This window comes from Trinickia caryophylli, assembly GCF_034424545.1.
In the GTDB taxonomy this organism is placed as follows: domain Bacteria; phylum Pseudomonadota; class Gammaproteobacteria; order Burkholderiales; family Burkholderiaceae; genus Trinickia; species Trinickia caryophylli.
Genome location: NZ_CP139971.1, coordinates 1 through 230,686 on the forward strand (window position 1 = coordinate 1; position 230,686 = coordinate 230,686).

At 64.3% G+C, this 230,686-nt stretch carries 197 protein-coding genes, 1 rRNA gene, 2 pseudogenes, 2 riboswitches and 1 other annotated feature (1 of these 203 cut by a window edge); of the genes and pseudogenes, 86 read left to right on the forward strand and 114 right to left on the reverse strand.

Features of this window, described 5'->3' with window-relative positions; genetic code table 11:
- Positions 1-280, forward strand: a sequence feature (23S ribosomal RNA rRNA prediction is too short).
- A gap of 223 nt (positions 281-503) precedes the next feature.
- A 5S ribosomal RNA gene (rrf, locus tag U0034_RS19350) occupies positions 504-617 on the forward strand.
- A gap of 192 nt (positions 618-809) precedes the next feature.
- Here the strand turns inward: rrf and U0034_RS19355 are convergent.
- Both U0034_RS19355 and U0034_RS19360 read right to left on the reverse strand, forming a co-directional pair.
- Positions 810-1,928, reverse strand: a pseudogene (locus tag U0034_RS19355) (IS3 family transposase).
- A gap of 155 nt (positions 1,929-2,083) precedes the next feature.
- Positions 2,084-3,166, reverse strand: coding sequence for a M23 family metallopeptidase (locus U0034_RS19360; RefSeq protein ID WP_085229761.1), 1,083 nt, complete (start codon positions 3,164-3,166; stop codon positions 2,084-2,086).
- A 337-nt stretch (positions 3,167-3,503) separates the two neighbouring features.
- Here U0034_RS19360 and U0034_RS19365 point away from each other — a divergent pair, with 337 nt between their 5' ends.
- Positions 3,504-4,022: a GNAT family N-acetyltransferase gene (locus U0034_RS19365; RefSeq protein ID WP_085229762.1), complete on the forward strand. Its 519-nt coding sequence runs from the start codon at positions 3,504-3,506 to the stop codon at positions 4,020-4,022.
- 30 nt (positions 4,023-4,052) lie between these two features.
- Here U0034_RS19365 and U0034_RS19370 read toward each other — a convergent pair whose 3' ends face one another.
- On the reverse strand, positions 4,053-5,222 hold the full coding sequence (locus U0034_RS19370; protein WP_085229763.1) for a metallophosphoesterase: 1,170 nt from the start codon (positions 5,220-5,222) through the stop codon (positions 4,053-4,055).
- A gap of 225 nt (positions 5,223-5,447) precedes the next feature.
- On the opposite strand from U0034_RS19370, the gene U0034_RS19375 reads away from it, so the two are divergent.
- A complete protein-coding gene (locus tag U0034_RS19375) occupies positions 5,448-5,768 on the forward strand; it encodes a hypothetical protein (RefSeq protein ID WP_085229764.1) in 321 nt (106 codons plus the stop codon).
- Between the two features lie 45 nt (positions 5,769-5,813).
- On the opposite strand, the gene U0034_RS19380 is transcribed toward U0034_RS19375, so the two are convergent.
- Complete coding sequence (locus U0034_RS19380) at positions 5,814-6,398, reverse strand: malonic semialdehyde reductase (RefSeq protein WP_085229896.1); 585 nt, start codon at positions 6,396-6,398, stop codon at positions 5,814-5,816.
- 112 nt (positions 6,399-6,510) lie between these two features.
- Positions 6,511-7,329 carry a siderophore-interacting protein gene (locus tag U0034_RS19385; protein ID WP_085229765.1) on the reverse strand — a complete coding sequence of 273 codons (819 nt, stop codon included), beginning with the start codon at positions 7,327-7,329 and terminating at the stop codon, positions 6,511-6,513.
- 487 nt (positions 7,330-7,816) lie between these two features.
- On the opposite strand from U0034_RS19385, the gene U0034_RS19390 reads away from it, so the two are divergent.
- Positions 7,817-8,590, forward strand: a complete 774-nt coding sequence (locus U0034_RS19390; RefSeq protein ID WP_085229766.1) for an SDR family NAD(P)-dependent oxidoreductase — start codon at positions 7,817-7,819, stop codon at positions 8,588-8,590.
- A 175-nt stretch (positions 8,591-8,765) separates the two neighbouring features.
- Positions 8,766-9,866: an NAD(P)H-dependent flavin oxidoreductase gene (locus tag U0034_RS19395; RefSeq protein ID WP_085229767.1), complete on the forward strand. Its 1,101-nt coding sequence runs from the start codon at positions 8,766-8,768 to the stop codon at positions 9,864-9,866.
- Between the two features lie 31 nt (positions 9,867-9,897).
- Here the strand turns inward: U0034_RS19395 and U0034_RS19400 are convergent, their stop codons facing one another.
- From U0034_RS19400 to U0034_RS19465, 14 genes are all read right to left on the reverse strand, one after another.
- On the reverse strand, positions 9,898-11,169 hold the full coding sequence (locus tag U0034_RS19400; protein WP_085229768.1) for a hypothetical protein: 1,272 nt from the start codon (positions 11,167-11,169) through the stop codon (positions 9,898-9,900).
- Positions 11,170-11,196: 27 nt separating this feature from the next.
- A complete protein-coding gene (locus U0034_RS19405; protein ID WP_085229769.1) occupies positions 11,197-12,180 on the reverse strand; it encodes a hypothetical protein in 984 nt (327 codons plus the stop codon).
- The gene (locus U0034_RS19410; RefSeq protein ID WP_158243566.1) at positions 12,180-12,443 is read right to left on the reverse strand and encodes an acyl carrier protein; all 264 of its coding nucleotides are present in this window, start codon (positions 12,441-12,443) and stop codon (positions 12,180-12,182) included. Before U0034_RS19410 ends, U0034_RS19405 begins: the two co-directional genes overlap by 1 nt.
- A 52-nt stretch (positions 12,444-12,495) precedes the next feature.
- Complete coding sequence (locus U0034_RS19415; RefSeq protein WP_158243567.1) at positions 12,496-14,010, reverse strand: AMP-binding protein; 1,515 nt, start codon at positions 14,008-14,010, stop codon at positions 12,496-12,498.
- Complete coding sequence (locus tag U0034_RS19420) at positions 14,007-14,960, reverse strand: amidohydrolase family protein (protein ID WP_102623095.1); 954 nt, start codon at positions 14,958-14,960, stop codon at positions 14,007-14,009. Before U0034_RS19420 ends, U0034_RS19415 begins: the two co-directional genes overlap by 4 nt.
- A gap of 11 nt (positions 14,961-14,971) precedes the next feature.
- Positions 14,972-15,592, reverse strand: a complete 621-nt coding sequence (locus U0034_RS19425; protein ID WP_085229773.1) for a gamma carbonic anhydrase family protein — start codon at positions 15,590-15,592, stop codon at positions 14,972-14,974.
- Positions 15,589-16,440 (reverse strand): class I SAM-dependent methyltransferase, encoded by an 852-nt coding sequence (locus tag U0034_RS19430; protein WP_085229774.1) that lies wholly within the window; start codon positions 16,438-16,440, stop codon positions 15,589-15,591. The genes U0034_RS19425 and U0034_RS19430 overlap by 4 nt, the downstream gene beginning before the upstream one ends.
- On the reverse strand, positions 16,407-16,871 hold the full coding sequence (locus tag U0034_RS19435) for a GNAT family N-acetyltransferase (protein ID WP_158243568.1): 465 nt from the start codon (positions 16,869-16,871) through the stop codon (positions 16,407-16,409). Before U0034_RS19435 ends, U0034_RS19430 begins: the two co-directional genes overlap by 34 nt.
- A 28-nt stretch (positions 16,872-16,899) precedes the next feature.
- Complete coding sequence (locus U0034_RS19440; protein WP_158243569.1) at positions 16,900-17,457, reverse strand: GNAT family N-acetyltransferase; 558 nt, start codon at positions 17,455-17,457, stop codon at positions 16,900-16,902.
- Positions 17,447-18,121, reverse strand: a complete 675-nt coding sequence (locus tag U0034_RS19445; RefSeq protein ID WP_085229776.1) for a cysteine dioxygenase — start codon at positions 18,119-18,121, stop codon at positions 17,447-17,449. The genes U0034_RS19440 and U0034_RS19445 overlap by 11 nt, the downstream gene beginning before the upstream one ends.
- 55 nt (positions 18,122-18,176) lie before the next feature.
- Positions 18,177-19,439: a cation:proton antiporter gene (locus U0034_RS19450; protein ID WP_085229777.1), complete on the reverse strand. Its 1,263-nt coding sequence runs from the start codon at positions 19,437-19,439 to the stop codon at positions 18,177-18,179.
- Positions 19,440-19,475: 36 nt separating this feature from the next.
- Positions 19,476-19,727, reverse strand: a complete 252-nt coding sequence (locus U0034_RS19455; RefSeq protein ID WP_085229778.1) for an acyl carrier protein — start codon at positions 19,725-19,727, stop codon at positions 19,476-19,478.
- A 35-nt stretch (positions 19,728-19,762) separates the two neighbouring features.
- Positions 19,763-20,536, reverse strand: a complete 774-nt coding sequence (locus U0034_RS19460; protein WP_158243570.1) for a beta-ketoacyl-[acyl-carrier-protein] synthase family protein — start codon at positions 20,534-20,536, stop codon at positions 19,763-19,765.
- Positions 20,537-20,772: 236 nt separating this feature from the next.
- The gene (locus U0034_RS19465) at positions 20,773-21,720 is read right to left on the reverse strand and encodes a chlorinating enzyme (RefSeq protein WP_085229780.1); all 948 of its coding nucleotides are present in this window, start codon (positions 21,718-21,720) and stop codon (positions 20,773-20,775) included.
- A 1,089-nt stretch (positions 21,721-22,809) separates the two neighbouring features.
- On the opposite strand from U0034_RS19465, the gene U0034_RS19470 reads away from it, so the two are divergent.
- The 3 genes from U0034_RS19470 (at position 22,810) to U0034_RS19480 (ending at position 28,659) form a co-directional block, all read left to right on the forward strand.
- Positions 22,810-24,762, forward strand: a complete 1,953-nt coding sequence (locus tag U0034_RS19470) for a PhoX family protein (RefSeq protein WP_085229782.1) — start codon at positions 22,810-22,812, stop codon at positions 24,760-24,762.
- 157 nt (positions 24,763-24,919) lie between these two features.
- A complete protein-coding gene (locus U0034_RS19475; protein ID WP_085229783.1) occupies positions 24,920-26,038 on the forward strand; it encodes a metallophosphoesterase family protein in 1,119 nt (372 codons plus the stop codon).
- The gene (locus U0034_RS19480) at positions 26,035-28,659 is read left to right on the forward strand and encodes an AAA family ATPase (protein WP_085229784.1); all 2,625 of its coding nucleotides are present in this window, start codon (positions 26,035-26,037) and stop codon (positions 28,657-28,659) included. Before U0034_RS19475 ends, U0034_RS19480 begins: the two co-directional genes overlap by 4 nt.
- Before the next feature lie 80 nt (positions 28,660-28,739).
- Here the strand turns inward: U0034_RS19480 and U0034_RS19485 are convergent, their stop codons facing one another.
- Positions 28,740-29,795, reverse strand: a complete 1,056-nt coding sequence (locus U0034_RS19485) for a helix-turn-helix transcriptional regulator (RefSeq protein WP_085229785.1) — start codon at positions 29,793-29,795, stop codon at positions 28,740-28,742.
- A 304-nt stretch (positions 29,796-30,099) separates the two neighbouring features.
- Between U0034_RS19485 and U0034_RS19490 the strand changes: the two genes are divergently transcribed.
- Entirely contained in the window at positions 30,100-30,723 is a 624-nt protein-coding gene (locus U0034_RS19490; RefSeq protein ID WP_233212055.1) for a hypothetical protein, read from the forward strand.
- Positions 30,724-30,850: 127 nt separating this feature from the next.
- Here the strand turns inward: U0034_RS19490 and U0034_RS19495 are convergent, their stop codons facing one another.
- Positions 30,851-31,990 carry a hypothetical protein gene (locus tag U0034_RS19495; RefSeq protein ID WP_139831209.1) on the reverse strand — a complete coding sequence of 380 codons (1,140 nt, stop codon included), beginning with the start codon at positions 31,988-31,990 and terminating at the stop codon, positions 30,851-30,853.
- Positions 31,991-32,347: 357 nt separating this feature from the next.
- Here U0034_RS19495 and U0034_RS19500 point away from each other — a divergent pair, with 357 nt between their 5' ends.
- Entirely contained in the window at positions 32,348-32,932 is a 585-nt protein-coding gene (locus U0034_RS19500) for an alpha-ketoglutarate-dependent dioxygenase AlkB family protein (RefSeq protein ID WP_085229898.1), read from the forward strand.
- Positions 32,933-33,273: 341 nt separating this feature from the next.
- Here the strand turns inward: U0034_RS19500 and U0034_RS19505 are convergent, their stop codons facing one another.
- The gene (locus U0034_RS19505; RefSeq protein ID WP_085229787.1) at positions 33,274-33,633 is read right to left on the reverse strand and encodes a DUF3564 domain-containing protein; all 360 of its coding nucleotides are present in this window, start codon (positions 33,631-33,633) and stop codon (positions 33,274-33,276) included.
- A gap of 307 nt (positions 33,634-33,940) precedes the next feature.
- Here U0034_RS19505 and U0034_RS19510 point away from each other — a divergent pair, with 307 nt between their 5' ends.
- Positions 33,941-35,002 carry an acyltransferase family protein gene (locus U0034_RS19510; protein ID WP_162801002.1) on the forward strand — a complete coding sequence of 354 codons (1,062 nt, stop codon included), beginning with the start codon at positions 33,941-33,943 and terminating at the stop codon, positions 35,000-35,002.
- A 27-nt stretch (positions 35,003-35,029) separates the two neighbouring features.
- Here the strand turns inward: U0034_RS19510 and U0034_RS19515 are convergent, their stop codons facing one another.
- The 4 genes from U0034_RS19515 to U0034_RS19530 all read right to left on the reverse strand — a co-directional run bounded on the left by U0034_RS19515 (position 35,030) and on the right by U0034_RS19530 (position 38,052).
- Positions 35,030-35,485, reverse strand: a complete 456-nt coding sequence (locus U0034_RS19515; protein ID WP_085229789.1) for a DUF1810 domain-containing protein — start codon at positions 35,483-35,485, stop codon at positions 35,030-35,032.
- Positions 35,486-35,645: 160 nt separating this feature from the next.
- Positions 35,646-36,950, reverse strand: a complete 1,305-nt coding sequence (locus U0034_RS19520; RefSeq protein WP_085229790.1) for a cobyrinate a,c-diamide synthase — start codon at positions 36,948-36,950, stop codon at positions 35,646-35,648.
- 2 nt (positions 36,951-36,952) lie between these two features.
- Entirely contained in the window at positions 36,953-37,555 is a 603-nt protein-coding gene (cobO, locus tag U0034_RS19525) for a cob(I)yrinic acid a,c-diamide adenosyltransferase (protein WP_085229791.1), read from the reverse strand.
- Positions 37,552-38,052, reverse strand: coding sequence for a cobalamin biosynthesis protein (locus U0034_RS19530; RefSeq protein WP_085229792.1), 501 nt, complete (start codon positions 38,050-38,052; stop codon positions 37,552-37,554). The genes cobO and U0034_RS19530 overlap by 4 nt, the downstream gene beginning before the upstream one ends.
- A 114-nt stretch (positions 38,053-38,166) precedes the next feature.
- Positions 38,167-38,448: riboswitch (cobalamin riboswitch) on the forward strand.
- 232 nt (positions 38,449-38,680) lie between these two features.
- Between U0034_RS19530 and U0034_RS19535 the strand changes: the two genes are divergently transcribed.
- The 5 genes from U0034_RS19535 to U0034_RS19555 all read left to right on the forward strand — a co-directional run bounded on the left by U0034_RS19535 (position 38,681) and on the right by U0034_RS19555 (position 46,575).
- Entirely contained in the window at positions 38,681-39,742 is a 1,062-nt protein-coding gene (locus U0034_RS19535; RefSeq protein ID WP_085229899.1) for a HoxN/HupN/NixA family nickel/cobalt transporter, read from the forward strand.
- 55 nt (positions 39,743-39,797) lie between these two features.
- On the forward strand, positions 39,798-40,880 hold the full coding sequence (gene cobW / locus U0034_RS19540) for a cobalamin biosynthesis protein CobW (protein WP_085229793.1): 1,083 nt from the start codon (positions 39,798-39,800) through the stop codon (positions 40,878-40,880).
- 48 nt (positions 40,881-40,928) lie between these two features.
- Positions 40,929-44,768, forward strand: a complete 3,840-nt coding sequence (cobN, locus tag U0034_RS19545; RefSeq protein ID WP_085229794.1) for a cobaltochelatase subunit CobN — start codon at positions 40,929-40,931, stop codon at positions 44,766-44,768.
- Positions 44,765-45,886, forward strand: coding sequence for an ATP-binding protein (locus U0034_RS19550; RefSeq protein ID WP_085229795.1), 1,122 nt, complete (start codon positions 44,765-44,767; stop codon positions 45,884-45,886). Before cobN ends, U0034_RS19550 begins: the two co-directional genes overlap by 4 nt.
- Before the next feature lie 89 nt (positions 45,887-45,975).
- Positions 45,976-46,575 carry a vWA domain-containing protein gene (locus U0034_RS19555; protein WP_085229796.1) on the forward strand — a complete coding sequence of 200 codons (600 nt, stop codon included), beginning with the start codon at positions 45,976-45,978 and terminating at the stop codon, positions 46,573-46,575.
- Positions 46,576-46,787: 212 nt separating this feature from the next.
- Here the strand turns inward: U0034_RS19555 and cobJ are convergent, their stop codons facing one another.
- The 4 genes from cobJ to cobG are packed head-to-tail and all read right to left on the reverse strand — an operon-like array spanning position 46,788 to position 51,433.
- Positions 46,788-48,617, reverse strand: a complete 1,830-nt coding sequence (gene cobJ, locus U0034_RS19560; RefSeq protein WP_085229900.1) for a precorrin-3B C(17)-methyltransferase — start codon at positions 48,615-48,617, stop codon at positions 46,788-46,790.
- Positions 48,614-49,345, reverse strand: a complete 732-nt coding sequence (locus U0034_RS19565; protein WP_085229797.1) for a precorrin-2 C(20)-methyltransferase — start codon at positions 49,343-49,345, stop codon at positions 48,614-48,616. The genes cobJ and U0034_RS19565 overlap by 4 nt, the downstream gene beginning before the upstream one ends.
- A complete protein-coding gene (locus U0034_RS19570; RefSeq protein WP_085229798.1) occupies positions 49,342-49,968 on the reverse strand; it encodes a precorrin-8X methylmutase in 627 nt (208 codons plus the stop codon). Before U0034_RS19570 ends, U0034_RS19565 begins: the two co-directional genes overlap by 4 nt.
- Positions 49,961-51,433, reverse strand: a complete 1,473-nt coding sequence (gene cobG / locus U0034_RS19575; RefSeq protein ID WP_085229901.1) for a precorrin-3B synthase — start codon at positions 51,431-51,433, stop codon at positions 49,961-49,963. Before cobG ends, U0034_RS19570 begins: the two co-directional genes overlap by 8 nt.
- A gap of 99 nt (positions 51,434-51,532) precedes the next feature.
- Positions 51,533-51,721, reverse strand: a riboswitch (cobalamin riboswitch).
- Positions 51,722-51,837: 116 nt separating this feature from the next.
- On the opposite strand from cobG, the gene cbiE reads away from it, so the two are divergent.
- The 4 genes from cbiE to cobM all read left to right on the forward strand — a co-directional run bounded on the left by cbiE (position 51,838) and on the right by cobM (position 55,764).
- Positions 51,838-53,112 carry a precorrin-6y C5,15-methyltransferase (decarboxylating) subunit CbiE gene (cbiE, locus tag U0034_RS19580; protein WP_085229902.1) on the forward strand — a complete coding sequence of 425 codons (1,275 nt, stop codon included), beginning with the start codon at positions 51,838-51,840 and terminating at the stop codon, positions 53,110-53,112.
- Entirely contained in the window at positions 53,093-54,190 is a 1,098-nt protein-coding gene (locus U0034_RS19585; protein WP_085229799.1) for a cobalt-precorrin-5B (C(1))-methyltransferase, read from the forward strand. The genes cbiE and U0034_RS19585 overlap by 20 nt, the downstream gene beginning before the upstream one ends.
- Complete coding sequence (locus tag U0034_RS19590; protein WP_085229800.1) at positions 54,187-54,924, forward strand: cobalt-precorrin-6A reductase; 738 nt, start codon at positions 54,187-54,189, stop codon at positions 54,922-54,924. Before U0034_RS19585 ends, U0034_RS19590 begins: the two co-directional genes overlap by 4 nt.
- Before the next feature lie 114 nt (positions 54,925-55,038).
- A complete protein-coding gene (cobM, locus tag U0034_RS19595; protein ID WP_085229801.1) occupies positions 55,039-55,764 on the forward strand; it encodes a precorrin-4 C(11)-methyltransferase in 726 nt (241 codons plus the stop codon).
- Positions 55,765-55,862: 98 nt separating this feature from the next.
- Here the strand turns inward: cobM and U0034_RS19600 are convergent, their stop codons facing one another.
- The 10 genes from U0034_RS19600 to U0034_RS19645 all read right to left on the reverse strand — a co-directional run bounded on the left by U0034_RS19600 (position 55,863) and on the right by U0034_RS19645 (position 67,513).
- Positions 55,863-56,948, reverse strand: coding sequence for an enolase C-terminal domain-like protein (locus U0034_RS19600; protein ID WP_085229802.1), 1,086 nt, complete (start codon positions 56,946-56,948; stop codon positions 55,863-55,865).
- A gap of 55 nt (positions 56,949-57,003) precedes the next feature.
- The gene (locus tag U0034_RS19605) at positions 57,004-57,930 is read right to left on the reverse strand and encodes a DMT family transporter (protein ID WP_085229803.1); all 927 of its coding nucleotides are present in this window, start codon (positions 57,928-57,930) and stop codon (positions 57,004-57,006) included.
- 80 nt (positions 57,931-58,010) lie between these two features.
- Positions 58,011-58,529: a lipocalin-like domain-containing protein gene (locus tag U0034_RS19610; RefSeq protein WP_085229804.1), complete on the reverse strand. Its 519-nt coding sequence runs from the start codon at positions 58,527-58,529 to the stop codon at positions 58,011-58,013.
- A gap of 283 nt (positions 58,530-58,812) precedes the next feature.
- Positions 58,813-59,991: an NAD(P)-dependent malic enzyme gene (locus U0034_RS19615; protein WP_233212057.1), complete on the reverse strand. Its 1,179-nt coding sequence runs from the start codon at positions 59,989-59,991 to the stop codon at positions 58,813-58,815.
- 64 nt (positions 59,992-60,055) lie between these two features.
- Complete coding sequence (locus U0034_RS19620; protein WP_085229806.1) at positions 60,056-61,366, reverse strand: ATP-grasp domain-containing protein; 1,311 nt, start codon at positions 61,364-61,366, stop codon at positions 60,056-60,058.
- Entirely contained in the window at positions 61,363-63,711 is a 2,349-nt protein-coding gene (locus tag U0034_RS19625) for a DUF1611 domain-containing protein (RefSeq protein WP_233212058.1), read from the reverse strand. Before U0034_RS19625 ends, U0034_RS19620 begins: the two co-directional genes overlap by 4 nt.
- Before the next feature lie 31 nt (positions 63,712-63,742).
- Positions 63,743-64,648 carry a phytanoyl-CoA dioxygenase family protein gene (locus U0034_RS19630; RefSeq protein ID WP_085229807.1) on the reverse strand — a complete coding sequence of 302 codons (906 nt, stop codon included), beginning with the start codon at positions 64,646-64,648 and terminating at the stop codon, positions 63,743-63,745.
- Positions 64,649-64,863: 215 nt separating this feature from the next.
- On the reverse strand, positions 64,864-65,268 hold the full coding sequence (locus tag U0034_RS19635) for a helix-turn-helix domain-containing protein (protein ID WP_085229808.1): 405 nt from the start codon (positions 65,266-65,268) through the stop codon (positions 64,864-64,866).
- 65 nt (positions 65,269-65,333) lie between these two features.
- Positions 65,334-66,680, reverse strand: coding sequence for a 3-phosphoshikimate 1-carboxyvinyltransferase (locus U0034_RS19640; protein WP_085229809.1), 1,347 nt, complete (start codon positions 66,678-66,680; stop codon positions 65,334-65,336).
- A gap of 80 nt (positions 66,681-66,760) precedes the next feature.
- Positions 66,761-67,513, reverse strand: a complete 753-nt coding sequence (locus U0034_RS19645; protein WP_085229810.1) for a hypothetical protein — start codon at positions 67,511-67,513, stop codon at positions 66,761-66,763.
- Positions 67,514-67,853: 340 nt separating this feature from the next.
- Here U0034_RS19645 and U0034_RS19650 point away from each other — a divergent pair, with 340 nt between their 5' ends.
- The 8 genes from U0034_RS19650 (at position 67,854) to U0034_RS19685 (ending at position 78,259) form a co-directional block, all read left to right on the forward strand.
- Positions 67,854-68,186: a transposase gene (locus U0034_RS19650; RefSeq protein ID WP_158243572.1), complete on the forward strand. Its 333-nt coding sequence runs from the start codon at positions 67,854-67,856 to the stop codon at positions 68,184-68,186.
- A 90-nt stretch (positions 68,187-68,276) separates the two neighbouring features.
- Positions 68,277-71,162: an outer membrane protein assembly factor BamB family protein gene (locus U0034_RS19655; RefSeq protein ID WP_233212059.1), complete on the forward strand. Its 2,886-nt coding sequence runs from the start codon at positions 68,277-68,279 to the stop codon at positions 71,160-71,162.
- 401 nt (positions 71,163-71,563) lie between these two features.
- Complete coding sequence (locus U0034_RS19660) at positions 71,564-72,025, forward strand: (2Fe-2S)-binding protein (protein WP_085229812.1); 462 nt, start codon at positions 71,564-71,566, stop codon at positions 72,023-72,025.
- 3 nt (positions 72,026-72,028) lie between these two features.
- Positions 72,029-74,230, forward strand: a complete 2,202-nt coding sequence (locus tag U0034_RS19665) for a xanthine dehydrogenase family protein molybdopterin-binding subunit (RefSeq protein ID WP_085229813.1) — start codon at positions 72,029-72,031, stop codon at positions 74,228-74,230.
- Positions 74,231-74,325: 95 nt separating this feature from the next.
- Positions 74,326-75,003 (forward strand): heavy metal response regulator transcription factor, encoded by a 678-nt coding sequence (locus tag U0034_RS19670; protein WP_085229814.1) that lies wholly within the window; start codon positions 74,326-74,328, stop codon positions 75,001-75,003.
- On the forward strand, positions 75,003-76,445 hold the full coding sequence (locus tag U0034_RS19675; protein WP_085229815.1) for a heavy metal sensor histidine kinase: 1,443 nt from the start codon (positions 75,003-75,005) through the stop codon (positions 76,443-76,445). Before U0034_RS19670 ends, U0034_RS19675 begins: the two co-directional genes overlap by 1 nt.
- Before the next feature lie 692 nt (positions 76,446-77,137).
- Entirely contained in the window at positions 77,138-77,329 is a 192-nt protein-coding gene (locus tag U0034_RS19680; RefSeq protein WP_158243573.1) for a hypothetical protein, read from the forward strand.
- Positions 77,330-77,389: 60 nt separating this feature from the next.
- The gene (locus U0034_RS19685) at positions 77,390-78,259 is read left to right on the forward strand and encodes a S66 peptidase family protein (RefSeq protein WP_085229817.1); all 870 of its coding nucleotides are present in this window, start codon (positions 77,390-77,392) and stop codon (positions 78,257-78,259) included.
- A 199-nt stretch (positions 78,260-78,458) separates the two neighbouring features.
- Here the strand turns inward: U0034_RS19685 and U0034_RS19690 are convergent, their stop codons facing one another.
- The 3 genes from U0034_RS19690 to U0034_RS19700 form a co-directional block, all read right to left on the reverse strand.
- On the reverse strand, positions 78,459-79,898 hold the full coding sequence (locus U0034_RS19690; RefSeq protein WP_085229818.1) for an efflux transporter outer membrane subunit: 1,440 nt from the start codon (positions 79,896-79,898) through the stop codon (positions 78,459-78,461).
- A gap of 22 nt (positions 79,899-79,920) precedes the next feature.
- Positions 79,921-81,117 carry an efflux RND transporter periplasmic adaptor subunit gene (locus U0034_RS19695; RefSeq protein ID WP_085229819.1) on the reverse strand — a complete coding sequence of 399 codons (1,197 nt, stop codon included), beginning with the start codon at positions 81,115-81,117 and terminating at the stop codon, positions 79,921-79,923.
- A gap of 84 nt (positions 81,118-81,201) precedes the next feature.
- Positions 81,202-84,387, reverse strand: coding sequence for an efflux RND transporter permease subunit (locus tag U0034_RS19700; RefSeq protein WP_085229820.1), 3,186 nt, complete (start codon positions 84,385-84,387; stop codon positions 81,202-81,204).
- Between the two features lie 327 nt (positions 84,388-84,714).
- On the opposite strand from U0034_RS19700, the gene U0034_RS19705 reads away from it, so the two are divergent.
- The gene (locus U0034_RS19705; protein ID WP_085229821.1) at positions 84,715-85,035 is read left to right on the forward strand and encodes a DUF4148 domain-containing protein; all 321 of its coding nucleotides are present in this window, start codon (positions 84,715-84,717) and stop codon (positions 85,033-85,035) included.
- 73 nt (positions 85,036-85,108) lie between these two features.
- Here U0034_RS19705 and U0034_RS19710 read toward each other — a convergent pair whose 3' ends face one another.
- The gene (locus U0034_RS19710; RefSeq protein WP_085229822.1) at positions 85,109-86,356 is read right to left on the reverse strand and encodes a DUF1479 domain-containing protein; all 1,248 of its coding nucleotides are present in this window, start codon (positions 86,354-86,356) and stop codon (positions 85,109-85,111) included.
- 106 nt (positions 86,357-86,462) lie between these two features.
- On the opposite strand from U0034_RS19710, the gene U0034_RS19715 reads away from it, so the two are divergent.
- Positions 86,463-87,434, forward strand: coding sequence for a helix-turn-helix domain-containing protein (locus U0034_RS19715; RefSeq protein WP_085229823.1), 972 nt, complete (start codon positions 86,463-86,465; stop codon positions 87,432-87,434).
- Positions 87,435-87,530: 96 nt separating this feature from the next.
- Here U0034_RS19715 and U0034_RS19720 read toward each other — a convergent pair whose 3' ends face one another.
- The gene (locus tag U0034_RS19720; RefSeq protein WP_085229824.1) at positions 87,531-88,271 is read right to left on the reverse strand and encodes an SDR family oxidoreductase; all 741 of its coding nucleotides are present in this window, start codon (positions 88,269-88,271) and stop codon (positions 87,531-87,533) included.
- 138 nt (positions 88,272-88,409) lie between these two features.
- On the opposite strand from U0034_RS19720, the gene U0034_RS19725 reads away from it, so the two are divergent.
- Positions 88,410-89,339 carry a LysR family transcriptional regulator gene (locus tag U0034_RS19725; RefSeq protein WP_085229825.1) on the forward strand — a complete coding sequence of 310 codons (930 nt, stop codon included), beginning with the start codon at positions 88,410-88,412 and terminating at the stop codon, positions 89,337-89,339.
- A 43-nt stretch (positions 89,340-89,382) separates the two neighbouring features.
- Here the strand turns inward: U0034_RS19725 and U0034_RS19730 are convergent, their stop codons facing one another.
- The 6 genes from U0034_RS19730 to U0034_RS19755 form a co-directional block, all read right to left on the reverse strand.
- Complete coding sequence (locus U0034_RS19730; protein WP_085229826.1) at positions 89,383-90,282, reverse strand: SDR family oxidoreductase; 900 nt, start codon at positions 90,280-90,282, stop codon at positions 89,383-89,385.
- Positions 90,283-90,368: 86 nt separating this feature from the next.
- Positions 90,369-91,490 (reverse strand): Nickel transporter NicT, encoded by a 1,122-nt coding sequence (nicT, locus tag U0034_RS19735; RefSeq protein WP_244142494.1) that lies wholly within the window; start codon positions 91,488-91,490, stop codon positions 90,369-90,371.
- A gap of 132 nt (positions 91,491-91,622) precedes the next feature.
- Positions 91,623-92,654, reverse strand: a complete 1,032-nt coding sequence (locus U0034_RS19740) for a DUF4331 family protein (protein WP_085229827.1) — start codon at positions 92,652-92,654, stop codon at positions 91,623-91,625.
- 205 nt (positions 92,655-92,859) lie between these two features.
- Positions 92,860-94,155 (reverse strand): MFS transporter, encoded by a 1,296-nt coding sequence (locus tag U0034_RS19745; RefSeq protein ID WP_085229828.1) that lies wholly within the window; start codon positions 94,153-94,155, stop codon positions 92,860-92,862.
- Between the two features lie 74 nt (positions 94,156-94,229).
- Entirely contained in the window at positions 94,230-95,561 is a 1,332-nt protein-coding gene (locus U0034_RS19750) for a sensor histidine kinase (RefSeq protein WP_085229829.1), read from the reverse strand.
- Between the two features lie 353 nt (positions 95,562-95,914).
- Positions 95,915-96,427 carry a Dps family protein gene (locus U0034_RS19755; protein ID WP_386092510.1) on the reverse strand — a complete coding sequence of 171 codons (513 nt, stop codon included), beginning with the start codon at positions 96,425-96,427 and terminating at the stop codon, positions 95,915-95,917.
- A 368-nt stretch (positions 96,428-96,795) separates the two neighbouring features.
- Here U0034_RS19755 and U0034_RS19760 point away from each other — a divergent pair, with 368 nt between their 5' ends.
- From U0034_RS19760 to U0034_RS19785, 6 genes are all read left to right on the forward strand, one after another.
- Positions 96,796-97,617 (forward strand): alpha/beta fold hydrolase, encoded by an 822-nt coding sequence (locus U0034_RS19760; RefSeq protein WP_085229831.1) that lies wholly within the window; start codon positions 96,796-96,798, stop codon positions 97,615-97,617.
- 334 nt (positions 97,618-97,951) lie between these two features.
- Entirely contained in the window at positions 97,952-98,338 is a 387-nt protein-coding gene (locus U0034_RS19765; RefSeq protein WP_085229832.1) for a response regulator transcription factor, read from the forward strand.
- 99 nt (positions 98,339-98,437) lie between these two features.
- A complete protein-coding gene (locus tag U0034_RS19770; RefSeq protein WP_085229833.1) occupies positions 98,438-99,973 on the forward strand; it encodes a two-component system sensor histidine kinase NtrB in 1,536 nt (511 codons plus the stop codon).
- On the forward strand, positions 99,963-100,643 hold the full coding sequence (locus U0034_RS19775) for a response regulator transcription factor (RefSeq protein ID WP_085229834.1): 681 nt from the start codon (positions 99,963-99,965) through the stop codon (positions 100,641-100,643). Before U0034_RS19770 ends, U0034_RS19775 begins: the two co-directional genes overlap by 11 nt.
- A gap of 250 nt (positions 100,644-100,893) precedes the next feature.
- Positions 100,894-101,853 (forward strand): helix-turn-helix domain-containing protein, encoded by a 960-nt coding sequence (locus U0034_RS19780; protein ID WP_085229835.1) that lies wholly within the window; start codon positions 100,894-100,896, stop codon positions 101,851-101,853.
- 69 nt (positions 101,854-101,922) lie between these two features.
- On the forward strand, positions 101,923-102,300 hold the full coding sequence (locus U0034_RS19785; protein WP_085229906.1) for a DUF3331 domain-containing protein: 378 nt from the start codon (positions 101,923-101,925) through the stop codon (positions 102,298-102,300).
- 259 nt (positions 102,301-102,559) lie between these two features.
- Here U0034_RS19785 and U0034_RS19790 read toward each other — a convergent pair whose 3' ends face one another.
- The 4 genes from U0034_RS19790 to U0034_RS19805 form a co-directional block, all read right to left on the reverse strand.
- A complete protein-coding gene (locus U0034_RS19790) occupies positions 102,560-102,916 on the reverse strand; it encodes a hypothetical protein (RefSeq protein WP_139831210.1) in 357 nt (118 codons plus the stop codon).
- A gap of 20 nt (positions 102,917-102,936) precedes the next feature.
- On the reverse strand, positions 102,937-103,887 hold the full coding sequence (locus U0034_RS19795; protein ID WP_085229837.1) for a LysR family transcriptional regulator: 951 nt from the start codon (positions 103,885-103,887) through the stop codon (positions 102,937-102,939).
- A gap of 254 nt (positions 103,888-104,141) precedes the next feature.
- Complete coding sequence (locus tag U0034_RS19800; protein ID WP_085229838.1) at positions 104,142-105,041, reverse strand: LysR family transcriptional regulator; 900 nt, start codon at positions 105,039-105,041, stop codon at positions 104,142-104,144.
- Between the two features lie 291 nt (positions 105,042-105,332).
- Positions 105,333-105,680, reverse strand: coding sequence for a DUF4148 domain-containing protein (locus tag U0034_RS19805; protein ID WP_085229839.1), 348 nt, complete (start codon positions 105,678-105,680; stop codon positions 105,333-105,335).
- A 537-nt stretch (positions 105,681-106,217) separates the two neighbouring features.
- Between U0034_RS19805 and U0034_RS19810 the strand changes: the two genes are divergently transcribed.
- Positions 106,218-107,273: an alpha/beta hydrolase gene (locus U0034_RS19810; RefSeq protein ID WP_085229840.1), complete on the forward strand. Its 1,056-nt coding sequence runs from the start codon at positions 106,218-106,220 to the stop codon at positions 107,271-107,273.
- A 104-nt stretch (positions 107,274-107,377) separates the two neighbouring features.
- Here U0034_RS19810 and U0034_RS19815 read toward each other — a convergent pair whose 3' ends face one another.
- The 8 genes from U0034_RS19815 to U0034_RS19850 form a co-directional block, all read right to left on the reverse strand.
- Positions 107,378-107,812, reverse strand: a complete 435-nt coding sequence (locus U0034_RS19815; RefSeq protein ID WP_085229841.1) for a c-type cytochrome — start codon at positions 107,810-107,812, stop codon at positions 107,378-107,380.
- A 13-nt stretch (positions 107,813-107,825) separates the two neighbouring features.
- The gene (locus U0034_RS19820; protein WP_085229842.1) at positions 107,826-109,070 is read right to left on the reverse strand and encodes a molybdopterin-dependent oxidoreductase; all 1,245 of its coding nucleotides are present in this window, start codon (positions 109,068-109,070) and stop codon (positions 107,826-107,828) included.
- Positions 109,067-111,349, reverse strand: a complete 2,283-nt coding sequence (locus tag U0034_RS19825; RefSeq protein WP_085229843.1) for a heavy metal translocating P-type ATPase — start codon at positions 111,347-111,349, stop codon at positions 109,067-109,069. Before U0034_RS19825 ends, U0034_RS19820 begins: the two co-directional genes overlap by 4 nt.
- A 13-nt stretch (positions 111,350-111,362) precedes the next feature.
- On the reverse strand, positions 111,363-111,956 hold the full coding sequence (locus U0034_RS19830) for a c-type cytochrome (protein ID WP_085229844.1): 594 nt from the start codon (positions 111,954-111,956) through the stop codon (positions 111,363-111,365).
- Complete coding sequence (locus tag U0034_RS19835) at positions 111,953-112,552, reverse strand: cbb3-type cytochrome c oxidase subunit II (protein ID WP_085229845.1); 600 nt, start codon at positions 112,550-112,552, stop codon at positions 111,953-111,955. The genes U0034_RS19830 and U0034_RS19835 overlap by 4 nt, the downstream gene beginning before the upstream one ends.
- A 1-nt stretch (position 112,553) precedes the next feature.
- On the reverse strand, positions 112,554-114,242 hold the full coding sequence (locus U0034_RS19840; RefSeq protein ID WP_085229846.1) for a cbb3-type cytochrome c oxidase subunit I: 1,689 nt from the start codon (positions 114,240-114,242) through the stop codon (positions 112,554-112,556).
- Positions 114,243-114,654: 412 nt separating this feature from the next.
- Positions 114,655-115,500 (reverse strand): helix-turn-helix transcriptional regulator, encoded by an 846-nt coding sequence (locus U0034_RS19845; protein ID WP_085229847.1) that lies wholly within the window; start codon positions 115,498-115,500, stop codon positions 114,655-114,657.
- 102 nt (positions 115,501-115,602) lie between these two features.
- Positions 115,603-116,229, reverse strand: a complete 627-nt coding sequence (locus tag U0034_RS19850) for a DUF2239 family protein (RefSeq protein WP_085229848.1) — start codon at positions 116,227-116,229, stop codon at positions 115,603-115,605.
- Positions 116,230-116,698: 469 nt separating this feature from the next.
- Between U0034_RS19850 and U0034_RS19855 the strand changes: the two genes are divergently transcribed.
- The gene (locus U0034_RS19855) at positions 116,699-118,600 is read left to right on the forward strand and encodes an AAA family ATPase (protein ID WP_085229849.1); all 1,902 of its coding nucleotides are present in this window, start codon (positions 116,699-116,701) and stop codon (positions 118,598-118,600) included.
- Between the two features lie 12 nt (positions 118,601-118,612).
- Here U0034_RS19855 and U0034_RS19860 read toward each other — a convergent pair whose 3' ends face one another.
- The gene (locus U0034_RS19860; RefSeq protein ID WP_085229850.1) at positions 118,613-119,017 is read right to left on the reverse strand and encodes an InvB/SpaK family type III secretion system chaperone; all 405 of its coding nucleotides are present in this window, start codon (positions 119,015-119,017) and stop codon (positions 118,613-118,615) included.
- Between the two features lie 71 nt (positions 119,018-119,088).
- The gene (locus U0034_RS19865; protein ID WP_139831211.1) at positions 119,089-120,018 is read right to left on the reverse strand and encodes a transglutaminase-like domain-containing protein; all 930 of its coding nucleotides are present in this window, start codon (positions 120,016-120,018) and stop codon (positions 119,089-119,091) included.
- Between the two features lie 560 nt (positions 120,019-120,578).
- Between U0034_RS19865 and U0034_RS19870 the strand changes: the two genes are divergently transcribed.
- Positions 120,579-122,696, forward strand: a complete 2,118-nt coding sequence (locus U0034_RS19870) for a D-(-)-3-hydroxybutyrate oligomer hydrolase (RefSeq protein ID WP_085229852.1) — start codon at positions 120,579-120,581, stop codon at positions 122,694-122,696.
- On the opposite strand, the gene U0034_RS19875 is transcribed toward U0034_RS19870, so the two are convergent.
- Both U0034_RS19875 and U0034_RS19880 read right to left on the reverse strand, forming a co-directional pair.
- Positions 122,693-125,596 (reverse strand): tetratricopeptide repeat protein, encoded by a 2,904-nt coding sequence (locus U0034_RS19875; protein ID WP_139831212.1) that lies wholly within the window; start codon positions 125,594-125,596, stop codon positions 122,693-122,695. The genes U0034_RS19870 and U0034_RS19875 overlap by 4 nt on opposite strands.
- Positions 125,597-125,670: 74 nt before the next feature.
- A complete protein-coding gene (locus U0034_RS19880) occupies positions 125,671-127,083 on the reverse strand; it encodes a tetratricopeptide repeat protein (protein WP_158243574.1) in 1,413 nt (470 codons plus the stop codon).
- On the opposite strand from U0034_RS19880, the gene U0034_RS19885 reads away from it, so the two are divergent.
- The gene (locus U0034_RS19885; protein WP_158243575.1) at positions 127,064-127,351 is read left to right on the forward strand and encodes a hypothetical protein; all 288 of its coding nucleotides are present in this window, start codon (positions 127,064-127,066) and stop codon (positions 127,349-127,351) included. The two genes, U0034_RS19880 and U0034_RS19885, sit on opposite strands and share 20 nt — an antisense overlap.
- Positions 127,352-127,383: 32 nt before the next feature.
- On the opposite strand, the gene U0034_RS19890 is transcribed toward U0034_RS19885, so the two are convergent.
- From U0034_RS19890 to U0034_RS19930, 9 genes are all read right to left on the reverse strand, one after another.
- Positions 127,384-128,145, reverse strand: a complete 762-nt coding sequence (locus tag U0034_RS19890; protein WP_085229855.1) for an ABC transporter ATP-binding protein — start codon at positions 128,143-128,145, stop codon at positions 127,384-127,386.
- The gene (locus U0034_RS19895) at positions 128,142-129,026 is read right to left on the reverse strand and encodes an ABC transporter ATP-binding protein (protein WP_085229856.1); all 885 of its coding nucleotides are present in this window, start codon (positions 129,024-129,026) and stop codon (positions 128,142-128,144) included. Before U0034_RS19895 ends, U0034_RS19890 begins: the two co-directional genes overlap by 4 nt.
- A 1-nt stretch (position 129,027) precedes the next feature.
- Positions 129,028-129,969 carry an ABC transporter permease gene (locus U0034_RS19900; protein ID WP_085229857.1) on the reverse strand — a complete coding sequence of 314 codons (942 nt, stop codon included), beginning with the start codon at positions 129,967-129,969 and terminating at the stop codon, positions 129,028-129,030.
- 39 nt (positions 129,970-130,008) lie between these two features.
- Positions 130,009-131,079: an ABC transporter permease gene (locus U0034_RS19905; RefSeq protein ID WP_085229858.1), complete on the reverse strand. Its 1,071-nt coding sequence runs from the start codon at positions 131,077-131,079 to the stop codon at positions 130,009-130,011.
- Positions 131,080-131,126: 47 nt separating this feature from the next.
- Positions 131,127-132,728, reverse strand: a complete 1,602-nt coding sequence (locus U0034_RS19910; protein ID WP_085229859.1) for an ABC transporter substrate-binding protein — start codon at positions 132,726-132,728, stop codon at positions 131,127-131,129.
- 68 nt (positions 132,729-132,796) lie between these two features.
- Positions 132,797-133,360, reverse strand: a complete 564-nt coding sequence (gene ddpX / locus U0034_RS19915) for a D-alanyl-D-alanine dipeptidase (protein WP_085229860.1) — start codon at positions 133,358-133,360, stop codon at positions 132,797-132,799.
- A gap of 21 nt (positions 133,361-133,381) precedes the next feature.
- On the reverse strand, positions 133,382-134,260 hold the full coding sequence (sapR, locus tag U0034_RS19920; protein ID WP_085229861.1) for a sap1 transcriptional regulator SapR: 879 nt from the start codon (positions 134,258-134,260) through the stop codon (positions 133,382-133,384).
- A gap of 165 nt (positions 134,261-134,425) precedes the next feature.
- Entirely contained in the window at positions 134,426-135,067 is a 642-nt protein-coding gene (locus U0034_RS19925) for a DsbA family oxidoreductase (RefSeq protein ID WP_085229862.1), read from the reverse strand.
- 151 nt (positions 135,068-135,218) lie between these two features.
- Positions 135,219-136,139, reverse strand: a complete 921-nt coding sequence (locus U0034_RS19930) for a LysR family transcriptional regulator (RefSeq protein ID WP_085229863.1) — start codon at positions 136,137-136,139, stop codon at positions 135,219-135,221.
- A 143-nt stretch (positions 136,140-136,282) separates the two neighbouring features.
- On the opposite strand from U0034_RS19930, the gene U0034_RS19935 reads away from it, so the two are divergent.
- The 5 genes from U0034_RS19935 (at position 136,283) to U0034_RS19955 (ending at position 141,145) form a co-directional block, all read left to right on the forward strand.
- Entirely contained in the window at positions 136,283-137,146 is an 864-nt protein-coding gene (locus U0034_RS19935) for an amidohydrolase family protein (protein WP_085229907.1), read from the forward strand.
- Between the two features lie 139 nt (positions 137,147-137,285).
- Positions 137,286-138,566 carry a dicarboxylate/amino acid:cation symporter gene (locus tag U0034_RS19940; protein WP_233212103.1) on the forward strand — a complete coding sequence of 427 codons (1,281 nt, stop codon included), beginning with the start codon at positions 137,286-137,288 and terminating at the stop codon, positions 138,564-138,566.
- A gap of 146 nt (positions 138,567-138,712) precedes the next feature.
- Positions 138,713-139,798, forward strand: a complete 1,086-nt coding sequence (locus tag U0034_RS19945; RefSeq protein ID WP_085229908.1) for a porin — start codon at positions 138,713-138,715, stop codon at positions 139,796-139,798.
- A 164-nt stretch (positions 139,799-139,962) separates the two neighbouring features.
- Positions 139,963-140,520 (forward strand): AidA/PixA family protein, encoded by a 558-nt coding sequence (locus U0034_RS19950; protein WP_085229865.1) that lies wholly within the window; start codon positions 139,963-139,965, stop codon positions 140,518-140,520.
- A gap of 73 nt (positions 140,521-140,593) precedes the next feature.
- Entirely contained in the window at positions 140,594-141,145 is a 552-nt protein-coding gene (locus U0034_RS19955; protein ID WP_085229866.1) for an AidA/PixA family protein, read from the forward strand.
- Between the two features lie 84 nt (positions 141,146-141,229).
- Here U0034_RS19955 and U0034_RS19960 read toward each other — a convergent pair whose 3' ends face one another.
- On the reverse strand, positions 141,230-141,361 hold the full coding sequence (locus U0034_RS19960; RefSeq protein ID WP_254902586.1) for a hypothetical protein: 132 nt from the start codon (positions 141,359-141,361) through the stop codon (positions 141,230-141,232).
- A gap of 42 nt (positions 141,362-141,403) precedes the next feature.
- Here U0034_RS19960 and U0034_RS19965 point away from each other — a divergent pair, with 42 nt between their 5' ends.
- Positions 141,404-142,276: a cation diffusion facilitator family transporter gene (locus U0034_RS19965; RefSeq protein WP_254902585.1), complete on the forward strand. Its 873-nt coding sequence runs from the start codon at positions 141,404-141,406 to the stop codon at positions 142,274-142,276.
- A 63-nt stretch (positions 142,277-142,339) separates the two neighbouring features.
- On the opposite strand, the gene U0034_RS19970 is transcribed toward U0034_RS19965, so the two are convergent.
- Entirely contained in the window at positions 142,340-142,738 is a 399-nt protein-coding gene (locus U0034_RS19970) for a nuclear transport factor 2 family protein (protein ID WP_085229868.1), read from the reverse strand.
- An 82-nt stretch (positions 142,739-142,820) separates the two neighbouring features.
- Here U0034_RS19970 and U0034_RS19975 point away from each other — a divergent pair.
- Positions 142,821-143,021 (forward strand): annotated as a pseudogene (locus tag U0034_RS19975) (LysR family transcriptional regulator); the annotation flags it as partial.
- Between the two features lie 212 nt (positions 143,022-143,233).
- Positions 143,234-143,812: a TMEM175 family protein gene (locus U0034_RS19980; protein WP_085229869.1), complete on the forward strand. Its 579-nt coding sequence runs from the start codon at positions 143,234-143,236 to the stop codon at positions 143,810-143,812.
- 45 nt (positions 143,813-143,857) lie between these two features.
- Here U0034_RS19980 and U0034_RS19985 read toward each other — a convergent pair whose 3' ends face one another.
- Positions 143,858-145,255: an MFS transporter gene (locus U0034_RS19985; RefSeq protein WP_085229870.1), complete on the reverse strand. Its 1,398-nt coding sequence runs from the start codon at positions 145,253-145,255 to the stop codon at positions 143,858-143,860.
- 513 nt (positions 145,256-145,768) lie between these two features.
- Here U0034_RS19985 and U0034_RS19990 point away from each other — a divergent pair.
- The gene (locus tag U0034_RS19990) at positions 145,769-146,722 is read left to right on the forward strand and encodes a 2-hydroxyacid dehydrogenase (RefSeq protein WP_085229871.1); all 954 of its coding nucleotides are present in this window, start codon (positions 145,769-145,771) and stop codon (positions 146,720-146,722) included.
- Positions 146,723-146,799: 77 nt separating this feature from the next.
- Positions 146,800-147,711 (forward strand): LysR substrate-binding domain-containing protein, encoded by a 912-nt coding sequence (locus U0034_RS19995; RefSeq protein ID WP_085229872.1) that lies wholly within the window; start codon positions 146,800-146,802, stop codon positions 147,709-147,711.
- A 69-nt stretch (positions 147,712-147,780) separates the two neighbouring features.
- Here U0034_RS19995 and U0034_RS20000 read toward each other — a convergent pair whose 3' ends face one another.
- Both U0034_RS20000 and U0034_RS20005 read right to left on the reverse strand, forming a co-directional pair.
- A complete protein-coding gene (locus U0034_RS20000; protein ID WP_085229909.1) occupies positions 147,781-148,311 on the reverse strand; it encodes a GNAT family N-acetyltransferase in 531 nt (176 codons plus the stop codon).
- Positions 148,308-148,901 (reverse strand): helix-turn-helix domain-containing protein, encoded by a 594-nt coding sequence (locus tag U0034_RS20005; protein WP_085229873.1) that lies wholly within the window; start codon positions 148,899-148,901, stop codon positions 148,308-148,310. The genes U0034_RS20000 and U0034_RS20005 overlap by 4 nt, the downstream gene beginning before the upstream one ends.
- 78 nt (positions 148,902-148,979) lie before the next feature.
- On the opposite strand from U0034_RS20005, the gene U0034_RS20010 reads away from it, so the two are divergent.
- From U0034_RS20010 to U0034_RS20030, 5 genes are all read left to right on the forward strand, one after another.
- Positions 148,980-149,399, forward strand: coding sequence for a DUF1801 domain-containing protein (locus U0034_RS20010; RefSeq protein WP_085229874.1), 420 nt, complete (start codon positions 148,980-148,982; stop codon positions 149,397-149,399).
- 173 nt (positions 149,400-149,572) lie between these two features.
- Complete coding sequence (locus tag U0034_RS20015; RefSeq protein WP_085229875.1) at positions 149,573-150,250, forward strand: HAD family hydrolase; 678 nt, start codon at positions 149,573-149,575, stop codon at positions 150,248-150,250.
- A 208-nt stretch (positions 150,251-150,458) separates the two neighbouring features.
- Positions 150,459-150,683, forward strand: coding sequence for a hypothetical protein (locus U0034_RS20020; protein ID WP_085229876.1), 225 nt, complete (start codon positions 150,459-150,461; stop codon positions 150,681-150,683).
- A 104-nt stretch (positions 150,684-150,787) separates the two neighbouring features.
- Positions 150,788-150,973 (forward strand): hypothetical protein, encoded by a 186-nt coding sequence (locus U0034_RS20025; RefSeq protein ID WP_233212101.1) that lies wholly within the window; start codon positions 150,788-150,790, stop codon positions 150,971-150,973.
- Between the two features lie 31 nt (positions 150,974-151,004).
- Positions 151,005-152,189, forward strand: a complete 1,185-nt coding sequence (locus U0034_RS20030; protein ID WP_085229877.1) for a thiolase family protein — start codon at positions 151,005-151,007, stop codon at positions 152,187-152,189.
- Between the two features lie 225 nt (positions 152,190-152,414).
- On the opposite strand, the gene U0034_RS20035 is transcribed toward U0034_RS20030, so the two are convergent.
- Positions 152,415-152,807, reverse strand: coding sequence for a winged helix-turn-helix transcriptional regulator (locus U0034_RS20035; protein ID WP_269149714.1), 393 nt, complete (start codon positions 152,805-152,807; stop codon positions 152,415-152,417).
- 137 nt (positions 152,808-152,944) lie between these two features.
- Between U0034_RS20035 and U0034_RS20040 the strand changes: the two genes are divergently transcribed.
- Complete coding sequence (locus U0034_RS20040; RefSeq protein ID WP_085229910.1) at positions 152,945-153,727, forward strand: SDR family oxidoreductase; 783 nt, start codon at positions 152,945-152,947, stop codon at positions 153,725-153,727.
- 118 nt (positions 153,728-153,845) lie between these two features.
- Here the strand turns inward: U0034_RS20040 and U0034_RS20045 are convergent, their stop codons facing one another.
- From U0034_RS20045 to U0034_RS20060, 4 genes are all read right to left on the reverse strand, one after another.
- The gene (locus U0034_RS20045; protein WP_085229880.1) at positions 153,846-155,441 is read right to left on the reverse strand and encodes an ABC transporter substrate-binding protein; all 1,596 of its coding nucleotides are present in this window, start codon (positions 155,439-155,441) and stop codon (positions 153,846-153,848) included.
- A 104-nt stretch (positions 155,442-155,545) separates the two neighbouring features.
- Positions 155,546-157,087 carry an acetyl-CoA hydrolase/transferase family protein gene (locus tag U0034_RS20050; protein WP_085229881.1) on the reverse strand — a complete coding sequence of 514 codons (1,542 nt, stop codon included), beginning with the start codon at positions 157,085-157,087 and terminating at the stop codon, positions 155,546-155,548.
- Positions 157,088-157,269: 182 nt separating this feature from the next.
- A complete protein-coding gene (locus U0034_RS20055) occupies positions 157,270-157,470 on the reverse strand; it encodes a hypothetical protein (RefSeq protein ID WP_085229882.1) in 201 nt (66 codons plus the stop codon).
- 49 nt (positions 157,471-157,519) lie between these two features.
- Positions 157,520-157,828 carry a hypothetical protein gene (locus tag U0034_RS20060; RefSeq protein WP_085229883.1) on the reverse strand — a complete coding sequence of 103 codons (309 nt, stop codon included), beginning with the start codon at positions 157,826-157,828 and terminating at the stop codon, positions 157,520-157,522.
- Positions 157,829-157,918: 90 nt separating this feature from the next.
- Between U0034_RS20060 and imuA the strand changes: the two genes are divergently transcribed.
- The 3 genes from imuA to U0034_RS20075 are packed head-to-tail and all read left to right on the forward strand — an operon-like array spanning position 157,919 to position 163,199.
- Entirely contained in the window at positions 157,919-158,644 is a 726-nt protein-coding gene (imuA, locus tag U0034_RS20065) for a translesion DNA synthesis-associated protein ImuA (RefSeq protein WP_085229884.1), read from the forward strand.
- On the forward strand, positions 158,574-160,043 hold the full coding sequence (locus tag U0034_RS20070; protein WP_114717938.1) for a Y-family DNA polymerase: 1,470 nt from the start codon (positions 158,574-158,576) through the stop codon (positions 160,041-160,043). The genes imuA and U0034_RS20070 overlap by 71 nt, the downstream gene beginning before the upstream one ends.
- 6 nt (positions 160,044-160,049) lie before the next feature.
- On the forward strand, positions 160,050-163,199 hold the full coding sequence (locus U0034_RS20075; RefSeq protein ID WP_085229885.1) for an error-prone DNA polymerase: 3,150 nt from the start codon (positions 160,050-160,052) through the stop codon (positions 163,197-163,199).
- A 109-nt stretch (positions 163,200-163,308) separates the two neighbouring features.
- On the opposite strand, the gene U0034_RS20080 is transcribed toward U0034_RS20075, so the two are convergent.
- The gene (locus U0034_RS20080; RefSeq protein ID WP_085229886.1) at positions 163,309-163,875 is read right to left on the reverse strand and encodes a glycine zipper 2TM domain-containing protein; all 567 of its coding nucleotides are present in this window, start codon (positions 163,873-163,875) and stop codon (positions 163,309-163,311) included.
- Between the two features lie 287 nt (positions 163,876-164,162).
- Here U0034_RS20080 and U0034_RS20085 point away from each other — a divergent pair, with 287 nt between their 5' ends.
- The 4 genes from U0034_RS20085 (at position 164,163) to U0034_RS20100 (ending at position 168,874) form a co-directional block, all read left to right on the forward strand.
- The gene (locus U0034_RS20085) at positions 164,163-164,522 is read left to right on the forward strand and encodes a DUF2946 domain-containing protein (protein WP_233212102.1); all 360 of its coding nucleotides are present in this window, start codon (positions 164,163-164,165) and stop codon (positions 164,520-164,522) included.
- Between the two features lie 88 nt (positions 164,523-164,610).
- On the forward strand, positions 164,611-166,983 hold the full coding sequence (locus U0034_RS20090) for a TonB-dependent receptor (RefSeq protein WP_085229912.1): 2,373 nt from the start codon (positions 164,611-164,613) through the stop codon (positions 166,981-166,983).
- Positions 166,984-166,997: 14 nt separating this feature from the next.
- Entirely contained in the window at positions 166,998-168,350 is a 1,353-nt protein-coding gene (locus U0034_RS20095; protein ID WP_085229888.1) for a sialidase family protein, read from the forward strand.
- Positions 168,347-168,874, forward strand: a complete 528-nt coding sequence (locus tag U0034_RS20100) for a TlpA family protein disulfide reductase (protein WP_085229889.1) — start codon at positions 168,347-168,349, stop codon at positions 168,872-168,874. The genes U0034_RS20095 and U0034_RS20100 overlap by 4 nt, the downstream gene beginning before the upstream one ends.
- Here U0034_RS20100 and U0034_RS20105 read toward each other — a convergent pair.
- A complete protein-coding gene (locus U0034_RS20105) occupies positions 168,859-169,443 on the reverse strand; it encodes a hypothetical protein (protein ID WP_085229913.1) in 585 nt (194 codons plus the stop codon). The genes U0034_RS20100 and U0034_RS20105 overlap by 16 nt on opposite strands.
- A gap of 544 nt (positions 169,444-169,987) precedes the next feature.
- Here U0034_RS20105 and U0034_RS20110 point away from each other — a divergent pair.
- The 4 genes from U0034_RS20110 (at position 169,988) to U0034_RS20125 (ending at position 174,399) form a co-directional block, all read left to right on the forward strand.
- Positions 169,988-171,094: a porin gene (locus tag U0034_RS20110; protein ID WP_085229890.1), complete on the forward strand. Its 1,107-nt coding sequence runs from the start codon at positions 169,988-169,990 to the stop codon at positions 171,092-171,094.
- Positions 171,095-171,263: 169 nt separating this feature from the next.
- Positions 171,264-172,340 carry an NAD(P)/FAD-dependent oxidoreductase gene (locus tag U0034_RS20115; protein ID WP_085229914.1) on the forward strand — a complete coding sequence of 359 codons (1,077 nt, stop codon included), beginning with the start codon at positions 171,264-171,266 and terminating at the stop codon, positions 172,338-172,340.
- Between the two features lie 96 nt (positions 172,341-172,436).
- Positions 172,437-172,907, forward strand: coding sequence for a universal stress protein (locus tag U0034_RS20120; RefSeq protein ID WP_085229891.1), 471 nt, complete (start codon positions 172,437-172,439; stop codon positions 172,905-172,907).
- Between the two features lie 112 nt (positions 172,908-173,019).
- Positions 173,020-174,399 (forward strand): amino acid permease, encoded by a 1,380-nt coding sequence (locus U0034_RS20125; protein WP_085229915.1) that lies wholly within the window; start codon positions 173,020-173,022, stop codon positions 174,397-174,399.
- 49 nt (positions 174,400-174,448) lie between these two features.
- Here the strand turns inward: U0034_RS20125 and U0034_RS20130 are convergent, their stop codons facing one another.
- The 5 genes from U0034_RS20130 to U0034_RS20150 all read right to left on the reverse strand — a co-directional run bounded on the left by U0034_RS20130 (position 174,449) and on the right by U0034_RS20150 (position 180,316).
- On the reverse strand, positions 174,449-174,769 hold the full coding sequence (locus U0034_RS20130; protein ID WP_085229892.1) for a hypothetical protein: 321 nt from the start codon (positions 174,767-174,769) through the stop codon (positions 174,449-174,451).
- Positions 174,770-175,259: 490 nt separating this feature from the next.
- Positions 175,260-177,047: a chloride channel protein gene (locus tag U0034_RS20135; protein ID WP_085229893.1), complete on the reverse strand. Its 1,788-nt coding sequence runs from the start codon at positions 177,045-177,047 to the stop codon at positions 175,260-175,262.
- A gap of 13 nt (positions 177,048-177,060) precedes the next feature.
- Entirely contained in the window at positions 177,061-177,477 is a 417-nt protein-coding gene (locus tag U0034_RS20140; protein ID WP_085229894.1) for a MarR family winged helix-turn-helix transcriptional regulator, read from the reverse strand.
- A 102-nt stretch (positions 177,478-177,579) separates the two neighbouring features.
- Positions 177,580-178,734, reverse strand: coding sequence for an HPP family protein (locus tag U0034_RS20145; RefSeq protein WP_386092513.1), 1,155 nt, complete (start codon positions 178,732-178,734; stop codon positions 177,580-177,582).
- Positions 178,735-179,137: 403 nt separating this feature from the next.
- Positions 179,138-180,316 carry a hypothetical protein gene (locus U0034_RS20150; RefSeq protein WP_139831213.1) on the reverse strand — a complete coding sequence of 393 codons (1,179 nt, stop codon included), beginning with the start codon at positions 180,314-180,316 and terminating at the stop codon, positions 179,138-179,140.
- Positions 180,317-181,006: 690 nt separating this feature from the next.
- On the opposite strand from U0034_RS20150, the gene U0034_RS20155 reads away from it, so the two are divergent.
- The 5 genes from U0034_RS20155 to U0034_RS20175 all read left to right on the forward strand — a co-directional run bounded on the left by U0034_RS20155 (position 181,007) and on the right by U0034_RS20175 (position 189,946).
- Positions 181,007-183,121: a type VI secretion system Vgr family protein gene (locus U0034_RS20155; RefSeq protein WP_114717940.1), complete on the forward strand. Its 2,115-nt coding sequence runs from the start codon at positions 181,007-181,009 to the stop codon at positions 183,119-183,121.
- Between the two features lie 37 nt (positions 183,122-183,158).
- Positions 183,159-183,635, forward strand: a complete 477-nt coding sequence (locus U0034_RS20160; protein WP_085230768.1) for a DUF1795 domain-containing protein — start codon at positions 183,159-183,161, stop codon at positions 183,633-183,635.
- A 23-nt stretch (positions 183,636-183,658) separates the two neighbouring features.
- Positions 183,659-187,981 (forward strand): RHS repeat-associated core domain-containing protein, encoded by a 4,323-nt coding sequence (locus tag U0034_RS20165; protein WP_085230767.1) that lies wholly within the window; start codon positions 183,659-183,661, stop codon positions 187,979-187,981.
- Positions 187,982-188,980, forward strand: a complete 999-nt coding sequence (locus U0034_RS20170) for a hypothetical protein (RefSeq protein WP_139831237.1) — start codon at positions 187,982-187,984, stop codon at positions 188,978-188,980.
- 594 nt (positions 188,981-189,574) lie between these two features.
- Positions 189,575-189,946, forward strand: coding sequence for a hypothetical protein (locus U0034_RS20175; protein ID WP_085230766.1), 372 nt, complete (start codon positions 189,575-189,577; stop codon positions 189,944-189,946).
- Positions 189,947-190,360: 414 nt separating this feature from the next.
- Here U0034_RS20175 and U0034_RS20180 read toward each other — a convergent pair whose 3' ends face one another.
- Positions 190,361-190,609, reverse strand: a complete 249-nt coding sequence (locus tag U0034_RS20180; RefSeq protein ID WP_269149716.1) for an ATP-binding protein — start codon at positions 190,607-190,609, stop codon at positions 190,361-190,363.
- A gap of 644 nt (positions 190,610-191,253) precedes the next feature.
- Here U0034_RS20180 and U0034_RS20185 point away from each other — a divergent pair.
- Both U0034_RS20185 and U0034_RS20190 read left to right on the forward strand, forming a co-directional pair.
- Positions 191,254-191,532 (forward strand): BrnT family toxin, encoded by a 279-nt coding sequence (locus U0034_RS20185; protein WP_085230765.1) that lies wholly within the window; start codon positions 191,254-191,256, stop codon positions 191,530-191,532.
- Complete coding sequence (locus U0034_RS20190) at positions 191,510-191,767, forward strand: BrnA antitoxin family protein (protein WP_085230764.1); 258 nt, start codon at positions 191,510-191,512, stop codon at positions 191,765-191,767. The genes U0034_RS20185 and U0034_RS20190 overlap by 23 nt, the downstream gene beginning before the upstream one ends.
- Before the next feature lie 14 nt (positions 191,768-191,781).
- Here the strand turns inward: U0034_RS20190 and U0034_RS20195 are convergent, their stop codons facing one another.
- On the reverse strand, positions 191,782-192,663 hold the full coding sequence (locus tag U0034_RS20195; protein ID WP_085230776.1) for a LysR family transcriptional regulator: 882 nt from the start codon (positions 192,661-192,663) through the stop codon (positions 191,782-191,784).
- A gap of 128 nt (positions 192,664-192,791) precedes the next feature.
- On the opposite strand from U0034_RS20195, the gene U0034_RS20200 reads away from it, so the two are divergent.
- Complete coding sequence (locus tag U0034_RS20200; protein ID WP_085230763.1) at positions 192,792-193,553, forward strand: TerC family protein; 762 nt, start codon at positions 192,792-192,794, stop codon at positions 193,551-193,553.
- Between the two features lie 96 nt (positions 193,554-193,649).
- Positions 193,650-193,949, forward strand: a complete 300-nt coding sequence (locus U0034_RS20205; RefSeq protein ID WP_085230762.1) for a TFIIB-type zinc ribbon-containing protein — start codon at positions 193,650-193,652, stop codon at positions 193,947-193,949.
- Positions 193,950-194,033: 84 nt separating this feature from the next.
- On the opposite strand, the gene U0034_RS20210 is transcribed toward U0034_RS20205, so the two are convergent.
- Genes U0034_RS20210 through nirB form a run of 5 tightly spaced genes read right to left on the reverse strand, consistent with a single transcriptional unit; the run spans position 194,034 to position 201,245 of the window.
- Positions 194,034-195,155 (reverse strand): CmpA/NrtA family ABC transporter substrate-binding protein, encoded by a 1,122-nt coding sequence (locus tag U0034_RS20210; protein WP_085230761.1) that lies wholly within the window; start codon positions 195,153-195,155, stop codon positions 194,034-194,036.
- 2 nt (positions 195,156-195,157) lie between these two features.
- Entirely contained in the window at positions 195,158-195,733 is a 576-nt protein-coding gene (locus U0034_RS20215) for an ANTAR domain-containing response regulator (RefSeq protein WP_085230775.1), read from the reverse strand.
- An 8-nt stretch (positions 195,734-195,741) separates the two neighbouring features.
- Complete coding sequence (locus U0034_RS20220) at positions 195,742-198,459, reverse strand: nitrate reductase (RefSeq protein WP_085230760.1); 2,718 nt, start codon at positions 198,457-198,459, stop codon at positions 195,742-195,744.
- 16 nt (positions 198,460-198,475) lie between these two features.
- Positions 198,476-198,802, reverse strand: a complete 327-nt coding sequence (gene nirD / locus U0034_RS20225; protein WP_085230759.1) for a nitrite reductase small subunit NirD — start codon at positions 198,800-198,802, stop codon at positions 198,476-198,478.
- Positions 198,803-198,812: 10 nt separating this feature from the next.
- Positions 198,813-201,245 (reverse strand): nitrite reductase large subunit NirB, encoded by a 2,433-nt coding sequence (gene nirB / locus U0034_RS20230; RefSeq protein ID WP_085230758.1) that lies wholly within the window; start codon positions 201,243-201,245, stop codon positions 198,813-198,815.
- A 597-nt stretch (positions 201,246-201,842) separates the two neighbouring features.
- On the opposite strand from nirB, the gene U0034_RS20235 reads away from it, so the two are divergent.
- On the forward strand, positions 201,843-202,496 hold the full coding sequence (locus tag U0034_RS20235; RefSeq protein ID WP_085230757.1) for a peroxiredoxin: 654 nt from the start codon (positions 201,843-201,845) through the stop codon (positions 202,494-202,496).
- 30 nt (positions 202,497-202,526) lie between these two features.
- Here the strand turns inward: U0034_RS20235 and chrA are convergent, their stop codons facing one another.
- The 5 genes from chrA to U0034_RS20260 all read right to left on the reverse strand — a co-directional run bounded on the left by chrA (position 202,527) and on the right by U0034_RS20260 (position 206,919).
- On the reverse strand, positions 202,527-203,801 hold the full coding sequence (gene chrA / locus U0034_RS20240; protein ID WP_085230756.1) for a chromate efflux transporter: 1,275 nt from the start codon (positions 203,799-203,801) through the stop codon (positions 202,527-202,529).
- The gene (locus U0034_RS20245; protein ID WP_085230755.1) at positions 203,797-204,120 is read right to left on the reverse strand and encodes a hypothetical protein; all 324 of its coding nucleotides are present in this window, start codon (positions 204,118-204,120) and stop codon (positions 203,797-203,799) included. Before U0034_RS20245 ends, chrA begins: the two co-directional genes overlap by 5 nt.
- A 120-nt stretch (positions 204,121-204,240) precedes the next feature.
- Positions 204,241-204,708 carry a hypothetical protein gene (locus U0034_RS20250; protein ID WP_085230774.1) on the reverse strand — a complete coding sequence of 156 codons (468 nt, stop codon included), beginning with the start codon at positions 204,706-204,708 and terminating at the stop codon, positions 204,241-204,243.
- A 119-nt stretch (positions 204,709-204,827) separates the two neighbouring features.
- Positions 204,828-205,790, reverse strand: coding sequence for a universal stress protein (locus U0034_RS20255; RefSeq protein ID WP_085230754.1), 963 nt, complete (start codon positions 205,788-205,790; stop codon positions 204,828-204,830).
- A 121-nt stretch (positions 205,791-205,911) separates the two neighbouring features.
- Positions 205,912-206,919, reverse strand: a complete 1,008-nt coding sequence (locus U0034_RS20260; RefSeq protein ID WP_085230753.1) for an SDR family oxidoreductase — start codon at positions 206,917-206,919, stop codon at positions 205,912-205,914.
- Positions 206,920-207,060: 141 nt separating this feature from the next.
- Here U0034_RS20260 and U0034_RS20265 point away from each other — a divergent pair, with 141 nt between their 5' ends.
- Entirely contained in the window at positions 207,061-207,846 is a 786-nt protein-coding gene (locus U0034_RS20265) for an SDR family oxidoreductase (protein ID WP_085230773.1), read from the forward strand.
- Positions 207,847-208,052: 206 nt separating this feature from the next.
- Here U0034_RS20265 and U0034_RS20270 read toward each other — a convergent pair whose 3' ends face one another.
- Positions 208,053-208,760 carry a glycine zipper 2TM domain-containing protein gene (locus U0034_RS20270; RefSeq protein WP_233212110.1) on the reverse strand — a complete coding sequence of 236 codons (708 nt, stop codon included), beginning with the start codon at positions 208,758-208,760 and terminating at the stop codon, positions 208,053-208,055.
- Positions 208,761-209,190: 430 nt separating this feature from the next.
- On the opposite strand from U0034_RS20270, the gene U0034_RS20275 reads away from it, so the two are divergent.
- Both U0034_RS20275 and U0034_RS20280 read left to right on the forward strand, forming a co-directional pair.
- Complete coding sequence (locus tag U0034_RS20275; RefSeq protein WP_085230752.1) at positions 209,191-209,844, forward strand: dienelactone hydrolase family protein; 654 nt, start codon at positions 209,191-209,193, stop codon at positions 209,842-209,844.
- Between the two features lie 1,084 nt (positions 209,845-210,928).
- Positions 210,929-213,271, forward strand: a complete 2,343-nt coding sequence (locus tag U0034_RS20280; RefSeq protein WP_199187127.1) for a hypothetical protein — start codon at positions 210,929-210,931, stop codon at positions 213,269-213,271.
- 31 nt (positions 213,272-213,302) lie between these two features.
- Here U0034_RS20280 and U0034_RS20285 read toward each other — a convergent pair whose 3' ends face one another.
- From U0034_RS20285 to U0034_RS20295, 3 genes are all read right to left on the reverse strand, one after another.
- Positions 213,303-214,253: a response regulator transcription factor gene (locus tag U0034_RS20285; RefSeq protein WP_085230770.1), complete on the reverse strand. Its 951-nt coding sequence runs from the start codon at positions 214,251-214,253 to the stop codon at positions 213,303-213,305.
- A 694-nt stretch (positions 214,254-214,947) separates the two neighbouring features.
- Entirely contained in the window at positions 214,948-215,889 is a 942-nt protein-coding gene (locus U0034_RS20290) for a helix-turn-helix transcriptional regulator (RefSeq protein WP_139831236.1), read from the reverse strand.
- A 149-nt stretch (positions 215,890-216,038) separates the two neighbouring features.
- The gene (locus tag U0034_RS20295; RefSeq protein WP_085230750.1) at positions 216,039-216,638 is read right to left on the reverse strand and encodes a YceI family protein; all 600 of its coding nucleotides are present in this window, start codon (positions 216,636-216,638) and stop codon (positions 216,039-216,041) included.
- Positions 216,639-216,918: 280 nt separating this feature from the next.
- Here U0034_RS20295 and U0034_RS20300 point away from each other — a divergent pair, with 280 nt between their 5' ends.
- The gene (locus U0034_RS20300; protein WP_085230749.1) at positions 216,919-218,088 is read left to right on the forward strand and encodes an iron-containing alcohol dehydrogenase; all 1,170 of its coding nucleotides are present in this window, start codon (positions 216,919-216,921) and stop codon (positions 218,086-218,088) included.
- Between the two features lie 75 nt (positions 218,089-218,163).
- Here U0034_RS20300 and prpF read toward each other — a convergent pair whose 3' ends face one another.
- The 5 genes from prpF to prpB all read right to left on the reverse strand — a co-directional run bounded on the left by prpF (position 218,164) and on the right by prpB (position 225,967).
- Complete coding sequence (prpF, locus tag U0034_RS20305; RefSeq protein WP_085230748.1) at positions 218,164-219,351, reverse strand: 2-methylaconitate cis-trans isomerase PrpF; 1,188 nt, start codon at positions 219,349-219,351, stop codon at positions 218,164-218,166.
- 85 nt (positions 219,352-219,436) lie between these two features.
- The gene (gene acnD / locus U0034_RS20310; RefSeq protein ID WP_085230747.1) at positions 219,437-222,031 is read right to left on the reverse strand and encodes a Fe/S-dependent 2-methylisocitrate dehydratase AcnD; all 2,595 of its coding nucleotides are present in this window, start codon (positions 222,029-222,031) and stop codon (positions 219,437-219,439) included.
- A 15-nt stretch (positions 222,032-222,046) separates the two neighbouring features.
- On the reverse strand, positions 222,047-223,690 hold the full coding sequence (locus U0034_RS20315) for an acyl-CoA synthetase (protein ID WP_085230746.1): 1,644 nt from the start codon (positions 223,688-223,690) through the stop codon (positions 222,047-222,049).
- A gap of 172 nt (positions 223,691-223,862) precedes the next feature.
- Complete coding sequence (gene prpC / locus U0034_RS20320; protein ID WP_143795611.1) at positions 223,863-225,029, reverse strand: bifunctional 2-methylcitrate synthase/citrate synthase; 1,167 nt, start codon at positions 225,027-225,029, stop codon at positions 223,863-223,865.
- Positions 225,030-225,055: 26 nt separating this feature from the next.
- Positions 225,056-225,967: a methylisocitrate lyase gene (gene prpB / locus U0034_RS20325; RefSeq protein ID WP_386092374.1), complete on the reverse strand. Its 912-nt coding sequence runs from the start codon at positions 225,965-225,967 to the stop codon at positions 225,056-225,058.
- A gap of 186 nt (positions 225,968-226,153) precedes the next feature.
- Between prpB and prpR the strand changes: the two genes are divergently transcribed.
- The 4 genes from prpR to U0034_RS20345 form a co-directional block, all read left to right on the forward strand.
- Positions 226,154-228,136: a propionate catabolism operon regulatory protein PrpR gene (gene prpR / locus U0034_RS20330; RefSeq protein WP_085225375.1), complete on the forward strand. Its 1,983-nt coding sequence runs from the start codon at positions 226,154-226,156 to the stop codon at positions 228,134-228,136.
- Between the two features lie 105 nt (positions 228,137-228,241).
- Positions 228,242-229,123, forward strand: coding sequence for an NAD-dependent epimerase/dehydratase family protein (locus U0034_RS20335; protein ID WP_085225373.1), 882 nt, complete (start codon positions 228,242-228,244; stop codon positions 229,121-229,123).
- Positions 229,120-230,148 carry an NAD-dependent epimerase/dehydratase family protein gene (locus U0034_RS20340; protein ID WP_085225371.1) on the forward strand — a complete coding sequence of 343 codons (1,029 nt, stop codon included), beginning with the start codon at positions 229,120-229,122 and terminating at the stop codon, positions 230,146-230,148. Before U0034_RS20335 ends, U0034_RS20340 begins: the two co-directional genes overlap by 4 nt.
- Positions 230,145-230,686, forward strand: the 5' portion of a protein-coding gene (locus tag U0034_RS20345; protein ID WP_085225369.1) for a glycosyltransferase. The gene runs 184 nt beyond the window's last position; the window shows 542 of its 726 coding nt (coding positions 1-542); it begins with the start codon at positions 230,145-230,147; its stop codon lies beyond the right edge, outside the window. Before U0034_RS20340 ends, U0034_RS20345 begins: the two co-directional genes overlap by 4 nt.

A 230,686-nucleotide genomic window follows, 5' to 3' on the forward strand; every position in this document is an offset into this window, starting at 1 on the left:
GCGTTGGAAGTTTGAGGGGGGCTGCTCCTAGTACGAGAGGACCGGAGTGGACGAACCTCTGGTGTACCGGTTGTCACGCCAGTGGCATCGCCGGGTAGCTATGTTCGGAAGAGATAACCGCTGAAAGCATCTAAGCGGGAAACTCGCCTCAAGATGAGACTTCCCTGGGGACTCGATCCCCTTGAAGGGTCGTTCAAGACCAGGACGTTGATAGGTCGGGTGTGTACGTGCAGTAATGCACTCAGCTAACCGATACTAATTGCCCGTAAGGCTTGATCCTATAACCGGAGCGTCTTCGCTCTGATCGCGCGTGCCCCGCACCGCGTTCAGTGTGTGACAGGCGCGCTCAGGTTGACTCGCGATTCAGTGCCGTACAAGCACTACCCCGCCCGCCAGAGTGTGCGCTTCAGCGCATCACGCCGGTCAAGGCACAGCAAACATTACGCGATACTTCTTCCCAGATTGGCTTCGCAGCCCACACCGCTGCGCAGCAACAAGTCATGCCTGATGACCATAGCGAGTTGGTACCACCCCTTCCCATCCCGAACAGGACCGTGAAACGACTCCACGCCGATGATAGTGCGGATTGCCCGTGTGAAAGTAGGTAATCGTCAGGCTCCCTTCTTCTGAAAACCCCCGCCAGCTCCAAGCTCGCGGGGGTTTTTGCTTTGCGCCGCGCGCTCCCCTTCGAGCGCGCTACGCTGCCTCAACCCCCTTTCAAAAACCGCTAGGGAGCGGCACGCTCGTTCCGGCTGGGAGCATTGACCTGCCCCCTTCGGTAGGGCCAACCGGCTTCTAGCAAAGTCCCTTTAAACCAGCTCCTGGAAAGTGGCAGGAGCATCCGCTGTTGCCCGATGTTTCGCCGCGAACTCTGCTGGCGAAAGATAATTCAATGCGCTGTGGGGCCGGTCCTCGTTGTAGTCCTGACGCCACGCCGCGATGACCGCTCGGGCATGTGCAAGGCTCTTGAACCAATGCTCGTTAAGGCATTCGTCGCGGAACTTGCCGTTGAACGATTCGATGTACGCATTCTGCGTCGGCTTGCCCGGTTGAATCAATTTCAACGTAACGCCACTGGGTAGGCCCATTGGTCAAGCGCCCGGCTCGTAAATTCCGGTCCCTGGTCCGTTCGCAGCGCTTTGGGATAGCCCCGGAAACGTGCTGCCGGTCTAACGCTCGTGCGACGTACAAGCCGGACATGCCGTGGTCCACGACGATATCAACAGACTCCTTGGTGAAGTCATCGACGATAGTCAGGCACTTCAGACGCCGCCCGTTCGACAGCGCATCCATCACGAAATCGATTGACCAAACCTCATTGGGACCGCCCGGCAAAGCCAACTGCTCACGTTCAATCATGACGCCGTGGCGCCGACGACGGCGTCGCACGGCCAGCCCAGCCTCACGGTAAAGGCGATGCACGCGCTTGTGGTTCGCGTGAATGCCCTCGCGCTCCACGAGTGCATGCAGCCGCCGGTAGCCGAACCGCCGGCGCTCATGCGCCAGTTCCACCAGGCGCGCCGTTAGCGCTTCGTTCTCGTGGTCCGGTTTCGACTCGTAATGCAACACGCTGCGAGACAGCCCAACAAGCCGGCAGACACGGCGCTCCGAGATGTCGACCTTCTCCCGAATCGCCGCCACTGCCTCGCGCTTGGCTTGTGGGCTCAGGGCTTTCCCTTGACGACCACCTTCAGCGCTTCCATGTCGAGCATCGCTTCGGCCAGTAGCTTCTTCAGCCGCGCGTTCTCGACTTCCAGGTCCTTCAACCGGCGCGCTTCCGGCACCTCCATGCCGCCGAACTTCGCGCGCCACGTGTAGAACGACGCGTCACTGAAGCCGTGCTTCCTGCACAGCTCCTTCACCGGCATGCCGGCCTCGGCTTCCTTCAGAAACCCGATGATTTGTTCTTCCGTAAAGCGCTTCTTCATGTTCGTCTTCCTCTCCGAAAACGAACTTTACTAGGTTCCGACTGGCCCGGTTTGATGGGGGCAGGTCACCATCTTCCTTTTGGGGGCCACCTGTCTTGGGGCCACCTGTCGCTGTTCGTTTGCCGGCGGAGAAACCATGCGTTCCCGCGCGAAGCTCACAGCAACGCAGCAAGGTGATTTGCCTGCTCGGCGAACTGCCTCCGCTCACGGCCGCGCAGCGGTGGATCGCCGGGCAATGCGACGGTCAGTGGGTCCATCGGTACGTGGTTGACGCGCACTTCGAAGTGCAGATGGGGGCCGGTGGCCCAGCCCGTCGCGCCGACATAACCGATTACTTGTCCGCGGCGCACGCGGCTGCCACGGTGCAGGCCTTTCGCAAAACGCGATAGATGCGCGAATGCCGTTTGATAAGGTGGTGCATTGTTCAGCACCACCAGTCTCCCATATCCGGTTTGGCGACCGATGAAGGCAACCGTGCCCCGTGCCGTCGCATGCACCGGCGTACCAGCCGGTGCCGCGAGATCGACACCGTCGTGGCTCTGCCAGCGATGCGTGATGGGGTCGAGGCGGCGATGGGCAAAGCGCGATGAAATACGCCCGTAAGCGAGCGGATAGCGTGCGAACGAAGGACTGGCCGCCGCGCCGCTTTGCTTGTAGTAGAACGGCCTGCCATCGAGGCCGCGGTGCAGAAAGAGGTCGTGTGACTTCGCTCCTTGTTGAATGCGCACGGCCAGTGGTGCGCGGGGTGGCGCATCGCCCGATTCGCCGGCGCGAGGCTGAGCGAGGACCAGGCTGATGGTGTCGCCGTGCCGAAGGTCGCGCCTGAAATCGAGGTCGGCCGCATACGAGCGGGTGAGCAGCGCGACGGTGCTCGCATCGAGCCCGAGGTGTTGCGCAGCATCCGCAAAGCTCGTGCGTACCGTGGTCGAGCGGACGACAACCTCGGGCGTGCTTGCATGGGCTGAGCTGTTCGCGCCGGCCGCAGGCGGCACTGCGCCCTCGGCCGGCGGCGTCGATGCGGCGTCCAGCGCCGAACGTCCGGCCCTTGCGGCGTCGCCATCGGGTGCCAGCGCGAGGCCGGAGGAAAGGTCGGCGTCGTCGCGCGCGGCCTGCCATGGTCGGTGCAGCGGCGAAAAAACTGGAGAAAGCAGCAGTGCGCTACAGGCTGAACTGATGGCGCAAAGCCAAAGGATTTTGCCGGTGCGCGTGCGAGGCGCAACTCGTGCGAGAAAGGCCATAAACGTCGATCGAGGAAAAACGGGCGGGAGGCACGGCAGCGTCGAGCGCACTCGCCGGTGCCGTCGGCTGTGAAGAGGCACTACCGGAGCGTATCGCCGGCAAGTGCGCTCAAACGACTATGCGGTTATTCGCGTTGTACGGATATGTCCGAACGCGCGGGTACGAACAACATGAAGAGGGCTGGCGACATGGAATACGGCGTTGCCATTGCAGTCAGAGTAGAGCAACGCTAACCGTAAGGTGGCAGTCTTAAACGAAACTTAACCGGCGCCGGCGCGAACGAAGATCCGCCGAGATTGCTAAAATTCGCAAGCCCGTTTCGTTCGATAAACCATCATGCTCGAATCCCAGAGAGTGGAACTGCGCCCAGCCACGGCCGCCGATGCGCCCATCATTGCCGGCCTGCATACATTGGGCTGGCAGACCGCTTACCGGCACATCCTTCCGGACGATTATCTATTCAACGACGTCCCCGCAGAGCATCGTCTGCGCTGGTCAGCGTATTTCGCACGAGATGCCCGCGAATGGGGTTTCGTGAAACTCGCCGAGCAGGATGGCGTGCCGGTCGGCTTCGTCAGCGCGGAGAAGCCTGTCGACGAGACGCGCGGCGTGTTGCTCGATTGTCTGCACTTGCACCCTGCGCATCGCGGGCAGGGTACCGGCAGGCGCATGATCGAGGAGGTACGCGTCTGGGCGAGCGGGCTGCCCGCAAGTCGTCTCCATCTTCTCGTGCTCGAGGACAACGCGCGTGCAATACGTTTTTACGAACGTAATGGTTGGCAACTGCTCGGCACGGAATCGTGCTACCTCGGCAAGACGCTGGTGGCGGATCGGGTCTACACGCTACCGGTTTGACAGCGCCGACTGCTGTTGCCGTCACGCAAGTCACGCAAGCGTATCGCTGCCGGCCACGAGGCGAATCCGCGTGATCTCCGATGGCGCGCCGAGCCGTTTCGGTGGCCCCCAGTAGCCGGTACCGCGGCTCGTGTAGACCCATAGATCGTCGATGCGAGCGAGCCCGGCCGTAAACGGCTGCTGCAATCGCACGAAAAAATTCCAAGGGAAGAACTGGCCGCCGTGCGTATGGCCGGAAAGCTGCAGCGTATAGCCGGCCTCGGCCGCGGCAAGCGCCGTGCGCGGCTGGTGCGCGAGCAGCACGCGGATGCGCGCCTCGTCGGGCGCCGTTGCGATCGCGCCCGCCGGGTCGCTATGGTGGCTCTCGTGAAACTGCCCCGCCGAATAGTCGGTGACGCCGGCAACGACGACCGGCACGCCGTTGTGACGGATCACCTCGTGCTCGTTGAGCAGCACGTTGAGGCCCAGGCGCCGGAATTCGGCAATCCACGCTTGGGCACCTGAATAGTATTCATGGTTGCCCGTCACCAGGTAGGCGCCATACCGCGCGCTCAGCCTGCCGAGCGGCCGCGTATGCTCGGCGAGCCGCTCCACGCTGCCGTCGACGATATCGCCCGTTATCGCGACGATATCGGGCACCAGCCGGTTCACCTCGTCGACGATCGCATCGACGTAGCGTCGCTTGATCGTCGGCCCGACATGGATGTCGCTGATTTGCACGATTGTCAGGCCATCGAGCTCGGCGGGCAGGTCCGGGATCGGCACTTCCACCGTGACCACTTTCGCGCGGCGTCGTGCATTCACGAACCCGACCGCTGTCGAGAGCAGCGCGAGGGCCGGAACTGCCGCCGCGCTGTCGACGCGCCAACGGTCGACCGACACGCTGCCATGAAACAAGGTGTCGATCGTCAGCAACGACGCGATCGATAGATCGCGTGCGAACGTCAGCACGAGCAGGGACGAAAAAAAGCCCATCGCGAGCAGGCCGATCCAGGCAAGGCGATCCCCGAGCGGCTGCCGGTCGATGCGGCGCGCCAGCATGCCAAGTGGAATCAGTCCGCACGACAACACGAGCCAAAGCGCGGCCAGCACTTTCGCTGTCATATCGATCTGCCATTCCGGAATGAGCCGAAAACCGACGTAGACATGCAGCAGCACGCCGATACCGATGATTCGCGTGAAGAAAGAGGAACGGCGCATAGGGCAGTATCAGATAGAGTCGATTGTGGCGTTGCGTCGAAGCCGGCCAACGCCGCGAGGCATTTTACCGAGCGCGCCGATCGCCTGCCGGCGACCGCTCACCTGGCGGAAAACAGCGCGCCTTGCGGAATTCTTCGCATGGCGCGACGATCTAACGAAGCGAGCGCTTCGGGCGCTCGGATCAATCCTGTCCTGGCCAGGGTAGGGATTTGGGGGAGGCGAACGATGAAAACCGGGAAATCGCCGCATCCTGCGCACGCGCAGCACCACTTGAGCCACGAAGGCAGCCACGTCATGTTGCCGCTCGTCGTGCTCTCGGTCATGGCAATCGGCGTCTACTACCTCGCCCGCCGCATCGATATGCTCGAGGTCAGCCGCGACGCCTTGTTCTACGTCGTCATGCTGTTCGTCGCGCTCGGCGTCGCCGGACTGTTCGGCGCGGTGGGCGCGTGGCTGCGCTCGGGGACAGACGCCGAAAGCGAGCGGTTTTGCTTCGTCGGCGCGTTGATCGGCGCAGTCGTTTTTTATATCGCCCTCTTGTTTTGATGCGGGTTGGCGCGCCGTGGCCAGCCCAGCCGGGGCGTGCCGGGTTCAGTCGACGCGTGCGACCTCGTCGAATGCGAAGCGCGGGAGGCGAGGCCTGAGCTTCGATGGATCGCCGTAGCCCAGATTGACCAGAAAGTTGGCGCGGATCGTCGTGCCCGCAAAGAACGCTTCGTCGACCTTCCGTGCGTCGAACCCGGACATCGGCCCCGCGTCGAGCCCCAGCGCGCGGGCAGCCATGATCAAATAGGCGCCTTGCAGCGACGAGTTGCGAAACGCCGTTGCCTGAATAGCCGTGTCGTTGCCCGCGAACCAACTGCGCGCATCGGTGTGCGGGAACAGCTTGGGCAGATGCTCGTAAAAAGCCATGTCCATGCCGACGATCACCGTGACGGGCGCACTCATTGTTTTGTCGACGTTGCCCTCCGAAAGCGCGGGGCGCAGCTTTTCTTTTCCCTCGGGTGTTTTGACGAAGACGAACCTGCCGGGGCTCGAGTTGGCCGATGTCGGCCCGAGCAGCGTGAGTTCGATCAGTTGAGCGAGCACGGCATCGTCGACCGGGTGTGGCAACCACGCGCTATGCGTGCGCGCGTCACGGAACAGCTGATGGATGGCGTCGTCGGAAAGCATCATGTCGGGACCGAGGTCGGAGGTGAAGGGCTCGTCTGGAACCGCTCCATGATAGTCGCGGACGCGGTATTGTGCCGTGGCGCCAGCCATAGAGGGCCGGCCAAGGGTGAGCGCTTCAGTCGTCGAGCGATTCATGCACGCCTGCCGCGCCGCGGCGCCAGTAGGCCGACACGCGCATCTGCGATTTTGGCAGCCCCCGCCCGGCGATCAGCAATTCCCGCACCGCGCGCATCGCGCCGGCTTCGCCGGCCGCCCAGACGTAGCCTTCGCCTGGCGGCAGATAGAGTTCGCGCAACGCATCGAGGAGGGCGACGGGCGACGCCGCGTTGCCGCGATAACACCACGTCTCGTAGAGGTCCGCGCGCGTTTCGAACGATATACGTGCCGCAGGAGACGCCACCTCGAGCACGGCCGCCACGCGCGTGCCGGCGGGCAATTCCTCCAGGCGCCGCGCGATGGCCGGCAGCGCCGTTTCGTCGCCTATCAGGACATGCCAGTCGAAGCCTGTCGGGATGATGAACGACCCGCGCGGGCCGCCCACCCCAAGGTACTGACCGACCTGCGCCTGCGAGGCCCATTGCGTGGCGGGCCCGGCTTCGTGCAGCGCGAATTCCAGATCGAGTTCGCGCGCGGCACGATCGAAACGCCGGGGCGTGAAGTCGCGTGCTATGGGACGGGGCGCATCGTCGGGATACACAGGCCCGTTCGGCCCCATCGTCGGGAATGATGGGCGCTCCTGTCCAGGTGCCGGGATGAAGATCTTTACATGGTCGTCGAAAGAGGCGGATTCGAAATCCTGCAGATCATCGCCCCGCAGGGTTATGCGCACCAAGTGCGGATTCAGTGGGGTGACGCGGGCGATTTGCAGCAGGCGGAACTTCAACGGATGGCGCACCCGTGCTACCGCTAACGTCGGATTGTCGGACTCTGACATCGAAACTCCGGTTCGAGGGAGAGCGTTGCGCCAAAGGCGGTGCAACGAAAGGGTCTTTAGATATATCTAATGTATATATCTAAAGATATGATGTCAAGCCATCGAATCATCGCCAGGGTGCCGCTGCCGCACGTCGCTTCGATGTCTCCGTGAACACGCGCAACGCATTCGCGGGGGAGAGAGGGCTGGGAACGATAAGGTTTTTCTTTCAATGAAGGACACTTTATCTCGCTTGTCGTGAACGACGAAATTGCCAAAAATGCGGCTCAGTTCGAAGAATGGTTTGGTCTCGCCGGAGCATGTCGGTGGTTGACGTGGCACGTGCCACAGATAGTTTTTCTACTCGACGATACGGAGCGACGAGCGTGGTGTCCAGCCACTGCCGATCGTCTCGCGCCGCGCGGCGGCAACAGCATGACCCAGCCCCTCCTCGACATTTCTTCGCAACCGCCAGGCTCCCGGCTCGGCGCACAAAGAGGTTCTCGAAATGAGCAACGAATTCGAAGGCAAGAAGCTGCTGGTCGTCGGCGGCACGAGTGGAATGGGCATGCAGACGGCCCGAACGGTTCTGGCGGCAGGCGGCAGGGCGGTGATCGTCGGCAATCGTCCGGAGAAAACCGAAGAAGCGCGCAAGGCGCTGTCCGCGCTCGGTCAGGTATGGGCGGTCAACGCTGATCTGTCCGGCAACGAAGGGCTGGCCACACTGCTCGAAACCATCGATGCACAGCATCGCGATATCGACCTGCTCGTCAATGCGGCAGGTGTCTTCTTTCCCAAGCCCTTCCTGGAGCTTCGCGATGCCGATTACGATCAGTACATGACGCTGAACAAGGCGTTTTTCTTCATTACGCAGAAGGTCGCCTCGAATCTGGTCATGACCGGCCGCCCCGGGGCGATCGTCAACATCGGCTCGATGTGGGCGAAGCAAGCCATCGCCGCCACGCCTTCCTCGGCTTATTCGATGGCGAAGGCCGGCTTGCATTCGCTGACCCAGCACCTGGCCATGGAGCTGGCCCCCAAGCACATTCGCGTCAATGCGGTATCTCCCGCCGTGGTGCAAACGCCGATCTACGAAGGCTTCATTCCGAAGGCGGACGTACATGATGCGCTGCAAGGCTTCAACAGCTTCCATCCGATCGGGCGTGTCGGCACGCCGCGGGACGTAGCGGAAGTCGTCGCCTTTCTGCTCTCGGACAAGGCCAGTTGGGTTACCGGTGCGATTTGGGACGTGGACGGCGGTGTAATGGCCGGCCGGAATTGATGCGCCGCGCGGGCGGCGTTCGCCCGCCCGCGCGAATTCAACTTGTGTCCCACGAAGGAGAAACGCACGGGGTGTCGTCGCCGCCAGCGGGGGTGCGCCAAGGATGCCCGGTCGCCAATTGGCGTAGCATGGCGGCGTTCAGAGCGAGGCTTATTTCATAGAGGAGAAGACCGATATGAGCACTCAGGCAGATGACCGGACATTGCTGCGCTTGCTCGGCATCCGGACGCCGATCATCCAGGCGCCGATGGCGGGCGTCAGCACGCCTGCGCTTGCGGCTGCCGTCTCGAATGCCGGCGGGCTCGGCTCGCTGGGCGTCGGTGCAACGAACGCCGAAGGTGCGCGCAAGATGATCCGCGAAACGCGCGCGCTCACCGACAAACCGTTCAACATCAACGTGTTCTGTCATCAGCCGGCCGTATCGAACGAGGCCGTCGAGCGCGCGTGGCTCGACTGGCTTGCGCCGGTGTTCGGACAGTATGGGGCGACGCCGCCCGCATCGTTGTCCGAGATCTACAAGAGCTTCGTCGTCGATCACGCGATGCAGCAGATGTTCGTCGACGAGAAGCCGGCCGTCGTGAGTTTCCATTTCGGGCTGCCCTCGGCCGATGTCATCGCCGCGCTCAAGGGCGCGGGCATCACGCTGCTCGCGAGCGCGACGAACGTCGACGAGGCGGCGCGCGTTGCGCACGCCGGTATCGACGCGGTGGTCGCGCAAGGTATCGAAGCGGGCGGGCACCGCGGCGTGTTCGACCCCGATGCGGCCGACGAGGGCCTGGGCACGCTGGCGCTCACGCGTTTGCTCGTCGCTCAGGGCCAACTCCCGGTGATTGCCGCGGGCGGGATCATGGACGGCGCGGGAATTGCCGCGGCGCTCGCGCTCGGTGCGCAGGCAGCGCAACTCGGCACCGCGTTCGTTCCGTGCACCGAGACGTCGATCGATGCGGGCTATCGCCGTGCGATTCTCGGGGAGGCCGCGCGCCGCACGACGTTTACCGCGGCGATATCGGGACGTACTGCGCGTGCCGTGGCGAACCGGTTTACGGCGCTCGGCGATGACGCACGCGCACCCCGCATCCCGGCGTATCCGATTGCCTACGATGCGGGGAAGGCCCTGCATGCGGCTGCGAAAGCAACGGGCGAATTTGGCTACGGCGCGCAATGGGCTGGGCAGGCCGCAGCGCTTGCGCGCGAGTTGCCGGCAGCCGAGCTGCTCGCGCAGTTGGAGCGCGAAATGCATCAGACCATCGAGCGGATGCAGTCTCTGAGTTTCTGACGCGACCGCGCGCCCGGTGGGCGGCGCGCGTTCACTTCAACGTGGCTTCGGCTTCGGTGGAATCTGTGCGCAGCGTCACCGAGCCTGTCCGACTTGCGCCGAAAAAAATGTCCATGACCGACATGCCGGCCAGAACCGCGGTACCACACGCAACCAGCAGCCAGCGCGATGCCGTTGGCGACAGGACTGCGTTGGAAGCCAGCAACGACAAGAGCAACGGCGAAAGCGCCTGCAGCGACAGCGCCGCATAGGCGCTGCGCGAGCCGATCCACGAGGCATCGTCGGGCGTGCGGGCCAGCGCGATCAGACGCTCGCGCAGATGAATGCGAAGCAGATTCGTCAGGAAGCCGAGGACGAACGCCGCCGCGCAGGAGAGTTCGTACCTGCCGCTGTACACGAGCATCGCATCGGCCGCGACCAGCAGGGCAGCCACGATGATCCGGTTGCCGGGCAGGCCGGAGACACTGGCCGCGAGGAAGGCACCGAGGCCCGCCACGGCCGACGCCAGGCCGAAAGCGGTGGCGTCCCAGCCGTTGACCTCGCGATATGTCAACGGGAGCATGCTGTTGAACGCACCGATGTGAAAACCGATCAGTCCGAGCCCGAGCAGCAGGGCTGTCACTGGATTTCGGCCCCATTGCAGCCCGACCGAGCCGCCGGGTGCGGTGTTCGCCGGTGTTTCCTTTGCCGCGGCTGTATGGTGGGCAGTGTCGATGGCTGGTCGCTTTGCCGTGCCGAGCGCCTCGCTGTTTGACAGGCGCAGCAGCAGCGACACTGCGGCGATCACCGCGCCGGCCACGCTCAGAAAGTCACTGCCGCCGAGCAGTTCGAAAAGCTTGCCGCCGAGGAATGCGCCGCCAAACCCGCCCAGTTGAACCGCCGTTTGCATCCCGCGCGCCGCATGATTGGCGGAGATGCGGCCTTCGACCACGCATTGCGCGTTCCTGGACTCGAAGACGCTGACGGTCAGGAAGTCCACGATGCCCACGGCCAGCGCCAGCAGCAGAAATCCTGCGAGCCGTCCCGCGATGCCGGCGGCCGCCAGAAGGGCCACGGCGAGGAAGACAGCGATGCGCACCTCCATGAGCCGCTTCATCGATAGTTGCCATCGCTGCCGGAGCATCAGGCGCTCGAATGCAAACGGAAGCGCCACCGACAGGCAAAGCACGAGGCCCAGCGGCACGGTGGAGTGCGTGACGGCCAGCGACATCCATACGATCGCGGTCACGACGGCGTAGTCGAGCAGCGTCAACAACGTGACCGATGCATAAAAGCCGGATAGCAAAAGGGATGGACGCGTCATGCGTGGCTTCCTCGATGAAAAAAACGGTCAGGACACGTTCAGTGCACTACGTACTTCGCCGAGCAGGCGCTCGTCCACGGCCTTGAGTCCCGCGCAGCGTTCCTGCACGGTCGATGGATTGATGCGCCCGCCGTATTGCGCTTTCGCCATCAGGTTCTTCAACTGGTATGCGGATTGAGCGAAGGCGCGCGCGGTTTCGACGATCGGTGCCGGCCAGCCGTCGAGCTCGAGATAGGCGGCGAAACAGTAGCGCGATCCGGAAAGCAGGGCGAATGCGTCATGCAGCGTTCGAAATTTCAGCAACGGTGCATCCAGGCGGTTCGCGACGATGTCTCCGATGTGGTCGTAAAACCAGCGGGTGTCCTCGTGCGCGCTCACGAGCGCGGGGAGCTCGGCCTGGGCACGGCGCGCCGCCTCGGCGTCGGAAACCATCCCGCTCGTGTCGTAGTCGATAAAGACGCGATAGGTGTTGTTCTCGTAGAAGTCGCTGACCGCCTCGTCGTCGTGCCGGTAGCTGCACAGTACGCTCGCGGGATTATCGTCGACGATCTCCCATTCTCCGTTCGCAGTCCGGCCGTGCAGTACGACGACATGCTGAGCGTGGGCATTACGGAACTCGACGCAATGGGAGAAATAGAAGACGTTGCCCGACAGCAGCACGAAGCCGTGTGCGTCGATGGCGCGCAGGAGGTCTTCGCGGATATCGTCGAATCGATCGGCCGCAACCGTACGTTGCACGATGCCGATGCTCGCCAGGCTCTGCTCGGAGAAAAAGCCGGACTGGATCGCATACTTGGGCTGCTTGCCGACGATGATCTGCTCGAGGACGGCATCCGACGATAGCAGCGCGCGGTGGAAGAGGTGTCGAACGGGCGCACCCGCGCGCTCGAGCCATACCGCGGCATGCCGCTGACAGCAGTTCAGGAGGCGCCGGTCGAAAAGTTCGGCGTCGTAAGGGAATGCTTCCCCGGCGGTCGGACGCGCGAGCGCCGCTTCGATCACGGCGCTCATTACGCCGGCCTCGACGTAACGTCGTATTTCTCCACGAGCAGCGTGGCGATAGCGTGCGGGGAACCGAGTGCCTCTTTCACGAGGTCCTCCGGCGCGAACTCGATGTCGAACCGTTCTTCGAGTTGCGCGACAACACTCATCATCACCATCGAATCGGCACCGAGCGCGAATATGTCGCTATCGGCGCCCAGTCTTTCGGCTCGCCTGAGGCTGCGGGAAAGGATATCGATCACGGTTTCCAGCGTGGCAATCTGATTGGACATGGCGTCTTCCACGGTATCGGGGCAGGTCGGGTGTTGGGTGGCTCGGCGCGGTTCACGAAAACACGGCCTGTTCATACTGCGCCGCGATGTTCTTTCGGTTCAACTTCAGGTTGGCAGTGAGCAGCCCGTTTTCGGGCGTAAACGCATGGGTGCGTATCTGCACCCGCTGGATCGGATGCGCGGCGCACTCCTCACGGTTCAAGCGGGCTACCACGTCGAACACCGCATCGTGGACCGATGGGTCTTCCTGCTCCGCGATGATCAGCAGTCCGAGATAGGGCCGGCCGTTGCCGAGGACAACGGCGTGCCGCACGGCTGCGATTTCGTGGAACCGTCGCTCGATCGAGCCCGGGTGAATCTTGTAGCCCTGCGAGGTCAGAATCAGTTCTTTCTTGCGGCCGCGGATGTAGACGAATCCGGCATCGTCGATGTAGCCCACGTCTCCTGTCGCAATCGAAGTCTCATCGAGATAGGTCTTGCGGGCTTCGTCGGCATCGGCGAGCGCGACATATCCGCTGGTGAGGCAGCGCGGCGCGCTGACGATGATCTCGCCATCCTCCGCAATCTTCACGCTGCCGGGCGGGATAGGTCGCCCGACCGAGCCCGATGCCGAGGCGTCGGGCGTATTCGCGCAGATCGGGCCGAATTCGGTCATGCCGTAGGCCTCGAAGAGAGCCACTCCGGCTTCGCGATACGCGCTCATCACGCTTTCTTTGATCGGCGCCATGCCGGAGTAGGCCCGACGGATCGCGCCTCCGAACAACTGCGCCAGTCTGGCGCTGCGGCCCTGCTCGTCGCCAACGCGAGCCAGGCTGCAGGCCGACTCGTAGAACACGGGCGGCGCCAGGAAGAGCGTCGGGCGATATGCCCTGAGCGCGGGCATGACCGTGGCCATATCGGACAGGCAAAAACCCGTGCCCGACAGCACGCATCCGTACACCAGGAGCTTTTGCTGATAGTTCGACAAAGGCAGGAAGATCAGGAAGCGGTCCTGCGCATTGGCCTCGAGCATGTCGAAAAATCGCCGCGCATGCGGCAACACGGCCTCGCGATCGACGATGATCGCCTTGCTTCGGCCCGTCGTGCCCGATGAGAAAACGATGGCCGGGGCCCGGCTCAGCCGTGCGTCGGCAGGCGCGCGGTCCGCTTCATTTGCGCGGTAGACGCGAAAGCCTTCGACGGTCCCGGCCAGCGACCATGCACGCGTGTCGGCGTCGGCCTCGCCTTCGAGAATCAACGCATCCAATGGAACGCCGAGAGGGCCGCCGGGATCGCTCGAGCCCGAGGTGCCAGCCCGGTCGGGCAGGTGCACGAGCGTCCAGCGGCAGGCGAGCGCCGCCATATCGATCACGAGCGTTTCCAGCTTGTTGCCGGCGATGAGCCCGACCCGCGAGCCGGCGCCGAGCCCGAGTGCGGCGGCCTGCCGTGCCGCCGCTTGCACTCGCTGCGCGATGCCGCCGAAAGTCGTGCGCGTCGATCCGGCGCGGCCATGAAGGAAGACTTCGCGGTCCGCGTGCCTGTCGAGCATGAGCGGCAAGTCTTCGAGCCGTGGCGTCGATGCGGTCATGGGCTCACCTTCGCCTTGCCGAGTATGTACTCGATGTTGTCCGAGAACATGAGCCGGGCCTTGTGCTTTGGCAGGCGTATGCCCTCCGGGTCGCTGCCGTTGTCGGCCCCCTTGCCGTTTTGCGGCTCGCCCAGACATCGCTGTATCAGCGTTCTGACCGATTTCGGCTGCACGATCGGCCAGTCCGAGCCGAAAATCACTTTGTGCGCGATGTCGGCGGCGAAAAGCGTACGCAGTGCAGGCAAGTCGCTCTCGATCCTGGCGCCGCTGATATCGAGGAATACGTTCGGCCGGTAGCGGCACATCTGGATGCAGGCTTCGGGATGGTTCACGGCGCCGTGTGCGAGGATGAACGTGATGTTCGGGTAGCGCCGGGCCGGGGCGTCCACGAAACGAGGATGGGCTTCGTTGAAGGACAGTACGGGCGAGGTCGGACCGATGTGCATCAGAACGGGCAGGCGCTTGCTGTCGCAGTATTCGTAGAACGGGTCGAGCAACCGGCTGTCGGCCTGATACCCGCAGGGCGGATAGAGCTTCATGCCCCGGAAACCGTACCGTTCGACGCCTTCGACGAACAAGGTCAGGGCATCGGCGCCCCAGCGCGGATCGGCGCCGGCGAAGACGACGAAGCGATCGGGGTGGCGTTGCAAGAGCGCGCCATGCTCCGCGAACATTTCGGCGATCGTCAACTCGCCGCCTTTGAGTGCGTAGGTGAAGTCGGGCAGCAGCAACACCGACTTCGATACGCCGAGTTCGTCCATCGCGGCAAGCTGCCCCGCCGCATCGTGATCCTGGTAGCCGGCGAGCAGGCGATCGAGTACGGCGCTGCGGCGGAAGGCAGCGCCCGAGGGCCGCAACTGTTCGAGCATGTTGTCCGCAATACCCTCGAGAAAGGGGCGCGGCATGTAGCGGGTCGACGCAACGTGCGTATGGGCATCGATGATCGTCATCGGGCGCTCCTTCACGCGGGGTCCCGGCGCATGCGCTTTCGCAGTGCGCTCGCGTACTTGCCTATCATTCGGCGCATGAGGCTTACGCCGGTGTCGCTCTGGCGCGGCTCGCCGAACACGCGATAGGGGAAATCGAGGTCTTTCTGGATGGCCCAGATGTCGTCGTGGCGCTCGGGCGGAAAAATGCTCGCCGGGGTGCCTACCGCTATCCAGCCGATCGGCACTGTCGTGTCCTCTTCGAGCAGGGTGTCGATGTGCACGACGCCGTTGATGCGGACTTCCGACCATTTTCGCAACGTCGCGCCGTTGAAGACGGACGCCCCCGTTGCGATGAAGACTTCGTCGCCGACGGTGCAGCCGGTGAGGTGCGTATGCGGACCGATCATGACGTGTGAGCCGATCGTGCAATTGTCCGCCGCGGTACTGCGAATCACGGCATGCTCCATGACGATGGTGCTGTCGCCGAGCGTAATGGTGCCGCCGTCGGCGACCAGAATGGCTCCATCGCGTACCACCACGTTCGGCCCGAGGCGTACGTCGCCGCGTAACACCGCTGTCGGGGCGATCGTGGCCGTCGGATCGATGGAGGGCGTCGGATCGGTGCCGGACGGCGGGGGAGTGATGGTCGTCATGAATTGCTCCTTTCGGGGTTGGCGCCGCTGACAAAGTACACGGCAACGCCCGCCCAGCCAGTTCGGCTTTCGAGTGCTTCCCTGATGCCGGCCAGTTCCAGATCGGCCTGCGCAAGCTGCTCGGCGGGGATGACTTCCCGTTTATAGCCGAACATCAGGTCGAAGAACGCTTCCTTCGAAATCAAATCGGTGGACAGCAACAGGATTTCGCTGCGGATATCGGTAAAGCCCACGGTACGCATGTAGCCCGGCAAGCGGCTTCCCACCGTCCGGTCGCCGCCTCGCTCGGCCTGGGCGCGCCCCACCCGGCTGAGAAACGAATCGAGGGCCGGCACGGCCGGCACGACCTTGAGCCAGTCGTCGTCGATGTCGCAGATGCACAGCCGCCCGCCCGGGGCGAGGCAATGCCGGGCGTTGACGAGCGCCAGCACGGGTTCGGACAGGTGCTGGAAAACGAGTCGCGAATAGATGAAATCGAATTGCCCGATCGGTAGCACTTGCGGGTCGTACACATTCAATTGCTGCACGTCGGCGTTCGGCAGACCTTGCAGCCGTTGGCGCGCGAGCTGAATGGATACGTCGTTGACGTCCGCGGCCACCAGCCGCCGAGGCGAAAATCGTTCGGCGATTGCGGCGGAGACGGCACCGGAGCCGCATCCGAGGTCGAGTATTCGCGATTCCGGCATCAGGCCCGCGCGGCTCAGGTACTCGAATTCGAGCTCCGTAGCGATCGAGGCCTGCCGGTTCAATCGGCGCAGGGAGTCCTCGTTGTCTCTGAACCTGCCGAGCTGATACGAGGGGTCGATCGGTGCCGTCACGCCGACGGAAGCAGACTGTATTGCATCCATATGATGTCCTCGTACTGGTTGGAGACCCGCGCGGCACGGGGCAGTGTCGCGCAGGTACGGAATCCGCAGTGCTCGCTGCCGCGAACACTCGACCGGTTGTGTTCGAGAATGATGGCGACCAGAGACTGGAAGCCGGCGAGACGCGCGTGGTCCTGCAGGCGCCGCAACAGCCGGATGCCGAGACCCTGCGCGCGCCAGCGCCGGTTGATGTAGACCGCGACCTCCGCGATGTCGCGGGAGTACGGAAATGCCGAAAATTTCTTCAGCGCGGCCCATCCGACGAGTTCGCCCTCGGGAGATTCACCGACATAGACGCCGTAGCGCCCGGCATCGGCGAAATAGCCGGCAGCGAACCGAGTGGCATCCGCTTGTAGCGTGTCGCAGTTCGCGTGAACTTCGTCGGCGATGGCTTCGTTGTAGATGGCCATCATCGATGCTGCGTCCGTCTGCGTTGCGGGCCTAATGATCATGGTGCAACTCCAGCGCATGGACGACGACGCGCCCGCTGCCGTGGGCACCGAGCCGGAGCTCGCCGGTGCGGCGAAAGCCCAGTGCCGCGTAACCGCGTGAAAGCGCGGGCGATGCATCGTCCGAGAAGCCGATCACGACGCGAATGCCCTGCATGCACAATGACGAGCGGCATGCGTGGAGAAGTCTCTCCAGCGTGCCGTCGGGCGCGCGCGTGTCCAGATCGAAAACGAGGCGTGCCGTGCCGGCGTAGCCGGCCCGCTCGTGGTGACGCACGAGCGCCATCCAGGCGAGCGGCTCGCCCGTGTCGTCATACATCGCCGCTCCGGCGAGCAGATAATCGGGCGTGGCCAGCGCGCGAAACATCGACTCGTGTCCGCCATAGAGCAGCACGGCGAGCTGAGCGGACATCTGGCGACCGGCGTTCCAGCAGGCGGCGATCTGCTCCACGGTCCGCGCATCCCTGCCATCGATGGGGTGCACGGCGCCTTGCTGGTGTTGCACGGGATGTGGCGGCGCTGCCCGCTCCACGTCGGGCTCAGCCTGCATGGCTTGCCTCGGCGGAAATTGCGGACATGGCGGACATAGCGGAGATAGCGCCGGCATGTTCGGGGCCGAATACGCGCGTTTCGACAATCTGCCCGTCGGAGTCGGGCCACCATGCGCCGCAATCGTCGGAGACGATCGCCGCGCGCGAAGCCTCCATATCGAAGACCTCCATCCGATGGATCGGCGGGAAGTAGCAGTGCAGGGTCACGAGCGGTTCTGCCGTTGCATTGCCCATGTGGTGAACCATGCCGACCGGCGCATGGAAGATCGTGCCGGCCGCATAGCGCTGCTCCTCCACGCATTGCAGTTGGTCGCCCTCGGCGCTGTACCGGGCGTGAAGTGCCGATCCGCAAAGCACTCTGACCCATCCCTCGGATTGACCATGATCGTGAGGCAGCGACTTCGCGCGTTCGCCCCAGTTCATGACGATGAGCTCGATGTGCTCGTTCTGGAAAATCATGCGGCGCCCGTATGGGTTGCGTCCGGGTGCCATCAGATAGTTCCGCAGTTGGTCGAGATTGAAAACAGGGTTGGCCAGCGCCCACGCGACCCATTGCGCACGATCCGCGGAGCGCGCGCCGAATCGATGCAGCACGTCGGCAAGCGCTTCTTCGAAGGGCGATGCCGGCGTGGGACTCGTGACTGAATGCGAGATGGTTGCCATGGAAGTTCCTCGGTATGGGTATGACTGAGCTCGTCGAAGCTGGCGGCCGGGCAGGTCATGAGCTTTCGGGTGCGGTGGGCGCCCCCGGGGCGGCGCGTACCGAAGCGCCTTCGCTGCGCCCGAAGATGAGCCGTAGCAAGGGTGCCGTCAGGAACGTACTGGTCAGCGCCAGCATCGTCAGCGCCTGAAACAGGGGGGGGCCGATGATCTGCGCCTGCAGCAGGATGTTGATGGCCACGAGCTCCATGAGGCCCTTGCATTGAAGCATCGCGCCGAGCCCGAATGCTTGCTGCCACGGCATGCCGACGGCGCGCGCGGCAATCGAGACGGCACTGAATTTTCCCAGCATCGCGCACAGGGTGACCACAGCGGTGATTAGCCAGACCAGCGGGTTGGCGATGTCGATGTGCACGGCCGCGCCGGAAAGCACGAAGAAGAACGGCAGCAGGACGACCTGCGTCCACCGCATGATCGGTTCGCGCCAACTGCGCAATGCGTCGGCCGGCAACGCCGCGCCCGCGAGGAACGCGCCCACGATCGCGTGCACGCCGATGGCGTTCGCGACGATCTGGGACGCAAGCAGGATCGCCATCGAGAACAGCAGGCCGTCGCCGTACCGCAGCCATGCGTGCGAACGGTACAAGCGCTCGAGCCTTGCCGGCGCCCAAGCGAGCATTGCGGCGGCGTAGCAGACGAAGAGCACGATCGTCGTGGCGATCCGGGAGACGCTGCCGGCCATGCTGGCCATGACGACGGCCATCATGAGCCAGAGCCACACGTCGTCCAGCACGGCGCAGCCGATGGCGAGGCGGCCCAGCGGCGTCGATTCGATGCGCAGGTTCTCCAGGATCGAAATCAGTACCGGCAACGCGGTGACGGCAAGCGTAAGGCCCATTCCGAGGCAGAACGTCAATGGGGTGGCACGGTCCCCTTGTATCGACGGGAACGATTGCAGCAACGCGTAACCCGCACCGGCGCCGATCGCACACGTCGTGCCGAAGCCGGTCACGCTGATCGCGGCGAGCCGCCTCAGGCTGGCCGAGCCGGTGGGACCGCCGCGGTGAGCCGCGGCGGTGAGCGCCACGACGATCATCAACCCCAGCCATCCGAACGGCCGGAGCGAGTCGCCCACGCCGCCCGCGCCCAGTGCAATCCCGTGTCGGGCGAGCCACTCGGTACCGCCCGATATGTTGAGCGCAATGCCGAGCAGCATCTGCATGAAGGCGAGCGGAAACACGGCGTCGATCCGCAGCAGGTGCCTCGCGAGCACGGGCACGAGGACAATGGCCAGGAACGCCATGAGGAACGCGTTGGTCATGAGGCAGCTTCGAGGGAGGCGGGGAAGGCCCGGCCGTCAGCCGAGCAGGTTGACCAGACGCCGTACCGTGATGCCCTCGGCAAGATCCTCGACGGCAATTTCCTTGTCGAACGTCTGCCGGACGAGCTCGAGCATTCCGATCAACAGCACCGAGTCGCCGCCGAGCTCGAAGAATTCCTGGTCGTCGGAAAAGTCGTCCTGGCCCAGCAACTGCTGCCAGATCGTGTGCATGCTGGCCAGGCGCGTGTCGTCGAGGGCGATGTCGTGATTTGCGGTGAGGGTATCCATGGAATCTCCAGAGGAGGCGATGAGCCGGAGGATCGCTACGCTTGGGCGCCGATCGCGGGCCGTTTCTCGACAACGAGTCCGGCTTTGATATTGGGGCCGTCCGCGGTGAGCAGGAACTTGTCGCCGGGTTCGATCCCGTTGTTTGCTTCGAAGTCGAGGAGATTGATAAATGCATCGGCCGCGAAGCAATGGCCGAAGCGGGGTACGGCATCGAGGTAGAGCTGATGCTGCGAGAAACCTAGCCGACGCCCCCGCAAGCTGCTGATGGGTTTGAACAGGTTGCTCGTCAACACGCCGCGCAAATCGTGCTTTTCCAGCCCCGTGCTGGCAAACAGATCGGCCAGGAACCTGGTTTCCAGCTCGTGATCGTCCTGGCCCAGATTGTTGGACACCGGCGAGCGGCTGATCGAGAACTGATGCCCGGCGATTCGATATCCGGTGCGCGTGGGATGACGCACGAGGCAACTTGCGGCGCAATCGCTCAGCAAGGCGAATTTGTGCATCCTCAGCCGCTCGTCATAAAGTTTATCCGCGGTAATGACGAGCACCGTCTTCGACGGATCGCGCGACACCCATTCCGATGCCATGGCAATCGCGCCGATAAATGCTGCACAGTTGCTTAGCGTGACGCCGATCGGAAACGCGCGCGTGAGCCCAAGACTTCGGATGAACTCGATGTTCATGCCGATGTGATCGACTTCCGTGCCCGGGATCCGGCTGGAACAGAACATCACGAAATCGACGCGGGCCGGATCCATGTCCGCCTTTTCCAGCGTCTGACGGGCGGATGACAACCCGAGCGCTTGCACGTCGCGTGCCGTCTTGTGGTAGACGCCCCAACCGAAGATCGCCGGCAGATCGGGTAAATTGTTGGCCGCGATGAGTGCCGCAAAATCGGGGATTTCCCGATAGGGGTACGTCGATTCGCCCACGGCGTAGGCGATCGCGTCGATCGATGCACCTTGCATTGCTGCGCCCTCTCGCAGGAGTGGAATACGAGCCCGTTCCGGCGCAGGTGCCGGAACGGCAGCGTAGCTTCGTGAACTCACGCGGGAACGAACGGATCGCCGCGCATGTTGTGCGTACGGATCTTGTTGTGGTCATAGGGATTCGAACCCGAGACCACAACGGCGCCATAGTTCTCGAGGCTTACCTCGGCGCCGAATTCCACCAGTACGTCGGAGTCCGGATGGATCCTGACCTCGGGAGGCACGTAGCGCGACGAGTAGCCGACGCGCATTTCGCTCGTGAGCCCGGCATGAGGCAGGGACGAGTGGAGTACGGTGGACCAGAAGATCACCACCTCGCCCTTCTTCATTTCGAGGTAGACGGCTTTCGATTCATCCGGCGCCCAATCCTTGTCTTTTTGCAGGTCGCGGTAGTCGTAGCCCCACAGGCCTCGGTGTACGCCGTTCTTGACGAGGTTGTTGTTCTTGTCCGGATCGTAGACGAGCCGTTTGGTCTCGTCGTAATACATCATGTTATGCGTACCCGGGACGATGGCGAGGCAGGCGGTGTCTTTCATGGCGTCGGTGAAAGCGCACCATGCCGTGATCGTTCCCCGCCGCTGCGCATTGTCGGGCCATTCGATATGCGGCCTGCCGGCCACTCCCGCGAACGATTCGGCCTGATGCCAGTCGGTACCGGCGTCGCCGGGGTATTTAGAGAAAAACTCGCTTTTCCAGCAAAGCAGATTGGGTCCCATCAAACTGCGGACCTTGTGCACGATCTTGGGATGGCATACGTGAGCCCCGAGAAATGGAATATCCAGATGCCGATCGTAATTCGCGAGATTGTTCTTTCCGCTGTTGGCTACCGTATTGTCCCGGTAAACGGCATTGCGCCGGTCGAGCAGCTGCAATCTCAGCCGCTTCCAATGCGCATCCATTTCCTCCGGTTCATAAACCTTGAACGGTTTGATGTACCCGTTTTTGAAGAAGAAATCGATCTCATCTTCGGTAAGGCCAAAGTCCTGCTTTTCAATTACCGTCATTTTTTGACTCCTTGACTCGCTATGACACATTCCGACCGCAGTGAGCGGGCGTGCATGATGAATCACATTTCTGGCGGCCAAGCCAATAGACGAGGCTCTCCCCGTTGAACGGGCAGAACTCTCTTCGAAACCGAGGTGAGACGGCGAAAAATCAGTTAAAGAAACACGAGCAGCGACGTGCCGTCCATGTGTGACGGAAGCACAGTTCGCGTTGGCCTGCAAGAGTTTCTTGTATTAATGCATGTTATAAGCATGTCTTTAATGATCCTAAGTGTCAGTCTTAGCAGCAGGCGCGAGCCGATGATGCTGTAACACGGTGGAACAAAGAAACGCCGCGGGGGAAAACTCTATGCTCTATGGGTAACACAAAACGTGGCGTATCCAAGGATTCAATAAGCCGGGCATTGATGCTGCCCGCACATGCCGATACCGGCATGGCGGTCGATTTTATGATGCCTGGATACGGAACCTACGCAGTCCGATGCACGACGCAGGCAGATTAGCATGCTGAAAAATCGAATTCAACAACAATTCGCATTGTTGGTGATTTGCTTATGAGCTCTTTAGTGGGTGAGTATGTACAGACCTTTTCTCTTTTTTTAAAGAGGCTTGCGTACAGACCTTTTTGGTTTGATTGCACCATTATGTTTATTTTTTCGATTGCATGCATCGTTATGGTGCTTCGGGCGCTGATGAAAATTAGCGCGTCGGCATCGCGAGGCGTTACCGATCGATAGCGTCATTCGCGAGGGGATATGTTCTCGCGGTAGTGGAAAGCAATCGTCGCTTCAGGCGTGGGCGAGGCCAGGGGGATTCCCGGCATGGGCCGCCGCGCCGCGCAGGTGCGCTCGACGTTGCGTCGAGGGCCGCGCGTGCCTTCGGTTGCGGCGTGAGCGCGTCGCCGTTCATCGTCGCGGCGGTCACGCCTTTCAAGGAGCGTTCTCCGGGCATTCAATGAAATTCAAAATTCTTTCACATCCATTACGTACGATCTGCCTTCTCTGCGGCATCGACTGCATGCGGCCCTGTCCGGGCGCCGCCCGCAGGTGCCGTAGCCCCCCCACAACGATACCGGCATAAAGACGACAAATGACTGCTCCCACTTCCATGTCGCGGCGCCAGGCGCTGAAATGGTTTGCTAGTGCTCCGCTGCTTCCGATCGCGACGGGTTCGCTGACGGCCTTCTCCCTCGCCGCTTGCGGCGGCTCTTCGGCGACGGCCGCCTCACGCCATTTCTCGTCCGCATCGTTTGTCGGTATGAGCGCCCCGACGCTCGACACGCCCGCCGCCATGGCGAAGAGCACGGTCGGCTCGAGTCTCTCTCTGGCGTTCAGCGATGGTTCGACGCAGGCATTTCCGCTCTCGTATCAAACGTTCTTCACGACCGGCGACGCAGTGCCCGACGGAAACGGCGGCACGCTCCTCGCGGGCGGCTATTACGATATCAATCAGCAACCGATCATCGATACGTCGGTGACTGGCCAGGAGCGTCAGTTCTTCTCCGATTGCCCGGACGGCACGTCGCTGCTCAAACTCGACAATCCCGCTGTGCCCGGCGTGAAGGGCAATACGGTCTTTGCCGTCGTGCAGTTCGAGTACACAACGCGCAACCAGGGCGGCACGAGCATGTATGGCCTGTTGCCTTCGCCCATCGCCGTGCTCACGCTCGACCAGGACCCCGCCACGGGCGCGCTGAAGCTCGTGAAGTACCACAACGTGAACACCGCCCCGGCAAATGGCCTTTGGATCACGTGCGGCGCGAGTCTTTCGCCGTGGAATACGCATCTGTCCAGCGAGGAGTACGAACCCGATGCGACGAAAGCCGCCACCGATACGCAGTTGCGCGGCTTCAGTCAAAACCTTTACGGCAACGCGAACACCGCGAACCCCTACAACTACGGCCATTTGCCCGAGGTGACGGTCAATCCGGACGGAACGGGCACGATCGTCAAGCACTATTGCGTCGGCCGCATTTCGCACGAGCTCGTGCAGGTGATGCCCGACGAGCGCACTGTCCTCATGGGCGACGATGCCACGAATGGCGGTGCGTTCATGTTCGTGGCCGACCGCGCGCGCGATCTGTCGAGCGGCACGCTCTATGTGGGCAAGTGGCACCAGACATCCGGCACGGGGCCGGGCGCGGCAACACTCAGCTGGATCAAGCTCGGCTCGGCGACGAGCGCCGAAATCAAGGCGCTCATCGACGGCGGTATCAAGTCCACCGACATCATGGACGTCAAGACGACCGACCCGAGCGACTCGAGCTATACGAAGATTCCGTATGGCGGCAAGTTCAACTGGGTCAAGCTGAATCCCGGGATGGAAAAGGCGGCCGCTTTCCTCGAGACGCACCGTTATGCCGCGCTCATGGGCGGCAGCATGGGCTTCACGAAGTGGGAAGGCACGACCGTCAACCCGACCGACAAGATTGCCTACATCGCGATGTCGCGTATCGAGAGCTCGATGCTCGACGGCTCGGGCGACGTCAAGGTGCAGGGGCCATATTCGGGTGCCGTTTATGCGCAGAACCTGCGGGGCGGGCAAACCGACAGCAAGGGCGGCGCGATCGCGAGCGAGTGGGTGCCGGTGGACATGGCTGCGATTTCCGCGCTTACGAGCGAGGACCTGGGCGGCGCGAAGATGGCGCAACAGGATGCGCTCGGCAATTTTGCCAATCCCGACAAGATTGCGACGCCCGACAACCTGAAGTTCTCGCAGCGGCTGCGCACGCTTTTCGTCGGTGAGGACAGCAACACGCACGTGAACAACTTCCTGTGGGCGTACAACGTCGATACAGGCGTCCTCTCGCGGCTGCTGTCGTGCCCGGCGGGCGCTGAATCGACGGGGCTGCACGCGGTCGACGAACTCAACGGCTGGACCTACATCATGAGCAACTTCCAGCATGCCGGCGATTGGGAGTCTCCACTGCACGACAAGGTCAAGGCAACGCTCGATCCGCTCGTGCGCGCGAACTACAAGGACCGCTTCGGCTCCTCGGTGGGCTATCTGACGCTGGATACGCGGCAGATCACCGCGTCCTGAGCGTCCTGAGCGTCCTGATACGCGCCGAGGCACCCGGCAGGCCCTGGCCGCACATGGCGCCAGGGCCTGCGCGCTTTATGTCTGTCTCGCCGATCCGGACACGATTTGTCCGCGCGGCGCGGTAAGATCCGGTCCTGCACTGAAGAGGACTGGGGCGATGATCAGATTCCTGCATACCGCTGATTGGCAGATCGGCACGCAGTTCGGCCAGTTCGAGGCCGACGAGGCGGCGCATCTGACCGAGGCTCGCTACGAGACGGTTCGCCGCATTGCGGGCGAGGCGGCCGCGCGGCACGTCGACATGGTGCTCGTGGCCGGCGACGTGTTCGATCAGCAGACGGTATCCGATACGGCGATCCGGCGCCTGTTCGGCGCGTTGTCGGATTTTGCCGGGCCGTGGGTATTGCTGCCCGGCAATCACGACGCGGCCCTCGCCGAGAGCGTCTGGACTCGCGCGCAGCGGCTCGGCTGCGTGAGCGCGAATGTACACGTCGTGACGCAGCCGTCCGTCGTTTCGTTCGACGCGCTGCGCTGTGCGCTGCTGTGCGCACCGCTTACGCAGCGCACGACTTACGACGACACCACGCTCTTTTTCGACCAGGCCGCCACGCCGCCGGAGTACTTCCGCATCGGCCTCGCGCACGGCAGCGTCACGGGCATCCTGCCCGAGGGCGTCGATTCGACGAATCCGATCGACGCGTCGCGGGCGCGAACCGCGCGGCTCGACTATCTCGCGCTGGGCGATTGGCATGGCCACCTGCAGGTCGACGCGAGAACCTGGTATGCGGGCACACATGAGCAGGATCGGTTTCGGACCAACGAACCGGGTTTCGTACTCGACGTTTCGCTGCCGGCGCCGGGAGAAACGCCGTTGGTTACGCCGCTACCGGTCGGCAAGTACCGGTGGCACAAGTGGGACGAGGCTCTTGCCGTCGATAGCGATATCGAGGCGCTCGCGGCGCGTCTGGCGGCGCTCGGGGCGGGCGACGTCCTGAAGCTTGCAGTGACGGGGGCTGCCGATCTGGCCGCGGTCGAGCGGATGCGGCTTGCCGTGGACGAAGCGAGAGCGCGCGTGCGGGCGCTGCGGTTCGATGCGTCGGATCTGGGTGTGAGGCCGAGCGAGGCCGATCTTGCGGCGCTGGGCGCACAGGGCGGCTATCTCGGCAAGGTAGTGGAGCGCCTCTCGGCGCTTCAGTCCGATGCGGCGCAAGCGAGCGTTGCGGCCGAAGCGCTCGTGCTGCTGGCTCAGTTCCAGCGTGAGGCGAAACCGGCATGAAGCTTCAACGCATTGCGATCGAGGAGTTCAAGCAGTTCGGTGCGCGTGTCGTCATCGATTCGCTTGGGCCGGGTCTGAACGTATTCACCGGGCCCAACGAGGCCGGCAAGAGCACGATTGCCGAAGCCGTGCGCACGGTATTTCTCGAGCGTTACAAGGCCTCGCATCTGAAAGACCTGCTGCCGTGGGGGCGTGCGAGCGGGCAGCCGACTGTCGAAGTCAGCTTCGTGGCGAACGGGCAGTCGTGCACGCTGACGAAGCAATTCGTGACGCGCCCGCGCTGCAACCTGAAAATCGGCCACGAGGTGTTCGGCGAAGACGAGGCCGAGGAGAAGCTCGCGCTCATTCTGGGGTTTTCGCGCGCGGCGCGCGGTGCGATGAAAGACGCCGACGCAGGCGTTCCCGGGTTGCTCTGGGTGCAGCAGGGGCAATCGCAGCAGATTCGCGAGGCCGGCAGCCACGCCGCACAGTATCTGCGTGACTCGCTCGCACAGCTTTCGGGCAGCCGTCAGGCCGGCGGCGAGGATGCGCTCATCGAGGCGGTGCGCGGCGAACTCGCGCAATTGTTGACGAGCCGATCGCAGCGGGCGACCGGCGCGCTCGCGCAGGCGGAAAAGGAGCTTGCGTCCGCTCGCGACGAATACGCGTCGCTCGAGCAGCAACGCGGCCAGTTCGAAGGCGATACCGAGCGTCTGGCCGCCTTGCAGCAGGCGTTCGACGAGGCGCAGCAAAAGCGCGCCTGGGAAACGCTCGAAAGCAAGGCACAGGACGCGCATCGGCGCGCCGCGGCCCTGGCCGAGATGGCGAGTAGCCTGAACGCGCTCGATCAATCGGTGCAACTGCGCGAAGCCGAGTTGGCGCTGTCGGTTCAACACGAAACCCATGCCGCCGAGCTCGAGGCCTCCGTCGCCGAGCGCAGACGCCAACTCGAGCGGGCGGAGGCGCAGGCGCGGCAAGCGCAGGCCGATCACGCGCGCGTGTCGCTCGACATGACACGTTGCCAAGCGGCCGCGAGCGAAGCGGCACGTGCGCTGGAGCTTGCGAACGTCGCAGGCATGGCGCGCGAACTCGACGATCAATTACAGCTCTATCGCGTGGAGATCGAACGGCTCGATGCGTCGATCGGCGCCGCCGGGCTCGCGCATGCCGCGGTGGTCGAAGCAACGCGTGCGGCAGCATCGCTCGAAGTCGATCCTCAGCAACTGCAGCGGTTGCGGGCGCTCGCGAGGCAGGCAGACCTGCTGCGCGCGAAGGTCGACGCGGCCATGACGCGCGTCGAGTATCGTCTGCGCTCGCCGATCCGGATCGGCGAGCGCAGCGTCGAAGGCGAGGGCGTGCTGCGGCTCGATGGTGCGCAAACGCTCGTTGTGCCCGACTGCGGCGAACTGACGATCGTGCCGGGCATATCCGATCTGGCGGCGCTGCGTGCCCAGTGCGCCGAGCTCGACGCCGCGCAGGCGCAACTGCTGAAGGCACTCGGCGTGGCGTCGCTCGACGATGCCGAGACGCGTCACGAGGCATGGAAGTCTCAGGTGGCGGCGTTGCAGAACCAGCAGACGATCCTCGCCTTGCACGCACCTCGAGGTATCGAGGCATTGCGCGAGGCGCGCGCGGCGGCGCAGGCGCGCAGCCAGACTGCCAATGAGCGGCGTGCCGCGCTGCCCGACGCGGCAGGCGCACTGACGCTCGAAGAGGCGAGACGGGCGGCCGATCTCGCGCGAGCGGCGCTGGACGCCGCGGCAGCCGCGCAGCAACGGGCCGCGGATGCCCGCGCATCGGCGCTCACGGCGTGCGAGTCGCTGGCGGACTCGCTGCGCCGAGACGAGGCCCAACTCGCGAGCGAAGAATTCCGCACCCGTCGCGCGCAATGGCGGGCGGCGATCGTCGAGCAACGCACGCATGTGGAGGCGCTGGAGAAACAGCGCGAAGCACTTGTCCGGGCGCTCGAGCAGGCCCGCATCGACGATCCCGTGCAAGAAGAGCACCGCTATCGCGCCTCGGCCGAGCTCGCACGCGAAGAGCAGCATCACCGTCAGGTGAGGATTGCCGCTTTGCGGAGCCAGCTCGAAGCGGCGGGCGCAAGTGGGCTCGGCGAGCGCGCGGCCCGCGCACAGGCGGCGCTCGAGCGTGCGCAGCGTCGTTGGGCGGAGCTTTCTTTACGGGCCGATGCCTTGCGGCTGCTCGAGCGCACGCTCGTGGAGGAGCGCGATGCAGCCATGGCGCAACTGCGCGCACCCCTGACGGAGCGCCTGGGCCACTACCTGAGACGCTTTTTTCCGGAGGCGGGCATGACGCTCGACGATGCGCTCGGGCCGCTGGCGGTCCAGCGCGACGGGCGGCTCGATGCGCTCGACGCGCTGAGTTTCGGCACGCAGGAGCAAATGGGCATCGTCACGCGGCTTGCCTATGCCGACGTATTGAAAGCCGCGGGGCGCCCGACGCTCCTGATGCTCGACGATGCGGCCGTGCACACGGACAGCGTGCGGCGCGATGCGCTGAAACGGGCGCTGCTCGATGCGGCGAACCGCCATCAGATTCTGCTTTTCACCTGCCACCCCGAGTTGTGGAACGACCTCGGTGTACGCCATCGGTCTATCGACGAACTGAAGGTGGCGCTTTAGCCAGGCAACGTTCGCGCGGTGGAGTAACCGCGCAAACGACTGCGATTCGGCGATGCCTTTATGCGCTCTTTCGATGGCGCTCAGTCCCGGTAAAGCTGTGCAAGCTGCCGGAACTCGGCCGCGAATTCCGCCCGCAGCTCGGGTGGGCCGAGTACTTCCACGCCAGTTCCGATCGAGCGGATCCACCAGCGCAGCTTCAGGCTGGGCACGACGGTGCCCGTGATCTTCAAGCGCCCGTCCGGGAGCGCGCTGACCTCCTGGTCGGCCGCCATCGGCGACTCCTTCAGGTGGCTGCCGGCGCTTTCCGTAACCGCGAGTTCGAGCTTGACCGGAGCGGTCGTGAGGAAATCGAACTCGCGCCGCGTCTGGATGTAGTCCTGCAGCGTGAAATCCTTGGGGTAGGCGAAGGACTTGCCCGAATCGGTTACTTCGGCAATGCGGTCCAGCCGGTAGAGGCTGCGCAGCGGTTCGCGTTTGCCCTTCGACGGATCCGGTGCGCGGCTCGGGTCTTGCCCGACGAGGTACATCAGCCCGGCGGATTCCACGAGCGCAAGCGGCCAAAGTCTTTTTGCGGGGGGCTCCTCCGATTGCCCGGCGCGATAGGCGGCCCGGTATCGCACCATGAGTTCGCGTTCGAAGAAAGTTGCGGTTGCAACGACATCGAGCGTCTCCGCATTGACGGGGGGGCGAAGCAGCTTGAACGTTCCGTCGACCGAGTCGACCTTTTCGGGCCATGCGCGATAGACGCGGTTATCGGCTTTTTCCTGCGAAAGCCGGATGTCGGCCGCCTCGAACAGCGGCGCGATATCCTTCATGACCGCTTCGGGCAGTTTGTTGCCGGCAAACCGCTGAAGGACGTGAAACGCAAGGGCTTCCGATGCGCTCATGAGCCCGAACCCGTCGCGCACGCCTTGCAGCCAGGGCTTTCTCTGCCATAGCAGATCGCGGCCCTCCGTGCGTGAAATCACGAGGCGCCGTTCCTCGAGAGAATTCAGATGCCGCAGTACGAGACGCGGGTAGACCGCATGTCCGCGTGCTTCGATGCGCTTGCGCGCCTCCGACGTCGTAACCCAGCCATCGCCGTCGCGCTCGGTCGGCAAGATGCGAAGCAATGCTTCATCAAGGATGGACTGCATGGATGAAATGGTCGATAAGGAATGAAGGCAAGCGGCCGGCGCGGCAAAGCTCAAATCCGATAGCGGCTCCCCGCTTGCTCCGCGAATAGACTCGATGCCTGGATTATCGCTCCCAACATGGACATTTGCTGTCCGAATCGGGGGATGCGTCGGCGGTGCGGCCTTCGCGGCTCTGGTCGCGCCGGTCTACCGGTGGTCGAACCGGCTTGAGCCAGGTCAAGGGATGCGGCGCCTGCGCCGATACACTGGCCTTCATGGGACGCTAGTCGTCACCGCAAGATCATGGCTCATGGAGGTTGTCCGAATGTTCGACGTTCAAAAGCATCACCTGCTTGCGGACGCGTTGCCGCGCGCATTGAGTACGATCGCGATCGCGTTCGCGCTGGTGGCGGCGATCGTGCCGCTGAGCGCACGCGCTGCCGACGCCGCCGCGGCGGACCATTCGTTTTCCGGTACGTCGGTGACGCAGACCACTGCGGCGGTCGTGGGCATCGATCCCGCGAGTAACAGCGTGACGCTCTTCGAGGAAAACGGAAACATCCTCAACGTCGTGGTCGATAAGGCCGTCGGCGACGTCAACAAACTTCGAATCGGCGATGACTTGACGATCACCTATACGCGGGCGCTGCTGTTGCGCGCCGACAAGTCCGCCTCTCATGCCGTGCGCGAGCGTGTGGATACCGAATCGACCACGCCGGCCGTACGTGGCGCCACGACCTCCGTGCATCGGATTCAGGCGCTTGCAACGGTCCAGCGGATCGATCGCGAGAGCCGGCTCGTGACGCTGCGCGGGCCGACGCGCACGGTAACGCTGCAGGTGTCGTCCGATAAGCTGCTCGACGACCTCGCACCCGGCGAGAGCGTGCGAGTGGATTACGTCGAAGCAACCGCCGTGCAAATCTATCGTGAAGGCGCTCCGCTTCGCTGACCGACTGATCGCCGGAAGTGTATGCATATCGCGGTAGATACGGATGGCCGATACGGGATTTGCAAACGCACGGCACAGCCATCGCATATAGCGGCCGTCCCCGGCTTGTTACTGTTCGGCCTGGACTTCAGTTGTTGTCGCAACTGCATTGCAGCGGGCTTATCGCGGCAATGAACTGCGTTTCGAATGCATTCAACAGCCGGCGCTGGGCTGCATCGCCCAGCGCGCGCGTCAAGAGCGACATCTCGCGTGCGGAGAACCGCTCGATGGCGTCTATTTCACCGGCGATCTGTTGGGCCGATTCGTCGTCGTAGGTCGCCCCGAAGGCGGCGGTGCGCGCGAGCCAGATCCCAGCGGTCGGATCCTCGATGTCCTGCGCTGCCGCTGCGCGAGCACGGCACGGTGTCAACACGATATCCGCGGCAGCGATCAGCGCGAACTGCCTTGGCGTCGCAGCGAGCGCATCGAGCAGTTCGATGCGCTCCGCAAACCGATCTGCCCAACAATGGACCCCGCATCTGCGCAGCGACTCGTCGCCCCCGACGATCAGCAGCCGCGCGTGCGCCGCCCGCAGCAGCGTTTGCGCGAGTGCCTGCCAGTTATCGTCTTTGCCCGCTTCATCGCTGCGCGCTACGGCGGCGAGCAGCAGCGTCGAGGGTGCCGCGCCGAGCAGGGCGCGGGCCTCGGCGCGCCCTCGCGCCGAAAAGCGGCCGCGCCACGCGTCGGGCAGCGAGACGTCCGTGTATTCGTCTGCGAGCGACGGGGCGCGATCTCCCACGATGATGAACCGGGCACCCGCGCATGTGCGTAGTGCGGTACGGGCATTTTCGCGCGCACCATCGTCGGCGAGTGACACTGGGCTGACGGATGGTTGTGCGGCGGCTCGCTCGACGATGAAGGTCGATGCGTGGCCGAGCGTCGAGCGCAGGCGTGTACTGTGCGCGGCCAAGGCCTGCAGGTAGTCGCCCGCATCGAGAAACACGATTCGCGCGGCTCGTGTGCCCGCAACAACTTCCTCGCAGGCGTCGAGCAGCGGGGCAATCTGCGCCGGGACCAGCGCGGCCATTTCGGCTCCTCGCAGATCGAGCGCAGAAGCGACGATGCGCGGGGCTGTCCGCGTCGCACGACGAAGCTCCACCAGCCGCGAGCAGGCATAGTCTGTACGCGTGACGATGAAAATCGCCGTACCGGGCATGCGCTCGGCCGCCGACACCGCCTGAGCGAGAAGGCTGATGCGATCGCCGCGCATGAGTGGTTCGACGAACACGATGCTCGCGGTTTGGCCGCCCGGAAGGGGGGGAGTGAAGGAAGCGCCGTGGCCCACGTTATATGCCCGATCATTCGATTGTGCGGATGCCCGAACTCGACGCTACGCCACAACGATTGGTTTATTCGGACAAAACGTTGCCATCGAACCGACTCGTTGTCTTGTTTTCGTCCGCGTTCGGACGGCCGCAAGCCGCGTAACGGCCGAACGGGTAGACTCGATACGGGTTGCGGCAGCGTGTTGCTCGCGCTCGCGCCCTTCGAGGTGCGACGTTTGGCAGGCCCCGGGGCGCCGCACCGCCGCACGCGAGTTGGAATCGATCGGGAGGGCGATGAAGTGTCCGCGGAGCAAACGAGTCTGCCCGGCTTTGCCGCGTTGCCAGAGCCGGAAGTCGATTGGTACCCGCACTGGCTCGATGAGGCCCAGGCTATCGCGCTGTTCGAGGCGCTGCTGCGCGAAGTCGAATGGAAGCAGGATGTCATCGGCACGCCGGGCGGCCGCAAGCCTTTGCCGCGCCTGACGGCATGGCAGGGCGACCGCGGTGCGGTCTATGTCTACTCGGGCATACGCAACGATCCGGGTGCCTGGACGCCTGCGGTGCAGACGCTAAAAGTCTTGGCGGAAGCGGCAACAGGCGAGCGATTCAACAGCGTCCTGCTCAATCGGTATCGGAACGGCGAAGACAGCATGGGCTGGCACGCTGACCGCGAGCGCGAGCTGGGCGAGGCGCCGGTCATCGCATCGGTGAGCCTTGGCGCCCCGCGCCGTTTCGACCTCCGCCACAACCACAGCGGCGAGCGCAGAGCGTTCGTGCTAGCCAACGGCAGCTTGCTCGTCATGCGCGGACAGACTCAGGCGCAGTGGCAGCATCGGGTGCCGAAGGCGGCCGGCGCGGTTGGTGAACGGATCAATCTGACCTTCCGGTTCGTTGTGCCGCGATAGATCGCAGAACAGCAATTTCCTGCGATATATTTCTCATACGAAAAATAAGAAATTTATGCGCATAAAGAAGAGGCGCATCTTCATTGGGCATGGAACAGGCGCGAACGCCGAGCGACCGGCAGCGAACGCGCAGGCCAAAATGACGTGGTGGGGGCAAAAAAAACGGCCCGCCGATGTCATTCCGAGCGGGCCCAGGAGGGTTGGCCTCGAGATAGCCAAGGCCGACTATATCAACGCTCGGGTGCCGACGAGGCCGTCGGTAATGAACCGTAAAGAAATGCCGTTGCGGGCGGTAGCCGGCGGGCTCCGGCGATGCCCGGGCCGAGTGGGGACTGGCCTGCCTACTGCGGAAAGCAGCTGTTTTCCGGCAGCACCTGCTTTCTTTCCACCGCCTGCAAGCGCCAGAGCCCGCCGGTGGGTGCCTGCTGCGAAGGGCACGACCATTGCGCGGCGCCCTGAGCCGAGGCGAGCCGCTGGTCGCGGCCCACGCGCAGGCCTTTCAGCGTGCACACGGGCGTGTCGACACTGTGAGGACAGAGCTTGATGACCCCATCCTCGTCGCGCACGTCGCCCCAGGCGGGCAAGTCGATCCCGTCGTGCGACTCTCTTGACCATACGCGTTCATCAGTGTCGAGCCACAGCACGGCATAGTCGTGATTGACGGTGGGATCGGGACCGTTAATCAGAATCGTGAGTCTCATCGGAGGCGCTCCAGATAAAGCATGGGTTTCGGATGGCCTGCGCTCCGCCGGTTGACGATGCGGCCGCCAGCCATGTCGGGTGCGATTCGGAGTCGATGGATTCTCTACTTTAGGCCAGTCTCGACGGTCACGCTACCCCGCGGTGGAGGCGCGCGCGAGGGGGCCAACCTCAGCCGCCTGTAGGAAAAGTCCTACCTGGAAACGGGCAAATCGAGACATAATGCCGGCTACATACGGTAAGTAGCAACGTACTAATACATCCCTGGGAGAAACGATGGCGGTCTATGCAAAGACCCCTGGGAGGGCAATGGGCAGCGCGCCAAAGGCTGATGCGCAAAGAGAACAGTGGGCGGACGTTGCGCGTGGCATGGGCATTATCGCGGTGGTGGCCGGGCATACGTTCGCGCCAACGAGTAACGCAACGCAGTGGATCTTTGCATTCCACATGCCGCTGTTCTTCGTTCTGTCCGGATACTTTTTCTCGGTTCGTGGCGGCTTCAAGGTGACCGCGGCAAGGCGCGCGAAGGCGCTCCTCGTGCCCTATGTCGCCACCGTGGCGATTTATCTGATCTATACCGTGCTGGTACTCGGTCGCCCGCAGACGATCGAGCCCTGGGTGGCTTCGATGATGTACGCGTCGGGCAAGGAGATCCATCAATTCCCGGGGATCGAGCCGATCGGGCCGATGTGGTTCCTGCCGGCGTTGTTCGCGGCGAGCCTCATTGCTTACGGCATCGAAAGAATGCCCGGGAGCTGGGCCGGGAAGTTGCTGGGCATTGCGCTGGCGGTTGCGGCGGGTATGGCGATAGGGCAATACATCTTTCTGCCGTTCAGTATCGACGTCGCGCTGGTCGTGCAGATCTATCTGTTCTTCGGCCTGGCCGCGCGCAGGCAGCAGTGGATGGATTCCGTGCAGCGGCTCGCGCTGGCAAAGTGGTTGTTGCTCGGGCTGTGCGCAATCGCGCTCGTCGTCGAACGGTACGATGTGGTGACCAGCCTGAACAACCGCGACTATCGGCATTTCGCCGTACAGGTGGCCGGCGCAATCGGCGGCTCGGTCCTCGTCATCTGGGCGGCAAGGGTCATTGCCCGCCACAGGCCGGCAGCCGTACCGTTTGCCTATATCGGCCGGGCGGCGATCGTGATCTTGTGCTTCCACGTCGTCGATACCGGCTACGCGCAGTTCAATCGCCTACCCGGTTTCGATGTGGTCGAAGGCAATTTGTGGTTGCACATCGCTTTTCGCATCGCATTTTCGCTGGCTCTTTACGAGGCCTTTCGTCGCTTACCGGCTCTGCGTTGGTGCTACGGGCTTTCCGCGCCCCGGCGGTCCCTATCGGGGGCTCTGCTGCGGTGGGCCTGGCGCTGACCGGCGCAGAAGCCGCTCGCGCCCGACTCACCCCCTGTTCGTCGGTCTGGCGAGCGCGAGCGTGAGCGAATCGAATTCGCCGTTGAAATACTTTTCGATCGCGCGGACGAACGGTGCGCGTTCGTGCGAGCCGGCGGCCTCGGCGAACAGCGTCATCGACGAGCGGAACTTGAGGTCGTCGGGGTAGCCGAAGATCTGATCGATCGGCCGGTCTTCGATCGCATTGACGAGTTCCGTGCACTCGCGCAGCCGCGCGCCCAGAATCGGGTGAGCGAGGTAAGCCCGGGCCTCGTCGAGCGAGACGATCGCGAACCGTGCGGCCATTGCGCTGTGTCCGAGCCCCGCGATCTGCGGAAACACGAACCACATCCAATGGCTCCGCTTATGGCCCGCGCGAAGCTCCGCTCGCACCTGGCCGTAGACGGGGGCTTGCGCGTTCGCGAAGCGCTGCAGCCCTGACGCTTCACTGCCTTCGACGTTCATCGTTTCCCTCCGTGCTTATAGGGGGGCGGCACTCATAGGTGTCGGTCCTCATAGGGGCCGGTACTCGTGCGCGATGAAGCCGCGCCGGGTCGTACGGGTTCCTGTATCGAACGATAGTGCCTGCGCGCGCTGGCGGCCAGCCGTATGGCATGGCGGAACGTTACCGGCCGCTGGTGAATTCGCCGCTGAACAAGGCCGCAGCGAGCTCCGGATTGGAGGGCCAGTACCCGTGCATGTAAGTTGCGAAGATCGAACCGTGCCTGAAGACCGCTTCGCCGGGCGCGCTGGACGACGGACGTGTCGCGCGCGCGATGGGCTCGAGCGGCGTACTGATGCGCGAGTAGTGGAACGTGTGCCCGCGCAGTGAGCCGTGGCGCGTATCGAGCTGCTGCATGCCGAGCGCGGCCAGGCGAGCTTGCATCGTCGCATGGCCCGGCAGCAGTCCCAGCATCGGCGCGGTCGCGCCTTGCGCGTCGGTCAGCTTTTCCAGCAGATAGAGCATGCCGCCGCATTCGGCGACGATCGGTTTCCCGCTGGCCGCGTGTTCGCGGATGGAGGCGCCGGTGCGCTCGCATCGTGCAAGGGCGGCGGCGTGCAGCTCGGGGTAGCCCCCCGGCAGGTATAACGCATCGGCATCGGGCAATGCTTCGTCCGCCAGCGGCGAGAAAAAGCTGATGCTCGCGCCGAGCGCCTCGAGCAGCGCAAGATTGGCGGGGTAGATGAACGAGAACGCGGCATCGCGCGCGACGGCGATGTGCGTGCCCGCCAGGCTGGCAGCGACGGTCGGCGTCTGGGCGGATGCGAAAGCGACTGGTGCGGGCAGTTCGGCCAGGGCCGTTTGCGCAAGCGCGTCAGCCGCGCAATCGAGGCGAGCATCGAGATTCGCGATCTCGTCGGCGCCGTGAAGGCCGAGATGGCGAGCCGGCAGCGCCATCTCGTCGGATGCTGCCACGTGCCCGAGCCAGCGCAGGTCCGCCGGCAGCGATTCGACGAGCATGCGAGCATGAAGCGGCGAGGCAACGTGGTTTGCCAGCACGCCATGGAACGGCACGTCGTCGCGATAGCGAGCGAGGCCGAACGCGAGTGCGCCGAAGGTCTGCGCCATCGCTTTGGCCGATATCACGGCGGCCACGGGTACGCGAAACGCGGCGGCGATATCCGCGCTGCTCGGTGTGCCGTCGAAAAGCCCCATCACCCCTTCGATCAGGATCACGTCGGCTTCGCAAGCCGCCTGCGCGAGCAGGGCCCGGCATGCCTCGTCGCCGACCATCCAAAGATCGAGCGAGAGGACCGGGGCGCCGCTTGCTCGGGACAGGATCGTCGGATCGAGGAAATCGGGGCCTGCCTTGAACACGCGCACGCGCCGGCCTTGCCGCCGGTGGAGCCGGGCGAGGCCGGCCGTGATCGTCGTCTTGCCCTGTCCCGACGCCGGCGCGCCGATCAGCAGGGCGGGGCAGGCGGGCATGTTCAGAACTCCACGCCGCGCTGCGCCTTGACGCCCTGCTCGCGATAGGGGTGCTTGACGAGGCGCATCTCGGTGACGAGGTCGGCCGCCTCCACGAGCGCATCGGGCGCGTGGCGCCCCGTTACGACCACATGCAACATCGGATCGCGCGCCTGCAATGCGGCGAGTACCTCGTCGAGCGGCAGATATTCATACTTGAGCACCGTATTCAGTTCGTCGAGGATCACCATTCGGCAGGTGCCGCTCTCGATCATCCTCAGCGCCTCGTTCCAGCCCTTGCGCGCCGTCGCTATGTCGGCTTCGCGATTCTGTGTGTTCCAGGTGTAGCCGTCGCCCATCGTCACGAAATCGCATTGCGGGTGCGCGCCGAGAAAGTCGCGCTCGGACGTATGCAGCGCGCCCTTGATGAACTGCACGACGCCGATGCGCTCGCCGTGCCCGAGCATGCGCACCGCCATGCCGAACGCTGCCGTGCTCTTGCCCTTGCCGTTGCCGGTGTGCACGATCAGCAAGCCCTTTTCGGTCGTGGCGGCCGCCTGCTTTTTCTCGTGGCCTGCGCGGCGCCGCTCGGTCATGCGCTGGTGCGATTCGGGGTCCGTCTTCATGCGCTGAAGTCCTTGAAATTCGTGGGTTGTATGGGGCTGTCGATCGCACGTGCGACCGGCCACGCGGCCACGGCCACGGTGACGCCCGCGCGTGCCTGCTTACGCACGACGAGGGTGCCGCCGGGCGCCGCGAGCAGCGCGCAAGGCTCGCAGACCGCCGTGGCGCCGACGTGCAGTTGCGCTGCGGCCGAACCTGCGGGCAAGCCGTATGCGTCGGCACATGCGCTGACGGCGTTCGCTTCGAAGGTCACGAGCGGCAGCCGGTAGCGCGCGCAGAACGCGAGCAGGCCCGGCTCTCCCGCTTTCGCATCGAGCGTCGCGACGCAACGCACCGCACGTATCGTACGAGCGGCGAGCGCCGCCAACACGGCTGCCTCGATTTGCGCGAGGGATGCGCCGCGCCGGCATCCGATGCCGACGGCAAAGCGCGCGTGCGGCTCCGGACTGGCCGGCTCGTCGCTCGAAAGCGCGGTTGCAGGCGGCTGTCCAGTCGTCATATCGGTGGATCGTCAGGAGTGAAGGCCATGCCCGCCCACACAGGGGCGAGATGCGGCCGATACGATAGCACAGCGGTCGGCCGCCATTTCTTGACGAATCGCGACGAAGGCACCTACACTCGCAACCGATCTGGTGCTCGCGCGCGCTTTTCCTGCGCGCGCAGTTAAACGGGAAACAGAAGCTCGCCGCGGCTCTCCTGCGCGGCAGGGCGAAACTGTGCTGCCCCCGCAACGGTAGGCGAGCGCATCGCATGACGCGATGCAGAGCCGGCTTCTATGCATGTGCGCAAGGCCGCCCATGCAGATGACCACTGCGCAAGAAACAACATTACTCGCGCGGGAAGGTGAAGCGGCGCTCTCGTCAGCCCGGATACCGGCCAGAGCGGAGGACAGGCGCTGCGGGTAGGCGGCGCGACTGTCACGACTTCCCTGTCTTCGGCATCGATCGCCGGCGCTTCCCGCTGCCCGCTCGCCGTGTTTCCGGTTCGACGCTCAGGCGTGCGCCCGCGCATGCCGCGGCGGTGCGCATCGGGCCAGCGCGCGTGGCACGTGGGACGCGTCGGGCGTCGGTGAGGCCGGGCGCAGCGGAGTCGATTTCATCATGCATCGATCGTCACAGGCGCCGACCGTGCTTCATTCCTTTCTTGAATTGTTCAACGACAGCCCCGCCGCTCCGCGGCGCAAAGTCATCGGCATTTATGCCGTGGTGCTGGCCTTCAATCTCGGCGCGTGGGCATGGGCCTTCGTTGCCTTCCATGCGCAGCCGGTGCTGCTCGGCACGGCACTGCTCGCCTATACGTTCGGCCTGCGGCACGCCGTCGACGCCGATCATATCGCCGCCATCGACAACGTCACGCGCAAGCTGCTGCAGGAGCGCCGCAATCCGCTCGGCGCCGGCTTTTTCTTTTCGCTCGGGCACTCGAGCGTGGTCGTGGCGATGTCGATCGCGGTGGCCTTGACGGCCGCCACGCTGACGACGCATTTCTCCGATTTCAAGGCGGTGGGCGGCATCATCAGTACGAGCGTATCGGCGTTTTTCCTGCTCGTGCTCGCCGCCGCCAACATGATGATTCTCGTCTCCGTGTGGCGCGCGTTTCGCGCCGCGCGCCGCGGCGAGCCGCTTGTCGAGGAGGATCTCGACCTGCTGCTCGGCAACCGCGGGTTTCTCGCGCGCCTGTTCCGGCCGCTTTTCAAGCTCGCGTCGCGAAGCTGGCATCTTTATCCGATCGGGCTGCTGTTCGGCTTCAGCTTCGACACGGCCACAGAGGTCGCGCTTTTCGGTATCTCCGCGACACAGGCCGCGGGCGGGCTCTCGATCTGGTCGATCGTGGCCTTGCCGCTGCTCTTCACGGCCGGCATGTCGCTCGTCGATACCACCGACGGCATTCTCATGACGGGTGCCTATCGCTGGGCGTTCGTGCGGCCCATCCGCAAGATCTACTACAACCTGACGATCACCTTCGTTTCCGTCGTGGTCGCACTCGTGATCGGCTGCGTGGAAGTGCTCGCGCTCGTCGCATCGCGGTTGCAACTGAAAGGCGGCTTTTGGGAATTCGTCGGCAACATCGCGGATCATTTCGGTGTGCTCGGCTATTTCGTCATCGGCATTTTCATCGTCAGCTGGGCCGTGTCGGCGCTCATCTATCGCCTCATGCGGTACGACGAGATCGACGTGACGCTGTCCGCCTGAGCGCCTGACAGCCTGAGCGCAGGCTCTCCCGCGCATCATTCATTCGAGGTCCTTCATGCAGCAGACATCCATGCGCAAGATTCCCGTCACGATCGTCACGGGCTTCCTCGGCAGCGGCAAGACCACCTTGCTGCGCCATATCCTTCGGCATGCGGGCGGTTTGCGCATCGCCGTCATCGTCAACGAGTTCGGCGAGCTCGGCATAGACGGCGAGATTCTGCGCGGCTGCGGAATCGGCTGCGACGAAAACGGCAACGAGCAGGAAGGCCAGCTTTACGAACTCGCGAACGGCTGCCTTTGCTGCACCGTGCAGGAAGCATTCTTCCCGGTCATGGAGGAACTCGTCGAGCGGCGCGGGCAGATCGATCACGTGCTGATCGAGACGTCCGGTCTCGCGTTGCCGAAGCCGCTCGTGCAAGCCTTCAACTGGCCGTCGATCAAGAACGCCTTTACGGTGGATGCCGTGGTCACGGTCGTCGACGGGCCGGCCGCCGCGAGCGGCCAGTTCGCCGCCGACCCGCGCGCCGTGGACGAGCAGCGCCGCGCGGATCCGAACCTCGATCACGAATCGCCGTTGCACGAGCTCTTCGAAGATCAACTGTCGGCCGCCGATCTCGTCATCCTCAACAAGATCGACGCGATGCAAGCCGGCGAACAGGCGGCCGTGGAGGCGCTCGTGCGCGGGGAAATTCCTCCGCACGTGAAGATCGTGCCGGCGCAGATGGGGCAGGTCGATCTGCACGCGCTTTTCGGTCTCGAGGCGGCGTCCGAGGCCACGATCCACCTGCGCCACGACCACCATGGCTCGGCGGACGACGCCGACCATCACCACGACGAGTTCGATTCGGTGGCCGTGGTGGGCGAGCCGGCCACGCGCGAGGCCGCCGTGGCCGCGCTGCGCCGGCTCGTCGAGGTGCATACGATCTATCGGGCCAAGGGCTTCGCCGCGTTGCCCGGCGCGCCGATGCGGCTCGTCGTGCAGGGGGTGGGGCGGCGCTTCGACAGCTACTTCGACCGGCGCTGGCTGGGCGACGAGGTGCGCGCGAGCCGCTTCGTGCTGATCGGCGAGAACCTCGATCAAGCGAGGCTGCAGCGCGACTTCGATGCCGCGCTTGCCGCCGAATCGCAGCCGGCGTAAGAACGGCGCGGGCACAACAGGCAAACAGGCACAACAGGCACCGCATCCATGCATTTGCTGCGTACCGTGGCGGGCGGGTTCGTCGACGACAATGCAGGCGTCGTGCGAATCGATCAGCAGCCCGCCGACATCGTCGTCATGAGCTCGGCCGATACGACGCTCTCGCTGCTGGCGAGTGTGATCGAGCGGCTTGGCCCCGGCTTTCCGAGCGTACGTCTCGTCAATCTCGCCTATCTGCGGCAACCGGCTTCGGTCGATTTCTATCTCGACGACGTGCTGCAGCATGCGCGCGTCGTCGTCATCGATCATCTCGGCGGCGAAAGCTACTGGCCCTACGGCATCGAGCAGATCGGCGAGCTCGCGCGGCGCAAGCGGCAGATGCTCGTGATGTTCTCGGGCGACTTGCAGGAAGATCCGAACCTCATCGCGAAGAGCACCGCGTCCGGCGATGTCTGCCGGCTGCTATGGCGCTATCTGCGTGAAGGGGGACCGCGCAATGCCGAGGCCTTCATGCGCGCGATCGCATGGCACGCGTTCGGCTGGGATCGGGAGCCGCCGCCGCCTGCGCCACTGCCGGCGGCGACGCTCTATCATCCCGCGCTCGACACGCCGACGATCGCCGATTGGCAGACGCGTTGGCGCAACGATGCGCCCGTGGTCGCGCTACTCTTTTATCGGGCGCATCTGCAGGCCGCCAATACGGCCGTTTTCGATGCGCTGATCGACGCGCTCGAGGCGCGGCGGATGAACGTACTGCCGATCGCTGTCACGTCGCTCAAGGATGCGGTGAGCCGCGACGTGGTAGGCACGCTGTGCGCCCGGCACGAGGTATCGCTCGTGCTCAACACGACGGCGTTCGCGGCTTCGGCGATCGACGACGCCGAGCCTCAGGCGCTCGCGGGTGACGCACCCGTGCTGCAGGTGATTCTGAGCGGAGGCAATCGCGAAGACTGGGTGAAGGACAATCAGGGGCTGCATGCACGCGATATCGCGATGCACGTGGCCCTGCCCGAAGTCGATGGCCGCATCGTCACGCGTGCCGTGAGCTTCAAGGGACTGGCCTACCGCTGCGCGCGCACGCAGGTGGACGTCGTGCGCTATCGGGCCGACGCCGAACGCATCGCCTTCGTGGCCGAGCTGAGCCGGCGCTGGTGCCGGTTGCGGACGCTGCCGAACGGCGAGAAGAAACTCGCGCTCGTGCTGGCGAATTACCCGACGAGCGATGGCCGCATCGGCAATGGAGTGGGGCTCGATACGCCCGCGTCGGTCGTGACGATCCTCTCGATGCTGCGCGCGGCCGGCTACGGGCTTGGCGATGCGCTGCCCGAAGACGGCGACGCGCTGATACGCCACCTCACGCGCGGCGTAACGAACGATGCCGGCACGCGTGCAGCGAGGCCGGCGTTTCAGAGCTTCGCGCTCGATGAATACCTCGCGTGCCTCGCCGGATTGCCCGATTCCGTGCGCGAGGCCATCGACGCGCGATGGGGGGCACCCGAGGACGATCCGACCGTACGCCAGGGCCGCTTCATGATCGCGGGCTGGCGCTGCGGGCGGATTTTCGTCGGCATTCAGCCGGCCCGCACGCGCGATGCGGGCGACTATGCGAGCTATCACGATGCAGAGATCGTGCCGCCGCACGCCTATCTGGCGTTCTACTTCTGGCTGCGTCAGCGGTTCGCGGCCGATGCGCTCGTGCACGTGGGCAAGCACGGCAATCTCGAGTGGCTGCCGGGCAAGAGCGTCGCGCTCAGCGCGTCTTGCTGGCCCGACCTCACGCTCGGCCCGATGCCGCATTTGTATCCGTTCATCGTCAACGATCCCGGCGAGGGCAGTCAGGCGAAGCGCCGGGCGCAGGCCGTCATCATCGATCACCTGATGCCGCCGCTCACGCGGGCGGAGACGTACGGGCCGCTGCAGGATCTCGAGCGTCAGGTGGACGAGTATTACGATGCGCTGAGCGTCGATGCCCGCCGAGCCAGACTTCTGCGGCGAACGATTCTTTCGACGATCGTCGAGCATCGGCTGCACGAGGAGCTTAGCGTTGCGCCGCCGAGCGGGCAGGACGAGGAGGACGAACTGCTGACACGCGTCGATGCGTGGCTGTGCGAGCTCAAGGAAGCGCAGATCCGCGACGGACTGCATACGTTCGGACATTCGCCGGCCGGCAGGCAGCGGCGCGACACGCTGCTGGCGCTCGCGCGATTTCCGGCAGGCGATGGTCGCGACGCGAACGCGGGCCTCATCGATGCACTCGCGCGCGATCTCGGCATCGCGCATTTGTTCGATCCGTTGACGGCCGAATGGTCCACCCCTTGGGAGGGGCCGAGGCCCGCGCTGCTCGCGCGCGTAAGCGATGCGCCCTGGCGTCATAACGGCGATACGCGCGAGCGGCTCGAATTGTTGGCGGGCTCGCTGCTCGACTCGCTCTGCGGCGGTAGCGACGGCGCGGATGGCGGTGAATGTGGCAAAGCGATCGTGCAGACGCCCGATGTGCTTGCGGGTCTGCCTTGCGCGCAGCGCGTGCTTGCGCGGTTGCGCGACGAGGTGCTGCCGCGGCTCGATGCATGCGGGCCGTCGGAACTGCATCAGCTCGCGCGCGGCCTGGAAGGACGGTTCGTACCGCCGGGGCCGAGCGGATCGCCTTCGCGCGGTCGGCCCGACGTGCTGCCGACGGGCCGCAACTTCTATTCGGTCGATACGCGAGCGATCCCGACGCAGGCGGCCTGGTCGCTCGGGTTGAAATCGGCCCGCCAGTTGATCGAGCGGCATGTGCAGGAGCACGGCGATTACCCGCGCTCGATCGGGCTCTCGGTCTGGGGCACGGCGACCATGCGCACGGGCGGCGACGATATCGCGCAAGCGTTCGCGCTGCTCGGCGTGCGGCCGAAATGGGCGCCCGGCAGCCACCGCGTGACCGACTTCGAGATTCTGCCGGCGGGCGTGCTGGAGCGCCCGCGCATCGACGTGACGCTGCGCGTGTCGGGCTTTTTCCGCGACGCGTTTCCGAACGTCATTCATCTGTTCGATGCGGCCGTGCAGGCCATTGCCGCGCTCGACGACGAGCCCGAAGACGTCAACCCGATTCGTGCGCGCGTGCTGCGCGAGCGCGATGCCTGGATCGCGCGCGGGCTCGATGCAGAGGAAGCGCGCAGGCGCGCCGGCTGGCGCGTATTCGGCGCACGGCCCGGCACCTATGGAGCGGGCCTGCAGGAGATGATCGACTCGGGGCGGTGGCAGAGCGACGAAGACCTCGCAGCCGCCTATCGGAGCTGGGGTGGTTTCGCCTACGCGCAGGCCAGTGCGGGCGAGTCCGCGCCCGGCGCATTCGCGACGCGGCTCGCCACGATCGACGTCGTGCTGCAGAACCAGGACAACCGCGAGCACGACGTGCTCGACTCGAACGATTACTACCAGTTTCAGGGCGGCATGGTGGCGGCCGTACGGCACTTCGCCGGGCGCCAGCCTCATGTCTATCACGCCGATCACAGCAACCCCGCGGCACCGCGCGTGCGGCCGCTCGGCGAGGAGATCGCGCGCGTGGTCCGCTCGCGTGTGGTCAATCCGAAGTGGATCGACGGCGTGAAGCGGCACGGCTACAAGGGCGCGGCGGAGATGGCGGCGACGGTCGATTACCTCTTCGGCTACGATGCGACCGCGCGCGTGGTTGCCGATCATCAATACGCGCTCGTGGCCGACGCTTATGTCAACGATGGTGCGACGCGCGCCTTCTTGCAGCGACATAATCCGCACGCGCTGCATGCGATCTGCGAGCGGCTGCTCGAGGCGATCGGCCGTGGCCTCTGGCAGGAGCCCGGCCACTATCGCGCGCAGCTCGAAGCGCATTTGCTCGACGCCGAGCAGCATATCGAAGGATTCTCGTCATGAACGATGCTTACGATGCCCGTGCCACTTCGCGGGCCGAGCTTCCGAAGCCCTATCCGTTCAGCGCGCTGATCGGGCAGGAGCCCCTGCAGCAAGCGCTCCTGCTCGCGGCCATCGATCCCGGCATCGGCGGCGTGCTCGTGAGCGGCCCGCGCGGCACGGCGAAGTCGACCGCGGCGCGCGCGCTGGCCGAACTGCTGGCCGAGGGGCGATTCGTCACGCTGCCGCTCGGCGCGAGCGAGGAGCGGCTCGTCGGGACGCTCGACCTCGACGAAGTGCTGCGCGGCGGCACGGTGCGCTTTTCGCCTGGACTGCTGGCGCAGGCACACGAAGGCGTACTTTACGTCGATGAGGTGAACCTGCTGACCGACGCGCTCGTCGATGCTCTGCTCGACGCCGCGGCGAGCGGCGTCAACGTCGTCGAGCGCGACGGCGTTTCGCATCGCCATGAGGCGCGCTTCGTCCTGATCGGCACGATGAACCCGGAAGAGGGCGAACTGCGTCCGCAATTGCTCGATCGATTCGGCATGATGGTCGAACTCGCCAATTGCTTCGATCCGCTCGTGCGTCAGCGCATCGTCAAGGCACGGCTCGCGTTCGATGCGGACCCCGACGCGTTTCGTGCCGCTTGCGCGAGCGAGCAGCAGGCGCTCGCCAAACGGATCGAGCGTGCCCGCGCCGCGTTGTCGAGCCTTGCATTCGGCGACGACGTCCATGCGCGGGTCAGCACGCATTGCATCGAGGCGGCTGTCGATGGTCTGCGCGCCGATCTCGTCATGCTGCGTGCGGCGCGCGCGCTGGCGGCATTCGAGGGAGCGGAGTCGATTACGACCGCGCACGTCGATCGCGTGGCCGAAGCGGTGCTGCGGCACCGACGGCGCGAGCAGCCCGAGGCGCCGGCACAGGAGCCCGCACCGTCGCGGGCGTCCGACGATCGTGCCGCATCGGCCGATCGCGAGCGAAAGGAGGAAAGGAGGCCCGGCGAGCGCGACTCCGGGCGCACGGGCGCGAGCGGCGCCGGACAGGATGGCACCGGTGACGATTGGGGCTATCTGCCGCCCGAGCCGGTCGGCATCGCAGCTGTCAAGAACGTCGTACCCTTCGACGCAAAAAAACGCTGAGCCATCGAAAGGGCACCGCCGCTCCCGCACCGAGCGGTTTTCGATGGCGACGGGGGGCCGATTCATTCGCGCGGCGCGCGCCGGCTGGCATGCCTTCGGCGCGCATTGCATGGCTGCCGACGCTTGCCCGCAAGCGCGACAAACCATTGTCGGCCGGGCATCTGCGCTTTGCCGCGATGGAATCGCGCGCGGGCGTGTTGCACTGCTTCCTGCTCGATTGCTCCGCATCGATGCTGGGCGACGAAGGGCTGAAGACCGCGAAAGGTCTGCTGCTCGCCTCTTTCGATCGCGCGGCGGCGCTGCGCGAGCAAGCTGCGCTCATATGCTTCGGCGGGGCAGGCACTGCGCTGCGTTTCGGCCCTGCCGTGCCCCGCTGGTGGAACGAACGCTGGCTGCGTCCGATCGGTGCGGGCGGCGGCACACCGTTTTCGCGCGGCATTGCCGCCGCCTCGCAACTGCTCGAGCGCGCGCGGGCTCGGCAGCCTCAGCTGCAATGCGTCCTCTGGATCTTCACGGACGGCCGCAGCAGCGAGCAACCCGTACGGCCGAAGTCGGCCGATCGCATCGTTTTCGTAGACTGCGAGCGCGGGCGGCTGAGGCTCGAACGCTGCCGGACGCTCGCCGCTGCGTGGGGGGCCGAATGCGTGGGCGTCGACGAAATAATCGGTGCGCCATCCGCATCGTACTGAGCCGCCTGCGGCGACTCCGATATTCGAGCCTGCGGTGACCACGCGCGATCGCTTCAGGCTCGCAAGCTCAACGAGATGCCCCACCACCCAAAGCCATAGCCGCACCCTGCGCGGCGTCGGGCTGCGCAGGACCTGCTATCTGGCCGATAAGGGCACGTTGATCGCGAAATCGAAGGCGCGCACCCGGCTTGCGACGGACGCGATCCGATCGTTCAAGGCCGGTCTCCGTAGCTGCGCGGCGTGTAGATCCACTCGCCGTGCGGTCCTCCCGGAACGCCGCGCGTCGTCGACGATCCGACGATCACGGTCGTACGCATATCGACCTGATCCGAGCGCAGTTCGCCGAGCGTGGTCGTGGTAATCGCCGCGCCGGGGCGGCCGACGTCGCGGCCGAGCACCACGCGCGTATGCGGCTCGCGGTGCGCACGCACGATTGCGAGCGCGCGATCGAGCTGCCACGGGCGCGCGCGTGAAATCGGGTTGTAAAACGCCATGACGAGATCCGCCTGTGCGGCATGGCGCAACCGATCTTCGATCACGGCCCACGGCTTCAAATTGTCCGACAACGACAACACGCAGAAGTCATGGCCGAGCGGCGCACCGGCTTCGGCGGCGGTCGCCATCGCGGCGGAGATCCCGGGCAGGATGCGCAATTCCACCGCGTGCCAATGCGGGTTGTCCGAGGCGTCGAGCGCTTCGAGCACGGCGGCTGCCATGGCAAAGATGCCCGGGTCGCCCGACGAGACGACCGCCACTGTCCGCCCTTCGCTCGCGAGCGCAAACGCATGCCGCGCGCGCTGCAGCTCTTCGCGGTTGTCGCTCGCGTGTACGCGCTGATCGTCGCGAAACGGGCCGGCCATTCTGACGTAGGTTTCATAGCCGAGTACGTCGTTGGCTTCGGTTAGTGCGGCTCGTGCCGCAGGCGCCATCAGTTCCGTGCTGCCAGGGCCCAGCCCGACGACATAGAGCCGGCCGCGTGCCTGCCCGAGCGTTGCAACATCGATGGGTTTCCCAGCGACACCAAGCGCGATATCGTCGCAAGGCGCCAGTGCTTCGTGAGGCTGATGCAAAGCGGCCGCAAGCAGCCATGAAGCGGGCCATCCGTTTGCCCCGCTTTCGTTTTCGGCGTGGCCGGCATGCGCCGCGCTGTTCGAGTTCACCGAATTTGACGGAAGGTCCGCGCCGGATCCCGGCGCACTGTCGCCACCGCTGGACTCGCCCGTGACCGCCGCGAATCGCAGCGGCACGCCCAGTGCTCTCGCTGCTTCTGCCAACGCCGGGTCGGACATCGCCCACATCGGCGCAAGCACGGCCGCGAGCGAGAGCGGGGCCAGACCGGATTCACGCAACGCCTGACGGATGCGTGCCGCGATCGATAGCTCATCGGATGCCGCCCGCTGGGGGCAGACCGCCGCAACGACACTGCGCGGATGAATCACGAGTTCGTCGGCGCGCTCCGCCGAGGTTTGCGGCGTGATGCGAATCGTGTGCGCCGCAGACGGATCGCGTGGCAGCGTCGCATCGTCGAGCCACGGCGCTTCGCCTTCGATGCGCGTGGCGTGGCCCGCCAGCAGATCGGACACGAAGCGCTTGCCCTGCTCGAGGCTGGCCAGCGCGTAGCCCTGCGGTGGGCTGAGCAGGCAGGTGCCGAAGCGCAACTCGCCGCTCGTCGTGATGGCGGGTGCCACGTCGAGCGCGCGTGCGATCTCGCGCGCCATCGCATTGACGCCGGCCAGCCCGCCGAGCAACGGCACGACGGCGCTGCCATCTTCCGCTACGGCGAGCACGGGCGGTTCCATGCCCTTGTTGGCGAGCATCGGCGCAACACACCGAATCACGATACCGGCCGCGCAAAGCGCGACGATCGGCGTGCCGCTCGCGTAGAGCGCGCGCAGATGCGCGCCGAGTTCGGCGAACGCGACGTCGGCCTCGACACGCGATTGCAGGCCGTGCACTTGTGCGCCCGCACAGGCCGCCTGAAGCCGGCGCGCGGTCGCCAGCGCGCTCGGCGCGAGCACGACGATGGCGGGTGCGCGCGTCATGCCTGCCATTTTTCCCCCGGCACGACGAGCAGCGAGAAGTAGGGCGATGCCATCGGGTCGACTTCAGCGAGCGGCACGATGCGTTGGTTGGCCATCGTCGCGCGCTCGACGTAGAGCGCGCGATGCGAGAGGCCAAGCTCGACGAGCACGCGCCGCACCTTGTCGAAATTGCGGCCGAGTTTCATGACGACGGCGGCATCGGCCTCGGCGAGACGCCGCCGCAATTCGTCTTCCGGCAATACGCCCGAAAGCACCGACAAGCTCTGGTTGCGATAGACGAGCGGCGCGCCGAGCACGGCCGTGCCGCCGAGCATCGAGCAGACGCCGGGCACGACTTCCACGTCGAAGCGTTCGGCGAGTCGATCGTGCAAATACATATAGGACCCGTAGAAGAACGGGTCGCCCTCGCAGATCACGGCCACGTCGCGCCCGCTCTCGAGATGCCCGGCCACGGCGGCGGACGCCGTGTCGTAGAAGTCGGCGATGATCGCTTCGTAGCAAAGCGGCGGTTCGAGCGCTTCGGTCGTCACCGGATAGACGAGCGGCACGCGCGTCTGTTCATCGCCGAGATAGCCTTCGACGATGCTGAACGCGTTGCCCTTTTTCCCCTTCGCCACGAAATAAGCGACGACAGGTGCCGCCCGCAGCAACCGCAGCGCCTTGAGCGTCAGCAGTTCCGGATCGCCGGGGCCCACGCCGATTCCATAAAGGCGGCCGCGCGTCGTCATTCCGCCTCCGATGCGAGCGCGTTGACGGCGGCGGCGGCCATCGCACTGCCGCCGCGCCGGCCCTGCACGGCGACGAACGGCACGCCCCGGCTGTCTGTCGCGAGCATCGCTTTCGATTCGGCCGCGCCGACGAAGCCGACCGCGAAGCCCAGTATCAGCGCGGGCCGCGGTGCCCCGGCATCGAGCATTTCGAGCAGGCGAAAGAGTGCGGTGGGCGCGTTGCCGATCGCCACCACGCTGCCGGCGAGATGTGGGTGCCACAGTTCGAGCGCCGCGGCCGAGCGGGTATTGCCGAGCGAGCGCGCAAGATCGGGCACCGAGGGGTCGCCGAGCGTGCAGACGACGGGATTGTCGGCCGGCAGCCGCGCGCGGGTGATGCCGTCGGCAACCATGCGCGCGTCGCAGAGAATCGGTGCGCCGTGCGCCAGCGCCTCGCGCCCGGCCACACCCGCGCCTTCCGAAAAACGCAGATCGGCGACGATATCGGTCATGCCGCAGGCATGGATCACGCGGACGGCGAGTTTCTCGAGGTCGGCGGGAATGAGAGAAAGATCGGCTTCGGCGCGAATCGTTGCGAACGATTCGCGATAGATCGCCTGGCCGTCGCGGAGATAGTCAAGCATGGTTCGGATGAGGTTGGTCCGCCGCGCGCAGGCGATCGGCGGCTTCGTCTATGGTCAGATGCGAGGCGATGCGCGTGCCGAAGCGGTGCGCGCAATCGGCGCCGCCGCGATGCGGGGCGGCGGGCGATGCGTCTTCGCGCCGGTGAAGGTCGTAGCGCCCGGGCGCGACTGCGAGCAGCGTGTAGGGCGCGCAATGTGCCGCGGCGCAGGAGCGAATACAGCCGGTCAGATGGACGTGCACGCTTGCGGGCAGCGATCGCGCGAGCGAAAGCGCATCCGCTTTCGTATCGGCAAGGCTCTTGGCGCAACCGCTCGAGCCGGCACAGGCGATCAGGCGCGCAAGCGGATGCCCTGCGTCGCGTATGAAGCCGAGCGTATCGAGGCCCGTTTCGAGGGGAGGTACCGCCTGCTCCGCAATGTCGGGCAAGAGAACCCCTTGCCATGGGGTGATGCGCAGCGTGCCGTTACCATGCACGCTCGCGAGCTGCGCGAGCGCATGCAGCGTCGAGGAGTCGATCCGGCCTAACGGCGGCTGGCCGCCGACGTACCAGCGGCCGGCCTGCTTTTGCCGATGAGTGCCGAAACGCAGCGACGCATCGGCGCGATCGCGTCGCCATGCGGAGATATCGACACCGCGGCGCAGCGGCCCGTCGAAGCGCAGCGCGAGACGATGCAGCACGGCGTCGAGGCCATGCCGGTTCAGGACGTGGCGCATGCGCGTTTCGTCGGGGCCGGCCAGGTCCAGGAACGTGTGCAGCAACGCCCGAACAAATGCCGCGGCGTTCGCATGCGATACGGCACCGAGTGCGTAGTCCGCGGGCGTCGACGGCTGGCCGGCCAGACCGAATGCGTACAGCGGTTCGCCGGCGTCTGGCGGCATCGCGCAAAGCCAGACGTCGTGCGGATGGTCGACGGCCGCAAGGCGCTCGCCGCCGTCGAGCAGCACGGCAAACTTCGGCGAAAGCGAGGCAAAGCGCGGCTCGCTTTGGAGCAGAGCGAGAAGTTCGGCGGCGAGCGGCCTCGTGTCGACGATCGACGCTTCGTCGCGCCCGGCAGTGGGGCTCGTCATCACGTTGCGTACGTCGTCGGCGGCGGCGAGGCGCGCACCGAGTCCTTCCTGGCCTTCGCCGCCTTCCGGGCCACGCTCGTCGGGCCCGGCGTGTGCGCCGGCAGTGCTCGTGCCGTCGGGCCGCAGCGGCCCGAGCCCGGCATCGAGCAAGCGCGCGACGAGTGCACGCTCCTGGCCGGGCCGCACGCCGCGCAACTGGAGATTGGCGCGATTCGTCAGTTCGATGACGCCCGACGCGTGCGCGCGCGCCGCATCGGCAACCGCCACGGCCTGCGCCGCGCTCAGTTCGCCGCCCGGCAGCTTGATGCGGCACAGTCCGCCATCGCGCGCCGCAACGATGCGTGCGAGCGCGGGGCAGGCCGAAGGCCGGACAATGAAAGACGGATCCTGGTTCAAGAGATCATGCGCGCGGCGCACCGTTGCGTCGCGCAGTGGCTCGGCCCGTCTCCCGGAGAGAAGGACGCGGCACCGGTTCACCCCGCCCGGTATCGGCTTGCGCGAAAGTTTTGGCCGGCAGGTCTCCTGGCTTGCAGGTCGTCGACCGGCGCCGGCCTTCCCGGTCCGCCTCGAAGACGGCCAGTGGCGCATGAGGCGCGGACTCGCTGCATACAGTTGCGGGGGCAGCCACAGCTCGGCTGTGTTCCCTTTTCAGCCCCGAGGGGCACCGGCGAAGCGGTATTATGCCCCTTTTCGCGAACACGGCGAACACGGCGAACACGGCGAAACGGCGCGCGTGCCGCGCACGCGTGTTTCGTGCGTGGATACGTAAAGTAAACAGACCCGATGCAAGGATGAATGCAATGCCGGCCTGGCTTACGGTGGTAGGGATCGGCGAAGACGGATTTGGCGGGCTTGGCCGCGCGGCGCGCCGGGCGTTGCTCGATGCGTCGGTGATCGTGGGCGGCGAGCGCCATCTGGCGATGCTGCCGGCGCGGCTTCGCGCGCGGCGCGAGCGCTGGCCGCGGCCGTTCGACATTGCCCCGGTGCTCGCGCTGCGCGGCGCGCCGGTATGCGTGCTCGCAAGCGGCGATCCGATGCTTCACGGCGTGGGCGCCACGCTCGCACGCGCACTGCCGCGCGAGGAATTCGCGGTGCTGCCGTCGGCCTCTTCGCCGTCGCTCGCGGCAGCCCGGCTCGGCTGGCCCTTGCAGGACGTGGCCGTCGTTTCGCTCGTCGGGCGGCCATTGGCCACGCTCAATGCGCATGTGCGCGATGGCGCGCGGCTTCTCGTGCTGAGCCGCGATGGCCATTCGCCGGCGGAAGTGGCGGATTTGCTGAACGCGCGCGGCTTCGGCGCCACAGCCATGCACGTGTTCGAGCATCTGGGCGGCCCGGCCGAGCGGTGGACCGAAACGACGGCGCAGGCGCGCGAACGCGCCGAGGTGGCGAGACTCAATCTCGTCGCGCTCGAGTGCCGCGTCGGCGGCGCGGCGTCGGCCGTTTCGCTGCCGCTTACGAGCGGCTTGCCCGATCAGGCATTTTTCAATGACGGCCAACTGACGAAGCGGGACGTGCGTGCGATCGCGCTCGCGCGTCTGGCACCGCTGCCGGGTGCGCTGTTGTGGGACGTCGGCGCCGGCTGCGGGTCGATCGGCATCGAATGGATGCGTGCGCATCCGAGCTGCCGCGCGATCGCGGTCGAGGCCGATCCCGCGCGGCAGGGCTTTATCGAGCGCAATCGCGATGCACTCGGGGTACCGGCGCTGGAGCTCGTCGCGGGCCACGCGCCCGAGGCGCTCGCTGCACTGCCCGAACCCGATGCCGTGTTCGTTGGCGGCGGCGTGACGACGCCGGGCGTGCTCGACGCCTGCTGGGAGAGGCTGCGCGCGGGTGGGCGGCTGGTCGCCAACGCCGTGACGCTCGAAGGGGAAGCCGCGCTCGTGGCGTGGCGCGCGCAACATGGCGGCACGCTGACCCGCATCGCGCTGGCGCACGCCCAGCCGCTCGGCGGATTCGAAACCTGGCGCCAGGCGTTGCCGGTCACGCTTTACGAGGTGACGAAGCCGTGCGAGCCGGCTCCTGTCCCGGCCCGTGCCAGCCACATGACGAACGACGATGCGCGACGAGACGCCTGAGGAATCGCGCCCGCTGCGCAGCGGCTATACGACGGGCAGTTGTGCCACGGCCACTTCGCTCGCGGCTGCGCGACTTCTTCTGACGGGGGTGGCGAGCGACGTCGCCGAGATCGTGCTGCCGAAAGGGCAGCACGTGCCGATGGCGCTCGTGTTTTGCCGTTATGCGCAAGGCGATGTGCGCGCAGCCGAAGCGGGCACGGTCAAGGATGCCGGCGACGATCCCGATGTCACGCATGGCGCCGTCGTGTTCGCGCGCGTCGAGCTGAGCGCCGAGCCGGGCGTGCGCTTTCATGCCGGGGCGGGCGTGGGCACGGTGACGCGCGCCGGCCTCGTCGTGCCCGTGGGCGAGCCGGCGATCAACCCCGTGCCGCGGCGCATGATGACCGAGCATCTTGCCGAGCTTGCCGCCGAGCACGGTTATAGCGGCGGCTTCGAGGTGACGATCGGCGTGGAGGGGGGCGAGGCGCTCGCGCTGAAAACGATGAACCCGCGGCTCGGCATCGTCGGCGGACTCTCGATTCTCGGAACGACCGGTATCGTGCGGCCCTTCTCCTGCTCGGCTTATATCGCGTCGATCCATCAGGGCATCGATGTGGCGCGTGCGAACGGCTATGCGCATCTCGCCGCCTGCACCGGCAACGCGAGCGAGGATGCGATGCGCGCGCGCTACGCGCTGCCCGATATCGCACTGATCGAGATGGGCGACTTCGCCGGTGCCGTCCTCAAGTACATGCGCCGCGCGCCGGTGGCGCGCCTCAGCATTTGCGGCGGCTTCGGCAAGCTCAGCAAGCTGGCGGGCGGCCACCTCGATCTCCACAGCCGGCACTCGAGTATCGATTTGATCCAGCTCGCCGATTGGGTGGCCGGCGCCGGCGGCGATGAAGCGCTGCAGGCACGCATACGAGCCGCGAACACGAGCCAGCAGGCGCTCGCGATCGCGCGCGATACGGGCGTGCCCCTCGGCGACATCGTTTGCCGGCACGCACTCGACGTGGCGCGCGCGATCGTTCCGGCCGAAGTGGCACTGGAGACGTTCGCGATCGACCGGCAGGGCAACATCGTCGGAGAGGCGCAATGAATGCGTATGCCAGTAGGCGTGTCTTGCTGCTCGGGGGCACCGGCGACGCGCTGAAGATCGCGCGCACGCTGGGCCCGGGAGATGTCTACAGCCTCGCGGGGCTCGGGAAGGTACCCGACGATCTCGTCTGTGCCGTTCGCGTGGGGGGCTTCGGCGGCGCCGAGGGCCTTGCGCGCTATATCGTCGAAGCGGGCATCGGGCTGGTCGTCGACGCGACTCATCCGTACGCGGCGCGGATCAGTGCGAACGCCGAGAGCGCCTGCCGTGCGGTGCGCGTACCGTACTGGGCACTGTTGCGCGCCGCATGGGAACCGCGGCCCGGCGACGATTGGCGCTTCGTCGAAAACTGGCAGACGCTGGTGGAAGCGCTTGCGTGCCACGCCAGACCGCTTTTTACGCTGGGCCGCGAGCCCCTTGCGCATCTGGGCGAGATTCCCGTGCATCAGTATTGGGTCGTGCGGTGCCTCGATGCGCACGCCGGCAACGAGCGTGCGCATATCGTCGACGCGCGCGGCCCGTTCTCGATCGAGGACGAACGGGCGCTCTTCGATGCCTGGCGCATCGACGCGGTGGTCAGCAAGAACAGCGGCGGCAAGGCCACCGAAGCCAAACTGGAGGTTGCCCGTGAGCGAGGTTTGCCGGTGATCATGCTGCGGCGACCGGCGCTGCCGGCGGCCGATCGGGCATTCTACGATCCGGTAGCCGTCGTCGAAGCGATCCGTTCGTCCGACTGACTGGGTTTGCCGCCGTGGGCGGCGCGCGGACATGAAGCGGTCGGAACGGTTGAAGCGGTTGGAGCGGTTGAAGCGGTTAAAGCGGTCGTTCGTCAAAGGCAGGCGGAGTTATTCATGACGGTGTTTTTTATCGGCGCGGGGCCAGGTGACCCCGATCTCATCACGGTGAAGGGGCAGCGTCTCGTTCGGACCTGTCCGGTCATTCTCTATGCCGGCTCGCTCGTGCCGCCGGCCGTGCTCGAGGGGCACCGGGCCGAATCGGTCGTGAATACGGCCGATCTCGATCTCGATCGGATCGTTGCGTTGATTGCCGAGGCGCATGCAAAGGGACGGGACGTGGCGCGCGTGCATTCGGGCGACCCGTCGCTGTATGGCGCGATCGGCGAGCAGATCCGCCGGATCCGCGCGCTGGGCATTCCGTACGAGATCGTCCCGGGCGTGACGGCAACGGCCGCATGTGCCGCCACACTCGGATGCGAGCTGACGCTGCCCGGCATCTCGCAGACGCTGATTCTCACGCGCTACGCGACGAAAACGGCCATGCCCGAAGGCGAACAGCTTGTGGACCTTGCGCGGCACCGCGCAACGATGGCCATTCATCTCGGCGTGCGGCACCTCGCACGCATTGTGGACGAACTGACGCCGCATTACGGTGCCGATTGCCCGATCGCGGTCGTCTATCGCGCGAGCTGGCCCGACGAGGAGCGCGTGACGGGCACGCTCGCCGATATCGTCGACAAAGTGCGGCAGACCGACATCGAGCGCACAGCGCTGATCGTCGTGGGCCGTGTGCTGGCGGCCGAGGGCTTTGCGGATTCGTCGCTTTACGCGCCCGGTTAGGGCACGCTCTCGTGGTCGAATACTGGCCGATGTCCCTGGTCGTTGGAGACCACACGGGCATGTAAACGCGCCGCGGCTGGCGGGCGCACTTCACCGCCTCATTCGACTCGGTAGCGCGAGACGGCCTCGGGATTCCAGTCGATGCCGTTGCCGGCCGTCTCGTTGGGAATCGCATTGCCGTCGACGATGCGCATCGGTTCGCGCAGCACCGGATTCGCGTAGTCGTAGTACTGGAGCCAGTGTGCGGTGGGCGTGACGGCCATCAAGTGTGCGCTGATTTCCTGGTAATTGTGTGTGCTGACCGACAGCGACGCCGCGTCGGCCAGCGCCGCACCTTGCAGCCAGCGCGCCACACCACCGATCTTCACCAGGTCGAACATCAGCAGGTCGGACGCGCCGGCGGCGATGCACTTGGCCAGCTCGTGGATCCCGAAGCAGTTCTCGCCCATCTGGATCGGCGTGGCGGTGGCGGCGGCGATGCGGGCGTGGCCTGCATAGTCATCCTGCCGGGTCGGCTCCTCGATCCAGCCCAGGCCCAGTTCGTCGAGCGCGCGGCAGCGACGTATCGCTTCGTCCACCGTCAGGCCTTGGTTATAGTCGATGCAAAGCATCGAGCGGTCGCCCAGCACCGATTTCACGGCCCGCACCACCTCCAGGTCCTGCTCGAGCGTGATGTGGCCGATCTTGATCTTCATCGCGCGAAAGCCATTTTCGACGGACTGTTCAGCCAGCTTGCAGCTTACCTCGGAGCCGAACATGCCGATGCTCGAATAGGCCGGAATCGGCTGCGGCGTGCCGCCTAGCGCGCGTACCAGTGGGACGTCGAGCGCGCGTGCGTGCGCGTCCCACAGCGCCATCTCGATGCCGGCGATCGCCATGCTGATGAGCCCGGTGTTGCCAACCAGATGGAAAAGCGATTCGAGTGCGTCACGCGTGTCGAGCGGTGCGAGCGGCTTGCCTTCGAGGTGTTCGCCGAGCGACGTGATGAGCGAGGTCAGCGGCTTGAGCACGAGTGGGGTGAAGACGAACAGGTAGGCATGCCCGGTCACGCCCTGATCGGTATGCAAGTCGATCAGCACGAACGGCGCATCGGCGATCGTGCCGCTGGCGGTGCGGATCGGGTTCGACATCGGCAGGCGTACTGGGGTGGCTTTCAGCTCGCGAAACTTGAGGCTTGGCGTCATCGATCATCTCCTTGGAGGGCGGTAAGGCGTACCGCGACGGCGCGCAATGGCGCAGCTACCACTGCGCGCAGACCACTACGAGCCCGGAGGTCACGAGCGCGATGCCCCAGCCCTCGATCGCCCCGAGTTTCTCGCGGAGGACGCGGCGAGAAACCAGATAGCTGAACAACACCTCGACCAGCCCCAAGGTGCGCACGTCGGTGGCACCGTGCAGCGCCAGCGAGGTTAGCTCGCCGATGGTGGCGAGTGCGCCAACCGTGCCGACCATCAGCGAGAAGCGCCAGACGCGCAGGATCACGAGCAGCCCCGGGCGATTGGTGGCCAGCAAGTAGCCGCCGAGCAGCACCGACTGGATCGCCTGCGCCCACAGCACGCCCCACGCGCCGTTCAGCCAGGGCGTGACGTGCGGCTGCTGGAGCGCGGCGGCGCGATAACCGACCGCCATCAGCGCGAACAGCGCACCCGCACCGAGCCCGTAGAGCGCGGAGCGGCCGAGCCAACTGCCGGCCATGGCGATGCCCTGCCCGCGCCTCGGAAAGGTCAGGAGGATCACGCCGAGCATCGCGATCAGCATGCCGAGGATCGACAGCTCGCCGGGTACCTCGCGCAGGAACAGCAGCGAGAACAGCGCGACCTGTACGGGCTCGGTTTTGGAATAGGTGACCGCCACTACGAAGTTGCAATGCCGGATCGCAACTAGCAGGAGCGCGGTGGCGCTCAGCTGCGCGACCGCGCCAAGCGTGAGCCAGCCCGCCCACGCCGGCGTTACTGTGGGCATGCTGCCGCCAAGGCGTGCAAGCAGCAGCAGCCAGATGGACGCGGCTGGCAGCCCGTACAGGAAGCGCACCAAGGTGGCGGGCAGCGTACCGGCCTGCGCCGTCAGACTGCGCTGCGCTGCATTGCGCACGGTGCGCCCGAAGGCGGCGCACAGCACGATGGGCACCCAGGCCCATTCCCACGTGATCGAAGTGAGCGTTGCCATATCCAGGCCGTCAGGGGGAGGGCTGCTGTATCGGCACGGCAGGGCAGCCACTCGCCCGGTCGGCGCCGCCGGAAAATGCGTCAGTTCACTTTCTTCCAGACGGAGATTGGCACATCGCCGTTCGGACGGGCCACGACGCGATAACTCAATTCGTCACCGCGTATTCCGTAAGTCCGCTGTTGTTGCGCGCCTTCCCAATTCGGAAACGACGCATGTTGAATATGGAAAACCAGAATATGCTTGGCGGGATCGACTTCGAGCGTGCCGAAATGCGTGCTCGAACCCATCACCGCGCCCTTGTATTCGGCCGCAGTGCCGGTTGCTTTGTCTCCAGAGCTGAAGCGCTCGCGTTCCTCTCTGAAAATCTGCAGCGAATAACGGCCCTCGCCGTCGATTATCAGCAGGCCTGAGGGCGCCGCGCCATAGTCGCGGCCGCGCGTGCCGTCGGGGTGTTCCACATCGGCCGCGACCAGCGTCCAGGTACCTGCCAGCGCCGACGTCGCGCTGTCAGCTAGAGCGTGCAGCGGCAACGCGAGAGACGCGCACGCGAGTATCGCCGCCACGCCGCGCTTGAATGACCATTCTGTTTTTTTAACCATACTCCGGCTCCATAATGATTTGAGTTCGACATTATTTCATTTCCATTACCGATCGATCAGCCAATCCTTTCTACTTGACAGGCTGCCGAAATACACCCCGACAGAAGCGGCCTTTCTGCACCTGCGTGATTGCCGCCGTAAGGTTTATTGCATTGCGCGATCTTAGCGAACATTCGTCGCTTTGGGGATGGTTTGAATTTCCGGTCTCATTGCTATCCTGCAACTGCTGCTGCGGCTGAAGCGGGGGGCGGGATGGGCGAGCGCAGGCATCGCAGTCCATGTGCTAGGCGGCGCGGACCGTGACTGTGGCGGCGGCGGCCACTGCCGCAGCCACAGTCGGCATCACGCGCTCGTCGAAAATGTCCGGGATGATGCGCCCGGCATCGAGCGCGGCGCCATCGACAAGCTTCGCCAGCGCGTGCGCGGCGGCCAGCTTCATCGCATCCGAGAATTTCGCGGCGCCAAGGTCGAGGATCCCGCGAAACAGACCCGGGTAGGCCAGCCCGCCGTCGATCTGGTTGGGCAGATCGCTGCGCCCGGTCGCCACGATCGCATCGACCCCCCGCAGATCCGCCGGCATGATTTCCGGTTGCGGATTGGCGAGCGCGAAGATGATGGGGTGCTGCGCCATGAGCCGCATGTCGTCGGCCGTGACCACGCCCGGCCCGGAGACGCCGAGAAACACGTCGGCACCCGCCAGTACCTCGCGCAGCGTGCCGGTTTCCCGATCGGGGTTCGCGTGCTCGGCGAACCAGAGCTTGGCGTCGTTGAGGTCGGTGCGGCCGCGATAGATCGCCCCCGCGCGGTCGCAGCCGATCAGCCGGCGCACGCCGAGGTTCAGGAACATCTTCGCGCAGCCCGTGCCGGCTGCGCCCGCACCCACCATCACCACCTTGATGTCTTCGATGCGCTTGCCCACGAGCTTGAGCGCGTTGACGAGCGCCGCCCCCGCCGAGATCGCTGTGGCGTGCTGGTCGTCGTGCAGCACGGGGATCTCGAGCCGCTCGTGCAGGAGCGCCTCGATGTGGAAGCAGCGCGGCGCGGAGATATCTTCCAGCATAACCGCGCCGAACGCCGGGGTGATGCACGCGACCGTTTCGACGATTTTGTCGGGGTCGGCGGTGGCCAGGCAGATCGGCACCGCGTTGAGGCCGGCGAAGCGGCGGAATACCAGCGCCTTGCCTTCCATTACAGGCAGCGCCGCGTGCGGTCCGACGTTGCCGATACCCGACACGGCGGTGCCGTCGGTGACGATGGCGACCGTATTCTGGCGGATGGTGTAGCGCCGGATCAGCGACGGATCGCGATGGATCGCGGCGGCGACGTGGGCGAAGCCCGGGGTATAGACGCGCGCGAGATCCTCGCGCGTGTCGATGCGAACCTTGCCGACGACTTCGAGCTTTCCGCCGAGGTGGGCGTCGAAAGCCGGATGGGACAGATCTGTCATGAGCGTTTCCGACAAAGCGGGGATCAGAACCGCCGGCGAGGCCTCCAGCAGACGGTGGCCGCCCGGGCTGTCCGTACCGTCACTGGTACGTGATGTGAAAGCGCGCGTCCGATTCCTTCTCGATCGTCTCGACCGATTGGGCGAGCGAGGCACGGTCGACTTCCCAGAGCGCGTCCATCACGCAGATCGCACGGTCCGAGTTCTCGAGCTTTGCACCGGCCTTCACGTGCAGTTCGAGCACGTCGGGCGTGCGTCCGCCCGCGTCGTACGCGATCGATGCCACCGTACGGCCCTTCTCGCCGTACTTGCTGACGAACACCGTGGCCCGATCGCTGCTTGCGGCGACGGCGCGCCCGCCTTGCGAGACGCGATCCACGAAGCCGTGGAACGCGGGCAACTCTGCCTCGTCGCGCAACAGCAGCGAGCGCAGCCAGAGTTCGAGCATCGATACGCCAATGATTCGCTCGGTGCTGGCATTGATGAGGCTGCCGCCCATGCGCGGGTTGATCTCGACGATTTCCCAGCGGCGCCGCGCCTCCCAGTACTTCATTTCGACGTGGTATGCCCCGTTAATCAGCCCTATCCGGCTCAGGCACTCGGACACGAACGCGGCACCTTCCTGCAGTATGGCCTCGGGCAGGCACAGGGGGGGCGAGATCGACATGCTCTCCAGGGTGGTGCGCTGCAGGCGCTCGACGCGCGCCTTTTCGTGGACGCAGACCACGCGCGGGCGGCCCGCCGCCGCAATCTCGAAACTGAATTCCGGTCCCTCGACGAATTCCTCGGCGAAAAAGCTGAATTTGCCCATGAAGATCGAGGACAGCTTGCCGTCGTTGTGCATCTGCGCCTGAATCGCGGGTAGGTCGCGCAGATCGTCAGGGTGGGTCAGGATGAAGCAACCAAACGAGGCGGCACCCCGCACCGGCTTGACGAACCAGCGGCGCGACGGATCCAGGTCGGGGCCGCCTGCCCCGGTCTCGATCGGCTCGCAGGCCACCTCGCTCAGGCCAGCGTCGCGCAGAAACGTGCGGCAGCGGAACTTGTCGAGTGCGAGTGCGAGTGCCGCGCCGGGCGCATCGCGCGCGCCGAGCGTGGCGTTCAATTCGGCCATCAGCAACCGGTAACCCTCGAAGGTAGCGATGGCGGCGCGCAACCGGTAGCCCGCCTGTTCGAAGTGGCGCGCCGCGACCGTGACGTCCTCCGTACGCAGCTCGGTTGTGTCCGCCAGTTGCCAGGCGTCAAGAAACGCCTGGTTGCGCTCGAACACGGCTGCGTCGGCTGGCCGGGAGCTGACGGCAACGAACGCGAGATCGCGCGCCGCGAGCAGTGCGGCCAGCTCCTGTACGAACGAATTGCCCTGGTGCATCAGCAAGATCACCGCGTCTTTCATTGCGTCACCTCCTCGGCGTGCGGCACTGTTTCCAGCGTCTTTTGGTAGGCCAGCAGCGCGTCCACCAGCTTGCCTGCGCCTTCCCGGCACGGATCGACTACCGGCAGGCCGGTTTGCTGCGCGAGCGCGTCTGCCTCGGAGCGATACTCGGCGTCGCTCAGGCCCGCGCTGTTGACGCTGATCGCCACCACCTTCGCCGGCCGCTCGAATACCGTGAGCGCCTCGTTGAGCCGGATCAGCTCGGGAATCGGCCGGATCCTGGTTTCCCACACCTTGGTGCGTTCGAGCCCGAGCCGGTGGCAGAAGATCAGCGCGTGCGGCAGTCCGCCGTGCAGCAGCGCCAGCGCGATGCCGCTCGCGCCGATGTGATTGAGCGAGCCCTGGCCTTCGAGCACCACCCAGTCGTTGCCCTCGGCGGCGTCCAACACGACCTTCTCGGCGGCGCCCGCCACGAAGTCGCTCGGGATGCAGTCCACCACGATGCCGGTGCCGGAGATCAGCATGCCGGTCTGGCCGGTTGCGGCGAAGCCCGTGCGGATGCCGCGACGATTGGCTTCCAGACTCACTTCGAGCGCCGTGGTCTTTTTGCCGATGTTCGAATCGCTGCCGCAGGTGTGGGCCACGAAGCAGGGCAGCGCGAGCACGCGCGCCTTGTTCAGTTCGAGCGGCACCGGCTCCTTGGTTTCCCAGATCGTGATGCCGGCGGCGTCGGCCGCCGCGGCGATGTCCGGATCGGAGCGCAGCCGGAAATGGATGCAGTTGATGATATGCAGGCCGCCACGGATCGCTGTGATGATTGGCGCCTTCCAGTTCGGCGGGAGCTGCGCCGAATGCAGTCCTTTGCCGATCAGCAGCACTTCCGGTTTGGCCTCGAGCGCCTGCTCGACGTTCGCGACTACCGGGATGTTGCCGCCGTAGCCGATCACCTCGCTCACGCGCTTGCCGGCCTGGGTGCTATCGATCACGGCAAGCGCGGATTCCGGCCGGTAGCGGAGGTAGGAGGCGGCTACCTTGCTGGTGAAGAGGCCGAAGCAGCCCTCGGCGAAGACGACACATCGTTTGGCAAGTAGTTCGGCATGGGTAAGCGTCCGCATGGGAGTCTCCTGTTGTAAATCGACAGAGGCAGTTGAAACGGGAGTGGTGACCAGTTCGTAGCGGGCGACGACCTCGCGGATCGACGCGAGTACCTCGCGCTCACTGGCGCCCTCGATCAGAAAGCGGCCGCCCTGCAGGTGCGTGTAGCCGCCACCAGTGTCCGTCAGCAGGTCGCCTGGCGCCGGAATCAGTTCACGATAGAGGCCGGGGATGCGGCCGAGCAGCGAGCCTGCCGAGACGACTCGGCGCGGCAGCGGGGTCGGCCGCGGGATCGTCACCCAGCCGGCACTTCGCGGTGGGGATATCACCGGCAGCGCGACGGGCAGATCGAGCGCGGCGTCTACCCACAGGCGGAACAGGTTGATGCCGAACGCGCGATGAACCGTATAGGGCACGTCGGCGCCGGGCACGCGGGCGCCGACTTCCAGGAAGATCAGCTCGCCGTCGCGATTGAACAATTCGAGGTGAAACGCCGAGCCGCGCAACGCCAGCGCGCGCAGGCAGGCGAGCGCGAACGTGCGGCATGCGCGCGCTAGCGGCGTGTCGGTCTCGATCACCGAGCCGAGCGGCACGCCGGCCTCGAAGTTCAGGCACGACGAGATATAGCGGCTTACGCAGAGGAATAAGCAGTTGCCCGCCTGATCGAGCACGCCGTCCACGTGCAGAATCTCGCCGTCGATGTATTCCTCGATTTCGTACTGGCCCAGATCAAGCGCGACGAGCGCGGCGCGCAGCGCGTCGGCCGAGGCCACCTTCTGTACCCCTTTGCTCGATGCGCCGCGAATCGGCTTGACGATCAGCGGAAAGCCGAGTTCGCGCGCGCGCGTCTCGGTCTGCTCGCGCGTGGTGCAGGCGAACCAGCGCGGTACGCGCAGGTTCGCCGCCTGAAGGACACGCTTCATCTGTGTTTTGTCGCGGAACCGGTCGACCTCCGCACGGGTCTGGCCGGGGATGTCGAAGCGCTCTCGCATGGCCGCTGCCGGGTCGAGCAGGTACTCCGAGAACGCCAGCAGATGCGATACCGGCCCGTGTTCGACGATGGCCCGCTTCACCTGCGCGGCGAGCGCCTCCGTATCGAGGAAATCGTCGACCCGATAAATGTGGCGCGGATCCTGTTCGAACGGCAGCCCGCGGCTGCCTTCCTCGTCGCAGAGGTAGCTCAGCACGTAGCGAGACGGAATGATTTCGTCGTATCGGCAGAGCTCATGATCCCACTGACGCCCGTTTCCATATTTCGGCCAGCGATTCATCACGAGGATGTGCGGTTTCATGGTGACCCCGTTACTGATGGGTGGCGGGCTGGTGGGGCGGGGTGGAGTAGCCGCTCGACGTGGCGTGCAGCGGCTTGTCGAGCACGTGCTCGCCCTGCTGGAGCGCGTAGAGCGAGTTGAACGCCTTCTCCGTGATCGGCATCGGATAGGTGCCGGCCTCGCTTGTGACGAAGCGGCGCTGCTGCCCGCGCAGCAGGTAGGTACCCGGCTCGTTGTGCGCGGCGTGCGGGCCATAGTAGATCGGTAGCGCGTCGGCGGCGCGGTAGGCCGGGATGAAGCAGCGACGGTAGCGGTCCGAATGGTTCGGATCGGAGCGGTGCAGCACGCGGCAGTGCAGGAATACGGCGCTGCCGGCACTGCCCGCCGCGGTCTTTTCCTCGCAGCCGGACGGCAATTTGTCGACACCGACCTTGCCGCGGAAAAAGCCGTTTTCAGAATGGTCGTAGATCTGCGCCTTGTGCGAACCCGCCAGCACCCGCAGGCAGCCGTTGGATTCGGATGCGTCGTCGAGGTAGATGAGGCAGGCCACGAGCTTCGAATTGGTGTGCGGGTAGTACGAGAAATCCTGATGCCATTCCACCGGCGAGCCGACGCGCGGCCCTTTCATGTTGAGCTTGCTGTGGTGGAATACGATGTCCGGGCCGATCAGCGACTCGAGATGATCGAGCAAGCGAGTGTTTTCCTGCACGGCGCGAAACGCCGCGTGGCGCTTCGACGGTTGCCATATGCGCCGGATCACGGTGGGATCGCTCGGCTCGAGTTCCGCGACCTCGCGCAAGTCGGGGGCCGACGCGATAATTTCGTCTATGGCCGCGTGCATGGACGCGACCGCTTCGGTGTCGAGCATGTTCGGAACGACGAGAAATCCGTCTGCTTCGAACTGAGCGACCTGGGCGGGAGACAGGGGAAAAGACATGGCATTCTCGCAAAGTGGTTGAACACGGCGTGGCCGGCTCGTGTGATCCGGTGCTCCATGGGAAACCATCGTATCGGCCGCTATAGCGGGCGCCCAGATAGACGAAGGTATGGCATGACGCGTCATAGCCGGAGCTATCATCTGCTCGTCCGGTCGGGCACTGCCCATGCCGCGGGCGCGCAAGGCAGGTACTACGTTTTTGCGGCGCAGCGAGACTAATTCTCTTCGTGCAAGGCCAGCCAGGGCTCCGCATCGCTCGCGCTGTTGATGAGCCGCATGCCTCGCACCGCAGCCTTGGTTCGATTGGTTACGCCAAGCTTCTTGAACAGGATGCCGATATGCATCTTGACCGTGACGATCTCGATGCCGAGCAGATCGGCAATCGCCTTGTTCTGATAACCGCGGATGATGCAGACCAGAATCTGCTGCTGTCGGGATGACAGCTTGGGGGTGCCGTAGCACAGGTCCACCGTCGCGCCCTGTCGATGCTCGCCGCGCTGGCTCGGGGCCGGCCCGAACCCGTTGATCTCTGCCAGCGGCGGCGAGCGCCGCGATCGGGAAGTGTCGTCTTCCTGCTCGACATTTCCGCGTTTTATTTCGAATTCGAATCGCTTTTCCACTGCTCTCTCCAAGCGGATCAAACGGAAACACGCCCAGCGGCGGAGCGACTATATGGGTGCCCGATTTATTCGTCAGCGGCTTCGACGACGTAACGTGCCGATGCCGTGCTTTGAACGCCAAGCGCTTCGAACTGATCGAGAAAATCGGGAAACGAGCACGACACGTCGCTGTATCCGTCAAGATTGCAAGCCTTGTCGAAACGCAAAGCTGCCACGAACAGCGACATGAAGTTGCGATGGTCGCCCTGGCTGCTCAACGACACGCCGCCGGCATAGCGCGGCCTGCCGCGCGTCACGAAGCCGTCGACGTGGCCGTCCCGGTGGTACAGGATCTCGATGTCCGCCCCAAGCTTCAGCACTTCGGCCACCATCGACTCGATTCGCGACGACTTGTGAAAGCGCGTGACCGCTCCGCCGCGCACCGTGAATTTTCCCTCCACGAACAGACTGAGCGCGACCAGCGTCGGAATGATGTTCGGACCGTGGCTGACGTCGAATTCGAAATGCCCCCTCAGGTTGACCGCGCTACTGTCGACATGCAGCACGCGGCCGGCTTCGTAGCGCATCTTGGCGCCGAGCGCCTCGACGATCTCGACGAACAACTGCTCGCCCTGGAGCGTGACCTTGTCGATGCCGCTAATCCGGTAATTGCCCGGGAACAGCACGCAGGCCATTAACAGATACGACAGCGACGTAAAGTCGGCGTTGATCGCGGTTTCGAATGGCTGGTAGGTGCCAGGATGCGCGCGATACGCGGAATAGTCGTCGCTGGCCTCCACGCTGAGTCCGGCGGTGCGCAGTATGTCCAGCGTTTGCGCGATGTACGAATTCGACAGTACCGGCGAAGTCATTTCTATATCAACGCTGCGCTCGCCGAGCGGCGCCGCCATCAGGATCGCGGTGACGAACTGAGAGCTGATGTCACCGGCCAACTGACAATGCGTGCCCTTGAGTGCCTTGCCCCAGTTGATCACGGGCGCTTTGTCCTCGTCGCCGAGAAACGTGAAGCTGGCGCCGAGTGAATGCAGCGCGTCGAACAGCGGTTTCATCACGCGGCGGCGCAGCGTGGCATCGCCGGTCAGAATGGTAGGGAAACCGCGCACGCAGTTCAGCGCCATCATGGTGCGGAACACCAGGCCGGAGCCCTTGGCGTCGATCACGTGGATGTCCGTGCTGAAACCGCCTCCCGCACCGGTGATCACCAGCGAATCGTCGGTCTCCTTGATAATCGCGCCGAGCTTGCGGCACGCGATTTTCATGGTCTCCGTTTCGAGGCAGCGAAGATCGTTATGGATGGTCGACGTACCCGCCGCCAGCGTGGCGGCCAGAATCGCTCGTTGTGTTTCCGGCTTCGAGGCGGGGGCGCGCATATCCCGCCCCAGCTGTTTGATCGGTTCGACGCGCAGATACATATCCTCTCCCATCTGATTAAAAACAGGAAATGCCGGAATGGCGAATCCATTCCGGACGCCAGCTCAGGCTGCGGACCGGCTTACGCCGCTGTCTTCTCCGCTGCCTTCAGCACTGTGTCTTCGTAAATTTCGCGGAAGAACATCGAGAGGATTTCCTGTACGTCGTCGATGTATTTGAATACCGCCTGGTAGTCGTCCTCGCTGAGGATGAGCTGGTTCAGAATCTTCCACATTTCCATCGAGTGATCGTCGCGGGTATCGACCACCAGATGCGCCTCCTGCCCTTTGATTAGATCGTGGCCGAGGGTCGACTTCAGATTCTTGACGATGTCCGGCTGTAGCTTGGCCTGCGTGTACTCGACCAGGTAATTCGACACCACCGGTGCCATCGGGTGCTCGTGCTCGAGTGTGTAATAGAAATAACCTTCGAACAGCTTGGTCGAGAGGTACGGCTCGGTGTTCAGGATCTCCTCCATCGAGACACCGGCAGCCTGACAGTCATGAATGTAAAGCTTGTCGTGCAGCATCTCGTCGGCCTGATAATGCGCATATTCCTGTGCCGCGGCCGGCGAAATCTGGGCAATCTTATAGATCGCCTTCGATTGGCTCACTCGAGAAAGGCGAATCCGCCACACGTGCTCGATCAGCGTGCGCCGATAGTAATCCATGTTGATGGTTTTGTCCTTCATATGGGATGCGTATGGCACCGACTGGCGCCAGACTTCCATCTTCTTGTCGAGATAGCGGTCGATTTTCAATTTTCGCTCCAATCCCTCCGTGTCGGACAAAAACGGGGACGGATGGCGAATGCCGGTGTGTCGTACACGATTCATGGATACCTCCAAGGGAGCAATCGAAGAAGAAAAAGCCGACGACATGGACCGCCGGTGCGCGAGGGCACGGGCTGTTACAACATCAACGATACAGACTACTCATCATGAAAATCTGCTCTTTAGACGCAAAAAACAAGATGACGGTGGAATCTTTATAATTCATGGGATTGTAAGGCTGTTGCAATGTCGGTTTAATTATTGAAAAAACCAATCGCAATTGCGTTTTTGATTATTGATGTCGCCTGTCAATTATCTTAACTTCTTAATGGGTATGGTATGCGATTTATGGGATCTAAAAAGATATCCAAAGGTATGTACCCGGCTTTTCGAAAGTATTGTCATGCGCGTTGCGCAATACTCGGATGAAATCGAAATGCGCATCGGGCGGCCGGCGCCGCTGGGCTGCGCGCCGGCGGTGGAAGCGACGGGCAGGCGTTTTTCGCTGGAGACGATTTCGGCGGTCAGTGCTCGGGACGAGTTTCGCTTCATGGTGCATGAGGGAGCCTTTACCGCTTTGGTCTTGCGGGAGTTTCTCGCTCGCCTGATGCTCGGCACACGCGAGCGGGTATTCCTCGTAGTGGACAGCGGTCCGATTCATAACGCCATGCTGGTCCAACATTTCATGCGGGCGCAGAAAGGGCGACCGAAGCTGTTCCAGCTTCCGTCTTACTGAGTCATAAACGAGGAGTTTGATCTGCGCGCCTGCCCAGCCGTGGCACGCGGATTGCGGACCGGCAGGGGTTCATCGCAATGAGGTGCCTCCATGCAAACCGAAACGCGCTCCGTCGTACGCGAGCCAAGCGTCGGCCGCTGGGCTACCGCCATCGTGCTGCTCTTGCTGGGTATCCCGATGGCGGTGGGTGGCGTGCAACTGCTCATGCTGGGCGGCAGCGGCTATTACCTGATCGCCGGGGCTGTACTGATCGTCATCGCGCTGCTGCTCGCGGCGCGGTGCGCAGTGGCTGCCGCATGGCTTTACGCCGCCTTCCTGTTCGGCTCGACCGTCTGGGCAGTTGCCGAGGTTGGATTCGATTGGTGGCCGCTCGTGCCCCGGCTTTGGATCTGGTGGCTGCTCGGCTTGTGGATGCTCGCGCCCTGGAGCGGCACGAGGCCCGCACGCTACCGTGCACGCCTGCTGCGCCCCGATGCGCCGGCCGCCGAGCCGCCCGTCGCTGCTGGTCCCATTACCGAGGATGCCGGCTTGCGGCGCAGGCGCCGGGCCGCGTGCGCGGGGCTCGGCATCGCGGTCGCATTGACAGCGGTTGCCGGCATCGCCTCGCTTGTCGTCGATCGGCACGATCTGAACGGCACGCTCGCACTTGATCGCAACGTGCCGCAGCCGCCTCCGATCCCCGCTGTGGCTCCGGGCGACTGGCCGAGCTATGGGCGCACGCAGCTTGGCGACCGCTATTCGCCGCTCACCCAGATCACGCCGGCCAACGCCGGGCAGTTGAAGCAAGCCTGGGTATTGCATACCGGCGACCAGCGCGGGCCGGGAGACCCCATCGAGACGACAGACGAGAACACGCCGCTCAAGGTCGGCAACACGCTTTTCATCTGCACGCCGCACAGCAAGGTGCTGGCAGTGGACGCCACAACAGGCGAGGTGCGTTGGCGCTTCGATCCTCAGATTCAGAGCCCGGTGGGCTTCGGTCATTTCGAGCATATGACCTGCCGCGGCGTTTCTTACTATGACGAAGCGGCTTACTCCGACGCGGGGGCAGCCGCTGGTGCGGCAACGCCGGAAAGCCCGGCCTCTTCGGCCGAAGGCGGATCCGCCTCCGCTTCGACACAGGCGGCCGAAAGCGCTTCGAGCTCCGTCGCCGCATCGGCGGCAGGCCGCTCATCGGCATCGGGCGCCGTCTCGGGGCCCGCGCCCCAGGGCGCCTCGCCCGCGATGGCCGGCAACGCTTCAGGGGCGGCCGCCGCGGTCGCGACCGGCGCCATAGGCGCGACCCAGGGCGCTTCGGCAACCGCCGCATCGGCGACCGTAGCTGCTTCGGCCAGCCCGGCATCGAGCGCGGCGGCGTCGACGGCGTCGGGCACCGCGGAAGCTTCCGGCGCGGTGCCGGCCGCGGCGGGCGGATCGGGCGAATCGGGCGGATCGGCCGGCGCCACGCGCGCGCCGGCGCAAGCCGCGCAGGCGGCCTGCCCGCGGCGGATCTTCCTGCCCACGGCCGACGCCCGCCTGATCGCGCTCGATGCCGACACCGGCAAGGTTTGCGACGGCTTCGGCACGCATGGTGTCGTCGACCTGCGTGCGAACATCGGGCCCTTCACGGCAGGCGGCTACTACTCGACTTCGCCGCCGATGGTAACGCGCAACCTGGTCGTCATCGGCGGGCATGTGACCGACAACGAATCGACGAACGAGCCGAGCGGGGTCATGCGCGCGTACGACGTGCATGACGGGCACCTCGTCTGGAACTGGGACGCGGGCCGCCCCGACGATACGGCGCCGATCGCGGCCGACAAGTTTTATACGCGCAATTCGCCGAACATGTGGACGGTGGCGAGCGTGGACGAGCGGCTCGGCTTGATTTATCTGCCGATGGGCAACCAGACGCCGGACCAGTGGGGCGGCAACCGCACGCCGCAAGCGGAGCGCTTCGGAGCCGGCGTAGTGGCGCTCGATCTCGCCACCGGGCGCGTGAAGTGGTCCTATCAATTCACGCATCACGATCTGTGGGACATGGACGTCGGCGGTCAGCCCACGTTGATGGACCTGCAGACCGCGAGCGGCGTGAAGCCCGCGCTGCTGGCCTCGACGAAACAGGGCAGTATTTATGTGCTCGACCGTCGGACGGGGGCGCCGCTCATGCCCATCACCGAGACGCCCGTGCCGCAGGGGGCGGGAAAAGGGGATCGCACGTCGCCCACGCAGCCGGTTTCCGCGCTCAACTTCAACCCGCCGCGTGTGCATGAAAGCGACATGTGGGGCGCGACGCCGTACGACCAGCTCTGGTGCCGGCTGGAATTCCGTTCGCTGCGCTACGACGGCGCATTCACGCCGCCCTCGGAAAAAGGCACGCTCGTCTTCCCGGGCAATTTCGGCGCCTTCGACTGGGGCGGCATCTCGGTCGATCCGGTGCGGCAGATCCTGTTCGCGAATCCCAATTACATGGCCTTCATTTCCCGGCTGATTCCGCGCGACAAGGTACCGGCGGTCGGTCACGAACACGGCAGCGAGACGAGCGGAATCAAGCAGGCGAAGGGGGCGCCCTACGGAATCGAGCTCAATCCGTTCCTTTCGCCGCTCGGCGTGCCTTGCCAGGCACCGCCTTGGGGCTATGTCGCGGGCGTCGATCTGACGAGCGGCAAGATCGTCTGGAAGCACAGGAACGGCACGATCCGCGATAGCGCGCCCCTTCCCATCCCGTTCAAGCTCGGTGTGCCGAGCCTCGGTGGGACGATCGCGACAGCGGGCGGCGTGGGGTTCCTGTCCGGCACGCTCGACTACTATCTGCGCGCCTACGATCTCTCGACGGGCAAGCAGCTTTGGCAGGCGCGCCTGCCGGCAGGCGGGCAGGCCACCCCGATGACGTACGCGGATGCCAGCGGCAAGCAGTACGTGCTCGTGGCCGCGGGCGGCCACGGCTCGCTCGGCACGCGCACGGGGGACGCGGTCGTCGCCTATACGCTGCCCTGAGCGCAGGCGGCCTCGCGCGCGCATTGCACAGCCCATGCGTGCGGGGCCGCTCGCATACGGGCGGGGCGATAGCGGGTGGGGACATGCCGGGCGGCCCCCGCGTACGATGCACGGCGAACCCGCGAGCAGGCGGATGGTTCGGTCGATGCCCGCCGCACGCCGCTTCTCCGAAGAATTGGGCAAGAACCCGAGAGAATCGGGCATGCGCGATTGCCGTCTATCCCGCACACTTCCGGGATCGCCGCGGCCGCCTGCGGGGCGTCGCGCCTTGCGGCGCTGCCGGCGAATAAAGCAAGAACGCCCTACACCGCGCTTCCCCGCCAATCGAACCGTGCTTCACTGAAGTCCGGACGGACGCCGACGCGGGCGAACGATCACGCAAATCCTTTTCGGAGCTGCCGATGTCCACGTCTTTCGTTTTGAACGGCAAACCCACTACACTCGATGCCGATCCCAACATGCCGTTGCTGTGGGCCATCCGCGAAGTCGCGGGCCTGCATGGAACGAAGTTCGGTTGCGGGATGGCGCAATGCGGCGCTTGCACCGTGCATCTCGACGGCGAGGCGACACGCTCGTGCGTGCTGCCGCTCGCATCCGTCGCCGGCCGCCACGTGACGACGATCGAAGGCTTGCAGACGAAGCCAGCCAAGGCGGTGCAGGCTGCCTGGGTGAAATTGCAGGTGCCGCAATGCGGCTACTGCCAATCCGGCCAGATCATGTCGGCCACGGCGCTGCTCTCGCGCAATCCGGCGCCGAGCGACGCCGACATCGACACCGCGATGAGCGGCAACATCTGCCGCTGTGCGACCTACACGCGCATTCGCGCCGCCATCCATGACGCAGCCGATTCGATGAAGGGATAAGCCATGACGACGACGGATACCGATATCGCCGAGTTGCCGTTGCCGGCCCGCCGCCGGTTTCTGAAAGGCGTGGGCGGCGCGGGCCTGCTCGCGCTCACCATCGGCTTCGAATGGAGCGCCGTGCCGCGCGCCGCCGAGGCCGCAACCGCACCCGGGACGACCTTTGCGCCGAACGCATTTCTGCGTGTGAGCCCCGACAACCGCGTCACCGTGATCGCCAAGCACGTGGAGATGGGGCAGGGTGCTTACACGGGCATTGCGACGATCGTTGCCGAGGAACTCGACGCCGACTGGTCGCAGGTCAGCGTGGAGAGCGCACCGGCCGACGCGAGCCGCTACGCGAACCTGGCGTTCGGCAAGATTCAGGGCACGGGCGGCAGCTCGGCCATGGCGAACTCGTGGATGCAACTGCGCGAGGCCGGCGCCAAGGCGCGTGCCATGCTCGTCACCGCGGCCGCCCAGCAGTGGAAGGTGCCGGAATCGTCGCTCACGGTCGAGCGCGGCGTGGTCACGCACAAGGCCAGCGGGCGCCATGCGACGTTCGGGGCGCTCGCGCCGGCAGCCGCGAAACTGCCGGTTCCTCAGACGGCGAAGCTGAAAGATCCGGCCGACTTCACGCTGATCGGCAAGCAGATTCCACGGGTCGACGCGACGCCGAAAACGAACGGCACGGCACAGTTCACGCTCGACGTTGCATTGCCGGGCATGCTCGTGGCGCTGATGCAGCGGCCCCCGCTTTTCGGCGCGACGGTGAAGTCGTTCGACGCATCGGCTGCGAAGGCGGTGCCGGGCGTCGTCGACGTGGTGCAGGTGCCGCGTGGCGTGGCCGTCGTCGCCAAGAGCTTCTGGGCCGCGAAACAGGGCCGCGATGCGCTGAAAGTCGAATGGGACGACACGCAGGCCGAAAAGCGCAGTTCGTCGGCCATCATGGGCGAGTATAGAAAACTTGCGGAAACGGCGGGCAAGCCTGCCCGCGTGGAAGGCGATGCCTCGAAGGCGATCGGCGCCGCCGCCCGCAAAATTTCGGCGTCCTACGAATTTCCGTATCTGGCGCATGCGCCGATGGAGCCGCTCGATGCGGTCGTCAAGCTGACGGCCGACCGCTGCGAAATCTGGGCCGGCGACCAGTTTCAAACCATCGACCAGGGCAACGCCGCACGGGTTGCCGGGCTCGCCCCGGACAAGGTCGCGATCCACACGCTCTACGCCGGCGGCAGTTTTGGGCGGCGCGCCAATGCGGAATCCGACTACATCGTCGAAGCGGTGTCGATCGCCAAGGCGATGGGGGCGAACGGTACGCCGATCAAACTGCAATGGACACGCGAAGACGACATCCACGGCGGGCGCTACCGTCCGATGTATTTTCACAAGCTCGAGGCGGGTTTGAGTGCGGATGGGCAATTGACGGGTTGGCGCCATCGCATCGTCGGCCAGTCGATCGTCGCCGGCACGCCGTTTCAGGCGATGGTGAAAGACGGCATCGACGCGACCTCGGTGGAGGGCGCGGCCAACATCGGGTACGCGATTCCGAACATCTCGGTCGAACTGACGACGACGCAAAGCCCCGTGCCCGTGCTGTGGTGGCGCGTGGTAGGCAGCTCGCACACGGCTTATGCCGTCGAGGCATTCATCGACGAAGCCGCGCATGCGGCGGGGAAAGACCCGTACACGTTCAGGCGCGAGCTGCTTGCGCACGAGCCGCGCATGCGGGCCGTGCTCGATATGGCGGCCGAGAAGGCCGGCTGGAGCGATAAGCCGTTGCCGCGGGGCAAGGGGCGCGGCATTGCCGTGGCCGAGGCGTTCAAGAGCTATGTCGCGCAGGTGGCCGAAGTGACGGTGGACAAGGAAGGCAAGGTCAAGGTCGACCGTGTCGTCTGTGCTGTCGATTGCGGAACGGCGATCAACCCGGACGTCATCGCGGCGCAGATGGAAGGCGGCATCGGCTTCGGCCTCGGCGCCGTGCTCTACAGTGCGATCACGCTCAAGGACGGCCGTGTGGAGCAGAACAACTTCGACGGTTACCAGGTGCTGCGCATGGACGCGATGCCGAAGGTCGAGGTGCATATCGTGCAGTCGGGCCTCCCCCCGACCGGCGTGGGCGAGCCCGGTGTGGCGCCGATTGGCCCCGCCGTTGCCAATGCCGTGTTCGCGGCCACGGGCAAGCGCAACTACGTGCTGCCGATGCAGCGCACGAGCGAGGCCTGAGGCTGCGCGGCGCGGCCGCCGGTGGACCGTCGATGCAATGCCGGTGCTGTTCGGCATAGAATCGTGGCGGATTCAACGGCGGTCGCGAGCGTGCCATGCGGATACTGGTCATTGAGGACGAGCCGAAAACGGGCGCGTACCTGAAAAAAGGCTTCCAGGAGTCGGGCCTCTCGGTCGACGTCGCGAACGACGGCGCCGCGGGGCTCGCGCTTGCGAAGGAAGAGGACTACGACGTCATCGTTCTCGACGTGATGCTGCCGACGATGGACGGTTGGTCGGTGCTGAAGGCGCTGCGTGCATTCCGCATCACGCCCGTGCTCTTTCTGACGGCGCGCGACGATATCGCCGATCGTGTGCGCGGCCTCGAACTGGGCGCGGACGATTACCTCGTCAAACCGTTTGCCTTCGTCGAGCTGCTCGCGCGCGTGCGCACGCTGGCGCGGCGCGGCCCCCCACGCGAGAGCGAAGTGCTGAGCGTGGCCGACCTCGAGATCGACGTCAACCGGCGGCGCGTGCGGCGAGGCTCGGCGCGTATCGATCTGACGCCGCGCGAGTTCGCACTGCTGCAACTGCTCATGCGCCACCAGGGCGAGGTACTGAGCCGCACGCAAATCGCTTCCTATGTCTGGGACATGAACTTCGACAGCGATACGAACGTCGTCGAAGTGGCCATCCGCCGCCTGCGGCTCAAGATCGACGAGGACTTCCCCGTCAAGCTGATCCAAACGGTCCGGGGTGTCGGCTACGTCATCGAAGCGAAAGAGACGCCCTGATGGCGAGCCGCTCGCTGAGCGCCCGGCTCGCCCTTGCCTTCGCCGGGATCACGTTGGCGGTCTTCGCGATCGTCGGTGGCGTGCTCTATTACGCGCTCGATCGCCAGGTCAAGGCACAGGACGATCTCGACATCGTGCTGATCGCGCGGCATCTGCGGCGCCTCGCCCAGGAGCTCGATACGCAGGCCGATCTGCGTGTGCATGCGGACCGGCTCACGAGCCAGGTGCTCGGCAATCCGGCCATGTCGCTCGAGATCGTCGACGCGGGCGGCAACGTCCTCGTCGAGCACAACCGCGGCGCGGCTTCGGAGCCGGCGGTGCCGGGCAGCATGACCGGCATGCCGGTGCCTGCCTCGGCACGTATCACGGAACAATCGATCGTCGAGTGGCGCGCGCCGCGCGGGGCACCCGTACGCGGGCTTGCTTCGGCGATGCAACTGCGCGACGGCACGACGGTGACCGCTGTCGTGGCGCGCGACATGAGCGACCGCTGGCGCCTGCTCGATCGCTACCGGGAGCGCCTTTACGCGGTCGGGCTCACGGGCGCGCTGCTGGCGCTCGCATTGGGCTGGGCGCTCGCGCGCGAAGCGCTGCGTCCCTTGCGCGAAATGGCCGCAAGCGCGGCCGGCATCACGGTGGAGCGCCTCGATGCGCGTATCGAAGCCGACGAGCTGCCGTCGGAGCTGGCGGCATTGCGCGATTCGCTCAACGCCATGCTCGCGCGTCTGCAACGCGGCTTCGATCGTCTCTCCCAGTACACCGCCGATCTCGCGCACGACATGCGTACGCCGCTCGGCAATCTGCGCGGCTCGACCGAGGTCGCGCTCGCCCGGCCCCGATCCGTGGACGAATATCAGACAGTGCTCGCATCGAACCTCGAAGAGTGCGAGCGGATATCGCGCATGATCGAAAGCGTGCTTTTTCTGGCGCGCGCAGAGCATCCTCAGTTCGTCACGCGCATGCGGGAGATCGACGCGTTCGCGGAACTCACGCACGTGGCGCAGTATTTCGAGGGCATTGCCGACGAGGCCGGCGTGAGCCTGCGCGTTGCGGGCGGCGGCACGCTGCGTGCGGATGTCGACCTTCTGCGCCGCGCGCTCGGCAACCTCGTCTCGAACGCGATCCGCTACACACCGCGCGGCAAGCAGATCGTGCTCGAGGCGCGGACGCAGCCCGACGCGGTGCGCATTGCCGTTATCAATGCGGGCCCGCCGATTGCGCCGGCGTTGCTCGAACGCATTTTCGATCGCTTCTATCGCGCCGACCCGGCGCGCCAGAGCGATCCGTCGTTCTCTGGATCGACGGGCCTGGGTCTTGCCATCGTCCGCACGATCATGGGGTTGCACGGGGGTACCGTGCATGCCGAAAGCGATCGCGGCCATACGCGCTTCGTTCTTACTTTTCCGGCGCATGTGGCGTCGATACATGAGGTACAGGCGTAACGCCGGCTGCCGTCGCGGTCTTCTCGCGGAGCAAGGCTCTCCGGCGCAGATGGGCGGCTTGGCCGCGCAGTTGCACATTTATACGGTCTACGCGAGAGCGCGCAAATGTTGGGGGGCGATTTCGTCAGGACTCCGTGACTCATGGGATGGTTGCACGGTTTGCGCTTTCGGTTGATGGACGCCTCCCTACCGGCGCTGCTCCGATGCGATTGCCGTAACGCGAGGCGGCAATCTTGAGCGCCGAGATGCGACGCGGCGAGAATTCGCTGTTCGAAAACGCAACCCTGACCTGCGCCATGCAGTGCGCCTGCTCGTCAGTCCAGCACATATGTCGCTTCTTGGCCATACGGTAGCTGACAACTTGGTTCACCGCGGATTCGGCGTCTCAGACGACCAACAGAAAAATGAGAGTGGCCCGGCGGATGACCGCGCGACACGTAGTTCGACGCATGGGGAATGGCGTCTTCTTTCAAGGCTGATTCTCTCAGCCTGAGTGAGATTCCATTCCTGCTGTAGGCCAGCAGTGGATGAAAGGTCCCGATGTCCGTAGTCGGAATGTCTCGGGAGATATAGCCGTCGTAAGCCACAATGTCGAGGTGAGTACCGGTTGCTTTCACATGGTCGAGTACATCCTCGAGAAGCGGGCCCCGAAATTTCGCGATTGGTGTCCAAGGCGTCGACGTAACTATCTCGTGCTGAACGACGACGGCTCCGAGGTGTATCCGATCGACGTGCTGCTCGGTTCGCAGATAGAATGGGACCCGCATCGCTCGGTCGGCGATTTCGCATCGACCGTGATTCTCAAGCGGCGCTGGCAGCGAAACGGATTCGCAGACGCAGGAGACCGGCATCCCTGCGCATTCGATATCGCCTCGCAGTTGTGAGCGGCTCGCAGGCGGTGTCAGGTATATTCACCGGGTTCTTATCCTCACGGTATCCATTCAATGGAATCAAGACGCAAGACAGTGTGCGTCGTCGCGCCTGCGGGTGTGCCCGATCCGCAAGCCGTCGAGGCCGGCATCGCGCTCGTCGAAAGCTGGGGCTTCAGCGTCGCGACGGGCGCGCATATCGGCAGCCGGTACCGCTATTTCGCCGGTACCGCCGAGGAGCGCGTGAACGATCTGCGGCGCGCCCTGATGGATCCGTCGATCGACATCGTCTGGCTCGCGCGGGGGGGATTCGGTTGCGCGCATCTGCTCGAGCACCTACCCGACGAGATCGCGGCGCCGAAGACGATCATCGGTTTCTCCGACGCGACCTCGCTGTTCTGCGCCCTCGCAGACCGACCCGGCGTGCGCTTGTTGCATGGTCCGACATTCCACAGCCTGGCGACCAAGGTCGACGATGTGACGCGTGCCGACATGCGTACGGTCCTGACCGGCGGCGAACGCGCCGCGCTGAACCTGCGGCATTTGTCCGGAGCCCCTGGTGCGGTGCGGGGACGGCTGCGCGGAGGCAACGTGACGGTGCTCGCGAGCGTCGCGGGTACGCGCTGGTCGCTTTGCTCACGCGACGCGATCGTACTGCTGGAGGACGTGACGGAGTTCGGCTACCGGCTCGACCGCAGCCTGACGCAGCTGCGTCTGAGCGGTGCGTTCGACGGAGCCCGCGCGTTCGTGCTCGGGCAATTCACGCGCTGCCCGATCCCGGATGGCGCAGATTTCACGCTCGAGCAGATGCTTGTCGATGTGCTGGGCGGCTTCGGTCTGCCGATCTACTCGGGTCTGCCGATCGGACATGAACACCGCAACATCACCTGGCAATACGGTAGCCACGCTGCTATCGAGAACGGCGCGATTCGGTTCGCCGAGTAGCGTCGAGTCTGGAGGGACAGGAACGCGTATTCAAAACCGGCGGTTGTTGAGATTCGCAGATTCCGCTAGCCATGGCGTCCCGCGAAGTAATGTTGGGACGTCGGTCCCGGCGTTGCGGGGCCGATGAGCCTACCCCAGCCGAAACTGGTGCCGCAACCGGGAAGCAAGCGGCCCCTTTGTGAGCCACCCCAACGCTTGCTCACTCTCGTCTACGCCAGCCGCCCCCGAGCGCGGCGATCAATCGCACTGTCGCATCGACGCGGCGCGCCGCGATGTCGTCCTGCGTGCGTTCGTTGGCGAGCGCGATCGTTTGTGCCGTGACGACGTCGAGGTAGCTGACCGCGCCTGCCTGATATCGGTTCGTCGTCAGCGAGAGCGACAGTTGCGCGGCCGATGTCGCGCGCCCCTGCGTCGCGGCTTCGCCCGCAAGCGTGTGCAGCGACGACAAATCGTCCTCCACCTGCTGAAAAGCAAGCAGCACGGTTTGCCGATAGTCGGCGACGGTCGCGTCGTAATCGGCCCGCGCCGTTTGTTCCAGCGCATGCCGTCGCCCGCCGTCGAAGAGCGTGGCCCCGAGTTGCGCACCCAGCGACCAGAAGAGGCTCGGCGCCGTGAGCCACGGCGCAAAGAACGTGCTTTCGAGGCCGGCGTCCGCCGTGAGTTGCAGATTCGGGTACCAGGCAGCGCGCGCGGAGCCGATGCGCGCATTCGCCGCCGCCACGCGGCGCTCGGCAGCCGCAATGTCGGGACGGCGCTCGAGTAGTTGCGAGGGCACACCGGCTGGCACGTCCGGCACCGTGACGGGCGACGTATCGGGCGACAGCGCAAACGAAGAAGCCGGCACGCCCACAAGGGTAGCGATTGCATGGAGGAGCCGGGCGCGGCGCTCGTCGAGATCCGTGTCCTGCGTGCGCGTGCTGTCGAGCTGAGTGCGGGCCTGGGCGACGGCCGATTCGTCGATGGCGCCGTCGTGCCATTGCTGCTCGACGATCCGCAGTGCCGCGCCATAGGCCGTGACAGTCCGGTCGAGCAGGGCCTTTTGGACGTCGAGCGCGCGCAGATCGAAATAGTCGAGCGCGAGCTCGCTCGTCATCGCGAGCCGTACCGATTCGAGGTCTGCACGGCTCGCCTGCGCATTGGCCGCTGCGCCGGTGACCTCGTCCTTCACGCGGCCGAAGAGATCGGGCTCCCAACTCGCCACGATGCCCGCGCCGTAATCCGGTACGGTGCGTCCCGCGAGCGAATGGCCCAGCACGTTTTGCGAAAGACGCGTGCGCGATGCGTCGACATCGGCGCCGATGGTCGGGAGGTACCCCGCGCGCTGATAATCGAGCGCGGCGCGTGCGGCCTGCAACTGCGCCACGGCTTCTTGCACGGGTTCGTTCGATACGTCGATGCGTGCCTCGAGACGGTCGAGCGTGTCGTCGTGAAAAAGCATCCACCAGGGGCCGCGCGCTATATGGTCGGCAGGTGCGGCTTGCGTCCAGTTGCCCGTCGCGTTGGCCGGCGCGCCCGCATAGCGGGGTGGAACGTCGACGGTCGGCCGGACGTAAGGCGGCAGGGTCGAGCAGGCCGTACAGAGCGCGGTTGCACATGCGATCAGCGAACGGTGGGCGAAGCGTTTGGCGAGTGCGTTCATAGTCGGGCTCCGGCGAGCGTCATCAGCTCGCATGGGCGGCAGCGACGATGCGCACGGGTTCGCCGTCCGTCGTCGCGTCGCCGGGGTTGTCGATCACGCGATCGGTTGCGGCCAGACCCGAGGCGATCGCGACGCGCGTGCCGGAATCGCGCCCCAGCACGACCGTTTTCAGGTGCGCCTTGCCGTCGCTGCCTGCGACGGCCACCTGTACGCCGCCCGGCCGAAAGAGCAGCGCGCTCGCCGGCAACTCGAGCGCCGGTGGCAGGCCCGCAAGCGCGAGATGCACCTGCACGTAGGCGCCGGAAAGCAGCGTTGCCGACTGATTGTCGACGTCGATTTCGGCGCGCAGCGTACGCGTGGCGGGGTCGATCGCATCGGCGGTGCGCGCGAGCCGCGCCGCGAAGTGCCGGCCCGGATACTGGTCGGTCGTCAGATAGACCGAGGCCCCGGGCTTGACCGCAGCGGCATCGTACTGAGGGACGTTGACGAAAACACGCAGGACGGTCGTATCCGAGACACGGAACAGCTCGCCGGAAGTCGCGGCGAGGCCCGGCGAGCCGCCAGCCGTGACGAGCGCGCCGACGTCGACGTCGCGCGCGGTGACCACGCCGTCGAACGGTGCGGTGACTTTCTCGTATGAAACAAGCTCGGTCAGACGCGCGACATTGGCCCGGGCGGACGCGAGCAGCGCGGCCTTGGCCCGCATGTCGCTCGTCTTCAGGTCGGCATCCTGCTGCGAGACCGACTGCGTCTCGAGCATCTGCTGCCACCGCGCGGCCGTGCTGCGCGCAAACGCGTAATTGGCCTCGGCGAGCGCCTCGTCAGCTTGGGCCTGGCGCAGTTGCGCATCGAGTTCCGGCGTTTCGATGACGGCGAGCGTTTCACCCGCGTGAACGTTCGTGCCGATGTCGGTGTACCAGTGCCGCACGTAGCCGCTGGTGCGTGCGTAGATCGAGGCATCGGCAAACGGCATGGCCGTGCCGGGAAGCAGCAGCTCGCCCGTCGTGCTGGCGGGTTTCGGCTCCACGATCGAAACCGTGGTGACTCGCTCTCGAGCGGTTTGCTGCCGGAGTGCCGAACGGGCCTGGAGCCGAGGGGCGATGCCGAGCGCGAGCGCGGCCGCTGCCGCGACGCCGAGCGTGGCCGCGAGCTTCCAATGACGCTTGCCGCGTGTGGCCGGTGCACGCGCGGGGAGGGAGGGTTTCGATGACGTGTTCATGATGGCAAAGGGCGAAGGCGAAGTGGTCTGAACGGTCGAAGAGGTCGAAGCGGTCGAAGCAGTCGAAGTCGTGGACGGGACGATTCAGTGCGTATCGGCGGGTGCCGGCAGGCATGCCGGCTGGGGCGGCCGGCGGCGCGCGAGCCACGCGTGCGCGATGCCGAACACGACCGGCACGAAGAGCAGCGTCGCACTCGTGCCGAACAGCAGCCCGCCGATCACGGCGCGGCCGAGCGGCGCGTTTTGTTCGCCGCCATCGCCGAGACCGAGGGCCATCGGCAGCATGCCGATCAGCATCGCGAGCGCGGTCATGACGACGGGCCGGAAGCGGCTCACACCGGCTTCGAGCGCCGCATCGAACGGTGCGTGGCCGGCGCCGAGCAACTCGCGCGCGCGGTTGACGACGAGAATGCTGTTCGCCGTGGCGATGCCGATGCAAAGAATGGCGCCTGTGAGCGCGGGAACGCTCAGCGTCGTGTGCGTCGCGAACAGCATCCACGCGATGCCGGCCAACGATGCCGTGAGCCCGCTCACGATGACGAGCGGATCGATCCACGATTGAAAATTGACGACCATCAGCAGATAGACGAGCGTCACGGCGAATGCGAGGCCGGCGCCGAGCCCGACGAAGGCGTCGCGCATCGATTGCACCTGGCCGCGCACGACGATCGACGAGCCAGCCGGCAGTTGCGCGCGCGCCTCGTCGACGATGCGTGCGACGTCCGACGCCACGGAGCCGAGGTCGCGCCCCTGCGTCGACGCGAAGATGTCGAGCACGGGCTGCACGTTGTAATGCGAAACGACCGCTTGCTGCACCGTGCGGGAAACCGTGCCGAGCGTGCCGAGCTGGCTTTGCGGATTCGACGCGGCCGGCGTGGTGGAAAGCGGAATGTTGGCGAGCGTATCGAGCGAATGAATCTCGTATTGCGGCACCTCCGTCAGCACCGGATAGCTGACGCCGTTATGCGGATCGAGCCAGAAGTTGGGGCTCGTCTGCGAGCTTCCCGACAACGCGATGAGCAGGTTTTGTGCGACGTCGCGCTGGGTCAGGCCGGCTTCGATCGCTTTCGTGCGGTCGACGTCGACATCGAGCGTCGGCGCGTCGCCGGGCTGCTGGATATGGGCATCGACGAGCCCCGGCACCTGCCGCAGCCGCGACAGCAGGTGGTCTGCCACGACGCGATTCTGCGCGAGCCGGTTGCCGACGATCTGCACGTCGATAGGCGCCGGCAGCCCGAAGTTGAGAATCTGACTGACGATATCGGCCGGCAGGAAAGAGAACGTCACCCCGGGAAATGAGGCATTGAGCACCGTGCGCAGGCGTGTGACGTAGCCGGAAGTCGGGTGATGGCCGGGCTTCAGCGTAACGAGAATATCGGCATCTTCGGGGCCGACGGGATTCGAGGAATCGTAGGTCAGGTTGATGCCGCTCACGGGTACGCCGATGTTGTCGAGCACGGCGCCTTGCTCGGCTGCCGGGATGACCGTGCGGATCTTCTGTTCGACCTCGTCGGCGAGACGGGCTGTCTGCTCGATGCGTGTGCCCGTTGGCGCGCGCATGTGCAGGCGAATCTCGCCGGCATCGATCGACGGGAAGAAGTCGCGGCCCAGCAACGGTATGAGCGCAAGCGATGCCGCGCACAGCAGCAAAAAGAGCGGTGCGAACCGGCGGCGGCCTGCGATCGCGCGTTCGAGCGTATGACGATAGGTGTCGCGGATCGCATCGAAGCGCGCTTCGAAACGTTTTTGAAAGCGCGTGGCGCCGGCGGCCAGGCCACGCTGCGGCGCGCTGCGCGTTCGCAGCAGATACACGGCCAGGGTCGGGATCAGCGTGCGCGAAAGGAAGTACGAGGCGCACATCGCGAAGACGACGGCTTCGGCGAGCGGCACGAACAGGTAGCGCGCCACGCCCGAGAGCAGGAACATCGGCACGAACACGATGCAGATCGACATCGTCGAAACGAACGTCGGCGCCGCAATTTCGCCCGAGCCGTAAAGGATGGCCTGCTCGAGGGGCTCGCCGTTTTCGATATGGTGCGTGATGTTCTCGATGGCCACCGTCGCATCGTCGACGAGCACGCCCACCGCGAGCGCGAGGCCGCCGAGCGTCATGACGTTGATGGTCTGGCCCAGCAGGGCGAGGCCGATCAGCGAGGCGAGCACGGCGAGCGGAATCGATACGGCCACGATCAGCGTCGCGCGCCAGCTGCCGAGAAAGAGCAGAATCATCGCGGCGGTGAGGCAGGCCGCGATCACCGCCTCGCGAACTACGCCGCTGATCGCCGATTTCACGAAAGCCGATTGGTCGGCGAGCGGCGTGATCCGCAGTGCTTTCGGCAGCCCCGCCGCAATCTTGGGCAGCATCGTCTTGACCTGATCGACGATCGCGAGCGTCGATGCGCTACCCGTCTTTTCGATCTGAAGCAGCGCCGCGCGCTTGCCGTTCGCGCGGACGATATTGGTCTGCGGCGCGTAGCCGTCGATCACGTGCGCGACGTCGCGCAGATAAACGACGCCACCTTTCACTGTCTTGATCGGCAGATCGTTCAGCGCGGCAACGGTGGCAGTGCTGCCGTTCATCTCGACGTTGTACTCGCGTGCACCGATCTTGGCGGTGCCGCCCGGCAGGATCAGATTCTGCGCGTTCACGGCGTTGACGACGTCGACGGGCGCGAGGCCTTTCGCTTGCAGTGCGCGCGGGTCGATCTGCACGACGATCTGGCGCACCTTGCCGCCGAACGGCAGCGGTACCGCCGCGCCTTGCACCGTGGCCAATTGCGTACGGATGAAGCTGTTGCCCAGATCGTAGAGCGTCTGCTCGGGCAGCGATGCGCTGCCGAGACCCAATTGCAGCACCGGAACGGTCGACGCGTTATAGACGACGATGTTCGGCGGCAGCGTGCCCGGCGGGAGAATGCGCAGTATCGACGATGCGTTCGCGGCGGCCTCCGCCACGGCGCGGTTGATGTCCGCACCCGGATGAAAGAAGACCTTGATGACCGATACGCCGTTCAGCGATTGCGATTCGATGTGCTCGATATCGTCGACGTCCGTCGTGAGCGCGCGTTCGTAGTTCGACGTGATCCGCTGCGCCATGTCTTCGGCCGAAAATCCGTTGTACGACCAGACGATGCTGACCACCGGTATGTCGATGTTCGGAAAGATATCGGTGGGCATGCGCATGACGGCGAGCGGCCCGAGAATGAAAAGCAGCACGGCGAGCACGATGAAGGTATACGGCCGGCGCAGCGCGAGTCTGACGATCCACATGGTGTTTTTCCTGACTATGGCCTTCGCGGGCGGATGCCCTGGCGCAGGACGGGGCTGATGTGGCGATGATTGTGGAAGCGCGGGGCTGACCGATGGCTGTCCGATTCATTACAACGCTGTTATCTGCCGGAGTCAGCCGGAAAAGGCTCCATCGGGCGGAGTCGAGCGGAACGCGAAGGCGGCGATCGCATTCGGGCGCAGATGACGAGGTTGTAATTTTCCGGTCAGCGTCGGGTCAGCGATGGCAATCCACAATGCATTCACGCTTCACGGATCGAAGCGCGTATCGACGAGCCTCGCTCGTCCAACTTCGCAAAGGACACCATCATGAAAGCCATCGTCAAAGCCAGCCTGTTCGCCACGCTTCTCGCCGCGCCGCTCTTCGCGTTTGCGCAGAATACGGATGGGGGATTGACACGGGCGCAAGTGCGCGCCGATCTGGTGCGGGTGGAAAGCGCCGGTTATCGCCCGATCGCGAGCGATGCGTCGTATCCCGCCGACATCGAATCCGCCGAGGCCAAGGTCGCGGCCGCGAACGGTACGCTTGCCACCGCGTCGGTCGGCGGCTCGGACGAAAACGGCGGGGCGCAGGCCGGCCATGCCGCACAGCCCGTGGCGCGGTTGCGCTCGCTCTACGCCGGCCATTGAGCGTGGGTCGTGCACGCCTGCGTGCGAGCGGCCCGCGCGTCGGGAGGGCGGACCGCTCGCGGTGCTCGACGATTCAGAGATCGAAGCCGAGTTGCGATTCTCCGAGCGGCGTGAGGTCGTGCGCGGTGGCTCTGCCTTCGAAGTCGACTTCGAAATCGTCCGCGGGGAAATCGGGCGGACTGCGGCCATCGACGAAGCTCGCCCATTGCCGCTTCAAATACGCCTCGTTTTTAGCGCACCAGGGCGCCGAGGCGATATACATGACGTTGCTGTAGCCGTTGCCGCGATGCTCGTCCTCGACGGCATGGATCACGTCGCTATGCCAGAAGACGGTGTCTCCGGGCTGCATCGGCGGAATCGACGAGAGCGCCTCGAAGAGCGGAGCGTGCCATTCGGGCTTGATCGACAGGGCGCGGCCCGGCATGGCGCCGCAGAGGTCGTCGTCGGCCACGTCGTCCTGAATGGCGCGCAGAAGAATGTAGACCATCGCATTGGCGATCGGCACGAGCTGCAGCGTGCCGCAGCCGGGGCCTTGCGGCGTGAGCGCGGTCCATCCTTGAAACGTGCGGAACATCGAGCAGACGGCCGGTGACGGAATCTCGCGCACGTCGGTGCGATAAGCGGCATCGAATGCGTCGTAGCGCTGCCACGTGCCATCGAAGACGTGCCGGTAGACCCGGCGGAAATCCCGGTCGATCCAGCGCTCGACGGAGCCGCCGTCGCAATGCGCGGAGAGCCCCAACGATTGCGATTCGGGCGGCCGGCGGCGAATCCGGTCGGCGTAGGCGGGCACCCGTTCGGGATCGAAGTGCACGCGCCCCTCGCTGGCGTGGCGCCAGAGTTTGTTGAGGAAGACGCGCGCGGCCGTCAGCGATGCCGATTGCCGTGCCTGCACTTGGGGCTTTGACCAATAGATGCCGTAGATTTGCGGCTTGCTCGAGGCGAGCTGCCCGAAGTACTTGTCCTCCGCGCGATTTTGCAGCCGCTCGTCCAGGCGGTTGCGGGCCACGTACTCTGCGATTTCACGGTCCCAGCGCTCGGCGAGCGACGGCTCGAAGACGTTGCGGATCACACACGCGCCGCGGCGTTTGATCAGATCGATCGTCTGCGCGCCTACGCGGCCGTGCTCGATATCGGCGAATGCAAGCTCCGGAATGACGCTCTGCCCACGCGCGCGCAGTTGCGAGAGCCGGCTCGCCTCTTCCTGAAATGCCGCCTCCACTTGTGCGAAGACCTCTCTGTAATGAGGCAGTGCTTCGCGGATTTCCCGCTTGGCCCGACGGATGGCGGAAGGCAAATCGTCGATGGCGAGTGCGGTCATGATCGTCTCCAATTGGTTGCCGAGCGGTCTCGGAGTGACGAGCAGAATAGGGTGTGCCGCAGCCGGCCAGTGATACTATCCGGTCGATTATTCCGTGTATCCAGCCATGAAGCCTGCCTACGAACATGTCGAATTCGGCGAGCGCTGCTCGGTGCGCATTTACCATCGCCGGCTGCCACGGATTCCGTTCGAATGGCACCACCATCCGGAGTACGAGCTCACGCTGACGATGAACAGCCGCGGCAAGCGCTATATCGGCGATTCTGTCGAATCCTACGGCGGCGACGATCTCGTGCTCGTGCCGCCTGATCTGCCGCATACCTGGGCGTCCAACCGTTCGATCGAGGCGGGGGCGCCGCAGGTGGCAATCGTCGTCTGGTTCGATGGCGAGTGGGCACGCCGGCTTGGCGATTGTTGCCCCGAATACGGCGCGCTCCACCGGTTGCTGCGTCGCTCCGCTTGCGGGCTCGCATTCGATGCGCAGGCGGGTGCCGCAATGCGCATGCGTCTGGACGAGTTGCTGTCGAACGAGCCACGGCGGCGCCTTGCGGCCGTGCTCGACACGCTTTGTCTGCTCGCCGATGCCGCAGCCGTGCCACTGGCCTCGCCGAGTGCATTCGGTGGCCAGTCGGGCCGCCCGTCGGGGCACGAGCCGGAACGGATCGACCGCGTGCTTGCGACGATCGAGGCGCGCTTTGCGGAGCCGTTGTCGCTTTCCTTGCTGAGCGGGGTCGCCAATCTGTCGGAGCGCTCGCTCACGCGGTACTTCGCGCGGCATATCGGTGAAAGCGTGGGGCGCTACATCGCTCGCGTGCGGATCGGGCACGCCTGCCGCCTGCTGATCGACACGGCGCTGCCGGTGTCGATGATTGCCGTGCGCTCAGGCTTTGCAAACGCGGCGAACTTCAATCGGCAGTTCAAGACGATGAAGCAGATGACGCCCGCCGAATACCGGCGGGCGTTTGCGGCGGGAGGGCCGCGCGAGGGCGAACGTCGCGCGTCGCCGTTGAGCGAGCGCCCGCCGTCGCTCGAGCGCAAGCCCGCGCCGCGCCGCATGCGTCCCGCTGCACGCGGCTGACCGAGGCTGGCCGAGGCTGACCGGGCGATCGAGACGGAAGCGATCGAGACCACGTGCCCGGCGTATCCGCGCCCGTCGGCCTGCCCGGCCGGATGGTCAGGCGAAGCCGCCGTTGGCGCGCAGAACCTGCCCGTTGACCCATGCGCCGTCCTTGCCCGCAAGGAACGAGACCACGCCCGAGATATCCTCCGGCTCGCCGATGCGCTCGAGCGGGGCCTGGCTTGCGATCTGTGCGATCAGCGCCTCGCTTTTGCCGCGCAGAAAAAGTTCGGTTGCGACGGGGCCCGGGGCCACGGCGTTCACGGTGATGTTGCGGCCACGCAATTCGTTTGCGAATACGCGCACGAGCCCCTCCACGCCGGCCTTTGCCGCGATGTAGGCGCCGTATCCCGGCGCGCTCTTGGCGATGATGCTGGTCGAAAGCGCGATGAAGCGGCCGCCTTCGCCGAGGTACTCGGCCGCTTCCTTGATCATGAGGAACGTGCCTCGAAGGTTCACGGCGATAATGCGGTCGAAGTCCGCGGCCGCCAGTTGAGCCAGCGGCGAAAGCGGCATGATCCCGGCGCTGTTGACCACGACGTCGACGTGCCCGAACGCGTCGCGGGCACTCGCGTAGAGGGCGGCAACATCGCCCTCGTTGGCGACATCGCCGGCAACGGCCAGTGCCTTGCCGCCGGCCTCTGTGATCGCGGCGACGGTGTCCCGCGCTTTGTCGGCATTGCCGGCGTAGTTGACGACGATCGAAAAACCATCGGCGGCGAGGCGCTGCGCAACGGCACGGCCAATACCGCCCGAGGCACCGGTGACGATAGCGGTCTTAGATGTGGCGACGTTCATGACGGGCTCCTTGTGTGAATGAGTCGAGGAATGCGGCTATCTGTTTGTTGGAACGTATTGTCGGCATTTATATGCATTGCATAAATGGTGCAAAATTGCGTTGTCAATTCAAATGAACTCAATAATCGGTCATCGCTCATGGATCGCCTGGACGCCCTTCGCTTGTTCACCCGCATCGTGGAGACGGGAAGTTTCAGCCGCTCCGCGGACATGCTCGACATTCCGCGCGCGAGCGCGACCTACGCGATCAAGGAACTCGAAAGCCGGCTCGGCGCGCGGCTGCTCGAGCGGACGACGCGTCAGGTGCGCCCGACGCTCGACGGCCAGGCGTTTTACGAGCGCTGCGTGCACGTGTTGAGCGAACTCGACGACGCGGAAGCGTCGCTGCGGCACGTCGCGTCGAACCCGCGTGGCGTTTTGCGCGTCGACATGCATGGCGCGCATGCGGTCCACATCGTCTTGCCGCGCATCGATGAATTCCACCGCCGCTATCCGAATATCGAACTCGTCGTCAGCAGCGGCGATCGGCTCGTCGATCTGGTTCGCGAAGGCGTCGATTGCGTGATTCGCGGCGGCAATCCGCGCGATTCGTCGCTCGTTGCAAAGCCGTTGGCACGCATGCCGCAGGTGATCTGCGCGAGTCCTGCGTACGTGGCCGAGTTCGGCATGCCGAAGCACCCCGACGAACTGGCCGCGCATCGGGCCGTCAGGTTTTTCTCGAGCAGCGGCACCGGCGAATATCCCTTTCAGGTGATCGTCGATGGCGCGGTGCGCGACTATGACGTGGCCGGCTGGATATCGGTCAGCGATGCCGAGAACTACGTGGTCTCGGCGCTGCGCGGTTGCGGGTTGATCCAGTTGCCGCGCTTTCACGTGGAGCAGGCGCTGCGCGACGGACAGCTCGTGGAAGTGCTTGGCGAATGGAAGATACCGACGCTGCCGTTGACGGCGCTCTACCCCTATCGCCGGCAGTTGTCGCCGCGCGTGCGCGTGTTCGTCGATTGGGTCAGTGGACTCTACGAGGAACGGTTCGGTGCGCCGGGTGGTGACAGGCAGGGGCACGACTGAGCGGATGACGTTTCTCATGCGTTGCGCCCCGGCCGTGCCGCCGTTACTTTTCGACGTGCGGCTTCAGCAGGTCGGACAGCCCGACCCGGTGCAGCATCTCCGCGCGGAGCCGGTCGAGCACCGCGAAACCCACGCTGGCGCCGTCTTCGGTCGGGTCGATGTGCACGCGAAACGGGCGCTTGCCGAAAGGCGCATCGATCACCTGCGCGACCGCTTCGGCCACGAGGCCCGCGTCGGCATCGGCCGGGACGATCGCGGCGAACGCCTCCTGCACCTCTTTGCCGAAGCCGGCGTAGGGTCCGGCCTCGTACTCGGCCACGCATGCCTCGTCGGCCGGTACGCCCGCATGGGCGAAGTGATTCGTGCCGCTCGTGAATGCGCCCGGCACGATGATCGAGGTCTCGATGCCCCAGCGCGACAATTCGCGCGCATAGAGCACGGCGATCGCGTCCATGGCGGCTTTCGCACCGAAATACGGCGCCAGGTAAGGCGGCGTACCACCGGCCGCGCTGCTGCTCGACACCCACACCACGAGCCCCTGCCGGCGCCGGCGCAGATGGGGCAGCACGGCCCGGTTCACGCGCTGCGTGCTGAGCACGTTGACGTCGTACAGTTGCGCGTATTGCTCGGGCGTAAATGCTTCGGCCGGCCCGAATACCATATGTCCCGCGTTGTGGATCAGCACGTCGATGCGGTCGGTCTCGGCGATGACGCTTGCCACGGCCGCATCGACAGACGCCTGCGACTGGACGTCGAGTTCCACCGTGCGCAAGTCCGCGCCTTCGCGCTTCGAAAACGAGGCCATTTGCTCGGCCACGCTCGCATTGCGTCCGGCGATGTCGCGCATCGACGCATAGACGGTGTGCCCCGCGAGGGCGAGCCGTTGCGCGGTAAGACGGCCAAATCCGCTCGAAGCGCCGGTAATGAGAATGACTTGTTTCATGATGGACTCTCTTTCGATCGTTGAAGGGAGGCCGGCAGGCAACGCCGGCCGAGGGTCGATGCCCGGATCGCGCCGCCTTCGGGGGGCTATCCGTTGTTGCGATCAGAAATCGTGCGAACCACTGCCGGTATGGCGCTGTGCCGGCTGGTCGCCCATCGCCGTTCGATACGGCCGAACTTCCAGACCGCAACCGATAGGGCCCAAGTCGCGACGAACAGCGCGACGATGGCAAAGCCGAGACTGTTCAGGTCGATGGACGATGCCCACACGGCGAGCGCACCGTGCACGATCGAGGCGTTGCCGAGCAGGCCCACGATTTCTACGGTGCCGATGACGAGCGCGACGGCTACGGAAAGGCCGGTAACGACCAGGTTGTAATAGACCTTCCGAACGGGCTTCAGCAACGCCCAGCCGTAAGCGAAGTTCATGAACGAGCCGTCGATCGTGTCGAAGAGCAGCATGCCGGCGGCGAACAGCACGGGCAGGCAGAGCGTGGCGTACCAGGGCAGCCCGGCGGCCGCGCCCGAGCCGCTCAAGACGAGCAGGGCGATTTCGGTGGCCGTATCGAAGCCGAGCCCGAACAGCAGCCCGACGAAGTACATCTGGCCCGGCTTGCGCACGAGCCGCATGAACGGGCCGAGCAGGCGGCTGACGAGGCCGCGCCGATGCAGCCCGTGCTCGAGCGAGGCTTCGTCGAAGTACCCGGTCTTCATCGTCCGGAAGATCTTCCAGATGTCGAAGAGGGCGACGACGTTCATGGCGGCGATCAGGTAGAGAAAACCGCCGGAGATCGCGGCGCCCAGCATGCCCGCAACCGTATGGAAGGCGGAGCCGGGCGTGGCCACGTGCGCCGACAGCGTGTGCGCGCCGAGCGCGATCAGCAGCGTCAGTCCGAACACGATGCTCGCATGGCCGAACGAGAACCAGAAGCCCACCGACAGCGAGCGTCGGCCTTCGCCCACGAGCTTTCGCGTCGTGTTGTCGATGGCGGCTATGTGGTCGGCATCGAAAGCGTGTCGCACGCCGAGCATGTAGGCGCTCAGGCCGGTGCCGACGCCGAAGACCTTCGAGCCGATGCTCGCATGCAGCGGAACGACGAGCACGATCAGCGTGGCCCACCCGACGAGGTGCAAGAGCGCGATGAAAGCCGTCATCGCGACGACCGGCACGTGGGCGCGCGCCAGATGCATGTGCGTGGTTCCGCGCATCGTCGCTGGCAGCGCCTTACTTGGACGTGGATGCATGGCAGCCTCTGCGAATACGGTTGAATGGCGGCGAGGACGCCAGGCCCGGCAGACCTTGGACGTGACGCCTGCCGGGCCGGCGAATGCCGGCGCGCGTCAGGCTTTGGGCACGTAGGGGAAGACATCCGACGGCCCCGAGGTGACCGATTCCTTGCCGATCCCCAGACTGATCGGCGTATTGGCCGCGATCGTGAACATGACGTCGGGCGCATTGTCGGTGAGCGACCGTCCGTTCCACTCGGCCATGCCGAACACCGCGGGCGTGCCGACCTTGTAGGGCAGGATGTTCGGAAGGAAGCGGCGGGCAACGGCCAGCGCATAGCCCTGCGGGTCGGCGGTCGTGCCGTTGGCTTCGACGGCGCCGGCGATCGATTTGATGATCGTCGCGCCGTAGACGGCGAAATCGTCGGCGGGATGCCCGGCGTTCAGGCGGTCGCCCAGGTCTTCGTTGTACTGCGTGAAGAGCGGATGAATCATCGGCAGGCCGACGCGATTGATCGAACGCCAGCCGCCAGCATCGGTTGCCAGTGTCGCCACGGCCCACACGCCGATTTCGCGGTTCTCGCCTGCGTGCACCAGCAACTCGGCATCGGTCACTTCGAGCACGATCGAATAAACCGTATGGCCGGCAAACAGATTGCGCGCCTGGTCCGGTGTCCAATCTCCGAGATCGAGCGGCGTGCCGTCCTGGAATGCATGACCGACGGCATGCAGAACGTCGGGCTCGATCCAGAACGGATCGCCGGCCTTGCCGGCCCAGACGCGGATACCCGAGGGCGCACTCGCCGTTTCGTCGGTGCGGCCTTCGGCCACGACCGTCCCCTGCGCGTGCGGGTTCGTGGCATCGGCACCGGCAATCCGGCGCAGCACGAAGCGTTGGCGCCCCTCGGCGTCGCGCTCGTCGAACACGATGCGATAGGTCAGTTCTTCCACGGCATCGCGATCGAGGTCGATCTTGAATTCGTAGAAACCTTCGGGGTGATAGCCCGGTGTCGGCACATCGCCGGCAATCGAATGGCAGACGTTGATGACGAACACCGTGCCCGTCTGGCCGCGGAAGCAGTAAAGATCGGTGATGTCGAGGCGTACATCCTGACGGGCGAGCGGGGAGTCGAGGTGGTGGGACATGAATCGATCCTTTCCGAAGTATCGTTACGGGTGGTGTTGCCGGCGCGCCAGCCACGCGCGTTTAGCGTCGAGTGGATTGTGGAGCGGCGGGTGCGCGGAGGTTGTCCGGAACGGATCGGGATTGCCGATTTGCACTGCGCCGTAGGGATCGGCTCGGCACACTCGGCGCGGCGGCTCGGATGCCGCCGGGTAGGGGGTGTTTTGCTCAGCGGCCGGCCGGCACGTTGCCGGGGCGCGGCACGCGAACGGAAACGATCGTCAGGACGGTGATCGCGCCGGAGACGAAGATGTACCAGGCGGCGGCGACATGCGTGCCGGTCCACAGATCGAGCGATGCAACGACGAGCGGGGCGGTGCCACCGAAAAGCGCCACGCTGACCGCATACGCGAGCGACATCGCGACCGCACGACCGCGTACCGGAAACATTTCGAGGATCGCGACGATGCTCGGGCCGCCGCCAAGCGCCGACAGGCCCGCGAAAAGAGCGACGACGACAAGCAGCGTCGTCGCATCGGGGCGGACCTGCGCGAAATGAAACGCGGGCAGGACGACGGCCATCGTCAGCAGGCGGGAGAGCACGATGGTGCGCAGGGGCCCGAACCGATCGCCGAGCCGGCCGCCCGCGAGGGACAGCACGAACGTGACGGCGCCCACGGCCGCGGTCGTCATGAACGCGGCATAGGCGGAGGGACGGGCGCTGCCGATCCCGAACGTCGTCGTATAGGTGGCGACATAGGTCGGTACCGTCCCGCCGAAGATGAGCACGATCGCGATCAGCCATTGCCGCCGATGCCGTGTGACCATCGTGGCGAGCGGCAGCCGGCCCCGCGGTTCGTGCCAATTTTCATCGATGTGGCGGCGCAGATAGATCTGCACCGGTATCAGCGCGCTCGCGAGTGCGAACGGAACTCGCCAGCCCCACTGCGCCATTTGCGCGGACGTCAAGAGACCGTGCAATGCGATGCCGCACGCGCCGGCCATCATGAGCGCCAGGCCCTGGCCGGCCATGAGCCAGCCGGCGTAGGTGTTTTTGCGTGCGGAGGAGCAATGCTCGATCAGCAAGGCGCTGGACGAACCCATTTCCCCGCCAATCGCGATGCCCTGCAAAATGCGGCATGCGAGTACGGCAATCGGAGCGCAGATGCCGAGCGTCGCATAACCGGGTATTGCGGCAAGGCCGAGCGTGCCGGCCGTGACCAACGCGGAAGTCAGCAGGAGCGCCGGCTTTCGGCCGCGTGTGTCCGCATAGGTGCCGATGAGGAATGCGCCGATGGGCCGCGAAAGAAATCCGGCAGCAAACGCCCCGAGCGAAAGCAGACTTGCATACGCGTGCGTGGCCTGCGGAAGAAATGCGGCGGTAATGAACGCCGAGAACGTGGCGTAGGAGAAGTAGTCGAGGAACTCGAGCGCGTTGGCGAGCACGATCGTCGCGAGCGTGCGCGGGGGAAAGCGGAGCGCGGCCGCTTCGCCGGGCCCGCTTGTGTCATGAACGATACGCATGGCGTGAAACTCACGATGCTACAGGGGGCTGATGCGCGCGCGATAGCCGAGCCTGTTTGCGGTGGACGTGAACATCAAGAGGGCGAGCGCTCGCCGCCCGCCTCGCAAACCGGATACTGCGTGGCGTGCGAGAACGATTGCGCGCAGCGCGGCAGCGTGAAGCAAAAACGGGTGCCTTCGTCGCCGGTCGACCCGATCCAGATTCTGCCGCCGTGCGCCTCGACGATCGACTTCGAAATCGGCAACCCCATACCCATGCCATCGCTCTTCGTACTCGAAAACGGCTGGAAAATGGCGTCCGCCTGCTCGGGCCGGATTCCGCATCCGGTGTCGAGCACTTCGAAACGCGTGTGCGCACCGCCGTCGCTCACCACGCGCACGCGCAACAGCGGCTGCCGCCCTTCGCCACGAGCCGCCTCGATCGCGTGAATGCCGTTGATGAGCAGATTCGTCAGCACTTGCTGAAGCTGAATACGATCGGCGTACGCCTTGATGCCGGGCTCGATGTCCGCCGCGAGCGGTATCGCCCTCGCGTTGGCCTCCGAGGCGATCAGATGCATCGCCGAATCGACGATATCGGTGCAGTCGAGTTCGACCGCCTCCACGGGGGCGCTGACGAGAAAGCTGCGCAACCGCCGGCAGATCGCGGCCATATCGTCGGTCCAGCGCGAGGCGTAGCGGAAAGCGACGAGCGCCTCGCCGATCTCGGGCTGCGGCCGGTCGAGCCAGCGGACCGCGGCATCGAGTGCCGTGCGGATCGCGCCGAGTGGCTGGCCGATCTCGTGCGTGATCGATGCAACGAGCTGCCCGACCATCGACACGCGCGCGGTGCGGGCCATTTCCGCTTGGAGCACCTGCAGTCGTTCGCTGTTGCGCTTGTGCTCGGTGACGTCGAATGCGTAGAAATGCAGCCGCCGATACCGGGCGGTTTCCTCGGGCAGCGAGCACCGCCAGACGATCGGCACTTTTCTGCCGTCCAGCGTCGAGAGCGTGCGTTCCCCCTCGCACAACGGGCGGCCCTCGAATATCGCACGCAGTACCTGTGCGTTGCTGATCCGGTTGGCGGGCAGCAGATCGCGGGCCCAGGCGAAGAAGACGTCCTTGGAGGGGGCGCCGAAGAGCGCCAGCGTGGCATCGTTGGCGTCGACGAAAGCGTGCAGGGCGCGAAGCTCCTCGATGACGCCGGGATGCGCGTCGAGATACGCATCGAGATCGTCCACGCCGCTTTGCCGCAGCGCGTCCATCCGCTGCTTGATGTGCGACCAATCCTCGATGAGGATCGGAATCGGTGCGAAGCGGAACGATTCGTCGACGAAAGCCTGCTCGCCAGACGCAATGTCGCGGCTTTTGCCCATATCGGTCTTCGTCTTCGACGCGACTGGCGCCGCTGCTCGAGGGTCATTCATGCTGAAGGCGCCGTTGGGGAACGTCCTGGCGACGAACCCCCACCTCGGCGATGGGACGTCGCTACGAAAAATTTGCCGCGATTATACAAAATCAAAATGGGGAACGGATGCGAAATCGGCGCAATGCACGGCACGCGGGAGAGAAAATGGGCAAGCGGTGCCTGCGCGGGAGGAGGCAGACGCAGGCATTGGGATGGGCGATTCGGGCAATGGCGCCGACGCATATGGCAGGCATAGCGCAGGTATAGGGGAGCCGCGAATCCGCAATTTCTGTTTTGAGCGATTCGGTGGCGCAATGCGGTGGCGCAATTCGGCGGCGGCACGACAGCCGCCGCGTGCCGCAACGCGATCTCTTATCGGCAGGCTTCGGCGAGAAACCACGCGCGCCGCTGAGCTTCGTCGATCCAGTTTTCGAGCAGGCTGGCCGTGGCCACGTCGTTGTGCTTCTCGCAGATCGCATGCGCCGAGAGCATGAGATCGGCTAGCAGCAGGTTGTCGTTGCGCAGATCGCCGAGCATCTGCGCCGGTGCGAGCCCGACCGCGTCGTTATCGGCCAGCCGCTGGTGGCGGGCGATATCGCCGATCGAGCGCAGCGTCGTGCCGCCGATCTTGCGCACGCGTTCGGCGACGTCGTCGGTGATGGCGAAAAGCTGCTCGCCTTGCTCGTCGAGCATCAAATGGTAGTCGCGGAAATGCGAACCCCACATGTGCCAATGAAAATTCTTCGTTTTCAGGTAAAGCGCGAATACGTCCGCCAGCAGCGGATTGAGCTGGGCCGAGATTTCGCTGATCGCTTCCTGGTCGAACCCGAGGGCGGGGCGGCCGGAGACCGCATTGGCGGTGGAGTGTCCGAGTGACATCGCAATGCTCCTTGCAAACGACGATGAATGGGGGCGCGGGCTCGATCTTGAGCGCGGCCCGGCTCGCCTGCCTTCGGGATCGAGCGCCTGTTTGCGGATTCGCACGACGGCCGCCGGGAGGCCGGGCGTGCGTCGAGCCTCGCAGCCGCGCCGTGCGGATACGAAAACGCTGGTCGCTATCGAAAAGAGCGGCGGCCGGACCCATTCGATACTGGCTCGGCGCGCGATCGGGCCACACAATCGGGCCGCTCGCACGAGCGGTGCGGATCGCACGAATTGCCGCCGCCGCTGGCGTGCGCATTCCCAACGGAATGGCTGCGACGGCGCATGCCGTTTGCGGCGGCCAAATCCACCTTCACGAAGGAGCATGAGCGATGGCGAAGTTCACATTGAAAGACGGTACCGAACTCTTCTACAAGGATTGGGGTAGCGGTCAGCCCGTCGTGTTTTCGCATGGGTGGCCCTTGAACGCCGACGCGTGGGATGCCCAAATGATGTACCTTGCGGAGCTCGGCTACCGCGTGATCGCTCACGATCGGCGTGGGCACGGCCGCTCGAGCCAGCCCTGGGGTGGCAACGACATGAACCGGTATGCCGACGATCTGGCCGAGCTGATCGAGTTTCTCGATCTGAAGGATGCGGTGCTCGTGGGCCATTCGACGGGCGGCGGCGAGGTGGCGCGCTATATCGGCCGGCACGGTACGCAGCGCGTGTGCAAGGCTGTACTGATTGCAGCCGTTCCGCCGCTGATGCTGAAAACGGCTGCGAATCCCGGCGGTCTTCCGCTTGCCGTCTTCGACGACATCCGCAAGGGCGTCATCGAGAACCGCTCGCAGTACTTCAACGATCTGGCCACGCCTTTTTACGGCTTCAATCGCGAGGGCGCAAAGGTGTCCGAAGGCACGGTCGACGCGTTCTGGTATGCCGGCATGCAATGCTCGATCAAAAGCGCCTATGACTGTATCAAGGCGTTCTCGGAGACGGATTTCACCGAGGATCTGAAGAAAATGACGGTCCCGACGCTGGTGTTGCAAGGCGATGCCGACCAGATCGTTCCGATCGACGATTCCGGCCGCCTGACCGTCGAAATCGTTCCGCAGGGCACGCTGAAGGTGTATCCGGGCGCGCCGCACGGCATGTGTACGACGCACGCGGATCAGGTCAACGCGGATCTGGCGGCATTCATTCGGAAGTGACCGCAGGCAGCGCGACACCGCCGCTCGGGTGTCGCGCCGGGCACGGCGGTACTTCGGTTCGCGAAGTGCCGCCATCCGCTCCTGAGCGCAGAACGTCCGTTCGGCGCGGCGTGTACCGTCCCAGCCGGCCTGCCGGGATCGGTTCTTTCAAACGGCTCGACGATCGCGCCGGCGATGGCCGTTGTTCGGGGCGCTTCCTCCAAGCCCGTTCGCCCGCACGCGGCGACTATACCTACATATGATTTTCCCGGCAGCGTCTTTTCATTAAGATGCCTTCGTCGGGGGCTGGCCGCATGACGGCCGCTGTCATCGTAATTCAGGTCGAGGACCCGGTTTGTGTAAGAATCCAATCGTTTCGATCATCGACGATGACGAATCCGTCCGCCTTGCCACATCGAGCCTGCTGCGCTCGCTCGGGTGGGCGGTTCGGCTCTACGGGTCGGCCGAGCAGTTTCTCGAGTCCGACGGCATTGGCGATGTCACCTGCATCATCTCGGATGTCCAGATGCCCGGCATTTCCGGGCTCGAGATGTATCGGCGTCTCGTCGGGCGCGGGCTCGCGCCCCCCGTCATGTTCATCTCCGCGTACGCTTCCGATGCGGTTCGCCGTCAGGCGCTCGACCTCGGCGCGATGTGCGTGCTGAGCAAGCCCGTCGATGCGACCGAGATGTCGCGGCGGCTCGATACGTTGAAGGACGGCCGTGCCGGTGCCGCGTCCTGAGCGTTGCCGCGAGCTGACGCGCCAAGGCCTGCGCAGGCGGGCCGTCGAACGCGCGCGCCGCCATCTTCATTTCGTGCGGGCGCACGCCGCCATATCGCGATGATACCGAGCCCTGGAATCGTCACGCCATGGCGTGACAACGCACACGTGTTGTACCTCCTTGCGGCCGCCATTGGCGTCCTCGTATTTGCCATCGACGCTTTCACACCGCTCGACATCGCCGTCGCCGTGCTCTACGTGGCCGTCGTGCTGCTCGTGGCGTCAGCCGGTTCGCGTCCCGCCACCGCGGGGGCAGCCTGCGTCTGCGTGGCGCTCACGCTGCTCGCGTTTGCCCTGTCCCATGACGTGGGAGCGGGCTATCAGGGCGGCGCCGCCGCGCGCTGCGCCGTGAGCCTGCTGGCTATCGCCACGACCGCGATGCTCTCGCTGCGCAACCTCGCCAGCACGGCGATTCTGCGCGAACGCCTGCAACTGCTCGATCTGACTCACGATGCGATCGTCGTCCACGATATGAACGATCGCATCACGTTCTGGAACCAGGGCGCGGAGGAACTGTACGGGTGGAGCGCGAAGCAAGCCATCGGGCAGTCGATTCACGAGTTGACGCAAACGAACGCGAGCATGTCGCTCGACGATATCCGCCGCGAAGTGCTGCGCGTGGGGCAATGGCAGGGCGAACTCCAACGTGTGCGCAAGGACGGCCAGACGGTCATGATCTCGAGCCGCTGGGCGCTGTGGCGAGATCGCGGCGGGCGGCCGCTCGCCGTTCTCGCGACGAACAACGACATTACCGACCGCAAACACATGGAAGCCGAGCTGCGGCGCTCGACGGCCGAACTTGCCCACGCTACGCGCGTGACGATGCTGGGGGAGATGGCGGCCTCGATCGCGCATGAGGTTACCCAGCCGCTTGCGGCGCTCGTCACGGCCGGCGACGCCGCGTTGCGTTGGCTTCACCGGCCTCAGCCCGATCTGAGCGAGGTCGAGATGTCGATTCAGCAGATGATTCGCGACGCGCAACGCGCGGCCGAAGTGATCCGGCGTATCCGCAAGCTGGCCTGCAAGCGCGCCCAGGAGGAGGCGGTGCTCGACCTGAATGTGATTGTGAGAGAATCGCTCGAACTGCTGCGCGGCGAGCTGGACAGCCAGCGGATCGAGGTCAGGGCGGAGTACGCCGAGCCCGCGCCGCTGGTGCGCGGCGATCGGGTCCAGTTGCAGCAGGTCATCATCAATCTCTTGCTGAACGGCATCCAGGCGATGACCGACGTCACCGACGTCACCGACGTCACCGACGTCACCGACGTCACCGACGTCACCGACGTAACCGACGTCACCGACGTAACCGACGTCACCGACCGGCCCCGATGCCTGCGCATTCGTACGCAGGCGACGCGCGGCCGGCAGGCGCAGGTCGCCGTCGAAGACACCGGAATCGGCGTGAGCGCCGAGCATTCGAGCCGGCTGTTCAACGCCTTTTTCACGACGAAAAAGGACGGCATGGGAATGGGGCTGTCGATCTGCAGATCCATCGTGGAAGCGCACGGCGGCCGCATCTGGGCCGAATCGCAGGAGCACTGCGGCACGATCATGCAATTCGTATTACCGCTGAATGAGGAAACGTGTGATGAGCACTGATGCGGAAGATGCCGCGAGCCAGCCGATCGTCTATGTCGTCGACGACGACGATTCGATGCGCAGCGCAGTCGGCATGCTGCTCCGTTCGGTCGGCTTGCGCGTGGAGCCGTTTGCCTCGGCGCAGGATTTCCTGGCGTTCGAAAAGCCCGACGTGCCGAGCTGCCTCATCCTCGACGTTCGTCTCAAAGGCCAAAGCGGCCTTGCCGTCCAAGAGCAGATCGCAGCAGCGGGCGAACTGCGGATTCCGATCATCTTCATGACGGCGCATGGCGACATCGCGATGTCGGTTCGAGCGATGAAGGCGGGGGCGACCGACTTTCTGGCGAAGCCGTTTCGGGATCAGGACATGCTGGATGCCGTGGAAAACGCGCTCGCAAAGGACCAGGAGCGGCGCAGCGCTCATCGCTCGATGGCCGAGCTGCGCCGGCGCTACGAATCCCTGACGTCGCGCGAGCGCGAAGTCATGGCGTTCGTGGCGAGCGGCCTGATGAACAAGCAAATCGCGGCCGAGATGAATCTAAGCGAGATTACCGTCAAGATTCACCGCGGCCAGGCCATGAAAAAGATGGAATCGCGTTCACTGGCCGATTTCGTTCTGAAAGCCGAAGCGCTTGGCGTAAAGGCGCCGCTGGATACCGCCTCCGCTTCCATACGCCTTCAGCGCAACTGACGTCCTTCGCTTTTTTCCCCTTCGCTTTGCCTGCCGTTCAGCGCGCCCGCGCAGGGCGCGTGCCGTATCCACGGCGCTCGCTTCCCACACTGTGCGCCGCGACTATACCTACATATAGGTGGACCTAACCAATAGGCGGCGCGAGCAACCCTACGTAGACTGGTCGTGCCTTGGCCGTTCAATTAACGTTGAGTCATTGCGGTAACCGTCATCGGACAGCCGCCATGCCATCGTATCGGACGGACAAATCATGATCAGTACAGTCGTTCCTCTTCTCGACCCCGCGGCCGACGTCGCGGCGCCTCGGCGGGTTTCCGTCATCGATGCGGAAGAGCAGTGGCGCTGTCCGGCCCCGCATCGGTCGTCACGCGAGTCCCGCTTCGGCGGCGTGACGGTGTCGCGCTGGACGCTTCACGATATGGGCCCGCTCGAAGTCTCGCATCCCGGCAATGCGTCGGACCATTGCATCGCATTGAACCTCAAATGCGCCTCGCTGACGTTCAGCCATGCCGGCCGCCGGATCGTGGAAGGACGCGTGCTTGCGGGCGTCGTGCAGGTCACGGCGCCGGGCATGCCCGTCACGGCCGTTTTCGAATCGGCAGTCGATGCGATGCACCTCTTCGTTTCGCAGGACGTACTCGGCGAGTGCTATGAAGACGTCTTTCATCGCCCGCATGCCGGCGACATCGTGCTTGGCAATCCGAATCTGATCCGCGACCCGGCTTTGGAACGGCTTGGGCAGGCGCTGGCTGTTTCGCAAACGAGCGATGCGGCGCTCGGCAAGGTCTTCACCGAAAGCGTCAGCCTTGCCATCGTCTCACGGCTTGTCGGCCGTCATTTCACCGAGCAGGCGGCCGACACGCGCGAGCCCGCAGCTTTGCCGCCGTGGCGCATGAAACGCGTGATCGAGTATATCGACGCGCATCTGTCCGAGAGCATCGGCCTGGCGGATATCGCGCGAAGCGCAGGGCTCACGCGCATGCATTTCGCGGCGCAGTTTCGCCGCGCAACGGGCGTGCGACCGCACGAATATCTGCTGCGGCGGCGCATCGAGCATGCGCAGCATCTGCTGCGGACATCGAAGCAAAGCGTCATCGATGTCGCGCTGAGTTCCGGCTTTCGCTCGCAGGCCCACTTCACGACGGTGTTCAAGCGCTTCGTCGGGCAGACGCCGTTTTGCTGGCGCTCGAGCGTCAACGAAGCCCGCTGAGCCGTGCATGCGCGTTCGGGCGCATTCGCCAAACCGATGTTCAAGACACATTTTTCCGGGAGTCGCATCATGCTGGCCAATGTAAAGACCGTCGATCCATGGATGCAAACCATCGGGCTCTTGTCGGGTGCCGTGAACGCCTGGCGCAACGAGGCGGTTTTCGACCGCGCAGTGCCCGTTGCGAAAGCACCTGCGCGTGTCGCGGTCAAAGTGATCGATCGCCCCACACCCACCACTGCAACGATCGAATGGCGCGAATCCACACGCTGCAGTTACGGCGACCAGCTATGGCGCGCGGCGCGCGCACGCGTGGCCGGCGTCTGCGCGATGAGCGGGAAGGCAATAGCGCGTGGAGATTCGGTCTACAGGCCCTCCAACCGCCCGTTGCCGCGTAATGCCGAGGCGATGATTCTCGCGTCGGTGCTCGAGGCGGCTGCGCCGCTTTGATCTCGCGCCGCGGCGCGCGCGGGAATTCGCAAGCGCCGCGTGAGCCGTCGGCAAGAACCGACGCGAGCGCCCCCGGAGGGCGCTCGTTCTCATTCGAACGGTACGTCGTACTTGAAGGAAGCAGCGCGGGAGATAGCGCGGGAGACGGGATAGGCAAGCGCATGCATGCGCTTGCATTCGCATTTGCGCACGCGTGCGACAGCTGGCGATCGGCGTGCAAGTATCGCCTGGGGCCGCCGTTTCATGGCCCGGGGGGGCTTCACGTCCAATACTTGGAGTCGGTGATCGTGTGCTCGTAGCCGCGCGCGAGCCGGTGTTTCCTGGCGGACGCGGCCGGTAACGCGTCGAGCACGGCTTGCGCCTGATCGCGAACGTGCGCAGCCGTATGGCGCCGGTCTCGGCTCGACGAAGCGGGCTGGGCGGTAGCCTCGCGGATGGCCGTTGCGTCACCGGCGTCGGTGGCGAGGCGTTCCAGCGGCAGTTGCATGTCGTCGCCGACGGCGAGCAGCGCCTGTTGCAGCCCTGGCGTTTGCCATGCGTAGGTTGCGGCCCAGGCGATGCAGCCGATGGCGAGCATGCGGCGGACTCTAAGCTTGGAAGGGGCGGTGCGGACCATGATGAGCACTCCGGCTGCGATCAGCGTTGCGCGAGCAGGCAGGCGACGGCCGGCTCGGCAGCCTGCTCGGGGCGCGGCTGCAGCGCCGCGCCGAAATGCGATGCGAGAAAATCCACGAACGTCTTGATCTTGGCATCGACGTAAAGACGCGAGGCATAGACTGCGAAAACACGGGTGCTTTGAAGGCGATGTTCGGCAAAGAGACGAACGAGCAGCCCCGTGCGCAGGTCTTCGTTCACGCAGTGAAGCGGCAGTGCGGCTACTCCGGCGCCGGCGAGCGCCGCGAAGCGCGTGGCTTCCACGTCGTTGATGACGAACGGCCCGTTGGCTTCGCGCATGGCCGGCTTCACGATGCTGAGTTCGCCCCGGTGCTCGATGGACGAGGAATGCATCGCTATCGGCGCGAGTGCGTGCGCGTCCAGCTCGCCGAGCGAATCGATCCGATGTTCCGCGAGATAGGCGGGCGCTGCAACGAGGACGCGCTCCATCTGGCCGACCATTCGGCTCACGTTGCCGGAATCGGGCAGCGAGGGCGCCGAAAGAATCGACACGTCGACGCCGTCCTCGATCAGGTGCGCCGGGCCGGGCAGGAACTTCACATGGACCTTGACGTGAGGATAGTGCCGCCGATATTCGACGATCGAGCGCGTGAGCTGTTCGCGTCCGAGATCGGGCGAGCAGTGCACGCGCAACGTGCCCTGTGCGCGCTTGCCCGCGCCGCCCGCTTCAGCTTCGGCGTCGTCGAGTTCGGCGAGAATCTGTTTGCACTTCGTGTAATAGCGCTGACCGGGCTCGGTCAGCGAAAGCCGGCGCGTCGTGCGCTGCAAAAGCCTGGTGCGCAGATGGTTCTCGAGCAGCGAAACGGCGCGCGAGATGCTGGCTTTGCTGCATTCCATGTGCTCCGCGACGGCACTGAAGCTGCCGGCTTCCACGACGCGGGAGAAGATTCGCATGCTCAAGAGCGTGTCCATGAATACCTCGTCGTTTCCATGACGGCGAGCCGCATTCCGGCGGCCTCGCGCGGGCCGGAGCGACTCTTGTTCGGAATGGGAAAAACTGCTTTGCCGATGGATGAAAAGATAAATGGAGTGCGCCGAATTAACTATCCCTACATTCGGATGAACGACTACCCGATAGGGTCGCTCGCCTCATCCTCGCGTATAGTTGCGCCGCGCGAGCGGGGGCCGGCGGCGGCTTCGGCGTTGCGCCGCTTACGGTTTTCGCGTTACCGCCAGCCTTGCTGAGCGGCCGTCGACGCGATGACGAGATCGAAAAGCGCCTGGCTGCTAGGCGAGAGCGATCGGCCCTTGGTCCAGACCATATGCAGCGGCCGCTCGATCCGCAAATCCTCGACCTCGATGATCGTCAATTCGCCGCGTCGCAGTTCTTCCTTGATGCTCAGCGTCGAAATATAGGCGAGCGCGTGCTGGGCGAGCAGCATTCGTTTGATCGCCTCCGTGTCGCTCACCGACATCAGCGGCTCGATATCGAGGCCCGCGCGGCGATAGACGTCTTCGAGCGTGGCACGCGTGCCGGAGCCCGGCTCGCGCATGATCACGGCCTTGTCGACGAGTTCGCGCGCGCGCAGCGTCGAGCCGGCGCGGGGATGCCCGGCTGCCGCCACCACGGCGATTTCGTCCGATCCGATACGTCGCGCGTGCAGGATCGTATCGTCGAACGGCCCTTCGATGAAGCCGATCGTGAACGTCAAATCGCGCAACCCGGCTTCTACGCGTTCGGTATTGGTGACGGTGAGATCGATGGCGACACGGGGATGGCAGGCGTTGAAGCGTGCGATCGCGTCCGGCACGAAATAGACGCCCAGCGTACCGCTCGCGCCGATCTTCATATGGCCCGAGCCGAGCCCTGCCAGTTCCTCGATTTCCTTTTCCGCGGCGTCGGCCAGCGTGAAGATCCGGGCGGCGTATTCGTAGAGCAGCTTGCCGCCCTCCGTCAGCGACACGCCGCGCGGCAGGCGATCGAAAAGAATCATGCCGAGGCGGTCCTCCAACTCGCGGATCTCGCGCGTGACGGCGGGCTGGCTGACGTGCAGCCGCTCGGCGCCGGCACTGATGCTGCCTGCACGGGCAACCTCGTAAAAGGCGAAGAGGTGAGTGAAGTTCATGAAGGCAAGGCAAAGAGGAACGGATAGCGCACGGGCGGGATTGCCGACGCCGTGATTATGCGGCAGGGGATGCATCGTATGCAGCGACGGGGGGGGAAGGATGGGGGGAGACTGCGTATGTCGCGCGGGTCAGCGTGATCCGTTCATATAAGGAACGTGCGGGGTTGGGCCCTGCGGTAGCGACTCGTCAATGCACGGTCAATGCACGGTCTGCACGGTGAAGCGAGTGCCCGGCCCAGCCGAGCCGGCAGGTGTGCCGGTTCGGCTGGACGATGCGGGCGCCATGCGCGATCAGCTGCCGAAGTAGACGTCGCAGAAGCTCACGGGCCCGACGCAGGCCGACGGTGCGCGCGTAGCGGTGTGAACGTGCATGCCGCTTCCCGAGGCCCCGTTCGCCGGTGAGCCGCCGACATCGCTCGTGACCGGGTGCTGCTCTGCCGCGACTTTTGCCTCGGCGGCCTGGATATCGTCGGGGTAGTGCGGATCGCTGCCGATTGCCGGGTTGTAGCCGGCTTGCTCGATGCGGACCAGATCGGCGCGCACTTCGGCGCGCGTTACGGGTGCGTTGCTTTGGGCGAACGTAAGGACGGGGCTGGCGAGGGTACCGATAGCGATGGCGAGGCAGGCAAGCGTTTTCATGGTGAAGCTCCTTGAACAGGTTGAACGCGAACGTCATGTCGCGGTTGATAAAACTGCATAGTGCTGCCGAGACAAAGGCCTGACAGACGGCCCATGAACTCATGGCGCGCGTTTGATGGCGATCTCACTTCTGTTAACCACCGGGCCCCGGGATCTATTCCATCGGAGCACTCCGAAGCGTTCACGCCACCCGATCGTATCGATGTCGCTTTTGGCGTCCATCGATCGCGAGTCGATGAGACAAGGTTAGTGAAAGAGCGGGCTCGCGAAAAATGCAACGTTGAGATGCGAGCCATGTCGCGCGGTTATATCTCCCGCATCCATCCGTGCGTTGCATTCGCGCGAGGCGCGAATGCTTCGATCGTTCGATTAGAAAAGCGTCTCGCGGTTTACGAACGAAGCCGGTTATTGCAACCGGCACGATTGCTCCGCCTCCCATACGCGCAGGGAGGGGCGGCGGGACGGCGTTTCGGTTCGGCACGCGGCTGGTTGCCGCCGTCATGAAGGTCCACTCGAACAACTTGAAAGGAACCCGGAATGCACAGCAAATTCACGATCAAGGCCGCGTCTTTGGCGGTCGCCGCAGTCGCCGCGATCGGTATCGCGCAATCGTCCATGGCGGCCGCGCCCGCGAATCCTGCAACAGACCCCCACATCGACCCGCAGGTCCGATCGTTTCTCGAGAAGATCGACAAGGACAGCAGCCCGTTCTGGACGTTGCCGCAGCCGAAGCCGCAGGAGATCCTGACGAACCTGCAGAATCAAACCCCGGTCGATATGTCGGGCGTGACGACGACCGAGCGCACGATCACGGAGGACGGCCGCACGGTGAAGCTCTACATCATGAAGCCGGAGCACACGGAAGGGACGCCGGGCGTGCTGCTCTTCCTTCACGGCGGCGTGTGGATCGTCGGCAATTTCGCCAATCACCAGCGGCTGCTGCGCGACCTCGTGGTGGAATCCGGACAGGTGGGCGTGTTCGTGGAGTACACGCCGTTACCGCAGGCGAAGTTTCCGACTCAGATGGAAGAGTCGTATGCCGCGCTGAAGTGGGCAGCGGCCCATGCCTCCGAATTCGGCGCCGACGGCACGCGCATCGCGGTCGCGGGCAACTCGGTTGGCGGCAATATGGCAGCGGCGCTCACGCTGATGGATAAGGACCGCAACGGGCCGAAGATCAGTTTCCAGGCGCTGTTGATTCCGGCAACCGATGCGAGCGTGGATACCCCTTCGTATCACGCCTACGGGACCGGGCGCTTCCTTGCTCGCGCATTCATGAAGTACGGCTGGGATCTGTACGCGCCGGACGCGAACACACGCAATAATCCCTATGTATCGCCTTTGCGCGCGAGCGCCAGGGAGCTCGAGGGCCTGCCGCCGGCACTCGTGGTCACGGCGGAAAACGATCCGCTGCGCGACGAAGGCGAAGCTTATGCCCGCAAGCTGAAGGAGTCGGGCGTGAGCGTGGCGGCGGTGCGCTACAACGGCACGATCCACGATTTCGTACTGCTCAATGCGTTGCGCAACGTACCTTCGACCGAGGCTGCTTTGCAACAGATCAGCACGGCCATCCGCGAGCATATCGGCAAATAGGCTCGGATCTGCCCCGAATCGTCGAGGGGCAAGACGCCAAAAACGAAAAAGCCCCGTGAGGGGCTTTTTCTTTCCAACGCCAACGGTCGGGCTCGATAGGCGGCTCAGCTCGCCTGGTTGTCGACCCCCGAGGGGCCGGCCGCCGGCTTGCGGCCGTCGATGGTGTTCAGATAATGCGCGAGCCCATCGATCTGGTCGGGCGTGATCGGCGCACCGAAGGCGCTGCGCATTTTCATGATCTCGGTTTTCCATTCGCTGACGGTGAGCGGCGGCTGACGCAGCACCATGCCAGTCGAATGACACATGACGCAGTTCGCATTGGCGATCTCGACGCCGGGCCCTGGTGGGAAGGTCGATTCGCCGGGCGGCAACGTGACGTTCAGAACCGCCAGGTGCACGGGCGGCGCGATGGCCTCCTGCCGGGCGGCTTGGGCGGCAATCGATTCGGGCAGGTAACGTTGCCCGACGACGCCGGCGATGGCGCCGATGACGATCGGCGCGCCCAGCATGAGCGCCATGCGCTTCAGTTTCGCGTTCATTGGTTTCTCCCTGTCAGGCCACGTCGACCTGAATCGACTCGATGACGTTGCGCATGAAGCCGGCGCCGTTCCAGTTCGGTGTGGGCGGCTGCGCCTGGCCGGTGGAATCGATCGCCCGGACCATCAGCGTCTGCTGGCCACGCTGGGGGAAGCTGACACTCGTTTGCCACTGCCGAAAGCTGTATTTTCCGTAGTCGTGTCCGAGCGACGTATCGGCCCATGTCCGGCCGCCGTCGACCGACAACTGCACACGCGCGAGCGCGTTGATGCCGCCGAACGCAATCCCGCGTACGACCGCCGGCTGACCGCTACCGATCTTGTCGCCGGTGCGCAGGTTCGTAAAGAACGAGCGGGGCAGCATGCGGTTGATCGGGATCTGCGGTACGTCCGTCTCACCGGGGTGGATATTGGCGAAGTGATTGTCTGGCACCTTATAAGCCTTGGCCGTCCAGAAATTATCGTCAGGACGGTCGAGCACTTCGATATCGGTCAGCATCTTGACCCAATACGTGGCGTACCAGCCGGGCACGATGAGCCGCAGCGGGTACCCGTTCAAAAGCGGCAGCGGCTCGCCGTTCATCGCATACGCCAGCATCACTTCGCCATCGCGCGCATGATCGACGGCAAGCGACTTCAGGAACTTCGGCGTTTGCGGAATCACACCCGAGTCCAGCCCGTCGAAGCGCACCGCAACGGCGTTGCCGCGCACGCCGGCGTGGTCCAGCACGTCTTTGAGACGAACGCCCATCCACAGCGCATTGCCCATCGCGCCATTCGCCCACTGGCCGCCCGGCACGCGCGGATTGAAGAAGCCGCGCGAGTTGCCGGAACATTGATTGACCGCGGCAATCTCATAGCGCGGGAATTTGCGCATCAGATCGTCGAGCGTGAGGCTCAGCGTTCGCTTGACATGACCGCGAACGGCGAGCCTATACGTGGCGGGGTCGATCGACGTCGGGATGTTGGGAAGGTGCCAGCGCACGTAGAAGCGATCGTTCGGCGTGAAGACGCCGCGGTCGAAGACCTCGAAGGGCGTTTCCAGCAGCGGCGCACGCGTGCGCTGCAGAATCATCCCGGACTTTTGCGGCAGATCCGACGTGATCGGGCGGCGGCCGTTTTCGAACGGCAGATCGACGAATTCGCTTTGCGCGGCGCGTGCGAGCAACGGCGCGGCGAACGCGGCCGCGCCGAGCGCGCCCAGGCTGCCCAATAGCCTGCGCCGATGGCGCGAAACGGGATCGAAGTCGTGTTCGCTCATGAAATCCTCCTGGTCGGTTCGATTGCGATGGACAAGGCTTGTGGGTAAGGCGGTGAGCCGCGCGACGAGGCGTGGCGTTGCGAAGGCGTGCGGGCGCGGCCTGCCAGACGCGCCGCATTGAACGTGACCGATAGCGAGCTCGCGACCATCAATGCGGCGGCCGTGGCGGGCGACACGAAGCCGGCCACGGCCAGCGGGATCGCCAGCGCGTTGTAGACGGCTGCGGCGGCGAGGTTCTGATGCATGACTCGTGCGGTGCGGCGTGCGAGAAAGAGCGCCTCCTCGAGCTTCTCCACGCCGGCATCGACGAGCACGATCGAGGCGGCAGCCATCGAGGCCGGCGACGCGCTGCCCACGGCGATGCCAACATCGGCGGCAGCGAGCGCTGGCGCGTCGTTCAAACCATCGCCGACGAAGGCGACCTTGCCGTTGCCGGCGCGCTGTGCGGCTACGATCCGCGCGGCCTTTTGCTCGGGCGTGTGCGCGGCGAAGATTGCGATATCGCCGATGCCCACGGCCTCGGCAATGGCGCGGGCGACCTGTTCGCGGTCGCCGGTGAGCATCGCGATCGTGGCGCATTGCGCGCGCAGCGCCGCAAGTGCGCGCCGCGCGCCCTCGCGTGGACGGTCGGCGAAGCCGAGCATGCCGCGCCATCGACCGTCGCGCGCGACGTGGACGGCCGTGGTCGAGTCGTCCACGTCGGGCACGGCCACGCCGCTGTTGCGCAAAAAACGGGCGGTGCCGGCGAGAATGCATTGACCAGCGGCGCCGTGCCACTCGACGCCGGCACCCGGCACGGCACGCGAGCTGCCCGCCGGGGCATCCACCGCTGCGGCGAGCCTCGTTGGCGGGACGAGCGCGCGGATGGCCGCGGCGATCGGGTGTTCGCTGCCGCGCTCGGCGAGCGCCGCCTCTTCTACGAGATCGCTGTCGCGCACGCCCGCGGCTGGCGATAGGCGAACGAGGTGGGGCTTGCCTTCGGTCAAGGTCCCGGTCTTGTCGAGAAAGAATATCGACAGACGACCCGCTTTTTCGATCGCCTCGACGTCGCGAAAGAGGATGCCTGCCCGGGCGGCCCGGCCCACGCCGGCGCCGAGCGCGAGCGGTACGGCCATTCCGAGCGCGCAAGGGCAGGTGATGACCAGCACCGCGACGGCGCGTTCGAGCGCGTCGGGCCCACTCATGCCCGACAACGCGCCGACGCAGAAGACGAGCAGCGCGATGAGCGCAATGCCGGGCACGAGGCGGCGCGTAAAGCGCTCGGCGATGGCTTGCGAAGCGGTCTTTCGAGCGAGCATGGTGCGTACGCTGCGCGCGATTGCATCGACGCGCCGTTCTCCCCATTCGTGGTTCACGCGCACGAGTAATTCGCCCTCCGCGTTGAGCGTGCCCGCTTCGACGAAAGAGCCGGGGCCTACGCTGTCGAATTCGCTTTCGCCTGTGAGGAGAGACCGGTCGAGCGACGATCGGCCTTCGGTCACGATGCCGTCGAGCGGGAGACGCTCGCCCGGCAGTACGCGGATGATGCTGCCGCGGCTCACGCGCTTGGCGAGCATGACCGCTTGCGAGCCGTCCGTTCCGAGTACGCGGGCCGTCTGCGCCGGCAGCTCGAGCAGCGTCCGCACGGCATCGGCGGTGCCGCTGCGCACCCGCGTTTCGAGCCACCGGCCGGCGAGCAGGAACGTGACGATCATGGCGGCGGAATCGAAATAGACGGTCGATTCGCCGCGCGCGAGCTGCACGATCGACAACAGACACGAGGCGCTCGCACCCATCGCGACAAGGCAGTCCATGCCCGGCACGCGAGCGCGCAGCGTGCGCCACGCGGCACGAAAAAATGGCTGTGCGCAATAGGCGACCACGGGAAGCGTGGCCACGCCGGCCAGCACGGCGAGCCAGTAACGGACGGGCCCTGGCACCGTGGCGGTCGAGGTGAAATAGAGCGTGGTTTGCGCCGTCATCACCCACATCGAACAGAACGCGGCCACCGCGAGTCGGATGGCCAGATCCTGGAGCAGCGCGGCGGTATGCGCGCGACGCTCAGGCGCGTCGGACTCTGGCTCGCACACGTAGCCAAGCTTGGCTGCGGCTTCGAGCAGGCGTTCGAGCGACGTTCGGCGCGGGTCCCACTCGAGCGTTGCGGATTCCGACGCAAAGCTCACGCGGGCATCGATGGTGCCGGGCTGCCGCTGCAATACGCGCTCAAGCGCATTGGCGCAGCTCGTGCACCACATGCCGCGCACATCGAGCGTTGCGCTGTCGGGCGAAGCGGGTGTCATGCGCGGGCTTTCCTCACGGATGCTTGAGTTCGTCTTCGCCTGCCCATGGCGTCGTGCGATTGCCGATCGTCGCGCGTTCCGCCTTGACGAGATCCGCCGCGAGCGCGGGTGATTTATTGCCGAAGCTCGATCGGACGTGTGAGGCGACGGCGGCGATCTGCGCATCGTCGAGCGTGGTGCCGAACGCCGGCATCGTTCCGTTGAAAGTGGCGCCGGCCACGGTGATCTTGCCCGTCACGCCGAGCAGCAGAATGCGCGCGACGATCTTGGGATCGCCGTTGACCCACTCGGAGCCCGCAAGCGGCGGGAACACGCCGGGCAGGCCCGCACCGCTCGCCTGATGGCACGAGGCGCAGCGGCTCGCAAAGATCTGGGCGCCGTCGGGCGCGGCTACGGTCGCAGCCGAAGGGCTCGCGTTGGCCGCGGCGGCCGCGGGTTGCTCGCCAGGTCCGAGCGCCGGATTCAACAGAAAGTAGCTCACGCCCCAGACCAGCAGCCCGGCGGCCACGAGCCCCAGCAGCCACGGTACGGGATTGGCGCGCTCGAAGGGCTCCGCATGCTCGCGGGCCCGCACGGCGTTGACTTCGGCTTTGTCGTGTTTGCTCATTTCATTGCTCCCGACGAATCGGCAGGGGCCGGATAAGTGTGGTTAAGGGCGCTCAGGTATGTGACGAGGTCCAGCGCGTCCTGCGATGCGACCACCTGCTTGCCGTTGGCCGGGGCATAGCTCGGCGGCAGCTGAACGACGGTGTCGCCGGGACGTGCGCGGTCGATCACTTCGAAGAGGAACGGATACGCCGGCATCACGCTTGACGGCGAGACCGCGCGCGGCTGGTAAAGATGCGCGAGCTGCCACGCGGCGCTTGGCTGGCGTGCGCCGATGTTGAACAGGTCGGGGCCCGTGCGCGCCACGCCGAGCAGATGCGGATAGTCGTACGCGTAGTCGGCCGGCACCGATGGGCGCCCCCATCCGCGCAGTGCGTCGGGGCCGAGCGAGGCGGCGCGCGGCTGCTGCGAGTGGCAATAGACGCAGCCCATGTTCACGTAGGTGGCGCGCCCGCGCAATTGCGCGACCGTGTAAGGCTTGAGTGCCTCCGGAGGCGCCTCGTCGCGCAGTTGCCGGTACGGAAGCGCCACCAGCACGAGCGTTGCCATTGCGAGCATGATCAACGAGCCGACCGCGATCGTCAGAATGCGGTTCATGTCAGGCTCCCATGGAGAGTGCATTGCTCGGTAGCGAGGAGCCCGAGCGCGTCGTTTGCCGGCCGAACACCATGGCGAAGAAGTGATAGGCGAAGACGAAATGGCCGCCCGTCATCAGTGCGCCGCCGAGCGTGCGCGCCTGCAGATATGGCGTGAGTACGCGGACCGAATCCATGAAGGGACGGGCCGGATCGAGCAGCGCGATACCCTGCAGGATGCCGCCGATCGTCAGCGACACGAAGTAGATGGCGAAGCCGGTCGCGGCGAGCCAGAAATGCAGGCGGATAAGCGCGGGGTACGGCCACTCTCGATCGAGTACGCGCGGCATCGCGAAGTAGATCGAGCCGAACATGATCATCGAGAAAAAGCCATAGAGGCCCAGATGCGCGTGTGCGACCTTGTACTGCGTGAAATGGACGAGGCGGTTGAAGAAGGGCAGTGCCTCGAGCGAGCCCTGCAGCGAGACGAGCGTGTAGAGCACGGCGCCCAGCACGACGAAACGCAGCGTAGGGGAATGCTTCAACGCCGCGAAGTGCCCGACGACGGTCATGTGGTGGTTCACGCCGACGGCCAGCACCGGCACGATCATCATCACGCTTTGCACGACCGAGACGCTTTGCAGCCATTGCGGCACGGGCCCGCCGAGCAGGTGATGAATGCCGGCTTGGCTGTAGAACATGGCGAGGGCCCAGAAGCCGACGAGCGAGAGGTGATACGAATAGATCGGGCGCCCGAGCACCTTGGCAATGAAGTAGTAGGCGGCGGCGAGCCCGATCGGCGTGAGCCAGAGGCCGAGTACGTTGTGCGCGAACCACCAGTTGACGATGGCCTGCTCGACGCCGAAATGCACGTAGGGCACTTTGGCGACGATATAGAGGATCGGAAACCAGAGCAGCGCGGCGGCGAGGTACCAGACGGAAACATACAGATGGTGGGTCGTGCGCCGCGCGATCGTCATGAGGAGCGGCACGGCCGTGAAGGCACCGCCCGCCGCGAGGAAGATACCGATCTGCCAGGGAATTTCGAGCCATTGCAGGCCGTCGGTCCAGCCCGAGAGAATGGCGGCGATGCCGGCAGCCACGCCTGCGTTCCAGAGCCACGCGCCGATTACGGCATAGCGCTGGCCGGCGAGCGGCGCTTTGAGCAGCCGCGGCAGCATCCACAGCGCGATGCCAATGCCCGCCATCGAGGCCCATCCATAGATGACCATGTTCAGATGAGCGGTACGCACGCGGCCGAACGTGAGCCACGCCGACTGCGTGAGAAAGTCGGGCGACGTCAGCTTCTGCGAGGCGACGAGACCGGCGATGGAGCCCAATATCAGCCACACCACCGATGAGCTGAGAAACGCGAAGGCCGGGCCGCGGCTCGACTCGTCCTGCTGGGCACGCGCAGCCAGTTCGGTAGCCAGCACCTTCGACGCTCCGCCGTCATCCGCGACCGAGTACGCTTGCTCACGAGCATCGGCGCCTCGGCTCGCGGAATCGACCGAATGTTGAAGCGCGGCGCGATGCGAACGAGGAAGCGAGGGATCGTCGGTTTGGCCAAGTTCGCCTTCGGCAAAGATCACTTCGGCCGCATCGGGTCCTGCGCGCATCAGGCCGTTCATCTGCGCCCAAAGGAACATGAACAATCCGAGTACCGAGATCAGGAACGACAATGCGAGCAGCGTGCCTATCGTGAAGTTCATTTCGACAAAAACTCCGCATGAGAAAAGGTGCCCGGCGCGAGCGCGCAAAAGGTCGCATCGTGCGTGGAAAAACGCGCGATGACGGATGCGCTCGATGAGCGGGTGCTGCTACCGTGGAGGAGGCTGGGTTTCAGCGAAGGGCAGCGAAGGGCAGTATAGGTATCGCGATTCGGTTTGTAATATTCAAATTCATCATCGCAGGCATACCTTTGCGATATACCTCAAGCGCGGTGCGGCTTTGCCGGGTATTTCGAGCGGCGCGAAATTGCCTGTCGTGCAAAAGCCGGCTATGCCGTGCTTTCTGAAAATCCGCGCCGATACATTCGTGATGCGCATTGCATTCGATGCCGCGCGAAGGCATGGAGTGGCGCCGCGTGCGCGGAAGCAGGACGTTATCGCGACCGGCAGTCCGTCATCGGCCTTGCCGGTGCTTTTCCGCGACGATCGTGGCAATGGCCTCGCTGTCGGCGGGCGACGCGGGTGCGAATACGATGAGCGTCAGGCCTTTCGCGGCATCGACGGAGAATGCCGAATATTCGAGCGTGACGAGCCCTGCGCGCGGGTGACGCAAGCGCTTGGTGCCGAAGCCGAAGCTGCCGACTTCATTGTCGGCCCACAGACGCCGGAAGTCCTCGCTCGTCGCCTGCAGTTCGGCCGCCAGTGCCGCAGCGTCGCCCGAGCCGCCTGCCCGCGCAACGTCGATGCGAAACACGGCAACGGCGGTACGCGCATTTTCCTCCCAATCGGGCAGGGCCGCGCGCACCTCGGCGCTGAGGAACAAGCGCCGCAGCACGTTGCGCTCGTTCGGCGGGAATTGGGCGTAATCGCTCAGCACGGCCGCCGCCGCGGCGTTCCAGGCCACGACATCCCAGGTCGCCGTTTTGACGATCGCGGGGCTTGCGGGCATGCCGTCGAGCACGCGCTGCAATGCGGGCGTAACCGGTGGCGGCGCGGTGCGGTGAACAGGGGGCGGCCGTTGCTGACCGAGCAGGAACAGCATCTCGCGGCCCGTTGCGTCGAGCTCGAGCGCGCGGGCAAGACGCTCCAATACCTCAGCGGAAGGGGGGCCGCCGCGGCCCTGTTCCAACCAGGTGTACCAGGCCACGCTGACATTCGCGCGTGCCGCGACCTCCTCACGCCTGAGGCCGGGCGTGCGGCGCCGGCCCTGGGTGTCGGGGCCGGGGTGCAGACGGGCACGGCGCTCGCGCAGGAAACTGCCGAGCGTGATGACCGGTTCGGGAAGCGTGGTCACTGCCATCAGATATGCCTTGTCGATTGCGCGCGTGCGCTGCCGCTACTTTAGCGCGACGACGTAATACGCGTGCGGGGGCCAATGCGCCGTATTGACGGTCGAAAGTCGTCATGTCGCCGGTGCGTCGCTCCTATCGCTTGCCATGGCGAGGGCCAGCGCGTGATCGCGCACATCGGCGGGCCACGCCTGAACGAGCGCGTGCAACCGCGCCGCGTCATTGGCGAACAGCGCTCGCACCGCCTCCTCGAAGCCGGGCAGATCGCCCGCCATCGCCGACATGAAATGGTAGGCGCGCTCTTGTGACCGGCGTTGCCTGTCTTTGTCCGCATACGTACGCCGCGCTTCGTCCACGAGCTTGCGAAGGGCGACCGACGCGCCGCCGGGCTGGCTCGCGAGCCACTCCCAATGCCGCGGCAGCAGCGTGACCTCGCGCGCCACGACGCCGAGCTTCGGCCGGCCGCGGCCGCGTGGCTCGCCGGCCGCAGGAGGCGACGAGTCACGCGCGGCCGCCGTTTCGAGCGGTGGCTCCTCGCCTGCGGCGAAACGGGCGGCGACTTCCTCGTCGGTGCCGCGCGTGTCGATATCGAGGGGCCGGCCGGTTTCGTCGTCGAATACCCAGAGCGGGCTCGCCGCATCTTGCTTCGCGGCGTGCTTGATCGCGAGTGCGACCGCTTGCAGCGAACCCGACGCAATACGCCGGTGCCCGGCGAATGCCGTGAACGAGTGAAGGAGCATGTCTGCCACCGTATGGTCTCGGAAGAGGATGAGGTTGTGTTTATACCCGGATGAAAATTGACTGTCAATAACGCCCGGGTAAAATTATCGACCCGATCGTACGGGCGTTCGAGGTGGCTGCCGAGCGCGTGCGCCAAGCTGACGATGTATCAATGCGATGGGCGCGCCGCCGGATTCGTGCGATGAAAGTCAATCCGACGTGCGACGACGACCTGTTCGCGCCGCGAAAAATCGAATGGATGGATTGACGGGAAAATCCACACCAATCCGGCGTTTGGCATTGCGTTGAACCAAGGCATAATTGCAGTGGTAAAGCGCGTATAAAGAGGGTCGAACGCGCCATTCCCCACCTGAAGCGCCACCGACAGGCGCGCCCGCGCGCCGAATCGATAGAAGCGTCTTTATTTTCTTCCGACAATAGGCGCATTGCGCCTTTTAATTCGGCCCTGTTTTGAGAATCGATTGACTGATGAAACCGGCAACGAATTCGCCATGGCCACGCATTGGCCGATATCTGGTTCTTGGCATGATCGCGACGGCTGTGGCGGCTGCCGCCGTGTTCGTGCACTGGCGCCATGAGAGCCATCCTCAGGTGACGGGCGTGGCGAGCCAGATGCGAGGCGACGCGTCGGCCTGGACGCGTCAGGAGAAAGACGCCGCGCAGATGCTGCGCGACATTCGCGAGCGCCGTGTGGCCGCCGTCGGTTTGAGCAAGAGCGCGATCCTCGTGTCGACGACATCTGGCGAAAGGTATTTCGTCACCGACCATAACGCGGCGCTTTCGAACGTATTGCTGCAGGACGAATTGAAAGCGGGCGGCGATCCGGCGTATCAACTGGTCTGGCTGCCCGATGCCGACGTGCGAACAGGCTCGGCCCGCTGGAGCGACGTATTCGACAAGACGCGCGATGCGCTCAGCCTGCTGTTGCCGGTGCTGCTGATGGGCGGGCTGCTCTGGTTCATGCGCCGCGAAATGCGCGGCGGCGCGAGCCTGCTCGAGAAGTCGCCGACATTGCGCTTTGTGGACGTGATCGGCGCGGGCGAGGCGAAGGCGGCGCTCGCGGACGTGCAGTCCTATCTGACGAATCCTTCGCAGTTCACGTCGATGGGCGTGCGCGCGCCGTGCGGCGTCCTGATGACGGGCGGGCCGGGGGTCGGCAAGACGCGCCTTGCGCAGGCGCTGGCCGGCGAATGCGGCGCGAATTTCATTTCGATCACCGGTAGCTACTTCAGCGCGAAGTACTACGGTGTCGGCATCCAGAAGGTCAGGCATTTGTTCGAACTCGCGCGCCGTCATGCGCCCACGGTCATCTTCATCGACGAGGCGGACGGTCTCGGCAAGCGTACCGATACGGGCGGGGGCCCCGTGGAAGCGGAGAGCAACCGCATCATCAATCAGCTGTTGGCGGAAATGGACGGATTCGAGTCGAACGAGGGCGTCATTATCGTCGCGGCCACGAACCACCCCGACAATCTCGACGAGGCGATGCGTCGCCCCGGCCGGTTCGACCGAACCGTGCAGGTGCGCCTGCCCGACCTCGACGATCGCGCGCGGATTCTGCGTTTCTATGCAGCCAAGCTCACGGCGAAAGCCGACGATATCGACTTCGACCAGCTCGCGCGGCTGACGACGGGACTCTCGCCCGCGTCGTTGTCGATGATCGTCAACCAGGCGGGGCTCGTCGCGCGCAAGGCGGGCGAGAACACCGTCGCGTCGGCGCACTTCCTTGAAGCGATCAAGATCGCCCGTATCGGCGACGTGAGCGGCGCCGAGCGGGCATTGTCGGACGAGGAGCGCAATCGCATCGCGGTGCACGAGGCGGGGCACGGGCTCGTGGCGGCGCTGCTCGGCACCGGGGTGCTGGAAGAAGTCACGATTTTGCCGCGCGGCGGCGCGCTGGGTGTCGCGCTCGTTACGAAGATGCAGGACAAGCACCTCTATCGCGAGACCGAGATGCGTAACGAGGTGCAAGTGCTGCTCGGCGGGCGCAACGCCGAACTGCTCGTGTTTTCCGAGGCATCGAGCGGTGCCGCGCAGGATCTGCAGGAAGCCTCGCGGATCAGTCTGGACATGGTGTCGAAGTACGGCTTCAACGAGGACGGCAATCTGTTCAGTCTGGCCGCCTTGCCGCAGCAGGTGGCCGGCCTTCAGCTGAAAAACGCGATCGAACACGCGAACGTGCTGCTCAAGGACCTCAACGACGCATGCTACGCCTTGCTGCACAGCTACGAGCCCGTGCTGCGCGCGATCGCCGACCAATTGCTCGAGTCGGAAACCGTGCCGGGCGAAACGGTCTACCGTCTCGTTCGCGAACACGAGGCGGCGACGAACGCCGGCCTGCATCTCGCGCAGGAAGCGGCCGCCGCCTGAGCGGCCGCCTCGCTAGACGGAAACCGTCTCGTGCAGTGCGATCAGAAGGGCGAAGAACGCGTCCAGCGCCTCGTATAGCTTTTGCGGGGAACGCGCGCATTCGCCTTCGAGCAGCAATTTGATTTCATAGACGTCGTTTCGTTTGCCGAACACGGCCTGCCCCGTGACGCAGCCCGGCATGGGATCTTGCAAGCGCGCGAGAATGGCCGCCGCGTGCCGCTCGATATCGGGAGCGCGGAGCCATCCGATCTGGCTCCATGCCCAGAGCCGATCGTTGTCGTGCGAGAGCAGGATCGTACCGGCATCGCCCAGTTCGAGGGCGATCGTGCTGTGCTGGTCGAAATCGCCGAGGCGGTCGTCGGGCGCGCCCGCTTCGATCAGGGCGGCACGCAGTGTGTCGTGCAGCGTCGTGTACATCTCGGGTTTTCCTTTGAGGGCGGCGGAGCGAGCGAAGACGGTTGACCGTTCGTGATCGAGCCGTCCGCACGTCACTTGGTAAATTGCTTCTTTACTGCGGCCAGAATCGGCTCGTTGCTTTGCAGCGACTGCTTCACGTTGGCACCCAATGCGCGGGCCGCTCCCACAGCCTTGATCTCATTGCCGAGCGCGACATGCGCCGTGCTGGACGAGGTCAGTCGGGCTTCTTTCCTGGTCCGCCTGGCCATGCGGGCCGCCTCTTTTTGCTGGTCGCCGACGGCGGTCTGAAACGCCTGGCTGACGACGGGCGTTGGCGCAAAGACGTGACGTTTGCTCATGGCTAGCTTTTTCTTTGCCGCTTCCGTCTTGAAGTCCTCCCACTGTTTATCGAGGTCGGGGTTCCGCTCGAACGACTCCAGATGTTTGTCCTTTTGTTCGGCGAGCGCTCGAGCGGCATCGAGCGAGAACGAAGCGTAGACGTTGCGCGAAGTCTCCCGCTGGCTGAAGCGGCTGTCCTCGCTCATGATCGCGGGCCCCTCGGCCCACGCGTCCAGAACGACCCGCCCGCCGTCCGGCAGCTTGTTCTCGGCCCACGCATGGTCCACGCCCGCACCGCTCACGAACTGCAAGGTCTCGCCTTCGCCGAGCTTTCGGGCGTGCGAAACGGTAGCCACGTTTGCATGCTCGCCGCAGTTGCCGGCCTTCATTTTTATCGCCAGTGCGCCCGCGGCCGCGAGGTCGCCTCTGTACGACTTGGCTTTCATGCGGCCGAACCTCGTCCGCCAGAACGGTTCTTGTGTTTTGGCGAGGTCGGTCGCCACATTGCCCCGCCCATGAGACAACAGCGCCCGGGTCTTGGTGACCGTGTCATTTGCTTTGCGCAGACTCGGGAGCTCAGGCCCATCGATGGTTCGATGCAGCGTGGAGCGTGCGGTCAGATAAGCCGCCAGCCCGATGTCTTTCGTGCCGATGCCGCGCTGGGAGGCGGAGGCCGCATGCATGCTCCGCAGTTCCTTGTCGCGGGACTGCCTGCGCATGTCGAAGATGCGGCCGGCGTCGGCGTCTCGCAGTCTGACGAACGTGTTGCGGACGGATCGCAGGCCGCCGGCAAGCGAGCGGCCTCCGGGCGCGGCGCAGCCGCCCCGCACCTCGCCGCTGCGCTGTATGCCGTGTGCCGGTACCTGCGGCCGTTGCAGCGAGGTCGTGCGTGCGGGGGCGCCGGCCGGTTGCGATGCATGCTCGCGCACGGGCGCGGGAGAAGGGGCGTGTCGAAAAAGCGGGATCGTGGGCATAGCGTCATACCGGGGAGAGAAATTCGGTCATTGCACCGTTGCAGGGATCGGGCTTGCGGCCTGGCGGCCGGAAATCGCTCCCCTCGGTGCAGACTAGAAAATCGTCCCGCCTTCGGCTTTCGAAAAGGGCGCGGCGCTTTCGAGAACGCCTATGTGCGCGCGCGCGGCGTGCTGGCCGAACGCCGCGGCCGGACGTATCATCACTGACCGTGGGCGTTGCTGGCAGTGATTCCGCGCAGTTTTCATGGGCACCAACAAGGAGATGGCCGATGAGACGTGTGACGATTGCAACCGGGGGTTCAGCGCTCGTGGCGGGCGCGGCAATGGCAGCGGCGATGCTGTCTTTCCAGGCACATGCCGACGACGGCGACGACATCGCCTTCGCAACCGACAGTCCGCCGCCTTTCGTCGTCGCGGGCAGTTTGCGTATCACGTCATATGACGGCACTGCCGACGATCTGCTGACGGCGGGCCTTGGAAAAACAGGGCTTGCCGGTGCCGCGCCGGCTGTCGCCGACCCGGCGAATCCCACCGCTGCCGAGCTGAGGCGGCTCGCGGTCTGGTCGAACTACCGGGCACTCGTCGATATGACCGCGAACGGCGGCTATGGCCGGTACTGGGGCCCCAATGTCGACCTCGACGGCAACGACACGCTCGGCGAAGGAAAGATCGCCGGAACCGAGTACCTCGCTTATGCCGACGACGGCAGCGGCCGGCGCAACGTAACGTTGCTCGTTCAGGTGCCGGCGCGCTTCGATCCGGCGAATCCCTGCATCGTCACGGCCACGTCCTCGGGTTCGCGCGGCGTCTACGGTGCGATCTCGGCTGCGGGCGAGTGGGGGCTCAAGCGCGGGTGCGCCGTTGCCTATACGGATAAAGGATCGGGTAACGGCGCGCACGAACTGATGACGAATCGCGTCACATTGATCGACGGCCGCGTGGCCGATGCCGCCGCCGCTGGAAAAGACAGTCTGTTCACAGCCAATATATCCGCGCGTGCGCGTGACGCGTTCGATCGCGCATACCCGAACCGCTATGCTTTCAAGCACGCGCATTCGCAGCAAAACCCCGAAGCGCAATGGGGAAAGGATACGCTGCGCGCGATCCAATTCGCCTATTGGGTTTTGAATCGCCAGTTTCCGCCGGCCGCGGTCTCTGCGCGCGAACGCGTGCGCTATCGGCCCGGCAGCATCACGACGATTGCGGCGTCGGTGAGCAATGGCGGCGGGGCCTCGCTTGCCGCCGCCGAAGAGGACCGGCGCGGCTGGATCACGGGCGTCGTCGTGGGCGAGCCGCAGGTCAGCGTGCGGATGCCGCGTCGCGCTGAGATCGTCGAGGGCGGCGAGCGTATCGCGGCGGCGGGCAAGCCGCTTGCCGACTACATGACGCTGGCCAATCTGCTTGCGCCGTGCGCGGCGCTTGCGCCCGATGCGGCCGGCGCGCCGTATCTGACGGCATTGCCGGTCGCCACCACGACGGCGATCCGGCAAGCGCGCTGCACTTCGTTGGCCGCGGCGGGCTTGATCGATGGAGGCGATACGCCGGCGCAGGCGGCCGATGCGCTTGCGCGTTTGCATCAGGCCGGCTACGAGTCGGACTCGGACGTCCTGCACGCTCCGATGTGGGATTCGCAGGCGGTGCCCGCCGTCGCCGTCACTTACGCGAACGCCTATACCCGTTCGAGCGTGCTGGCCAATCTATGCGGCTTCAGCTTCGGGACAACCGACGCGAGCGGCGCAGCCGGCGTTGCGCCGCTCGTCTCGCCGATGCCGACGGTGTTCGGTGTCGGCAACGGCGTGCCTCCGACCAACGGCATCAACCTCGTCTATAACCTCACACCTCCCGGCGGCGCGGATCATCGGCTGGCCACCGCCGATGCGAGCTTCACGGGGGCGGCATGTCTGCGTGCACTTTGGACGAGGGGCGACGCACGCATGCATGCGAGTGTCGACGCCATCCGAGTCGATGGCGATCTGCATCGCAAGCCCACCATCATCGTTCAGGGCCGCAGTGACGCGCTCATACCGGTCAACCATGCCTCGCGCGCTTATCTGGCTGCCAACAGCGTGCATGAGGGGCGGCGCAGCGCTTTGTCCTATTACGAAGTCCTCAACGGCCAGCATTTCGATGCGTTTCTGGGGGTGCCCGGCTTCGATACGCGTTTCGTGCCCGTTCATTACTACTACACGCAGGCACTCAACCTCATGTGGCGGCACCTGAAAAACGGTGTGGCGCTGCCGCCTTCGCAGGTCGTTCGCACGGTGCCGCGCGGCGGTACGCCGGGAGCCGCCCCCGCGCTCGCGGCCGCAAACCTTCCCGACATCGTGATGAATCCGGGCAGCAATGCGATCGACGTCAACCGCGGCACCGTGCGGGTACCACGCTAGCGCGCTTGTGCTGGCCCGGCCGGTGCGTGCGCTTCGGCCATGGATGCCGGTGCGCCGGCGGCGGCCGGCTCGGGGCCGACGGTCTGCATCAGGTGCGCGGCGAGCAACCGCGCCCGGTCACGTTCGTCCGGCGTCATTGCCTCACGTACCCGGGCTTCGACGCCGCGCACGGCTTCGGCGTAACGCCTCAACGCCGCGCGGGCGGCGAACCCGGCTCCCGCGCGCTGCAACCATGCAGCCCCGAGCGCTTTGTCGCGCGCGATACCGTCGCCCGTCAGATAGCGCACACCGGTCTCGTATTGCTCGACCGGATCGCCCGACAAGGCGCCGTTCAGGCTGAGGAACGCTTTCCATGAAGCGGAAGCATCGGTGCGCCCGCTTGGCGTCGACGGTTCGCGCTCCTCGCCCGTCACGAGCCAATGAGCCTTGCGCGGCGAGAATGCGTCCGCGCCATCTTCGTGCCGTGTGCGCAGAGCAAGGACGATTTGCGCCGCGTCGGAGCCGAGCGCGGCGGCCTTGCGGTACCAATCGATTGCGCGTGCCTCGTCGGCCGCCACATCGTCGGCCGCCACATCGTCGGTGCCTTCATAGAGCGACGCGAGCGTGCGGGCAGCCTCGCCCGATCCCGCGGTGGCGGCCGCTTCCAGCCATTTCCGGCCGAGCGCCGCATCGCGTTCGACGCCGCGTCCGTTCAGATAGCAGAGCCCCATGAGCATCGAGGCCTGCGCGTTGCGCGCCGATGCGCGGCTCGCCCACGCGAACGCTTCCTGATCGTTGCGTGGCTCGCCGAGGCCGAGAAGAAGATGCTGGGCCAGCGCGCTTTGCGCATCGGCGTTGCCTTGCGCGGCCGCGCGGCGCAGCCAGTAAAGCGCGGCATCGAAGTCCATCGCGATGCCGTCGCCCATATCGTAGGATTTCGCCAGCATCGTCTCGAAAGCGGCGTCGCCCGTGCTGGCGATCCGCCATTGCCAGTACACGCGCTCGCGCGCATCCTCGCGCGGGCCAAGACCGATAGCGAGCTGCCGCATCGAGAGGGCATCGCCGGATGCGGCGGCGGCGCGGCAAGCGGGCAGTGCCTCTCCCGATGAGATCTGCGGCAGCGCGTCACTGACGTAGCCCAGACAGAGCAAACGCTGCGACAACGGATCGTTCGCCTCGATGCCCCGCCTGAACCATTGCGCCGCCGCGGCGGGATCGCGCGGCGCGGCGTTGCCGGACAGATGAAATTCGCCCATGACGGCATAGGCCATGCCGAACTTCCGCGCGAGTGCCTTGTCGAGCCATTGCCTCGCCGCCTTCTTGTCGGCCTCGGCCGGCTGGGACGCGAGCGATTCGGCGAGCAGCGTCTGTGCGTAGACATCGCCCGCTTGCGCGGCGAGCGTGAAATAACGATGAGCGAGCGCAACGTCGCGCGGTCCGCCTTCGCCGCGCAGGTACATCCAGCCCGCTGCGCGCTGCGCGTCGACATTGCCCGCATCGGCCGCTTTGCGGTACCAGGCGAGCGCGCCGGGCAGATCGGCCGCCACGCCGTCCCCCTTGTAAAGCATGGCGGCCGTCATGACCGCCGAGGGGGCGTAGCCAGCCCGCGCGCCTGCTTGCGCGAGGCGATATGCCCGTGTCTTGTCCGGCGGCATGCCCAGGCCGCGATACGCAAGCGAGGCCAGGTTGTACGAGGCAATGCCGAAACCCTGATCGGCCGCGCGCTGATACCACTGCTGCGCCTGCCGGAAGTCGGGCTTGCCGCCTTCGCCCTGCTGCAGCATCGCGCCAAGGTCGTTTTGCGCCGCCGCGAGGCCCGCTTGTGCCGCGCCTTGCATCCAGCCGATCGCTGCCTCGAAATCGACGGGCCCCCCACGGCCGTAACGATATTCGGTTGCGAGTTCGAATTGGGCGATCACATCGTCGCTGAGCGCGGCCTTGCGATGCCATTGCCGGGCAACGGTGTCGTTGCGCGCGGTGCCGATACCGGCGGCGTACAGTTCGCCCACGCGGCGTTGAGCATAGACCGAGCCGCGCCGCGCGGCGTACAACATGAGGTCGAAGCCTCGTTTGTCGTCTCGCGGCACGCCGGTGCCGCTCAAATAGAGGTCCGCCAGCGTCGCCTTCGCATCGAGCTGTCCGCGGCCCGCGGCTGCATCGATCCAGCCGGCGGCATTCTTCACGTCGCGCTCGATGCCGGTACCGCGCAGCAGCGAAAGGCCGAGGAGCCATTGCGCATCGGGGTCGTGCCGCGATGCGCCGAGCGCAAGCCAGCCGATGCTGCCGCGTATGTCCTGCGCGACGCCGGGGCGGCCCGCAAGCAGGATGCGACCGGCGTTGGTGGCACCGCGAGCGTCCCCGTCGCTCGCCGCCTCGGCAAAGGCGGCATAGGCCGCGGCGAAATCGACCGGGCCGCCTTCGCCGTTGTAGTTCATCATGCCGAGCGCGTTGGCGGAGGCGCCGTCTGCGCGGGCCGCGGCGCGCGCGAACCAGCGGCGGGCGGCGTCGTAGTCCCGGGGAACGCGGTTACCGTCGTGATAGAGGGCACCGAGCAGGCGCTCGGCCACCGGCGATCCCTCCGCCGCGGCGTCTTCGATGATGCCGAGCCCCGTGTCGCTTGCGCGCCCCGCATAGCCGAACAGCAGCAATTGGCCATAGACGACGCGCGCGTCGAAATTGCCCGTGTCCGCTTCGGTGCGGCAGGCCGCGAGCGACTGCGCCGGCGTGGAAAACGGCGAGGCGGCGAAATGCCGGTTCGCCGTGAACTGCAATACGCACGGGGTCGTCGCGTCGCTGAACGGCGCGATGAAGGTTCGGCCTCGCTGCGGCTCGTGGGCGGCATCGCGAAGTGGCGCCGGCACGGCATCGGCGGCGCCGGGCGCCATGCCCGTTGCCGCCGCGAATGCCAGCGATGCCAGCAACGCGGTGCGCCGAAGGCCGAGGCGAAGCGGCAACGACCGGGGGGAACGTGCGGAGATCTGCGGGCGGGAAAGGGTCACACGTCCCCCCGTTCCGCCATGTTCCACTCGATCGTGCCGTAGGGCTGCAATTCGCTCAGGCGCTCGAGATAGGCGCGTGCGGCGCCGTCGTCATGATTCGTATAACGCTCGCGGGCCGCGGCGAGAAACCATGTCTCCGCCAGTGCGTTCTGGATCGCCACGGGGTCGGGCAGGCGTACGACGAGGGCATAAACGCCGGCAATGTCCATCCGACCCAGCATGTAGAGCAGCAGGGCGCGCCGGTAATGAGCGGCGCCATCAGCCGTTGCCCGCTGAATGTAGTCTTCGAAGTAGGCAAGCGTGGGTGCCGTGCCGCCGCTTTTCGCGCGCAGCCACACGTACGTAGCCGCCAGATAGTCCTGATCGTAAGACAGCTTGCCTTTCGCGACGCGTGCAAACGCTTCTTCGGCCTGCGCCCACTCGCCGCGGTGCATATGGATTCGCGCAATGACGGTCATCGGGTCATCCGCCTGCAGGCGTCGCGACGCAGCCAGTTGGAGCGCTTCGTTCATTCGTCCGAGCAGGGTCAGCGTCTCCACTTTCGATTCCTGGTAGCCGACATTGTCGGGCGCGAGCGCAATGGCCTTGTCTATTGCGCGAAGCGCTTCGTCATGGCGGCCCATTCCGTCGCAGGCGAGCGAGAGCTCGAAATACGCTTCGGCCGCTTGCGAGGGGGAACGAGCCGCTTTCGACAGGGCGCTTTGTGCCGACTTGAATTGTTGCGAGAACAAATTGCGCAGCGGATTCGTCGAGCCGAACGGATGGCGGCGTTCGGCGGCGGCGTCGATGCCGAGCGCTTCCAGCGTGGCCCGCGTGCGCGCGTCGATGTTTTCTTCGGGCGCCCACCGCGCGAATCTGCGATAGTCGGCGCGTGCCGCGGCTGCCTTGCCCACGGCTTCGTAAGTACGCGCGCGCTCGAGATAGGACGCCGCCGCGGCCGGCGCCATCGCAATAGCACGGTCGAACTCGGAGAGGGCTTCGCGCGGGCGCCCGAGCGCGGCGAGCGTGGCACCGCGCTCCCGATGATAGTCGGGGCCTTGCGCATTCGCCTGGTCGGGTGCGTTTTCATGCGCATCGCGAACGCGGTCGAGTTCGATCAGGCTCTGCCGATAACGCTTGTCGAGACGATAAAGCGATGCGAGCAGGATGCGCTGGGCGTCGAGGGGGCCCGGTGTCAAAGCCATCGCCGCAAGCTGACTGTCCACCGCGGCGGCGTAGTCATGCCGGCCGGCCGCGTAGGCCGTTCGCATCTGCAGCATCGCCAGTCGCAACGGCACGGGAAGGCTTGCGGACGAGAGGCATTCGTCGGCCAGCGCCTCGCCGGACGCCACGCGGCCCGCTCTCGCGTCGGCCAGCGATTGTCGGCAAACGGCAAGCACATCGGGCGGCATGTTCGAGATGGAGACCATCGGCACAGCCGGTGCGGGCGTTGGCGGTGCCGCGGGTTCGATGGCCCGAGGCGCCGCATTGTGGGCGCACGCGCTCAGCAGCAAGGCGGCGCAGGCTGCTGCGGAAAAACGGTTCAGCTTGTTATTCATGCAATCGGCAACAGAACGGCGGACGATAAGACGGCGTATCCGCGATATCGGCAACGCGATGTGCAAGCTTAAGGGTAAATTGCCGCTTGGCCCGACCGCAGTGCGCTGTTTCGCCCGCGGCGCCGGTGCGGCGAGGTGACGCATCGACGCCGCCCGAGCGCATGAGGCGACTCAATCGGCCCGGGCCTGCCGCCGATAACCTTCCGTCGCTTGCAGCAAGGTGCGGGTGTAGTCGGTCTTGACATCACGGCGGCGCACGTCTGCGACGTCCAGTTGTTCGACGATCTCGCCGTTTTGCATGACCGCGAGCCGTTGGCACAAAAAACCGACGACGGCGAGGTTGTGGCTGACGACCACTATCGTCAAATCGCGTGCGCGATGCAGGCGCCGCAGCAGGTTGAGAATTTCCGCCTGAACCGATACGTCGAGCGCCGAGGTGGGTTCGTCGAGCAGCAATACGCGGGGCTCGAGGATCAGCGCGCGCGCAATGGCGACGCGCTGCCTTTGCCCACCCGAGAGCTGATGCGGATAGCGGAAGCGGAAGGCGGGGCCGAGGCCCACGTCGGCGAGGGCACGGGCGATCCGCTCGTCGGCATCGCCGATCTTATGGATCGCGAGCGGCTCGCGCAGCGTTTCGTCCACGGTGAAACGCGGGTGCAGCGATCCGTACGGATCCTGAAACACCATCTGCACGGTGCGGCGAAACGCGCGTTCGAGCTTGCCGTCCACGGCCCGCCCGCCGATGGCCACCGAGCCGGCGGCGAGCGGAACGAGCCCCGTCAGCGCACGCAGCAGCGTGGATTTGCCCGAGCCGGATTCGCCGACGAGGCCGAACGCCTCGCCCTGACGAACGCAAAGGCTCGCGTCGCGTACCGCATCGACGTGCCCGGTTCGCGTGGGAAAGCGGATCGATACATGGCTGAGCTCGATCATCGGACAGCCTCTCTCATCCAGGCGGGGTCACGCTGCAGCACGGGCAATTCCTCGGGTGGGTTCGCAAGCGGCGGGGTGGCGGCAAGCAGCCCGCGCGTATACGGATGCGACGCATGCGCGAGATCGGCAGCCGCGCAGGTCTCGACCACGCGCCCGGCGTACATGACGGCCACGCGGTCGCAGAACGACATCACGAGGGGAAGGTCGTGACTGATGAACATGAGCCCGGTGCCGTGGCGCGCCACCATCTCGTCGAGCACGGCGAGCACCTGCATCGAGACTGCAACGTCGAGCGCCGATGTGGGCTCGTCCGCCACGAGTAACCTGGGGCCGCTCGATACCATCATCGCGATCATCACGCGCTGGCCCATGCCGCCCGACAGTTCGTGCGGATAGGCGTCGGCCACGCGTTCGGGCGCGCGAATGCGCACGGCGGCCAGCGCATCGACAATGCGTTGCCTCAGCGCGCGCCGAGACAAGCCCGGTTCGTGCAGGCGCAGCGACTCGGCCATTTGTGCGGCCACCGTCATGACCGGATTGAGCGAGTACTTGGGATCTTGCAGAATCATGCCCATCTCGGAGCCGCACAGGCGCCGGCGCTCGCGTCCGGAAAGCGGCAACAGGTCGCGTCCGGCAAAACGCATCGTGCGCGCCTGCCAGTGCGCGGCATCGGGCAGCAGGCCCAATAGCGCACGCCCTGTCAGCGATTTGCCCGAACCCGATTCGCCGACGATGCCGAGCCGCTCGCCCGGCGCGAGCGTCAGCGACAGGTCGCGCACGGCGTCGATCGTCTCGCCGTCGTGCCCGCGAAAACCGATACGCAATCCTTCGATTTCGACGAGTGGGGCGTGCGCAGGCGTGGTAGCGGGGGGGGTGCGCATCTCAGCCTCCGTGACGCGGGTCGAAAACGTCCCGCAGGCCGTCGCCGAGCAGATTGAACGCGAGGCTCACGAGCAGAATTGCCGCCCCGGGGATGGTCGCGGCCCACCATGCGTCGAGCAGCACGTTACGGCCCGACGCGACCATGAAACCCCATTCGGGGCTCGGCGGTTGCGCGCCGAGCCCGAGAAAGCCGAGGCCGGCAACCGTCAGGATGATGCCGGCCATGTCGAGCGTGGCGCGCACGATCACCGAGGACATGCAAAGCGGCATGATGTAGCGCATGAGGATGCGCAGGCCCGATGCACCCTGGAGCCGCGCGGCATGAATGAAGTCGGCGTGCGCGACGCGAATCGTCTCCGCGCGCGCGAGCCGTGCATACGCGGGCCACGCCGTGATCGAAATCGCGACGACGGCGTTGACGACGCCAGGGCCGAGCGCGGCCGCGAAGGCGAGCGCCAGCACGATCTTCGGAAAGGCGAGCGCCACGTCGGTTATGCGCATGAGCACGGTGTCGACGAGGCCGCCCGAGAATCCTGCCGTCGTACCGATGAGGAGCCCGATCGGCACGACGATCAGCACGACGAGGATCGCGATGCCGAGCGTGAGGTGCGAGCCTGCGATGAGCCGGGACAGGATGTCGCGGCCGAGTTGATCGGTGCCGAGCCAATGCGACGGCGAGCCAGGTGGCAGGAGCCGGTCGGCGAGCACTTGGCGCAACGGATCGTGTGGCGCGATGAGCGGGCTGGCGAGTGCCACGGCGATGAGCGCGAGCAGGATACCGAGGCCCAGAAGATTCAGTGGGTTGCCGGCGAAACGGCGCCAGCGCCGGTACGCGAGGCCGAGGCTCGCCTGCGCGCGCGAGCGCGGCGCCTCGGCGAGCAGCCAGGCGCGCAGCGATGGGCGCTCGATATCGAGCGATGGATGATCGGGTGAGGAAGCCATGGCGAATCGAATAGGACGTTGCGTTGAGATGCCGGGCGCTCAGCGCGCGCGCGGATCGAACACGCGGTAAAGCGCATCGGTCAGCAGGTTGATGGTGATGAACATGACGCCGATCACGAGCGTGCAGCCGAGCACGGCGTTCATGTCCGCATTGAGCAGCGCGCCGGTCAGATAGGAGCCGATGCCGGGCCACGCGAATACGATTTCGGTCAGCACCGATCCTTCGAGCAGATTGCTGTAGGTCAGGGCGATGACGGTCAGCAACGGCACGGCGATGTTGCCGAACGCGTGGCGCCAGATGACGCGCCGCTCCGAAAGACCCTTCGCGCGCGCCGTGACGATGTACTCCTGGCTCAATTGATCGAGCATGAACGAGCGTGTCATGCGGCTCAAATACGCGACGGAGTAGTAGCCGAGGATCGCGGCCGGCAGCGCGACATGCGAGAACGCATTGCGAAACACGTCCCATTCGCCGGCGAGCGCGGAATCGACGAGCAGGCTGCCCGTGCGCGGCTCGACCATGCCGTCGTAGAGCGGATCGAGCCGGCCCGGCCCGCCCACCCAATGCAGCCGCGCATAGAAGAGCAACAGACCCATGAGGCCCAGCCAGAACACGGGCACCGAATTGCCGATGAGCCCGACGAAGCGTGCGACATGGTCGATGGGCCGGTTGTGTCGACAGGCGGATGCGACGCCGAGCGGCACGCCGATCGCGATGCCGATGAGCGTCGCGAGTGTGGCGAGCTCGAGCGTCGCGGGGAATACGCGTGCGATATCGTCGAGCACGGGGTTGGCCGTCAGCAGCGAGGTGCCGAGATTGCCGTGCAGGACGTCGCGCACATAGATGAAGAACTGCGCGACGAGCGGTTTGTCGAGGCCCAGGGCCACCCGCTCGGCCGCGTAGGCTTCGGCCGACGCGCGATCGCCGAGAATCGCGAGCACCGGATCGATCGGCACCTTGCGGCCGATGACGAACGTGAGCGCGAGCAGCCCCGCGAAAGTCACGGCGAGCGTCAGGGCCCAGCGCACGAGACGCAGTGCCCAGCGCACACCGGGCCGTCGGGCGGGCAGTGTGCGCAGCGCTTCCCAGGTGGAGACAGGTGTCGACATGTTCGGCTTATGACGCGATTCGATGTTCGAGGGGCGTGCCCCGGCGGTTACTGTTTCTTCAGATTGCGATAGGACACGAGATCGTTGATCGGCCCGACCTCGAGGCCGCTTACGCCCGGTTTCGTGGCCACCTGCGCGACCTTCTCGAACATGATGACGAACGGCGATTGCTTCAGCAGTTCCCCTTGCATGGCTTCGTAACGCTGAGCGCGTTTGGCGGCCGAAGGCTCGGCGAGCGCGGCTTGCGTTTCCTTCGTCAGCTTCGGAATGTCCCACGCATTACGCCATGCCAGCATCTTATAGCTCGACTGATCCGAATTGTCGGGATTCCATGCGAATCCCTGGGCATTGCTGTGTGGATCGATGTAATCAGCCGACCATTCGCCGATATAGATGTCGTGCTGCCGCGACCGGTACTTCGCGAGCGTTTGCTTGTTGTCGCCCGGAATCAGATTTACCTTGATTCCCGCTTGCGCGAAGTTGGCCTGAACGGCTTGTGCGATTTCCGTGTACGGGTAGTCATTGCGAACATCCATCGTCACAGTGAAGCCGTTCGGCACGCCGGCTTTGGCGAGCAGCGCACGCGCCTTGGCTACGTCGAGCCGATAGGGGTTGTCGTTCAGCGTGCCGAGAAAGCCTTCGGGCAGGAACGTCTGATGGACTTTATAAGTCGTCTTCACGACGTGCTGCTGAATGCCCTGATAATCGACGAGCCATTTGAGCGCCTGCTGGACCTCGGGCTTTGCGAGCGTCGGGTTCTTCGTGTTCAGGCCCAGGTAGAGCAGCGTGGCCTGCGGCGACGGCGTCACTTTTGCCCTGCCGCTCTTGACCACGGCCGCGAGGTCGTCGGGGCTCAGATCGCGGGCGGCGTCGACGTCGCCGTTTTCGAGCAGCAGCCGCTGGCTTGCCGCCTCGGGCACATGGCGCAATACGATGCGCTTCATCGCGAGCGGGACACGATAGCCGTCGAAGCGCTGCAGCACGATGCTGTCGCTGGCGGTCCATTTGACGAGCTTGTAGGCGCCCGAGCCCGCTTCGTTCGTCCTGAGCCAGCCATTGCCGTAGTCGTTGCCTTGCGCGTGCGAGAGCAGCAGCTTCTTGTCGAGCACGGACGCGGGCCATGATCCGAGCACGTTGAGCACGAACGTGGGCGCGTACTTCTGATCGGTCTCGATCGAGACGGTCATGTCGTCGAGCTTTTTCACCTTGTCGAGGACGTTCGCCTTCGTCAGCCCGATGCCGGTCAGAACGGCGGCAGGGCCTTTGTCGAGCAGCACCGCGCGCTGGATCGACCAGGCTACGTCGTCGGCCGTGAGCGGATTGCCCGAATGGAATTTGAGGCCCGGACGCAGCTTGAACGTGAACGTGAGGCCGTCCGGGCTCACGTTCCAGGATTGCGCGACATCGCCGTTGAATTTCGAAGGGTTCGCGAGATCCACGCGCACCAGCCGGTCATAAGTGTTGGCGACATACTCTTCGGGCACGAGTTCGTAGATTTCGCCCGGGTCGAGCGTCGTGAACTCGTCGAGCAGCGTGGCCATGACGAACATATCTTTCGGTGTCGCCGCTTGCGCGGTGATTGCGGGAACGGCGGCAACGACGCAAGCGGCGGCCAGCGCTGTCGCAAGCTTGGAAAAGAAGGGATTCATACGCGCTCCATCGATCGGTAATGAAGAAAACACGGTAAAGAAAGAGGCCAGGGCGGCGGCGCGGGGGCTTACATGAGCCGCCATGGGCCGCTTGCTTCGTTGTCGATGACGGGAAGCGCTTGCGAGCCCGGTAATTCGTAATGCCACCATTCGCTTGCGATGTGCATGAACCCCGCCGCGTGCATCAGGCCGAGCAGCAGCAGACGGTTGCACTGAACGCTTGCCGGCAAGCCGGCGTGGAAATGCCCCGACGCGGCCACCATCTCGTCGAAGCCGGTACCCATGTCGAGCGGCTCGCCGCTGCCGTTCAAAAGCGTCAGATCGATTGCGGTGCCGCGGCTGTGATTCGAGCCGCGCCCGAGATCGGCCACGAAATTCGGATCGGGCATGAAGTCCCAGAGAACCTGCTGGGCTTGCGGTGGGCGATACGCATCGTAGACGCGCAGCCGCAGGCCCGCTTGTGCCGCGATCATCACGGCGCGCCGTAACGCCGCCTCGGCTGGCGCGAGCAGCAGGCAGTGCGCGCGGCGATAGATGGGTTTGCCCGTGAGATTGCGGTCGGTCGCGTAGACGAGATCGATTTCAACGTCGTGCGTATCGGGTCTGACTTCGATGAGGCGAGGTTGGGGCATCGTGAATGAGCGGGGAAGACTTCAAGGTTCGAATTGATCGAGTTCGCGTTGCAGCGCGCGATTGCGCGCGACGCGCTCGTCGATCGACGTGCCGAGCCGGTCGACTACCGCGGTGATCAGCAGATTGAAAAGGCAGGTGAGCGGCGCGAGCGAATCCCAGAACTGCCCTACGTCGGTTTTTACCTGGAGCAGATCGCACGGGATCTCGCGGGCCCACGGGCAATAGATGTCCGTGACGAGCGCGAGGCCGATGCCGCGTTCGAGCGCGGCCGAGCAGTACCGGCGCGCGATGCGCGAATAGGCGCGCGTGTCGGTCACGATGCAGTACGGATCGGCGAAACCGGAGTTGAGCGAATCGATGTACGAGCCCGACATACCGTCCGAGTAGAACACGCGCGGGCGCAGGTATTCGAGGTAGCTGTAAAACGCGTTGCTGATACCGCGTGTGGATTGAATGCCGAGAATGAAGACGGCATCCGCGGTGGCGATCCTTGTGGCGATCCGGGCGAACGTTGCGCCGGCGGCGATCTGGTAGGCGTGCCGGATGGCTTCGATCTCGCGCTCGAGTCCGCTGCCGAGCGCCTGCGTCGATGCTCCGGCGTCGGCCGGCACGACGGGGCCGGCGCCGCGGCGATAAGCGTCGAGCCGGTCCGTGATCATCCACGGGCGCTCGGGCGTGCCGCGAATCTCGCGCTTGAGATCGTCCAGATTGCGGTAGCCGATGCTGCGCAGAAAGCGGCCCACCGAGATGCCCGTCGTTCCCGCTTGTTGCGCGATCTCGTCGGCCGTTTCCAGGCCAAGCCGGTCGAGGTTCGCCAGCATGTAGCTCGCTATCCGCTTGGCCGTGGGCGTGAGCGAGGCGAACCGGGCTTCGACGGTCTGCGCGAAGGTCGATGGCATCGAGGGTGGAATGTTAGGTAACTGTCGTTGTCGACTTCAATGTCAGTTATCTAACAAAGCCAAAAAAATGCACGCCAACGATATAAATCTATCGAATCTCAATGTCGATAGGGGCAGTCGAGGGCGTTTGCGACGTGCCGCGCGCGTACTTCCAGCGATGGCCGGCTACGCCTGAGCGAGCACTTCTTGAATGACCTGCTCGAAGGCCTCGGGCGGTTGCCCACCCGTGACCAGATAGCGTTGATTGAAGATGATCGAGGGCACTGACTGAATGCCCAACGCCTGAAGCTCTTGTTCCTGCGCGCGGACTTCATCGCCATAGCGGCCGCTCTCGAGTACCTCGCGTGCTTCGTCGGCATCGAGGCCCACCGAGCGCGCCGCCTCCACGAGCACCCCGAAATTGCTTGGGTCCTTGCCGTCGGAGTGATAAGCGTGCAGCAGCGCGAGCTTCAACGCCATCTGCTTGCCCTCGATGCCGGCCCAATGCAAAAGGCGGTGCCCGTCGAACGTGTTGTAGACATGCGTACGGGGCCCGAACGCGAACCCGACGTTGTCTCCCCGCTCGCGGATCATTTCCTGCGTCTCGGCGATCTCAGCCGGCGTGCGGCCGTATTTTTTGCCGAGATACTCGACGATGGTTTCGCCTCCGGGCCCCATCTGCGGATTGAGTTCGAACGGATGCATGACGATCTCGGCGTCCACCGCATCGCCAAGACGAGCGAGCGCTTGCTGCAGCGACGAGAGGCCGATCGCACACCAGGGGCAGGCGATATCCGAAACGAAATCGATGCGAAGAGGTTGTGTCATTGCATTGCCGGGTGAGAAGTGGGACTGCCGGCGCGGGCGCACGGGCTGCGCACAGGGTAGCCCAAATCGATCGGCTCTGCAGCGCGCCGCGCCTTCGAGTCGGGCGCTCGACAGGCAGCGGCGAGCGCGGAAAAACGCGGCATTGCCGCTGTTACGGCGTGTGACCGTAGAGCGGCACGATGTTCGCTTCGAGCATGGCGATCGCCTGAATAGCCAGTTGAGACAGCGGATGCTTGCGGCTGGTCGCGATGGCGAGGCGGCTATACAGCGTGGGCTCGGTGATGCGAATGACCTTGAAGCGGCGCTTGAGGGCATCGCTGATGGTGGCATTGAGCGAAAGTACCGCGTAGCCGATGCCCTCGCTCACGAGGTCGAGAATCGATGTGACGGCGTCCACTTCGAGTTCGATGCGCAGGCGCACGCCCTGTTCGGCCGCGGCCGATTCCACCATGCGTCTGATTGCATGCATGCGTCCGGGAATGACGAGCGGATAACGGGCGATCTGCCGCAGCGGAATCTCGGCGATCTGTTCGGGCAGCGTCTGATTCGACGCACCGTTATCCGCGCCGATCAAAAACAGTTCCTCGGTAAAGACGGTTCGTTTATCGATCGAGGGCGTATCGAACGTGTCGTAAAGCACGGCAGCATCGATGCGGCCCATCATCAACCACTCGATCAGATAAGTCGAGAGCCCCTGTGCCACGGAAATCGTCGCGCCCGGAAACGCGGTTCTGAAGCGCCGCACGAGTTCGTGCGTGGCCACGCTGGCGAAGCTCGGCGTAATGCCGATGCCGAAATGTCCCCCGAGCGCGCCGCGCAATTCGTCGAGATCCTGCGAGGCACGCTGAACCTGCTGCAGGATCCCTTTTGCATGCGAAAGCATTCGCTGGCCCGCGGGCGTGAGCGTGACGCCGCGGCCATTGCGTTCGAGCAGCGTGTGGCGCAACTCGACTTCGAGATGCCGCACGAGGCGGCTCAACGCCGGCTGGTTCGTATCGAGCGTGATCGCGGCACGTGTAAAGCTGCCAAGTTCGGCCACGTGCACGAAGGCCTCGAGCTGTTTGATCTCCATTGGCGTGATATGTGAAATTCGCATAGCAGCTAGTTGGGTATGGCGATTGTAGCGGGGCGGCGCTGCAATCACAATTCGCCTCATGCCTTGCGCGCCGCACGAAGCGGCGCCGACCGATGACCGAAGAAAGAGACGCCTGTCCGATGAAATCCTGCTTGCCTCCCGATCCTCATCCTGTTCGCCCGAGCCATGTTTTGCCAGCCGGCGCTTGCGATGCGCACTGCCATGTATTCGGGCCAGCCGATGTTTTTCCTTATGCGGCGGATCGCAGCTATACGCCGCCCGATGCACCTTATGAGCGGCTGACCGCATTGCACGACCACCTCGGACTGAGCCGCGGCGTGATCGTGCAGGCGAGTTGCCACGGTACGGACAACCGTGCAATGCTCGACGCGATTGCGCGGGGCAACGGGCGCTACAAAGGCGTGGCGATTGTGGACGGCGACGTGACCGACGAGCAATTGGCCGTTCTCCATGCCGGCGGCGTGCGCGGCGTGCGTTTCAATTTCGTCGCCCATCTTGGCGGCGCGCCGGATCTCGACGTATTCGACCGCGTGCTCGAACGCATTCAGCGTCTGAGCTGGCACGTCGTGCTGCACCTCGATGCGCAGGACATTCTTGCCTATGCGGAGCGTATCGAGCGGATCGAAGTGCCTTTCGTCATCGATCACATGGGACGCATCCGGGCCGAAGCGGGCCTCGATCAAGCGCCCTTCAGGCAACTGCTCGAACTGATGCGCAATCCGCTCGCATGGGTGAAGGTGTGCGGCGCGGAGCGCGTGTCCGCAGGCCGCCGGCCCTTCCATGACGCCGCACCGTTCGCGCGCACGCTGATCGAGGCCGCACCCGATCGTGTGCTGTGGGGCACCGACTGGCCTCATCCGAACATCAGCAAGGACATGCCGAACGACGGCGAACTCGTGGACTTGTTGTTCCGGTTCTGCCCCGATGCGACGCTGCGAGAAAAACTGCTCGTCGCGAACCCCGCGCGGCTATACGGGTTCTGAGCGGTCCTCGACAGTATTCGAACTGCCGCGCACGATGGCAGACAGACGATTCGACGCAATACAGGAGACAAGCAATGATCGAGAAGCAGCGCCCGCCCGCTCGCCCGGGAGCCGGCTCATGAACGAGGCTGCCGTGATGATGTCCACGCCACGAGGGGGGCGAAAGCCGTTTTATCGCACGCTTTATTTCCACGTTCTGGTGGCGATCGTGCTCGGCGTGATCCTCGGGCATTTCGCGCCCTCGCTCGCGGTGAAGATGAAGCCGCTCGGCGATGCCTTCATCAAGCTGATCAAGATGGTGATCGGGCCAATCATCTTTTGCACGGTCGTGACCGGCATTGCAGGCATGGGCGATATGAAGAAGGTCGGCCGCGTGGGCGGCAAGGCCCTGCTTTATTTCGAGGTGGTGTCGACATTCTCGCTCGTCGTCGGTCTCGTGGCCGGACATCTGTTTCGCCCCGGCGCTGGCTTCAACCTGAACCCAGCGGCGATCGATACGAAAGCGCTGGCAGGCTATACCACCGCTGCCCAGCATCAAAATACAGTCGATTTTCTTTTGCATATCGTTCCGGATACGTTCGCCAGTGCATTCTCCACAGGCAACGTGCTGCAGATCCTGCTGATTTCCGTACTGTTCGGCGCCGCGCTGGCCGCGCTCGGCGAACGCGGAAAGGCGCTGGCCGGCATCATCGACCAGTTTGCGCACACGTGCTTCGGTATCGTGCACATCATCATGAAGGTGGCCGCGATCGGCGCATTCGGATCGATTGCCTTCACGATCGGCACGTATGGAATCGGCGCGGTACTGCCTTTGCTGAAGCTGATCGGCTCGTTTTATCTGACACTCGTCGTCTTCGTGTTCCTCGTGCTCGGCGCGATCTCACGCGCGCTCGGGTTCAGCATCGTGCGATTCATGAGCTACATCCGCGAAGAGATTCTCATCGTGCTGGGCACGAGTTCTTCGGAAGCGGCGCTGCCGCAAATGCTCGAGAAGCTCGAGCGGCTCGGGTGTTCGAAGTCGGTAGTCGGGCTTGTCATTCCGGCGGGCTATTCGTTCAATCTCGACGGCACCAATATCTATCTGACGATGGCCGTGCTTTTCATCGCTCAGGCATTCAACGTCGAATTGAGCCTGACCCAGCAACTCACGCTCGTGGGGGTAGCGATGCTGACCTCGAAGGGCGCGAGCGGCGTGGCGGGCGCGGCGTTCGTGATGCTGACCTCCACCTTGCTCGTCTTTCCGCTGATTCCTGTCTCGGGAATGGTGCTGATTCTCGGCATTCATCGTTTCATGGGAACCGGGCTTGCGATCGTCAACACGATCGGCAATGGCGTGGCAACGCTGGCCATCTCTGCCTGGGAGCGCGAACTGGATCGCGCCAAGCTGAACGCAGCCATGTCGCGCCGCCGTTCCGGCTGAGCCCATAAAACGGCTCGCACCAATTCGAGTTCGTACGAGCCGATTTGTAGAAAAAACCTGACGTGCCCGAAGTTCCGCGTGTGTTGCGCACGCGGAAGTGGCGGCGCTCGTTCATGAATATTCATAAAACCATCGGAGACAAGAGCATGTCGTACCAACACGCTGAGGTATCGCGTCGCGCTTTCGTTTGTGCCGCCGCCATCGGCGCCGCGTGCCTGGCGGTCGCGAGCGGCGGCGCGCGCGCCGACGATGTATCGGGCGCCACGGCTGGCGCGACGGCGCCGAATTCCTACGTGCAGATGTATGGGCTCATTGGCATGTATGTCGCGCGTTCGAAACTCAGTACGAGCAGCGCGAGCACGATCCAGGAGGGCGGCGGCGGCATGACGACCTCGTTTTGGGGCGTTCGTGGGCGGGAAGACCTCGGCGGCGGCAACGCGGTGATTTTCGCGTTGGAGAGTTTCTTCAGGCCGAACACGGGGCAGATGGGCCGCAACACCACCGATGGATTCTTCTCGCGCAACGCGTACGTGGGCCTGAGCAGCCCATATGGGACGTTCAAGATCGGGGAGCAGACGAATCCGACCTACATCAATCAGCAACTCGTCAATCCGCTTGGTTCGTCGGTCGTCTTTTCGCCGTTGATCGTGCAGTCGTATACGGCAAGCTACAACAACACGGAGATCGGCGATACAGTCTGGCGAAACGCAGTCGAGTACGTGTCGCCCCGATATCTGGGGCTTACCGGAACCGTGATGTATGGCGTGAGCAGTACGACGGGACACCAGGGGCACGATAACGTCGGTATCCATCTGAATTACGCAAACGGGCCGTTCCTGGCGGTTTTTTCGGCGCAGCGCGTGCGCACGGCGGCGGTTGCGCTGACAACAGGACAGTATCTGTATCTGGTGGGCGCTTCATACGACGCGAAGGTCGTGAAGCTCTACGGGGCGGCTCAGATGACGAGCGATACAGCGGTCCAAACGGGCTCGCATACGTACGAACTCGGTGTGTCCGTGCCGCTGTCGCCCTCGAATATGATTCTTGCGGAATGGGCCCGTACCAGGCACAGTGCGCCGCTCGATGCCAGCAGCGTTCGGAACACAGGAACGATTGCCTATGACCATCTGTTGTCGAAGCGCACCTACGTCTATGCCGTCTACTCGTACGACAAGCTGAGCGGCAGCCCTTCGGGCAGCACCGTAGGCGTGGGCATTCAGCATACGTTCTAGCTGCCACTTCCGGCCTGTGGGCCGCACGTCTCGCTGCGGGATCGGCCGGACCTATAAGAACTCGCAGGATCGCGCCCCTCGTGCCTGATATAGGCTGACGGAGCGTCGTTCGGCATCCGCATCTGGCCGATTACGCGACGTTCTCACTATCGAAGGAGACCGAGATGGCAGTCAGAGACGTGCTGATTGTGGTGGATGCCCAGCGTATCGTTCAGAGCTATGGCAGGAACGATGCGGGGCGGACCGGTGAATACGTCCCGCTGGGGCAGGGTGGAGAAGGGCAAGGGTTTGTTTATATGTTTGCGACATACAGCGACGCCCGAGGGGAGGGGAGTTCGGAACTCGATATCGGGGCGAACGCGGGCGACACGATCCGATGGAGAATGGCCTCGATATCGGAAGGAAACAACTACAGTTGTTTCATGACGCATTTCGTGTTCACCGGACCTGCGAATTACAGCGAATTTATTACCGAGCCTCAACAAAAATACGAGACCATCAAGACGCTGCAGATCGACAAGAAGGCTCCGATGCTCAGAGGCGTCGTGCCGATAGAACGTGACGATTTCTATTGGGAAGCCACCATGATCAAACCGGGAAGGCTCGTATACCACACGAAGTTCCTCGTTTTTTGTTCGGACGGAGGTGGCACGACCACAGGGGGCGGTGGCGGCAACAACGATCCCTACGGCGGATATCAGTGGGACCCCTTCATCGATTGAACCGGACGGGCCGCAGGGCGACGATCGCGCAAGCGACGTTGCGCGATCGTTTGATTCTCAATGGAGGCGAAATATGGCACTCATCGATGTGCTGATCGTAGTCGATGCGCTGAATATCGTACGAAACTTCCCGCGCAACAACGGCGGGAGAGGACAGAATCCATACGTCTCGCTAGGCGAGGCGTCGAGTCTCAATTACCTCTATATGCTCGCGCCGCGCGTCGATGTCATATCCGACGAAGGGGACGCCGGTATCGATATCAGAGCGAAAGCGGGAGATATCATCCGGTGGCGAATGACGACCATGTCGGAGGGAACCGGGTTCAGCTGCTTCATGACTCATTTCGTGTTTACGTCCGATCCTTATAATTCGCTCACGCCGCCGGAGCAGAAGTATCGAACGGTCACGACGTTGCAGATCGACAAGAATGCGCCGATGCTCAAAGGCGTTGCCCCCATCACGAGGGACGATTTTTACTGGGAATCCACGGTGAAAAACGCGGGCAGAGTTGTTTATCACGGCGAGTTTCTGCTTTTTGCCCCTTCCGACGACTGCGATGGGGGCGGCACGGGCGGCACGGGCGACCCCTACGGCGGATTCCAGTGGGATCCCGCCGTTAACTGAGAACTGAGCGACGACGCGCGCAATATCGTGAAATGCCCCGGGGCGGGGACGCTGAAGACTACAATAGCGAATCTCCGGAACGATTCAGCGGACCTGCCCATGCAGTACGATCACGACCACGAGCATGGTCATTCCCATCCCCATGATCATGACCATGGCCACGCGCATTCCGGCCACCGCCATGGCGGCCAAGGCGCCCACGGGGGGCACGACCATGCGGCGCACGACCCTCTGCACGGTGTAACGGATCAGCGGCGCATCGGCTGGGCCTTTGCCATCATCGCGGCCTTCATGATCGTGGAAGTAGTCGGCGGGCTGCTTTCCGGGTCGCTCGCGCTGTTGGCCGACGCGGGTCATATGATCAGCGATGCGGCCGCGCTCGGTTTCAGCTGGGGGGCCATTCACTTCGGCCGGCGGCCGGCTACCGCACAGCTTTCATACGGCTACAAGCGGCTCGAGATCCTGGCCGCATTCGTCAACGGATGTGCGCTCTTCGTCATTGCCGCCTGGATCTTCGTCGAGGCAATCGCGCGGTTCGCATCCCCGGTTTCGGTCGTCGGAAAAACGATGCTGATCGTCGCCTGCGCGGGGCTCGCCTCGAATGTCGCGGCTTTCCTCGTCCTTCATGGCGGCAATCGCGAGAATCTGAACATGCGCGGCGCATGGCTGCACGTCCTGGGCGACATGCTGGGCTCCGTGGCGGCCGTGGCCGCCGCGGTCGTCATTCTGCTGACCGGCTGGACGCCGATCGATCCGATTCTGTCCATCTTCGTTGCAGCGGTGATCCTCAAGAGTGCTTGGGGCATCGTCAAATCATCCGCGCACATTCTGCTCGAAGGCACGCCCGAAGGTCTGCTCGTAGCCGATATCAAGGCCGATCTCGAGCGCAACGTGCCGGAAGTGCGCGACGCGCACCACATCCATGCGTGGTCCATCACGGCGGAGCAGCACCTCGTGACGCTGCACGTGCACCCGGCGGAGGGCGTGCTTTCCCGCGATGTCGTGATGGCCGTCCGGCGGCGGCTGGCCGAGCGCTTCAGAATCGAGCACGTGACCATCCAAATCGAAGATGACGCCTGCCTCGATACACAGGGGCACGGTAAAGCCGGTACCGGCTCCGGGTGCCATTGATGCTCTCCCTGACCGGCGCATTCGGGGCGGCATATTCGGGGCGTACCGGAGCGCGGCTTTGAACTAGGCGTACTTGTCGCCGACAAGGCCGCGGATGGGATGCGTATCGTAGACGATGATCATTCGCTCGATGAGCCCGCTTTCGTCGAACTCGAAAACGTCGACGCACTCGAACCGCACCGCCGATCCGTCTTTCAGGCCCCAGTCGTACACGAAATAGCCGGTGGCGCGGCGCGCACCTGTCGTGCTGACGCAGATGTCGATCGGTGTGATCGTGCTTTGCCCCGATGCGGCTGCGACTTTTTCGAAGAATGGCGCGGGCTGCATCCAGCCGAGGAATGGCGAATGGATTCGCGCGTCGGGGGCGAAAAGCGCACAGATGGAAGCGGGGTTTCCCCGCTCCAGCTCGGCCAGGTAGGTGCGCACCTGCCGCGTGTATAGTGCTTCCGATGACAAGGCCACGATCGTTCTCCAACGGTTGGTCAGCAACTGTGCTGTTCTGAGATCGCCGTGCAGGCGGTACGGCCACGATAGCGATGCACCGATGACGGAACAATCGAAATATTTTCAACCCGGGCATGCGGGCGATGCATACGCCTTGGCGAATCTCACGCGCGCGTTGCCGCCGCTGGTGGCGCTGCAGGCATTCGTCGCGGCGGCTCGACTTGGCAGCATCAGCAGGGCTGCGGATCATCTATGCCGTACGCAGGGCGCGGTGAGCCGTCAGATCCAGCAGTTGGAGACTCGCAACGCGCGGGGACAGCCGAAGATTCGAGCGCTCGCGGACGTTTTGCTGCAACTTGCGCGGGACGATCGCTCGTAGCCTGCGGCGCGCATTCGCGCACCCATGGAGGGCAGGCGGCAGTCCGTAAGCGCAAGCTGTGGCTGCCGGGTCGGATTTGCTGAAATAATCGTGTTTTCAAATTTTCAAACGTTGGAACCGCAGGGGGAGCAAGGATGGGAAAAGGGCGGATCGAGGCTTTCAGCGACGGCGTCATCGCCATCATCATCACCATCATGGTGCTCGAAATACATGTGCCGACCGCGTTCGATCTCGACGCGCTCAAACCGTTGGCGCCGGTATTTTGCGCTTACGTGTTGAGCTTCATCTATGTCGGCATCTATTGGAACAATCATCATCACATGTTCCATCTCGTGCAGCGTGTCGACGGGCGCGTATTGTGGGCGAATCTTCACTTGCTGTTCTGGCTTTCGCTGCTGCCGGCCGTGACGCATTGGATCGGCGACAGCCACTTGGCGGCATGGCCCGTTGCGCTCTACGGCGGCGTTCTGCTGATGTCAGCCATTGCTTATTTCATTCTGACGCGCGTGTTGCTGCACGTTCAAGGACCGAACTCGACGCTCGCCCGCGCGATAGGGCGCGACATCAAAGGGGGCGTTTCGATTGCGGCATATCTGGCCGGTATGGTGGCGGCATTCGTGGCGCCGGTGATTTCGGTGGTGCTCTATACACTGATGGCGGCGATCTGGCTCGCGCCCGACCGCCGTATCGAGCGCGTGCTCGGGGGGCAATGACCGCCGAGCCGTTCGAGGCGGGGAGCGGCGCGTCGTGCGCGCCGCCTAGCGCGTCGGGGCGGTACGCTCGCGCGCGGTTGGCTCAACCACGGTCGCGAGCAGCAGCAGGCACAGAAGCGCCGTGCCCACCATATACAGAAACACGCTCGTCCAGCTGTAGCGGTCCAGCAGCATGCCGACAGCCAGCGGGGCGCACGCGCCGCCGATCTGGCCGAGGCAGTTGACTATGCCGAATGCGGCTGGATAGGTCGCTTTCGTCGTGAGCCCCATCGGATACGCGGAATACCCTGCGAAGCCGAGGCCGAGCATGAGGCCCGAGGCCATCAGTGTTGCGCCGAGACAGGCGACGCTGGTGGGGGCGTCGACCAGCAGAAGCATCATGGCAACGGTACCGAGTGCGCCCAACATCATCATCGGTTTGCGCCGCCCGCCAAGCAGGCGGTCCGAAACAATGCCGCCGAGCATGTTTCCGGCCACCGCCCCGATGAACGGCGCCGATGCCAGAAATCCCATCTTCACGGAGCCGAAGCCTTTCGCGGTGACAAGGTAAGTGGGAATCCATGACATGAAGATGTTGCTGATGCCGATCATGCAGCCGTAGCCGAGTGCCACGCCGAGCACATTCCACGAGCGGAAGACCTGGCGAATGGTCTCGAGCCGGTCCACTCGTTTCGTGCGGTTGACGACGTCGAGCCAAGCCATTGGCCAAGCCGTTTCGAGGCGCGGCGATTGCGGGCCGCTATGCCTTGAATGGGTGCCGACAGGCGTGTCGTCGACGATGTAACGCCTCTCGGCGGGGGAGCAAAACCGATTTTCGCCCGGTGAGTTCGTTACGAGGGCCATCCAGGCGATCGCGAGCAATATCCCCGGTATCGCGAACACGTAAAAGATCTCGCGCCAACCCCATAGTTCGATCACGACGATGCTGACGGACGGTACGATCAGCGGGCCGAGCTTGGATGCGGCAATCCACAGCGCCGTGGCGGTGCCTTTTTCGCGCGCGGGGAACCAGCGATTGATCACATTCGTACAGCCGATGCCAAGTGGTCCTTCGGACAGCCCAAGGCCGACGCGGTAGGCCTGCAAAAGGAAAACCGAGGACGTCGTACCCATCAGGCCCGTGAAGATCGACGTCAGAATCATGAAAACAGAAAAGAGAAATCCGGCTGTTTTTTCGCTCAGACGTTTATAAACAAGGCCAACCGGTATCTGCACGAAGCCATAGGAGAACGAGAAAAGGCTGACGATCAGGCCAGCCTGCGTATTGGTGATGCCATATTCCTTCTTCAGATATGGCAGGGCAATTCCGAAATTGGCGCGATCGGCACAGGCGATCGCCCAAATACAGAAGATCAGCCCCATCACGACCCAGCGGTGGCGGGTGTATTTCTCCGATAGGGGTTCCGCCTGGGCGGAGGCGACAACGCCATCAGCATTATTCATTCGAATTCCTCCGATCATTCGGCGCCGGAGATTCCGCGCCGCGATGGCGGACGGGCTCTCCGTTGCTCGCGCACGCCGGGATGGACAAGGCTGCGCCGCGTTCGCGCAGCCGTCGAAGCAGGCGTGCGATGGTCAGCAGCCGTTGGCGGCCAGGCTGCCGGCGAAGGTATCAAGGGCGGTATGGTTGCGCGTGCGAACAAACATGCGGGTGCGCGAGCCGATGCGGTTCAGATGCATGGTGGTGTCTCCAATTTGATTGTACGGGTTTGTCTATGCCTTGAATTGTGCGAGCCTGTGGGCCGGGCGTCCAATCCTTTGTCGATATCACCTGATGCCCGAATTGGATCGATCGTGGAATGGTGACGAGATCGATTGTTAAATCGATTGATACAAATTTGGGATTGGACCTGCAATCCGAGAAAGAAGATCATCGGCCGACACCCCAGCGGTATGGGATTACACATCGAATCGCATAACCGTCCATGAAAACTCGACAAGCAGGGAGCCGTATAATTGAAGCCGAACGTTTTGCAGCTTAATCCGATTCTCGTGCCGGCCATCAACAAAGAGCTCGATGAACGATATGTCATGCATCGTCTGTTCGAGCAGAGCGACAAGGATGCCTATCTTCTGGCGCATGGCCCCTCGATCAGGGGCGTGATAACGGGCGGCCATACGGGCATTGCGAACGACCTGATCGCACGCCTTCCCGCACTGGAAGTGATCGCGGTAAATGGTGTGGGGACGGACGCCATCGATCTCGAATTCGCGCGTGCACGCGGCATTCCCGTCACCGGGACATTCGGCGCATTGACTGAAGATGTGGCGGACCTTGCGGTCGGGCTGATGCTTGCCGTGTGCCGCGAGATATGTCCGGGCAACGCGTTCGTGAAGGCTGGGGACTGGCCGAAGAATCCGCACCCAGGTGCGTTGCCGTTGTCTCGTCGATTCAGCGGCAGGCACGTCGGTATCGTCGGCATGGGAAAGGTTGGCCGCGCGATTGCGCAGCGCGTCGCTGCATTCGGTTGCCCCGTGTCCTATACCGACTTGCGTCGCATGGAGGATGTCCCGTACCGATTCGTGGCGGACCTTCTCATGCTCGCGCGCGATTGCGATATGCTCGTGTTGGCCGCTGCCGCCGACAATGCGCAGGGCATCGTGAACGCGGCGGTGCTCGATGCCCTGGGCAAAGACGGTTATCTCGTCAACGTTGCCCGCGGCAAGCTCGTGGTCGAGCGCGATCTGGTGGCGGCCTTGTCCAATGGCGCGATAGCGGGCGCGGGCCTCGACGTGTTCGTCGACGAGCCGAACGTGCCGGTTGAACTCTTCGGTATGGACCGCGTGGTGTTGCAGGCGCATCGCGCCAGCGCCACGGTCGAATCGCGAACGGCGATGGGCGAAATGGTGCTGGCCAGCCTGGCACGGGCATTCGCGGGTGTGCGGCCCGAAGGTAGCCTCACGACATGACGGAGGGCGGCCATCGCCCTGGCACGGGCGGTGGTCGCCCTATAATGGCCGTCCGTCTCCCTTCCTGCCGCTCGAGCATGCTTGACTTCGGACAAATGCGTTGCTTCGTCGCCGCCGCCACGGAGCTGAACTTCAGGCGAGCGGCGGCACTGCTGAACATGACGCAGCCGCCGTTGAGCAGACAGATTCAGTTGTTGGAAGACAATCTCGGGGTCAAGCTCTTCGAGCGGATCGGCCGTACCGTCAAGCTCACGACCGAAGGGCGCGTCTTTCTCGCGGATGCCACGCGCCTGCTCAGCCTTGCGGAGCAAGCGGAGAGTACCGTGCGGCGCGCCAGCAAGGGCAAGACGGGCCGCGTTCGCATCGGCTTCACGGGGGCGGCTGGTTACGAACTGATTCCCGAACTGCTGATCGCGGCGTCGAAGCGGCTGCCCGATGTCGATGTGGTATTGCTCGAACTGATCTCGGTGGCGCAAATCGAGGCGTTCGCCGCGAATACGATCGACCTGGGATTTCTTCGGCCGTTGCCTTCGCGGCAGGGCCTGCAGTTTCTGCTCGTCGACGAGGAGCCGCTCGTCATCGCCTTGCCGAGCGAACATGCATTGTGTCGATGCGAGGGGCCGATTGCGCTCGAATTGCTCGATCGCCAGCCGTTCATCATGCATTCGCCCACGCATGGCAAGTACTTTTACGAGCGTATCCAGGGCATGCTTGCCGCCGTGGGTGTGACGCTCGACGTCGCTCAATATATCGACCAGACACCCACGATTCTGTCGCTCGTTCGGGCGGGCCTGGGCGTTGCGATTCTCCCGGCATCGGCCCGGCGCTTTCGCTATGACAACGTCGAATTCCGGCCGATCGCCAACAGCGTTGTGAGAGCGGAGATGAGCATGGCGTGGCGGACCGATCAGGACAACCCGGCTGTCACGGCTTTCAGGCTCATGGCTGCCGAGCACTTCGCGGGCAACCGCGACAGACTCGAAAGCTGAGCGAGCGGCGCAGCGAGGGGTGCTTCTCGCTTTTTTCATCGCCCTGTTGCCTGTCGCGAGCCGCTGCGCTCACGCGAGTTGCTTGTGAAAAAACGTCGTTCCGCAGAAGGTGCCGTCAGGCATCAGCGCATAGTTGGGGACGACTCCCACACGCTGCCAGCCCGCTCGCTCGTAGAGTTCTTCGGCGGCTCCCCCCGTGACCGTGTCGAGTACCAGCACCGATTTCCCGGCGGCCCGTGCCGCGTCGTCGACGGCCGACATCAATCGCTGGCCGATGCCTTGACGCCTCGCATCGCGGTGAACGAGCATCTTGGCGACATCGGCACGATGCGGTTGATTTTCGGGTTGCGCGATGATGAGTTGCACCGTGCCGACGATGCGCCCCCGATCGTTTTCGGCTACGAGCACAATGCGCTCGCCGAGTGCGACGCCTTCCGCTACGCGCGTCCAGAATGCAACTGCCGTCGCTCGGGATATCGGCAGCATGAAGCTTACCGACGCACCTCCTTCGACGCAGTCGATCAAGACGTCGGCGAGCGCACTGACGCTGGCCTTTGCCTTGTCGGCGTCGATTCGGCGTATGGTGACGTGCGCGCTCATGATGAACTCCATGTGCCACCGGAGAGGGACTTGCTCAGCGCAACGAGATATCGCGCCGGTTTGCGCGAGCAGTTGCGATAAACGATCGGACAATCGAGCTTCATGGCGAGGCAATCGCCCGTTTCGAGGTCCCATCGGTCATTGCCGGCGGTTACTTGCATCCTGCCTTCGATGATCCAGATCTGCTGATGGATATCGGCGTCGCGCAGGCCGGTTTCGTAGGCGACCTGCCGGCCCGGTGGAAACCTGACTTCCACGAGTTGCAGCGGGGATGGGACGTGCGGCGACAGGTTGCGCCGGATGTAGCCCGATTCGGGGTCGGTCCACAACGATTGTTCGCTGAACGACGCGCGTGGCGACGGCTCGGCCGTCGTCGTGCTTTCCGGCTGTTCGAAGAGCGAAGCGAGGGAGACGCCGAGCGCGGTGGCGAGCCGGTCGAGCACGACCGCGGTCGGGCTGCTTTGGCCTCGCTCGATGAGCGAGATGTTCGATCGGCTGACTTTGCTCCGCTCGGCGAGGGCTTCGAGCGACCAGCCTTTCGCGTCCCGCAATTCGCGAATGCGTCGTGCAATGGTATTGTGAATATCCACGTCGTCCAGTTTAATGGAGTTATTTTCCAGTAAACTAGACGCCTGAAATCCCGATGTCAACAGACGAGGCGCGATCGAATGAATCCATCCGAACTCATCGACGAACTGATTGCAGGCATTGCCGATTGGCGCGGTCAGACGTTCGCGCGTGTGCGGCAGGCGATCCTCCAAGCCGACGATGAAATCGTCGAGGAGTGGAAGTGGATGGGCAGCCCGGTATGGTCTCGCGATGGCATTATCGCAGTCGCGAACGCCCACAAGAACAAGGTGAAACTCACTTTCATGCATGGGGCGAGCCTTCCCGATCCCCATAAGCTGTTCAACGCCGGGCTCGAAGGCAATGCACGGCGGGCGATCGATTTCATGGAGGGCGATGCCGTCGACGCGGCTGCCTTGAAAACCCTCGTGCGCGCCGCGATCGAGTTCAATCGGCGCAAGTCGAAAGGCAAGCGAGCAACGTCTGCGCGGCCGGAAGCGGGCAAACGCGGCGAAGCATGAACAGTGGTCCGATCGGTTGACCGGAACTCACGATCGACGGCAGCCAGGAATGTGTCCCATCCACCTCTTTCATGTACGCGGTTTGCCGCGTCGGATTCCTGTCGCCTGAAGCAAAGCGCGGCCGGGCGAGTTTGCTATAGTTCGCGTTTTTCCCGCTGTTTGAAGGATCTGCCATGTTTTCCGCCGCTATCTTCGATATGGACGGCCTGCTTATCGATTCCGAGCGCGCAATCATGAATGCGTGGATTGCGGTAGCGGGAGAACTGGGTGTTACGGTCACCCCGGCCGACTACCTGCCGATCATCGGCAGATCGGCGGCCGAATGCTTCGCGATGTTGACCGATATCGTCGGCGGTGAGGCGATCTTTCGCGAGGCGCAGCCGCGCGTGCGGCACCGGCTCGCCACTTTCGCCGAAATCGAGGGATTTCCGCTCAAGTCGGGTGCGCAGCCTTTGCTGACTAAGTTGGCACAAGCGGGCATTCCGTGCGCGGTGGCGTCTTCGTCTTCGCGCGCTGAAATCGAGTTCCGGCTGGGGCGGGCCGGGGTGCTGCGCTTTTTCGCAGCGATTGCGGGTGGGGACGAAGTGGCGCGCGGCAAGCCCGATCCGGCCGTTTATCGGCTCGCAGCCGACCGGATCCGCGCGCGGCCGGACGAATGCCTCGCATTCGAAGACAGCGACAACGGCGCCCGTGCCGCAACGCGCGCGGGCATTGCCGTGATTACCGTTCCCGATCTCAAGCCCACAAGTGCCGAGATCGCGGCTTTGAGCTTCAAGGTATTGACGCGGCTCGACGACGCCATCGAACACGTTCCAGCGTGGTTCATGCTGCCGGCCGCATCCGCCGCTTAGGGCTGGCGGCACGGCTCGAGCGCGCGGCCCCGTCGCGCCGCGAGCAGGACCTTCGTTTCTTTCACCAGTGCTTTAGCCAGTGCAGGAGGCTCACGTCGATTCGGGCGCCTGATCGGCGAGGCGGCGCGGGTGCCATCGGGCGGAATCGAAGCCGTGCACGAACCATGCTGTGTTTCGGCGCGGGTGGGCGTTCGTGCGGAGAGCGACAATGAAGCGCTACAGGAATTTGAGCGGCCAGTCCGGCGTCGTTGCGTACGAGATCGGCAACGGCTGGATCGCCGTGAAATTCGATGGCGGCGATGTCTATCGTTACACGGCCCGCAGTGCCGGAGCCGAGAATATCAAGCAGATGCAGCGGTTGGCCGAGCGCGGGCAGGGGCTGTCGACATTTATCAGCCGCCACGTAAAAGATCGGTACGAAGACAAATACTGATCGGCCTGCATCACACACAAAATCGCCTCGTTGATTTGCGTCAAATCGAGAAGCTGCGCGCGCGGACATCATGGTCCGGGCGCCCACGCGTTTCCGGGTTGCGCGTGCACGGAGTCCGCCAGGACAAGCCGCCGCGTCTCGGGTCCATTGACTACGAAATCATTGTCGATACCGACGAGAGCGATCGACAGATCGAACTGCTGCATCACAACGTGAAGAAGTACGGCACGGTCTTCAACACCGTCGCACCGGGCACGTCGCTGTCCGACACGATCCGGCGCGCGGCGTAAGCGCCATGCCGTTTCTGCAAGGAGCTTATTCATGAGCAACATCGAGGTCGTGTTGTGCAACCCGGTCCGCACCGCTATCGGAACCTATGGCGGCTCGTTGAAGGACGTGCCGGCACCTGAACTGGGTGCGGTCGCTATCCGCGAAAGTCTCCGGCGGGCCGGACTGGCGCCCGGCAATGTGCAGGCGCTCGTCATGGGGAACGTGATTCAGGCTGGCGTCAAGATGAATCCTGCGCGTCAGGCGGGAATCGCCGGCGGCTTGCCGGTCGAGGTGCCTGCGCTTACCGTCAACCGGGTTTGCGGTTCGGGCGCGCAGGCGATCGTGAGTGCGGCGACGGAAATCATGGCAGGCATGCTCGACTGCGCGATTGCCGGGGGCATGGAGAATATGGACCGGAGCCCCTATCTGTTGATGCAAGGGCGCTGGGGCGCTCGAATGGGCGACGTCGCGATGCTTGACAGCATGCTGACCGACGGACTGAACGATGCCTTCAGCGGACAGCATTCCGGTTGGCATACCGAAGATCTCGTTGCGGAGTGCCGCATCTCACGCGAAGATCAGGACCGCTGGGCGCTGCGCTCGCAGCATCGCTTCGCCGAGGCTCAATCCGCAGGCCATTTCGATGCCGAAATTGCGGCGATCGAGGTTCCGGGCCGCAAGGGGCCTACCGTTTTTTCCAGAGACGAGCACAATCGGCCGGATACGACCGCCGAATCCCTTGCGAAACTTCGCCCGGCTTTCCGCAAGGACGGCACGATCACCGCCGGCAATGCTCCGGGCCTGAACAGCGGTGCGGCTGCGATGATCGTCGCCGAACGTCGCTGGGCAGAACGTCATGACCTCAATCCGATGGCGCGGCTCGTCAGCTATGGCGTGGGTGCCGTGGAGCCCGGTTTTTTCGGGCTGGGGCCCATTCCCGCCGTACGTCAGGCAATGAGCCGCGCGGGCTGGTCTGTCGGCGACGTGGATCGCATGGAGATCAACGAAGCATTCGCTGCAATAGCATTGGCCTGCTTGCGTGAGCTGGGATTTGCCGAAGACATCGTCAATAGCGAGGGCGGTGCGATCGCGCATGGGCATCCGATCGGCGCGACCGGGGCAGTCCTTGCCACCCGCCTCATGCACCAGATGCGGCGCGGTGGGGAGCGGCGCGGCATCGTGACGCTATGCATCGGTGGCGGGCAGGGCATCGCGCTTGCATTGGAGATGCTTTGATCTCGAGGGCTGCGGCGGGCGTTGCAGTGCGGTTCGCATGGGCGGGCTGAAAAGCGCGAAGGCCGGGCGCGCGATGCCGGCGCCCTCGACCGATAGAGCCAGCCACGACGAAGCCGATCATGCCTGCCCGGTCGAAGCGATCGATGCGTCGGTTGCGCAGGCAGGGCTGACGCGTGCCCTTGTGAGTATGCGGATCGGGTTCGGTATCGAAACGCATGCGAAGGCTCATTTGCCGGGCATACTCTGCTGTCGACGCAGCGCCGCACCCGATCTCAGCTGATCGCGATGCGCCTCGGCCCACAGCCACACACTGCAAAACGCCTCACATAAGCTGGCTCCGATTTCGGTCAGTTGATACTCCACGCGCGGCGGCACCTCGGGGTACACCGTGCGTATCAGAAAACCGTCATCTTCCAATTGCCGTAGTGTCTTGGTCAGCATCCGCTGGCTGATTCCGCCCACGAGCTCGCCGATGCGCGTAAAGCGCAGCACGCCGTTCTGGGCAAGCACTTCGAGCACGCACATGGTCCATTTGTCGGCAATGCGTCCGATCACCTGCAGGACTATTTCGTCGATTTCGGGCGTCGACGGCGCACCGTCAGGCGATCGGAATATCACGCGTTTTTCGCCGCCCCGCGTCTTTGCTCGGCGTTTCTCCTTGGTTACCCGAGTGTGCGTAATGGCCATAACAGTGCCTACTTCCTGAAAGAGAGTATTGGAATTATGCTCCTTTCCATCCCCCCTTGGAGGCCATCATGAACGTTACTGGAAACACGATATTGATCACGGGCGGCGGCTCGGGCATCGGCCGCGCATTGGCCGAGGCGTTTCATCGCCTCGGCAACAAGGTCATCGTCGCGGGCCGGCGCGAGGCCGCGCTGCGCGCCGTGGCGCAAGCGAATCCCGGCATCGAGACAGCCGTGCTCGACGTGAGCGATGCCGCTGGAATCGAGCGCTTTGCCGAAAAAGTGGCGCGGGACTATCCTTCGCTCAACGTCGTGCTCAACAATGCCGGCATCATGTCGCTGGAGGACTGGAGCGCGGAGTCCGTCGATATTTCGGTGGCCGAATCGACGATCACGACGAACTTGCTCGCACCGATCCGGCTTACGGCCGCATTGCTGCCGCATCTGAAGAAGCAGGCGCGCTCGACCGTGATGTTCGTCTCGTCAGGCCTCGGGTTTCTCACGCTCGCACCGACGGCGACCTACTGCGCTACGAAAGCGGCCATCCATGCCTTCAGCGATGCACTGCGTTATCAATTGCGCGCGACGTCGGTGGATGTCGTCGAAATCGTGCCGCCTTACGTGCAGACCGAACTGATGGGCGAGCACCAGGCCAGCGACCCGAATGCCATGCCGCTCGCTGAATTCATCGACGAAGTGATGGGCATTCTGAAGACCCAGCCCGACGTGCGCGAAGTGCTCGTCAAGCGTGTATATCCGCTGCGGTTCGCGGCGGAGCAGGGCTATGAGAAGTATCGGGAGCAGTTTCAGACCTTCAATGACCGGTCTGCGTCCGCACTGCCGAAGCAGTGAGCGAACGAGGCGGCGGCGGGCCTTCGTCGCGGGACCGTCGCGGTCTTTGCATGTGGCCGCGCGAAGCGCGAAAAGCGGTTTTTGAAACGCCGCCTTTCGCGCCATGCCCGCCGATGCGTTATTTCTTCAGCGGCCGATAGGAAACGAAGTCGTTGAGCGGCCCGATCTCGGGCCCCGTCGCGCCCGGATGCGTGGCAACCTGCACGACTTTCTCGAACAGGATGACGAACGGCGAATGCTCGAGCACCTGCTGCTGTAGTGCTCGATACCGCTTCGCTCGCTTTTCGGGAGATGGTTCGGCGAGCGCCTCGTCGGTTTCGCGCGTCAACTGCGGGATATTCCAGCTGTTGCGCCAAGCCAGCGTTTTATCGTTCGAGCGCTCCGAGTTGTCGGCGTTCCACGCGAACCCGCGTGCATTGCTGTTCGGGTCCATGTAGTCGGGGGACCATTCGCCGATAAAAATATCGTGTTGGCGCGCGCGGTATTTGCCGATGGCTTGTTTCGCGTCGCCGGGAATGAGCTTCACCTTGATCCCGCCTTGCGCGAAATTGGCCTGCAGTGCCTGTGCGATCTCCAGAAACGGATAGTCGTTCGGCATGTCCATCGACACCTCGAAGCCGTTCGGCAATCCAGCCTTCGCAAGCAGCGCCTTTGCTTTCGCCACGTCTTGCCGGTAGGGGTTGGCGTTCAGCGCGCCGAGAAACCCGTCGGGAAGAAATGTCTGATGCACTTTATACGTCGTGCTCACGATGTTGCGTTGAATGCCGTCATAGTCCACGAGCCATTTCATGGCTTCCTGGACTTCGGGCTTGGCGAGATTGGGGTTTTTCGTATTGAGGCTCAGATAGAGCAGCGCCGAAGCGGGCCATGTCGCGACATGAATCTTGCCGGCTTTCGAAAGGGCAGCCAGGCTGTCGGGGCTCAGATTGCGTGCCGCGTCCACGTCGCCGTTCTCGAGCAACAGGCGCTGCGCCGACGCTTCGGGGACGTGCCGCAGCACGACGCGCTTCATCGGATAAGGCGTGCGGTAATCGTCGAACCGCTGCAGTACGACCGATTCGTTCGGCGTCCACTTGACGAGCTTGTACGGCCCCGAGCCCGCATCGTTGTTTCTGAGCCAGGCGTGGCCGAAATCGCCGTTCTGCTCGTGCGAAAGCAGCAGCTTTTTGTCGAGCACTGATGCGGGCCCCGTGCTGAGCACGTTCAATACGAAGCTGGGGGCGTATTTTCGGCTCGTCTGCAGCACGACCGTCCGATCATCGACTTTTCTGATGCGTTGGGCGACGTTGTCTTTCGTCAGCCCGAGATCCGCGAGCACGCTGGCGGGCCCCTTGCCCAGCAGCACGGTGCGCTGCAGCGACCATGCGACGTCGTCGGCCGTCACCCCATTGCCTGAATGAAACTTGAGCCCCGGGCGAAGGGTAAACGTATAAGTGGTGCCGTCAGTGCCGACGCTCCACGATTGCGCGATCTTGCCTTCGAACTTGGACGGGTCGCGCAGATCGACTCGCACGAGCCGTTCGTAGGTATTGGCAATGTATTCGGATGGCACGAGCTCGTAGACTTCGCTCGGGTCGAGCGTCGTGAACTCGCTCAACTGCGTGGCGATCACGAAAATGCCGGGCGGTGTGGCGGCGTGAACGACGGCGTGCGGCGCCAGCACGGCAAATGAGAATGCCGTGCCGGCCAGCAGCTTCGATAGCAATTGCTTCATGCAGGCTCGGGCTCCGTTCTGGCGAATGAACGGCAAAGCTATCAGAAAACCGCCGCCGAATCCGCAAAATAAATCCTGGAGCCCACGGTTCGGCGGCGCATCGCTCAGGTGTTCGAGTTGTTGGCGTCCGGGCGCATCGTACCGTGCGTTACGTACCGCTGATGCCACGACAGTGCTTCGTCGAGCAGGTGCGGCGTATGTTTGCCGAAACTCTTGCTGCAGGCGCGCTCGAAGTATTCCTCGAGCATCGGCCGGTAAGCGGGGTGCGCGCAGCGCGCGATGACTTGCCGCGCCCGCTGCTTCGGTGAAAGGCCCCGCAGATCGGCAAGCCCCTGCTCGGTAACGACGATCGAGACGTCGTGCTCGGTATGGTCGACATGGCTCACCATCGGCACGATGCGCGAGATCGAGCCGTTCTTGGCGGTGCTGGTCGACATGAAGCACGAAAGGTAGCCGTTGCGCGCGAAGTCGCCCGAGCCGCCGATGCCGTTCTGGATCCGGCTGCCCATCACATGCGTCGAATTGACGTTGCCGTAGATGTCGGCTTCGATCATGCCGTTCATCGCGATGCAGCCGAGCCGTCGCACGAGCTCGGGGTGATTGCTGATTTCCTGCGGCCTCAGCACGATGTGCTGCCGATAGCGATCGATGTCGCGCACGAAACGTTCTGTCGCATCGGGGCTCAGCGAAAGCGCCGTGGCGGACGCGATCTCGAGCGTACCGTTGGCCACGAGATCGAGCATGCCGTCCTGAATCACCTCGGTATAGGCGCTCAAGCCGCTGAACTTGCCGCGGCCGAGCCCCGCGAGCACCGCGTTCGTAATGTTGCCGACGCCCGATTGCAGCGGCAGCAGTTTCGGCGGCAGGCGCCCGTGCGCCACCTCGTGCTCGAGAAACTCGAGCAGATGGCCGGCTATCTGCTCCGATTGCGCATCCGGCGCCGAAAACGCGCTGCTGCGGTCGGGCGCATGCGTTTCGACGATCGCCACGATTTTCTCGGGCGGGCAGTGCAGGTAGGGCTCGCCGATGCGGTCGCCGGGATGCAGCAGCGGAATGGGGCGCCGATCGGGCGGCAAAGCCGTGCCGTAATAGACGTCGTGCATGCCGTCGAGCGCTTCGGGCTGCCAGCTGTTGACTTCGAGCACGACGGCTTTGGCCTGCTCGAGCCAGGTCTTGTTGTTGCCGATCGACGAGGACGGCACGAGCAGGCCGTCCTCGCGAATGGCGCTGACTTCGACGAGTGCGACATCGAGCGGCCCGAAAAGCCCGAACCACGCATATTGCGCGACATGGCTCAGATGGATATCGAGGTATTCGATGCGGCCTGCATTGATCTGGTCGCGCAAGATCGGATCGGACTGGTAAGGCAGGCGCAGCTCGATACCGTTGACTTTGGCGAGCGCGCCGTCAAGCTCGGGGGCCGTCGAGGCGCCGGTCAGCACGCGCACGCGAAAGTCGTCCCCCTTCGCGTGGGCGGCTTCGATCCGAGAGGCGAGTGCGCGCGGGACGGCCTTGGGATAGCCGGAGCCGGTGAAGCCGCTCATGGCGACCGTCATGCCGGGCTGAATGAATCGGGCTGCGTCTTCGGCCGACATGACGCGGTCGAGCAGACGGGGATCCTTGATGCGGGATGGACCCGTGGACATGAAGCTTCTCCTGATACGTGGGAACGGCCTGGCAGAGTGAATGCTGCAAAGCAGCAATGGAAAGCTCTGCTCGAGTTTTGTAACGCCGGGAACGGCATTCTCGATTCTAGGCGCGCATCAGGGCGTGATTTTTATCAATTACTGCAAAGAAATATCTGGGAATGGGGGGTTAATCCCCTTGCTCATTGATGGTAGTCCACCCATGCGCGGGCCCATTCGGCACCGGCCGAGCAGGCTTCCTGCTCGGTTTCGAAGATGGCGAGGATGCCGGAGCCCTGGATCAACTCGTGGCCGCGCATGACCGTGCCGCTGGCGGCAAAGCCCGAGTCCTGAGCAATGGCATGCCCCCAGATTTCGTAGCCTTTATATCGTTCGATTTCCATTGCGGTATGGCTGGCGCAGCGCCGGGCACGTTCACCCCGGGCTGCTTCGTTAGTCGTGAATGCTCGAATGCATGTTTCGGTCCTGCTCGCAGCGCGTATCCGTGCCGACGCAGGAGCCGTCGCAACCCCGACAATAATGGCGCGCTCTGACTGCGCCGTCCACTCGCCAGGTGAATTCATGGGCCGGGCCCGCCGTGCCGACCTTATGCCCGTTTTCCTCCGCGTGGAAGGTGGGCTCGCCGGCTTTTCCCCGGCGAATGGCGGTATCGATGGCTTCCACGCCGAAGGCGGCCTTCAACTGCGCGATGAAACCTGCGATCTCCGGCATGGGATGGGGTTTGATCGATTGCGCGGCCATGATGCACCCCTGTAAATAAAAAAGTGCCTGTTCGAAAGGTGTGGAATGCGTGTACGATACTGTACATCCATACAGGTATCATCGCAATTCATGGCTGCCGCAATTCTTCATCCGGAGGACGTCCATCCGTCGCTTTGGCGAGCCTCTCAACTGGCCCGGGGAAGCCAGCGCACTGTCGATACGGGCTACGCCGCGCTCTCGGCGGAGTTGCCCGGCGGCGGCTGGCCACTCGGCACACTCGTCGATTTGCTCGTTTCGCAGCCCGGCGTGGGCGAAATCCGGTTGTTGCAGCCGGCACTTGCCGCGGTGGCTGCGGTGGGCGGGCGTCGGTTGCGGCCGATCGCGCTCGTTGCGCCGCCGCATGTCCCCAATGCGCCGGCCTTCGCCTATCTGAGGCTGCCGCCGGAAGGGCTGCTGCACGTGCGGGCACCGAGAACGGCCGATGCCCTGTGGTCGGTCGAGCAGATCCTGCGCGCGGGCACCTGCGCGGCGTTGCTTTTCTGGGCGCAGCAAACGCCTGCGGCCTCCCTGCGGCGGCTGCATCTGGCCGCGCAATCGGCCGAAACGCTCTTCGTCATGGTGCGACCGCTCTCCGTTGCACAAGATGCTTCGCCGGCTCCGCTGAGGCTGGCCGTGCGTCCCGCGCAAGACGGCATCAGTATCGATATCGTGAAGCGACGAGGGCCCACGCGCGCCGAGCCCTTGTCGATTCCCTTGCAACCCAGTCCCGTTTTGTTCAGCCGCCATGCGCGTATTTCTCGCCGTCAAATTGCACCGGCTCGAGCTGGAAGTTTTCCGGCCGAACTGGTGGCCTGAGCCGGCACAGGGCGCTGTCGTTCTCGAGAAAGACAGGGTCGTGGTGGCCGATGGCGCCGCACGCGCGGCCGGGGTGAGCCTCGGCATGCGCCGCGGCGGCGTGCTGACGCTCGTGCCCGATGCGCTCATTTACGAGCGCGATACGGGCAGGGAGGAGGCAGCCTTGCGCGAGGTGGCGATGGCGCTGATGCGGTTTTCGCCTGAGGTCGCGCTGGCCGAAGAGGCCACCGTGGTGCTCGAGGTCAGCGCCAGCCTGCGGCTTTTCGGCGGCATCCTGCGGCTGTGCCGGCAGGTGTCGCTGGTCCTGCGGGCGGTGGGCCTGAGCGCGTGCGTCAGCGCGGGGCCCACGGGGCAGGGCGCGTGGCTGCTCGTTCAGCATCGCAGGCGCCGCCTGCTGAAGCTGCAATCGCTCGCACGCGCACTTTCGGTCTTGCCGTTCGATGCGGTGCCCGAGCTGCGTCCGTTTTCCGACTGGCTGAGCGGGCTCGGCTGCAATACGATCGCCGATATCCGTCGCTTGCCGCGCGCGGGGCTGCAGCGCCGCTGCGGCGCCGGTGTTCTCGAATCGCTCGACCGTGCGTTCGGCACGGCACCCGAGCTTTTCGACTGGCTCGAGCTGCCGCCTTCGTTTGCCGCACGGATCGAATTGCCCGATCGTATCGAACATGCCGAGGGCATTCTCTTTGCCGCCCGCCGCCTCGTCGCGCAGTTGTGCGGGTGGCTCGTGGCGCGGCATCTGTCGCTCTCGGCCGCGACGTTCCTGCTCGAGCACGAGCGCGGCCGGGAAGCCTTGGCGCCGACGCCGCTCGAAATTGCGCTCGGCGAGCCGACGTGGCGCGAAGATCACCTCATTCGCCTGCTCAAGGAGCGGCTCGCGCGCATCGAGCTGGCGGCGTCGGTGATTGCCTTGCGCCTCGAGGCGACGAACGTGGCGGCGGCCGCGCCGGTATCGGATTCGCTTTTTCCCGAGCCGGGCGGATCGAAAGAGGATCATGCCCGGCTGATCGAGCTGCTTGCGGCCCGGCTTGGCGAGGAAGGCGTATTGCGTGCCGCCCCCGCGGCCGACTATCGCCCCGAAGTCGCGAACCGCTGGGTGCCGATGCACGACGTCGCGAAGGCCGTGCCGGTGCCCGCCGGTATGCCGCGGCCGGCATGGCTGCTCGAAAAGCCGGTGCGTTTGCTGATGCGTCAGCACCGGCCGTTCTATGGGTCGCCTTTGAGGATCGTTTCGCCCGGCGAACGGATCGAAGCCGGATGGTTCGACGGCGGCCTGGTCACGCGCGATTACTTCGTCGCGCAAGCGCAAGACCGCAGTTGCTACTGGATTTATCGCGAGCGCATCAGCAGCCGCGACGTGGACAAGGAGCCGAGCTGGTTCCTTCACGGGCTATTCGGGTGACGTGCGATGAGTTCGATGTTCACTGCGCTGCCGGCGTATGCCGAGCTGTTCTGCTTTTCCAATTTCTCGTTCCTGCATGGCGCCTCGCATGCGGAGGAACTGGCGGAGCGCGCCGCGCAGCTCGGCTATGCAGGGCTCGCAATCACGGATGAATGCTCGCTGGCCGGTGTCGTACGGGCGCATGTCGCGGCGAAAGAGGCGCAGTTGCCGCTTGTCGTCGGCGCTTATTTCAGGCTCGTCAATGCCGATGGCTCTCCTGCTTTCGGGCTGATTTTGCTGGCACAGACGCGCGAAGGCTATGGCAATCTCTGCGAGCTCATTACGCTGGCGCGCATGCGCGCGCCGAAAGGGCAATACCGTCTGACGCCGGCCGATCTCGCGCGGCCCGAAAAACATTACGCGCATTTGCGCGGCATGCCTGATTGCCTCGCGATTCTCGTGCCCGATTTTCCCGCCGGCGAAGCGTTGCTGCGCGAGCGCCTGCATTGGCTCGACGAGACCTTTCCCGCCCGGGCGTGGTGCGGGCTGGTTCTGCATCAGCGCGCCATGGACGACATCCATCGCGGCGCGATCGAGCACGTGGCCGCGCAGTGCGGCTTGCCCGTGGTGGCGCTCGGGCACGTGGTGATGCACGTACGCTCGCGCAAGCCGCTGCAAGATACGATGACGGCCATTCGCGTGGGCCGGCCCGTGCACGAATGCGGCTACGAGCTGGCGCCCAATGCCGAGCAGCATTTGCGTTCCCGCCTGCGGCTGGCCAATCTTTATCCCGAGCACGCGCTCAAAGAGACGACGAATATTCTCGCGCGCTGTCATTTCTCGCTCGACGAATTGCGCTACGAGTACCCCGACGAACTCGTGCCCGAGGGCATGACGCCGGAGGCCTATCTACGCCAGGAAACCTATATCGGTGCGCATCGACGTTTTCCGCGGGGCATCCCGCATGAGGTCCAGGCGCAGGTGGAGCACGAGCTCGAGCTGATTCGCGATCTTCGCTACGAGCCGTATTTCCTGACGGTCTACGACGTCGTCCGCTTCGCGCGCAGCCGGCACATCCTCTGCCAGGGGCGCGGCTCGGCGGCCAACTCGGCGGTTTGTTATTGCCTCGGCATTACCGAGGTGGATCCCGCGCGCGGCAACATGCTGTTCGAGCGCTTCATCAGCAAGGAGCGCGGCGAGCCGCCCGATATCGACGTCGATTTCGAGCATCAGCGCCGGGAGGAAGTGGTCCAGTACATCTACTCGAAGTACGGGCGCGATCGCGCGGCCATCGCCGCCGCGGTGGCCACTTATCGAACGCGAGGTGCGTTGCGCGAAACGGGCAAGGCGCTCGGCGTCGATCCGCAGATCGTCGATCTGGTTGCGAAGGCGCACCAATGGTTCGATGGCAAATCGGATCTGCTCAAGCGCTTCGAGGAATGCGGCCTCGATCCCGAAGCGCCGCTGATTCAGGCATGGGCCGGGCTTGCCGTGCAATTGCTCGGCTTTCCCCGGCATTTGTCGCAGCATTCGGGCGGTTTCGTCATCAGCCGCGGCAAGCTTTCGCGGCTCGTGCCGATCGAAAATGCCGCGATGGCGGACCGTTCGGTCATCGAGTGGGACAAGGACGATCTCGAATCGCTGGGATTGCTGAAGGTCGACGTGCTGGCGCTCGGCATGCTCTCGGCGATTCGGCGCACGCTCGATTTCGTTTCCGAGCTGCGAGGCGGGCGCTTCGAAATGCAGGACATCCCGCCGGAAGATGAGGCGACCTACGAAATGATCTCCCGTGCCGACACGGTGGGCGTCTTCCAGATAGAGTCGCGCGCGCAGATGTCGATGCTGCCTCGGCTCAAGCCACGCACGTTCTACGATCTCGTCATCGAGGTGGCGATCGTGCGCCCCGGGCCGATTCAAGGCGGTGCCGTTCATCCTTATCTGCGTCGGCGCCAGGGGCTCGAACCCGTCACCTTTCCGGGCAAACCGCTCGAGATCGCGCTGGCGCGTACGCTCGGCGTGCCGATCTTCCAGGAGCAGGTAATGCAGGTGGCGATGCTGGCGGCCGGTTTTTCGGCGGGCGAGGCCGATCAGCTGCGGCGCGCGATGGCGGCTTGGAAACGCAAGGGCGGGCTCGAAAAGTATTACGACCGTATTGTCGGGGGCATGACGGAGCGTGGTTATGACAAGGCTTTTGCCGACAGCATCTTCGAGCAGATCAAAGGCTTCGGCGAATACGGTTTCCCGGAAAGCCACGCGGCGAGCTTTGCGCTGCTCGTCTATGCGAGCAGCTGGCTCAAACGCCATGAGCCCGAGGCTTTTCTCGCCGCGATGCTCAACAGTCAGCCAATGGGATTTTATTCTCCCTCGCAACTCGTGCAGGATGCGCAGCGGCATGGCGTTGCCGTGTTACCCGTCGACGTCACGGTGAGCGGCTGGGATTCCTCGCTCGAACGCGGAGCGCATGCGCCGAGGCCGGCTGTGCGTCTGGGGCTGTCGCTGATCAAAGGCATGCGCGACGGCGCGGCCGAGCGGATCGAGGCGGCGCGCCACGTGCGTGCGTTCGAAGGCGTGCGCGACATGGCGCGGCGCGCGCAGCTCGATCGGCACGATCTTCAGGCGCTTGCCGCAGCCAATGCACTCGTCTCGCTGGCCGGTAACCGCCGCGAGGCGCTATGGCAGGCCGTGGCGTCCGTACCCGAAAAAGACATGCTGGCGCAGGCTGCGATGGAAGACGAAACGCCGGCGCTTGGCCGGCCCACTGAAGGGCAGGATATCGTCGGAGACTATCGAGCGATGGGGCTGACGCTCGGGCGTCATCCGCTCGCCTTGCTGCGGCCGCAACTGTCGAAAAAAAGACTGATGCCGGCCGCCATGCTGCAGACTTTTCCGAATGGGCGGCTGGCCCGTGGGTGCGGCATCGTGACGGTGCGTCAGCGGCCCGATACGGCCAAGGGCGTCATCTTCGTCACGATCGAGGACGAAACGGGAAACGTCAACGTCATCCTTTGGCCGAAGGTACTCGAAAGACAGCGTAAAGAAGCGCTCGGCGCGTCGTTGCTGGCCGTGTTCGGCGTCTGGCAATGCGAAGGCGAGGTCCGGCATCTCGTGGCGCACCGGCTCGTGGATTTATCGTATCTGTTGGGCGAACTGCCGGCGGCGAGCCGAAATTTTCATTGAATTCGCTGGCACTCATGGAGCGCTTTGCGCCAGCCGGAGCGTTTCAGCTCCGGCTTCTTCTCCGATGACCTTCGCAAGCGGCAGTGCCAGCGTCAGCGTAATCGCTTGCTCAATAGCGCGAGATCTGGCTGCCGTCCACGCGCACGCGATCGCCAGGGCGCAGATCGCCCGGCGTTTGCATGTCGAACGAGCGCATCGAGCCGTCGCTCAGTTGAATATCCACACGATAGCCGGAAGGCTGACCCATCCGCTGCCCGATCTGATTACCCGCAACGGCGCCACCGAGCGCACCGATGACGGTAGCCGCATCGCGCCCATGTCCGCCGCCGATCTGGTTGCCGAGTACCCCGCCGACCACGGCGCCCACGAGCGTACCGGCTACGCCGGAAGGACTCGTCGCCCCGCCGATCGGCCTGATTGCCGTGATCGTGCCGTATTGCACGCCATAGCCGCCTTGCTGCTGATAGCCGGGCTGGGTATAAGCGGGTTGCGCGTACTCGGGTTGCGTGTAAGCGGGCTGTGTATAGGCCGGTTGTGCATAGGCAGGCTGGCCATAGGCCGGCTGCGTGCCGTAGCCGCCGTACGGCCCCGGTGCAACGCAAGCGGTCAATGACAGGCTCGTGCTGGCGACAAGCGACACGAGAAGGGTGGTCTTCGTAGGCGTGAGGCGTTTCATTTGATTTCTCTACATCGAATTGGCGTTCGCGGAACGCGTGTTGATCGGTTGCGATCGGAGTATAGGGAAAGCAAATCGGGCTGTACGCGAGCGCCGGGTAACAGTGTGTAAAGTCTGTTGCCGCACCGGTGCCGCGGCCTGAAACGGCTTTGGCGGGCTGTTCCCGAGGGTGCGCGACAGACTGCCTCGCCCTCGTATTGCCGAACTGGAAAGACGCATGCACGAATGTTAGACTTTTACGGTTTTATATTTCGCACGTCTAAATGAATCCTCGATCGCGCACGCGCATGACCGCATGGCTTGGCTTGATCGCCATGTGGCTCATCGTTTTCGTGCCGATTGCGAGTCAACTCGTCGTTGCCGCACAGCGCAGCGGACCTTCTGCGATTGCCGCCGCCGAATGTTCGGCCGCGCAGTTGCCGGGCCCGGGCGAGCTCGGGCACGCCTCGGTATCGAAGCCGGCGCTCGCTGCTTGCGGCTACTGCGATCTCTTGTGCACGCATGCGGCTATCGCACCTGTCGCGGCCGTGACGCTGGCTTATCTCGTGCTCGTGGTCATCGCGGCCGCGCCTGTTCTTTCCACGCACTTCACACCGCTCGGCGCATTCCCGAGCGGGCGGCCACGAGCGCCTCCCGTCGTTTCCTGAGTTCGCCCGTCAGAGACCGCTTTTTTCGACGCGCTTCATGAAGCGCGCGCGGTCGCTCGTCCATCGTTTTCGGGAATCGATCGTCGCTATGTTCGACTTCGCTCGGCGTAGCGGGCGCGTTCGCGCTCGTACGCAAAACAATGCCTGGCATGCCGTGCTCGGGCTTCTGCCTTTTTCTCTTTTGTCGCCGCTGGCGTACGCGGATACCGCGTCCGACACCACAGCCGGCTCCACCACGCTGCCAACGGTTACCGTCACCGCGGACGGTACAGCCGGCACCGGCGGCTCACCCTCGAATCAAGCACCGGCACTCGATCCGGATCTGCCTGCTTCCGTACAAAGCGTGACGCGCGACGCGCTTCGCAACTGGAATGTCGTGAATACCGAGGATGCGCTGAAGTACATGCCGAATCTGGCCGTGCGCAAGCGCTATATCGGCGATCCGAACTCGATCATCGCCGTGCGCGGCACGAGCAACGTGCAAAGCGCGCGCGGCCTCGTCTATGCCGATGGCCTGTTGCTCAGCAATCTGCTCGGCAACAGCTATTCGTTCGCACCGCGCTGGTCGATGGTCTTTCCTGGCGAGATCGAGCGTGTCGACGTCATCTACGGTCCGTATTCGGCGCTTTATCCGGGCAACTCGCTCGGCGCGACGATCGCGATCACCACACGCATGCCGAAGAAGTTCGAAGCGGACGCGGACGTCAAGGCGTTCACGCAGCATTTCGATCTTTTCGGGGTCAACCGCAGCTTCAACGGCACGCAGACGAGCGCGACGATCGGCGACAAGATCGGCCGGTTCTCCTACCGCCTGGGCGTCAATCATCTGGAAAACACAGCGCAGCCGATGCAGTTCGCCACGCTTTCACAGTCGACCACGCCCGCGAAAGCAGGGGACACGCCTGTCAGCGGTGCCTACTTTTACAACAACCAGACAGGGGCGCGCACAGCCGTGCTCGGCGTCAACGGTGAAGGCATTCAGCACTCGATCCAGGACCAGTTCAAGTTCAAAGCGCAGTACGACTTCACGCCCACTCTGCAAGGCAGCTTCACGCTCGGCTACTGGCATCGCAAGTACAACAGCGAGACGTCGAGCTTTCTCGTCGATGCGAACGGCAATCCGGTTTATAGCGGCAAGGTGTCCATCGGCGGATATGAATACACGATTCCAGCCGCGGCGCTTGCGCCGAGCCTCGGCAGCAGCGAGAACTGGCTCTATGGCGTGGGCTTGCGTACGCGCAACGCATCGGGATGGAATGGCGAGGCGATCGCGTCTTACTACGACGTGGGCAGCAACGTCGTGCGCACGGCGAACTCGGGTGCGCCCGGCAACGGTGCGGGCGTCGTGACCTATGGCGACGGCACGGGCTGGAAGACCCTCGATCTGAAAACCACCTATACGCCGGCTTCGCACGAGGCGGGGCTGACCGATCACCGCCTCACGTTCGGCTATCACTACGACAACTATTTTCTCGACAATCGCACCTACAACACGCTGAACTGGCGCGACGGCGCTGACGCAAGCTTTGCCAACGCATTCGCCGGCAAGACGCAGACGCAGGCGCTTTATGCCCAGGACGCGTGGCGTTTCGCGCCGCGCTGGACATTCGTGTCGGGTCTGCGCTTCGAGGATTGGCAGGCCTACGGCGGCCATCAGTCGCTCGGCGCGTCGACGTTATCTTATGCCGACGCGAGCCAGCATCACTTCTCGCCGAAGCTGTCGCTTTCGTTCGACGTCACGCAGGATTTGACGCTACGCGCATCGGTGGCGCGCGCCTACCGTTTTCCGACCGTGAGCGAGCTCTTTCAAGGTCAGATCAACGGCTCGTCGATCGTCAACAACAATCCGAACCTGCAGCCCGAAGACGATCTTTCGAAAGAACTCGCGGCCGAATGGGCACGCGCGTCAGGCGTCGTTCGTCTCTCGCTCTTTCAGGACGACGTGAAGAATACGATCTTCAGCCAAACCGACACCACCGTCATTCCCAACGTCACAAACTTCCAGAATATCGGCAAGGTGCGCTCGCGCGGCGTCGAGCTCAGCTACGAAGGCGCGGACGTGGTCGTTCGCGGGCTCGATCTGCTCGCGAGCGTGGCTTATACGCAATCGAAGATCGTCGCCAATGCGCAAAACCCTGCTTCGGTCGGCAAATATTTTTATCGCATTCCGCTTTGGCGCATCAACGTGGCCACCACCTATCGCCTCGACGATCGCTCGGCCATGTCGCTGGCCGTCCGTTATTCAGGCCGCCAATACAACACGCTGACGAACACCGATTCGAATCCGGACGTGTTCGGCGGCACGAGCACTTATACGGTGGCCGACGCGAAATACACCTTCAAGCCGACCAAATGGAGCGAACTCGGCATTGGTGTCGACAACATCTTCGACGCACGCTACTTCGTTTATCACCCGTACCCGGGGCGGACCTTCTTCGTCGAAGGGAAGCTCAAGATTTGAAACGGAGAAACCCCATGGAGATCTTCCCGCGATCGAGCGGTACGTTTTATCTCGAGACGATGGTGCCCGTATCGCTGCGACGCTCGCGGCGCATACGCCATGGCCTTGCGGCGATGCTGCTCGGCTTCGCGCTGGCCGCCTCGGGATTCGAAGCTCGCGCGCACGCGCCGGACGAAGCCCAGCCGTCCAGTTCCTCGCATGCGATGCCCGGCATGCCGGCCATGCACGATGCGCAGCACGGTACCGCGCCGGCGGATCGATGCACGGATCTCTCGCTGCAATGCGCGACCGTGGCGACACCGTTTTTCGATGCGCGCGGCGTGCTTTGGCTCGCCTGGGCCGGCAATGGCGCCGTCTCGGTCGCCTCGTCGAAGGACGGTGGCCGGCATTTCGCCGTGCCTGTGGTCATCGGCCAGCATGGCGCACGGCTCGACGCGGGCGCGGAGTCGCACCCGCAGATTGTGGTGAATGCGCACGGGCAGGTCGTTGTCGCCTACGGCGTGTTCAAGGATGACGATTGGAATGCGCAGGTCTTGATTGCGCGCTCGCCCGACGGCACGCGCTTTACTGCGCCGCAGTCGATTTCGCGCGATGCCGCGAGCCAGCGCTTCCCGGTCATCGCGTTCGATGGCACGAACCGGCTCTTCGCCGCGTGGATCGACAAGCGCACGGCTGCGCAGGCGCGCAAGCGTGGCACGGCCCAGCCCGGCGCGGCGATCGCTTATGCGTGGTCCGACGACGCGGGCGCGACCATGCACGGCGAAGCGATAGCCGAAGACCGCACCTGCGAATGCTGCCGGCTCGATCTGGCGTTCGATGCGGCACACCGTCCTGTCTTGCTCTTTCGCAAGATCTACGGCGAGAACGAGCGCGACCATGCGGTACTCGCGTTCGACGATCGGGGGATGCCGGGGCAGACGCACCGCGTCGCGCTCGACCGCTGGCACATCGACGGATGTCCGCACCACGGCCCGGCGCTCGCGATCTCCTCCGACGGCGTATGGCACGCGGCGTGGTTCACGGCCGGCGAGGCGCGTCAGGGCCTGTACTACGCGCGCTCGAGCGACGAGGGCCGGACTTTTTCCGCACCGCAGGCGGTAGGCGATACCGAGCGGCAAGCGGGGCGCCCTTCGTTGCTGGCCCGTGGCGCATCGGTATGGCTCGCCTGGAAAGAGTTCGACGGTAAGCGGATTCTCGCGCGAGTGCGCCATTCGCGCGACGGCGGCGTGACGTGGTCGGCCGACCGCACGATCGAAACGGCACAAGGCCTGGCCGACCGTCCGCTGCTCGTTGCCGACGAGCAGCACGTCTATCTGTCGTGGCTCACCCGCGAGCACGGCTATCGATTGATCGAGCTGAACCCATGAATCTCCAATCGACGTTTTTGTTAAGGGTGGCTGCGGCGATCGTGCTGATGGGCGCATCCGTCATGCCGCACGCCGCGCCCATGCGCGAGTTCACCACGCAAAGCTTTGCCGATATCCGTGCGCGGCATGCCGGCAGGCCGCTTGTCGTTCATATTTGGGCGATGAGCTGCGGCCCTTGTCTCGCGGAACTACCGAGATGGGGCGAACTGATGCGCAAGCATCCCGACCTCGATCTCGTCCTCGTGCGGTTCGACGCGGCGCCGCGCGCGGCGAGCGAAGCCAGGCTTGCCGATGCCGGCCTCGCGCGCGTGGAGAGCTGGGCCGTGTCTTCGGAGCCCGACGAATATCTGCGCGCAAGCATTGACCCACGCTGGATCGGCGATATGCCGCGAACGCTGTTGGTGGCACCCGACGGGGCGGCCACGGCAATACGCGGCGTTGCCGATCTCGCCAGGGTGAGGGCGTGGCTCGGAGAGATGCGCGACGCGAGCCGGCGCGTGGACGGGCGTCAGCGCACGCCGTAGCCGCGGCTTTGCATGCAGTCGCCGTAGGCGTGCCAATAACGCGTCATCGGCGGTTCCGGCGGCGGCAAGGGTGGCAGCGGCGGCAAGCCGACGCTGCCGCCCGAGGCGCCCAGGCTACCTGCATCCGCGGTAGCGGCCGTGTTCGACGCGGCCCTTATGCCGCTTGCCGCATTCGCTTCGCGGGTACCCGCTGTGTTGGGGGCGGTCGCTGCCTTGGGGGCAGCAGCCGTTGCGGACGCTCCGGCAATCCCGGCTGTGGCAGCCGGCGCGCTCGCTGATGTCGGGCTGCTTGCCGCGCGAACCGGACCTGCCGGTGCCGGTAGCGGCGGTGCCGACGCGCCATGGCCCGTGTCGGGCGCGAACGCGATCGGCTCCGTGCGCAACGGTTTTTGTGGCTCGCGCGCAACATCGACGTGGGTTTGCTCGTTCGCCTGCCAGTAACAGTAAGCGTTGTCGACGCTTTGCGTGCCGGCGCTCTGGCTGCGCAGCGGATATACGAGCGGACGCTGCGCCCAGCTCATGCCGCTGGCCACGAGCAGTACCGCCGAAACCCAGATACGTGCGTTCATCGCCTTCTTCTCCGTTGCTGCCAACTGGGGCTGCACGACTGGCCCTGGCCAGCGTGCGCCCGCCGGCATTGCCGCCCACACGGCAGGTCGCGAGGACGAGCATAGGTGCAGGCGGTGCTTTCGGCACGCGAGAGTATCGGCACGATCCGCCAACGCGGACGTCGGCGAGGCGGCTAAGGGCACCTGCAAACGTTCCGCCCACGTCGAACGATTTCTTAAGATGTTGCTGAATTACAACTTTCGGGGGCTGGCGGCAAGGGGGGGCGGTTGTGCCGCTAAACCGCCAATTTACCTGTAAAAACAAGGGGTTTCCCTAGTTCTCCTTACAAATTGTTTCTCGTCACGAAATTGTCAATTTCCATTCCTGACTACCGACCCCTAGGGGTAACACGTAGACTCGCCTCCTCGTAGGACGGGCTCATGCGGATGAAGTATCTCCGGCGCCTTCGAGCGGCGAGGCTGGCCGTCCTTCGGTAGTTAGGCCCGACTGGCTGGATTGCTTGGATTGCTGTGACCGGCCAGCTTTCATTACAAAGAGATCAAGATGAAAAAGACCCTCATCGTTGCAGCGGTTTCCTCGTCGTTCGCGGTTGCCGCGCACGCACAAAGCAGCGTTACGCTGTACGGCCTGGTTGACGCAGGCATCACCTACACGAGCAATGTTGCCGGTAACTCGCGCTGGCAGCAGTCGAGCGGCGCAGTGAGCCAAAGCCGCTTCGGCCTGAAGGGTTCGGAAGACCTCGGCAATGGCCTGAAGGCGATCTTCACCCTCGAAAGCGGTTTTAACGTGAACAGCGGCCGCTTCGGCAACAACGGCGGCATGTTCAACCGTCAGTCGTTCGTCGGTCTGTCGAGCAACTACGGCACGGTTACGCTGGGCCGCCAGTACGACTCCGCACAAGACTTCCTGGCTCCGCTCAGCGCAACGGGCAGCTGGGGCGGCACGCAGTTCGCGCACGTCCTGAACGCCGACAACCTGAGCACGACCGAAGGCTCGGCCGTGAACAACGCGGTCAAGTTCACGAGCGCGAACTACGCTGGCTTCACGTTCGGCGGCACGTACGGCTTCTCGAACAACACGAACTTCGCGAACAACCGCGAGTACAGCCTCGGTGCTGCATACGAGTTCCAAGGCCTGCGCGTGGCAGCGTCGTACGCTCAGCGGAACAACCCGTTCGCGACGACCTCGGGCGCAACGGATACTGGTTTCGCAGTGCTCAACGCCGGCAATTACCGTGCGCGTAGCTACGGTGCAGGTGCGAGCTATGCATTCGGTCCGGCGCAAGTTGGCGCCGTGTGGACGCAAACGCGCCTCGACAACTTCACGCTTGCTTCGGGCTCGGTCACGCTGAACAACTACGAAGTGAACGCGAAGTACAACCTGACGCCGGCACTGGGTCTGGGCGTGGCTTACACGTACACGCAAGAGAAGGGTGCTGCGCTGCTCGGCGGCTCGGCAACGCGTGCTCACTTCAACCAGATCGGCGCGCAAGCTGACTACTCGCTCTCGAAGCGTACGGATGTCTACGCTCAAGTCGTGTACCAGCGCGCTTCGGGCGACAAGGCTGCGATCTACCAAGGCGCGGACACGGCCGCTTCGAACGGCATCAACCAAACGGCAGCAACGGTTGGCCTGCGTCACCGCTTCTAAAGCACACGCGATCATCTGATCGCTCCGAAAGCGCCGCGTTTTTTGCGGCGCTTTTTTTGTCTGGTTTCCCCCTACTGCCCAGCGGGCCACTGCATTTCCATGGAGCCCATGCCTCTATACTCGATTGCGTAATGCGCACCTCGCGCATGGCTTGATCGGGGATAAGAGAGTGAGCGACACATCTGCAGGACACGATCCGATACGTACCGACATCCTCATCGTCGGTGCCGGCCCAGTGGGACTCTTTGCCGCTTTTCAAGCCGGCGTAATCGGGCTGTCCTGTCATCTCGTCGATGCGCTCGATCAGGTGGGCGGGCAGTGCACCGAGCTCTACCCAGAAAAACCGATCTTCGATATTCCTGCAATACCCGTTTGCACTGCGGGCGAGCTGATCGAACGGCTCGTCGAACAATGCAAGCCGTTTGCGCCGCCAATTCATTTGAGCCAACGCGTGATGCGGGTCGAGCAGCGTGGCAGCGACAAGCGCTGGGTCGTTACGACGGAGCAGGGGCTTGTATTCGAAGCCGCGGCTATTGTGCTTTCGGCGGGCAATGGAGCGTTCGTGCCGCAACGAATCGCTCTCGAAGAGGCGCGCGCGCTCGAAGGGCGGCATGTGCACTACGCAGTGCGGCAAACCGCCGCATTCGCGGGGCGGCGCGTCATCGTTGCGGGCGGCGGCGACTCCGCGCTCGATTGGGCGCTCGCGCTGCGTGGGGTTGCGGCACATATCACGCTCGTACACAGGCGCGAGACGTTTCGCGCGGCCGATGCAACGGTCGAGGAAGTGAAACGCGCGGCCGCTGCCGGCGAAATCGACATCGTGATCGGCACGCTCGCTGCCCTGCATGCGCCCGGCGGCATACTCGAGTCGGTCGACGTCAAGCAGATCGGCGGCACGGCCACGCTGGCTGGCGATCACGTCATCGCGCTTTATGGACTCGTGGCCGAATTAGGGCCCATCGCGCATTGGGGGCTCGAAACGCTGGGTGGACGGGTCGCTGTCGATACTTCGAATTACGAATCGTCGCGGCCCGGCATTTTTGCGGTCGGCGATATCGCCGTCTATCCGAACAAGCAAAAGCTCATCTTGTCGGGCTTTCACGAGGCCGCGCTTGCTTTGCGCAAGGCCTACACGTATGCGTTTCCCGATAAAAAGCGCATGCACGTGCATTCGAGCTACGATCAGAAGTTGTCGGAGCGCATTCTCGGGAGCGACGCGGGCGGCGGGCACTCGGCCGGTGCCTGACCAACGCCTGAAGCACGGATTTTGCGGCGACACCTGACTGCAGTGCGCGTCGAAACGCAGCCATATCGGCCAGCGGGGCATTGAACGGAGGACGCAATGTACAACCGGATCATGGTGCCAGTCGATGGTAGCGAAGGCGCAATGCGCGCGCTCGGCGAGGCGGTGAAGCTGGCGAAAATAGTGGGCGCCGGCATTCAAGCCGTTTTCGTGCTCGTGCATCCCGCTCAACTGGTCGATGTGACGGGCGGCTTTGCCGAGGAGCCACTCGTGACCGATACCTCGAGCAAAACGGCTACAGCGGTGCTCGATGAAGCGCGCGAGCGTTTCGAGCTCGCGGGCGTGCAAGGCAGCGTGCGCGCCATGGATTCTTACGGCGAGAGCCTCTCCAGCGTGCTCGAGCGCGCAATCGACGAATTCGATGCCGACCTCGTCGTCATGTATTCGCATGGCCGTAGCGGACTGAGAAGGCTGCTTGCGGGCAGCGTTGCGGAATCGCTGCTGCGCGATACGTCGGTGCCGCTGCTGTTGCTGCGCAATGGCGGCGATGACGAGCAAGAGGGAACATAGCCCGCTCCGGGCATGCGGTGAGGCACCGGTATAATTGCCGATTTTTCTCGCGGTAGCCACGAGCGATCCGGAGATAATCGGCAGCGGTGCCACCGCGACCCAGGAGGTTGTTTTGACGAGTCCAATCGAGCTCGAAGGTTTACAGCGCGGGCTGAAAAACCGCCATATTCAATTGATCGCGCTCGGCGGTGCGATCGGCACGGGGCTTTTCCTCGGCTCGGCGGGCGTATTGAAGGCCGCAGGGCCCTCGATGATCCTCGGTTATGCGATCGGCGGCCTCGTTGCGTTCATGATCATGCGCCAGCTCGGCGAAATGGTGGCGCAAGAGCCGGTTGCCGGCTCGTTCAGTCATTTCGCCCATAAATACTGGGGCGATTTCGCGGGCTTTCTTTCCGGCTGGAACTATTGGGTGCTGTATGTGCTCGTGAGCATGGCGGAACTGACGGCAGTGGGCACTTATGTGCATTTCTGGTGGCCTTCCGTGCCGACCTGGGTATCCGCACTCGTTTGCTTCATCGCGATTAACGCCATCAACCTGGTCAACGTCAAGGCATACGGCGAGACCGAGTTCTGGTTTGCGATCATCAAGGTCGTTGCCGTGATCGCCATGATCGTATTCGGTGCCTATCTGCTCGAGAGCGGCCGCGGCGGGCCGCAGGCGTCGATTTCGAACCTGTGGCGATGGGGCGGTTTCTTTCCGAACGGATTCCACGGCCTTTTCATGACGCTCGCCGTCATTATGTTCTCGTTCGGCGGCCTCGAATTGATCGGCATGACCGCTGCGGAAGCGGACGATCCGCGCCGCTCGATTCCAAAGGCGGTCAACCAGGTCATCTATCGCATTCTGATTTTTTATATCGGCTCGCTCGTCGTGTTGCTCGCGCTGCATCCCTGGAACGAAGTGGCGCAGGGCGGCAGCCCGTTCGTGATGATCTTTTCGCAGCTCGGGGCCGGATTGACCGCGAACGTGCTCAACCTCGTCGTGCTGACGGCCGCATTATCGGTCTACAACAGTTCGGTCTATGCCAACAGCCGTATGCTCTACGGCCTCGCCGAGCAGGGCAACGCGCCGCGCGTGCTGATGAAACTCGACCGGCGAGGCGTACCGTATGTCGCCATCGGCGTATCGGCACTTGCGACGTTCGCATGCGTCATCATCGATTACGTCATGCCGGCGAAAGCGCTCGACATGTTGATGGCGCTCGTCGTTGCCGCCCTCGTCATCAATTGGGCGTTGATCAGCCTGACTCATATGAAGGCGCGCAAGGCGATGACGCAGGCCGGGCAAACGCTCGTATTCGCTTCCATCGGCTTTCCGTTGACGAACTGGATCTGTCTGGCCTTCATGGCGATGGTGCTCGCCATTCTGGCGATGACGCCCGGATTGTCCGTATCGGCCTGGCTCGTGCCCGTTTGGCTCGTATTGCTCTGGATTGGACATGCGGCGAAGCGCCGCGCGGTCGTACTCGCGGGCGAAGCGGCAGGACGCTGAAACGCAGCGGGGGCCTATGCCCGCCTGAGCCTGCGCGCAGGGTGGGTGGTCAGCGGACAGCCACGGTGCGCGCGATTCGCGACGGGCGCGCACGGCGTGCCGTTTTTGTACTGCACCGCCCGGCCAGCGAACGTAGCGGCTTCGCGCGCAGGGCGCCGCGGCGGCGCATGCGCAGCTTCCTGCTCCGTTTCGCGCCGTGCGCCGATCTGACGTGTGGGACCGATTCCGTGCGAGCTGTTGCGCGAACGGCGTCGGCAAAACGCTCGAGTGCGGCCAGCGAGCCGCTTACGCTGTGATAGGTCTGATTGCCGATGCGTGCGTCGAGCAGCACTTGCAGGCCGGCGCGCGTGGCCATTTCAATGAGGTTCATTGTTGTGTCTCCCCGCAATCTGTAGCGAAACCGGCTGAGGCCCGATTTTCCGTTTTCCTGCGCACTGCTCCATCACAGGAAAACGGAATCGCGACGAGCACCCAGCCGGTACCCCGTTTCGCCGATCGTTATTCGGCACGATAACCGTTTATAGCCGACGCTGCCGATGAATTTCCTCGGTGCGTCGTTTATCAGCACAGGCTTATTGTCATACTACGGCGGGCCCGCGAACGTGCGGTGCCGAACAAGACGCCGAGCCTTTTGCAGACAATCGAACGGTATATGCCGATGTCTCCTCGCCCCGTTATTCGGTGAAAATCGCTTCTCGTCTGAAGAATTGTAAGCTTGCAGCGCTTATGCGGCAGTAGGACTTTCCTTGATGGTTTTTTGCCGATGCCCAGCCGGCGCGGTTTTCGCCGACAAACAGGGTTTTCCATGCCCGGATTGGCACCGGGCATGGCCACTGTTTCAAACCGCTGTTTTATTACGCTCAGGCTTGATTTCGCCTTTTCGCAGGGCGCAACGGCGTCAACCGCCGAAACCGCTCCTTTTTGTGTTCTTCCTCGAAATGGGCGCGGGCCGGTTTCACGAGATCGCTGCGGGAGACGATCCCTACGAGATGCGGCGCATCGAGCGCGGTGACCACAGGCATCCGCTCGAGCCCGTGTATCGCGAGGCGCGTGGCAACGAGCCTGCACGTTTCGTTCGGAAGCGCAACGCACGGTAGCGAGCCCGCGAGCGCTTCGCCGAGCGGCAGATCGAAGCGCTCCGGCCGTTCGCCCGCACCAAGGGCCGCAAGTGTCGCGCGATCGGCAATGCCGATCAGCACGTCGTTGCGTACGACGGGGTAGGCGCGATGCGTCTGGCTCGCGCCGAAAAAGGTGGCCAGGGCTTCACGCGCCGTGACGGATGCATCGATCGTCTCGACCGTGCGTGTCATGACTTCATCCACGTAGTGGCGCTCGAGCGGGTCCACGCCGTACTCGCGGTAGATGTGATAACCGCGCCGCGCGATCTTCTCGGTCATGATCGAGCGGCGCATGACGACGGTTGCAAAGCCGTGCGCCACGAGCGTGGCAGTCAAAAGCGGCAGCAGGGCATTGCTGTCGTGAGTGAGGCCGAATGCAAAGACGATGGCCGTGAGCGGCGCGCCGAGCGTCGCACCGAGCGTGGCTGCCATCGCGACGAGCGGCCACAGCGTCGGTTCGCCGCCGGGCAGGGCGTGACCGAGCACGATGCCGAGTCCGGCGCCCAGCATGAGCAGCGGCGCGAGCACGCCGCCCGACGTGCCCGAGCCAAGGGCGATGACCCATACGATCGCCTTGACGACGAGAATCGCCATAGCCACTTTCAGTGCAAGCTGCTGATGGAGGAGATCGCCGATCACGTCATAGCCGACGCCGAGCACGCGCGGCTCGATGAGGCCGCCAAGACCGACGGCGAGCCCACCGATTGCCGGCCACCACATCCAATGCAGCGGCAGCTTGCCGAACAGATCCTCGGTTTTATAAAGCGCGACCGAGAGCCCGCAGGCCAGCGCACCCGATGCGAGTCCGAGGATCGCGCACGAGAGCAACGATACGGCCTCGGGGGTGGCCGTCTGGAGCGGAAAAAGGGGTTGCGCGCCGAGCCATGCCGCGCGCATGAAGCCGGCGACGGCGCAAGCGAGTGCCACCGGCAGAAAGCTGCGCGGGCGCCATTCGAAGAGCAGCAATTCCACCGCGAGCAGAACGGCTGCAACAGGCGTACCGAATACGGCCGTCATGCCGGCTGTCGCACCCGCGACGAGCAGGGTCTTGCGCTCGGCTGCCGTGACCTTGAAGCACTGTGCGAGCAGCGAGCCGAGTGCGCCGCCCGTCATGATGATCGGGCCCTCCGCGCCGAACGGGCCGCCGCTACCGATCACGATGCCGGAAGAGAGCGGCTTCAGCACGGCGACTTTGGGCGACATGCGGCTCTTGCCGAAGAGGATCGCTTCGATGGCTTCGGGGATGCCATGGCCGCGGATTTTCTCGGAGCCAAATCGCGCGACGAGCCCGACGACGAGGCCGCCGGCGGCGGGTACGAGCACGACCCAGGGCCCGAGCGCATTGTGCGCGGGCGAGCGGTCCGCGAACGAGAAGGCGCCGTAAAAGAAGAGATTCGTGAAAAGGTGAATCAGATTGAGCAGGACGTAGGCCGCAATCGTGCCGAGCATGCCGATCGCGGCAGCGAGTGCGCAAATGCGAGGCAGGCGCGCGTTGATCGAAAAATCCCGCTTGTGACTGTCCATGCTCATTCTGATACCTGTTTCAGAGATCGATTTGCGGCACACTGAAGGTGCCCTGTAATGATTTCAATTCGGCGCGATGCAGCGCGGCGAGGCGTGCCAGGATCGTCTCGCCGGACTTGAGCAGATGAACTTCGACCTGGCGCCGGTCGATTTCGCTCGGCCTGCGTTTCACGAGCCCGATCGCTTCGCAACGCGACACGAGCGCAACCACGCCGTGATGCTGCGCCTGCAATCGCTCTGCCAGCTCGCCGATCGTCGCCCACTCGCGGCCCGGATAGCCCTTCACGTGGAGCAGCAGCAGGTACTGCAGCGGCGTGATGCCTTCGCTGTGCGCGGCGCGTTCGGAAAAGCGCTCGAAGCGACGCATCTGATAGCGAAACTGCGAAAGCTGCTCGAAATCGCTTTTGGCGAGTGCCCGCGAATGGGAGTTTTTCATGGTCGGCCACGAGGGAAGCAAAGGGCGAAATTATATCACAATGTGATATTTTCGCCTTGGCGTGGCCGTCTTGGGGAGGGATGCGGGACATTGTAGTCGCTCTTAAGCGGAGCGCAACTGTCCCGCCAGCGTCTGACGATGCAGGCCGCCGATGAGATCCGATTGCGTGATCATGCCGGCAAGCCGCTTCGACCGATCGAGCACGGGAATGTGATGGTGGCCGTAATGCGCGAAAAGCGGGATCAGCTTGCCCACGGGAACAGATGCGTCGACCGTGCATACGGCCGGCGTCATGATTTCATCGACACGGCGCGAGGTGGCCCCATCGCGCTTGAAGGAGAAGCGCGATGCGCGCATACGCCGCAGACCGAACGCGGTGCGGCCGACAAAGTCGGTACGCGTGACGATACCGACGACGCGGCGCGCTTCGTCCACCACGGGGAGCGCCTTGATCCGGTGACGTTCGAGCTGGCGCCATGCCGCGGCGGCGGTGGTATCGGGTGCTACCGATACCACCTCGCGCGACATGATGTCCGCGCAGGTCATGTCGCTGAAACTGCGGGCATAGGCGAGCAATTGCGCCTCGTGCAGCAGTGTTTGCAGATCGTCGGCGGCCACGTCGATGAGCTCGCCCCGTTGCCGCACGAGCGCTTCGATGTCGGCGCGCGTGATGCCGGTGGCGCCGGCGTCATGTTGCCGGTTTGCCTCCGCGTTGCCGCGCTTGGTGTGCGGATAGCGATGCCCGGTGACGGTGTGGTAGACGATAGCGGCGCTCAGGAGTACGAACGATTGAAGCGCGATGGGTTCTGCCACGAATCGAAAGCCGAGCGCGTGAACGCTCGGGCCGCCGAGTACGGCGGTCAATGCGACGGCGCCCGACGGCGGGTGCACGCAGCGCAGCGCGAACATGGCGCACGTGGCGGCCGCGACGGCGAACGCGGCCGCCACGACCGGATCGCCGAAGCACTGGCTTGCGATCACGCCGAGCGTGGCAGAGACGATATTGCCGCCGATCAGCGACCACGGTTGCGCAAGCGGGCTTGCAGGCACCGCAAAGAGCAGGACGGCAGATGCGCCCATCGGGGCCACGAGCAGAGGAACGCGGGTATCCGCACCGAGGAGCCAGTGCATCGAGGCCCCCGTGATACCGATGCCAATGAGCGCGCCGACGCAGGAGCGGGCGCGCTCGCGCCATGGGATGTTGACGGCGGCAGGGGTAAAGCTGAGCAGCCAGCGGACGAAGGCGAGGCGAAACACGGTCATGTCTGATCTAACGAGGAAACGACAGCGCACGGCGTGCATCGCCGCGAAAGGGCGGCATTATATCGCAATGTGACATATCGACGCGTGAGTGCGGGGGAGAACCGAAGGACTAAGCGATCGTGCGCCCGCCGTCCCGTGCGCCGCTTCCTGAGGCGGCGTATGCGACGTGCCCGCGGTCGATATGGACCGGCGCGAAGCGATGTTGCGTGAAGCCGGTCACGTGTTCGTGCAATGGGCCATGGCAGCCGCATAAGCTGCCTGCCGGGGCCTGCCGGGGCCTGCCGGCACGAGCACGATTGAATGCCACGCTCGACAGAAGATGAAGACCCAGCGTTGTTTTGACGATTGCATTGCGTGCCGGTGGCGCAATCGTCGGCGCCGGTTTCGACGTCGTTGGTCAGTCCGGTCGCGAGCCGCTTTGTGGAATATGCCCGCTCTGCTGTTGTTGCACGATCTGCCGCCAGCGCTCGAGTGCGCCGGGCAGCGCAGCGGTATCTGCTGGAGGTGTTGCACGTCTGCGCGCCAGGGTCGGGTTCATGTTGATCATCAACGCCTCGACCAGAATCCGATGCTCGTTTTGCGTCAGCTTTCCTTGCTCGTCCAGTTCGCTCAGTTCTTCCTCCCAAGCCTGTGCAACGCGAATGGGCGCTTGGCCGACAAGCTCGGGACGGCTGGCCGCCCAGGCCTCCGCGGCGGCTCGGACTTCCCCGTTCGGCAGGCCCGCATCGGCGCTCCGGAGGGCGGTGCCGGTTCGGGCTGCCCAGGGAGCTACCCCTGTTTGTCCCGCTATGCGGTTCTGCGTCTCGGCAAGCAATGCTTCGATTCGATTCATCCGATCCGACACCAGCCGGCGGGCGGACGGATCTCGCTCCATACCGAGCATCTCGGCGAGATCCTGTATCTGGGCCCGCAATGCACTCATCAGTACGTGGGGTGTCGTGGTGCGTCCACCTGTCCGGATCACGAACCGGCGCTCCCCGGCGGACAGTCTGACGGTAGCCGGATCCGTGCTGGCACGGTAGCCTCTGGCGGCCAAGCCCGCCGCACCATGCTGCTCCAGTTCCTGCTCTTGTACAGGTGCAATCGTTTTTTCGCTGTGCCAGTGATACTCGAGCCGTTCGGCTACGGCATCGCGGACGCTTTGCTCGAGAGACTGATCGCCGATGATACGCATGAAGTTGTCGAAGGCGACGTGATATTCCGGACGCAGCGGCGAGCTGTAATAGCTCCGGCGACGATCGCGCATCGTGATCGGCAAAAACGGAATCGAGACGACGAATGGGATCGATTCCGCTACGTCGCGCGCTTGCCTGGCGTTGTGGTCGCGCTGGTGCTCCGGGTCGTGCTTGCGCAAGCGGGCCTGTTGAACGGAAAGCCACATTCCAAGCGCACGGTGCTGGGAGGCAGGGTCCGGCGAATGCCGAAATTCGCGCTCCAGCGCCTGCTCGAGTTCGGTACGCTGCGCCCGCGTCAGGCTTTTGGCATAGAGGTACTGCGTCGACGCGGACTTCTTGAGCCAGCGTTTTTTCCTGACATCGGCTCCCTCGGCGCTCATGGTCGCGATGGCTTCGCGCACCCATTGCGACTGCTGGACCTGAGGGCCTCCATGCGGCCGAGGCGCCGCGGCTTCGGGGCGAACATCGAGGCCCGCGCGCAGATTCTGGATGTCGACGCGCGGCGCATCGGCGCTCGATGAAGCATCCTGCCGTCGCGACAACGCCTGCAGATGCTCCCCGAGCGAGCGCACAGGCGATGGAAACGGCGTGGCGTCGCGAGTGGGCGAGGGCGAGTCCGCTCCTTGCGTGGCAACATGGGCGGCATTGATCGATGAAGAGGGGATGCGGGCAGGCACTTGTGATTGATTCCGGTGCGGCAGCGGGGACGCTGCGAAGTTTCACGCCACCGCGGCGGCGAAGCGGCGATGTCGAAGGCGGCTCCGAAGAGCCGTCACCGGGGTGCGATTGTCCGCTTTGCCAACAACGCCTCCCGATTGCGTGGCGAAAGATCATCCGCCTCAGCGAAGCAGTGCATGCGCCCCAATGGTTGTTTTTACCGTGCCTTATGGAAAGGGGCGGTAATAAATGTCTTTATTGATGTTTTTCCGTAGGCGAGTTTCATGAGATTTCGAGGCTTTACACTCCGAAAGGATTCATTGGCTCTCAGTTTTGGTATATTGCCGCCATCCCAGTCGACGATGCGGTAAAACGCGCGTTTGCCGTTTACAGCATTCGCCAATTGATTATCCCGCGCACGCACCGGGGACATCATGATCTTTGCATCGAATGAGAATGGCAGCGGCGGCAGTCCCGTCAATGCCGGCGCGCTCAATGGCATCGGCTCGGTGGCCGGCATCGCCAGCCAGATCGGCTCGCTCGCCGGCCTGCCGGGCGCGGGGCTGATCGGCGGCGCGGCACGCGCGGTTCAACTCGCTCAGACAGGTTTGTCTTTATTGGGCAAAACGCCGGAATCGGTAGCCGATGCGATCAATAGCGTATCGGCAAGCGGCGCGGCACAGCTGACGCAAAGCAATCGCTATGTCACGCTCGAATCGCCATTGGGGCAGGACGTTTTGCTCGTGAATGCGGCGATCGTCGACGAATACGTCAGCCAACTGAGTGAAATCCATCTGGATCTGCTTTCTCACCAAAGCGACATCGATCCGGAAAGTCTCGTGGGGCAGCGCGTGAAGCTCGGCCTGCATCCCGAGCGGGCGGGCTTGAGCGAGGCGATGATCGTGGCGCGGCCCGACACGAACACGCGCTACTTCGACGGCTATGTGGCCTCGTTTGCGCGCGTGGGCAGCTCGGGCAAGGTGACACGCTACGAAATGAGCGTGGTGCCGTGGTTCTGGTTTCTCACGCGCTCAACGGATTGCCGGATCTTCCAGAATCAGACGGTGCAGCAGATCCTCTCGACGATATTCGTCGAGCTGGGCTTTCGCGATTACCAGTTCGACGTACGCATGACGCGCAAGCCGATCGAGTACGTCGTGATGTACCAGGAGTCCTACTACAACTTCTGCGCGCGGCTGATGGAGCAGGAGGGTCTTTTCTGGACGTTCCGCTACGAGAAGGACAAGCACGTGCTCGTGGTGGGCGACACGAACGCGACGTTCGTCGAGATGCCGAACCAGAGGAGCATTGCGTACCACGCGGACAGCGCGGCGAGCGAGCACAACGGCATCGCGCGCTGGGACGAGGCGTTCGAGTTTCGCGTCGGCAAGATTGCCTTCCGCGATTTCAACTACAACCGGCCTTCGTCCACGTTGATGTACGTGGAAGCGCCCACGAGCCGGCTCAAGAACAAGAACATCGGCACGACGGAGCGCTACGAATACCACTCGCTGTACGACACGCACGACGACGGCAAGCGCTATGCGCGCTACGCGATGGAAGCCGAGGAGGCGCTGGCGCGGCGCTTCAACGGCAGCGGCTATGCAAGCGCGATGACGACGATCGGGCGCTTCACGCTCGAGAACCATCCGAATACGGCGTACGACGGCAAGCCCTACATCGTGCTGCACGTTCGCCATGAGGCCGTGAACGACTACACGCGGCACGGCGCCGAAACGCCCTATCGGAACACGTTCACCTGCTTGCCGGAGGAGGTGCCGTATCGATCGCCGCGGCGCACGCCGAAGCCGCATATGCAGGGCACGCAGGCCGCGATCGTGGTCGGGCCCAAAGGCGAGGAGATCTACACCGACGGTAGCCGCGTGAAGCTGCATTTCCTGTGGGACCGACGCGGCAAGTATGACGGCACCGATTCGATGTGGATCCGCGTGTCGCAGCCGTGGGCCGGCAGCGGCTGGGGCGGCTCGGCGATTCCGCGCATCGGGCAGGAGGTCATCGTGGCTTACAACGATGGAGACCCCGACAACCCGGTCGTCGTGGGCCGCGTATTCAACGGCGGTGCGGCGAACCCGTATCACGGCACGAGCGGGCAGACGATGGGTATCCGCAGCCAGACGCACAAGGGGCAGGGCTTCAACGAACTGCGGTTCTCGGATGTGGCGGGTGCAGAGGAAATGTTTCTGCATGCGCAGCACGACATGAATACCGTCGTGCAGAACGCGCAGACGACGCAGGTGCTGAAGGGCGACCGCTCGATCGCGGTGGCCAAGGGGCATCACTTCACGAAGGTGTCGACCGGCAATCTGCATGATGCGGTGACGCAGGGCAATACGACTCAGCAGACACCCGCAGGCGTTCACACGATCGAAGCGAAGGAGTTGTGGATCAAGGTGGGCGGGGAAGGCGGGACGTCGATACACATGACGGCCGATGGCATCGAGTTGCGCAAGGGCGCGTCCGTGATCTACCTCGATGACAAGAACATCGTCGTGCAGGCCACGCGTACCGACATCAACCCGGAAAGCTGACGGTCTTCATTTTACTTGCGCTGTTTCCGCTGCCGATATGACAGATACCTCTGCTCGCATTCGCTTCCACGAAGGAAGCATTCCCTTGCCGCCCGGCTATGAAGACCGGACGACGAACCTGTTCGTGCCTCAGGATACGACGACGCATTCGAACCTCAGCGTCGCTCGCGACTGGCTCAAAGACGGTGAATTGCTCGACGCCTATGTCGACCGGCAACTCGCCCTGTTGAAGGCGCGACTGGCGGGACACAAGTTGCTGGACCGGCAGCCGGAGCAATTGGGTGCCGGCGAGGGCGCGTTAAGCGGCGAGCGGATCGATGCGAGCTACCGCAACGGTCAGCGCGCGGTCCATCAGCGGCAAGCGGTATTTCTCGTCGCGCCGCGGCGCGCCTTGATCTTTACCGCATCCAGTCCCGGTGCGTTAGACGACGCGTTCGAGTCGTTCTGGCGCACTTGGCTCGAGGGATACGAAAGCGTGGGCGGTAGCGGCGACGAGGCTGCCGACGCAAGCTGATCGCCAAGCGGAAGGGAACGGATATGTTCGAGGCAGCGCGCGTTACCGATCCGATCGAACACACGAGTGCACTGACCGGTTTCCTGATCGGCGCGGCGCTCGGTATTGCGCTGATCGCTGCGGTTGCATTTGCCACGTTTACGTGCGGGTTCGGTGTGGCATTGCTCGCGGGGCTTGCTGCCGGCGTGGGAGCGAGTGGGCTCCTGAGCTTGGGGGAGTCGATAGGCAAGATGTTCACGTCGACGACCGGCGCGATTATTTCCGGCTCCTCCAACGTATTCATCAACGGAAAGTCCGCAGCCTATGCGACGGCCAGCGGGGTAACCTGCAGCAAGCACAGCCCGCTGCCGCTCGTGGCGCAGGGCTCGTCGGGCGTCTTCATCAATGGTAAGCCCGCGGCCCGCAAAGGCGACAAGATCACGTGTGGCGCCTCGATCGAGGACGGCTCGCACAACACCTTCATCGCGGGCGGCACCTCCACCTACCTGCCTTACGACGACGAAGTGCCGCCCTGGCTGCGTACCGCCGTGGACTGGGCGTTCGCCCTGGCGGGGTTGGTCGGCGGATTGGCGGGGCTCGTGAAAGCGGCCGGCGGGTTGTCGCGCTGCGTGTTGCCTTGCGCAGCCAAGTTTATCGGTGGCTACGTGATTGGCGAGGTGGTCGGACGCTATGTTGCGGGGCCGATCATCAGCCGCGCGATGGGCGGGCTTTTCGGGCACCCCGTGGATGTCACGACGGGCCGCAAGATCCTGCTCGCCGACGACGAGACCGATTTCGTGGTGCCGAGCCCGTTACCGGTTGTCTGCTCGCGCTTTTACGCGAGCAACCTGACGGCCGAAGGCACGCTGGGCCGAGGGTGGGTGCTGCCGTGGGAATTGCGTTTGCAGCCGCGCGACGGCCGGCTTTGGTACACCGATGCACAGGGGCGCGAAAGTGGATTTCCGCTGATCGAGCGAGGCCATACCGCTTTTAGCGAGGCTGATCAACGTTACCTCACGTGCACGCCGGATGGGCGCTACATCCTCTACGATCTCGGCGAGACCTATTACGACTTCGGACGTGTGGACCGCACGTCGGATCGAATTGCGTGGGTGCGCCGTATCGAAGACCAAGCGGGGCAGTGGCAACAATTCGAGCGTGACAGCCAGGGGCGCGTGCGTACGATTCTGACGAGCGGCGGCGTGCAGTTGGCGCTTGATTACGAAGCCGGGCACGGCCGGCTTGCGTCGATCGCTTGGATCGGCGAACGAGATCGTGTTTCACTGGTGTCGTATGGGTATGACGAGCACGGACAACTGGCTTCGGTGACCGATGCCAACGGTGCGACCGTTCGCGCTTTCTCGTACGAGAGCGGGCTGATGACGAGCCACGTCAATGCGCTCGGCTTCACGTGCCGATACGAGTGGGCCGAAGTCGACGGGCAACCGCGCGTGGTGGCCACGTCGACGAGCGAGGGCGAACGCTGGCGTTTCGGCTACGACACGGGTAACCGCGAGAGCTGGATCGAGCACGACGACGGCCGCCGGGCGCGGTGGCATTACGACGAGCAGTTTCAGATCGTGGAGTGCATCGATCTCGATGGTGGGCGATACGTCATCGAGAACAACGAGGCCGGCATGCCCACGGCGTTCCATTTGCCGGGCGGGCGCGAGGTCAAGCTCGTGTACGACGAAGCGGGCCGCATCGTGGAAGAGACGGACCCGCTCGGTCGTACCACGCGTACGCGATACGACGGCAACAGCATGCGTCCGACGGAGATCGAATTGCCCGACGGCAGCCGCTGGCACGCCGAATACGACCGGCAGGGGCGCCTGCTGCGCACGCGCGATCCGCTCGGCCGCGAAACGCGCTACGAATACCCCGAGGCGTTGACGGCTCTGCCGGTTGCGCAAATCGACGCGCGTGGAGGGCGCAAGACACTGCAATGGAATGCGCTGGGGCAATTGACGGCCTATACCGATTGCTCGGGTAAAACGTCGCGCTACGAATATGATTCGTATGGCCGGCTTGTGGCATTTCTCAATCCGCAGGGAGAGCGTACGGGGTTCGAGCGCCGGCTGACCGGAGAACCGGTGCGCATTGCGTTGCCGGATGGCAGCGAAGAGGCCTTCGAATATGACGCAGCGGGGCTGCCTGTTCGACATGTGGATATGGGCGGACGGATACGTCGATGGCTGCGTGACCAGAGCGGGCGGGTGCTCGAGGCGATCGACGCGGCGGAAAGGACGCTGCATTATCGCTACGACCCGGAGGGGCGGCTCAGCGAGTTGGCCAACGACGCTGGCGGGCGCTACGGGTTCGACTACGACGCAGGTGGGCGTATCAGCCGCGAGACGCGTCCTGATGGCATCGTACGGCGGTTCGCGTATGGCGAGGCGGGCGAACTGCTTGCCATCGAGACGGTAGGGGTGTGGGACAGGCGGGCCGCCGCGAATGCGACGAGCCGGGCCAAGCCGCAGGCTGAGGTGCCGGTCCGCATGACGCGTTTCGAGCGCGACAAGACGGGGCGTTTGCTGGCGCAGCATACCGATACGGAAGTTACCGCGTATGAGTACGATGCGGGCGACCGGCTGTTGGCGGCCGAGCGTGTGCCGACGGACAAGGGCACGTCGCTCGGGATTGCGGCTCAGGAAGTACGGTTCGAATACGACAAGGCAGGGCGCCTGGTTGCCGAGCACGGCGTGAACGGGACGGTTCGCTATACGCTCGATGAACTGGACAACATTGCCACGCTTGCGTTGCCGCATGGCGAGCCGATCGACATGTTGCGGTATGGCTCGGGCCACGTGCATCAGATTCGGGTGGGCGAGCACGTCGTGAGCGATTTCGAGCGCGATGATTTGCACCGCGAGGTGATGCGTACACAGGGGCGGCTGACGTTGCGCATGGGGTACGACGTGCTGGGGCGCCGGCAATGGCAGTCTTCGGCGGCGGCTGGAGAAGCGCTCGGGCCTGCGCAGGGGCGGTTCTGGCGCAGCTATCGCTACGATCGGGCGGGCGAACTGGCGGAGCAAACCGACAGCATCCGGGGCACGACGCGGTACCGGTACGACGCCGTGGGGCAATTGCTGCGGCAGGTGCGGGTGAGCGAGCGGAACGTGGAGGGCAGCGTTGAGGAGTTCGCCTGGGACGCCGCGGGTAATCTGCTGGACGAAGTGCAGCGCAAGAGCCGGGGCGCGGTGGAGGGCAATCGTCTTTTGATGTGGCAAGACCTGCGGTTCGAATACGATGCGTGGGGGAATCTGTCGGTCAAGCGCAAGGGTGCGAATCAGGTCCAGCGGTTCACGTACGATGGGCAGGACCGGTTGATTGCGGTGCGGACGGAAACGCCGCGCGGGGTCACGGAAGCGCGATTCGAGTACGACCCGCTTGGACGGCGTACGGCGAAGACGGAGATGGAGCGGGATTGGCATGGGCATACGCATGCGCCGGTGAACAAGCGGTTCGTATGGCAGGGGTTGCGTCTGGCGCAGGAGGTGCGGGAGACGGGGGCGAGCAGCTACATCTATAGTCCGGAGGCGGACTACCTGCCGATCGCGAGAGTGGATGCGGCGATTGCCGAGGGGATGGCGGCTGCGGCGATCGAGAAGGCGAAGCGCACGGCGCGTGTGTACCATTTCCAGACGGATCTCGTGGGTGCGCCGCTGGAGGTGACGGACGAAGCGGGAGAGCTTGCGTGGGCGGGGCGGTACGCGGCGTGGGGGAAGGTCGACCGGGGCGAGGACCGGCTGTATATGCCGAAGATCGAGCAGCCGCTGCGGTATGCCGGGCAGTATGCCGATGATAGTACCGGGCTGCATTACAACACGTTTCGGTATTACGATCCGGATGTGGGGCGGTTTATCAATCAGGATCCGATTGGGTTGATGGGCGGGCTGAATCTCTATCGTTATGCACCTAGTCCTCTCAACTGGACCGATCCGCTCGGGTGGATGCCGCTGTCTAACCCCGTATTGCAAGGCCATCACATGGTCCCGTGGCAGATGGCGTCTCACTTCGGTATCGCACCATTCAATTCGCAAACGGGTGTCCCAGCGATGTATTGGAACGACGCTCAATGGAGCGGTGTGGAGCACAGTGCGATGCACGGCTACAACAATCTCGGGGTGGATACAAAACCTCTGGTGAAGCCTAGTCAGCTTGGAAAGACAAATCTTAACTCTCAGAGTTGGATGGAGAGTCTAGAAAAACACTATTCAAATCCGGATCTCAAGAATATTCGAGGTGATTTGCATATTATTAATGAGGATGGAACAAAGGGGCGCCTTCTGGCGAAGAACGTCTCTCCGGCCGAAGCTTGGGAGCAAACGAAGAAATGGGGTAATGCAAAAAAGGGTGGATGTTAGATGAGTCAACAAGTATTCGAGGTGCTGCGGAACACGCTTCCATTGATCGACGCGAATCTGTCGATCGATGGTCAACATGGGCTGGAACTCATTCCGGTTTTTAGGTCAGTTTTAGGTAATCAACACGGCGGCCGTACGGTCGTTGTGGCTGAGCGCGTCTCGGATTTAAGTGAGAGTAGCGTTAATAATTACCGACTCGAACGTTCTAGTCACGAAAAATTTAACTTAAGCCTTAGTGGGACAGAAAAGGTCGTGATCGATCATCTGAAGGTCGACTTGGGTTTTCTTCGAGGAGGGGCTGCAGATTTTGAGTTGAACGTTATTTCGTTTATTAATGTTCCACTGATCGGGGAAGGTCGGGGTCTCACGGCCGAGCAAAAGGCTCTCGTTAGACAATCGAATTTGATGATTGTTTATTTGATTTTTTGCGAGAATAGAGGTACTTGTCTGCTTCCGGCGAAAAATGCGTATATATGCGAAAGCTATAATCATTTCGGATTTGTGTTGGCTGATGAGGGATTATTTAATGGGTTTATAATTGAGAGGCTGGGTGCGGGGCAGCATAATTTAGTGGATGTCTTTACATCCACGGAGATTGCGAACGAAATGTTCAATGATGGTTTGATGGCCCTTTGTTGGGGTATTACACCGTGGGTTTATATGATAACTTCTCATGAGGGGGGCTTGCCACTTTTTTTCCCGATGGAGGTTAGCCCAATATGTAGTGGTGACTATATATTTTCCGGGGTTGTTGGTGAGGTGTCGGTGATACCAGGGACGGCATTGATTAATTGGGATACGGAAAATATAGGGTGCTGGCCGCGGCTGCAACTCGTTGGAGAGGGGAATGCCATTCAGCTCGATCTGTATGTGGTAAGAACAGTTGATGAGAATAGTGGTGATTTCGTCCCTGTTCCGTTTTTTAACTTCAGGAGAAAATTTAAATCGATCGATGAATCGAAGCCAATTTTGAGCTGCGATATTTTTGATGGAAATTGATGCCAGTCACGATGGCTTATCTTGGTGTAGTGTGTTGACCGTATCCATGTGCCCTTGCTATCCGCCGTCAGTCAACAGGATAGATGAGGTTTCCTTGCAACAGGTGTCGTACTGTGACGTGGATGCGGGCGATTAACAGAATTCGATTGCATTGCCGATGAGGGCAACCCGTACGAATACGTGTTGTGTCCGACTACGTGGATTGATCCATCAGGCTGAGCTTGTGGGACCACGAAGTATAGACATACTGGAAAAACGAAGCACGCACAAATGCGTATTTCTAATCGACCAATAACCTACAAGGAATGGCTAATGGTCAGGGGCCGTACATGCAGGCCGAGGTGTTGAGGAATGTGCGCCGCGGCGTTAAGAATATGTCAATAGAATAGCGTCGAGAAAATATCCATCAACGAATGGGCGGTGCTGGTGTGCGCAATTCCGGTAATCTCACAGCGTTGATACCTTGGCGGTATGAGATAGTTGCTCTATTTTGAAATGTAGGTGAAATTTTGCTTGATATCATGAAAGGTGTTGATTGATGGTGGATAATATTGAATATATTGAGGAATTTTTCGCTCGCCGAAGTATTTTGATATGACTTCGGACATGATTCAGTGTGCGAAAAGGCGTTTGTGTGACGATCTCTATGATGCTGAGTTGGTTTATTGTCAAAAGACTCTCGACGCAGCGGGCCTAAGCTTGGGTGATGTGGAGATTGTTATTGATGACGATTCGGATCGACTTCTGAGATTTGGTGAGGCTCTGGTAAGAGCGGAAAAGGCGATTGATGTCGGTCAAGATTTTGATGTGCTGGAGGAGCCGAGTAATGAAGCGTATGTGAGACATAGTCTAATGTTTCTTTTAACGTGCTCCATCGCCTATATTTTGCTACGTGATGATAGGGCTGGTTTTGTTAGATATTTGGAAAAATGCGACAACCGAAAGCGGATAAATATCAAAGGGTAGTTGGGGCGATATTCGATAGCATCTGATTGAACCTCGAGGCTGCCAATAGGTGCTAATCCAACGTCCTTGCTGATGCACGGACGGCGCTAACGCGGCCTTTCGTGCATTCAAGCGGCGATGCTGAACTTACCATATTCGACACAATACCGACGCGCACACCGGGGCGACCTAGGTACCGTCGATCCACCGTCCGAGGCGCAGCCAGACGCAAGAATGCAAGGCCGAGCGCGCGCCGGCCGACAAGGGCACGGTGCTCGGGATCGCCGCTCAGCAAGCGCGCTCGGCTACGACAAGGCGGGGCGTCTGACATTGCGCTTGTCACCTTCCGGCATAAAGGAGCCGGGTATTTCCGGCATATAGGCGCCAGCAGAAGTGGGCAGAATCGAGCATCTTTATGGTTCAAGAATGTGCCGTTTATCCAGCGTTTGCAAGGTTCAAGTGATGCTCCGGCAGGTGCCTTGGGCTGCGGTATGAGTGTCCGTCGAGCACGAGGCAGTAGGCGTTGTGGCGCAAGCGGTCGAGCGTAGCGGAGGCCAGCAAGCGATTGGCCGGGAACGCCTGGTCCCATTCTTGATGGATATCGTGATGAAGGTGGCAAAAATTAGAGTTGATACGGATTTCGAGGGTGATGGTCTTTATGGTGTTGCATTGTGGGTTGGTCAAGATCTGCCTCGGTATGTATCCATATCCCGGGATAGCGTAGAGGGGTTGGGCTTAATCTATTTTGAGGTGCAAGATAAAGATCTGTGGAATTAAAGTCGCAGCGTCGATGTATTCGATTGACGAGCATGGTTTGGTTATTAAGTTTCCTGAAGAAGTGTCTGAGAGATTTCATTGAGATGGTGGCCGGGAGGTTGTCATAGAAAACGGGGGAGACGACTGCTTTTCTATCCGCGAAACTCTTGGAGAGATATTTTTGTTGAGCTAACGCTACGACTGATGCGGGTGAGATGACTGATCGCAAGTTGAAGAAATTAATTGTATTAAATCACGTCTCAGAAGCTCCGCATAAGCGTGCGAGGAGCTGAGCATCTCTCCTAAGGAGACTGTCGTATATTAAAGGCTGGGTCGTACGCTGACGCGCGGGGCGCTACGACCGTTGAACGCGCTACGATCCCCGGACGGGGGAGAGCCATTCAGATACAGCGGAACGTGGAGGGCGGTCGTTCTTTTTTGCCGGACGCGAGAGCAGAGCGCGAGGTTGAAATGAGATCGCGGCTCGAGACAAAACAGGGACAAAACAATCGCACCCCAAGCAGTGTATCATGTCAATACAAACGTCAATACAAGAGAGCGACGGGTGATCTGTGTACTTTGAATGGGACGAAGAGAAGAATCGCGCCAACATCCGTAAGCACGGAATCGACTTTAACGATGCAATCGACGTGTTCAACCATCCAGTGCTCACGGCACTGGACAGCCGGGAGGACTACGGAGAGGAGCGCTGGATCGCACTGGGTTGGATGAGAGTGACGATGGCCGTGGTGATCTATGTGGAGCGTAGCGGGCCGGCGATTCGGGTGATCTCCGCTCGCCGCGCGACCAAACATGAGGCGAAACGATATGAGCAAAGCGTCAAAGACTGACTGGAAACGTCTCGAAAAGCTCAAGGATGACCAGATCGACACGAGCGACATCCCTGAATTGGACGACGAGTTCTTCGCACGCGCGGAACTGCACGTGCCCCCGAAGCAGGCGGTGACGATGCGGCTGGACGTGGACGTCCTGAACTGGTTCAAAGAGCAGGGCCAGGGATACCAGACGCGCATCAACAAGCTGCTGCGCGCCTACATGCTTGCGCATCAGCGCCGGCATTCGTAATCGCCCCGACTCGATCATCCCCGCGCCGCAGCCACAACCTGCGACGCCAATGCATGATGTTGCCCACGCCGCGAGCGGATCGCATGGATTTCCTCCACCACGCCTTCCGCGCGCCCGAGCCAGCGCAGGCCCCGTAGCAGCGAAACATGCTCGGCCCCCAGTTCGGCAAGCGGAAACACGCCGAGCCCGCGGGCGGCGAACACGGCCATTAACGCGCTGTCCTCGAATTCCCCGGCAACGCGCGGCCGGACCCTCGCCACTTCGAACCACCTGTCGATCCGCGCCCGCAGCGCACCGTGCGCAGTGGGCAACAGCACGGGCACTTCGGCAAGGCAGTCCGGAAAACGCATGCGCGCGAGCTTCGTGACCAGTGCCGCTGGCCCGTACCAGTCCACCGGCGAGCCGACGAGCCGCTCGCTGATTACGCGCAAGTCCGCATCATGAGGCGCGGGCCGGCAGGCGAGCACCAGGTCGAGCCGGTGCAGCGCGAGTTCCGACAACAACTCGCCGTGTTCGCCTTCGTGGCAGAGCAGCCGCAGCGAGGGCGTATCGAGCACCGGTGCAAGCAGCGCGTGGGCAGCCAGTTTCGAAATACCGTCCGAGAGCCCAATCGCAAGGCGCGTCGCGTGTTCGCCTTCGGCGTTGCGTACTTCCTCGAGCAAAGCTTCGCCGAGATGAAAGATCTGCTCGGCGTGACTGAACGCGGTTTCGCCCGCTTCCGTCATCGCCACGCCACGGCCGGCCGGTTTCAGCAACTGGCGCCCGATGGTCCGCTCCAGTTCGCGCACTTGCGCGCTGATGGTCTGAACCGCCATGTCCAGCCGGTCCGCGGCGCGCGCAAAGCCGCCTTCCTTCACGACCATCCAGAAATAGTAGAGGTGGCGATAGTTGAGCATGCCGTTCGTCCTGACTTCGGAAAAACCGATCAATCGCTTCGATTATCACTGATTTTTCCGAATCGCAGATTCAGCGAACATGACCGAATCAATCGGACATCGCCGGGCTGACGCCAGCCCCCCCAATCATGGACTATCTGCTCGCTCTCGCTACCGATCCCGCTGCCTGGGCCGCCCTCGTTACGCTCGTTGTCATGGAGATCGTGCTTGGAATCGATAATCTGATGTTCATCGCGATCTTGAGCAAGAAACTGCCCGAGGCGCAGCGCGCGCGTACGCAACGCATCGGTATTCTGCTGGCGCTCGTGCTGCGCCTTGGCTTGCTTGGCACGATCGCATGGATCACGCAACTCACACAGCCCGTCTTCTCTCTCTTCGGTCAGAACTTTTCGTGGCGCGATCTGATTCTGATCGGCGGCGGCCTGTTCCTCGTCTGGAAGGCGACGCGCGAGATCCATCACCATGTCTCGCCGGAAGGCGCAACGTCCGGAGCGGCGGGCACGGCCGCACAGCTGACGGCGTGGGCGGCGATTGGCCAGATATTGATGCTCGACCTCGTGTTCTCGGTCGACAGCATCATCACCGCGGTCGGTATGACTGAGCACATGCCCATCATGGTGATCGCCGTGATTGCCGCCGTGACGGCGATGCTGTTCGCCGCCAAGCCGCTCACGCGCTTCATCGACGGCAACCCCACCATCGTCATGCTCGCGCTCAGTTTCCTGCTGGTCATCGGCATGACGTTGATCGCGGATGGCTTCGGCACGCATGTGCCCAAGGGCTACATCTATGCGGCGATGGCATTCTCCGCGTTCGTCGAAGGCATGAACATGCTGGCGCGTCGAGCCTGGTCGAAGCACGGCAGTCGGTCTGAAAGACAAAGTTCGTAAAAACCGAACCAAGCCTTCGTGAATTGCAGGTTTTTCAGGTTGCGGCGGCCCGGTAGTCTGACTGCACGATCCACGGTATTGATAGGAGGCAGCGAAATGAAGTGTCCCGTTTGCAAGACGTCCGATCTGTTGATGGCCGAGCGCCGTTCGATCGAAATCGACTATTGCCCGACGTGCCGCGGCATTTGGCTCGATCGCGGCGAGCTGGACAAGCTGATAGCACTCGAGGACGATGCGCCGGACGCATCCGTGGCGCGGCACTCCCGCGACGACGATTACCGCCGTCGCGACGAACGCCGCTATGACCACGGGCGCAAGCACGACGACGACTATCGTTCAGGGAACTACGGGCACCGCAGGAAGCGTTCGCTGTTCGATATGTTCGACTTCGATTGACGGTGCAAAAGGCCCGTCATCAAGCGGGCCGACGATGTATCGGGAAGGCGCGGGCCGAAACGGCGGCAGCGAGGCGGCAACTGCTTACCGCCACGTCATGCCGTCGCACAATACATCCGTGCGCGTCTCTTCCGGAATCGGTACATCGGCCAGCGCGGCGGCTTCGCGATAAAGCGCCGTCTGGTTGATGGCGGCGGCCACGGCCGCGTCCTGCTCGGCCGTGGTGGGCTCGCCCTTGAGCAAACCCCAGCGCCGGTATTGCGCAATAAACCACCGCCCATCGGAAATGCGCGGATAGTTGACGGCGCCGCCCTCGAAGAACGCGACGGGCAGGGGAGGCTTGCCGAAGCGGCGGCCTCCTTCGCGCCCCACAAGCCGAGGTACGATGAGTTCGCGCGGCACGTCGAGCGCGTCGGCTTCGGCAAGCCACGGTGCAATTTCTTCTCGATGCGACGGCGTGTCCACCCATCGGCACGCTTCCAGCATCGTGCGAATCAGCGCGCGCGCCGTGGCCGGATAGCGCGAGACGAAGTCGCGCCGGCAGGCCAGCACCTTTTCCGGGTGCCCAGGCCAGATCTCGCTCGTCGCGGCAACGGTTTCGCCCGCGCCGCTCGCTTCGGCCAGCGCATGCCAGGGTTCGCCCGCGCAGAAACCGTCGAGCGTCTGGCGCGCCAGCGCATCGACCATCCGCGGCGGCGGAATCACCACGCTCTCGATGTCCTTGAGCGGATGCACGCCCTGGGCCGCGAGCCAATAGTAGAGCCACATCGCATGCGTGCCGGTGGGAAACGTCTGCGCAAAGACGGGCGTGCGTCCGAGCTTGGCGAGCGCGGCTTTCAGATCGCCGCCGGTCATGTCGAGCGCCCGGGCAAGCGGGGTCGAGAGCGTAATGGCCTGGCCGTTCCGGTTGAGCACCATCAGCACGGCCATGTCGGCCTGCGGCCCGCCGATGCCGAGCTGCACGCCATAGACGAGCCCGTAAAGCGCGTGGGCTGCATCGAGTTCGCCCGATAGCAACTTGTCGCGTACGGCGGCCCAGGAGGGTTGCCGGCATAGTTCGAGCGTGAGCCCGTGCCGGTGCCCGAATTCGAGTACTTTGGCAGCCATGAGCGGCGCGGCGTCGGAAAGGGCGACGAACCCGAGCCGAAGGTGCGTCTTTTCGAGCACGGGCGACGGCTCGGCGTGGGCAAGCGTATCGGTATCCATCTCTACCTCGATGAGTCGGCCGCCTCGACGAGCCGGCGGGCGATCTCGGCGAGCCGTACGCCCGCGTCCATCGCGCGTTTGCGCAGCGTGGCGTAGGCGTCGTGCTCGGACATCTTGCCGCGCTCCATCAGAAGCCGTTTGGCGCGGTCGATCGTCTTGCGCTCGGCAAGCTCGCCTTCCACCTTCGCCAGGCGCTGCCGCAGCTTTTCCTCGTGCGCGAAGCGCGCGAGCGCCACTTCGAGAATCGGCGCCAGCCGCTCGGGCGCCAGCCCTTCTGCCAAATAGGCGGTCACGCCCGCATCCACGGCCTCGCGGATCAACTGCTGATTCGCGTCGTGGCTGAACATCAGCACGGGCCGCGGGGCGGCTTCGTTCATGACGGCCAGGTTTTCGAGCGTGTCGCGCGAAGGCGATTCCGTATCGATGATGATGACGTCGGGCCGCTCGCGCTCGACTACTTTCGGCAAGGCCTGGGGCGTAGCCGCCTCGGCAAGCATTTCATAGCCGAGGCGTGCGAGGGCCTCGCGCATTTCGCCGATGGGTTTCTCGGTATCGGTGACGAGCAGGATGCGCAGCATCGATAAGCTCATGCAACAGCTGTGGCGTTCATCAGTCTCTTGATTTCAGGGACACAGGAGCCGCAGACAGTACCGCACCCGAGCGTCGATTTCAAATCGTCGAGACTCGCCTGTGCCGCGACGGCCTCTTCGATCTGCGTTTGCGTGACCTGCTTGCAGTTGCAGACGATGCGCGCCCGGGGCGCAAGCGCGCGCAGCGCGTCCTCGCCGCCCGGCAGAAAAATCGTATGGCGCGGGCCCGGCCACGCGGTGCCCGAGCGGATCTGCTCGATCATCGCGCGCGCGCCGCTCGTCTCGCCCGTCAGCAAAAAACCGTCGATCACGTTGCCGTCGCTCCAGGCGACACGCTGCTCGCGGCCGCGGCGCGGGTCGCGGTATTCGAGCAGATCGTCGCCACGTGGCAATCCTAGCGCATCGTGCAGCTTTTCGACCCATTCGGGATGGGCGATGCCGTCCGCCGCCGAAACGACGAGCAGGCCTTCGTCCTCGATGCGTACCGACGCGTAGCGGCGTTCGGCCAGCAGCGGCTGGACGGCCGCGCGCAACTGCTGCGTGTCGCCGCGTTTGGCGGCCACTACGCGCCACGGCAGGTCCGGTACCTCGATGCGCACGGCGGCATGTTTGAGCTCCGGCTGCCCGGAATACGGATCGACCGCGCCGATCGTCGCTTCGTTTACGCCCCCGCTGTTGAGGTACTGGCCGCTCCAGTGCATCGCGGCGAAAAGCGTGCCGGAACGGACGTCGTCCGACACTTCGAGCGGCAGCACGACCTTGCCGCGCCGGCTTGCCACGCTCACGAGGTCGCCTTCCTTCAAGCCGCGCCGGGTGGCATCGCCGCGATGCATGACGACGGTCGCTTCGGGCGCATGCGCGAAGAGTGCATCGGCGCGGCCCGTACGGCTCATGCCGTGCCACTGGTCGCGCAGCCGGCCCGTGACGAGCCGGAACGGATAACGCGCATCGGCCGATTCGGCCACGGGCAGATAGGGCGTCAGCTGAAATTGCGCGCGGCCGTCGGCCGTCGCGAAACGGCCGTCGGTGTACCGGCGCGCCAGCCCGCTCGGTGCATGCGCCACGTACGGCCATTGCCGAGGGCCTTGCTCTTCCAGCACCGCGTACGAAAGTCCACCGATGTCGAGATCGCGGCCGACCGTCAGCGTGCGATGTTCGTCGAAGATCTCGGCTGGCGAGCCATACGGAAAAAGGCCAGGGGCCGTATCGCCGCGGCTCGCTTCGTCTTGCGCGAGCCGGCGCTCGAGCCGCCGCGCGACTTCGGCAACGATCCACCAGTCGGGCCGCGCTTCGCCGGGCGCGTCGATGGCGGGCCGCACGCGCGAGATCCGGCGCTCCGAATTGGTCACGGTGCCCGATTTCTCGCCCCAGGTGGACGCGGGCAGCAGTACGTCGGCGTAGGGCACCGTATCGGTCTGCGTGAACGCTTCCTGCACGACGACGAACTCCGCCGTCTTCAACGCCTTGCGCACGCGTGCGATATCGGGCATCGAATGAACCGGGTTCGTGCAGGCGATCCATACGGCCTTGATCCGGCCGTCGGCGATCGCATCGAACATCTCGACGGCGGGCATCCCCGGCCGATCGGACAGGCCTTGCACGCCCCACAGCGCCTCGACTTCGGCGCGGTGCGCAGCATTGCCGATGTCGCGGTGCGCGGCGAGCATCGTGGCCATGCCGCCCACCTCGCGCCCGCCCATTGCGTTGGGCTGGCCCGTGAGCGAGAACGGTCCCGCGCCGGGCCGGCCGATCTGCCGCGTGGCGAGATGCAGATTGATCAGCGAGAGGTTCTTGTCCGTGCCATGGCTCGACTGATTGAGCCCCATGCAATAGAGCGACAGCGTGGCCGGGCTCGCCGCGAACCATTCGGCGGCCCGAATCAGGTCTTGCTCGGCAATGCCGCAAATGCCGGCTGCCACGCGCGGCGAATACTCGCGCACGAGCGCCTTCAGTTCAGCGAAGCCGTGCGTGTGCGCGTCGATGAAATGCCGGTCGAGCATCCCCTCCCAGATGAGGTGATGGAGCATGCCGTTGAAGAGCGCCACGTCGGTGCCCGGCTGAATCGCGAGATGCAGGTCGGCAAGCGCTGCCACGTCGGTGCGGCGCGGATCGACGACGATCCACCGAATGGACGGGTTCTTCGCTTTGGCATCTTCGAGCCGGCGAAACAGCACGGGGTGCGCATAGGGCATGTTGCTGCCCGCGAAGAGCACCGTCTGCGCCAGTTCGAGGTCTTCGTAGCAGGTCGGGGGGCCGTCCGCACCGAACGCCTTTTTATAGGCCGTGACGGCACTCGACATGCAAAGCCGCGAGTTCGTGTCGATGTTGTTCGTGCGCACGAGCCCCTTGGCCAGCTTGTTGAAGACGTAGTAGTCCTCGGTCAGCAGTTGCCCGGAGATGTAAAAGGCGACGGCGTCCGGCCCGTGGCGCTCGATGATGTCGGCGAAGCGTTCGGCCACGTGGTCGAGCGCGCTCGACCAGTCCACGGGCTCGCGTGCCGCGTCGCGCTGTGTGCGCAGCTCGGGCTGCAGCGCGCGGCCCGCCGTCGTGGCCGCCGTGAGCGGCAACGTGCGGCCTTTCGTGCAGAGCCGACCGAAATTGGCGGGATGGTCAGGATCGCCGGCAATGCCGGTGATGCGGCCATCCTCCGCCTCGATCAGCACACCGCAGCCTACGCCGCAGTAGCAACAGGTCGAGCGCGTGACGGTTTTCATGCGTTTATCGCCTCCGTCAGGCGAGGCAGAGGTACACGGCGTCGCCGTCGACTTTCACGGGGAAGCGCCGGGCGCAGCCTTCGTCGGGTGCGCGCGCTTCGCCCGTGGCGAGCTCGATGTTCCAGCTGTGCAGTGGGCACGTCACGGCCTTGCCATGCACGATGCCCTGCGAAAGCGCACCGCCCTTGTGCGGACAGTGATCGAGCAGCGCGAACACTTCGTCGTCGGAGGTCCTGAATATCGCGATGTCCCCATCGGCGCGCTTCAGAACACGGCTGCCGAGCCGCGGAATGTCCGACACCTGGCAGACGTGAGTCCAGTTGGGGAGAGTCGAGCGATCCATCATGCAATCCTTATTCGATAACCGTGAGCGGAATGTATTCGCGTTGCTGCGTGCCTTCGATGCGCGCGTGCCACGGATCGGGCAGGCCGTCGAGCGAGTACAGCAGCCGCTCGTAGAGCGCCTTGCGGTTCGCCGCATCTTCGACGATCTTGCGCTTCACGTAGTCGAGCCCCACGCGTGCGAGATAGTGAACGGTGCGATCGAGGTAATGCGCTTCTTCTCGATAGAGCTGCAGGAAGGCGCCTGTATATTCCTTCACCTCTTCCGGCGTCTTCACCTTGGCGAGGAACTGCGCGACCTCGGTCTTGATGCCGCCGTTACCGCCGACGTAAAGCTCCCAGCCGCTATCCACGGCGATGACGCCGACGTCCTTGATGCCGGCTTCGGCGCAGTTGCGCGGGCAGCCCGAGACGGCCAGCTTCACTTTGTGGGGCGACCACATATTCGCGAGCATCGTCTCGAGATCGATGCCCATCTGCGTGCTGTTTTGCGTGCCGAAGCGGCAGAATTCGCTGCCCACGCACGTCTTCACCGTGCGGATCGATTTGCCGTAGGCATGCCCCGACTGCATGCCGAGGTCCTTCCAGACGTTGACGAGATCTTCCTTCTTCACGCCGAGCAAGTCGATACGCTGGCCGCCCGTGACCTTCACCATCGGGATGTTGTATTTGTCGGCCACGTCGGCGATGCGGCGCAGCTCGTCGGGCGTCGTCACGCCGCCTTTCATCTGCGGCACGACCGAGAAGGTATTGTCCTTCTGGATGTTGGCGTGCACGCGCTCGTTGACGAAGCGGCTTTGCGGATCGTCGGCGGCTTCGTGCGGCCAGGTGGAGATCAAGTAATAGTTGATCGCCGGGCGGCACGTGGCGCAGCCATTCGGCGTACGCCATTCGAGGAAATCGTAGACGGCCTGATGCGTCAGCAGCTTTTGCTCGCGGATGGCCTTGCGCAGTTCGTCGTGCGTGCGCTCCGTGCAGGCGCACACGGCCTTCGTCTTCGGCGTTTCCTGGAAGCTCGTGCCGACCGTGCTCATGAGGATCTGTTCGACGAGGCCCGAGCACGAGCCGCAGGAACTCGCGGCCTTCGTGTGTTTTTTCACGTCGTCTAGCGTGAAAAGACCCTTCTCGGTGATCGCCTTGACGATCGTGCCCTTGCATACGCCGTTGCAGCCGCACACTTCGTCGCTGTCGGCCATGGACGCGGCGCGGTTGTGGCCTTGCACGCCGCTGTCGCCGATGCTCGATTCGCCGAACATGAGCCGGTCGCGCAGCTCGCCGAGCTTGCGCCCCTCGCGCAGCAGCTTGAAGTACCAGGCGCCGTCGCTCGTATCGCCATACAGGCATGCGCCCACGAGGCGGTCGTCCTCGATCACGAGCTTCTTGTAGACGCCGCCGGCCGGATCCGACATGACGATCTGCTCGGTGTTCTCGCCGCCGACGAAGTCCCCAGCCGAGAAGAGGTCGATACCCGTGACCTTGAGCTTCGTCGAAAGCACCGAGCCCTTGTACGTGCCGATGCCCATCAGCGCGAGGTGGTTCGCGCAGACCTTCGCCTGTTCGAAGAGCGGTGCGACGAGACCATAGGCAATGCCGCGGTGGCTCACGCATTCGCCCACGGCATAGATGCGCGGATCGTACGTCTGCAGTGTGTCGTTGACCACGATGCCGCGATTGCAATAGAGCCCGGCCTGTTCGGCGAGTGTCGTGTTCGGCCGAATGCCGGCCGCCATGACCACGAGATCGGCCGCGACTTCGTCGCCGTCCTTGAAGCGAACCGCCGTGACTTCGCCGGCTTCGTTGCCGACGATCTCGGTCGTCGCCTTGGACAGCAGGAAGTTGAGCCCGCGCGCTTCGAGCGAGCGCTGCAGCAGCTTGCCGGCGCTCGTGTCGAGCTGGCGTTCGAGCAACGTCGCGGCGAGGTGCACGACCGTCACTTCCATGCCGCGCAGCTTCAGGCCGTTTGCCGCCTCGAGCCCGAGCAGGCCGCCGCCGATCACGACGGCATGACGCTTCACGTTCGCGGCGTCGATCATCGCCTGCGTGTCGTGGATGTCGCGATAGGTGATGACGCCCTTGAGCTGTGCACCCGGCACGGGCAGGATGAACGGCTGCGAGCCCGTGGCGATCAGCAGGCGGTCGTAGGGTGCTTCCGTGCCGTCTTCGGCCACGACGCAGCGGCGCTTGCGGTCGATGCGCGCGATGGCCTTGCCGAGATGCAGATTGATGCCGTTCTGAGCATACCAATCGAGCGGATTGAGCACGATGTCGTCGAACGTCTGCTCGCCCGCGAGCACCGGCGAAAGCAGAATCCGGTTGTAGTTCGGATGCGGCTCGGCGCCGAACACGGTGATGTCGTAGTGATCAGGCGCCAGCGCGAGCAGCTCCTCGATCGTGCGGATACCGGCCATCCCGTTGCCGATCACGACGAGTCGTGGCTTCATCATCGTTGTTGCTCCTTCAAGCGTGGGGCGTCGCAGCGTCGTTGCTCGACTGAATAATCGGAGTCGCATGCGCAAAACGAAACGGCGTCCGCTCGTGCCGGTACACGAGGGGACGCCGTTGTCCTCGAAACGAACGCGATGAAGCATCGATGCCGCACCGCGTTTTGAATTGCATGCATCCCGACACCGTTGCCGGGTACGCGGGCGTTAATGCAAAGGGCGTGCCAACGAGCCGGAACGGCCGCCGCAAAAGGGTTTGCTGGCCACGTGCACCGCGCGCAGGCACGCGGTGCCCTGCGCTGTTGCACCGCAGCAGTGCACTGGCGGCGGGACGTCGCACCCCTTCGGCGCGGGCTCGTGCGAGTTCGGTGCGCGTAATGACGCAGCCGTCGTCTGCCGGCGGCTATAATTCGGAGCCTCATCCCCGTGCCTTGCGGTGTGTCAGCCGGAGTTGGCGCTTTAGCGCCGAGTCCCGCCAACGGGGCATCGATCCGGGGCGGCGTTTTTGGCGCCCGCTCCGATCCTGCCGTGACGGCGGCAAGCATCGCTTGCGCATGGATTTCCCAGGTTTGCCAACGCAAGAGACCAAGGAGGTTCCACATGACCATCCGAATCGGTGACGAAGCACCCGACTTCACTGCCGAAACGACCGAAGGAACGATCAACTTTCACGAGTGGATCGGCAACGGCTGGGCAATCCTGTTCTCGCATCCGAAGGATTTCACGCCGGTGTGCACGACTGAACTCGGCTATATGGCGCGGCTCAAGCCTGAATTCGACAAGCGCAATACGAAGATCATCGGCCTGAGCGTGGACCCGGTCAGCGATCACGAGAAATGGGTCGGCGATATCGCGGAAACGCAGGGCACACCGGTCAACTACCCGATGATCGGCGACCACGATCTCAACGTCGCGAAGCTCTACGACATGATCCACCCGAACGCGAGCGGCGGCCCGCGCACGGCCGTGGACAACGCCACGGTACGCTCGGTGTTCATCGTAGGCCCGGACAAGAAGGTGAAGGCGATGCTCGTCTACCCGATGAGCGCGGGCCGCAATTTCGACGAAGTGCTGCGCCTGCTCGACGCACTGCAGCTCAACGCGAAGCATGCGGTGGCCACGCCCGTGAACTGGCGCCCCGGCGACGACGTCATTATCCCCACGTCGGTCTCGGACGAAGAGGCCAAAAAGAAGTACCCGGAAGGCTTCAAGACGCTCAAGCCGTACCTGCGCACGGTTGCGCAGCCTAAGTAACGATGCCTGCGAGCGGGCCGTCGAGCCCGCTCAGTGCGCGGCGGCCAGCGCGATGCCGGCCGCCGCGCAAAGCGCCACGACCAGCAGCGGCGGCGCTTTCCAGCGCACCAGCAGGAAAAAACCGATGGCCGCAATGGCGAAATCGACGGGGCGCAGGACGGCACTGGTCCATACCGGCGAATAGAGCGCGGCCCCCAGTACGCCCACCACAGCCGCGTTGACGCCAGCAAAGACGGCGGCCATGGCGGGACGTGCACGCAACGACTGCCAATGCGGCAGCGCCGCGACCACGAGCAGCAGCCCCGGCAGAAAAATGACGATGGTCGCGAGTGCCGCGGCGGCCCACTGCAAGGGAGCAGGCACCATCACCCATCCGAGAAACGCCGCGAAGCTGAAAAGCGGCCCCGGCACTGCTTGCGCGGCGCCATAGCCGGAAAGGAAGACATCCGGGCCGACCGCGCCTGCGATGGCGGGCTGATGTTGCAGCAGCGGCAGCACGACATGCCCGCCGCCGAAGACGAGCGCTCCCGAGCGGAAGAAGGCATCGAAGACGCGCGACATCGCGGCGGCTTCGGGCGCGGCCGCGCGCAATGCGCCTGCAACGAGGGGCATGCCGGCGAGCAATAGACAAAATGTCGCGAATGCGAGCAGGCTGGCGCGGCGCGAGATGACCGACGCCATATGCGAATGCGGGGCCGCGGCGCAGGCCGTGCGGGCGGCGGCATCGGCGCCACGGGCAAGTTCGACCCGGCCGAGCGCGAGGCCTGCCACGGCGCCGAGAACGATGGCGGCAAGCTGGGCGAAGCCGCTGCTCACGGTGCTGACGAGCGCGGCTGCGGCAAGGGCGATGGCGGTACGCCGCGCGTCGGGACACAGGCGCCGCCCCATGTCCCATACGGCTTGCGCGACGATTGCCACCGCCGTGAGCTTGAGCCCGTGCGCGAGACCTTGACCGAACCCGCCGCGCATATCGGGGGCGGCGATCGCGAAGGCGATGAGCAGCAGCACGGAAGGCAGCGTGAAGCCGCACCATGCGGCGATTCCGCCGGCCCAGCCCGCGCGCGCGAGGCCGATCGAAAAGCCGACCTGGCTGCTGGCGGGGCCCGGAAGAAACTGGCAAAGACCGACGAGATCGGAGTAGGCGGCATCGTCGAGCCAGCGCCGGCGCTCGACGAATTCGCGGCGAAAGTACCCAAGGTGAGCGACGGGGCCGCCGAACGACGTCAGGCCAAGCTTCAGGAAAGCCGCGAATACCTCGAAGGCGTGGCGCGAGCGGTGCCCGGCGGCGAGCGCGGCGGGCCTAATGATTGAGCCTCTTCATGACCTCGGATTCCAGCGCCGCCTGCCATTCCTCGGATGCTTCGATCGGGTTGATTTCGTCATCGACCGAATAATGCGCGCGCTCGGCGGCGCGGCGCGTAATGTCGTAATCGGGGCCGAGGTCGTCGGCCGCGTCGTCTTCGCCGGGCGGCTCGAGCATGTCGCGCAGCATGGCTGCAAGCTCGGGCGTATCCCAGGGCTTGCCTTGCTGCTTGCACACCTTGATGTAATGCCTGATTTCCGCGTCCTGCTCGGGCGTAAGGGGGAGCCCGCGGAATGTCCGGTTCGGATCGAGGTCGGTCATGATGGCTCTCCGGCGCGATGACAGCCCGAGTGTAGCGCCGTTGCGGGCCGGCACGCTATCGGAGAATTGCCATACGCGTGCGAATGGCGGAAACGTCCGCCGCCGGGCGGCAGATGCGGGTCAGTGGTGAGCGTGGGTCTCTACCTGCGCCGGGGGGACGGCTACTGCGGTGAAGAACGCGCGCAGCCGCTTATCCCAGGTTTCGTCGAGCAACGGAACATCGGCTGCCGCGCGCTGTTGCAGCTCGCGATCCACGTGAATTGCGCGCAGCGATCGCGGATGGACAGGACTCCTGAAGAATCGCCCCTGGGCGTCGAGAAAAAGGCAGGACTTGCCGCGATAGCGCGCCCCGCGAATGGAGGTGGCGTCGAACACGTGGCGGGCCGATTCTTTCGGATACACGAAGATCACGTTCACGCCCGAGGCGGCGAGCGAATCGCAGGCGTCGGAAAAGCGATAGATCATCTGGAAGCCGCGCTCGCCCGCGCGCCCCATACCCACCACGATCAATCCGCGCTCGCCCATGACCTCGCCGATCGCACGCAGCGAGTGTTCCTGAGAGGTCAGCCAGACGTTCACATCGATCACGGTGGTCTCCTTGCGAGCCTGATATCCGATTACCCCATCGGCAAAGCTGCAAGGATGATAGCGCAATTGCCCGCGCCCGCGCGAGGAGAGGCGCGGCGCGGCGCGGCGCCGGCCACCCGTCATGCGAGGGCCGCGGGTACGAGCAGGAGCGGTGTTTGCGCGATCCGGGCAACGCGGCCGGCCACGCTGCCGACGAACCAGCGCGCAATGCCGCGCCTGCCATGCGTGCCCATCACGACGAGGTCCGCCTGCCAATGCAACGCATCGCGGACGATGGCGTGCGCAACATCGTCGGCCGTGCGTCCGGTCTCGATCATCGCCGTGCTCGATTGGGCCGTGACGCTCGAGAGGATGCGCGCCGCTGTGGCAAGGGCGGCTTTGCCTTCGTCTCTGAATGCGTCTTCCAGTAGATGAACGGGTACGAAGTCGGTCAACCGCACGGCGCGGTCGATGACGTACACGGCGCGCAATTGCGCATCCGGCGCCGCGAGCGTCGATCCATATTGAAGCGCCTTGGCCGACGTCTCGCTTCCGTCGACAGGAAAAACAATCCGTTTCGGCGCGTGCTCGATCGGTGCGGTATAGCCCTCGGGCACGATCAGGAGCGGGCGCCGCGCGAGTGCGGCCAGTGGCTCGGACACCGTGCCTTCGACCCAGCGCAGCAGCCCGTGATGTTGGCGCGCGCCGACCACCAGGAGGTCCGCTGCCCGTCTGTTGGCTTCGCTCGCGAGTGCCCGGGCGATATCGCCGCCCTCCCTGGCCAGATCGATGACGGCGGTTTCCAGTATGACGTCCTGGCCGGCAAACACTTCGTGCGCTTGTGCCACCGCATTGTGCGCATCCTGGAGCAGTTCCTTGCGCGCCGCTTCGAGTTCCGCGTCCACGAGCGGCGTGGTGGGCACGAGCGTGCGCGGGTTGTCGGCAACGCTCACGGCCGCGATTCGCGCACCGGCTGGCGCGATCTTCGACACGTAGGCAAGCGCCCGCCCGGAGGCCGGCGATCCGTCGACTGCAATGAGGATGCTGCGCGCGGGCGCTACTGTTGGGATGCGCGAATCTTGAACGCTCATTGTCTGCTCCATGTCGAGGACCTTGTCGGGTAATCGTAAGATGCCATCGTCGCCGGCGCACCCGTTGATTTGCGTCAAGACAAGGGGGCTTGCGGCGCAGAGAAGGGCACTTCGCGCCATACCCGCCGTTTCTTCAGGGCTCGCCGTGCCCCCCGGACACGCCGTAGATCTGCCCCGTGATATAGCTCCCCTGCGCCGATGCGAGCAGAACGTATACCGAAGCAAGCTCCGCGGGCTGCCCGGGGCGGTGCATCGGCACTTGTTCGCCGAAGTGCTGCACGTTCTGTGTCGTTTGTCCGCCCGTTACCTGCAACGGGGTCCAGAACGGCCCCGGCGCCACGCCGTTGACGCGTATGCCTCGGCTCACCAATTGCTTGGCGAGACTTTTGGTGAAATTGGCGATCGCCGCCTTGGTCATCGAGTAGTCGAGCAGGTTGACGGATGGGTCGTAGGCGTTGACCGAGGTGGTGTTGACGATGGCCGAGCCTGGTGGCATGTGGGGGATGGCCGCCTGCGTGATCCAGAAGAGCGCGTAGAGGTTCGTGCGCAGCGTCCAGTCGAACTGCTCGGTCGTGATGTCGAGAATCGAGTCGTGCGTCTGCTGGCGCGCGGCATTGTTGACGAGAATGTCGAGACCGCCCAGGCCGCGCACGGCATCGCCCACGAGCTGCCGGCACGTTGCCTCCTGGCGGATATCGCCGGGCAACACGACCGCTTTGCGGCCGGCCGACTGGATCAGTTGAACCACCTCGCGCGCGTCGGGCTCTTCCGCCGGCAGATACGAAAGCGCGACGTCGGCGCCCTCGCGCGCATACGCGATGGCGGCCGCCCGGCCGATGCCGGAATCGGCGCCCGTGATCAGCGCACGGCGTCCAGCGAGCTTGCCCGAGCCTCGATAGCTTTTTTCGCCGTGATCTGGCCGCGGCGTCATCTTGCCGGCCAGGCCGGGCCATGGTTGCTGCTGAGCGGGAAACGGCGCGTGCGGATAGAGGGTGCGCGGATCGGGCGGCACCCCGGGGCTTGCGCTCGGCGATGAAGCGGCTGGATCGGCCACCGCGCGCGCCGCCACCGCGGTCATGAGGCCGGCGGTCGCACCTTGCATGAGCTTGCGCCGCGATGTCGAAATTTCGTCGGAAGCCACGATCGAACTCCTTTTCGAATCCACGAAGGTCGTGTGAACGGCTATTCGTCAAGCAACGGCGGTGCCCCGCGCGTTTCCGGGTACAGCGATTGCCGCCGCATTCGATAAGACGCGGCCGGTGTCGCAATGGGGGAAGGGACGATGGATCTGCAACAACGCGTGGCGCTCGTGACCGGGGCGGGCTCGGGCATCGGCAAGGCCTGTTCGCTCAAGCTCGCCGCCGACGGTGCGCGTGTCATCGCACACGCGCACAAGGACGAGGAAACCGAGGCGACGGTTGCCGAGATCTTGCGCGAAGGCGGCGATGCCTTCGGCGTGACGGCCGACGTGCGCGACGAGAACGCGTGGCGGGACGCGATCGAATGCGGTGTGGCGCAATACGGCACGCTCGACATCGTGGTCGCGAACGCGGGCATCAACGGCGTGTGGGCACCCATCGACGAATTGCAGCCCGCCGAATGGGACAACACGGTGAACACGAATTTGCGCGGCACCTATCTGACGCTGCATTACACGGTGCCGCATCTGAAGCGCGCGGGTAGCGGCTCGATCGTCATCGTCTCGTCGATCAACGGCACGCGCATGTTCAGCCACGGCGGCGCGTCGGCCTATTCGACGACGAAAGCGGGCCTGCTTGCATTGGGCCAGATGCTCGCGCTCGAGTTGGCGAAGCATCGAATACGGGTCAACGTCGTCTGCCCCGGCAAGATCGATACGGATATCGGCGAGAATACGCGCGCCCGCAACAGCCAGGAAGCCTCGGAGGCAGCGGACTATCCGGAGGGCAAGATTCCGTTGACGGACGGCCGTGCGGGCAAGGGCGCCGACGTGGCAGAACTCGTCGCTTTCCTGAGTTCCGAGCGGGCGAAATTCATTACAGGCACGCCGGTGTGGATCGACGGCGGGCAGTCGCTGCTCGTCGGTTGACTGTCATGCCGGCGCCGACGCCGGCGCCGGCGGCAACCCGTCTTGCCCGCGTCGGCTAACGCGATGGAGGGCCAACTGCGCCGCGGCGCGATCGGCGCTCGCCGCCTTGATATGAGCGGGCGGCGGCCAGGGCGTGCGCGGCAAGAAAATCTGCAGCGGTTACAGGCACGCCTTACACCGCGGCGGCCTGCCTTGCCGTGTGCGCGTTACGAGGCGCTCAGCGAATCGCCTACCACGTGGACGCGCTCGCCGACCTGCAGCGCGGGCTGCGCGTTGTAGCTGAAGTTTCGGTAGCTGCCGTCCTGCATACGCACCTGCACCTGATACGTGGTGGTTTTGCGCACGGCATGCTCGATGCCATTACCGGCCAACCCGCCGCCGACGGCGCCGGCGATCGTCGTCAAGATCCGGCCGCGTCCGCCGCCGAACTGGTTTCCGATCAGGCCCCCCGCGACGGCGCCGCCCACCGCGCCGATGCCCGTCGATTGCACCGGAGTTTCCACCGGGTTGATCGCAACGATTTCGCCGGCGCTCGGATCGATCGCGGCCTGCTGCGGCGCGCGCGCGGGCGCCGTCGTACCGTAGCTGCCGTTTTCGGCGTAAGAGGGCGCGGGCGCGCGGTGGTGCGGCACGCGCGGTGTGCTCGGCTGAGCTTGTTGCGAGGCCCGCTGCGGCGTGACTGCGTTCGTTGCGACGGTCGGGGCGCTGGCTGCGACCATCGGCGCCGATGCGGCGAGCTCCGGCGGCGGGGCGGTTACGGCCCGCGAGGTGGGCAGCAAGCCAGTCATCGCCGCGATGCCGGTGGCGCTGACGAGCACGACGGCTACAGCGGCTGCGGCGATGAGCGGATGAATGCGGTGACGCGGAGAAAGCTGATTGGCCAGGTTCGTGTTCGTGTGGGTATTCATGTCCATGACAGGCTCCGGTGAGGGCTTGTCTGCAAAAACGCCGCGTACACGCGATCGGTGGACCGTCCACTCGTGACATTTGTAAGCGTTTGTTCAACAACGGCCGAGGCGCGCAAGGGGCACCGGGACGTGGCGGCGCCTATTTGTCCACAGATTCTGTGAATGTCCCTGTGGATATCGGCGGGAGAGCATGCGTAACACCTTGATGCAAATGGGATCGGTGTGCGTCGGTGCGAAATATGCAGACGGAGCCCATGGCTTTCCGCTGGAAGCCGCGTCGACGGTTTGGGCCGGATACCGCCCGGCCGCGCTCCGATGCCGCGCACGCGCAAGGGTTGATGCGCGTCAACAGTGTGCGGACGCGCCGTTACTACGATGAGTTCGGGTAGGACTGCTCCATTTGGGCGACGTCGCCCGAGCGCTTCGGGGACCGGTTATGCAAAGCAGGGAAGTGGAAATAGGGGGCGATTATGTCGCGCTGGCCGGTATGTTGACGGTGCCCGAGCGCGCGGTCGGCGTCGTCGCGTTTGCGCATGGCAGCGGCAGCAGCCGGCTGAGCCCGCGCAATCGCGATGTGGCTGGCGTTTTGCAGCAAGCGGGGCTTGCGACCTTGCTGTTCGATTTACTGACAGCCGAGGAATACAGACACGATGTTTTTTCGGCCGAGTATCGCTTCAACATTCCGCTGCTTTCGCGCCGGTTGAGCGTGGCCATCGACTGGCTGCGGCAGGACTCCGCCACGGCCGCGTTGCCGTTGGGGCTCTTCGGTGCGAGCACGGGTGCGGCTGCCGCGCTTTGCGCGGCGGCAACGAAAGGCGAAACGGTACGAGCCGTCGTATCGCGCGGGGGGCGCCCCGATCTCGCCCGAGAGGCGCTCGCGCAAGTGAATGCGCCGACGTTGCTCATCGTCGGCGAATTCGATCCGGACGTCATTCGCCTCAATGAGCAAGCCGCGGCGCAGTTGCACTGTGAGCACAAGATCGAAATCGTGCCTGGAGCGACGCATTTGTTCGAAGAGCCGGGTACGCTGGAGACCGTCTCGGTACTCGCCGCGAACTGGTTCGTCTCGCACCTGGGGGGCGGCGGCTAGCTCGAGCCGGCGATCGAGTTGATCGGGATCTGCTCGCACTGCATTCCGACGCGCCTCGCGAGGCGCGTCGGAAACGAATGCCTCAGCCGCGGATGCCGCGGCTGAATAGCATCAGCGTCTCGGCTGCGGCGGCCGCGTCGGCAGGCGCCTGGCCGGATGTTCCGGCCGCAGCGCTCGCTTCGGCCTCACGTGCCGGCGTGGTTTCGCCTACCGGAGCGGTCTCGCGCACCGGCAAGCCGGAAAGCGCCGCGGGGGCGGCGGATCGAACTGGCGGGGCCGAGGCCATGACCTCGCTCATGGGCCTGGTACGCAGTACCGCTGTGTCGGTGGTATCTCTTGGGGTTAGCGTTTGACCGATTCGCATGATTTATACTCTGTCAATAAAACGATAAGGGAAGTTTGGTGCGATGAATTATTGCGCTGGATTCTTGTTTTTGATTAGGAAAAGGCGAAGAAATTTTCCCTTCAGCGAAATTCGATGTATTCGGATTGCATCGGCGCCTGCCGGTCGGGGGCCGCTTCTGCCTCGCTGCCCCCGACCGGCAGGCGCCGTCCGTTGGAAGCACGGGCTGGATATCTTCTTTGTACTCGTTTAGGAGGCGATGTCGTTATATCAATCCATGATTTTTATATCGCATATTTTGATTTGCGATATGTTGGCTTCATTTTCGTTTGGGGCGATTGTTTTAGTTGTGTTTTTGGATAGTGTATGTCGGTCGTGCAAATGCGCATTGTTGAATTTGTCGGTGCGTAATGTATGACACCGTCAACACGTGCAATCGTTCATATGGAAATCAAAAGAACCTCTAACAGCGATGCCGCTCTGCCTGAACAGGCCGTGCAGCAGACCGGATCGCATCCTCCTTCCGTTGCCCGTAGCCGTTCCGAGCGGTCTCAATCGAGCCCGCACTTCACCGCATTACGGTTGCGGGGGCAGCCAGGCTGCGCCTCTGATGCGAGTCCTGCCGCACGACCCATGGCGCCGCTCCCTCATTCGATTCGGGAAAGAGTTTCGCCGCCGTCGCGGGACCGATTGGAGGCCGGCGCCGGCTTTTCCCAGGCTGGCCTCGAGCGGCCGTTATCCATGACGGAGGATCCGCCCGGCAACGCGCCGACGTTCGAGTCGCGGTCGAGCATTGCCTGCTGCATCGAGAACCGGCTGGACTCGGATACATCGTCCTCGTCTTTTCACAGCGCGGTATCCGAGGTGTTCCCGGAAACGCCGGATTCTTTTCGCACACCGCGGATTTCGACCGAAATCGCCCTGGCCGACCCACCGGCGAACGATGGCGAGGCTGCACCGACCAACGATGTCTCGACTGCGCAGACGCCCGCTGAAATCGCCGCGCCGCAACCGGCCACAGCAGAGCGCGGCCGGTTGCTCGACAGCTACCTGTCGGCAACGCGGCGCCCGCTCGATCTGGAGCGGGCGCTGTCGGCGGTCAAGCTTCGTTGCGCGGCCGAGGTTTACTGCAAAAAGAATCAATGGGCGCGATTTGCACCGCGTCTGCCGAAAAGCGCGGCTGCCCGCCGCCGCTTCGAGGCGCTGGCAGTCATGTCGGCCGACGATTTGATAGCCGACGTACAGGCGAATCCGAAGCGCTATACGAGGACCTTGCTGACCAACCTCGCGCAGCACCATTTATTGTGTGCGCTGAACATCGATGTCGAGCTATACCAAAAGGGAATTCATAAAGCCGGACTCTACGAAGGGCTGCACAGCGTTGCGGGCCGCCTCACGGCATTGGCCGCGGCTGGTGCGAGTGCAGGCGTCTCACTGATTCCCGGCACGGGCCACGCGCTGAAAGCGGGGCAAAAGGCGGTCAAGATCATCGCGCACGAATTGCCGCCGAACATCGTCAATCCCGCATTGACGGGCAGCCTGAGATCGGTGACCGACGTCAAGGAGGCATTCAAGCGCGTGGGCGGTCAGCCGGTGGTGGCCGCCCAGATAGAAAAAAGCCCTGACCTGGCGACGATCGTTCGCTCGCTCGAGGAGCGGCGCGGCGAACTGACGCGGGCGATACAGCGGTTCCGGGAGGCCGCTCGGTTGGGGCGCGAGCACGAAGCGCTCGGGCCGCTGGTCGATTCGTTTCTTGCACTGCACGATGTCGCCGATCGGCAATACAGGCGCCGGATCGGATTGAACCGGACGCAGACATACAGCAAAGGCTGGGGAATGGCGGTAAATGGCGTGGCCGCTGTCGGTACCGTCGTGACGGCGGCCGTGCCGGTAGTCGGCCAGATCGTCGGGCCCGCCGTGCTGGGGGCAGCCGTGCCGTTGCAGTGGGGCGCCGGCTATCTCGACGAGCGGCGCAACAAGCATCGATACGCGTTTCGAGCCAATACCAAGTGGGCCGATTTTCTGAGTACGGATGCCGCGCGCATCCATTTCAAGGACCTCCGGTGCGAACATCTCTCGGAAGCCGCGCTCAGGCGGGTCTTCATTACACAGCCCGAGGTGCGGATCGCAGCTGTGCGGGAAGTCTATGAGGATGCGCTAGGCGAATTGCTGCGCGAGCATGCGGAGCTCGAGCGCAAACTCGGAGCCTCGGACGCGGATGACCCCACGCCGGATCGAACGGTCATGTCACATCGTGCGCGGTTGTCGCACCTGAGTGCGGAAATCCAGCGAACCAAGCAGCACGCGGCCGACTTCGAGTCTTTCGACGCGGCGCGCTGGGCCGCGATTCCCGAGGACAGCGTCATTGGCCGATGCCTCGACGATCTGAAAAAGCTCGAAAAGGCGAACCGCCGCGCGCGCATGCGCAGGCCCGGCGAAAGCGCTCAGATCGTACAGCGCTATGTGCAGGCTTTTCACGGTGGCGTGTCGACGGGTACCGCGCTGCCGATTGTCGATGCCATTGGCGCAATCGATTCGTCCTATGCGCTCGACGATCACGGCCATCATACCCACCTTCACCCATCGGCCGAAGCCGGTACCATCGCCGCCGGAGTGACGGGCGGTGCCGTGTTCACGGCGGCCACCGGCGAGGTCCGCATGAGCAAGGCCGACAACAAGAAACTGCTGTCGCAGACGCTGGTCGATCCCGAGCGGGCACGTACGCATGAGGCACGCTGGGTTTTCGAGGCAGCGGGCCGGCGCGTGGATTTGAGCGCAACGGCGGGCTATCGTCGGCATGTCCACTCGACGTGGGACGAATTGAAGCTCGTCGGACGGGCCGTTCGGCATGGGCTGGTAAGCGGCCCTGTGGGGCTGGCCCACCTTGTTCGCGCGAAATGGTGGCCCGGGGGCGAGCATCGCCAAGCCAAGGCTCGGTTGCGCGAAGCGCTCGACGCGCTGGCGCAGGCGGGACTGGCCCGGCGCCCAGGGGCGGGAGCGGGGCGCGCAAACACGATCTCGGCAATGAAGGACGAGCTCTACGATTACGAGGCGGTGCGCCTACATCTGAAGGTGAAGGTCTGACGACGCGCAGCCGAGACACCACCCGCGAATCTCACCGCCCGTGATGGCTTGCCGCACAAGCGGCGAGTGCGTCTTCGAGGTCCGCGCCGGCGTGTGGGACCGGTGTGCGCGCAAGGTCCCCGCGCGGCGCCGGGCGGAGCCTCGAGCGGGGGGCGAAGGCATCGACCTGCGCCGTTGCGAGTGCTTCGGTGCGCCGGCCGGTGCCGGACACCGGTAACGCCTGAAGCGTGCCGATATCGCCAGCGAACGTGCGAGCGACACGCGCGTGCCCCGGGGCCTGCGCGGAGGTGGCCGCATACCAGAGCGGATCCAACTCGATACGATAACCGTGCGCGTACATGGTACGCAGCCGCACGCCGTGGTTGCCGTTCAGGCCCAGCTTTTTGCGCAGCTTGTAAATGTGCTGCTCCAGCGTACGGCCGACGATGTCTTCCGAACTGCTCCACACGGCTGCTGCGATCTGGCGCCGGCTGACGTACTCGCCGGGGCGCGCGAAGACGAGCCACGCAATGGCGAACTCACGGAGGGTGAGCCGCACCGGCTGCCCGTCGACCCAGACCGTGCAGGTCCGGCGATCGAGCACGCAAGGGCCGCATTCGAGGCGCTCGGCCGCATCCGCCGCCTGCTCGGGATGAAAGCGACGCAAAGCGAGGTGGACACGCAGCAGCAATTCGGCTGTGTTGAGCGGACGGAGCACGACATCGTCTGCACCGGCGTCGAACAGCTCCATGATGCCAGCCTTGTTTTCGCAGGCGCCGATCACGATCAGCGGGGCCCTGCGTTCGCGGCGCGCGAGGCCCGGATGCATCGTGCCGCCTACACGGTCGGCATCGACGAGAATGGCATGGTAGTCGTCGCGAGACAATGCGCGTGCAAGAACCGCTTCGTCGGAAAACCGGATGCATTGCCCGCCGTCAGCCTCGAAGCATTTGCTGATCGATTGGAAAAGCGCCGGACTCCGAGTCATGACCGCGAGCTTCATTTCGTCTCCAGTGGCTCCATTCGCGCGGTGTTTGCCGATCGATGAAGCGGTATTGCGGCTTGCAAATGACTGCGGATAACCGGACAGTAAACGCTTCGACGTTACAAGGATGTAACCGTTTGTTTCGCGCGTATTCATCGCATGCATAAAACGGCGGCCAGCGCTTATGTCTCCACCGAAATACCGGATCCTCGTAGGATTTTGCCGGCCCATGGACGTTCGCGTCGGTGGCCGCCGGTGAAGCTCGCCGGGCCCGCCAGCGTTGCCCCACCCCTGTCCTTTCAGAATGAAAGGGCGGGGAAATTTCCATGTAATCGATCCCGCGAGCGCCTATTTAGCAATTGATCGACGCGACAATGGAAATTCAAGCGGGATTCTGTTTAAAAGCGCCAATTGCTTTCGGCTGGTGAAATGCTGATCGCGGAAGAAAGCTTTGACGGGTCTGTATGTTATGACAGTATTTTGAAGCGGCAATTCTTCTTTTAGGGAAGAATTGCCGAATAGCCCCGCAATCGCGCCGGGCGATCTGTCGTTGTTTCCGAGATCGACGACGGGAAGCCGGGAAAGCCGGGAAAGCCGGCAAAAGGCAGCAAAAGGCGGCAGCCCGGAATGGTCGTGCCTCGAGCGCCGAACTGCCGGCCCGATGCCGGAAATTCCGGGATCGGGGCGAGAACTTGCGGATCGATGGGCTTTCCTATGCGGGCGCGGCCGAGGCACGCGGCTCGGCGCCGAGCCCCGCGGCGCTGACCCCGCTGACGGTGCCGCGCGTAAAACCTCGCTGCGTAACGGGCACGGCCTGCCGCCAATCGTCGCGGCATCCGGCCAGATAGGCCAGGTGAACGCGATTTTCCGCGCCATAGCGGCGTTTGAGCTGGCGCAGGTGATAGTCGACGTTGTACGCCGACGTGCCGAGCAGCTCGGCAATCTCTTTGTCGCTCGAGCCTTGCGTCAGCGCCGCCAATATCCGACGCTGCGTGGGCGTGAGCGGCTTCGTCGGCGAATCCTCGTCGAGCGCGGGGGCATGCGCGAGCAAATACTCGTGCAATGCCAGTCCCACGGCGAATGCCTGTCCGATCACGCGGTCGCTGATCCACTCACGCGATTCGTTCGCGGAACTGAACGACACCACACTCTGGAAGGGGCTGCGGGGGCTGGCAAGCCCGAATGTCACACCGCTGCGCAGCGAGGCTTGATCGGCATCGTCGAGCAGGCTGCGCACGCGGGAGGCGGCTGCCGCATCGCCGGAGGCCGGCGGCATGTCGGCGAGCGTCGGCAGATCCCACACCAGGGGCCACTCGCATTGGCACGCGAACGCAATGCGCGGGTCGATCTCGATATAGTGCTGGCGGATGTAATGCTCCGGCCAGTCGGGTGCGGCGTACTCGCGAACGTAAAGCGCGCGCCGGATCAGATCTCCCGTGCGGGCGAAGCGCCAGTAGCAGACCCAGTCGAAGCCGACCGTGCCAAGCGTGGCCGAAATGACGAGGCGCCGTTGTTCCGGCCCGGTGGCCGCTTTCAATGCATCCACGATGGCCGACCGCCCGGGTGTGAGCGTCGACGCCGCGCATTCGGGCAGGCAGCGCCCACGATCGCCCAGCATCATCATCGTGTGTTGTATGTTCTTGGTCGTTCTCAAACGCTCCTCCTTGCCACGCGGTTAGCGTTAATTTAACGGCCAACGGAAAGCAGGGGATTCTCGAATTTCGTAGTCGGGGGCGCCCGGGCCGTCGAAATAAGGCGCCAAATGCACGAATGCCGGTGCCGGCGCTCTGTCCCCGCGCGGTGCTACTGCCCAGGCGCCATTTGTACGAATCTGGCGCGGATCGTCATTTCGACATCGTCGCCGACGGTGCCGGCCCAGCCGACGAGGCCGAACGCCGCACGGCTGAAATGGCCACGTGCGGAAACTGCGAGCGACGTGGCGCGCTCGCCTTCCGCACGTATCGGGTGCTCGAATGTGACCGCCAGCGTCACGGGTTTCGTTTCCGCACGGATCGTCAAGTCGCCGGTCAGCAGTCCCGAATCTAAGCCGGTGCGCACGAAGCGCGTGCTCGAAAAGCGGATCTCGGGGTAGTGCTGGGTGTCGAGCAGGGCGCGGCCCTTGGCAATATGGGCGGTGAACGGCGTACTCGCCGCGACACTGCGCGCATCGATCGTAACGGCTACGCGCGGCATCTCGCCTGTTTCGGGGGCCTGATCGAGCTCGGCGCCGACGTTGCGGAAATGCATGTGCAACTGCGCGTTGCCGAGCATGTGCAGCACGAAGACGACACTCGATCGATGCGGTTCGAGCACGTAATGGACGGGCGCAGCCCGCCCTTGCGCGGTGGAAAGCTGCAGCGCAAAAAACAGGGCAATCAGCGCGCGCCGCATTCGTTCGTTCATGATTCGCCGCCTCGTATACCGCACTTGCAGCGTAAAACGCGCGAGCGCGGTATCTTATTCCCGGCGTCGCCCGGCGGCGATGTTGCGGTGCTCGCTTCGGGGCCTCTGCGTTCGAGTTGCGCGCTGTCGCCATGTTTGCCGCCGGGCTCGCCGTCGCGCCGGGTATTCATCGGAGCAATTACCAGCGCCAGGCATCCGGCACGAGCACTAAGGATGAGCATCAAGGACGAGCACTAAGCGCCCTAAACCAACCATCGAACATCGAAACGCCAACCGGAGGATGCCAGTGCCGCAGCCATTTCGCTTTCAGACGGTGCCAACCATTTTGGTCGAATTCGGCGCCGCCCGCCGTCTTGGCGAACTGTTACGCCAACGCCATCCGGGGCTCACCAACCTGTCGCTCGTCACCGACGGCTTTCTCGCAAAAAGCAGCCTGCTCGCGCACGCGCTCGAGGATCTGGCCCGGCAGGCGTGGCGGGTGACCGTGATCGACAACGTCTGCGCCGATCCGTCGGAGAAGGTGGTGCTGGAGGCGGCGGCGATCGCGCTGGAAACGCGCGCGCAGATCGTGCTCGGCTTCGGGGGCGGATCGTCGATGGACGTTGCCAAGCTCGTTGCGTTGCTCGTGGCGGGCGACGGGCAGCCGCTCGCCGACATGTATGGCGTTGAGCGCGTGACAGGCACACGCGTGCCGCTCGTTCAGGTGCCGACCACAGCGGGAACGGGCTCGGAAGTGACGGCCGTGTCCATCGTCACGGTGGGCGAGTCGAAGAAGATGGGTGTGGTTGCGCCGCAGTTGCTGGCCGACCTCGCGATCCTCGACGCCGAGCTGACGCTAGGATTGCCTGCCGCGGCCACCGCGGCGACCGGCATCGACGCGATGGTGCATGCGATCGAAGCCTATACCTCGGCCCGCCTGAAAAATCCGATTTCGGATACGCTGGCCGTGCGGGCGCTGCAGCTTCTATCGGGACATCTGCCGAGGGCATGCCGCGATGGGCACGACCGCGAGGCACGCGAAGCGATGCTGCTCGGCGCGACGCTCGCCGGTCAGGCGTTCGCCAATGCGCCCGTCGCGGCGGTGCATGCGCTCGCCTATCCGATCGGCGGTATCTATCATGTGCCGCACGGCCTCTCGAATGCGCTCGTGCTGCCGCACGTCCTTCGTTTCAACGCCGATGCTGCAGCCACGCTCTACGCCGAGTTGGCCGATGCGATCGTGCCGCAAGCGTCCGGCAGCGCGCGGGCGAAGGCGGATGCATTGATCGGCCATCTCGAAGCGCTGATTGCGGCCACGGGCATACCGTCGAAGCTGCGCGAGGTGGGAATCGAGCGTGCTGGCCTCGCACGCATGGCCGAAGATGCGCTGCTCCAGCAGCGATTGCTCGTGAACAATCCCAAACCCGTGACCGAGGCGGATGCGCTTGCGATCTACGAAGCGGCGTTTTGAGCCGCCGCGTGTGTCGCCGCATGTGCCGCCGCATGTGCCGCTGCGAACGTCCGCGAGCCGTCTCGCGGTGCTGCGCTACCAGAGCCGCGGCACGCGCACGGCACCTTCCATCAGCACGCGTGCGCTGCGGCTCATGATGGCCTTCGTCACGATCCACTCGCCGTCGCGCCGGCTCGCCTGTGCCCCCACGCGCAGGGTACCGGAGGGGTGGCCGAAGCGTACGGCCTCCCGTTCGCCGCCGCCGGCGGCGAGATTGACGAGCGTGCCCGGAATGGCGGCGGCCGTGGCGATGGCCACCGCGGCCGTGCCCATCATCGCATGATGCAGTTTGCCCATGGACATCGCGCGCACCAGCAGGTCGATGTCCTTGGCTGAGATCCGCTTACCGCTCGACGCGACATAATCCGCAGGCTTGGCAACGAAGGCGATCTTGGGCGTGTGCTGGCGTGTGGCGATTTCGTCGAGATGCTTGACGATGCCCATGCGCAGCGCGCCGTGCGCACGGATCGTTTCGAATTTCGCCAGCGCTTGCGCATCGCCGTTGATGGCGTCCTGCAGCTCCGTTCCGCTGTAGCCAAGTGCCTCGGCATCGATGAAGATCGTCGGAATGCCGGCGTTGATCATCGTCGCCTTGAACGTGCCGATGCCCGGTACCTCCAGGTCGTCGACGAGTTGGCCGGTAGGGAACATCGCTCCCGATGCGCCTTCTTCCTCGGCGGCCGGATCGAGAAATTCGAGTTCGACTTCGGCGGCCGGAAACGTCACGCCGTCGAGCTCGAAGTCGCCCGTTTCCTGAACGATGCCGTTCGCCATCGGCACGTGCGCGACGATCGTCTTGCCGATGTTCGCCTGCCATATCCGGACGGTGGCCGTGCCATCGGCGGGAACGCGGCCGGGATCGACGAGCCCGCCAGCGATCGCGAACGGGCCGACCGCCGCCGAGAGATTGCCGCAGTTGCCGGTCCAGTCGATGAACGGCTTGTCGATCGACACCTGACCGAACAAATAGTCGACGTCATGATCGGGCCGCGTGCTGCGCGAGATGATTACGGTCTTGCTCGTGCTCGAAGTGGCGCCGCCCATGCCGTCGATCTGCTTGCCGTACGGGTCCGGGCTGCCGATCACGCGCAAGAGCAGCGCGTCGCGCGCCGCGCCCGGCACGCGCGCTTCTTCAGGCAGGTCCTGCAGCCGGAAGAAGACGCCTTTGCTCGTGCCCCCGCGCATATAGGTGGCGGGGATCTTGATCTGCGGGGGATGGGCCATGAATGGATGTCCTGGTAAAAATGCGGCGGTGCGCGATGCACCGCCGAAAGCACGGCATGGATCGAATGCTTTGCGCGCCGGGCGCTCAGCCGATCATCGCAGACTCGACGAAATCCTGCGCGAAACGCTGCAATACGCCGCCGGCTTCGTAGATCGAGACCTCTTCGGCGGTATCGAGCCGGCAGGTTACGGGCACTTCCACGCGTTCGCCGCTGCGCCGGTGGATGACGAGCGTGAGATCCGCCCGCGGCGTGCGCTCGCCGACCACGTCGAACGTTTCGGTGCCGTCGATGCCGAGCGTGAGCCTGTTGGTACCCGGCTTGAACTCGAGCGGCAACACGCCCATGCCGACGAGATTCGTGCGGTGGATGCGCTCGAACCCTTCCGCAACGATCGCCTCGACGCCTGCCAGCCGCACGCCCTTGGCCGCCCAGTCGCGTGACGAGCCTTGCCCGTAGTCCGCGCCGGCCACGACGATGAGCGGCTGCTTGCGCGCCATGTAGGTTTCGATCGCCTCCCACATCCGCGTCACCTTACCGTCCGGCTCGATGCGCGCGAGCGAGCCGGCCTTGACCTCGCCGTTTTCGCGCACCATTTCGTTCTTGAGCGTCGGATTGGCGAACGTCGCGCGCTGCGCGGTCAGATGATCGCCGCGATGTGTCGCGTACGAATTGAAGTCCTCTTCGGGCAAGCCCATCTTCGCGAGATATTCGCCTGCCGCGCTGTCCAGCAGAATCGCGTTCGACGGGGAGAGGTGATCGGTCGTGATGTTGTCGCCCAGCACCGCGAGCGGGCGCATGCCGCGCAGCGTGCGTTCGCCCGCGAGCGCCCCTTCCCAATAGGGCGGGCGGCGGATATAGGTGCTCTGCGGGCGCCAGTCGTAAAGCGGTTTCGCCGTGTCCCTCGCATCGATCGTGCGCGCGAACATCGGTTCGTACACCTGACGAAATTGCTCGGGCTTCACGCTCGCAGCCACGATCGCGTCGATCTCCTCGTCGGAGGGCCAGAGATCGGCGAGCGTGACAGGCTTGCCGTTCGCGTCCACGCCGAGCGTGTCATGCTCGATATCGAAGCGAATGGTTCCGGCGATCGCGTAGGCCACGACGAGCGGCGGCGACGCCAGAAAGGCCTGCCTGGCGTAGGGGTGAATGCGCCCGTCGAAGTTTCGGTTGCCCGACAGCACGGCCGTGGCGTACAGATCGCGCTCGACGATTTCGCGTTGAATGGCAGGGTCCAAGGCGCCCGACATCCCATTGCAGGAGGTGCACGCATAAGCGACCACGCCGAAGCCGAGCTGCTCGAGTTCGGGCAACAGCCCCGCCGCTTCCAGATAGAGCGTGACGGCTTTCGATCCCGGCGCAAGCGATGTCTTCACCCAGGGCTTGCGCAGCAGCCCGTGCCGGTTCGCATTGCGCGCGAGCAAGCCGGCTGCGATCATGTTGCGCGGGTTGTTCGTGTTCGTGCAGCTCGTAATGGCGGCGATGATGACCGCCCCGTCGGGCATCCGGCCAGGCTCGTTTTCGACGTGACCGCTGATGCCGCGCGCGGCCAGCTCGGACGTGGGTACGCGCCGGTGCGGATTCGACGGGCCCGCGATGTTGCGCGTGACCGACGACAGATCGAACGTAAGCACACGCTCGTACTCGACGTGGCGCAATGTGTCGGCCCAGAGGCCCGTCTGCTTCGCGTATGTTTCGACCAACTGCACGAGCGACTCGTCGCGGCCCGTCAGTTTCAAATAACGCATGGTCTGCTCGTCGATCGCGAACATCGCTGCCGTCGCGCCATACTCGGGCGCCATGTTCGAGATCGTGGCGCGATCGCCGAGCGTGAGGCGCGCCGCGCCTTCGCCGAAGAATTCGAGGTAGGACGAAACCACCTTTTCCTTGCGCAGGAATTCCGTCAGCGCCAGCACGATATCGGTGGCCGTGATGCCGGGCTGGCGGGCGCCGGTCAGCTCGACGCCGACGATATCGGGCAGGCGCATCCATGATGCGCGTCCGAGCATGACGCTTTCGGCCTCCAGCCCGCCGACGCCCACGGCGATCACGCCGAGCGCGTCGACCATCGGCGTATGCGAATCGGTGCCCACGAGCGTATCCGGGAACGCCACGCCATCGCGCACCTGAACGACGGGGCTCATGCGCTCGAGGTTGATCTGATGCAGGATGCCGTTGCCGGGGGGAATCACGTCGACGTTGCGAAACGCTTTCCTGGTCCAGTCGATGAAGTGGAAGCGGTCCTCGTTGCGCCGATCTTCGATGGCGCGATTCTTGGCGAATGCGTCGGGGTCGAAGCCGCCGCATTCGACCGCGAGCGAGTGGTCGACGACGAGCTGCGTCGGTACGACCGGGTTGATCAGCGCCGGGTCCCCGCCGCGCGCGGCGATGGCGTCGCGCAGCCCGGCCAGATCGACGAGTGCGGTTTGCCCGAGAATGTCATGGCAGACGACGCGCGCGGGAAACCAGGGGAAATCGAGCTCGCGCTTGCGCTCGAGCAGCTGCAGCAAAGACGCGTCGAGCGTGGCGGGATCGCATCGGCGCACGAGATTTTCGGCCAGTACGCGCGACGTATAGGGAAGTTTGTCGTACGCGCCGGGGACGAGCCGGTCCACGGCGGCGCGCGCGTCGAAGTAGTCGAGGCCCGTGCCGGGCAGCGGTTTGCGGTATTCGGTGTTCATAGATGAAAGGAAACGCTATACGTCGATGGCGGCGACCGAGCGGGCGCGCTTGCGCAGCTCGAACTTCTGAATCTTGCCGGTGGAGGTTTTAGGCAACTCGCAGAACTCGACCGCGCGCGGAACCTTGAATCCGGCCAGATGAGCCTTGCAGTGTGCAATCAGATCGTCCGCGGTTGCCGTGGCGCCGGCCTTCAACTCGACGAACGCGCAGGGCGTCTCTCCCCAGCGTGCGTCGGGTTTGGCCACCACGGCCGCGGCGAGTACGTCGGCATGCCGATACAGCACATCCTCCACTTCGATGCTGGAAATGTTTTCGCCGCCGGAAATGATGATGTCCTTGCTCCGATCCTTGATGCGGACATAGCCGTCGGGATAGATCACGCCGAGATCGCCGGTGTGGAACCAACCGCCGCGGAATGCTTCTTCGGTCGCGGTCGGATTCTTCAGATACCCCTTCATGGCGATGTTGCCGCGGAACATGACTTCGCCGATGGTTTCGCCATCGGCGGGAACGTGCTCCATCGTCTCGGGGTTCAGCACGGCCACGCTGTCCTGCAAGTGGTAAGGCACGCCTTGCCGCGCGTTGAGGCGTGCGCGCTCGGAGACGTCGAGTGCGCGCCAGTCGTCTTGCTGCGCGCAGACCGACGCGGGCCCGTACACCTCGGTCAGACCGTAGGTGTGCGTGAGGTCGAAGCCGAGCCGCTCGAGGCTTTCGATCAGCGCGGCAGGCGGCGCGGCGCCTGCGAGCATCGCGCTTACGCGGTGCTCGATGCCCGCTTTCAATTCGTCGGGCGCATTGACGAGCATGTTGTGCACGATCGGCGCGCCGCAATAGTGCGTGACGCGCTCGAGACGGATCAGATCGAAGATCGCCTTGGCTTCGACCTTGCGCAGGCAGACGTTCACCCCGGCGCGCGCCGCCACGGTCCACGGAAAGCACCAGCCGTTGCAGTGAAACATCGGCAGCGTCCAGAGATAGACGGCGTGCTTCGGCATGTCCCACTCGAGAATGTTGCTGATGGCATTCGTATAGGCGCCGCGATGATGATAGACGACGCCTTTCGGGTTACCCGTCGTGCCCGACGTGTAGTTGAGGCTGATCGCATTCCATTCGTCCGACGGCAGCTCCCACGCGAATTCGGGATCGCCCGTTTCGAGCAAGGCTTCGTACTCGATCTCGCCGATGCGCTCGCCCGGGCCTTCATAGACGGGATCGTCGACGTCGATGACGAGAATCGGGCGCTCCACGGCGGGCAATACCGAGCGCATCAACGGCGCGAACTCGCGATCGACGAGCAACGCCTTCGCTTCGCCGTGGTTCAGCATGAAAGCGAGGGTGGCGGCGTCGAGGCGGGTATTGAGCGTATTGAGTACGGCACCCGTCATCGGCACGCCGAAGTGCGCCTCGACCATGGCTGGCACATTCGGCAGCATTACGGCCACCGTGTCGCCGAGGCCGATGCCGCGCGCGGCGAGTGCCGATGCGAGACGGCGCGTGCGAGCATAGGTTTCGGCCCAGGTGCGGCGCAGGTTGCCGTGCACGACGGCAAGGTGCGAAGGATAGACGGCCGCCGATCGAGCGATGAATTTCAATGGCGTGAGCGCCGTGAAGTTCGCTGCGTTCTTGCCGAGTCCTGCCTCGTACATATCCTTGCTCATGACTGTCTCCTTCTCCTTATCCTGTTTCCCGCTGGATCGGAGCCGCCGCTTTCGCGTCGGCTCCGATGCGCCTGCGCACCCGTGCGGACCTCGCTGGGACCAGCCATTTCGATGATGGCTTTTATCGGTGACTTTCGCCGCAAGCGGGGGCACTTGCCCCCGCCGCGCGGTTTCAGCGCTTGTCGATCGGCACGAACTTCAGATTTTCCGGGCCGGTGTACTGGGCGCTGGGCCGGATGATCTTGTTGTCGATGCGCTGCTCGATCACGTGCGCACTCCAGCCGGAGGTGCGCGAAATCACGAAAAGCGGCGTGAACATGGCCGTGGGCACGCCCATCAGGTGATACGAGACGGCGCTGAACCAGTCGAGGTTCGGGAACATCTTCTTGGCCTCCCACATTACCGTTTCGAGGCGCTCGGCGATGTTGAAAAGGCGCATGTCGCCGGCTTCCTGTGCGAGTTTTCTCGCCACTTCCTTGATGACCTTGTTGCGCGGGTCGGAAATCGTATAGACGGGGTGGCCGAAGCCGATCACGACCTCTTTGGCCTCCACGCGCCGGCGAATGTCGGCCTGCGCTTCGTCGGGCGTGGCGTAGCGCGACTGGATCTCGAACGCGGCCTCGTTGGCGCCGCCGTGCTTCGGCCCGCGCAGCGCGCCGATCGCGCCGGTGATGGCCGAGTAGATGTCCGAGCCGGTGCCGGCGATCACGCGCGCGGCGAACGTGGAGGCGTTGAACTCGTGCTCGGCATAAAGAATAAGCGATGTGTGCATCGCTTCAACCCACGATTGGGAGGGCGCCTTGCCGTGCAGCAGGTGCAGGAAGTGGCCGCCGATCGAATCGTCGTCGGTTTCGACCTCGATGCGCCGGCCGTTGTGCGAGTAGTGATACCAGTAAAGCAGCATGGAGCCGAGCGAGGCCATGAGGCGATCGGCGATCTCGCGCGCGCCGGCTATGCTGTGGTCGTCCTTCTCGGGCAGCACGGTGCCGAGCGCCGAGACGCCCGTACGCATGACGTCCATCGGGTGGGCGCCGGCCGGCACCCATTCGAGCGCGGCCTTGACGTTGGCCGGCAGCCCGCGCAGCGCCTTGAGCTTCGTTTTGTAAGCGGCCAGCTCGGTGCGCGTGGGCAGCTTCTCGTGCACGAGCAGATAGGCGATTTCCTCGAATTCGCAGGCCGTGGCGACGTCGAGGATGTCGTAGCCGCGGTAGTGCAGATCGTTGCCGGTGCGCCCGACCGTGCACAGCGCGGTGTTGCCTGCGGCCACGCCGGACAAGGCGACCGATTTTTTCGGTTTGAAGCCGCCCGCGACCTGTGCCTCTTTTCCTGCTTCACTCATCGTCGTGTCTCCGTTTCGTCAGTCACTCATTTCTTCGCGGCAAAAAGCGCATCGAGCTTGTCCTCGTACGCGTGGTAGCCGAGATAGCGATAAAGATCCTCGCGCGTTTGCATGGTCGGCACAGCCGCTTTTTGCGTGCCGTCGCGCATGAGCGTCTCGTAGAAATTCAGCGCCGCGGCATTCATCGCACGATAAGCCCCGCAGCAGTAGAGCGCGATGTCGACGTTCGCGCTGCGGAGTTCGTCCACCGTGAAAAGCGGCGTCGAGCCGAATTCGGTCAGATTCGCGAGGATCGGCACCTTGACGGCGGCCTTGAAGCGCCGGTAATCGTCGAGCGTCTTCATTGCCTCGGGGAAGATCATATCGGCACCGGCCTCCACGTAGGCGACGGCGCGCTCGATGGCCGCATCGAGCCCTTCGACCGCGGCGGCGTCGGTGCGGGCCATGATGACGAACGAGGCGTCGGTGCGCGCATCGACGGCGGCCTTCACGCGGTCGACCATCTCCTCGGTGGGCACGCATTCCTTGCCGGGCCGGTGGCCGCAGCGCTTCTGGCCGACCTGGTCTTCGAGGTGTACGGCCGCCACGCCAGCCTTGACGAACGAGCGGATCGTGCGCGCGATGTTGAAGGCGCCGCCCCAGCCGGTGTCGATATCGACGAGCAGCGGAATGGAGGTGGCGTCGGTGATGCGGCGCGCGTCGACGAGTACGTCGTCCATCGTGCTGATGCCGAGATCGGGCATGCCGAGCGAGTTGGCCGCCACGCCGCCGCCCGACAGATAAAGCGCCTTGAAGCCGACGGCTTGCGCCATCCTGGCCGCATAGGCGGTGATCGCGCCCACCACCTGCAACGGCTGGCTTTCGGCTACGGCCGCGCGGAACGCGGCGCCCGCGGTGGTCGGTTGCTGGTTCGCTGTATTCAATTCAGTCGCTCCCATGAAATCTGGCTCCTGAAAGAGCAAAGTCCGGGCCAGCGTGTTTGTTATGGACTAAGTCATTGAAATGTCGAGGTATTTCGTCGGGACGGGATAACCATCTGTTTCTATTGTGAAATGGGTTATTTCACTATTGAAAGCGCCGGCGCATAATGCTTGGACGCCCGATTGCTTTGCTGCTCATCTGCCATGGACCGACCCACTTCAGCTTCCGATTCCGCCGAGCGTCCCGTCATCTGGGCGCTTGGCATCAGCCGCCTGCGTGACCTTTTCTTCGACATCGTGGGCGAATACGAGGGCCGCGCCAATGTGCGCGTGATCTCGCGCGCGTACGACGACGCCGTGGGCGAAGTGCAGGCGGCGGGCGCGCAGGGTCCCGATGTGGTGGTGGCCGGCGGCTCGAACGCGGCTTATCTGCGCACGCGTATTGCGGTGCCGGTCGTGCAGATCGGGCCGACCGGCCTCGATGTCATGCATTCTCTCGCCCGTGCGCGGCGGCTTTCGTCTTCAGTCGCGCTCGTCGGGCCCGGCGAAACGTCGCCCGAAGTTCGCGAGTTCGCGACGGCCTATGGAATCGACATCGTGTTCGGCTCCTACCGCACGGCGCAAGACGCTCAAACGTGCGTGCTCGACCTGCGCGACAGGGGTGTGGGCTGCGTGGTCGGCCCGGGTCTCATCGCCGATCTCGCGGCGGCGGCGGGCATGGGAGCCGTGTTTCTCTACTCGCACGCTTCGGTGCGCGCCGCTTTCGACACGGCGCTCGAAGTGGCCCAGGCCACGCGCGGCGAGGTGCGGCGCCGGCGGCACATCGACAATCTGCTGCAACACCTGCGCGACGGCGTGGTGGCGCTCGACGCCGCGGGGCGTGTGGAGGCCATCAATCGCCGGCTGGCGGCCGCACTCGGCATCGATGCCGGCAATGCCGCCGGCAAGCTGCTGACGGAGCTCGCGCCCGACGTGGCCGCTTCGCTGCCCGATGCCGATGGCGATGTGCTGGTTTCCATTCGAGGCGCGAGCTATCTGGTGCATCGCGGCCCGTTGGCGGGGGAGGGGGATGAAGATGGTGCCGTGCTGACGTTCCAGGAATCGCGCGCGGTCGAGCGACTCGACCGGACACTCCGCTCGAAGCAGCTCACGCATCAATTTGCCGCACGCTATCGGCTCGAGGACGTAGTGGGCGAAAGTGCGTCGATGGAGCGCGTGCGCACGCTCGTGCGCCGCTATGCGAGATCGGATGCAACCGTGCTCGTGATGGGCGAGAGCGGGACCGGCAAAGAGATGGTTGCCCAGAGCATGCATCGCCTCAGCTCGCGCCGGCAGTTTCCATTCGTCGCCATCAATTGCGGCGCCTTTCCTGAAGCCTTGCTCGAGAGCGAACTCTTCGGCTACGAGGAGGGCGCATTTACAGGCGCGCGCAAGGGCGGCAAGGCGGGGCTGATCGAGGCGGCACACCGCGGCACGCTTTTTCTCGACGAGATCGGCGAAATGCCGCTACCGCTGCAAAGCCGCTTGCTGCGCGTGCTGCAGGAGCGCGAAGTGGTGCGGCTCGGTGCGACCGAGCCCACGCGTGTCGACATTCGCGTGATTGCGGCAACGCACCGCGGCTTGACGGAAGGCATTGCGAACGGTACGTTTCGCGCCGATCTCTACTATCGCCTGAACATCCTCACGGTGTCGCTGCCGCCGTTGCGCGAGCGCGCGGGCGACGTCATGCCGCTCGCCGCCGAACTGCTGCTGCAGGCGGTGCAGCGCGAGCCCCGGCTCACGAGCCGCGTGCGTGATCTGGCAAACGCACAAGGCGTTCTGGCCGAGGTTGGCGAGCCGCTCCAGCACTACGGGTGGCCTGGCAACGTGCGCGAGTTGCAAAACGTGATCGAGCGCATCGTCGTCGAGTTGGCCGATGCCGATCGGGACGCTGGCGGTGCGGTTGTGCCGATCACCGCCGCGGCGCTCGCCGCGGTTGCGCCGGAGCTTTTCGGCCACGGTCCGCAGGATGCGCAGGGTGGGCAGACGCTGCGCGAGCGAAGCCGCCACAGCGAGGCCGACGAGATCCGCGCGGCGCTCGCGGCGTTCGACGGCGACAGAAACGCGGTATGCAAGGCGCTCGGCATCAGCAAGACTACGCTGTGGCGCAGGCTCAATGGGGGCGGTAGCCCTCGCGACGCATCGTGACGTGCCTTTGGGGGCGGCGGTTGGGACCGCTTGCGTTGACTGGCTCGTCAAGCGGCCTCAAAATGACGGGTTTGGCGTCCCACGGGCGAATACAAGGCTGGACCGATGAAAATTCTCATGACCGGGGCGACTGGTTTTCTGGGGAGCAGGTTGCTCGGTCGATTGCTGGCCGCCGGCTACGACGTAACGGTTCTGAAGCGATCGTTTTCGGACGTGCGACGCATTCGGGAGTCACTACCGCATGTTCGCTGTTTCGATCTCGATCGGCAGACACTCGAAAGCGCATTTTGCGGCGGGCCTTACGACACCATCGTGCATTGCGCAACGAATTACGGCCGACAGGAGGGCATGCAGGCGCGCTCGGGCATGATCGAGACCAACCTGCTGCTGCCGTTGCGGTTGCTCGAATCGGCGGTCGAGCATGGCGCCAGAAACTTCGTCAATACCGACACCCTGCTCGATAAAGGGGTATCGCCGTATGCTTTGTCGAAGTTGCAGTTTCGCGAATGGCTCAAGCATTTCTCCGGGGAAATCGGTGCGACGACGGTCTCGCTCGAGCATTTCTACGGGCCCGACGACGACAGCAGCAAATTCGTCACCCATATCGTGCGGGCCTTGCTGGGTGGCGTACCGGCGATTCCCCTCACGCCCGGCGCACAGTTGAGAGATTTCATCTACATCGACGATGTCGTATCGGCATTCTCGTATGTATTGGACGATCTGAATACACGGCAGCGCGGTTACGTGGAGTACGAAGTCGGGACTGGGAAGACAACCAGCATTCGCGACTTCGTAACGCTTGCGAAACGGCTCTCGGGCAACCAGATCACCCAGCTCGAATTCGGCGCGATCCCGTACCGCCCTCATGAGCCGATGAACGTCCAGGTCGACACCTCGCGCTTGGATGCGGCGGGGTGGCGCCCTCTGGTCAGCCTCGAAGACGGCTTGAAACGTACCTTCGAATACGAACGGACTCTTTTCCGATGAAATATCTGATTACCGGCGGTTGCGGCTTTCTCGGCACCAACATTGCGGCCAAGGTGCTGAGCGATGGGGGGCGGCTCGTCTTGCTCGACGATCTGTCGCGATACGGGTCGGCGAGCAACCTGCAATGGCTGCGCGAGCGCGGCGACCTCGAGTTCGTGCATGCGGACATCCGTTGTGCGGACGACTGCGACGCCGCGATTGCGCAGCATCAGCCCGATGTGGTGTTCCACTTCGCCGGGCAAGTCGCGATGACGACATCGCTTGCGCGCCCGCGCCGGGATTTCGAAATCAATGCGCTTGGCACGCTCAATTTGCTCGAGGCGGTGAGAGCGCACAGCCCGAACGCCGCTTTCGTCTATTCGTCCACCAACAAAGTCTACGGCGATCTCGAGTTTCTGCGCTACGACGAAACGCCCACGCGTTACGCGTTGCCCGACTTTCCCAACGGGGTGCCGGAGACGATCGGACTGGACTTCCACTCTCCGTACGGATGCTCGAAAGGCAGTGCGGACCAATACGTTCTCGATTACGCCCGCATGTTCGGCCTGCGAACGGCAGTATTCAGGCATTCGTCGATGTACGGGGGGCGTCAGTTCTTCAGCGCCGATCAAGGCTGGATCGGTTGGTTTTGCCAGCAGGCGGTGCGGCAGGCCGGCGGAGACACGAGCGAATTCACGGTCTCCGGTAACGGCAAGCAAGTACGCGATCTGCTGCATGCAGACGATATGGTCGAACTGTATTTGCGCGCGGCTGATCGCATTCAAGAGATTCGGGGCGAGGCGTTCAATATCGGCGGCGGCATGAACAACAGCCTGTCCATTCTCGAATTGCTGCATCTTCTCGAGAGCATGCTCGGCACCAAACTGCATTGGCGGCATATCGCGGCGCGCGAAAGCGACCAACGGGTATTCGTGGCCGATCTGGCGAAGGTTCATGCCCGCCTGGGGTGGGCGCCGCGCGTCAGCAAGGAAGACGGTATTCGCAGCATGATCGAGTGGGTGCGATCGATGGGAATCACCGGATGACGTCGTTCTCCGAGAATCCACGCGCGCCGGCGCGCGTCGCGCTCAGTCTCGTCATGCCCGCCTACCAGGAGGAGGAAAACCTGCGCGTATTGCTGCCCCGCGTGCTGGAGGAACTCGATCGACAAGGCGAACCCTACGAGGTCCTCGTTGTCGATACGATGACGCCGATGGACGGCACGCCTCAATTTTGCGATGCGCTGAATATTCGCTATGTGGCCCGGCGCGGCGGCAACTCCTATGGGGACGCGGTCAGAACGGGAATTGCCGAAGCGCAGGGCGACTATGTCATCTTCATGGATTCCGATGGCTCGCATTCGCCCGAATGGATCCCGAAGCTTTACGCGCAGCGGGAAGGCAATGACGTCGTGATCGCATCCCGCTACGTGGAGAACGGCTTCACGGAGAACAGCTGGACGCTCGTATTCATGAGCCGGGTCTTGAACGTCATCTATTCGTTGGTGCTCGGTATCCGGTGTCGCGACGTTTCCAACAGTTATCGGCTGTACCGAAGCGAGCAATTGAAGCGGCTCAAACTCAA

Coding starts and splice junctions, on each gene's coding strand:
- U0034_RS19360 (WP_085229761.1), bottom strand. CDS start 3,166: ATGGCCTTTCTCGCACGAGTTGCGCCTCGCACGCGCACCGGCAAAATC.
- U0034_RS19365 (WP_085229762.1), top strand. CDS start 3,504: ATGCTCGAATCCCAGAGAGTGGAACTGCGCCCAGCCACGGCCGCCGAT.
- U0034_RS19370 (WP_085229763.1), bottom strand. CDS start 5,222: ATGCGCCGTTCCTCTTTCTTCACGCGAATCATCGGTATCGGCGTGCTG.
- U0034_RS19375 (WP_085229764.1), top strand. CDS start 5,448: ATGAAAACCGGGAAATCGCCGCATCCTGCGCACGCGCAGCACCACTTG.
- U0034_RS19380 (WP_085229896.1), bottom strand. CDS start 6,398: ATGATGCTTTCCGACGACGCCATCCATCAGCTGTTCCGTGACGCGCGC.
- U0034_RS19385 (WP_085229765.1), bottom strand. CDS start 7,329: ATGTCAGAGTCCGACAATCCGACGTTAGCGGTAGCACGGGTGCGCCAT.
- U0034_RS19390 (WP_085229766.1), top strand. CDS start 7,817: ATGAGCAACGAATTCGAAGGCAAGAAGCTGCTGGTCGTCGGCGGCACG.
- U0034_RS19395 (WP_085229767.1), top strand. CDS start 8,766: ATGAGCACTCAGGCAGATGACCGGACATTGCTGCGCTTGCTCGGCATC.
- U0034_RS19400 (WP_085229768.1), bottom strand. CDS start 11,169: ATGACGCGTCCATCCCTTTTGCTATCCGGCTTTTATGCATCGGTCACG.
- U0034_RS19405 (WP_085229769.1), bottom strand. CDS start 12,180: ATGAGCGCCGTGATCGAAGCGGCGCTCGCGCGTCCGACCGCCGGGGAA.
- U0034_RS19410 (WP_158243566.1), bottom strand. CDS start 12,443: ATGTCCAATCAGATTGCCACGCTGGAAACCGTGATCGATATCCTTTCC.
- U0034_RS19415 (WP_158243567.1), bottom strand. CDS start 14,010: ATGACCGCATCGACGCCACGGCTCGAAGACTTGCCGCTCATGCTCGAC.
- U0034_RS19420 (WP_102623095.1), bottom strand. CDS start 14,960: ATGACGATCATCGATGCCCATACGCACGTTGCGTCGACCCGCTACATG.
- U0034_RS19425 (WP_085229773.1), bottom strand. CDS start 15,592: ATGACGACCATCACTCCCCCGCCGTCCGGCACCGATCCGACGCCCTCC.
- U0034_RS19430 (WP_085229774.1), bottom strand. CDS start 16,440: ATGGATGCAATACAGTCTGCTTCCGTCGGCGTGACGGCACCGATCGAC.
- U0034_RS19435 (WP_158243568.1), bottom strand. CDS start 16,871: ATGATGGCCATCTACAACGAAGCCATCGCCGACGAAGTTCACGCGAAC.
- U0034_RS19440 (WP_158243569.1), bottom strand. CDS start 17,457: ATGCAGGCTGAGCCCGACGTGGAGCGGGCAGCGCCGCCACATCCCGTG.
- U0034_RS19445 (WP_085229776.1), bottom strand. CDS start 18,121: ATGGCAACCATCTCGCATTCAGTCACGAGTCCCACGCCGGCATCGCCC.
- U0034_RS19450 (WP_085229777.1), bottom strand. CDS start 19,439: ATGACCAACGCGTTCCTCATGGCGTTCCTGGCCATTGTCCTCGTGCCC.
- U0034_RS19455 (WP_085229778.1), bottom strand. CDS start 19,727: ATGGATACCCTCACCGCAAATCACGACATCGCCCTCGACGACACGCGC.
- U0034_RS19465 (WP_085229780.1), bottom strand. CDS start 21,720: ATGACGGTAATTGAAAAGCAGGACTTTGGCCTTACCGAAGATGAGATC.
- U0034_RS19470 (WP_085229782.1), top strand. CDS start 22,810: ATGACTGCTCCCACTTCCATGTCGCGGCGCCAGGCGCTGAAATGGTTT.
- U0034_RS19475 (WP_085229783.1), top strand. CDS start 24,920: ATGATCAGATTCCTGCATACCGCTGATTGGCAGATCGGCACGCAGTTC.
- U0034_RS19480 (WP_085229784.1), top strand. CDS start 26,035: ATGAAGCTTCAACGCATTGCGATCGAGGAGTTCAAGCAGTTCGGTGCG.
- U0034_RS19485 (WP_085229785.1), bottom strand. CDS start 29,795: ATGCAGTCCATCCTTGATGAAGCATTGCTTCGCATCTTGCCGACCGAG.
- U0034_RS19490 (WP_233212055.1), top strand. CDS start 30,100: ATGTTCGACGTTCAAAAGCATCACCTGCTTGCGGACGCGTTGCCGCGC.
- U0034_RS19505 (WP_085229787.1), bottom strand. CDS start 33,633: ATGAGACTCACGATTCTGATTAACGGTCCCGATCCCACCGTCAATCAC.
- U0034_RS19510 (WP_162801002.1), top strand. CDS start 33,941: ATGGGCAGCGCGCCAAAGGCTGATGCGCAAAGAGAACAGTGGGCGGAC.
- U0034_RS19515 (WP_085229789.1), bottom strand. CDS start 35,485: ATGAACGTCGAAGGCAGTGAAGCGTCAGGGCTGCAGCGCTTCGCGAAC.
- U0034_RS19520 (WP_085229790.1), bottom strand. CDS start 36,950: ATGCCCGCCTGCCCCGCCCTGCTGATCGGCGCGCCGGCGTCGGGACAG.
- cobO (WP_085229791.1), bottom strand. CDS start 37,555: ATGAAGACGGACCCCGAATCGCACCAGCGCATGACCGAGCGGCGCCGC.
- U0034_RS19530 (WP_085229792.1), bottom strand. CDS start 38,052: ATGACGACTGGACAGCCGCCTGCAACCGCGCTTTCGAGCGACGAGCCG.
- cobW (WP_085229793.1), top strand. CDS start 39,798: ATGCAGCAGACATCCATGCGCAAGATTCCCGTCACGATCGTCACGGGC.
- cobN (WP_085229794.1), top strand. CDS start 40,929: ATGCATTTGCTGCGTACCGTGGCGGGCGGGTTCGTCGACGACAATGCA.
- U0034_RS19550 (WP_085229795.1), top strand. CDS start 44,765: ATGAACGATGCTTACGATGCCCGTGCCACTTCGCGGGCCGAGCTTCCG.
- U0034_RS19555 (WP_085229796.1), top strand. CDS start 45,976: ATGCCTTCGGCGCGCATTGCATGGCTGCCGACGCTTGCCCGCAAGCGC.
- cobJ (WP_085229900.1), bottom strand. CDS start 48,617: ATGACGCGCGCACCCGCCATCGTCGTGCTCGCGCCGAGCGCGCTGGCG.
- U0034_RS19565 (WP_085229797.1), bottom strand. CDS start 49,345: ATGACGACGCGCGGCCGCCTTTATGGAATCGGCGTGGGCCCCGGCGAT.
- U0034_RS19570 (WP_085229798.1), bottom strand. CDS start 49,968: ATGCTTGACTATCTCCGCGACGGCCAGGCGATCTATCGCGAATCGTTC.
- cbiE (WP_085229902.1), top strand. CDS start 51,838: ATGCCGGCCTGGCTTACGGTGGTAGGGATCGGCGAAGACGGATTTGGC.
- U0034_RS19585 (WP_085229799.1), top strand. CDS start 53,093: ATGCGCGACGAGACGCCTGAGGAATCGCGCCCGCTGCGCAGCGGCTAT.
- U0034_RS19590 (WP_085229800.1), top strand. CDS start 54,187: ATGAATGCGTATGCCAGTAGGCGTGTCTTGCTGCTCGGGGGCACCGGC.
- cobM (WP_085229801.1), top strand. CDS start 55,039: ATGACGGTGTTTTTTATCGGCGCGGGGCCAGGTGACCCCGATCTCATC.
- U0034_RS19600 (WP_085229802.1), bottom strand. CDS start 56,948: ATGACGCCAAGCCTCAAGTTTCGCGAGCTGAAAGCCACCCCAGTACGC.
- U0034_RS19605 (WP_085229803.1), bottom strand. CDS start 57,930: ATGGCAACGCTCACTTCGATCACGTGGGAATGGGCCTGGGTGCCCATC.
- U0034_RS19610 (WP_085229804.1), bottom strand. CDS start 58,529: ATGGTTAAAAAAACAGAATGGTCATTCAAGCGCGGCGTGGCGGCGATA.
- U0034_RS19620 (WP_085229806.1), bottom strand. CDS start 61,366: ATGAAAGACGCGGTGATCTTGCTGATGCACCAGGGCAATTCGTTCGTA.
- U0034_RS19625 (WP_233212058.1), bottom strand. CDS start 63,711: ATGAATCGCTGGCCGAAATATGGAAACGGGCGTCAGTGGGATCATGAG.
- U0034_RS19630 (WP_085229807.1), bottom strand. CDS start 64,648: ATGTCTTTTCCCCTGTCTCCCGCCCAGGTCGCTCAGTTCGAAGCAGAC.
- U0034_RS19640 (WP_085229809.1), bottom strand. CDS start 66,680: ATGTATCTGCGCGTCGAACCGATCAAACAGCTGGGGCGGGATATGCGC.
- U0034_RS19645 (WP_085229810.1), bottom strand. CDS start 67,513: ATGAATCGTGTACGACACACCGGCATTCGCCATCCGTCCCCGTTTTTG.
- U0034_RS19650 (WP_158243572.1), top strand. CDS start 67,854: ATGCGCGTTGCGCAATACTCGGATGAAATCGAAATGCGCATCGGGCGG.
- U0034_RS19655 (WP_233212059.1), top strand. CDS start 68,277: ATGCAAACCGAAACGCGCTCCGTCGTACGCGAGCCAAGCGTCGGCCGC.
- U0034_RS19660 (WP_085229812.1), top strand. CDS start 71,564: ATGTCCACGTCTTTCGTTTTGAACGGCAAACCCACTACACTCGATGCC.
- U0034_RS19665 (WP_085229813.1), top strand. CDS start 72,029: ATGACGACGACGGATACCGATATCGCCGAGTTGCCGTTGCCGGCCCGC.
- U0034_RS19670 (WP_085229814.1), top strand. CDS start 74,326: ATGCGGATACTGGTCATTGAGGACGAGCCGAAAACGGGCGCGTACCTG.
- U0034_RS19675 (WP_085229815.1), top strand. CDS start 75,003: ATGGCGAGCCGCTCGCTGAGCGCCCGGCTCGCCCTTGCCTTCGCCGGG.
- U0034_RS19685 (WP_085229817.1), top strand. CDS start 77,390: ATGGAATCAAGACGCAAGACAGTGTGCGTCGTCGCGCCTGCGGGTGTG.
- U0034_RS19690 (WP_085229818.1), bottom strand. CDS start 79,898: ATGAACGCACTCGCCAAACGCTTCGCCCACCGTTCGCTGATCGCATGT.
- U0034_RS19695 (WP_085229819.1), bottom strand. CDS start 81,117: ATGAACACGTCATCGAAACCCTCCCTCCCCGCGCGTGCACCGGCCACA.
- U0034_RS19700 (WP_085229820.1), bottom strand. CDS start 84,387: ATGTGGATCGTCAGACTCGCGCTGCGCCGGCCGTATACCTTCATCGTG.
- U0034_RS19705 (WP_085229821.1), top strand. CDS start 84,715: ATGAAAGCCATCGTCAAAGCCAGCCTGTTCGCCACGCTTCTCGCCGCG.
- U0034_RS19710 (WP_085229822.1), bottom strand. CDS start 86,356: ATGACCGCACTCGCCATCGACGATTTGCCTTCCGCCATCCGTCGGGCC.
- U0034_RS19715 (WP_085229823.1), top strand. CDS start 86,463: ATGAAGCCTGCCTACGAACATGTCGAATTCGGCGAGCGCTGCTCGGTG.
- U0034_RS19720 (WP_085229824.1), bottom strand. CDS start 88,271: ATGAACGTCGCCACATCTAAGACCGCTATCGTCACCGGTGCCTCGGGC.
- U0034_RS19725 (WP_085229825.1), top strand. CDS start 88,410: ATGGATCGCCTGGACGCCCTTCGCTTGTTCACCCGCATCGTGGAGACG.
- U0034_RS19730 (WP_085229826.1), bottom strand. CDS start 90,282: ATGAAACAAGTCATTCTCATTACCGGCGCTTCGAGCGGATTTGGCCGT.
- nicT (WP_244142494.1), bottom strand. CDS start 91,490: ATGCGCGGAACCACGCACATGCATCTGGCGCGCGCCCACGTGCCGGTC.
- U0034_RS19740 (WP_085229827.1), bottom strand. CDS start 92,654: ATGTCCCACCACCTCGACTCCCCGCTCGCCCGTCAGGATGTACGCCTC.
- U0034_RS19745 (WP_085229828.1), bottom strand. CDS start 94,155: ATGCGTATCGTTCATGACACAAGCGGGCCCGGCGAAGCGGCCGCGCTC.
- U0034_RS19750 (WP_085229829.1), bottom strand. CDS start 95,561: ATGAATGACCCTCGAGCAGCGGCGCCAGTCGCGTCGAAGACGAAGACC.
- U0034_RS19760 (WP_085229831.1), top strand. CDS start 96,796: ATGGCGAAGTTCACATTGAAAGACGGTACCGAACTCTTCTACAAGGAT.
- U0034_RS19770 (WP_085229833.1), top strand. CDS start 98,438: ATGATACCGAGCCCTGGAATCGTCACGCCATGGCGTGACAACGCACAC.
- U0034_RS19775 (WP_085229834.1), top strand. CDS start 99,963: ATGAGCACTGATGCGGAAGATGCCGCGAGCCAGCCGATCGTCTATGTC.
- U0034_RS19780 (WP_085229835.1), top strand. CDS start 100,894: ATGATCAGTACAGTCGTTCCTCTTCTCGACCCCGCGGCCGACGTCGCG.
- U0034_RS19785 (WP_085229906.1), top strand. CDS start 101,923: ATGCTGGCCAATGTAAAGACCGTCGATCCATGGATGCAAACCATCGGG.
- U0034_RS19790 (WP_139831210.1), bottom strand. CDS start 102,916: ATGGTCCGCACCGCCCCTTCCAAGCTTAGAGTCCGCCGCATGCTCGCC.
- U0034_RS19795 (WP_085229837.1), bottom strand. CDS start 103,887: ATGGACACGCTCTTGAGCATGCGAATCTTCTCCCGCGTCGTGGAAGCC.
- U0034_RS19800 (WP_085229838.1), bottom strand. CDS start 105,041: ATGAACTTCACTCACCTCTTCGCCTTTTACGAGGTTGCCCGTGCAGGC.
- U0034_RS19805 (WP_085229839.1), bottom strand. CDS start 105,680: ATGAAAACGCTTGCCTGCCTCGCCATCGCTATCGGTACCCTCGCCAGC.
- U0034_RS19810 (WP_085229840.1), top strand. CDS start 106,218: ATGCACAGCAAATTCACGATCAAGGCCGCGTCTTTGGCGGTCGCCGCA.
- U0034_RS19815 (WP_085229841.1), bottom strand. CDS start 107,812: ATGAACGCGAAACTGAAGCGCATGGCGCTCATGCTGGGCGCGCCGATC.
- U0034_RS19820 (WP_085229842.1), bottom strand. CDS start 109,070: ATGAGCGAACACGACTTCGATCCCGTTTCGCGCCATCGGCGCAGGCTA.
- U0034_RS19825 (WP_085229843.1), bottom strand. CDS start 111,349: ATGACACCCGCTTCGCCCGACAGCGCAACGCTCGATGTGCGCGGCATG.
- U0034_RS19830 (WP_085229844.1), bottom strand. CDS start 111,956: ATGAGCAAACACGACAAAGCCGAAGTCAACGCCGTGCGGGCCCGCGAG.
- U0034_RS19835 (WP_085229845.1), bottom strand. CDS start 112,552: ATGAACCGCATTCTGACGATCGCGGTCGGCTCGTTGATCATGCTCGCA.
- U0034_RS19840 (WP_085229846.1), bottom strand. CDS start 114,242: ATGAACTTCACGATAGGCACGCTGCTCGCATTGTCGTTCCTGATCTCG.
- U0034_RS19845 (WP_085229847.1), bottom strand. CDS start 115,500: ATGGCAGTGACCACGCTTCCCGAACCGGTCATCACGCTCGGCAGTTTC.
- U0034_RS19850 (WP_085229848.1), bottom strand. CDS start 116,229: ATGCTCCTTCACTCGTTCACGGCATTCGCCGGGCACCGGCGTATTGCG.
- U0034_RS19855 (WP_085229849.1), top strand. CDS start 116,699: ATGAAACCGGCAACGAATTCGCCATGGCCACGCATTGGCCGATATCTG.
- U0034_RS19860 (WP_085229850.1), bottom strand. CDS start 119,017: ATGTACACGACGCTGCACGACACACTGCGTGCCGCCCTGATCGAAGCG.
- U0034_RS19865 (WP_139831211.1), bottom strand. CDS start 120,018: ATGCATGCGGCCTCCGCCTCCCAGCGCGGCATCGGCACGAAAGACATC.
- U0034_RS19870 (WP_085229852.1), top strand. CDS start 120,579: ATGAGACGTGTGACGATTGCAACCGGGGGTTCAGCGCTCGTGGCGGGC.
- U0034_RS19885 (WP_158243575.1), top strand. CDS start 127,064: ATGTTCGAGATGGAGACCATCGGCACAGCCGGTGCGGGCGTTGGCGGT.
- U0034_RS19880 (WP_158243574.1), bottom strand. CDS start 127,083: ATGGTCTCCATCTCGAACATGCCGCCCGATGTGCTTGCCGTTTGCCGA.
- U0034_RS19890 (WP_085229855.1), bottom strand. CDS start 128,145: ATGATCGAGCTCAGCCATGTATCGATCCGCTTTCCCACGCGAACCGGG.
- U0034_RS19895 (WP_085229856.1), bottom strand. CDS start 129,026: ATGCGCACCCCCCCCGCTACCACGCCTGCGCACGCCCCACTCGTCGAA.
- U0034_RS19900 (WP_085229857.1), bottom strand. CDS start 129,969: ATGGCTTCCTCACCCGATCATCCATCGCTCGATATCGAGCGCCCATCG.
- U0034_RS19905 (WP_085229858.1), bottom strand. CDS start 131,079: ATGTCGACACCTGTCTCCACCTGGGAAGCGCTGCGCACACTGCCCGCC.
- U0034_RS19910 (WP_085229859.1), bottom strand. CDS start 132,728: ATGAATCCCTTCTTTTCCAAGCTTGCGACAGCGCTGGCCGCCGCTTGC.
- ddpX (WP_085229860.1), bottom strand. CDS start 133,360: ATGCCCCAACCTCGCCTCATCGAAGTCAGACCCGATACGCACGACGTT.
- sapR (WP_085229861.1), bottom strand. CDS start 134,260: ATGCCATCGACCTTCGCGCAGACCGTCGAAGCCCGGTTCGCCTCGCTC.
- U0034_RS19925 (WP_085229862.1), bottom strand. CDS start 135,067: ATGACACAACCTCTTCGCATCGATTTCGTTTCGGATATCGCCTGCCCC.
- U0034_RS19930 (WP_085229863.1), bottom strand. CDS start 136,139: ATGGAGATCAAACAGCTCGAGGCCTTCGTGCACGTGGCCGAACTTGGC.
- U0034_RS19935 (WP_085229907.1), top strand. CDS start 136,283: ATGAAATCCTGCTTGCCTCCCGATCCTCATCCTGTTCGCCCGAGCCAT.
- U0034_RS19940 (WP_233212103.1), top strand. CDS start 137,286: ATGTCCACGCCACGAGGGGGGCGAAAGCCGTTTTATCGCACGCTTTAT.
- U0034_RS19945 (WP_085229908.1), top strand. CDS start 138,713: ATGTCGTACCAACACGCTGAGGTATCGCGTCGCGCTTTCGTTTGTGCC.
- U0034_RS19950 (WP_085229865.1), top strand. CDS start 139,963: ATGGCAGTCAGAGACGTGCTGATTGTGGTGGATGCCCAGCGTATCGTT.
- U0034_RS19955 (WP_085229866.1), top strand. CDS start 140,594: ATGGCACTCATCGATGTGCTGATCGTAGTCGATGCGCTGAATATCGTA.
- U0034_RS19960 (WP_254902586.1), bottom strand. CDS start 141,361: ATGGTCGTGCCCCCCGTGGGCGCCTTGGCCGCCATGGCGGTGGCCGGA.
- U0034_RS19980 (WP_085229869.1), top strand. CDS start 143,234: ATGGGAAAAGGGCGGATCGAGGCTTTCAGCGACGGCGTCATCGCCATC.
- U0034_RS19985 (WP_085229870.1), bottom strand. CDS start 145,255: ATGAATAATGCTGATGGCGTTGTCGCCTCCGCCCAGGCGGAACCCCTA.
- U0034_RS19995 (WP_085229872.1), top strand. CDS start 146,800: ATGCTTGACTTCGGACAAATGCGTTGCTTCGTCGCCGCCGCCACGGAG.
- U0034_RS20000 (WP_085229909.1), bottom strand. CDS start 148,311: ATGAGCGCGCACGTCACCATACGCCGAATCGACGCCGACAAGGCAAAG.
- U0034_RS20010 (WP_085229874.1), top strand. CDS start 148,980: ATGAATCCATCCGAACTCATCGACGAACTGATTGCAGGCATTGCCGAT.
- U0034_RS20015 (WP_085229875.1), top strand. CDS start 149,573: ATGTTTTCCGCCGCTATCTTCGATATGGACGGCCTGCTTATCGATTCC.
- U0034_RS20020 (WP_085229876.1), top strand. CDS start 150,459: ATGAAGCGCTACAGGAATTTGAGCGGCCAGTCCGGCGTCGTTGCGTAC.
- U0034_RS20030 (WP_085229877.1), top strand. CDS start 151,005: ATGAGCAACATCGAGGTCGTGTTGTGCAACCCGGTCCGCACCGCTATC.
- U0034_RS20040 (WP_085229910.1), top strand. CDS start 152,945: ATGAACGTTACTGGAAACACGATATTGATCACGGGCGGCGGCTCGGGC.
- U0034_RS20045 (WP_085229880.1), bottom strand. CDS start 155,441: ATGAAGCAATTGCTATCGAAGCTGCTGGCCGGCACGGCATTCTCATTT.
- U0034_RS20050 (WP_085229881.1), bottom strand. CDS start 157,087: ATGTCCACGGGTCCATCCCGCATCAAGGATCCCCGTCTGCTCGACCGC.
- U0034_RS20055 (WP_085229882.1), bottom strand. CDS start 157,470: ATGGAAATCGAACGATATAAAGGCTACGAAATCTGGGGGCATGCCATT.
- U0034_RS20060 (WP_085229883.1), bottom strand. CDS start 157,828: ATGGCCGCGCAATCGATCAAACCCCATCCCATGCCGGAGATCGCAGGT.
- imuA (WP_085229884.1), top strand. CDS start 157,919: ATGGCTGCCGCAATTCTTCATCCGGAGGACGTCCATCCGTCGCTTTGG.
- U0034_RS20070 (WP_114717938.1), top strand. CDS start 158,574: ATGCGCGTATTTCTCGCCGTCAAATTGCACCGGCTCGAGCTGGAAGTT.
- U0034_RS20075 (WP_085229885.1), top strand. CDS start 160,050: ATGAGTTCGATGTTCACTGCGCTGCCGGCGTATGCCGAGCTGTTCTGC.
- U0034_RS20080 (WP_085229886.1), bottom strand. CDS start 163,875: ATGAAACGCCTCACGCCTACGAAGACCACCCTTCTCGTGTCGCTTGTC.
- U0034_RS20085 (WP_233212102.1), top strand. CDS start 164,163: ATGACCGCATGGCTTGGCTTGATCGCCATGTGGCTCATCGTTTTCGTG.
- U0034_RS20090 (WP_085229912.1), top strand. CDS start 164,611: ATGTTCGACTTCGCTCGGCGTAGCGGGCGCGTTCGCGCTCGTACGCAA.
- U0034_RS20095 (WP_085229888.1), top strand. CDS start 166,998: ATGGAGATCTTCCCGCGATCGAGCGGTACGTTTTATCTCGAGACGATG.
- U0034_RS20100 (WP_085229889.1), top strand. CDS start 168,347: ATGAATCTCCAATCGACGTTTTTGTTAAGGGTGGCTGCGGCGATCGTG.
- U0034_RS20105 (WP_085229913.1), bottom strand. CDS start 169,443: ATGAACGCACGTATCTGGGTTTCGGCGGTACTGCTCGTGGCCAGCGGC.
- U0034_RS20110 (WP_085229890.1), top strand. CDS start 169,988: ATGAAAAAGACCCTCATCGTTGCAGCGGTTTCCTCGTCGTTCGCGGTT.
- U0034_RS20120 (WP_085229891.1), top strand. CDS start 172,437: ATGTACAACCGGATCATGGTGCCAGTCGATGGTAGCGAAGGCGCAATG.
- U0034_RS20130 (WP_085229892.1), bottom strand. CDS start 174,769: ATGAACCTCATTGAAATGGCCACGCGCGCCGGCCTGCAAGTGCTGCTC.
- U0034_RS20135 (WP_085229893.1), bottom strand. CDS start 177,047: ATGAGCATGGACAGTCACAAGCGGGATTTTTCGATCAACGCGCGCCTG.
- U0034_RS20140 (WP_085229894.1), bottom strand. CDS start 177,477: ATGAAAAACTCCCATTCGCGGGCACTCGCCAAAAGCGATTTCGAGCAG.
- U0034_RS20155 (WP_114717940.1), top strand. CDS start 181,007: ATGATCTTTGCATCGAATGAGAATGGCAGCGGCGGCAGTCCCGTCAAT.
- U0034_RS20160 (WP_085230768.1), top strand. CDS start 183,159: ATGACAGATACCTCTGCTCGCATTCGCTTCCACGAAGGAAGCATTCCC.
- U0034_RS20165 (WP_085230767.1), top strand. CDS start 183,659: ATGTTCGAGGCAGCGCGCGTTACCGATCCGATCGAACACACGAGTGCA.
- U0034_RS20170 (WP_139831237.1), top strand. CDS start 187,982: ATGAGTCAACAAGTATTCGAGGTGCTGCGGAACACGCTTCCATTGATC.
- U0034_RS20175 (WP_085230766.1), top strand. CDS start 189,575: ATGACTTCGGACATGATTCAGTGTGCGAAAAGGCGTTTGTGTGACGAT.
- U0034_RS20190 (WP_085230764.1), top strand. CDS start 191,510: ATGAGCAAAGCGTCAAAGACTGACTGGAAACGTCTCGAAAAGCTCAAG.
- U0034_RS20195 (WP_085230776.1), bottom strand. CDS start 192,663: ATGCTCAACTATCGCCACCTCTACTATTTCTGGATGGTCGTGAAGGAA.
- U0034_RS20200 (WP_085230763.1), top strand. CDS start 192,792: ATGGACTATCTGCTCGCTCTCGCTACCGATCCCGCTGCCTGGGCCGCC.
- U0034_RS20205 (WP_085230762.1), top strand. CDS start 193,650: ATGAAGTGTCCCGTTTGCAAGACGTCCGATCTGTTGATGGCCGAGCGC.
- U0034_RS20210 (WP_085230761.1), bottom strand. CDS start 195,155: ATGGATACCGATACGCTTGCCCACGCCGAGCCGTCGCCCGTGCTCGAA.
- U0034_RS20215 (WP_085230775.1), bottom strand. CDS start 195,733: ATGCTGCGCATCCTGCTCGTCACCGATACCGAGAAACCCATCGGCGAA.
- U0034_RS20220 (WP_085230760.1), bottom strand. CDS start 198,459: ATGAAAACCGTCACGCGCTCGACCTGTTGCTACTGCGGCGTAGGCTGC.
- nirD (WP_085230759.1), bottom strand. CDS start 198,802: ATGGATCGCTCGACTCTCCCCAACTGGACTCACGTCTGCCAGGTGTCG.
- nirB (WP_085230758.1), bottom strand. CDS start 201,245: ATGATGAAGCCACGACTCGTCGTGATCGGCAACGGGATGGCCGGTATC.
- U0034_RS20235 (WP_085230757.1), top strand. CDS start 201,843: ATGACCATCCGAATCGGTGACGAAGCACCCGACTTCACTGCCGAAACG.
- U0034_RS20245 (WP_085230755.1), bottom strand. CDS start 204,120: ATGACCGACCTCGATCCGAACCGGACATTCCGCGGGCTCCCCCTTACG.
- U0034_RS20255 (WP_085230754.1), bottom strand. CDS start 205,790: ATGGAGCAGACAATGAGCGTTCAAGATTCGCGCATCCCAACAGTAGCG.
- U0034_RS20265 (WP_085230773.1), top strand. CDS start 207,061: ATGGATCTGCAACAACGCGTGGCGCTCGTGACCGGGGCGGGCTCGGGC.
- U0034_RS20270 (WP_233212110.1), bottom strand. CDS start 208,760: ATGGACATGAATACCCACACGAACACGAACCTGGCCAATCAGCTTTCT.
- U0034_RS20275 (WP_085230752.1), top strand. CDS start 209,191: ATGCAAAGCAGGGAAGTGGAAATAGGGGGCGATTATGTCGCGCTGGCC.
- U0034_RS20280 (WP_199187127.1), top strand. CDS start 210,929: ATGACGGAGGATCCGCCCGGCAACGCGCCGACGTTCGAGTCGCGGTCG.
- U0034_RS20285 (WP_085230770.1), bottom strand. CDS start 214,253: ATGAAGCTCGCGGTCATGACTCGGAGTCCGGCGCTTTTCCAATCGATC.
- U0034_RS20295 (WP_085230750.1), bottom strand. CDS start 216,638: ATGAACGAACGAATGCGGCGCGCGCTGATTGCCCTGTTTTTTGCGCTG.
- U0034_RS20300 (WP_085230749.1), top strand. CDS start 216,919: ATGCCAGTGCCGCAGCCATTTCGCTTTCAGACGGTGCCAACCATTTTG.
- prpF (WP_085230748.1), bottom strand. CDS start 219,351: ATGGCCCATCCCCCGCAGATCAAGATCCCCGCCACCTATATGCGCGGG.
- acnD (WP_085230747.1), bottom strand. CDS start 222,031: ATGAACACCGAATACCGCAAACCGCTGCCCGGCACGGGCCTCGACTAC.
- U0034_RS20315 (WP_085230746.1), bottom strand. CDS start 223,690: ATGAGCAAGGATATGTACGAGGCAGGACTCGGCAAGAACGCAGCGAAC.
- prpC (WP_143795611.1), bottom strand. CDS start 225,029: ATGAGTGAAGCAGGAAAAGAGGCACAGGTCGCGGGCGGCTTCAAACCG.
- prpB (WP_386092374.1), bottom strand. CDS start 225,967: ATGGGAGCGACTGAATTGAATACAGCGAACCAGCAACCGACCACCGCG.
- prpR (WP_085225375.1), top strand. CDS start 226,154: ATGGACCGACCCACTTCAGCTTCCGATTCCGCCGAGCGTCCCGTCATC.
- U0034_RS20335 (WP_085225373.1), top strand. CDS start 228,242: ATGAAAATTCTCATGACCGGGGCGACTGGTTTTCTGGGGAGCAGGTTG.
- U0034_RS20340 (WP_085225371.1), top strand. CDS start 229,120: ATGAAATATCTGATTACCGGCGGTTGCGGCTTTCTCGGCACCAACATT.